General features: G+C 69.8%; 204 protein-coding genes and 2 pseudogenes (2 of these 206 only partly in view). 95 read left to right on the forward strand and 111 right to left on the reverse strand.

All coding sequences use genetic code 11. The features are described 5' to 3' along the window. The 3 genes from AC1C2R_RS06745 to AC1C2R_RS06755 form a co-directional block, all read right to left on the reverse strand. Nucleotides 1–4,941: the 5' portion of a family 78 glycoside hydrolase catalytic domain gene (locus AC1C2R_RS06745; protein WP_495379421.1), read on the reverse strand. It extends 1,692 nt beyond the left edge of the window; the window shows 4,941 of its 6,633 coding nt (coding positions 1–4,941); its start codon is at nt 4,939–4,941; the stop codon falls past the left edge of the window. Between the two features lie 56 nt (nt 4,942–4,997). Then, nucleotides 4,998–11,081, reverse strand: coding sequence for a family 78 glycoside hydrolase catalytic domain (locus tag AC1C2R_RS06750; protein ID WP_495379422.1), 6,084 nt, complete (start codon nt 11,079–11,081; stop codon nt 4,998–5,000). A gap of 71 nt (nt 11,082–11,152) precedes the next feature. Next, nucleotides 11,153–16,828: a family 78 glycoside hydrolase catalytic domain gene (locus tag AC1C2R_RS06755; protein WP_495379423.1), complete on the reverse strand. Its 5,676-nt coding sequence runs from the start codon at nt 16,826–16,828 to the stop codon at nt 11,153–11,155. Nucleotides 16,829–17,157: 329 nt separating this feature from the next. Between AC1C2R_RS06755 and AC1C2R_RS06760 the strand changes: the two genes are divergently transcribed. The 7 genes from AC1C2R_RS06760 to AC1C2R_RS06790 all read left to right on the forward strand — a co-directional run bounded on the left by AC1C2R_RS06760 (nt 17,158) and on the right by AC1C2R_RS06790 (nt 24,630). After that, a complete protein-coding gene (locus AC1C2R_RS06760) occupies nt 17,158–18,684 on the forward strand; it encodes a sugar ABC transporter ATP-binding protein (protein ID WP_495379424.1) in 1,527 nt (508 codons plus the stop codon). After that, nucleotides 18,681–19,706 carry an ABC transporter permease gene (locus AC1C2R_RS06765; protein ID WP_495351743.1) on the forward strand — a complete coding sequence of 342 codons (1,026 nt, stop codon included), beginning with the start codon at nt 18,681–18,683 and terminating at the stop codon, nt 19,704–19,706. Before AC1C2R_RS06760 ends, AC1C2R_RS06765 begins: the two co-directional genes overlap by 4 nt. Further along, nucleotides 19,706–20,776 (forward strand): ABC transporter permease, encoded by a 1,071-nt coding sequence (locus AC1C2R_RS06770; protein ID WP_495351744.1) that lies wholly within the window; start codon nt 19,706–19,708, stop codon nt 20,774–20,776. The genes AC1C2R_RS06765 and AC1C2R_RS06770 overlap by 1 nt, the downstream gene beginning before the upstream one ends. A gap of 64 nt (nt 20,777–20,840) precedes the next feature. Then, a complete protein-coding gene (gene rhaS, locus AC1C2R_RS06775) occupies nt 20,841–21,878 on the forward strand; it encodes a rhamnose ABC transporter substrate-binding protein (RefSeq protein ID WP_495380382.1) in 1,038 nt (345 codons plus the stop codon). Nucleotides 21,879–22,057: 179 nt separating this feature from the next. Further along, nucleotides 22,058–22,423: an L-rhamnose mutarotase gene (locus AC1C2R_RS06780; protein WP_495379425.1), complete on the forward strand. Its 366-nt coding sequence runs from the start codon at nt 22,058–22,060 to the stop codon at nt 22,421–22,423. 84 nt (nt 22,424–22,507) lie between these two features. Further along, nucleotides 22,508–23,674: an L-rhamnose isomerase gene (gene rhaI / locus AC1C2R_RS06785; RefSeq protein ID WP_495379426.1), complete on the forward strand. Its 1,167-nt coding sequence runs from the start codon at nt 22,508–22,510 to the stop codon at nt 23,672–23,674. Between the two features lie 29 nt (nt 23,675–23,703). Then, nucleotides 23,704–24,630 carry an alpha/beta hydrolase gene (locus AC1C2R_RS06790; RefSeq protein ID WP_495379427.1) on the forward strand — a complete coding sequence of 309 codons (927 nt, stop codon included), beginning with the start codon at nt 23,704–23,706 and terminating at the stop codon, nt 24,628–24,630. Between the two features lie 48 nt (nt 24,631–24,678). On the opposite strand, the gene xylB is transcribed toward AC1C2R_RS06790, so the two are convergent. The 5 genes from xylB to AC1C2R_RS06815 form a co-directional block, all read right to left on the reverse strand. Next, nucleotides 24,679–26,094 carry a xylulokinase gene (xylB, locus tag AC1C2R_RS06795; RefSeq protein ID WP_495379428.1) on the reverse strand — a complete coding sequence of 472 codons (1,416 nt, stop codon included), beginning with the start codon at nt 26,092–26,094 and terminating at the stop codon, nt 24,679–24,681. Nucleotides 26,095–26,140: 46 nt separating this feature from the next. Then, nucleotides 26,141–27,208 carry a substrate-binding domain-containing protein gene (locus AC1C2R_RS06800; protein WP_495351750.1) on the reverse strand — a complete coding sequence of 356 codons (1,068 nt, stop codon included), beginning with the start codon at nt 27,206–27,208 and terminating at the stop codon, nt 26,141–26,143. An 88-nt stretch (nt 27,209–27,296) separates the two neighbouring features. Further along, nucleotides 27,297–28,310: an ABC transporter permease gene (locus AC1C2R_RS06805; protein WP_495379429.1), complete on the reverse strand. Its 1,014-nt coding sequence runs from the start codon at nt 28,308–28,310 to the stop codon at nt 27,297–27,299. Then, on the reverse strand, nt 28,307–29,896 hold the full coding sequence (locus tag AC1C2R_RS06810) for a sugar ABC transporter ATP-binding protein (protein ID WP_495379430.1): 1,590 nt from the start codon (nt 29,894–29,896) through the stop codon (nt 28,307–28,309). Before AC1C2R_RS06810 ends, AC1C2R_RS06805 begins: the two co-directional genes overlap by 4 nt. After that, complete coding sequence (locus AC1C2R_RS06815; protein WP_495351753.1) at nt 29,893–30,936, reverse strand: NAD(P)-dependent alcohol dehydrogenase; 1,044 nt, start codon at nt 30,934–30,936, stop codon at nt 29,893–29,895. Before AC1C2R_RS06815 ends, AC1C2R_RS06810 begins: the two co-directional genes overlap by 4 nt. A gap of 157 nt (nt 30,937–31,093) precedes the next feature. Here AC1C2R_RS06815 and AC1C2R_RS06820 point away from each other — a divergent pair, with 157 nt between their 5' ends. Further along, on the forward strand, nt 31,094–32,032 hold the full coding sequence (locus AC1C2R_RS06820; RefSeq protein ID WP_495351754.1) for a sugar-binding transcriptional regulator: 939 nt from the start codon (nt 31,094–31,096) through the stop codon (nt 32,030–32,032). On the opposite strand, the gene AC1C2R_RS06825 is transcribed toward AC1C2R_RS06820, so the two are convergent. Both AC1C2R_RS06825 and AC1C2R_RS06830 read right to left on the reverse strand, forming a co-directional pair. Next, nucleotides 32,010–33,458, reverse strand: coding sequence for a rhamnulokinase (locus tag AC1C2R_RS06825; protein WP_495379431.1), 1,449 nt, complete (start codon nt 33,456–33,458; stop codon nt 32,010–32,012). The two genes, AC1C2R_RS06820 and AC1C2R_RS06825, sit on opposite strands and share 23 nt — an antisense overlap. A 32-nt stretch (nt 33,459–33,490) precedes the next feature. After that, nucleotides 33,491–34,276, reverse strand: coding sequence for an SDR family NAD(P)-dependent oxidoreductase (locus AC1C2R_RS06830; RefSeq protein ID WP_495351756.1), 786 nt, complete (start codon nt 34,274–34,276; stop codon nt 33,491–33,493). Between the two features lie 140 nt (nt 34,277–34,416). Here AC1C2R_RS06830 and AC1C2R_RS06835 point away from each other — a divergent pair, with 140 nt between their 5' ends. From AC1C2R_RS06835 to AC1C2R_RS06845, 3 genes are all read left to right on the forward strand, one after another. Next, entirely contained in the window at nt 34,417–35,178 is a 762-nt protein-coding gene (locus AC1C2R_RS06835) for a DeoR/GlpR family DNA-binding transcription regulator (RefSeq protein WP_495351757.1), read from the forward strand. Nucleotides 35,179–35,283: 105 nt separating this feature from the next. Then, nucleotides 35,284–37,332 (forward strand): bifunctional aldolase/short-chain dehydrogenase, encoded by a 2,049-nt coding sequence (locus AC1C2R_RS06840; protein WP_495379432.1) that lies wholly within the window; start codon nt 35,284–35,286, stop codon nt 37,330–37,332. A gap of 31 nt (nt 37,333–37,363) precedes the next feature. Further along, the gene (locus AC1C2R_RS06845) at nt 37,364–38,827 is read left to right on the forward strand and encodes a rhamnulokinase (RefSeq protein WP_495379433.1); all 1,464 of its coding nucleotides are present in this window, start codon (nt 37,364–37,366) and stop codon (nt 38,825–38,827) included. A 73-nt stretch (nt 38,828–38,900) separates the two neighbouring features. Here the strand turns inward: AC1C2R_RS06845 and AC1C2R_RS06850 are convergent, their stop codons facing one another. Then, a complete protein-coding gene (locus AC1C2R_RS06850) occupies nt 38,901–39,386 on the reverse strand; it encodes a pyridoxamine 5'-phosphate oxidase family protein (protein WP_495351760.1) in 486 nt (161 codons plus the stop codon). 104 nt (nt 39,387–39,490) lie between these two features. Next, nucleotides 39,491–40,066, reverse strand: coding sequence for a hypothetical protein (locus AC1C2R_RS06855; protein ID WP_495351761.1), 576 nt, complete (start codon nt 40,064–40,066; stop codon nt 39,491–39,493). Nucleotides 40,067–40,171: 105 nt separating this feature from the next. On the opposite strand from AC1C2R_RS06855, the gene AC1C2R_RS06860 reads away from it, so the two are divergent. Together AC1C2R_RS06860 and AC1C2R_RS06865 are read left to right on the forward strand one after the other, a co-directional pair. After that, nucleotides 40,172–41,098: a 2-hydroxyacid dehydrogenase gene (locus tag AC1C2R_RS06860; RefSeq protein ID WP_495379434.1), complete on the forward strand. Its 927-nt coding sequence runs from the start codon at nt 40,172–40,174 to the stop codon at nt 41,096–41,098. 58 nt (nt 41,099–41,156) lie between these two features. Then, entirely contained in the window at nt 41,157–42,140 is a 984-nt protein-coding gene (locus tag AC1C2R_RS06865; protein ID WP_495351763.1) for a serine hydrolase domain-containing protein, read from the forward strand. A gap of 82 nt (nt 42,141–42,222) precedes the next feature. On the opposite strand, the pseudogene AC1C2R_RS06870 reads toward AC1C2R_RS06865, so the two are convergent. From AC1C2R_RS06870 to AC1C2R_RS06880, 3 genes and pseudogenes are all read right to left on the reverse strand, one after another. Then, nucleotides 42,223–42,620, reverse strand: a pseudogene (locus tag AC1C2R_RS06870) (alpha/beta-hydrolase family protein). 114 nt (nt 42,621–42,734) lie between these two features. After that, nucleotides 42,735–43,787: an aldo/keto reductase gene (locus AC1C2R_RS06875; RefSeq protein ID WP_495379435.1), complete on the reverse strand. Its 1,053-nt coding sequence runs from the start codon at nt 43,785–43,787 to the stop codon at nt 42,735–42,737. A gap of 47 nt (nt 43,788–43,834) precedes the next feature. Further along, complete coding sequence (locus AC1C2R_RS06880) at nt 43,835–44,326, reverse strand: DUF1707 SHOCT-like domain-containing protein (protein WP_495379436.1); 492 nt, start codon at nt 44,324–44,326, stop codon at nt 43,835–43,837. A gap of 108 nt (nt 44,327–44,434) precedes the next feature. On the opposite strand from AC1C2R_RS06880, the gene AC1C2R_RS06885 reads away from it, so the two are divergent. From AC1C2R_RS06885 to AC1C2R_RS06900, 4 genes are all read left to right on the forward strand, one after another. Continuing rightward, the gene (locus AC1C2R_RS06885) at nt 44,435–45,595 is read left to right on the forward strand and encodes an NYN domain-containing protein (protein ID WP_495379437.1); all 1,161 of its coding nucleotides are present in this window, start codon (nt 44,435–44,437) and stop codon (nt 45,593–45,595) included. A 776-nt stretch (nt 45,596–46,371) separates the two neighbouring features. Beyond that, on the forward strand, nt 46,372–47,064 hold the full coding sequence (locus AC1C2R_RS06890; RefSeq protein ID WP_495379438.1) for a CAP domain-containing protein: 693 nt from the start codon (nt 46,372–46,374) through the stop codon (nt 47,062–47,064). A 189-nt stretch (nt 47,065–47,253) separates the two neighbouring features. Continuing rightward, nucleotides 47,254–48,120, forward strand: a complete 867-nt coding sequence (locus AC1C2R_RS06895) for a FadR/GntR family transcriptional regulator (protein WP_495379439.1) — start codon at nt 47,254–47,256, stop codon at nt 48,118–48,120. Between the two features lie 70 nt (nt 48,121–48,190). Continuing rightward, complete coding sequence (locus AC1C2R_RS06900) at nt 48,191–49,552, forward strand: alpha-hydroxy acid oxidase (protein ID WP_495379440.1); 1,362 nt, start codon at nt 48,191–48,193, stop codon at nt 49,550–49,552. Here the strand turns inward: AC1C2R_RS06900 and AC1C2R_RS06905 are convergent. The 5 genes from AC1C2R_RS06905 to AC1C2R_RS06925 form a co-directional block, all read right to left on the reverse strand. Next, nucleotides 49,542–49,919, reverse strand: a complete 378-nt coding sequence (locus tag AC1C2R_RS06905) for a hypothetical protein (RefSeq protein WP_495379441.1) — start codon at nt 49,917–49,919, stop codon at nt 49,542–49,544. The two genes, AC1C2R_RS06900 and AC1C2R_RS06905, sit on opposite strands and share 11 nt — an antisense overlap. A 243-nt stretch (nt 49,920–50,162) precedes the next feature. Continuing rightward, nucleotides 50,163–51,086 carry a transglutaminase-like domain-containing protein gene (locus AC1C2R_RS06910; protein ID WP_495379442.1) on the reverse strand — a complete coding sequence of 308 codons (924 nt, stop codon included), beginning with the start codon at nt 51,084–51,086 and terminating at the stop codon, nt 50,163–50,165. A 9-nt stretch (nt 51,087–51,095) separates the two neighbouring features. After that, the gene (locus AC1C2R_RS06915; protein ID WP_495379443.1) at nt 51,096–51,641 is read right to left on the reverse strand and encodes a hypothetical protein; all 546 of its coding nucleotides are present in this window, start codon (nt 51,639–51,641) and stop codon (nt 51,096–51,098) included. Beyond that, the gene (locus tag AC1C2R_RS06920) at nt 51,638–51,760 is read right to left on the reverse strand and encodes a hypothetical protein (RefSeq protein ID WP_495379444.1); all 123 of its coding nucleotides are present in this window, start codon (nt 51,758–51,760) and stop codon (nt 51,638–51,640) included. The genes AC1C2R_RS06915 and AC1C2R_RS06920 overlap by 4 nt, the downstream gene beginning before the upstream one ends. Nucleotides 51,761–51,933: 173 nt before the next feature. Continuing rightward, on the reverse strand, nt 51,934–52,524 hold the full coding sequence (locus AC1C2R_RS06925; protein ID WP_495351773.1) for a dihydrofolate reductase family protein: 591 nt from the start codon (nt 52,522–52,524) through the stop codon (nt 51,934–51,936). A 73-nt stretch (nt 52,525–52,597) separates the two neighbouring features. Here AC1C2R_RS06925 and AC1C2R_RS06930 point away from each other — a divergent pair, with 73 nt between their 5' ends. Next, the gene (locus AC1C2R_RS06930) at nt 52,598–53,170 is read left to right on the forward strand and encodes a TetR/AcrR family transcriptional regulator (protein ID WP_495379445.1); all 573 of its coding nucleotides are present in this window, start codon (nt 52,598–52,600) and stop codon (nt 53,168–53,170) included. A 156-nt stretch (nt 53,171–53,326) separates the two neighbouring features. Here the strand turns inward: AC1C2R_RS06930 and AC1C2R_RS06935 are convergent, their stop codons facing one another. Further along, the gene (locus AC1C2R_RS06935) at nt 53,327–55,621 is read right to left on the reverse strand and encodes a glycoside hydrolase family 3 C-terminal domain-containing protein (RefSeq protein ID WP_495379446.1); all 2,295 of its coding nucleotides are present in this window, start codon (nt 55,619–55,621) and stop codon (nt 53,327–53,329) included. Nucleotides 55,622–55,715: 94 nt separating this feature from the next. Beyond that, the gene (locus AC1C2R_RS06940; protein ID WP_495379447.1) at nt 55,716–56,987 is read right to left on the reverse strand and encodes an MFS transporter; all 1,272 of its coding nucleotides are present in this window, start codon (nt 56,985–56,987) and stop codon (nt 55,716–55,718) included. A gap of 100 nt (nt 56,988–57,087) precedes the next feature. Between AC1C2R_RS06940 and AC1C2R_RS06945 the strand changes: the two genes are divergently transcribed. Then, nucleotides 57,088–57,669: a TetR/AcrR family transcriptional regulator gene (locus AC1C2R_RS06945; protein ID WP_495379448.1), complete on the forward strand. Its 582-nt coding sequence runs from the start codon at nt 57,088–57,090 to the stop codon at nt 57,667–57,669. Nucleotides 57,670–57,760: 91 nt separating this feature from the next. Here AC1C2R_RS06945 and AC1C2R_RS06950 read toward each other — a convergent pair whose 3' ends face one another. Then, the gene (locus AC1C2R_RS06950; protein WP_495379449.1) at nt 57,761–58,303 is read right to left on the reverse strand and encodes a DUF1990 domain-containing protein; all 543 of its coding nucleotides are present in this window, start codon (nt 58,301–58,303) and stop codon (nt 57,761–57,763) included. Nucleotides 58,304–58,504: 201 nt separating this feature from the next. On the opposite strand from AC1C2R_RS06950, the gene AC1C2R_RS06955 reads away from it, so the two are divergent. After that, entirely contained in the window at nt 58,505–60,007 is a 1,503-nt protein-coding gene (locus AC1C2R_RS06955) for a carboxylesterase/lipase family protein (RefSeq protein ID WP_495379450.1), read from the forward strand. A gap of 103 nt (nt 60,008–60,110) precedes the next feature. After that, nucleotides 60,111–61,019, forward strand: coding sequence for an AraC family transcriptional regulator (locus AC1C2R_RS06960; protein ID WP_495379451.1), 909 nt, complete (start codon nt 60,111–60,113; stop codon nt 61,017–61,019). 2 nt (nt 61,020–61,021) lie between these two features. Here the strand turns inward: AC1C2R_RS06960 and AC1C2R_RS06965 are convergent, their stop codons facing one another. Beyond that, complete coding sequence (locus AC1C2R_RS06965) at nt 61,022–62,263, reverse strand: MFS transporter (protein WP_495351781.1); 1,242 nt, start codon at nt 62,261–62,263, stop codon at nt 61,022–61,024. Nucleotides 62,264–62,430: 167 nt separating this feature from the next. Between AC1C2R_RS06965 and AC1C2R_RS06970 the strand changes: the two genes are divergently transcribed. After that, on the forward strand, nt 62,431–63,702 hold the full coding sequence (locus AC1C2R_RS06970) for an ROK family protein (RefSeq protein ID WP_495379452.1): 1,272 nt from the start codon (nt 62,431–62,433) through the stop codon (nt 63,700–63,702). Here the strand turns inward: AC1C2R_RS06970 and AC1C2R_RS06975 are convergent. The 4 genes from AC1C2R_RS06975 to AC1C2R_RS06990 all read right to left on the reverse strand — a co-directional run bounded on the left by AC1C2R_RS06975 (nt 63,654) and on the right by AC1C2R_RS06990 (nt 67,476). Then, entirely contained in the window at nt 63,654–64,469 is an 816-nt protein-coding gene (locus AC1C2R_RS06975) for a polyprenol monophosphomannose synthase (RefSeq protein ID WP_495379453.1), read from the reverse strand. The two genes, AC1C2R_RS06970 and AC1C2R_RS06975, sit on opposite strands and share 49 nt — an antisense overlap. Nucleotides 64,470–64,519: 50 nt before the next feature. Then, nucleotides 64,520–66,043 (reverse strand): peptide MFS transporter, encoded by a 1,524-nt coding sequence (locus tag AC1C2R_RS06980; protein ID WP_495351784.1) that lies wholly within the window; start codon nt 66,041–66,043, stop codon nt 64,520–64,522. Nucleotides 66,044–66,265: 222 nt separating this feature from the next. Then, nucleotides 66,266–66,817, reverse strand: coding sequence for a TetR/AcrR family transcriptional regulator (locus AC1C2R_RS06985; protein WP_495379454.1), 552 nt, complete (start codon nt 66,815–66,817; stop codon nt 66,266–66,268). 77 nt (nt 66,818–66,894) lie between these two features. Next, the gene (locus AC1C2R_RS06990) at nt 66,895–67,476 is read right to left on the reverse strand and encodes a Rho termination factor N-terminal domain-containing protein (RefSeq protein WP_495379455.1); all 582 of its coding nucleotides are present in this window, start codon (nt 67,474–67,476) and stop codon (nt 66,895–66,897) included. Between the two features lie 200 nt (nt 67,477–67,676). Here AC1C2R_RS06990 and AC1C2R_RS06995 point away from each other — a divergent pair, with 200 nt between their 5' ends. Next, nucleotides 67,677–68,423: a DUF4097 family beta strand repeat-containing protein gene (locus tag AC1C2R_RS06995; RefSeq protein WP_495379456.1), complete on the forward strand. Its 747-nt coding sequence runs from the start codon at nt 67,677–67,679 to the stop codon at nt 68,421–68,423. A gap of 25 nt (nt 68,424–68,448) precedes the next feature. Here AC1C2R_RS06995 and rocD read toward each other — a convergent pair whose 3' ends face one another. From rocD to AC1C2R_RS07010, 3 genes are all read right to left on the reverse strand, one after another. Then, on the reverse strand, nt 68,449–69,708 hold the full coding sequence (gene rocD, locus AC1C2R_RS07000; RefSeq protein ID WP_495379457.1) for an ornithine--oxo-acid transaminase: 1,260 nt from the start codon (nt 69,706–69,708) through the stop codon (nt 68,449–68,451). Beyond that, nucleotides 69,705–70,577, reverse strand: coding sequence for a dimethylargininase (ddaH, locus tag AC1C2R_RS07005; RefSeq protein ID WP_495379458.1), 873 nt, complete (start codon nt 70,575–70,577; stop codon nt 69,705–69,707). The genes rocD and ddaH overlap by 4 nt, the downstream gene beginning before the upstream one ends. Before the next feature lie 459 nt (nt 70,578–71,036). After that, on the reverse strand, nt 71,037–72,110 hold the full coding sequence (locus AC1C2R_RS07010) for an FAD-dependent monooxygenase (protein ID WP_495379459.1): 1,074 nt from the start codon (nt 72,108–72,110) through the stop codon (nt 71,037–71,039). Between the two features lie 37 nt (nt 72,111–72,147). On the opposite strand from AC1C2R_RS07010, the gene AC1C2R_RS07015 reads away from it, so the two are divergent. The 3 genes from AC1C2R_RS07015 (at nt 72,148) to AC1C2R_RS07025 (ending at nt 74,487) form a co-directional block, all read left to right on the forward strand. Further along, a complete protein-coding gene (locus AC1C2R_RS07015; protein WP_495351791.1) occupies nt 72,148–72,705 on the forward strand; it encodes a TetR/AcrR family transcriptional regulator in 558 nt (185 codons plus the stop codon). A 187-nt stretch (nt 72,706–72,892) separates the two neighbouring features. Continuing rightward, complete coding sequence (locus AC1C2R_RS07020; RefSeq protein WP_495379460.1) at nt 72,893–73,738, forward strand: hypothetical protein; 846 nt, start codon at nt 72,893–72,895, stop codon at nt 73,736–73,738. After that, nucleotides 73,735–74,487, forward strand: coding sequence for a hypothetical protein (locus AC1C2R_RS07025; protein ID WP_495379461.1), 753 nt, complete (start codon nt 73,735–73,737; stop codon nt 74,485–74,487). The genes AC1C2R_RS07020 and AC1C2R_RS07025 overlap by 4 nt, the downstream gene beginning before the upstream one ends. 7 nt (nt 74,488–74,494) lie before the next feature. Here AC1C2R_RS07025 and AC1C2R_RS07030 read toward each other — a convergent pair whose 3' ends face one another. The 3 genes from AC1C2R_RS07030 to AC1C2R_RS07040 all read right to left on the reverse strand — a co-directional run bounded on the left by AC1C2R_RS07030 (nt 74,495) and on the right by AC1C2R_RS07040 (nt 76,221). Further along, nucleotides 74,495–75,295, reverse strand: coding sequence for an LLM class F420-dependent oxidoreductase (locus AC1C2R_RS07030; RefSeq protein ID WP_495379462.1), 801 nt, complete (start codon nt 75,293–75,295; stop codon nt 74,495–74,497). Between the two features lie 64 nt (nt 75,296–75,359). After that, complete coding sequence (locus tag AC1C2R_RS07035; RefSeq protein ID WP_495351795.1) at nt 75,360–75,770, reverse strand: VOC family protein; 411 nt, start codon at nt 75,768–75,770, stop codon at nt 75,360–75,362. Nucleotides 75,771–75,780: 10 nt separating this feature from the next. Continuing rightward, entirely contained in the window at nt 75,781–76,221 is a 441-nt protein-coding gene (locus AC1C2R_RS07040) for a helix-turn-helix transcriptional regulator (protein WP_495351796.1), read from the reverse strand. 153 nt (nt 76,222–76,374) lie between these two features. On the opposite strand from AC1C2R_RS07040, the gene AC1C2R_RS07045 reads away from it, so the two are divergent. Genes AC1C2R_RS07045 through AC1C2R_RS07060 form a run of 4 tightly spaced genes read left to right on the forward strand, consistent with a single transcriptional unit; the run spans nt 76,375 to nt 78,622 of the window. Further along, nucleotides 76,375–76,812, forward strand: a complete 438-nt coding sequence (locus tag AC1C2R_RS07045) for an Lrp/AsnC family transcriptional regulator (protein ID WP_495353208.1) — start codon at nt 76,375–76,377, stop codon at nt 76,810–76,812. 2 nt (nt 76,813–76,814) lie between these two features. Further along, on the forward strand, nt 76,815–77,297 hold the full coding sequence (locus AC1C2R_RS07050; protein ID WP_495379463.1) for a toxin-antitoxin system YwqK family antitoxin: 483 nt from the start codon (nt 76,815–76,817) through the stop codon (nt 77,295–77,297). Nucleotides 77,298–77,312: 15 nt separating this feature from the next. Further along, nucleotides 77,313–78,266: a hypothetical protein gene (locus AC1C2R_RS07055; protein WP_495351798.1), complete on the forward strand. Its 954-nt coding sequence runs from the start codon at nt 77,313–77,315 to the stop codon at nt 78,264–78,266. After that, nucleotides 78,266–78,622, forward strand: a complete 357-nt coding sequence (locus AC1C2R_RS07060; protein ID WP_495379464.1) for a GntR family transcriptional regulator — start codon at nt 78,266–78,268, stop codon at nt 78,620–78,622. The genes AC1C2R_RS07055 and AC1C2R_RS07060 overlap by 1 nt, the downstream gene beginning before the upstream one ends. 96 nt (nt 78,623–78,718) lie before the next feature. On the opposite strand, the gene AC1C2R_RS07065 is transcribed toward AC1C2R_RS07060, so the two are convergent. Beyond that, a complete protein-coding gene (locus AC1C2R_RS07065; protein ID WP_495351800.1) occupies nt 78,719–79,909 on the reverse strand; it encodes a RimK family alpha-L-glutamate ligase in 1,191 nt (396 codons plus the stop codon). A gap of 25 nt (nt 79,910–79,934) precedes the next feature. On the opposite strand from AC1C2R_RS07065, the gene AC1C2R_RS07070 reads away from it, so the two are divergent. Beyond that, nucleotides 79,935–80,435 (forward strand): ATP-dependent zinc protease family protein, encoded by a 501-nt coding sequence (locus tag AC1C2R_RS07070; protein WP_495379465.1) that lies wholly within the window; start codon nt 79,935–79,937, stop codon nt 80,433–80,435. 488 nt (nt 80,436–80,923) lie between these two features. On the opposite strand, the gene AC1C2R_RS07075 is transcribed toward AC1C2R_RS07070, so the two are convergent. Beyond that, complete coding sequence (locus AC1C2R_RS07075; protein WP_495380383.1) at nt 80,924–84,565, reverse strand: proline dehydrogenase family protein; 3,642 nt, start codon at nt 84,563–84,565, stop codon at nt 80,924–80,926. A gap of 221 nt (nt 84,566–84,786) precedes the next feature. Here AC1C2R_RS07075 and AC1C2R_RS07080 point away from each other — a divergent pair, with 221 nt between their 5' ends. Together AC1C2R_RS07080 and AC1C2R_RS07085 are read left to right on the forward strand one after the other, a co-directional pair. Further along, the gene (locus tag AC1C2R_RS07080) at nt 84,787–85,860 is read left to right on the forward strand and encodes a LysR family transcriptional regulator (protein ID WP_495379466.1); all 1,074 of its coding nucleotides are present in this window, start codon (nt 84,787–84,789) and stop codon (nt 85,858–85,860) included. A gap of 25 nt (nt 85,861–85,885) precedes the next feature. Continuing rightward, on the forward strand, nt 85,886–86,638 hold the full coding sequence (locus AC1C2R_RS07085; RefSeq protein WP_495379467.1) for an META domain-containing protein: 753 nt from the start codon (nt 85,886–85,888) through the stop codon (nt 86,636–86,638). 97 nt (nt 86,639–86,735) lie between these two features. On the opposite strand, the gene AC1C2R_RS07090 is transcribed toward AC1C2R_RS07085, so the two are convergent. Next, a complete protein-coding gene (locus tag AC1C2R_RS07090; RefSeq protein ID WP_495379468.1) occupies nt 86,736–87,728 on the reverse strand; it encodes a helix-turn-helix transcriptional regulator in 993 nt (330 codons plus the stop codon). A gap of 60 nt (nt 87,729–87,788) precedes the next feature. Between AC1C2R_RS07090 and AC1C2R_RS07095 the strand changes: the two genes are divergently transcribed. From AC1C2R_RS07095 to AC1C2R_RS07105, 3 genes are all read left to right on the forward strand, one after another. Continuing rightward, nucleotides 87,789–88,802, forward strand: coding sequence for an ATP-binding cassette domain-containing protein (locus tag AC1C2R_RS07095; RefSeq protein ID WP_495379469.1), 1,014 nt, complete (start codon nt 87,789–87,791; stop codon nt 88,800–88,802). Nucleotides 88,803–88,915: 113 nt separating this feature from the next. Further along, on the forward strand, nt 88,916–89,698 hold the full coding sequence (locus AC1C2R_RS07100) for an ABC transporter permease (protein WP_495379470.1): 783 nt from the start codon (nt 88,916–88,918) through the stop codon (nt 89,696–89,698). A 225-nt stretch (nt 89,699–89,923) separates the two neighbouring features. Beyond that, nucleotides 89,924–91,660, forward strand: a complete 1,737-nt coding sequence (locus AC1C2R_RS07105) for a phytoene desaturase family protein (RefSeq protein ID WP_495379471.1) — start codon at nt 89,924–89,926, stop codon at nt 91,658–91,660. A 63-nt stretch (nt 91,661–91,723) separates the two neighbouring features. Here the strand turns inward: AC1C2R_RS07105 and AC1C2R_RS07110 are convergent, their stop codons facing one another. Beyond that, a complete protein-coding gene (locus AC1C2R_RS07110; RefSeq protein ID WP_495379472.1) occupies nt 91,724–92,083 on the reverse strand; it encodes a hypothetical protein in 360 nt (119 codons plus the stop codon). Between the two features lie 87 nt (nt 92,084–92,170). Here AC1C2R_RS07110 and AC1C2R_RS07115 point away from each other — a divergent pair, with 87 nt between their 5' ends. Further along, complete coding sequence (locus AC1C2R_RS07115; protein ID WP_495351809.1) at nt 92,171–92,680, forward strand: SRPBCC domain-containing protein; 510 nt, start codon at nt 92,171–92,173, stop codon at nt 92,678–92,680. Between the two features lie 46 nt (nt 92,681–92,726). Further along, nucleotides 92,727–93,824 (forward strand): AI-2E family transporter, encoded by a 1,098-nt coding sequence (locus AC1C2R_RS07120; RefSeq protein WP_495351810.1) that lies wholly within the window; start codon nt 92,727–92,729, stop codon nt 93,822–93,824. 168 nt (nt 93,825–93,992) lie between these two features. Here the strand turns inward: AC1C2R_RS07120 and AC1C2R_RS07125 are convergent, their stop codons facing one another. The 7 genes from AC1C2R_RS07125 to AC1C2R_RS07155 all read right to left on the reverse strand — a co-directional run bounded on the left by AC1C2R_RS07125 (nt 93,993) and on the right by AC1C2R_RS07155 (nt 101,046). Continuing rightward, the gene (locus tag AC1C2R_RS07125) at nt 93,993–94,565 is read right to left on the reverse strand and encodes an acyl-CoA thioesterase (RefSeq protein ID WP_495379473.1); all 573 of its coding nucleotides are present in this window, start codon (nt 94,563–94,565) and stop codon (nt 93,993–93,995) included. Between the two features lie 189 nt (nt 94,566–94,754). Next, nucleotides 94,755–95,405, reverse strand: a complete 651-nt coding sequence (locus AC1C2R_RS07130) for a dihydrofolate reductase family protein (protein ID WP_495379474.1) — start codon at nt 95,403–95,405, stop codon at nt 94,755–94,757. 4 nt (nt 95,406–95,409) lie between these two features. After that, nucleotides 95,410–96,531: a bifunctional 2-methylcitrate synthase/citrate synthase gene (locus AC1C2R_RS07135; RefSeq protein WP_495379475.1), complete on the reverse strand. Its 1,122-nt coding sequence runs from the start codon at nt 96,529–96,531 to the stop codon at nt 95,410–95,412. A 47-nt stretch (nt 96,532–96,578) separates the two neighbouring features. Next, nucleotides 96,579–97,490, reverse strand: coding sequence for a methylisocitrate lyase (gene prpB, locus AC1C2R_RS07140; protein ID WP_495379476.1), 912 nt, complete (start codon nt 97,488–97,490; stop codon nt 96,579–96,581). Between the two features lie 100 nt (nt 97,491–97,590). Further along, nucleotides 97,591–99,129, reverse strand: a complete 1,539-nt coding sequence (locus AC1C2R_RS07145; protein WP_495380384.1) for an MmgE/PrpD family protein — start codon at nt 99,127–99,129, stop codon at nt 97,591–97,593. Nucleotides 99,130–99,159: 30 nt separating this feature from the next. Next, the gene (locus tag AC1C2R_RS07150; RefSeq protein ID WP_495379477.1) at nt 99,160–99,840 is read right to left on the reverse strand and encodes a GntR family transcriptional regulator; all 681 of its coding nucleotides are present in this window, start codon (nt 99,838–99,840) and stop codon (nt 99,160–99,162) included. Nucleotides 99,841–99,918: 78 nt separating this feature from the next. Beyond that, the gene (locus AC1C2R_RS07155) at nt 99,919–101,046 is read right to left on the reverse strand and encodes an enoyl-CoA hydratase/isomerase family protein (protein WP_495379478.1); all 1,128 of its coding nucleotides are present in this window, start codon (nt 101,044–101,046) and stop codon (nt 99,919–99,921) included. A gap of 57 nt (nt 101,047–101,103) precedes the next feature. On the opposite strand from AC1C2R_RS07155, the gene AC1C2R_RS07160 reads away from it, so the two are divergent. The 3 genes from AC1C2R_RS07160 to trhO all read left to right on the forward strand — a co-directional run bounded on the left by AC1C2R_RS07160 (nt 101,104) and on the right by trhO (nt 103,144). Next, on the forward strand, nt 101,104–101,463 hold the full coding sequence (locus tag AC1C2R_RS07160) for a VOC family protein (RefSeq protein ID WP_495351817.1): 360 nt from the start codon (nt 101,104–101,106) through the stop codon (nt 101,461–101,463). Between the two features lie 9 nt (nt 101,464–101,472). Further along, the gene (locus AC1C2R_RS07165; protein WP_495351818.1) at nt 101,473–102,111 is read left to right on the forward strand and encodes a LysE family translocator; all 639 of its coding nucleotides are present in this window, start codon (nt 101,473–101,475) and stop codon (nt 102,109–102,111) included. 130 nt (nt 102,112–102,241) lie between these two features. Then, complete coding sequence (gene trhO / locus AC1C2R_RS07170; RefSeq protein ID WP_495379479.1) at nt 102,242–103,144, forward strand: oxygen-dependent tRNA uridine(34) hydroxylase TrhO; 903 nt, start codon at nt 102,242–102,244, stop codon at nt 103,142–103,144. Nucleotides 103,145–103,217: 73 nt separating this feature from the next. On the opposite strand, the gene AC1C2R_RS07175 is transcribed toward trhO, so the two are convergent. Next, on the reverse strand, nt 103,218–103,793 hold the full coding sequence (locus AC1C2R_RS07175; protein ID WP_495379480.1) for a TetR/AcrR family transcriptional regulator: 576 nt from the start codon (nt 103,791–103,793) through the stop codon (nt 103,218–103,220). A gap of 107 nt (nt 103,794–103,900) precedes the next feature. Here AC1C2R_RS07175 and AC1C2R_RS07180 point away from each other — a divergent pair, with 107 nt between their 5' ends. Next, on the forward strand, nt 103,901–105,160 hold the full coding sequence (locus AC1C2R_RS07180; protein ID WP_495379481.1) for an FAD-dependent monooxygenase: 1,260 nt from the start codon (nt 103,901–103,903) through the stop codon (nt 105,158–105,160). Nucleotides 105,161–105,179: 19 nt separating this feature from the next. Here the strand turns inward: AC1C2R_RS07180 and AC1C2R_RS07185 are convergent, their stop codons facing one another. From AC1C2R_RS07185 to AC1C2R_RS07195, 3 genes are all read right to left on the reverse strand, one after another. Continuing rightward, nucleotides 105,180–105,851: a DUF2306 domain-containing protein gene (locus AC1C2R_RS07185; RefSeq protein ID WP_495379482.1), complete on the reverse strand. Its 672-nt coding sequence runs from the start codon at nt 105,849–105,851 to the stop codon at nt 105,180–105,182. A 96-nt stretch (nt 105,852–105,947) separates the two neighbouring features. Beyond that, nucleotides 105,948–106,478 (reverse strand): hypothetical protein, encoded by a 531-nt coding sequence (locus AC1C2R_RS07190; RefSeq protein WP_495351823.1) that lies wholly within the window; start codon nt 106,476–106,478, stop codon nt 105,948–105,950. After that, nucleotides 106,475–107,422 (reverse strand): LssY C-terminal domain-containing protein, encoded by a 948-nt coding sequence (locus tag AC1C2R_RS07195; RefSeq protein ID WP_495351824.1) that lies wholly within the window; start codon nt 107,420–107,422, stop codon nt 106,475–106,477. Before AC1C2R_RS07195 ends, AC1C2R_RS07190 begins: the two co-directional genes overlap by 4 nt. A gap of 42 nt (nt 107,423–107,464) precedes the next feature. Between AC1C2R_RS07195 and AC1C2R_RS07200 the strand changes: the two genes are divergently transcribed. From AC1C2R_RS07200 to AC1C2R_RS07225, 6 genes are all read left to right on the forward strand, one after another. Beyond that, the gene (locus AC1C2R_RS07200; protein ID WP_495379483.1) at nt 107,465–108,673 is read left to right on the forward strand and encodes a cysteine desulfurase-like protein; all 1,209 of its coding nucleotides are present in this window, start codon (nt 107,465–107,467) and stop codon (nt 108,671–108,673) included. A gap of 73 nt (nt 108,674–108,746) precedes the next feature. Continuing rightward, entirely contained in the window at nt 108,747–109,520 is a 774-nt protein-coding gene (locus AC1C2R_RS07205) for an isocitrate lyase/PEP mutase family protein (RefSeq protein ID WP_495351826.1), read from the forward strand. A gap of 152 nt (nt 109,521–109,672) precedes the next feature. After that, on the forward strand, nt 109,673–110,572 hold the full coding sequence (locus AC1C2R_RS07210; RefSeq protein WP_495379484.1) for an ATP-binding cassette domain-containing protein: 900 nt from the start codon (nt 109,673–109,675) through the stop codon (nt 110,570–110,572). Then, nucleotides 110,569–111,399: an ABC transporter permease gene (locus AC1C2R_RS07215; protein ID WP_495379485.1), complete on the forward strand. Its 831-nt coding sequence runs from the start codon at nt 110,569–110,571 to the stop codon at nt 111,397–111,399. The genes AC1C2R_RS07210 and AC1C2R_RS07215 overlap by 4 nt, the downstream gene beginning before the upstream one ends. A 7-nt stretch (nt 111,400–111,406) precedes the next feature. Then, nucleotides 111,407–112,534 (forward strand): winged helix DNA-binding domain-containing protein, encoded by a 1,128-nt coding sequence (locus tag AC1C2R_RS07220; protein ID WP_495379486.1) that lies wholly within the window; start codon nt 111,407–111,409, stop codon nt 112,532–112,534. Between the two features lie 40 nt (nt 112,535–112,574). Beyond that, a complete protein-coding gene (locus AC1C2R_RS07225; protein WP_495379487.1) occupies nt 112,575–112,955 on the forward strand; it encodes a DUF1304 domain-containing protein in 381 nt (126 codons plus the stop codon). Between the two features lie 22 nt (nt 112,956–112,977). On the opposite strand, the gene AC1C2R_RS07230 is transcribed toward AC1C2R_RS07225, so the two are convergent. The 7 genes from AC1C2R_RS07230 to hemQ all read right to left on the reverse strand — a co-directional run bounded on the left by AC1C2R_RS07230 (nt 112,978) and on the right by hemQ (nt 119,586). After that, complete coding sequence (locus AC1C2R_RS07230) at nt 112,978–113,358, reverse strand: hypothetical protein (RefSeq protein WP_495379488.1); 381 nt, start codon at nt 113,356–113,358, stop codon at nt 112,978–112,980. A 99-nt stretch (nt 113,359–113,457) separates the two neighbouring features. Beyond that, nucleotides 113,458–114,804, reverse strand: coding sequence for a glutamate-1-semialdehyde 2,1-aminomutase (gene hemL / locus AC1C2R_RS07235; RefSeq protein ID WP_495379489.1), 1,347 nt, complete (start codon nt 114,802–114,804; stop codon nt 113,458–113,460). Continuing rightward, nucleotides 114,801–115,799: a porphobilinogen synthase gene (gene hemB, locus AC1C2R_RS07240; protein WP_495379490.1), complete on the reverse strand. Its 999-nt coding sequence runs from the start codon at nt 115,797–115,799 to the stop codon at nt 114,801–114,803. Before hemB ends, hemL begins: the two co-directional genes overlap by 4 nt. 208 nt (nt 115,800–116,007) lie before the next feature. Next, nucleotides 116,008–116,802, reverse strand: coding sequence for a uroporphyrinogen-III synthase (locus AC1C2R_RS07245; protein ID WP_495353211.1), 795 nt, complete (start codon nt 116,800–116,802; stop codon nt 116,008–116,010). A gap of 14 nt (nt 116,803–116,816) precedes the next feature. Beyond that, complete coding sequence (hemC, locus tag AC1C2R_RS07250) at nt 116,817–117,770, reverse strand: hydroxymethylbilane synthase (RefSeq protein ID WP_495351834.1); 954 nt, start codon at nt 117,768–117,770, stop codon at nt 116,817–116,819. Further along, complete coding sequence (locus AC1C2R_RS07255) at nt 117,767–118,849, reverse strand: ferrochelatase (RefSeq protein ID WP_495379491.1); 1,083 nt, start codon at nt 118,847–118,849, stop codon at nt 117,767–117,769. Before AC1C2R_RS07255 ends, hemC begins: the two co-directional genes overlap by 4 nt. Continuing rightward, nucleotides 118,849–119,586 carry a hydrogen peroxide-dependent heme synthase gene (gene hemQ, locus AC1C2R_RS07260; RefSeq protein WP_495351836.1) on the reverse strand — a complete coding sequence of 246 codons (738 nt, stop codon included), beginning with the start codon at nt 119,584–119,586 and terminating at the stop codon, nt 118,849–118,851. Before hemQ ends, AC1C2R_RS07255 begins: the two co-directional genes overlap by 1 nt. Before the next feature lie 91 nt (nt 119,587–119,677). On the opposite strand from hemQ, the gene AC1C2R_RS07265 reads away from it, so the two are divergent. Beyond that, nucleotides 119,678–120,142 carry a pyrimidine dimer DNA glycosylase/endonuclease V gene (locus AC1C2R_RS07265; protein ID WP_495351837.1) on the forward strand — a complete coding sequence of 155 codons (465 nt, stop codon included), beginning with the start codon at nt 119,678–119,680 and terminating at the stop codon, nt 120,140–120,142. Here the strand turns inward: AC1C2R_RS07265 and AC1C2R_RS07270 are convergent. Continuing rightward, nucleotides 120,133–120,684 carry a MarR family winged helix-turn-helix transcriptional regulator gene (locus AC1C2R_RS07270; protein ID WP_495379492.1) on the reverse strand — a complete coding sequence of 184 codons (552 nt, stop codon included), beginning with the start codon at nt 120,682–120,684 and terminating at the stop codon, nt 120,133–120,135. The genes AC1C2R_RS07265 and AC1C2R_RS07270 overlap by 10 nt on opposite strands. A 76-nt stretch (nt 120,685–120,760) precedes the next feature. On the opposite strand from AC1C2R_RS07270, the gene idi reads away from it, so the two are divergent. The 7 genes from idi to AC1C2R_RS07305 are packed head-to-tail and all read left to right on the forward strand — an operon-like array spanning nt 120,761 to nt 126,417. Next, nucleotides 120,761–121,324, forward strand: a complete 564-nt coding sequence (gene idi, locus AC1C2R_RS07275; protein WP_495351839.1) for an isopentenyl-diphosphate Delta-isomerase — start codon at nt 120,761–120,763, stop codon at nt 121,322–121,324. Then, nucleotides 121,321–122,394, forward strand: a complete 1,074-nt coding sequence (locus AC1C2R_RS07280) for a polyprenyl synthetase family protein (protein ID WP_495379493.1) — start codon at nt 121,321–121,323, stop codon at nt 122,392–122,394. The genes idi and AC1C2R_RS07280 overlap by 4 nt, the downstream gene beginning before the upstream one ends. Beyond that, nucleotides 122,391–123,341, forward strand: a complete 951-nt coding sequence (locus AC1C2R_RS07285; protein WP_495379494.1) for a phytoene/squalene synthase family protein — start codon at nt 122,391–122,393, stop codon at nt 123,339–123,341. Before AC1C2R_RS07280 ends, AC1C2R_RS07285 begins: the two co-directional genes overlap by 4 nt. Then, entirely contained in the window at nt 123,338–124,903 is a 1,566-nt protein-coding gene (crtI, locus tag AC1C2R_RS07290) for a phytoene desaturase family protein (RefSeq protein ID WP_495379495.1), read from the forward strand. Before AC1C2R_RS07285 ends, crtI begins: the two co-directional genes overlap by 4 nt. Continuing rightward, entirely contained in the window at nt 124,900–125,235 is a 336-nt protein-coding gene (locus AC1C2R_RS07295; RefSeq protein ID WP_495379496.1) for a lycopene cyclase domain-containing protein, read from the forward strand. Before crtI ends, AC1C2R_RS07295 begins: the two co-directional genes overlap by 4 nt. After that, entirely contained in the window at nt 125,232–125,540 is a 309-nt protein-coding gene (locus AC1C2R_RS07300) for a lycopene cyclase domain-containing protein (protein WP_495361427.1), read from the forward strand. The genes AC1C2R_RS07295 and AC1C2R_RS07300 overlap by 4 nt, the downstream gene beginning before the upstream one ends. After that, nucleotides 125,530–126,417: a prenyltransferase gene (locus AC1C2R_RS07305; RefSeq protein ID WP_495379497.1), complete on the forward strand. Its 888-nt coding sequence runs from the start codon at nt 125,530–125,532 to the stop codon at nt 126,415–126,417. The genes AC1C2R_RS07300 and AC1C2R_RS07305 overlap by 11 nt, the downstream gene beginning before the upstream one ends. Before the next feature lie 52 nt (nt 126,418–126,469). On the opposite strand, the gene AC1C2R_RS07310 is transcribed toward AC1C2R_RS07305, so the two are convergent. The 7 genes from AC1C2R_RS07310 to hemE all read right to left on the reverse strand — a co-directional run bounded on the left by AC1C2R_RS07310 (nt 126,470) and on the right by hemE (nt 132,476). Continuing rightward, nucleotides 126,470–127,585, reverse strand: a complete 1,116-nt coding sequence (locus AC1C2R_RS07310; protein WP_495379498.1) for a class I SAM-dependent methyltransferase — start codon at nt 127,583–127,585, stop codon at nt 126,470–126,472. A 39-nt stretch (nt 127,586–127,624) separates the two neighbouring features. Then, complete coding sequence (locus AC1C2R_RS07315; protein WP_495379499.1) at nt 127,625–128,368, reverse strand: GntR family transcriptional regulator; 744 nt, start codon at nt 128,366–128,368, stop codon at nt 127,625–127,627. Nucleotides 128,369–128,412: 44 nt separating this feature from the next. After that, nucleotides 128,413–128,724, reverse strand: a complete 312-nt coding sequence (locus AC1C2R_RS07320) for a DUF3618 domain-containing protein (protein WP_495351848.1) — start codon at nt 128,722–128,724, stop codon at nt 128,413–128,415. Further along, nucleotides 128,708–129,115: a phage holin family protein gene (locus tag AC1C2R_RS07325; protein ID WP_495351849.1), complete on the reverse strand. Its 408-nt coding sequence runs from the start codon at nt 129,113–129,115 to the stop codon at nt 128,708–128,710. Before AC1C2R_RS07325 ends, AC1C2R_RS07320 begins: the two co-directional genes overlap by 17 nt. A 19-nt stretch (nt 129,116–129,134) precedes the next feature. After that, complete coding sequence (locus AC1C2R_RS07330; protein WP_495379500.1) at nt 129,135–129,608, reverse strand: hypothetical protein; 474 nt, start codon at nt 129,606–129,608, stop codon at nt 129,135–129,137. Between the two features lie 100 nt (nt 129,609–129,708). Further along, the gene (locus AC1C2R_RS07335) at nt 129,709–131,292 is read right to left on the reverse strand and encodes a protoporphyrinogen/coproporphyrinogen oxidase (RefSeq protein ID WP_495379501.1); all 1,584 of its coding nucleotides are present in this window, start codon (nt 131,290–131,292) and stop codon (nt 129,709–129,711) included. Next, nucleotides 131,289–132,476, reverse strand: a complete 1,188-nt coding sequence (gene hemE, locus AC1C2R_RS07340) for a uroporphyrinogen decarboxylase (RefSeq protein WP_495379502.1) — start codon at nt 132,474–132,476, stop codon at nt 131,289–131,291. The genes AC1C2R_RS07335 and hemE overlap by 4 nt, the downstream gene beginning before the upstream one ends. A 289-nt stretch (nt 132,477–132,765) precedes the next feature. On the opposite strand from hemE, the gene AC1C2R_RS07345 reads away from it, so the two are divergent. Genes AC1C2R_RS07345 through AC1C2R_RS07355 form a run of 3 tightly spaced genes read left to right on the forward strand, consistent with a single transcriptional unit; the run spans nt 132,766 to nt 135,728 of the window. Further along, the gene (locus AC1C2R_RS07345; RefSeq protein WP_495379503.1) at nt 132,766–133,488 is read left to right on the forward strand and encodes a hypothetical protein; all 723 of its coding nucleotides are present in this window, start codon (nt 132,766–132,768) and stop codon (nt 133,486–133,488) included. Between the two features lie 58 nt (nt 133,489–133,546). After that, entirely contained in the window at nt 133,547–134,983 is a 1,437-nt protein-coding gene (locus AC1C2R_RS07350; RefSeq protein ID WP_495379504.1) for a glutamyl-tRNA reductase, read from the forward strand. A 58-nt stretch (nt 134,984–135,041) separates the two neighbouring features. Beyond that, nucleotides 135,042–135,728, forward strand: coding sequence for a GNAT family N-acetyltransferase (locus AC1C2R_RS07355; RefSeq protein WP_495379505.1), 687 nt, complete (start codon nt 135,042–135,044; stop codon nt 135,726–135,728). Between the two features lie 231 nt (nt 135,729–135,959). Here AC1C2R_RS07355 and arfB read toward each other — a convergent pair whose 3' ends face one another. Continuing rightward, a complete protein-coding gene (gene arfB, locus AC1C2R_RS07360; RefSeq protein ID WP_495351856.1) occupies nt 135,960–136,397 on the reverse strand; it encodes an alternative ribosome rescue aminoacyl-tRNA hydrolase ArfB in 438 nt (145 codons plus the stop codon). Nucleotides 136,398–136,494: 97 nt separating this feature from the next. Here arfB and AC1C2R_RS07365 point away from each other — a divergent pair, with 97 nt between their 5' ends. Beyond that, nucleotides 136,495–136,716: a hypothetical protein gene (locus tag AC1C2R_RS07365; protein WP_495351857.1), complete on the forward strand. Its 222-nt coding sequence runs from the start codon at nt 136,495–136,497 to the stop codon at nt 136,714–136,716. A gap of 171 nt (nt 136,717–136,887) precedes the next feature. Continuing rightward, nucleotides 136,888–137,472, forward strand: a complete 585-nt coding sequence (locus AC1C2R_RS07370; RefSeq protein WP_495379506.1) for a GNAT family N-acetyltransferase — start codon at nt 136,888–136,890, stop codon at nt 137,470–137,472. 172 nt (nt 137,473–137,644) lie between these two features. Here AC1C2R_RS07370 and AC1C2R_RS07375 read toward each other — a convergent pair whose 3' ends face one another. Both AC1C2R_RS07375 and AC1C2R_RS07380 read right to left on the reverse strand, forming a co-directional pair. Then, entirely contained in the window at nt 137,645–138,289 is a 645-nt protein-coding gene (locus tag AC1C2R_RS07375) for a response regulator (RefSeq protein ID WP_495351859.1), read from the reverse strand. Nucleotides 138,290–138,318: 29 nt separating this feature from the next. Next, the gene (locus AC1C2R_RS07380) at nt 138,319–139,122 is read right to left on the reverse strand and encodes a sensor histidine kinase (protein ID WP_495379507.1); all 804 of its coding nucleotides are present in this window, start codon (nt 139,120–139,122) and stop codon (nt 138,319–138,321) included. 181 nt (nt 139,123–139,303) lie between these two features. Here AC1C2R_RS07380 and AC1C2R_RS07385 point away from each other — a divergent pair, with 181 nt between their 5' ends. The 4 genes from AC1C2R_RS07385 (at nt 139,304) to arr (ending at nt 142,280) form a co-directional block, all read left to right on the forward strand. Then, nucleotides 139,304–140,020, forward strand: coding sequence for an ABC transporter ATP-binding protein (locus AC1C2R_RS07385; protein WP_495351861.1), 717 nt, complete (start codon nt 139,304–139,306; stop codon nt 140,018–140,020). After that, nucleotides 140,017–140,802 (forward strand): ABC transporter permease, encoded by a 786-nt coding sequence (locus tag AC1C2R_RS07390; RefSeq protein WP_495351862.1) that lies wholly within the window; start codon nt 140,017–140,019, stop codon nt 140,800–140,802. The genes AC1C2R_RS07385 and AC1C2R_RS07390 overlap by 4 nt, the downstream gene beginning before the upstream one ends. Next, nucleotides 140,799–141,533, forward strand: a complete 735-nt coding sequence (locus AC1C2R_RS07395) for a hypothetical protein (RefSeq protein ID WP_495379508.1) — start codon at nt 140,799–140,801, stop codon at nt 141,531–141,533. Before AC1C2R_RS07390 ends, AC1C2R_RS07395 begins: the two co-directional genes overlap by 4 nt. A gap of 336 nt (nt 141,534–141,869) precedes the next feature. Then, nucleotides 141,870–142,280, forward strand: a complete 411-nt coding sequence (gene arr / locus AC1C2R_RS07400; protein WP_495379509.1) for an NAD(+)--rifampin ADP-ribosyltransferase — start codon at nt 141,870–141,872, stop codon at nt 142,278–142,280. Nucleotides 142,281–142,338: 58 nt separating this feature from the next. On the opposite strand, the gene AC1C2R_RS07405 is transcribed toward arr, so the two are convergent. The 4 genes from AC1C2R_RS07405 to AC1C2R_RS07420 form a co-directional block, all read right to left on the reverse strand. Then, nucleotides 142,339–142,611, reverse strand: coding sequence for a DUF1905 domain-containing protein (locus tag AC1C2R_RS07405; protein WP_495351865.1), 273 nt, complete (start codon nt 142,609–142,611; stop codon nt 142,339–142,341). 32 nt (nt 142,612–142,643) lie between these two features. Next, complete coding sequence (locus AC1C2R_RS07410) at nt 142,644–144,029, reverse strand: glycine--tRNA ligase (RefSeq protein WP_495351866.1); 1,386 nt, start codon at nt 144,027–144,029, stop codon at nt 142,644–142,646. Nucleotides 144,030–144,203: 174 nt separating this feature from the next. Next, on the reverse strand, nt 144,204–144,824 hold the full coding sequence (locus AC1C2R_RS07415; RefSeq protein ID WP_495379510.1) for a hypothetical protein: 621 nt from the start codon (nt 144,822–144,824) through the stop codon (nt 144,204–144,206). A gap of 102 nt (nt 144,825–144,926) precedes the next feature. Continuing rightward, on the reverse strand, nt 144,927–146,255 hold the full coding sequence (locus tag AC1C2R_RS07420) for an alpha-hydroxy-acid oxidizing protein (RefSeq protein ID WP_495379511.1): 1,329 nt from the start codon (nt 146,253–146,255) through the stop codon (nt 144,927–144,929). Nucleotides 146,256–146,513: 258 nt separating this feature from the next. On the opposite strand from AC1C2R_RS07420, the gene AC1C2R_RS07425 reads away from it, so the two are divergent. Both AC1C2R_RS07425 and AC1C2R_RS07430 read left to right on the forward strand, forming a co-directional pair. Continuing rightward, nucleotides 146,514–146,921, forward strand: coding sequence for an NUDIX domain-containing protein (locus tag AC1C2R_RS07425; protein ID WP_495379512.1), 408 nt, complete (start codon nt 146,514–146,516; stop codon nt 146,919–146,921). Between the two features lie 20 nt (nt 146,922–146,941). Next, nucleotides 146,942–148,516 carry an alpha/beta hydrolase gene (locus AC1C2R_RS07430; RefSeq protein ID WP_495379513.1) on the forward strand — a complete coding sequence of 525 codons (1,575 nt, stop codon included), beginning with the start codon at nt 146,942–146,944 and terminating at the stop codon, nt 148,514–148,516. Between the two features lie 70 nt (nt 148,517–148,586). Here AC1C2R_RS07430 and AC1C2R_RS07435 read toward each other — a convergent pair whose 3' ends face one another. From AC1C2R_RS07435 to AC1C2R_RS07450, 4 genes are all read right to left on the reverse strand, one after another. After that, on the reverse strand, nt 148,587–149,108 hold the full coding sequence (locus AC1C2R_RS07435) for a GNAT family N-acetyltransferase (protein ID WP_495380385.1): 522 nt from the start codon (nt 149,106–149,108) through the stop codon (nt 148,587–148,589). Nucleotides 149,109–149,113: 5 nt separating this feature from the next. Then, nucleotides 149,114–150,019 carry a serine hydrolase gene (locus AC1C2R_RS07440; RefSeq protein ID WP_495351870.1) on the reverse strand — a complete coding sequence of 302 codons (906 nt, stop codon included), beginning with the start codon at nt 150,017–150,019 and terminating at the stop codon, nt 149,114–149,116. 97 nt (nt 150,020–150,116) lie between these two features. Next, entirely contained in the window at nt 150,117–152,153 is a 2,037-nt protein-coding gene (locus AC1C2R_RS07445) for a M13 family metallopeptidase (protein WP_495379514.1), read from the reverse strand. 117 nt (nt 152,154–152,270) lie between these two features. Further along, on the reverse strand, nt 152,271–153,584 hold the full coding sequence (locus AC1C2R_RS07450) for a D-alanyl-D-alanine carboxypeptidase/D-alanyl-D-alanine-endopeptidase (protein ID WP_495379515.1): 1,314 nt from the start codon (nt 153,582–153,584) through the stop codon (nt 152,271–152,273). A 269-nt stretch (nt 153,585–153,853) separates the two neighbouring features. Between AC1C2R_RS07450 and AC1C2R_RS07455 the strand changes: the two genes are divergently transcribed. Then, nucleotides 153,854–155,194, forward strand: a complete 1,341-nt coding sequence (locus AC1C2R_RS07455; protein WP_495379516.1) for an MATE family efflux transporter — start codon at nt 153,854–153,856, stop codon at nt 155,192–155,194. Between the two features lie 65 nt (nt 155,195–155,259). On the opposite strand, the gene AC1C2R_RS07460 is transcribed toward AC1C2R_RS07455, so the two are convergent. From AC1C2R_RS07460 to AC1C2R_RS07485, 6 genes are all read right to left on the reverse strand, one after another. After that, complete coding sequence (locus AC1C2R_RS07460; protein ID WP_495353213.1) at nt 155,260–156,486, reverse strand: amidohydrolase; 1,227 nt, start codon at nt 156,484–156,486, stop codon at nt 155,260–155,262. A 66-nt stretch (nt 156,487–156,552) separates the two neighbouring features. After that, the gene (locus tag AC1C2R_RS07465) at nt 156,553–157,020 is read right to left on the reverse strand and encodes a GbsR/MarR family transcriptional regulator (RefSeq protein WP_495379517.1); all 468 of its coding nucleotides are present in this window, start codon (nt 157,018–157,020) and stop codon (nt 156,553–156,555) included. Nucleotides 157,021–157,074: 54 nt separating this feature from the next. After that, a complete protein-coding gene (locus AC1C2R_RS07470; protein WP_495379518.1) occupies nt 157,075–158,721 on the reverse strand; it encodes an ABC transporter permease in 1,647 nt (548 codons plus the stop codon). Then, a complete protein-coding gene (locus AC1C2R_RS07475; protein ID WP_495379519.1) occupies nt 158,718–159,659 on the reverse strand; it encodes an ABC transporter ATP-binding protein in 942 nt (313 codons plus the stop codon). Before AC1C2R_RS07475 ends, AC1C2R_RS07470 begins: the two co-directional genes overlap by 4 nt. 261 nt (nt 159,660–159,920) lie before the next feature. Then, entirely contained in the window at nt 159,921–160,991 is a 1,071-nt protein-coding gene (locus AC1C2R_RS07480) for a LacI family DNA-binding transcriptional regulator (protein WP_495379520.1), read from the reverse strand. Between the two features lie 34 nt (nt 160,992–161,025). Then, nucleotides 161,026–161,571 carry a TetR/AcrR family transcriptional regulator gene (locus AC1C2R_RS07485; RefSeq protein ID WP_495351878.1) on the reverse strand — a complete coding sequence of 182 codons (546 nt, stop codon included), beginning with the start codon at nt 161,569–161,571 and terminating at the stop codon, nt 161,026–161,028. A 179-nt stretch (nt 161,572–161,750) separates the two neighbouring features. On the opposite strand from AC1C2R_RS07485, the gene AC1C2R_RS07490 reads away from it, so the two are divergent. The 3 genes and pseudogenes from AC1C2R_RS07490 to AC1C2R_RS07500 all read left to right on the forward strand — a co-directional run bounded on the left by AC1C2R_RS07490 (nt 161,751) and on the right by AC1C2R_RS07500 (nt 163,830). Then, nucleotides 161,751–162,350 (forward strand): hypothetical protein, encoded by a 600-nt coding sequence (locus AC1C2R_RS07490; RefSeq protein ID WP_495379521.1) that lies wholly within the window; start codon nt 161,751–161,753, stop codon nt 162,348–162,350. Further along, a pseudogene (locus tag AC1C2R_RS07495) lies at nt 162,347–163,453 on the forward strand (dihydrolipoyl dehydrogenase family protein). The gene AC1C2R_RS07490 and the pseudogene AC1C2R_RS07495 overlap by 4 nt, the downstream one beginning before the upstream one ends. A gap of 71 nt (nt 163,454–163,524) precedes the next feature. After that, nucleotides 163,525–163,830 (forward strand): EthD domain-containing protein, encoded by a 306-nt coding sequence (locus AC1C2R_RS07500; protein ID WP_495379522.1) that lies wholly within the window; start codon nt 163,525–163,527, stop codon nt 163,828–163,830. 165 nt (nt 163,831–163,995) lie between these two features. Here AC1C2R_RS07500 and AC1C2R_RS07505 read toward each other — a convergent pair whose 3' ends face one another. The 3 genes from AC1C2R_RS07505 to tdh all read right to left on the reverse strand — a co-directional run bounded on the left by AC1C2R_RS07505 (nt 163,996) and on the right by tdh (nt 166,846). Then, complete coding sequence (locus AC1C2R_RS07505) at nt 163,996–164,427, reverse strand: SRPBCC domain-containing protein (RefSeq protein ID WP_495351881.1); 432 nt, start codon at nt 164,425–164,427, stop codon at nt 163,996–163,998. Nucleotides 164,428–164,606: 179 nt separating this feature from the next. Further along, the gene (locus AC1C2R_RS07510; RefSeq protein ID WP_495379523.1) at nt 164,607–165,803 is read right to left on the reverse strand and encodes a glycine C-acetyltransferase; all 1,197 of its coding nucleotides are present in this window, start codon (nt 165,801–165,803) and stop codon (nt 164,607–164,609) included. Then, nucleotides 165,803–166,846: an L-threonine 3-dehydrogenase gene (gene tdh, locus AC1C2R_RS07515; RefSeq protein WP_495351883.1), complete on the reverse strand. Its 1,044-nt coding sequence runs from the start codon at nt 166,844–166,846 to the stop codon at nt 165,803–165,805. Before tdh ends, AC1C2R_RS07510 begins: the two co-directional genes overlap by 1 nt. A 490-nt stretch (nt 166,847–167,336) precedes the next feature. Here tdh and AC1C2R_RS07520 point away from each other — a divergent pair, with 490 nt between their 5' ends. The 3 genes from AC1C2R_RS07520 to AC1C2R_RS07530 all read left to right on the forward strand — a co-directional run bounded on the left by AC1C2R_RS07520 (nt 167,337) and on the right by AC1C2R_RS07530 (nt 170,460). Next, complete coding sequence (locus tag AC1C2R_RS07520) at nt 167,337–168,587, forward strand: MFS transporter (protein ID WP_495379524.1); 1,251 nt, start codon at nt 167,337–167,339, stop codon at nt 168,585–168,587. Nucleotides 168,588–168,995: 408 nt separating this feature from the next. Then, nucleotides 168,996–169,691 (forward strand): endonuclease NucS, encoded by a 696-nt coding sequence (gene nucS, locus AC1C2R_RS07525; protein ID WP_495351885.1) that lies wholly within the window; start codon nt 168,996–168,998, stop codon nt 169,689–169,691. 73 nt (nt 169,692–169,764) lie between these two features. Further along, entirely contained in the window at nt 169,765–170,460 is a 696-nt protein-coding gene (locus AC1C2R_RS07530) for an HAD hydrolase-like protein (RefSeq protein ID WP_495379525.1), read from the forward strand. A gap of 13 nt (nt 170,461–170,473) precedes the next feature. Here the strand turns inward: AC1C2R_RS07530 and AC1C2R_RS07535 are convergent, their stop codons facing one another. After that, nucleotides 170,474–170,884, reverse strand: a complete 411-nt coding sequence (locus AC1C2R_RS07535; RefSeq protein ID WP_495379526.1) for a hypothetical protein — start codon at nt 170,882–170,884, stop codon at nt 170,474–170,476. Between the two features lie 331 nt (nt 170,885–171,215). Between AC1C2R_RS07535 and AC1C2R_RS07540 the strand changes: the two genes are divergently transcribed. Beyond that, nucleotides 171,216–174,074, forward strand: coding sequence for an immune inhibitor A domain-containing protein (locus AC1C2R_RS07540; protein WP_495379527.1), 2,859 nt, complete (start codon nt 171,216–171,218; stop codon nt 174,072–174,074). A gap of 56 nt (nt 174,075–174,130) precedes the next feature. On the opposite strand, the gene AC1C2R_RS07545 is transcribed toward AC1C2R_RS07540, so the two are convergent. Together AC1C2R_RS07545 and AC1C2R_RS07550 are read right to left on the reverse strand one after the other, a co-directional pair. Beyond that, nucleotides 174,131–175,099 (reverse strand): DUF389 domain-containing protein, encoded by a 969-nt coding sequence (locus AC1C2R_RS07545; RefSeq protein WP_495351889.1) that lies wholly within the window; start codon nt 175,097–175,099, stop codon nt 174,131–174,133. 117 nt (nt 175,100–175,216) lie between these two features. After that, a complete protein-coding gene (locus tag AC1C2R_RS07550) occupies nt 175,217–175,921 on the reverse strand; it encodes a TetR/AcrR family transcriptional regulator (RefSeq protein WP_495379528.1) in 705 nt (234 codons plus the stop codon). 256 nt (nt 175,922–176,177) lie between these two features. Here AC1C2R_RS07550 and AC1C2R_RS07555 point away from each other — a divergent pair, with 256 nt between their 5' ends. Next, nucleotides 176,178–177,137, forward strand: a complete 960-nt coding sequence (locus AC1C2R_RS07555; RefSeq protein ID WP_495379529.1) for a carbohydrate kinase family protein — start codon at nt 176,178–176,180, stop codon at nt 177,135–177,137. Between the two features lie 57 nt (nt 177,138–177,194). On the opposite strand, the gene AC1C2R_RS07560 is transcribed toward AC1C2R_RS07555, so the two are convergent. From AC1C2R_RS07560 to AC1C2R_RS07575, 4 genes are read right to left on the reverse strand one after another with little or no spacing between them, the layout of a single operon-like run. After that, nucleotides 177,195–177,494, reverse strand: a complete 300-nt coding sequence (locus AC1C2R_RS07560; RefSeq protein ID WP_495379530.1) for a GNAT family N-acetyltransferase — start codon at nt 177,492–177,494, stop codon at nt 177,195–177,197. 57 nt (nt 177,495–177,551) lie between these two features. Further along, a complete protein-coding gene (locus tag AC1C2R_RS07565; RefSeq protein ID WP_495379531.1) occupies nt 177,552–178,052 on the reverse strand; it encodes a glutathione peroxidase in 501 nt (166 codons plus the stop codon). A gap of 35 nt (nt 178,053–178,087) precedes the next feature. Then, a complete protein-coding gene (locus AC1C2R_RS07570) occupies nt 178,088–179,647 on the reverse strand; it encodes an SLC13 family permease (protein WP_495351894.1) in 1,560 nt (519 codons plus the stop codon). A gap of 27 nt (nt 179,648–179,674) precedes the next feature. Continuing rightward, complete coding sequence (locus AC1C2R_RS07575; protein ID WP_495379532.1) at nt 179,675–181,417, reverse strand: threonine/serine exporter family protein; 1,743 nt, start codon at nt 181,415–181,417, stop codon at nt 179,675–179,677. 155 nt (nt 181,418–181,572) lie between these two features. Here AC1C2R_RS07575 and AC1C2R_RS07580 point away from each other — a divergent pair, with 155 nt between their 5' ends. Beyond that, nucleotides 181,573–183,246, forward strand: a complete 1,674-nt coding sequence (locus AC1C2R_RS07580; protein WP_495379533.1) for an MFS transporter — start codon at nt 181,573–181,575, stop codon at nt 183,244–183,246. Beyond that, the gene (locus AC1C2R_RS07585) at nt 183,243–184,766 is read left to right on the forward strand and encodes a leucyl aminopeptidase family protein (RefSeq protein WP_495379534.1); all 1,524 of its coding nucleotides are present in this window, start codon (nt 183,243–183,245) and stop codon (nt 184,764–184,766) included. The genes AC1C2R_RS07580 and AC1C2R_RS07585 overlap by 4 nt, the downstream gene beginning before the upstream one ends. 324 nt (nt 184,767–185,090) lie before the next feature. Here the strand turns inward: AC1C2R_RS07585 and AC1C2R_RS07590 are convergent, their stop codons facing one another. From AC1C2R_RS07590 to AC1C2R_RS07600, 3 genes are all read right to left on the reverse strand, one after another. After that, nucleotides 185,091–188,309: a helix-turn-helix transcriptional regulator gene (locus AC1C2R_RS07590; RefSeq protein ID WP_495379535.1), complete on the reverse strand. Its 3,219-nt coding sequence runs from the start codon at nt 188,307–188,309 to the stop codon at nt 185,091–185,093. After that, nucleotides 188,306–188,497 carry a hypothetical protein gene (locus tag AC1C2R_RS07595; RefSeq protein WP_495379536.1) on the reverse strand — a complete coding sequence of 64 codons (192 nt, stop codon included), beginning with the start codon at nt 188,495–188,497 and terminating at the stop codon, nt 188,306–188,308. The genes AC1C2R_RS07590 and AC1C2R_RS07595 overlap by 4 nt, the downstream gene beginning before the upstream one ends. Before the next feature lie 298 nt (nt 188,498–188,795). Beyond that, nucleotides 188,796–189,500, reverse strand: coding sequence for a pyridoxamine 5'-phosphate oxidase family protein (locus AC1C2R_RS07600; RefSeq protein WP_495379537.1), 705 nt, complete (start codon nt 189,498–189,500; stop codon nt 188,796–188,798). A gap of 77 nt (nt 189,501–189,577) precedes the next feature. Here AC1C2R_RS07600 and pdxR point away from each other — a divergent pair, with 77 nt between their 5' ends. The 3 genes from pdxR (at nt 189,578) to AC1C2R_RS07615 (ending at nt 192,065) form a co-directional block, all read left to right on the forward strand. Then, on the forward strand, nt 189,578–191,038 hold the full coding sequence (gene pdxR, locus AC1C2R_RS07605) for a MocR-like pyridoxine biosynthesis transcription factor PdxR (protein ID WP_495379538.1): 1,461 nt from the start codon (nt 189,578–189,580) through the stop codon (nt 191,036–191,038). Between the two features lie 125 nt (nt 191,039–191,163). Then, complete coding sequence (locus AC1C2R_RS07610) at nt 191,164–191,661, forward strand: LysM peptidoglycan-binding domain-containing protein (RefSeq protein WP_495379539.1); 498 nt, start codon at nt 191,164–191,166, stop codon at nt 191,659–191,661. Beyond that, nucleotides 191,658–192,065 (forward strand): hypothetical protein, encoded by a 408-nt coding sequence (locus AC1C2R_RS07615; protein WP_495379540.1) that lies wholly within the window; start codon nt 191,658–191,660, stop codon nt 192,063–192,065. Before AC1C2R_RS07610 ends, AC1C2R_RS07615 begins: the two co-directional genes overlap by 4 nt. A 115-nt stretch (nt 192,066–192,180) precedes the next feature. Here AC1C2R_RS07615 and AC1C2R_RS07620 read toward each other — a convergent pair whose 3' ends face one another. Further along, nucleotides 192,181–193,764, reverse strand: a complete 1,584-nt coding sequence (locus tag AC1C2R_RS07620; protein WP_495379541.1) for an MFS transporter — start codon at nt 193,762–193,764, stop codon at nt 192,181–192,183. 198 nt (nt 193,765–193,962) lie between these two features. Between AC1C2R_RS07620 and AC1C2R_RS07625 the strand changes: the two genes are divergently transcribed. Further along, the gene (locus AC1C2R_RS07625) at nt 193,963–196,152 is read left to right on the forward strand and encodes a S9 family peptidase (protein WP_495379542.1); all 2,190 of its coding nucleotides are present in this window, start codon (nt 193,963–193,965) and stop codon (nt 196,150–196,152) included. Nucleotides 196,153–196,219: 67 nt separating this feature from the next. Here AC1C2R_RS07625 and AC1C2R_RS07630 read toward each other — a convergent pair whose 3' ends face one another. After that, entirely contained in the window at nt 196,220–197,026 is an 807-nt protein-coding gene (locus tag AC1C2R_RS07630) for an SDR family NAD(P)-dependent oxidoreductase (protein WP_495379543.1), read from the reverse strand. Between the two features lie 108 nt (nt 197,027–197,134). Between AC1C2R_RS07630 and AC1C2R_RS07635 the strand changes: the two genes are divergently transcribed. From AC1C2R_RS07635 to iolD, 6 genes are all read left to right on the forward strand, one after another. Next, nucleotides 197,135–197,728 carry a TetR/AcrR family transcriptional regulator gene (locus AC1C2R_RS07635; RefSeq protein ID WP_495379544.1) on the forward strand — a complete coding sequence of 198 codons (594 nt, stop codon included), beginning with the start codon at nt 197,135–197,137 and terminating at the stop codon, nt 197,726–197,728. A 158-nt stretch (nt 197,729–197,886) separates the two neighbouring features. Further along, on the forward strand, nt 197,887–199,206 hold the full coding sequence (locus AC1C2R_RS07640) for an FAD-binding oxidoreductase (RefSeq protein WP_495379545.1): 1,320 nt from the start codon (nt 197,887–197,889) through the stop codon (nt 199,204–199,206). 121 nt (nt 199,207–199,327) lie between these two features. Further along, on the forward strand, nt 199,328–200,395 hold the full coding sequence (gene iolC / locus AC1C2R_RS07645; RefSeq protein WP_495351909.1) for a 5-dehydro-2-deoxygluconokinase: 1,068 nt from the start codon (nt 199,328–199,330) through the stop codon (nt 200,393–200,395). Continuing rightward, on the forward strand, nt 200,385–201,293 hold the full coding sequence (locus tag AC1C2R_RS07650; RefSeq protein WP_495379546.1) for a class I fructose-bisphosphate aldolase: 909 nt from the start codon (nt 200,385–200,387) through the stop codon (nt 201,291–201,293). Before iolC ends, AC1C2R_RS07650 begins: the two co-directional genes overlap by 11 nt. Before the next feature lie 50 nt (nt 201,294–201,343). Further along, on the forward strand, nt 201,344–202,345 hold the full coding sequence (gene iolB, locus AC1C2R_RS07655; RefSeq protein WP_495379547.1) for a 5-deoxy-glucuronate isomerase: 1,002 nt from the start codon (nt 201,344–201,346) through the stop codon (nt 202,343–202,345). Between the two features lie 26 nt (nt 202,346–202,371). Further along, nucleotides 202,372–204,255: a 3D-(3,5/4)-trihydroxycyclohexane-1,2-dione acylhydrolase (decyclizing) gene (gene iolD / locus AC1C2R_RS07660; RefSeq protein ID WP_495380386.1), complete on the forward strand. Its 1,884-nt coding sequence runs from the start codon at nt 202,372–202,374 to the stop codon at nt 204,253–204,255. A gap of 293 nt (nt 204,256–204,548) precedes the next feature. On the opposite strand, the gene AC1C2R_RS07665 is transcribed toward iolD, so the two are convergent. The 10 genes from AC1C2R_RS07665 to AC1C2R_RS07710 all read right to left on the reverse strand — a co-directional run bounded on the left by AC1C2R_RS07665 (nt 204,549) and on the right by AC1C2R_RS07710 (nt 216,663). Continuing rightward, complete coding sequence (locus AC1C2R_RS07665; protein WP_495351912.1) at nt 204,549–205,310, reverse strand: GntR family transcriptional regulator; 762 nt, start codon at nt 205,308–205,310, stop codon at nt 204,549–204,551. A gap of 63 nt (nt 205,311–205,373) precedes the next feature. Beyond that, nucleotides 205,374–208,184, reverse strand: a complete 2,811-nt coding sequence (locus AC1C2R_RS07670; protein WP_495379548.1) for a glycoside hydrolase family 38 N-terminal domain-containing protein — start codon at nt 208,182–208,184, stop codon at nt 205,374–205,376. 96 nt (nt 208,185–208,280) lie between these two features. Then, the gene (locus AC1C2R_RS07675; protein WP_495379549.1) at nt 208,281–209,537 is read right to left on the reverse strand and encodes a CehA/McbA family metallohydrolase; all 1,257 of its coding nucleotides are present in this window, start codon (nt 209,535–209,537) and stop codon (nt 208,281–208,283) included. Between the two features lie 4 nt (nt 209,538–209,541). Then, complete coding sequence (locus AC1C2R_RS07680) at nt 209,542–210,615, reverse strand: ABC transporter ATP-binding protein (protein WP_495379550.1); 1,074 nt, start codon at nt 210,613–210,615, stop codon at nt 209,542–209,544. Then, nucleotides 210,615–211,490, reverse strand: coding sequence for a carbohydrate ABC transporter permease (locus AC1C2R_RS07685; RefSeq protein WP_495379551.1), 876 nt, complete (start codon nt 211,488–211,490; stop codon nt 210,615–210,617). The genes AC1C2R_RS07680 and AC1C2R_RS07685 overlap by 1 nt, the downstream gene beginning before the upstream one ends. Beyond that, nucleotides 211,487–212,419: a carbohydrate ABC transporter permease gene (locus AC1C2R_RS07690; protein WP_495379552.1), complete on the reverse strand. Its 933-nt coding sequence runs from the start codon at nt 212,417–212,419 to the stop codon at nt 211,487–211,489. The genes AC1C2R_RS07685 and AC1C2R_RS07690 overlap by 4 nt, the downstream gene beginning before the upstream one ends. A gap of 3 nt (nt 212,420–212,422) precedes the next feature. Continuing rightward, nucleotides 212,423–213,832 (reverse strand): extracellular solute-binding protein, encoded by a 1,410-nt coding sequence (locus AC1C2R_RS07695; protein ID WP_495351918.1) that lies wholly within the window; start codon nt 213,830–213,832, stop codon nt 212,423–212,425. A 93-nt stretch (nt 213,833–213,925) separates the two neighbouring features. Then, nucleotides 213,926–215,146: a Gfo/Idh/MocA family protein gene (locus tag AC1C2R_RS07700; RefSeq protein ID WP_495379553.1), complete on the reverse strand. Its 1,221-nt coding sequence runs from the start codon at nt 215,144–215,146 to the stop codon at nt 213,926–213,928. Continuing rightward, nucleotides 215,143–216,057: a TIM barrel protein gene (locus AC1C2R_RS07705; RefSeq protein ID WP_495379554.1), complete on the reverse strand. Its 915-nt coding sequence runs from the start codon at nt 216,055–216,057 to the stop codon at nt 215,143–215,145. Before AC1C2R_RS07705 ends, AC1C2R_RS07700 begins: the two co-directional genes overlap by 4 nt. 237 nt (nt 216,058–216,294) lie before the next feature. Continuing rightward, on the reverse strand, nt 216,295–216,663 hold the full coding sequence (locus AC1C2R_RS07710; protein WP_495353215.1) for an ArsR/SmtB family transcription factor: 369 nt from the start codon (nt 216,661–216,663) through the stop codon (nt 216,295–216,297). A gap of 93 nt (nt 216,664–216,756) precedes the next feature. Between AC1C2R_RS07710 and AC1C2R_RS07715 the strand changes: the two genes are divergently transcribed. The 5 genes from AC1C2R_RS07715 to AC1C2R_RS07735 all read left to right on the forward strand — a co-directional run bounded on the left by AC1C2R_RS07715 (nt 216,757) and on the right by AC1C2R_RS07735 (nt 221,646). Then, on the forward strand, nt 216,757–218,097 hold the full coding sequence (locus tag AC1C2R_RS07715) for an NAD(P)-binding domain-containing protein (RefSeq protein WP_495379555.1): 1,341 nt from the start codon (nt 216,757–216,759) through the stop codon (nt 218,095–218,097). A gap of 506 nt (nt 218,098–218,603) precedes the next feature. Further along, nucleotides 218,604–219,494, forward strand: coding sequence for a metalloregulator ArsR/SmtB family transcription factor (locus AC1C2R_RS07720; protein WP_495379556.1), 891 nt, complete (start codon nt 218,604–218,606; stop codon nt 219,492–219,494). A gap of 99 nt (nt 219,495–219,593) precedes the next feature. Beyond that, nucleotides 219,594–220,016: an arsenate reductase ArsC gene (locus tag AC1C2R_RS07725; RefSeq protein ID WP_495379557.1), complete on the forward strand. Its 423-nt coding sequence runs from the start codon at nt 219,594–219,596 to the stop codon at nt 220,014–220,016. Next, nucleotides 220,013–221,008, forward strand: a complete 996-nt coding sequence (gene trxB, locus AC1C2R_RS07730; protein ID WP_495351925.1) for a thioredoxin-disulfide reductase — start codon at nt 220,013–220,015, stop codon at nt 221,006–221,008. Before AC1C2R_RS07725 ends, trxB begins: the two co-directional genes overlap by 4 nt. Nucleotides 221,009–221,103: 95 nt before the next feature. Then, the gene (locus AC1C2R_RS07735) at nt 221,104–221,646 is read left to right on the forward strand and encodes a DapH/DapD/GlmU-related protein (protein WP_495379558.1); all 543 of its coding nucleotides are present in this window, start codon (nt 221,104–221,106) and stop codon (nt 221,644–221,646) included. Nucleotides 221,647–221,668: 22 nt separating this feature from the next. Here the strand turns inward: AC1C2R_RS07735 and AC1C2R_RS07740 are convergent, their stop codons facing one another. Next, a complete protein-coding gene (locus tag AC1C2R_RS07740) occupies nt 221,669–222,871 on the reverse strand; it encodes an MFS transporter (protein ID WP_495351927.1) in 1,203 nt (400 codons plus the stop codon). A gap of 111 nt (nt 222,872–222,982) precedes the next feature. Beyond that, nucleotides 222,983–223,648: a hypothetical protein gene (locus tag AC1C2R_RS07745; protein ID WP_495351928.1), complete on the reverse strand. Its 666-nt coding sequence runs from the start codon at nt 223,646–223,648 to the stop codon at nt 222,983–222,985. A 150-nt stretch (nt 223,649–223,798) separates the two neighbouring features. On the opposite strand from AC1C2R_RS07745, the gene AC1C2R_RS07750 reads away from it, so the two are divergent. Beyond that, nucleotides 223,799–224,377, forward strand: a complete 579-nt coding sequence (locus tag AC1C2R_RS07750) for a GIY-YIG nuclease family protein (RefSeq protein ID WP_495379559.1) — start codon at nt 223,799–223,801, stop codon at nt 224,375–224,377. Nucleotides 224,378–224,418: 41 nt separating this feature from the next. On the opposite strand, the gene AC1C2R_RS07755 is transcribed toward AC1C2R_RS07750, so the two are convergent. The 3 genes from AC1C2R_RS07755 to AC1C2R_RS07765 form a co-directional block, all read right to left on the reverse strand. After that, on the reverse strand, nt 224,419–225,048 hold the full coding sequence (locus tag AC1C2R_RS07755) for a class I SAM-dependent DNA methyltransferase (RefSeq protein WP_495379560.1): 630 nt from the start codon (nt 225,046–225,048) through the stop codon (nt 224,419–224,421). 35 nt (nt 225,049–225,083) lie between these two features. Continuing rightward, nucleotides 225,084–225,512, reverse strand: a complete 429-nt coding sequence (locus tag AC1C2R_RS07760; RefSeq protein ID WP_495379561.1) for a cupin domain-containing protein — start codon at nt 225,510–225,512, stop codon at nt 225,084–225,086. Between the two features lie 83 nt (nt 225,513–225,595). Beyond that, nucleotides 225,596–225,823 (reverse strand): hypothetical protein, encoded by a 228-nt coding sequence (locus AC1C2R_RS07765; protein ID WP_495379562.1) that lies wholly within the window; start codon nt 225,821–225,823, stop codon nt 225,596–225,598. Nucleotides 225,824–225,870: 47 nt separating this feature from the next. Between AC1C2R_RS07765 and AC1C2R_RS07770 the strand changes: the two genes are divergently transcribed. Continuing rightward, nucleotides 225,871–226,345, forward strand: the 5' portion of a protein-coding gene (locus tag AC1C2R_RS07770) for a MarR family winged helix-turn-helix transcriptional regulator (protein WP_495379563.1). Its footprint extends 32 nt past the window's final position; the window shows 475 of its 507 coding nt (coding positions 1–475); its start codon is at nt 225,871–225,873; the stop codon falls past the right edge of the window.

The following is a 226,345-nucleotide window of genomic DNA, read 5'->3' on the forward strand; positions in this document are numbered from 1 at the left end:
CGCCTTGTCGTAGGTCTCGCGTGCCCTGATCAGGAACGGCTGCCCCTGCTCGATGGCGACATCGAACTCGAAGTACGAACCGGGCGCCGTGACGCCGGAGTAGCGGCGGGTCAGGCCCGCCTCGTTCGGCGCGGTGCCCGAGGTCGACGACGCCGCGATGCCGTGCTGCGCCTCCGAGAAGGAGTGACCGAGGTCGACGTGGTCGATCACGCTGACGGGCAGCACGTGCACATCGGCGATCGAGGGGTCTCCCATGGTGTCGTCGGCGCCGCGCTGGAAGCGCAGGCGAACCGTTCCCGAGGCGCTGAGGTCGACATCGTCGACCGTGAAGGAGTAGCCGACGACGCCGGCGCCGCTCGTGTGCTCGCGCGAGTGCACCGGCACGCCGTTCGCCGAGATCGAGTACTGCTTGGTCGACGTCGAGCCGTAGGTCTCGACGACGTCGACGACGAACGGCTCGCCCGGCTCGACCGCGACGTCGAACTCGAACCACGAGCCGGGCACCCCGCCGTGCGAGTAGCGCCGACTGAGCCCCGCTTCGGTGCTCGTGCCGGAACTCGGGTGGGCGGTCAGGTTGTGGGCGGTCTCGGATGCCGCGGCGCCGAGGTCGACGTGGTCGTACTGCGGCGCGTCGAACGTCGGCACGAGCGTCGCCGAACCCGTCGCCATCGCGACATCGCCGCGCACCGCGGTCAGTGGCAGATCGACGCGGTAGGCGCTCACGGTGAGCGGCACGGCGACGTCGAGCGCGAAGTCGACCGTCTCGCCCGCCGGCACGAGGTGCTGCGCCGAACGCGGGGCACCGTTCCAGCCCGCCGGAACGGATGCCTCGACGGCGGTGAAGACCGCAGAGGTGCCCGAGTTGGTCACCGGCACCGTGATCGTGGCGAGGCCGTCGGCGGAGACCGGGGCCGGGGTGACCACGGCGGTACCGATGGTCAGCGGCGAGCTGAGCGCGAAGCGGGCGGTCGCGACGCTGAGCAGTTCGTCGTCGCCGCGCAAGAAGGTGGCGGTGGCGCGCAGCGATGCCGTCTCAGTCGGCTCGGCGTCGTCGGGCACGGTCACGTCGAACGCGAGCGTGCCGGTCGCCCCGGGGGCGATCTCGCCCTCGAGCTCGGCGGACTCCGGGGTCAGGGTCCATCCCTCAGTGGAGACGACCGCCGCCGCGACGTCGTGCAGCGGCACGGTCGACGAGTTGTGCACATCGAGCTCGACGGCCACCGTGCTGCCGGGCGTGGCGAGCTCGGAGATCACGCGCAGCTCGGTGCTCACACCGGCGATCGAGGCGACCGCATCGCTCAGCGCGGCACGGAGTGCGTCGATGCGCGAGCGCAGCGCCTGCTCGGTGGCACCGCTGTGCTCCTGCGCGTCGATCGTCGACTCGAGTTCGCCGACACCGCCCATCAACGCGGCGAGGCTCGCGACGGCGTCGTCGAGGTCGCCGTCGCCCAACTGCTCGATGGCTTCGAGCGCGAGTGCCGCGAGCTCGTCGACGGAGTCGAGGATCTCGGCGGCCTGCTCGCTCTTCAGCTCGCCCGTCGCCACCAGCTCGGTGGCCTTCGCGCTCGTCGCCTCCAGCTCGTCGAGGATCGCGCCCAGTTCGAGCACCTCACCGTCGACCGCGAAGGAGTAGGTGCCGGAGCCGACCTCGAGCGAGGTGCTGCCCGCCTCGGAGTCCCCGAGGCGCACGCCAGGGGCATCCGCCACAGGAACGCCGCCCTCGGTGACGGCCCACGTGGTGCCGGCCGGCACCACGACGGTCGCGGTGGTGTTCTCGGGAATCGTGACGTCGAGCGTGAAGTCCCTGCCGTCCTGCTTCCAGTCGGTGGCGATCGTGCCGTAGACCGACTCGTAGGAACCGGTGGCGTACGTCAGGCCGCCGCCGGGCTTCGGCGCGATGACGGAGTGCTTGTAGCCGGGGCTGCCGTTGGAGATGGCGCCGATGTTGCGGTACATCCAGTCGCCGATGGCGCCGTAGGCGTAGTGGTTGAACGAGTTCATGCTCACGTCGCCGAAGCTGCCGTCGGGGTTGATCGAGTCCCAGCGCTCCCACATGGTGGTCGCCCCCATGGCGACCTCGTAGCCCCACGAGGGGAAGGTGTCGTTCAGCAGCAGCCGGTAGGCCTCTTCGAGGTGGCCGCTCTCGCTGAGCGCGGGAACCAGCCATGGAGTGCCGAGGAACCCCGTGGCGAGGTGGAAGTCGCGGCGCTCGAGGGTTTCGAGGAACTGCGCGGCGACGGCCTCGCGCTGCTCCTCCGGAACCAGCTTCATGCCGAGCGCGATGGCGTAGCCGGCCTGGCTGTCGCCCGAGATCGTGCCGTCTGCTGCGATGAAGCGGTCGGCGAAGACCTCTGCCCCGCGGGTGGCGAGCTCGGCGTAGTGCTCGGCGTCGTCGCCTTCGCCGATGGCGTCGGCCATCTCGCTCATGAGCTGCGCGACGTAGGCGTAGTAGGCCGTGCCGAGCACGTCACCGGGCGTCGGGTCGTCGAGGTTCAGCCAGTCGGCGTAGCTCGAACCGCGCACCATCGTCGGGTAAGTCGCGTCGAGGTAGTCCATGTACTTCGTCATCGAGGCGTAGCCCTCGCGGATCTGCTTCGTGCTGCCGTAGCTCTGCCACAGCACCCACGGAACCGTGATGCCGGCATCCGACCAGCCCGTGCCGCCGCCGCAGCAGGCGAGACTCCCCGTGTAGGGGGCGACGCCGTGGTAGTCACCGTTGGCGGCCTGGCCGTCTTGCAGGTCGACCAGCCACTTCGAGAGGAAGTTCAGCGAGTCCATGTTGAACGATGCTGTGGGCGCGAAGACGTTGATGTCGCCGCTCCAGCCCATGCGCTCGTCGCGAGCGGGCGTGTCGGTGGGAATCGAGAGGAAGTTGCCGCGCTGGCCCCACGTGATGTTGCTCTGCAACTGGTTGAGCATGGCGTTCGAGGTCGAGAGCTCGCCGATGAAGCCGAGGTCGGAACCCCAGACGATCCCGGTCACGTCGGCGATCTCGGGTGCCGCGCTCACGCCGGTGATCTCGATGTAGCGGAAGCCGTGGAAGGTGAACTTCGGCTCGTACTCGATCGTGCCGTCCGCAGCGAAGGTGTAGTAGTCGGTGGCCTTCGCGCTGCGCAGGTTGGCGACGTACGCGGTGCCGTCGGGGTTCAGCTCTTCGGCGTAGCGGATGCGCACGGTGCTGCCGGCGGTGCCCGTGAGCTTCATGTTCGCGACACCCACCATGTTCTGGCCGACGTCGTAGATGTACGCACCAGGGGTGGGTTCGGTGCGCTCGAGGGCGGGACGCGTGCCGGTGACCCGCACGGGCTCCTCAGTCTGGGGCTCCAGTTTCTCCGTCTCGGACGGGGCGACCCAGGGGGCGCTCCACTCGCTGTCGTCGAAGCCGCTGGCATTCCAGCCGGCGCGCTCATTGGCCGCGTTGTATGTCTCACCATCGATGAGGTCGGCGGCCGCGTACGGCCCGGTTGCCGTCTTCCAGGTGTCATCGCTGGCGACGATCTTGTGGGTGCCGTCGCTGTAGTCGACGCGCAACTGCGCGATCAGCGAGTTGCGGTCACCGTAGTTGTGGTTGCCGACGTGGGCGAGTCGGCCCGAGTACCAGCCCGGTGCGAGCATCGCACCGATCGTGTTCTCGCCCGCTGCGATCTGCTCGGTGACGTCGTAGGTCTGGAACGCGATACGCGAGTGGTAGTCGGTCCACCCCGGGGCAAGCTCGAGATCGCCGACCTTGGCACCGTTGAGGCTGAGCTCGTAGATGCCGCGGGCCGTGGCGTAGACGCGGGCGCGCTCGACGGTCTTGCCGGGGTCGACCGTGAACTCATTGCGGAGCAGCGGCTGATCGGTGTTCTGGGCGACCAGGAAGTCGTTGTTGCCGCTCACCTCGAGGCCGTCGTCGACCACGGTGCCGCCCGCGAAGGGGTTTCCGTCGGTGAAGTCGGTGTCGAGCAGCGTCTTCGTGGGCGTCGTCACCGAGAGCGAATGGATCACGGCGGATTCGAGCGCGGTGGTGCTGGCGCTCGTGCGGAAGCCGACGTAGCCCTTCGCGAAGCTCGAATCCGAGCGGGTGTCGACGAGCTGGTCGTTGACGCGCGTCTCGATCGTCGAGCCGGTGACGGTGATGGCAACGGTGGCACGCTGCTTCAGCACGTCGGCCGCGAGCCCGTGGTCGGTGAGCCTGACTTCGGGCGTGGTGCTGTAGCCGCCGTTCGTCTTCTCGTGCGGTCGCAGGCGCGGAACGCCGGGGGTTTCGTCGTTCAGCTGCCACATGTAGGCGTTGCCGTTCGAGCCGCCGGTCACGCCGGTGCCGCGGAAGTACACGCCGAAGGCGGTTCCCGGCTTGAGCGTGAAGTCGGCCGTGACCGTGTAGTCGGTCCATTCCGCCAGCTGGTCGGCGGGGTCCGGCCCGCCGATCCAGTCGCCGGCCCACTCGCTGTTGTCGAGGATGCCGGTCTCGAACCAGCTCGGGGAGCTCCACTCCGACTCGTCGCCGGCGCCATCCCACACCCTGACCTGCCAGTAGTAGCGGGTCTGCGATTCGAGGGCTGGTCCGCCGTAGCGCACCTCGACCGACTGGTCGGACTCCACCTTGCCCGAGTCCCACACCGTGGATCCGTCGAGCCCGTCGACGCTCGTGGCGGCCCGCACCTGGTACGCGCTCTGCACGACTCCGCGAGCGTTGTCATCCGCATCCAGCTGCCAGCTGAGACCCGGGGCCTCACCCCCGATGCCGAGCGGGGTCGCACGGTTGTCGGTCTTGAGCGTGCCGACCGCGATGCCGTCGGCTGCGGTCACCGCCGTGGCGGTCACCCCGTCGGTGAGCACGAGCGCGAGCGCGAGGGCCGTGGCCGCCGCGACCGCGCCGAGGCGAGCCAAGGCGGATCGGCCGGATTGCCCGACCGCGAGTGTGGTGTGGGTGTGCACGAGGTGGGTTCCAATCGCCATTGAAGAGGAGGGGGCTGGGTGGGGCCGCCGGCGCGCGAGGTGCCGGCGGCCGTTGGTCACGCCGTCGGCGTCATGGTCTCGGCGCCGTTCGAGCGCCGCCGTCGGCGCCAGACGACGAGGGCGCCGCCTGCCGCCGCGAGCAGCAGGCCGAGGGTCAGCACGGGCGTCACGACCGCACCGGTCGTGGCGATGCCGCCGGGCAGGATCACCGTGTCGGGGTCGACCGTGATCGCGAACGAGATCGTCGACTCGGGGTTCTCGCCGGTGAGCACGAGGTGGTGCTCGCCGGTCGCGGTGTCGCTCGGGATCGTCACGGCAGTGCTGAAGGCACCGGAGTCGTCGGCGACCGCCTCGCCGAGGCGCACGGGCTCCGAACGCAGCTCGATCGTGACGGTCTCGCCCGGCGCGAAGCCCTCGCCGCTCACCGTGATGGTGTCGCCCGGCTTGGCGCCCGCCACTGAGAGCGAACCACCCACGAGCGTTCGCTCCCCTGTCGCGCCGACATTGCCGGCGACGTCGGAGGCTCGGAACTCGAGCGAGTGCGCGCGGTTGTCGAGCTCGACCGTGCCGGTGTAGAGCGCCCACTCGCTCGTGCCGTCGATGCGGAACTCGATGCGGTCGACGCCCGAACCCTCGTCGCTTCCGGCGAGGCTGAGCACGCGGCCCTGCAGGCTCGCAGTCACCTCCGGTCGCACGCTGTCGACCTCGATCCTTTCGATCAGCGTCTCGCCGACGTTGCCGACCGCGTCGCTCGCCCGGTACCGCAGCTCGGTGGTGCCCTCGGGAATGCCGATCGCCGCGGTGTACGCGGTCCAGGCTCCGGTGCCGATCGCGTACTCGATCGCGCCCAGGCCGCTTTCGGCGTCGGATGCCGCGAGCTCGACGGTCGGCGAGACGAGATGCCACCCGCTCGCGGCGGGTTCCGAGCTGCGCTCGGCGGTCACGCTCGGCGCGACGCCGTCGACCGCGAACGCGGCTGAAGACACCGCGCTGGCGGTGCCGGCGATGTCGCGAGCACGGTACTCGACGACCGTCTCGCCGAGCGGGAGCTCGACGGCGTTCGTGTACGCAGTCCATGCGCCGGCGCCGAGACGGTACTCGATCGCGGCGACACCGCTGCCCGCATCCGTCGCCGAGATGGTGAGCGAGGTGCCGGAGGCGAACCAGCCGCCGATCGAGTCGGCGCTCACGCTGTGCGAGACGCCGGGAGCAGTCACGTCGATGCTCACCGCGGCCTGCTTCGGCTCGCTCACGTTGCCCGCGGCATCCGTCGCCCGATACTCGATGACCGTGGCGCCCTCTTCACCGATCGTGAAGGGGGCTGCGTAGCTCGTCCATTCGCCGCCGTCGATGCGGTACTCGCTCGTCACCGCGCCTGCCCGTTCGTCGGTCGCAGTCAGCGAGACGTCGACCGCGCCGGTGAACCATCCGGCCTGACCGCGAGCGCCCTGAGCCAGCGCCTCGAGCGCGACGCTCGGAGCGAGCCGATCGGCGGCGACCGGCAGCACCCAGAGGTCGGCGAGGGAGGCGTCGTAGTTGCGCCCCAACTCGTTGTTCTGGAAGCGGATGCGAACCGTGCCGGTCTCGGTGAGGGCTAGGTCATCGACGACGAACTGGTAGGCGACCGTGCCGAGACCGCCGGTGTGTTCGTGGAGCCGCTGGTGCACGAGCTGCCCATTGACGAAGACGTCGTACTCCTTCGTCTGCGCGCGGTCGTACGTGTCGATCGTGCGCACCAGGAACGGCTCGCCGGGCGTGACCGCGAGATCGAACTCGAAGAAGCCCTCGGGGTCTTCTCGGTTCGCGTAGCGGCGGGTGAGACCCGCCTCGGTGTTGGTGCCCGAGCGCGCGGAGGCACTCAGCGCGTGCGCGGTCTCGGAGGCTGCGTCGCCGAGGTCGACGTGGTCGAGCGCTCCGACCACCGCGGGGAGTTCGACGGCGACGGTGCCGCTCGCGCTGCCGTAGACGACTTCGCCGCTGACGACCGAGACGGTCACGGCGTTCGCACCGGCGGTGGCGGTAAGCGGCACGACCGCGTCGACGCCGAGCACCGCGGTGCTGCCTGCGGCGATCACCGTCTGCTCACCGAGCACTGGGGTCGCGCCGGCGATTCCGCCGCTCGCCGAGGCCGTGACGTCGCGCACCGAGTCGTTGACGACCTCGACGCTCAGCCGAACGACGCCCTCGGGGGCCGCCGTCGCGGGCGTCGCCGTCAGGTTCTGCACGACGAGTGGCGAGTCGACCGTCAGGGGCACCGACACGGGAATGCTCGCCGCCGTGCCCTCGAAGGAGTAGTCGAGCACGGCACTCACGGTGACGGAACCGCTCTTCTGCCGTTCGGGAACGAGGGCCGTGTAGCTGCCCGCGAGCGATGCCCCGGCACCGAGCGCGCCGAGTTCGACGGCAGCGGGCTCGAACACCCAGGCGTCCTGCGCGCGCGGGGTCAACGTCACGGCTTCAACACCGAACTCGCCCGTGCTCGTGACTCGTGCGGGGATCGCCACCGTCTCGCCCGGGAAGGCGCTCTCGAGCGGCGTCTCGAGCTCGGCCGCAATTCCCAGCAGGCCGGCCGAGAGCGAACCGAGCTCCGAGCGGATGTCGGCGAGGGCACCCTGCAGAGCACCGCGCTCCGGTTCATTCGTCGCATCGGCGGTCTCGTCGGCCGCCGTCAGCTCGCCCAGCGCCGCGTGAACCGCGGAGGCGCTCTGCGCGATCTCCCCCGCCGTGTAGTGCTCGAGACCGCGCTCGGCGTGGCCGCTGAGCGCTTCGCGAGCCGCGGTGAGGTCATCGGCAGCGTCGCCGCCGATGGCGCCCTCCACGTCGTCGACGACGCCCTGCAGCGTCTCGATCGCGTCGATCAGGTCGCCGAATCGGCCGCGGTCCGCGTCGACCGTGAACTCGTAGTGGCCCGAGCCGACCTCGATGGTGGCCGTGCCGGCCTCGACGCTCAGCGAGTGCACGCCGTCGGCGTCAGCCGCTGCCACGCCCGACTCCAGCACGGCGAGCGCGTTGCCCGCGGGGAGCTGGACCGCGGCCGTGGTGTTCGCGGGCACCTCGACCGTGAGCGCGAGTCCGTCGTCGGTGAGCTTCCAGTCGGAGGAGATGTGGCCGTACACCGAGTCGTAGCCGACCTTCGCGTACGCCAGCCCGCCGCCGGGAGTGGGCGCGATCAGCGTCTTCTTGTAGCCGGGTTCGAGCTGCTGGATGCCGCCGATCGTTCGGTACATCCAGTTGCCGACGGCGCCGGGGGCGAAGTGGTTGAAGGAATTCATGGCCAGGTCGCCGAAGCTGCCGTCTTCGCGGATCGAGTCCCAGCGCTCCCACATGGTGGTGGCGCCGCGGTCGATCTGGAATCCCCACGAGGGGTAGCTCCGGTTGAGCAGCAGTTGGTACGCGACATCCGATTGACCGGCAGCACTGAGCGCCGGCAGCAGGTTGAACGTGCCGAGGAACCCGGTCGCGAGGTGGCCGCCGCGGGCCGCGACGGCGGCGGCCAGGTGTTCGCCGGCCTCGTCGATCAGGTCGTCGGGCACGAGGCCGAACGCGATGCTGGACGTGTACGCCGTCTGGCTGTTGCCTGCGATGCTGCCGTCGTCGGCGATGAACTTCTCCTGGTAGGCGGCGGCGATGCGTTCGAAGAGCGCGGTGTAGCGCGCGGCATCCGCCTGCCGGTCGATGGCCTCGGCCATCTGCGCCATCAGGTTGACGCTCTGGGCGTAGAACGCCGTGCCGAGCAGGTCGGCCGGCGTCGGGTCGCCGAGGTTCAGCCAGTCGCCCCAGGTTCCGTAGCCGGGCCGGATGCCGGTGGGTGCGATGCCCTCGAGGTAGTCGATGTAGTCGGCCATGGAGTCGTAGTTGGCCTCGATCACGGCCGTGTCGCCGTAGCTCTGCCACAGGGTCCACGGCACCGTGATGCCGGCGTCCGCCCACCCTGTGGAGCCGCCGCCGCACGAGGAGTGCACGGCCGGGTCCTTGCAGAACTGCGGGGCGACCTCTGGGTATGCGCCGTTCGGCAGCTGCGCATCGCGCATGTCGCTCATCCACTTGGTGAGGAAGGTCTGCGAGTCCATGTTGAAGGTCGCGGTGCTGGCGAAGACGTTGATGTCACCCGTCCAGCCGAGTCGCTCGTCGCGAGCGGGCGTGTCGGTCGGGATCGACAGCCAGTTGCCGCGCTGCCCCCAGACGATGTTCGACTGCAGCTGGTTCACCATGCTGTCGGATGTCTCGAAGGTGCTGCTGAACTCCGCATCGGTGTTCATCACGAGGCCCGTGACCGCAGCGGTCGTCGGCGGCGTGGTGACGCCGCTCAACTCGACGTACCGGAAGCCGTGGAACGTGAAGCGCGGCTCGTAGGTGATCGTGCCGTCCTCGGCGAAGGTGTAGGTGTCAGTGGCCTTGGCCGACCGCAGGTTCTCAGGGGCGATCGTGCCGTCGGCGTGCACGACCTCCGCATGCCGAAGCGTCACCGTCTGTCCGGCGATGCCGCTGAGCTGCAGGCGCACCTTGCCGACCATGTTCTGGCCGAGGTCGAAGACGTATCGCCCGGCGGTCGGCTCGGTCACGCTCAGCGGCACGACCTCCTGCGTGACCCGCACCGGCGGGTCGACCTGGGGAACCAGCGTCTCGGTGCCGCCGTCGGCGACGACGACGTCGCTCCATCCGCTCGGGGTGAACGATGCTGTGTTCCAGCCCGCCTGCTCCAGTCGGGCGTCGTAGCTCTCGCCCATGAGCAGGTCGCTCGAGATGATCGGGCTCGGCGCGCTCTTCCAGCTGTCGTCGGTGACGAAGGTCTGTCGGGTGCCGTCTTCGTAGTCGACCGACAGCTGCGCGGTGACGCTCGGCAGGGAGCCGTACTGGCCCGGGCCGAACCAGCCGAGGCTGCCGGCGTACCAGCCGGGTCCGGCCATCACGCCGATCGCGTTCCCGCCCTGCTGGATCTGCTCGGTGACGTCGTACGTCTGGTATTGGGTGCGGAGGTTGTAGTCGGTGAAGCCCGGCGCGAGTTCGTGGTCGCTGACGCGCTCGCCGTTCAGGCTGAACTCGTAGACGCCCTGAGCGGATGCCGAGAGTCGGGCGCTCGCCACCGGCTTGTCGACGGCGAACTCGTCGCGCATCATCGGCGACGACGCGGCGCTGCGGAGGACGGCGTTCGTGCCGCCGGCGACGACGAGTCCCGACCCGGCGACGCTCGTGCCCGCCGTGAACGGGTTCACCACGGCGCCGAGATCGGCGTCGAGCAGGCTGTCGCCGCCCGAGGTGGCGGAGACACTGTGGAGCGTGACCTGCTCAGCGCCGCTCGTGCGGATGCCGAAGGTGCCCGTCGCGAAACTCGAGTCGCTGCGCTGGTCGACCTGCACGTCGTTGACGAAGGTGGTGATCTGCGAGCCGGATGCCTCGATGCGCAGCGTTCCCCGCTGCTTGAGCACGTCTGCGCCGAGCTCGGCCGGCAGCGGCACCTCCTGGAGCACGGCGTACGAGCCGTTCGTGTTCTTGTGCGGGCGGAGCTTGGGCGTGCCGGCCGTCTCGTCGTTCAACTGCCACATGTAGGTGTTGGCAAGACTCGCATCGCCGCGGAAATAGACGCCGAAGGCCGAGCCGGGCTTCAACGTGAAATCGAGCTCGACCTCGAAGTCGCCCCACGGCGCCGGCGCGGCGACGCCGATCCACTCCGCCTCCCAGTCGTCGGGCGAGGCGAGTGCGGTCTCGAACCAGGCTGCCTCGCTCCAGTCGGTGGATGCCCCGTCGGCAGTGCTGACGCGCACCTGCCAGTAGTACCTGGTGGAGGGCTCGAGTTCGGCGCCCTCGTAGACGACGCCGATCGAGCGGTCGGAGCCCACGACGCCGGAGTTCCAGACGTCGTGCGAACCGAGGCCGTCGACCGTGGCGGCGACGCGGATCTCGTACCCGGCCTGCATGACGTCGCGCGCGGTCGAGGCGAGCTGCCAGCTGAAGCTCGGCTCGAAGGAGGTGATGCCGAGCGGATTCACCGCACGGTCGGTCTTCAGGGCCGTGACCTCGGTTGTCGCGGCCGCCTGCGCGGGGCTCACCGTGCCATCGACGGCGACGAAGCCGATCACGAGGGCGAACGCCAGTGCGCCGGAGGCGATCATCCGGGTGGAGGTGCGAACGGACCCGCGCATGTGTTTCCTATCTTCGGTGACGCTGGAAGCCTGGTGATTCGGGGTGGTGATCGCGCGCGCGATCCGGTTGCTCATCGTTCGTCCGGGCTCGGGCTCGGGCTCGCGCTCGCGCTCGCGCTCGCGGCGCGGCGTCGCCGCCAGAGCAGGGCTCCTGCCCCGAGCAGCAGCAGCACGCCGGCCCCGAGCACGAGAGGAAGGGCGTTGAATCCCGTGGAGGCGATGACGTCGACCGGAATCGTGACGGACCCGTCCGCGCCGTCGCCGTTGCCGTTGCCGTTGCCGTTGCCGCCATCGCCCGCATCGCCGACGACCACGAACACCAGCTCATGCGCGCCCGCGGCGACCGCCAGCGGAATGCTCGCGTCGAGCGCCACGACGCCGGCGGCACTCGCCGTGACCGTGCCGAGCACCGTGACCTCGGAGTGCAGTTCCACCCGAACCTCGGCGCCGGCAGCGAACCCGGTGGCCTCGATCGCGAGCGACTCCCCCGGCGTCACGGTGAGCGTGGGGGCCTCAGCCGTCGGCTCGAGCGTGATGGTCTCGCTCACGTTGCCCGCGACGTCGTTCGCGCGAGTGAACACCGGGTTCGGCAGCTCGCCCTGTGCGATCAGCGCCTCGACGCCGGCCACCCAGCTCGTACCGTCGGCGGAATACTCCACGTTCGCAATGCCGGCCGTGGCATCCGACGCCGCGGAGACGAGCTCGCCCGCCTCGGAGAGCCAGCCCCAGACGACCGGCGCGACCCCGTCGATCGCGAACCCGCTCGACCCGACGGCGCTCTCGTTGCCCGCGGCATCCGTCGCCCGATACTCGATCGTGTGCTCGCCCTGCTCCGTCACGGTCACCGGCTCGTCGTATCGCGACCAGTCGGCGGCCGAGTCGAGCCGGTAGTCGATCTCGAGACCTTCGGCCACGTCGTCGGCGGCATTCAGTTCGACCGTCACCGGCCCGGGCGACCACTCGCCCGCCACAGCCGAGCCGGATCGCGTCACAGTGGCGGAGACACTCGGCGCCAGCACGTCGGCACCGACCGGAAGGGTCCAGGCGTCGGCGATCGACGGGTCGTAGTTGGTCGTGGAATCTGCGTGCTGCATGGTGATCGTCGCCGTGCCCGTGCTGCTGAACGCCGCTGGGTCGTCGACGAGGATCTGGTAGTTGTCCGTGCCGTAGTCGTTCGTCGCCCGCTGGAAGAGGCGGGCCTGCACCTCGACCCCGTCGACCTGCACCGAGTACTCCTTCAACCGAGCACCGTCGTACGTCTCGACCGCGCGAATGATGAACGGGGCGTCCTTCGGCACCGCCATCGTGAAGCTGAAGTACGAGCTCGCGGCGTTGCCGGAGTAGCGCCGGGTCGCGCCCGCCTCGACGCTCGTGCCCGACGTCGGCGAGGCCGTGAGCCCGTGTGCCGCCTCGGAGGCACCGTCGCCGAGGTCGATGTGGTCGAGCACCGTCTCGTCAGCGCCCGGTACGGGAACGATCGCCTCGATCGAGGCGGTACCCGTCGCGAGCACGGTATCGCCGTGCGCGAACTCGACCGCCAGCGCCAGCGCCTGCTCGTCGAGCGTGGTCGGCACGAAGAGCTCGATGGCGACCATCGCCGTCTCGCCCGGTGCGATGACGATCTCGGAGGAGGCGACCGCGGCCCACCCGGCCGGCGGGGTCACGGATGCCACGCCTGACACCGGCCGCGAGCCGGTGTTCTCCAGCGCGAGGGTCACGACGGTCTTCGAGTTCGGCAGAACGGATGCCGGTTCGGCCGTCACCGCGGTCAGCACCACGCCGGACTCGACCGTGACGACGGTCTGGCCCTCACCACGGAGTGTCAGGCCCTGGTAGTCGTAGCCGACGACGACCGGCAGGGCGACGTCGCCGGGCAGTTGCGAGACCGGCACCGTCGTCGTGAAGGTCGCGGTGGCGGACTCGCCCGCCGGCAGGCTCGGCACGAGCGGTGAGCTCGCCGGGTCGACCACCCACGACCCACCGAGGTCGAGCTTCGCGCTCAGCTCGGTGAGTTCCTCGGTTCCGGTGTTGGTCAGCAGGGCCGTCACGGTGAGGGGCTGCCCCGGAAGAACGGTGGTCGGCGTTCCGGCGTCGACGGCGACCGCGATGCCCGAGAGCTCGGCGGCGAGCGCGTCGAGTTGCGCCTCGATCGCGCCCAACGCCTCGGCGAGCGCGTCGCGCGCATCCGCCTCGATGTCACGGTCGTCGACCCAGTCGCCGAGCTCGCGAATCTCTGTGAGCGCCTCGAGCACGTCGGCGACGGCGCCGGCTCGATCGGACTCGAGCACGCCGATTCCGTGACCCATAGCGTCGACGATGCGCTGGAGGGCACGTTCGACATGGGCTGCGTCACCCCCGCCGAGGCCCTCGAGAGCGTCGAGTTCGTTCTGGAGGTCGGTCGACGCCTCGATCACGGCGCCGAACTGCTCGGCGAGCGCGCTCACGCTGAACGCGTACGAGCCGGAACCCACCAGCACACTCACGATGTCGCCCTCGGACGAGAGCACTTCGACACCCGCGGCATCCGCCAGCGATGCCGCACCCTCGGTGACGGCCCAGGCGTTCGATGCCGGGATCTGCACGGTGGCGGTGGCGTTCGTCGGCACCGTGACCGAGAGCGAGAGGTCGCCGCCGGTGAGCGTCCAATCGGTGGTGACGAGGCCGTACGCGGTCTCGAGACTCGCGGACGCGCTCGTCAGTCCGCCACCGGGGTGGGGGCTGATGACGGTCGACTTGTAGCCGGTGTCGCCCACGGCGATGCCGCCGATGTTCTGGTACATCCAGTCGCCGACGGCGCCGAAGGCGTAGTGGTTGAAGGAGTTCATGCTCGCCGCGCCGAAGTTGCCGTTGGCGTCGATCGAGTCCCACCGCTCCCACATGGTGGTGGCGCCCGACTCGACCTCGTAGCCCCACGAGGGCAGCGTCTTGTTCATGAGCAGTCGGTAGGCGACATCCCAGTTGCCGCTCTTGCTGAGCGCGGGCAGGAGCCACGGGGTTCCGACGAAGCCGGTCGAGAGGTGGTAATCGCGGCTCGCGACCTTGGCGACGAGCTTGTCTCCGGCGGCTTCGACGAGTTCGGCCGGCACGAGGTCCATGCCGATCGCGAGCGCGTAGGCGGTCTGGCTGTTGCCCTCGACCCCGCCGTCGGCGGCGACGAACTCGTCTTGGAAGAGCTGCGTGATCTCGCCGCCCATCTCGGCGTACCGGGTGGCGTCGGCATCCTTGCCGATCACGTCGGCCATCTCGCTCATGGCGCGTGCCATGTAGGCGTAGTAGGCGGTGCCGAGCACCTCGGGCGGCGTGTCGTCGCCGAGGTGGAGCCAGTCGCCGTAGGGGCCGTGGTTGCGGAGGCGGTTCGGGAAGTTGGTCTCGAGGTAGCCGAAGTACTTCTCCATCGACGCGTAGTGGTCGCGGATCAGCCCGGTGTCGCCGTAGCGCTCCCACATCATCCAGGGGATGAGGACGCCGCCGTCGGACCACGCCGTTCCGCCGTCGCAGCAGCCCTGGCCGGGACCGCGAGGTGCGGATTCGGGGAACTCGCCGTCGGCCAGCTGCGTGTCGCGCATGTCCTGCAGCCACTTCTTGACGAACTCCTTGGTGTTCTGGTTGAAGGCGGCGGTGGGTGCGAAGGCGAGCAGGTCGCCCGAGTAGCCGAGTCGCTCGTCGCGGGCCGGGGTATCGGTCGGTACCGAGATGAAGTTGCTGCGCTGGCCCCAGACGATGTTCGACTGCAGCTGGTTGAGCATCGGGTCGGAGGTCTCGAAGGTTCCGGTCGCCTTCAGATCGGAGCCGAACACGTCGGCCGAGATGTCGCCGACGGCCGGCGCCTGGGCGAGCCCGCTGATCTCGATGTAGCGGAATCCGTGCTGCGTGAAGCGCGGGCGGACGAGGGCCGTGCCGTCTTCGGCGAAGGTGTAGTGATCGGTCGCCTTCGCGCTGCGCAGGTTGTCGACGTAGAGGCTGCCGTCCTTGTTCAGCACCTCCGCGTAGCGGATCGTGGCGGTCTCACCGGCCGTGCCGGTCAGCGTCATGCGACCGACACCCGAGAGGTTCTGGCCGAGGTCGTAGATGTGCACGCCGGCGGGCATCTCGCTCTGCGCGATCGCCGGAACGTTCTCGGTCGTGCGCACGGGCTCGTCGCTCTGGCTCACGAGCTTGTCGGTGGCCGATTCGGCGACCGCGACGGGCGACCACGCGGCGTCGTCGAAGCCCGGCTCGTTCCAGCCGTCGATCTCGAGTCGGGCGTCGTAGTCTTCACCCATCTGCAGGTCGGCGCTGCGGATGGGGCCGGGGTGGGTCGTCCAGTCGGAGTCGGTCGAGACGAGCTGCGTCGATCCGTCGGTGTACTCGATCGCGAGTTGGGCGATGACCGAGGTCTGCGAGCCGTACTTGTGGTTGCCGAACCAGGCGATGTACCCGGCGTACCATCCGTCGCTCACCATGGCGCCGAAGGCGTTCTCGCCCGACTTCACGAGCTCGGTGACGTCGTAGCTCTGGTACTGGATGCGCTGGGTGAAATCGGTCCAGCCGGGTGCGAGCTCGTGATCGCCGACCTTCTCACCGTTCAGCGACAGCTCGTAGATGCCCCGAGCAGAGGCGAAGAGGCGAGCGGATGCCACGTGCTTGGCGTCGTCGGTCTCGAACCCGGTACGCAGGAGCGGCAGCGAGGTCGAGGGCGTGTAGAGCGCGTTGACGAACCCGGAGACCTTGAGACCGCCGTTCGGTCCGGCGATGATCGTGCCGGCGTTGAACGGGTTCTGCCCGCCGGCGAAGTCGGAGGCGTAGAGCGTGGCGGTGGGCGAGGTCACCGTCATCGAGTGGATCAGCACCTCTTCGTTGTTGACGTCGGTGCGCAGGCCCGCGAAGCCGCCGGAATGCGACGAGTCCGTGCGCGAATCGACGACGACGTCGTTGAGCGTCGTCGTGATGCGGTCGCCGTCGAGCTCGATGCTGAGGGTGCCGCGGCGGGAGAGCACGTCGATCGGCAGCCCCTTGGCGGTGAGGTCGATCTCTTCGAGCACCCGCCAGTTGTTGTTCACGCGAACGTGGGGGCGCAGCATCGGGTGCTCGGAGTCGGAGTCGTTGAGCTGCCACATGTACGTGTTCGTGAAGTCGGCGGAGGAACGGAGGTAGAGCCCGAACGTCTTGTCGGCCGTCGGGGTGAAGTCGATGTCGACCGTGTAGTCGGTCCAGTCGGCGACCTGCGCAGCAGGGTCCGGGGCGCCGATCCAGTCGGCCTTCCACTCGGCGGCTTCGAAGATCCCGGTCTCGAAGGCTGCGGCATCCGACCAGTCCGATTCGTTGCCGCGGTCGTCCCACACCTTGACCTGCCAGCTGTATCGCGTCTGCGACTCGAGCGCCGGGCCCTCGTAGTCGATGTCGAGCTGCTGGTCGGAGTCGACCTTGCCGGAATCCCACAACGCGTCGGAGTCGAGTGCCGCCTCGTTCGTCGCGACCCGGATCCGGTAGGCGCTCTGCAACACACCGCGCCCGGTCGACGTGCTCGTGAACGCGAAGATCGGCGCATCCGCCGTGACGCCGAGCGGGTCGATGCGACCGTTCGTGGTGAGTCCGGTCGCGGCGATGTCGCCGTCCGCCGCGTCGGCGGGTCCCGCGACGGCAGGGCTCGTCACGGTGATCGGCGCGAGCAGTACCACCGAGAGCGCGAGTGCGGCGAGGGCGGTGGCTGCGGTGCGCGCACGGCGCGAGCGCTCGCCGCGGAAGAGCGCCTTGGTGAGGATCGACATCGAGGTGGTGTCTCCGGTCTCGTCATTGAGAGGGCCGCGCAGCGACCACCGGCAGTTCGCCGGCGCGTCGTCGCGCACCGTGTTTGAAACGATTCAAACAGTGTCGGTTCGACGAATCTATCACACAGCCGCGTCGGAGGCTCGTCCGATCCGGAGCCGGGCGCCGAGCGCGACTTCGACATGACCCCTGGTCACGGACGGCAGCACGGTGCGGCGCGACTTGACACCACCGGCGCGTTCGACGTACATTTCTAGGATTCCCGTGAAACGATTCAACCCGATTCGCTTCCCATCCGCACAGTGGCTCGCCGCAGTTGAGGTCCAAATCAATGACGATTCCCCCCGATAACCCCGGCCGCGCACCGGCGTTGGAACTCCGCGACGTCGAGAAGTCATTCGGGTCCGTCGTGGCGCTCCGCTCGGCCACGATCGAGGTGTACGCGGGCTCCATCCACGCCCTCGTCGGCGAGAACGGCGCGGGCAAGTCGACGCTCGTGAAGATCGTCGCCGGCCTCTACCGCCGCGACGCAGGTGTCTTCCGCTTCGGCGGCGACGACGTCGACTTCACCTCGACCGCCGAGTCGAAAGCCGCGGGCATCGCGGTCATCTACCAGGAGCCCACGCTCTTCCCCGACCTCTCGGTCACCGAGAACGTTTTCATGGGCCGCCAGCCGACCGGCCGCTTCGGCCGTATCGACCGCAAGGCGATGCGGAGCGAGGTCGACGGACTGTTCCAGCGTCTCGGCGTGCGCATCGACCCCGACCGCCCGGCCGAGGGCCTTTCGATCGCCGACCAGCAGGTCATCGAGATCGCCAAGGCCATCTCGCTCGACGCGAAGCTGCTCATCATGGATGAGCCGACCGCCGCCCTCTCGGGCGTCGAGGTCGACCGCCTCTTCCAGATCGCCCGGAGCCTGCGCGACGAGGGCCGCGCCCTCATCTTCATCTCGCACCGCTTCGACGAGGTCTTCGACCTCTGCGACACCGTCACCGTGATGCGCGACGGCTCGTACATCTCCACGAACCGCATCGCCGACACGAGCGTCGATGAGATCGTGAAGCAGATGGTCGGGCGCGAGGTCACCGACCTCTTCCCGAAGCAGCCCGCGACGATCGGCGCTCCGCTGCTCGAGGTCGACGGCCTCACGAGCGCCGGCGTCTTCCACGACATCAGCTTCACCGTTCGCGCGGGTGAGATCGTCGCCCTCGCCGGCCTCGTCGGCGCGGGTCGCAGCGAGGTGGCCCGCGCGGTCTTCGGCGTCGACCCCTACCAGGCCGGCACCGTGCGTCTCAGCGGCAAGCCGGTGCCCGCGAAGAACCCGACCGCGGCGATGCGCCAGGGCCTCGCCCTCGTGCCGGAAGATCGCCGCAAGCAGGGCCTCGTGCTCGACTCGAGCGTCTCCCACAACACGACCCTCGCGATCCGCGAGCAGCTCGCCAAGTTCGGTCTCATCACCTCGAGCATCGAGAACCGGGCGGCGCGGGTGTGGGCCAGCCGGCTCGAGGTGAAGGCCAACGCGCTCAGCACCGTCGCCGGCACCCTCTCGGGCGGCAACCAGCAGAAGGTCGTGCTCGGCAAGTGGCTCGCCACCGAGCCGACGGTGCTCATCATCGACGAGCCGACCCGCGGCATCGACGTCGGCACGAAGTCCGAAGTGCACCGCTTGCTCTCCGAGCTCGCCGGCCAGGGCATGGGCATCCTCATGATCTCCTCCGAACTGCCCGAGGTGCTCGGCATGGCAGATCGGGTGCTCGTGATGCGCGAAGGGCGCATCACCGCCGAGATCGACCGCGCCGACGCGACATCCGAGAACGTCATGTTCGCCGCGACCCACGCCGAGGAGCAGCACTCGTGAGCACCGCGACCACCACCCCGACCTCCAATGTGACGAAGCGCCTCGGCGCCATCGGCAAGGCCCGTGAACTCGGCATCCTGCTCGCCCTCGTCATCGTCGTGATCGCGGCGACCGCAGCGAACCCGAACTTCCTGTTCAGCGCAGACGGATGGCGCGACCTGCTGCTGACGCCGTCGATTCTGGTGCTCGTGGCCATCGGGCAGGCGATCGTGCTGATCACCCGCAACGTCGACCTCTCGGTCGGCTCGGTGCTCGGCCTGACCGCCTATATGACCGGGCGACTGTTCATCGACATCCCCGGCATCCCGATCATCGTGGTGTTCGTCATCGCGATCGTGTTCGGCGGTCTCCTCGGCCTGATCAACGGAGCACTCGTCGCCTTCGCGAAGGTGCCGGCGATGGTCATCACCCTCGGCACGCTCTACGCCTACCGCGGCATCAACGTGCTCTGGACCGGCAGCGACCGGGTGAACGCCTCCGACCTGCCGAAGGACTTCCTCGCGCTCGGCACGGGGCAGATCCTCACCATCCCGATCCTCACGATCATCGCGTTCGTGGTGCTCGTGATCGCCGCCTGGTACATGAAGAACACCCGCGGCGGCCGCGAGTTCTACGCGATCGGCTCCGACCCCGCTGCGGCGGAGCTCTACGGCCTGCGCATCACGCGGCGCCTGCTGACCGCGTTCGTGCTCTCGGGCGCGCTGGCCGGACTCGGCGGGGTGCTCTACGCCGCCCGCTACGGCACGATCAACTCGCAGGCCGGTTCGGGCTGGGAGCTCGACGCGGTCGGTGCCGCCGTCATCGGCGGCGTCGCGATCGTGGGCGGTGTCGGCTCGGTCTGGGGCGCGGCGATCGGTGCGGTGCTGCTGCTCACGATCAACCGGGCCCTGCCGATCCTCGGCATCCCCGACTTCTGGCAGCGCGCCGTCGTCGGCGTGCTCATCATCGGTGCGATCGTGCTCGACCGCGTGCTCGCCGTACGCCAGAAACGCAAGCTCCTCGAAGCAAGGGACGAAAGCTGATGACGAGCCTCATCCACTCGACCGGCACGGCGACTCGCCAGTACCGGGACTACGACCGGCCGCTCTGGAAGCGGGTGCTGCTGACCCGCGAGATGGCGATCATCGCCCTGCTCGTCATCGTCGTCGTCGTCGCATCGCTGACCGTGCGCGGGTTCGCCCAGCCGATCACCACGACCTACCTCATCCTCGATGTGGCGCCGATCCTGCTCATCGCCCTGCCGATGACCCTCATCATGATCACGGGCGAGATCGACCTCTCGGTCGCGAGTGTCGTCGGACTCTCGAGCGTCGTGACCGGCGTGCTCACCCAGGGCGGGGTGCCCTTCGAGGTGGCGGCCCTCGTCGCCCTCCTCGTCGGCGGCATCGGCGGCGCCTTCAACGGCTTCCTCGTCACCGTCGTCGGCCTGCCCTCGCTGGCCGTCACGATCGGTACGCTCGCACTCTTCCGCGGGCTCGCCGTCGGCCTCCTCGGCACGACCGCGGTCACCGACTTCCCCGAGTTCTGGACCGACCTCGCCAAGGCGAAGCTCGGCGCCACGGGCATCCCGCTCATCATCATCCCGTTCCTCGTGCTGCTCGTCGTGTTCGCGGTTCTCCTGCATTTCACGCCGTTCGGGCGCGGCATCTTCGCGATCGGCCTCTCGAAGGAGGCCGCGGCCTTCTCGGGCGTGAACGTGGCTCGCACGAAGTTCATCCTCTTCGTGTTCGCCGGCCTGGTCTCGGCGTTCGCGGGCATCTACTACACGCTGCGGTTCGGCAGCGCCCGCGGCGACAACGCGACCGGCTTGGAACTGCAGGTCATCGCCGCGGTCGTGCTCGGCGGAGTGAGCGTCTTCGGTGGTCGCGGCGCACTCCACGGCGTCGTCGCCGGCGTGCTGCTCATCGGCGTGCTCGCGAGTGCACTGCGACTCGCGAACGTCACCTCCGACGTCATCAACATCATCACCGGGGCGCTGCTCGTGATCTCGGTGGTGTCTTCGAGCTTCCTGGCCTGGCTGCAGGGGCGACGACAGTCGCAGCGGCAGGCGTCGGGGGGAACACCGCGCGTCGAGGTCTCCACAGCAGGGTAACCGGACCGCACCACCGTCGATGCGAACAGCACATCGGCGCCATCCAATGAAGGGACGAACAACGATGTTGTTTCAGAAGAAGACCCGCATCGCGGCGCTCGCCGCACTCGCGGTGAGCATCGCGCTCGTGGCGACCGGCTGTGCTGCCGGCGACTCGGGCTCCGGCGGCGAAGGCGAGGGCGACGGCGGCAACCTGGCGATCACGTTCCTGCCGAAGAACCTCGGCAACCCGTACTTCGACACCTCGAACGCCGGTGGCGAAGAGGCGATCGACGAGTTCGGCGGCACGTTCGCCGAGGTCGGGCCCGCCGAGGCGACGCCCGACGGCCAGGTCAGCTACATCAACACGCTCACCCAGCAGGGCGTCGGCGCGATCGTCGTCTCGGCGAACGACCCGAAGGCGATCTGCGACGCGCTCAACGAGGCGCGTGACGCAGGGGTCAAGGTCGTCACGTTCGACTCCGACACCAACGCCGACTGCCGCGACCTGTTCGTGAACCAGGCCGACTCCGAGGGCATCGCCAAGGTGCAGGTCGACCTCATCGCCGAGCAGATCGGCGATGCGGGCGAGATCGCCGTGCTGTCGGCATCGGCGAACGCCACGAACCAGAACGCCTGGATCGAGCTCATGAAGGAAGAGCTCGCAGCGAGCCACCCCGACATCGAGGTCGTCGAGGTCGTCTACGGCGACGACGATGACCAGACCTCGTTCGACAAGACGGCTGCACTGCTGCAGACCCACCCGAACCTGAAGGGCATCGTCTCGCCGACGACCGTCGGCATTGCCGCGGCCGCGCGCTACCTGCAGACCTCGGAGTACAAGGGCAAGGTCGCACTGACCGGCCTCGGCACCCCGAACCAGATGCGCGAGTACGTCGAAGACGGCACCGTCACGGCGTTCGCCCTGTGGAACCCGGCCGACCTCGGCTACCTCTCGGCGTTCGCAGCGAAGGCGCTCATCGAGGGCGACATCACCGGAGCCGAAGGCGACACCTTCGACGCCGGCAAGCTCGGCGAGTACACGGTCGGCGCTGACGGCGTGGTGCTGCTCGGCGACCCGTACGTGTTCGACGCGGATAACATCGGCGACTTCGACTTCTAGTCGATTGTTGCGGGGCGGGGCCCGGCCGATTCCATTCGGCCGGGCCTCACCCTTCCGCCCGCGCGGGCGCACACGTAGACTCGACGTGGAAAGCGCATTCCCGACTCCAGCCCAGTTGCGGCCTCGGGGTGCAGACCGTAATATTGAAACGATTCAGAATGAGAGATGGGAACTCGAGCATGAGTGCGACGCACGCCGATGAGCGAGTCTGCTTCCAATTGCAGGTCGACCCCGCGCGCCTCGATGAATACCGCGCCCGCCACGCGACCGTCTGGCCCGAGATGCTGCGTGCGATCGCGGCATCCGGTCGTCGCAACTACTCACTCTTCCTCCGCCCCGACGGCCTCCTCATCGGGTACTACGAGACCGACGACGACGTGGCATCGCAAGCGTCCCTCGAACTCGACCCGCGCACCGCGGCATGGGAGGCCGACATGGCCGAGTTCTTCATCTCCCTCGACGGACGCCCCGACCAGGCCGCCCCCCGACTCCCCGAGGTGTTCCACCTCGAAGACCAACTCACCGCACTCGGCGACGAGCGGTGAACGACCAATGACGACCAGACCGGCGCACCGCCATCGGGCCCCGCGCACCAGACCGACCAACAGACACACCGGAAAGAGCCACTCGTGAGCATCCTCTCAACCGACATCCTCGGCCAGCTCGGCCGGCAGGCCATCGAGCTGCCCTCGTGGGCGTTCGGAAACTCGGGCACCCGCTTCAAGGTGTTCGCGACGCCCGGCACACCCCGCGACCCATTCGAGAAGATCGCGGATGCCGCGCAGGTGCACAAGTTCACCGCGCTCGCCCCGACAGTGGCGCTGCACATCCCGTGGGACAAGGTCGACGACTACGGCGTGCTGCGCACATACGCCGAAGACCACGGGGTCAGCCTCGGCACCGTCAACTCGAACACCTTCCAAGACGACGACTACAAGTTCGGCGCCCTCACCCACGAAGATGCCGCCGTGCGCCGCAAGGCGATCGACCACCACCTCGAGTGCATCGACATCATGCACGCGACGGGCTCGCGCGACCTGAAGATCTGGCTCGCCGAGGGTTCGAACTACCCGGGCCAGGCCGACCTGCGCGGCCGTCAAGACCGCCTGCACGACTCGCTCGGCGAGATCTACGCCCGACTCGGCGATGAGCAGCGCCTCGTGCTCGAGTACAAGTTCTTCGAGCCGGCGTTCTACCACACCGACGTTCCCGACTGGGGCACGAGCTACGTGCAGGTCGCCGCTCTCGGCGACAAGGCGATGGTCTGCCTCGACACCGGCCACCACGCGCCGGGCACCAACATCGAGTTCATCGTCATGCAGCTGCTGCGCCTCGGCAAGCTCGGCTCGTTCGACTTCAACTCGCGCTTCTACGCCGACGACGACCTCATCGTCGGCGCGGCCGACCCGTACCAACTGTTCCGCATCCTCTTCGAGGTCATCCGCGGCGGCGGCTTCAACGACCCCGACGTGGCATTCATGCTCGACCAGTGCCACAACATCGAAGACAAGGTGCCCGGCCAGATCCGCTCCGTGCTGAACGTGCAGGAGATGACCGCCCGCGCCCTGCTCGTCGACACCGAGGCACTCCGCGCGGCGCAACTGTCGGGCGACGTGCTCGAGGCCAACCGCATCTTCATGGACGCCTTCTACACCGACGTGCGGCCCGCCCTCGCCGAGTGGCGCGAGTCGCGCGGCCTGCCCGCCGACCCCATGGCCGCCTTCGCGGCATCCGGCTACCTGCAGCAGATCGCGACCGACCGCGTCGGCGGCGTGCAGGCCGGCTGGGGCGCCTGAGGGACTCCAGCGAGACGAGGGGTGAGCGGATGTCACGAGTGAACACGCCGTACGCGGCGGCCGACGGTCTCGTACGGGTGTATCCGGCGGGCACGGATGCCGCAACGGGCGCACGGGCCCCAGGCGCATTGACGCCGGGGCTCGTCTGGGCGCACGGCGGCGGCTTCGCAGGGGGCGACCTCGACATGCCCGAGGCGCACTGGGTCGCGGGCGCGATCGCCGACCGCGGCATCACGGTCGTCTCGGTCGACTACCGCCACGCGGGCGGCGGCTTCCGCTACCCCGTGCCGTCCGACGACATCCTGACCGCCTGGCGGTGGACACTCGACCACGTCGACGAGCTCGGCATCGACCCCGCTCGCCTCGCGATCGGCGGCGCGAGCGCCGGCGGCAACCTCGTGACGGGCGCCGTACTGCGCCTACGCGGGCAAGACCGCGGGCCGAGTAGCGAGCGAAGCGAGCGTATCGAGACCCCCGCACGGGGCGCCGAGACGGATGCCTCTTCGCCGCTGCCGACTCGCCCGCCCGCAGGCATCTTCCTCGCCTACCCGACCCTCCTCGCGTGGCAGCCGGCACCGGACGCCACACTGCGGGCGTTGATCGACGCGAACCCCGCGGCCGCTCACAGCTCCACCTACGTGCACGACATGTACGTGAACTACTTCGGCGGGCCGCTCGACGACGCCCCGCTCGACGTGGCGCCCGGTCGCGCCGCGGCATCCGACCTCGCCGGCTTCCCGCCGGTGCTCATGATCAACAGCGAGATCGACAACCTTCGCGTCTCGGGCGAGGTCTTCGCCGAGACGCTCGTCGAAGCCCGCGTGCCGCTCGAGCTCTTCGCCGAGCCCGGCGCCCTGCACGGTCACCTGAACCGACCCGACGAGCCTGCGGCATCCGCTTCGATCGAGCGCATCGCGGGCTGGTTCGCCCGCGGCTTCATTCCCGACGCCGGCTGAGCGCCGGTTGGCCGCTGCCGCCGCCACCTCAACCACTGCCGCCACCCCTCAGACGCGCGGCGCCCTCGACGCGTACGCCGCCCGAATCGCGGGCAGGTGAGCGGATCCGACCGCTCGCTCATGCCCGACCGGCCAGTCGGGTCGCGCGCCGGTGAGCGCCCACGCGGCCTGCACCGCGGCACCTGCCGCGACGTATTCGGCCGGCGCCGGCACCACGACGGGTACGTCGAACACCTGTGCGGCCACCTCGACCAGCGCGGGATTCTGCGCGGCGCCGCCGATGAGCAGCACCCGCTCGGCCGTCACTCCGCACGCGCGCACCGCGTCGAGGCCGTCGGCGAGGCCACACAACAGGCCCTCCATCGCGGCGCGGGCGAGGTTCTCACGGGTGGTGGAGGCGAGGGTCAGACCGAACAGCGTCGCGGTCGCGTCGGGCAGGTTCGGCGTGCGCTCCCCTTCGAAGTAGGGCTGAAGCACGAGCCCGTTCGATCCCGGCTGGGCCGTCGCCGCGAGCGCCGCGAGACCGTCGTGGTCGACGCCGAGCAGGCGGCTGACGGCGTCGAGCACGCGCGCGGCGTTGAGGGTCGCAACGAGCGGCAGGTGGTGTCCGCTCGCGTCGGCGAAGCCCGCGACGACGCCCGTTGGATCGTGCGTCGGCGTCGCGGACACCGCGAACACCGTGCCGCTCGTGCCGATCGAGACGATCGCGTCGCCGAGGTGCGCATCGAGGCCGAGTGCGGCGCCGGCATTGTCGCCCGCGCCGACGGCGACGATCGCCCCGGTGGATGTCTCGCCCTGGCGCTCGTCCGGTCCGAGCACGCGTGGCAGCACCGGCACCCGGCCGAAGGCGTGCTGCACGAGACCCAGGTCGTACTCCCCCGTGGTCGCCGACCAATAGGCCGTGCCGCTCGCGTCGGAGCGGTCGGTGGCGAGCTCGTGCAGCGCGGGGCCGAGCCGGCTCTCCGTTGCTGGACCGAAGCCGCGGAGCCGCCACGACAACCAGTCGTGCGGGAGCGCGAGTGCCGCCACCCGCTCCGCATTCCGCGGCTCGGCGTCACGCAGCCACCGCAGCTTCGCGGCGGTGAACGAGGCGACGGGTACGACGCCGACGCGGCGCGCCCACTCCTCTGCGCCGAGTTCGGCGACGAGGTCGGCGGCGGCGGCGGCACTGCGCGTGTCGTTCCAGAGCAGGGCGGGGCGGATGACGCGGCCCCCGGCATCGAGCGCCACGAGCCCGTGCTGCTGTGCAGCGACCGAGAGCGCGGCGACATCCGACATACCGCCGGCGTCGGCGATCGCGGTCTGGAGCGCGTGCCACCAGGCTTCCGGATCGACCTCGGTGCCCGGAGGATGGGGCGCGCGGCCCGTGCGCACGATCGCGCCGGTGGCGAGGTCTCGCACCACCACCTTGCAGCTCTGCGTCGATGAATCGATGCCGGCGACGAGCACGTCGCTCCCTTCCACGCGCGAACGGAGGGAGGAGCCTCGGGGCTCCTCCCTCCGTTCGTCGCTACTTCGTCTGGCCGGTGAGCCCCTCGAAGGCGATATCGCCCGTGAGGAGGTTCGCGTTCGTCATCTCGGTGAGCTGGTCGAGGAAGGCGGGACGCTCGGTCACGACGTGCTCGATCGCCTCGCCCACATTGTCCTCGGTGATCGCGGGCATGAGGTAGACCGGGTTCTTCTCAACCTTCTCGCCCCGCACGACCGCGGCGGCGTAGGCAACGCCGGCCGAGAGCTCGACCGTGCCGTTCTGCAGCGAGGTGCCGATGAAGTCGCCGTTCTTCACCGCCGTGAGTCCGTCGGCGATGCCGTCGATGCCGACGATCGGCACACCGGTGATGCCGGCCTCCTTGAACGCCTGCAGTGCGCCGAGGCCCATGTCGTCGTTCTGCGCGATGACGCCGTCGATCTGGTCGCCGAACGCGGAGATCCAGTTCTTGACCTTGTTCACGGCCTCGTCGCGCTTCCAGTTGGCGGTGTCCTTGGCGAGCACCGTGACCCCGGGGTTCTCGGCGAGCACGTTGTCGATGCCCTGGCCGCGATTGATCTCGCCCGAGCCGCCGAGCGGACCCTGCAGGATGATGACGTTGCCCTTGCCACCGAGCGCCTCCATCATCATCCCGGCCTCCTGCTCACCGGCGGCGACGTCGTCGGGCTGCACGCTGCCAGTGAGGTCCTCGCTGTCGAGCGAGGCGTTGACGTCGAAGAAGGGGATGCCGGCGGCCTTCGCCGAGGCGATCTGCGGCTGCAGCGAGTCGGCCTGCACGGGGATGACGACGATCGCGTCGACACCCGCCGTGACGTACTGGTCGACCTGGGTCGCCTGCGTGTTGACGTCGAGGCTCGCCGAGTTCCAGAGGATCTCGATGTTGTTGTCCTCGGCGTAGCGGTCGATGCCCTCCTTGCCCTCGGTGACGAAGGACGACATGTCGTAGACGCTCACGCCGATCGTGATGCGCTCCTCGCCGCTGTCGTCGGACTGGTTGGCCGTCGGGTCGCCTGCGCCGCAGCCGGAGAGCAGCAGTGCTGCGGCTGCGGTCGTGGCGACCGACGCGATGACGCGCTTGGTGATCGTCATGTGATTCCTCTTTCTCGGTTCTCGGATGGAAAACGGTGGGTCTGCAGTGGTGGAACGGCGGCGGCGTCTCGGATGAGCTCGAGGCGGATCAGCGGGAGCGGCGACGTGTGGCCCACACGTCGACGCCGACGGCGGCGACGATGAGCACGCCCTTGATGACCTTCTGCCAGTACGACGGAACGGTGAGGATGTCGAGCCCGTTGTTGAGCGTCTGGATGAGCAGGAGCCCGAGCGCGGTGCCCCAGATCGAGCCGCGCCCGCCGAGAAGGCTGGCACCGCCGATGACGACGGCCGCGATGGCGTCGAGCTCGTATCCGGTGCCGAGGTTCGGTGCGCCGAGGGTCACGCGGCTCGCGAGCATGACGCCGGAGATTCCGGCGAGCAGCCCCGAGATCGCGTAGACGCTGTACACGATGCGGCCGACGCCGACACCGGCGATGCGGGCCGCGACGGGGTTGCCGCCGATCGCGTACACCCGCATGCCCCAGGCGGTGCGCCGCATGATGACGGCGAGCCCCACGATGCCGACGATCATGAGGATGACGGGGAGCGTCAGCCCGAGGATCTGGGTGTTGGCGATGCGGTCGAAGTCGGCGGGGAGTCCGGTGATCGGTGCGCCGTTGCCCGCGACGTAGGCGACGCCGGAGGCGAGAGTCAGCATGCCGAGCGTCGCGATGAACGGCGGCACCTTCATCACCGACACCACGAAGCCGTTGATCGAGCCGGCGATCAAGCCGACGATCATGCCGGCCACGACGGCGAGCCAGATCTGGTCGGGGAACGCCTTCGCCGTCAGGGCGCCGAACACCGCGGCCGCCGCGATGACGCTGCCGACGGAGAGGTCGATGCCTCCCGTCAGGATCACCAGGGTCTGCCCGAGCGCGATGAGCGCGAACGGTGCGGCGGCGACGAGGATCGTGGTGAGGTTCTCGACCGTGCCGAAGCGGGCGCTTCGATAGAGGAAGAAGGCGATGATGAGCACCAGCACGATGACCATTGCGTAACGGATGGCGACGTCGCCGAACCAGGCCGCGCTGAAACGGCGGACGTCGGTATCGGCCGCACGCTTCGCGGTGGCCGGTGCGGTCTTCAGGTCGGTCATGCGTTGCTGTCCTTCGGCTGTGAGGGAATCGAGTCCGGCGCGCTCTCGGCGAGGCCGCTCGCAAGGCGGAAGATGCGGTCCTGGACGGTGGGCTCGGCGAGCTCGGCGCGGCTCAGTTCGCCGACGATCGAGCCGTCTCGCAGCACGAGCGCCCGGTGCGAGAGGCTGAGGATCTCGGGCATGTCGCTCGAGGCCATGACGACGGCCATGCCCGAGGCTGCGAGTCGCGTGATGATGCGATAGATCTCGCTCCGCGCGCCGACATCGACGCCGCGGGTCGGCTCGTCGAGCAGGAGCACATCGACGTGCTCGGTGAGCCATCGGGCGAGCACGACCTTCTGCTGGTTGCCGCCCGAGAGCGTCTCCATCGTCTGGTCGAGTCCGCGACTGCGGAGCTGCACGGACTCCATGGCCGTCGAGACCGCTTCGACCCGGCTTTTGCCCTTGAGCCACCCGGCGACGCTGAACCCGCCGAGCCGGGGCAGCGTGCCGTTGGCCAGGATGTCCATCGAGAGCACCGCGCCGGCGCCCTTGCGATCTTCAGGCACGAGCGCCATCCCGGCGGTGATCGAGGCTTCGGGCCGGCCGCGCTTGATCGCCTTCCCGGCGACGCGGATGTCACCGGACGTCGACGGACGGATGCCGAAGATCGCCTCGATCAGTTCGGTGCGGCCCGCGCCGACGAGCCCCGCCAACCCGACGATCTCGCCGCGCCGCACCTGAAGGTCGGCAGGCACATGGGCGGGCGCGTAGCTGAGGCCCGTGACGCTGAGCACGGTCTCGGTGCCGGGAGGCCGGCGCTCGGGGAAGAGGTCCTCGAGCTCCCGGCCGATCATCGCCGTGACGATGTCGTCGTCGGTGAGCGCCGAGAGCGGCGAGTCGACGACGAGATTGCCGTCACGGAGGACGACGACCCGGTCGGCCGCATTCCGGATCTCCTCCATCTTGTGCGTCGTGAAGAGGATGGCGACTCCGCGATCGCGGAGCACGCGCATCGAGTCGAGCAGCCGCGCGACCTCGCGCTCGGCGATCGCGCTCGTGGGCTCGTCGAGCAGCAGCACCCGGGCGCCCGTGCTGGTGGCCTTGACGATCTCGACGATCTGGCGGATCCCGACCGGGAGGGAGCCCATGCGCACGCTCGGGTCGACGTCGACGCCGAACTCGGCGAGCAGTTCGGCGGACTCGCGGATCATCCGTCGCCGGTCGAGGAGACCGATGGCGTTCCGGCGTTCGCGCCCGATGAAGATGTTCTCGTAGACGGCCGTCTCGAGAATCGAGGCGAGCTCCTGCGGGACGATCGCGACGCCGTGCTGGTGCGCCGCTTTCGGCGAGCCGGCCGGCAGCTCGGTGCCGCGTACGAGCACTCGCCCCTCGTCGGGCCGGTATTGGCCGGACGCGATCTTCATGAGCGTGGACTTGCCGGCGCCGTTCTCGCCGGCGAGGGCGGTGATGGTGCCGGGTGCGAGCGCGAGGGTGACGCCCTTCAGCACTGGGACGCCGCCGAAGGACTTCCGCAGGTCGACGCACTCGAGCATCGCCGGAAGCTCGTTCGGCGCCGGCCGACTCGTCAGGGTGGCATCCGTCACCGAGCGCCTCCGGTGCTGCCCGGCCGGATGATGCTCTTCAGCGTCGCCGGGTCGGCCGAGGCCTCGAGTGCCTCTCGCACCTCGTCGAGACCGAAGTGGCCGGTGACGAGCGCGTCGAGGTCGACCCGGCCGTCGGCGACGAGCGCGATCGCGATCGGCCAGGTGTTGGCGTAGCGGAAGACACCTGTGACGTGGAGCTCGCGATTCTGGATGACGGACACGGGGAGGGCCACTTCGTCGGCGCCCATGCCGACGAGCACCGCGACGCCGGCGGGCCGGAGCGCGCGGACGCCGCCCTTCACGGCCACCGGCGCACCCGACGCGTCGATGAAGGCGTCGAATCCCTCGCCGAGGCCTTCGACGGCGGGGTCGATGACCCGGGTGGCGCCGTAGCGGAGCGCGACATCGCGACGCGCGCGCATCGGGTCGCTCACGACGATCTCGCTCGCACCGAAGGCCCGGGCGGTCTGGGCGGTCACGATGCCGATCGGCCCGGCGCCCGTGATGAGCACCCGGCTTCCCGGCCCGATGCCGGCCTTCTGTGCCGACCACACGCCGACGGAGAGCGGTTCCATGAGCGCCGCGGCTTCGAAGGAGACCGAATCCGGCACCGGGTGCGCGAAGTCGTCCTGGATGAGCACGTACTCGGCGAATGCGCCGTCGATCGGCGGCGTCGCATAGAACTGGATGTCGGGGCAGAGGTTGTACTGGCCGGCCTTGCAGCGTTCGCAGCGACGGCACGGTCGCTGCGGTTCGATCGACACGCGTTCGCCGATACGGCCGGCTTCGACGCCTGCGCCCGTTGCGACGATGACTCCGGATGCCTCGTGGCCGAGCACGAGGGGCGCCTCGACGACGAAGTCGCCGATGCGTCCTTCATGGAAGTAGTGCACGTCGGATCCGCAGACGCCCACGGCTTCGACGCGGATGAGCACCTCGCCGGCGTCGGGGTTCGGCACGGTGCGGACCTCGAGGGTCAGCTCACGCGCCCTGACCAGCACGCTTGCGCGCATCATCGTCGGCAGGTCCTGGTGCATCATCGGCTCCCCTCCGCGGCACGAACCGCGGCGATCTTGTGAGGTCTCTTCCGGGACGATAGATCACCGCTCACGGATGAGACAAATGCGCGCTCATATGAGCGCGTCGGCGCCGGTATGCTGACGGAGCACGCGCCGTGCAGACGAGAGCGGAGAGACCATGGGACCGGACGAGCTCGTACGGATCGCGCACGTCGCACGTCGCCACTACCTCGACGGATTGAACAAGATCGAGATCGCTGAAGAGCTCGACATCTCGCGCTTCAAGGTCGCCCGCATGCTCGAAGACGCCATGGGACACGGGATCGTGAAGATCACGATCGACGCGCCCGATTCGCTCGACCTCGAGCTCTCCATCGAGCTGCGCACGCGATTCGGCCTCTCGCGCGCACTCGCCGTGATCACCCCCGGCGCCGCACCCGAGCTCGTGCAAGACCGGCTGGGCCGCGCCACCGCCGAGCTCCTGGTCGAGATCGTCGAAGAAGGCGACGTGCTCGGGCTCACGGCAGGACGCACGCTCACGGCGATGGCCGGCCACCTCACCCGCATCGCCACGTGCGAGGTCGTGCAACTCGCGGGCGTCGCCGCGCCCACCCCCGAGAACGGCGTCGAGGTGATCCGCCGCGTCAGCCGCGCATCCGGGGGTCGCTCGCGCGCCATCTTCGCCCCGCTGCTCGTCGATGCCGCGTCGACGGCGTCCGCCCTCCGGCGGGAGCCCGGCATCCTCGAGACCTTCCGCCGCTTCGACTCGGTCACCAAGGCCGTGGTCGCGATCGGCAGCTGGAGCCCGCCCGACTCCCAGCTCTACGAGAGTGCCGAACGCGTCGGCATCCTCGACGAGCTGCTGGCCGCGGGCGTGCAGGCCGAAGTGTGCTCGACGCTCATCGGCGCCGACGGCACCACGATCGACCTCATCGCAGATCGCTCGCTGGCCATCTCCACGCACCAGTTGCGCGCCATACCCGAGGTGATCGCCGTCGCCGGCGGTTCGCTCAAGACCGCGGCCGTGGCCGCGGCGCTGCGCTCGGGGATGATCACGTCTCTCGTCACCGATGCCGCGCTCGCCCGGCGCCTGCTCACCGACGAGTCGGCCGCGTAGACTCGAAGCGACGCGTTTCCACCGAGCGCGCCACGATCGCCCGGAGCTCCGGGAGACCGCCCGTGAACACACCGGCCGCCCGTGCCTGCACGAGCAGGTTGCCGATCGCAGTGGCCTCCACCGGGCCAGCGACCACGGGCAGTCCGCTCGTCCGCGCGATGGTTCGGCACAACAGCTCCGACTGAGATCCACCGCCGACCACGTGGATCACGCGCGGTCTGACCCCGGCGAGGCCGGCGGCCACGGCGACCTGCTCCGCGGCGAACACCGCGAGGCTCTCGATCACGAGCCGCACGGTGTGCGCACGTGACGGCGGCCTCGGCAGGCCCGCGCGCTCCGCGGCATCCGCGATCCGCCCCGGCATCCGGCCCGGTCGCAGCAGCAGCGGGTCGCTCGTGTCGATCGTGCCGGGGATCGGAAGCCGGTCGGCCTCCTCGAACAGCGCAGTGCGCCTCGGTGCCGCCCCATCCTCGCCGAGGCCCCACTCCCGGAAGCACTCGTTGAGCAGCCAGAAGCCGGCGGTGATCCGCAGAAAACGCACGGTGGAGTCGAGGCCCAGCTCGTTCGTGAAGCCGGCGGCGCGTGCCGCCTTGCTGGTCACGGGGCGGTCGAGCTCCAGCCCGGTGAGCATCCAGGTACCGCACGAGACGTAGGCGAACTCTGCATCTCGCGCCGGAACGGCCGCCACCGCCGAGGCGGTGTCGTGCGAGGGCGCCGTCACGATGAGCGTCGATTCGCCGCGCCCACCGTACGCGCGGTCGAGTTCGCCGATGACCATGCCCGCGCCCACGACCTCGGGGAAGATCTGCGGCGGGAGACCGAGCGCTGCGATGCGCTCCACATCCCAGCCCGAGCCGAGCGGCAGCGCGAGCCCGGTGCACGACACATTGGTCGCCTCTGCGACTTCGGCGCCGCCGAGCCAGTTCGCGATGAGATCGGGGATGAACAAGAGCCGGCGCGCGCTCTCGAGCCGGCCGGCCGCACGATCCGCCGCCAGCTGGTAGAGCGTCATGAAGGGCAGCGCGGTGACGCCGGTCTCGGCGAAGGACGCCTCGGGCGGCAGCGCCGAATGCACCGGCTCGACCTGCGCGAGCGTGCGCGGGTCGCGCTGATGGAACGGTGCGTCGATCAGTCCCCCGGCACCGACCAGACCGTAGTCTCCCGACCACGCGTCGACGGCGACACTGTGCAACGGTCGGGTGCCACGCGCCGAGCGCAGGGCCGCGGTGGAGTCGCGGAACAGACGCTCGACGTCCCAGCGCAGGCCGAATTCGTCGCTGAACGAATGACTCCTGAAGCGATGGATCCCATCGATGAGGAGACGGTCGGGCGTGACGCTCGCGGTGGCGACGCGCCCGCTCGATCCACCCAAGTCGATGGCCGCCGCGCGGAAGACGCCGTCACCGGCGCCGACACGATGTGGCATGGGATCAACCCTAGGTCCCCGGCGACGACCACCTACACGATCGTGTAGCCGCCGTCGATGACGATGCTCTGCCCCACGACGTACGCCGACTGCTCGCTCGCGAGGTAGACGAGCAGCGGGCCGAGTTCATGCGGCTCGCCCATGCGAGCCGCGGGGATCCTGCCGACCCATTCCTCGGCCATCCGCGGATTCTCGGCCACGAAGTCGCGGGTCATGTCGCTCGCGAAGTAGCCCGGCGCGAGCGCGTTGACGCGGATGCCGAGCGGCAGCCATTCGATCGCGAGGCTCTTGGTGAGCATCGAGACGGCCGCCTTCGACGTGTTGTAGGCCGCCTGCGTCTGCGGCACGTTGACGGCGAACGCCGACATCGACGACACGTTGACGATGCTCGCCGGACCGGCACCGCCGCCGGCGACGTGCCGTCGGGCGAATGCCTGCGAGGCGGCGAACGTGCCGGTGACGTTGACGGCGAAGAGTCGCTCCCAGTCGGCGATGGGAGTGTCGATCGCGGGGTCGCCGAGGGTGATGCCTGCGCTGTTCACGAGCACGGATGCAGTGCCGAGCGCCTCGCCGACCGTGTCGAATGCGCGACCGAGGGATGCCTCGGAGGTCACGTCGACGCTCACACCGACGGTGCGGCGACCAGTGCCGTCGGCGAGACGTTCGGCAGACACGGCCACATTGTCGAGTCGGTCGAGCAGGGCGATGTCGGCGCCCGCACCGGCGAGCGCCTCGGCCATCGCGTATCCGAGGCCGCGTGCCCCGCCGGTGACGACGGCGATCCGGCCGTCGAGCGGGAGTGTGGAGGTTCCGAGCATGGAGCAGAGCATAGCGACTGCGCTCAGACGTTACGAACGAGCGCTCAATTGAGCGATCCGCGCGAGAGCGAGGTCGAGAAGGATGGCGCCCCGGTCGTGCGAGGTTGTGCGAAGCTGTGCGATCCACCAAGCTTTCTCACATGACCACGACGAGCTCCCTCGACGGTGAACGACGTCGCACGGCACTGGCCGCGCTCCTCGACCGTGACGGCGCCATCCGGCTGGAGGCGGCCGCCGCCGAATTGGACGTGTCGGCGATGACGATTCGCCGCGACCTCGTCGACATGGAGGCGTCGGGCCTGCTGCGGCGCGTCCGAGGCGGGGCGCTCCCCCCACTCGGCCCGCGCTCCTTCAGCGATCGCAGCTCGACTCGGGGCAGGGCGAAGGCGATGATCGCCGAGAAGGCGATCCGTCTCGTGCCGCCCGGCGGCGCGATCGCGCTCGACGCATCGTCGACCGTCGGACGACTCGGCGCCCGCGTCGGCACCCACGACGGCCTCCTCGTTGCGACGAACTCGTGGGACAACTTCGCGGCGGTCCGCCAGGGCGGCGCGGCCAAGCCCGTGCTCGTGGGCGGCGAGCCCGACGAGCTCACCGACAGCTTCGTCGGCGCCATCGCCTGCCGCGCGGCATCCTCGATGCTGTACCGGCGCTTCTTCACCTCGGCGAGCGCCGTCGATGCGGTACACGGCTCTTCCGAAGTCTCGCTCTCAGAGGCGCAGATCAAGCACGAGTTCGCGCGCGCCGCGAGCGAGACCGTGCTGTGCGTCGACTCGACGAAGCTCGGCCAGCAGGATGTCGCGCTGTGCTTCCCGCTCGACGCGATCGGCCTGCTCGTGACCGAACTCGACCCCGATCATGAACTGCTCGAGCCGTACCGAGGGCTCGTCGAGATCCTCTGAGACGGGCGGCCGAGCCGGAGGCCGCGCAAACGCCACTCTTGGCCCGAACGTTGCATGTTGTGATAATTTACAAGAAGTCACAACCGCTTGATCGAGGGAGCTCCAATGTCCGCAGCAGTCGCCAACCCCGCCGCGAGTGAGCTCATCGCCCGTTCGAACCGCCTCGGCGCCGACCCGAAGAACACGAACTACGCGGGCGGCAACACGAGCGCGAAGGGCGTCGCCGTCGACCCCGTCACCGGTGAAGACGTCGAGCTGCTGTGGGTCAAGGGCTCCGGCGGCGACCTGGGCACGCTCACCGAGCGCGGCCTCGCGGTGCTTCGACTCGACCGCGTCCGCGCCCTCCAGAACGTGTACCCCGGCGTCGATCGCGAAGACGAGATGGTCGACGCGTTCGCCTACACGCTGCACGGCAGCGGCGGCGCAGCCCCCTCCATCGACACCCCCATGCACGGCCTGGTCGACGCGGCCCACGTGGACCACCTGCACCCCGACTCGGGCATCGCGATCGCCACATCGGCCGATGGTGAAGAGCTCACCCGCACCATCTTCGGCGACAAGGTGATCTGGGTGCCGTGGCGCCGCCCCGGCTTCCAGCTCGGTCTCGATATCGCCGCCATCCGCCGCGAACACCCCGACGCCATCGGCTGCATCCTCGGCGGCCACGGCATCACGGCGTGGGGCGACACGAGCGACGAGGTCGAACAGCGCTCGCTGTGGATCATCGACACCGCCGCCGACTACATCGCGGAGCACTCGAAGCCCGAGCCGTTCGGCCCGGTGCTGCCCGGCTATGAAGCACTGTCCGAGTCCGAGCGCCGTGCGAAGGCAGCCGCCTTGGCACCCACGATCCGCGGCCTCGTCTCGACCGATGCCCCCCAGATCGGCCACTTCAGCGACGACGAGCGCGTGCTCGACTTCCTCGCCCGCACCGAGCACCCCCGCCTGACCGCGCTCGGCACGAGTTGCCCCGACCACTTCCTGCGCACCAAGGTGAAGCCGATGGTGCTCGACCTGCCCGCCGATGCCTCCGTCGAGGACTCGCTCACGCGCCTCACCGAGCTCCACGAGCAGTACCGCGACGACTACTCCGCGTACTACGAGCGGCATGCGGATGCCTCGAGCCCCGCGATCCGCGGCGCCGACCCGCTCATCGTGCTGGTGCCGGGTGTCGGCATGTTCAGCTATGGCAAAGACAAGCAGACCGCCCGCGTCGCCGGCGAGTTCTACCTCAACGCCGTGAACGTGATGCGCGGCGCCGAAGGGCTGTCGAGCTACGAGCCCATCGAGGAGTCCGAGAAGTTCCGCATCGAGTACTGGGCGCTCGAAGAGGCGAAGCTCCAGCGGATGCCGAAGCCGAAGCCGCTCGCGACCCGCATCGCCCTCGTCACCGGCGCCGCCTCCGGCATCGGCAAGGCGATCGCCACTCGCCTCGCGGCTGAGGGCGCGAGCGTCGTCATCGCCGATCTCGACCTGGCGAAGTCGCAGGCCGCTGCTGCCGAGCTCGGCGGCACCGACGTCGCGGTCGGGATCGCCGCTGACGTCTCCGACGAGCGTGCCGTTCAGGCGGCCGTCGACGCAGCGGTGCTCGCGTTCGGCGGTCTCGACCTCATCGTGAACAACGCGGGACTCTCGCTCTCGAAGTCGTTGCTCGAGACGACGGTCGCCGACTGGGATCTGCAGCACAACGTGATGGCCAAGGGTTCCTTCCTCGTCTCGCGTACGGCTGCGAGGGTGCTCATCGACCAGAAGCTCGGCGGCGACATCGTCTACATCTCCTCGAAGAACTCCGTTTTCGCCGGGCCGAACAACATCGCGTACTCGGCGACGAAGGCCGACCAGGCGCACCAGGTGCGCCTGCTCGCCGCCGAGCTCGGCGAGTACGGCGTGAAGGTCAACGGCATCAACCCCGATGGCGTCGTGCGGGGCTCGGGGATCTTCGCGAGCGGGTGGGGCGCCAACCGCGCCAAGACCTACGGGATCCCCGAGGAAGACCTCGGAGCCTTCTACGCACAGCGCACGATCCTGAAGCGCGAGGTCGTGCCCGAGAACGTCGCGAACGCGGTCTACGCCCTCTGCACGAGCGACTTCTCGCACACGACGGGGCTGCACGTTCCCGTCGACGCGGGCGTCGCCGCGGCGTTCCTGCGATGATCGAGACGCACCCCACCGAAGGCGAGGACTCGTGAGCACAGGCTCGGTTGCGGCGGTCGATCTCGGAGCGACGAGCGGGCGCGTGATCCTCGGCCACGTCGACCAGCGCGCCGGCCGACTCGAACTCGACCACGTCGCGCGGTTCCCGAACGGTCCCGTGCACCTCGCCTCGGGGTTGCACTGGGATCTCGCCGGCCTCTACCGCGACCTCACCGGCGGCCTCGCCGAGGCGTTCCGCCGCGACCCGGCCGTCGCGTCGATCGGCGTCGACTCGTGGGCCGTCGACTACGCGCTGCTGCGCGGCAACCGCATGCTCGGCGAGCCGTTCCACTACCGCGACGAGCGGAACGACCACGGCGTGGAAGCGGTGCACCGCATCGTGCCGTTCGACGAGCTCTATCGCCGCAACGGGCTGCAGTTCCTGCCGTTCAACACGCTCTACCAGCTCGCCGCCGAGCAGCTCGCTGAGCGCGACGGCAGCGACGGTGGCTCCAAGAGCTGGCTCGGCTTCGCCGACTCGCTCCTCCTCGTGCCCGACCTGATCGGGTTCCAACTCACCGGTGCGCGGCTCGCCGAACGCACGAACGCGTCGACGACGGGCCTCGTCGGCATCGAGTCGGGCGAGTGGGACGACGAGCTCATCGAGCGACTCGGGCTCCCGGCATCCGTCTTCGCCCCCCTCATCAGTCCCGGCGAATCGTTCGGCCCGCTGCGCGCGGCCGTCGCCGCCGAGCTCGGCATCGGCTCGCGGCATCCGCTCGAGGTCGTCGCCGTCGGCTCGCACGACACGGCCTCGGCGGTCGTCGCCGTACCGATGCGCGCCGAGTCGGCCGCCTACATCTCGTGCGGCACCTGGGGGCTCGTCGGCGTCGAGCTCGAGCGTCCGGTGCTGACGGATGCCGCGCGCGAGGCGAACTTCACGAATGAGGGCGGCGTCGACGGCCGCGTGCGGTTCCTGCACAACGTCATGGGCCTCTGGCTCCTGTCGGAGTCGGTGCGGTGGTGGGAGCGGGACGGCGAACGGATCGACCTGCCCGAGCTACTGGCGGCCGCGGCATCCGTCACCGAGCCCGTTGCCGTGTTCGACGTCGACGACCCCCGATTCCTGGCACCCGGCGACCTGCCCGGCCGCATCGCCGAGTGGTGCGTCGAGCAGGGTGTCGCCGCACCGGCGTCGCGCGCGGAGTTCGCCCGTTCGATCGTCGAGAGCCTCGCCGAGGCGTTCGCCCTGGCCGTGCGCGACGCCTCGATCCTCTCGGGCGTCGATGTCGAGACGATCCACGTGGTGGGCGGTGGCGCGCTCAACGAGTTGCTCTGCCAACGCACCGCCGACCGCGCGGGCCTCCCGGTGCTCGCAGGCCCCGTCGAGGCGACCGCGATCGGCAACGTGCTCGTGCAGGCACGGGCGCAGGGCTTCGCGACGGGCGACCTCGAGGCGCTGCGGGCGCTCGTCGCGCAGGTCTTCGCGCCGCGACGCTATACACCCTCGATGTAGAACGACAAGGGCCACTCGGTGGGCTGGATCTGGTCGTGGCTCGCGCTGTCGGCTGGACTCGTCGTGATGATGCTCACCCTCGCGCCGAAGCTGTTCGGCCGCGTGCGAGCTCGGTGTCGCGCATGCCTTGCAGCGAGACGCCCACGCCGTAGGTGACGAAGTCGCCGATCGGGTGGACACCGATCGCGATGATTGCGCCGCGTTCACCGTCGCTCAGCTCGAGGCCGTGGAGGAGCACCTGTTTCGCGTCGCCCGGCATCTCGTCGGCGGGGATGATCTCGGCGACTCCCGCGAATGTGATCGAAGCGGCCGGGATCTTCACCCACGGCACGAACGGGATGCGCTTCGGGATCGGCACCGTCACCGAGACACCCGGGTTGGCCGCGATGTGGCGCGCCTTGAACTCGCGCTCGTTCGTCGTGAACCAGAGCACGCCGTCAGCGACGACGTGCATGACACCCGCAGTGCGCGCCTCGCCCTTCGCCGACACCATGCCGACGACCATGAAGTTCACGCTCTCGATCGCCTTCCAGACGTCGGCGTTCGTGATGTCGACCATGTCATTCTCCTCTCGCTTCACATTGTCGAGCTTCGCAGCGCTCGACGGGCTGCGAGCGCTCATGCGCAGGCGTTCGCGCCGCGACGGTACGAACCCGCACCGTGTTACGCCTCGTGGGCCACGAGCTCCAGACCGACGACGATCGCACCCAGCGCCACGAGCGCCAGCAGCGCCAGCAGCTGCGCCCACCACGTCAGCATCGTGCGGTGCACCGCGGCGAGGCCGACGAGGGCCAGCGTGCCGAGGTAGACGATCGTCGAGGTCGTCAACGCCGTCTCGAGGTGGATCCATCCGGGCCAACTGAGCAGCAGCAAGACGATCGGCACGAAGGCCGACGCGAGGGCCCCACCCGCGACGCGGAGCATCCGTCGGAGCTCCTCGCCGTTCGGGAATGCCCCGTGCGCCGCGCTGTGCGCGATGATGTCGGCGACGAGGCCGGCGACGGTGATGCCGAGCACGCCGACGGCGAGGGAGAACGTCGCGGACTGCGGCGTCGGATCGTGACCGCGCAGCACGAGGACGATCGCGAGACCGGTGAACGTCGCGTAGACCCGCTCCTTCAGTTCATCGGCGAGCACCTCGCGCGACTGACGCCGCCGCCATCCTCGGCGACGATCCCGGCTGTTGCGCGATCGTCCGCCCCGCTCGTCTTCGGTTCCCGAGGATTCTTCGTTCACCATGAGGGCAAAGCTAGCAGGCGGACCCGCCTGCGGCACTTCGGCATCGACGTGGTCGGCGCGCGCACGCCGCGAACGGTACGCGCTCCGCTCTGAAAGGATTGATCCATGACCGACGCTCCGCTGCTCGTCTCCATTCCCGGCACCACGTTGCGCGAGGCCCTCGGCGCTCCGCCCGTCGGCACCGAGGTCGTGCTGTGGGATATGTCGGGGCCCGCACCCGCCGACCGCATCGACCTCGTCGTGCCGCCGTACATGGGCGCCGCCGCACGCCTCGGCGCGCTCGACGGCGTCACGACCCGGCTCGTGCAGTCGCAGTCGATCGGCTACGACGACGTACCGGCTGCGTTGCCGCCCGGGCACGTCTTCGCGAACGCCGCGAGCGTGCACGAGACCTCGACCGCCGAGCTGACGCTCGCCCTCGTGCTCGCGTCGCAACGCGGCATCCCCGACTTCGTGCGCGCTGCCGCCGAGGGGCGTTGGGCGCCCGCTCGTCACGCGAGCCTCGCCGATCGCCGGGTGCTGCTCATCGGCTACGGCGGAGTCGGTCGCGCGATCGAGGCACGGCTCGCACCGTTCGAGGTCTCGATCACGCGGGTCGCGAGTCGCGCCCGCTCCGACGAGCAGGGCTTCATCCACGGCATCGACGAACTGTCGAACCTGCTGCCGAACGCCGAGATCGTCATCATCGGCGTGCCCCTCACGGACTCCACGACCGGCCTCGTCGATGCGGCCTTCCTCGCGGCGCTGCCCGACGGCGCGCTCGTCGTGAACATCGCGCGCGGCAAGGTCGCCGACACCACGGCGATCCTCGCAGAGGCCGAGCGCGGCCGACTCCGCTTCGCGCTCGACGTCACCGACCCCGAGCCGCTGCCGGCGGGGCATCCGCTCTTCGCCCTGCCGAACGTGCTCGTCAGCCCGCACGTGGGCGGCGCGTCGACCGCGATGCTGCCGCGCATGGCTCGGCTCCTGCGTGAGCAGATCGAGCGGATGCTTCGCGGTGACGCTCCCCTGAACGTCGTGTATCGCAGCTGACCCTGCCCCCTCCCTGAGCTCGTCGAAGGGAGCACCACCACCCACTCGAGAGGACCCCATGCCCGAATTCGACCACGCCCTCGACTGGGTCCGACGGGGCGTTGCCGACGGGGCACTGCCGACGGCCGTGCTCGGCATCGCCACGAGCGCGGGCGTCGTCGCGCTCGACGCGTTCGGCACCGAGCGGGGGCGCGCGACATCCGTCGACGACCACTACCCGCTCTTCTCGGTGACCAAGCCGCTCGTCGGCCTCGCCGCCCTGGGGCTCATCGAGCAGGGGCGGCTCACACCCGACACTCCCCTCAGCGACGCCGTGCCCGAGTTCGGGGTCGACCGCGACGACGTCGTGCGGCTTCGACACCTCGTCAGCCACAGCTCGGGCATCGTCGAACCCCCGATGGACACACCCGGCCTGCGCTCGTTGCTGCTCGCGCCCGGGCGCGACTTCACAGCCGGCACGGTCACTCGATACTCGACCATCGGTTTCGAAGGGGTCGCCGCCCTGATCGAGCACGCTGGCGACGAGTCGTGGTTCGACGCTGTCAGGGCCGTCGCGGCACGAGCCGGTGCCGACGGCTTCACGCTCGACGTCGACTCGACGCCGCACGAGGTCATCGAGGCATCCGCTCAGGGTCTCGACTACGAGCGCTTCGCAACGCTCGACCATCCCGGAGCCGGACTGTTCGGGCGTGCCGCCGACCTGCTCGCCGTCGGCAGTGCCCTGCTGCGCAATGACGGCTCGCTCCTCGCACCCGTCACCGTCGAGGCGATGCTGCGGCCCCTGACGACGGGAATGACGAAGCTCGAGCCCTACCGGGCCGAGCGCGGTCAAGACTGGGGCTTCACGTGGAACCTCCGCAACAACGCGCCCGGCCTGCTCGCGCGCGACAGCTACGGCCACGGCGGCTGGGCCGGGTGCGAATTCTGGATCACGCCGTCGCGCGACGTGTGCTTCGTGCTGCTCACGAACATCGGCGGCGGCTTCGGCCGGCTCGGCGTGAACGGCGACGAACTGCACAACGCGGTCGTCGCCGCAGCCTGAGCGGCCGCCCCTTCCCCTTCCCCTTCCCCTTCCCCGCGGCGCGGTGCGCATCGAGAGTGCAGTTCCGGTCGGAAAGCGTCGGTCAGAACGACGACAACTGCACTCTCGATGCAGACGAAGCCGGAGCGCTGCGCCACGCGCGCTTCTCGCTGACGCTGCCGACCGGCCGCACTTCGGCGTATCCCTCGATGACCGCCTGCACCCGGGCGACCGCGGCCTCGCTCAGCCCGCCATCACCGGTGACGCCGCGCCATCCGTCGACGATCACGTCGCCGTAGTTGTGCCCGTGCATCGCGGGCACGCTCTCGCCCATGAACATGTCGATGACGAGGTGCAGCGCGGTGACGCCCGGGATCCACCGCAAGAGTCGCTCACGTCGGGTGCGCGCTGCCCGGCCCGCAGCCAGTCGGGTTCGGCCCAGATGAGTTCGGGCCCGAGCCAGGTGACCGGGTCGGTCGCGTGCTGGAGGTAGGACGTCACCCGATCATGGCACGAGGGATGCCGCCGGCGCGGGCCTTCGGTGCGACCGCCCGCGGGCGTTCGGTGCGACCGCCCCTGTACCCAAGCTCCGTGAGTTCGTCGAAGGGAACGGGCTCAGCCGATCGCCGACGCCCCGTCGAGCGCTGCGAGCTCCTCCGCGGTGAGCTCGAGCGACGCCGAGGCGAGCAGCGCCGGCAGCTGCGCGACCGTGCGCGCGCTCGAGATCGGTGCGAGCACGGTGGGCTGCTGCCGCAGCCACGCGAGCGAGACGGATGCCACGTCGACACCGTGCGCCGCGGCGACCGTGTCGAGAGCGGCGAGCACGCGCAGACCGCGCTGGCCGAGGTAGGCGGCGGCGGCTCCGGCACGCGGGCTGGCGCCGGAGGCGGCGACATCCGCTTCACCGCGGTACTTGCCGGCGAGGAAGCCCCTCGCGAGCGAGAAGTACGGCAGCACGGCGAGGCCCTCGCGCTCTGCGCGCTCGCGCAGGCCGTGCTCGAAGCCGCGCTCGACGAGGTTGTACTGCGGTTGCAGCGCCACGGGGCGGTGGAACCCGTTGGCCGCGGTGACCTCGAACCACTCGTCGATGCGCTCGGGCGAGTAGTTCGAGATGCCGATGGCGCGCACTTTACCGGCGTCGACGAGTGACGAGAGCGCGCCGATCGTCTCGTCGAGCGGCACGGACTCGTCGTCGAAGTGCGCGTAGTAGAGGTCGACGCGGTCGGTGCCGAGACGTTGCAGCGAGGCATCCGCTGCCGCAGCGATGTTCGCAGCCGACAGGCCGAAGAACTCGGGGTGGCTGCTCACCTTCGTGGCGATGACGACGTCGTCGCGGTTGCCGCGTGCGGCGATCCAACGGCCGATGATGGTCTCGCTCTCGCCGCCGCTGTTGCCGGGCACCCAGTGCGAATAGCCGTCGGCCGTGTCGATGAAGTCACCGCCTCCGGCGACGAACCCGTCGAGCACGGCGAACGACTCCGCCTCGTCGGCGGTCCAGCCGAAGACGTTGCCGCCGAGAACGAGCGGGAAGACCTCGAGCTCGGAGTGGGCGATACGCCGGCGGGTCGCGGTGGCGGTCGTGGTCACGGTCGCGGTGGCGGTCGGGGTGGCGGTCGGGGTGGCGGTCGCGGTCACGGTCGCAGCCGCGGCCGCGGTGGTCTCGGTCATGCTGCTCCTACGTCTCGGGGAACTGGTGTGATGTCGTCGACCCTGGGTCAGCCGCGCCTTCGGTACTCGGACCCCGGGCCGTAGATGACGATGCCGGCGATCGGAATCAGCAGGAACCAGATCCACGACCACGCGTAGTTTCCGAAGTGGCCGGTGAGGAAGAACAGGCCGAGCGCGAGGAACGGAACGAGCGCCATGACGGTCGCGCCGATCGCACCGCCGAGCGGCTGCCGCCCCCTGCGCCCGTACGTCTCGGACGCGGAGTCCGCCGCCCCCGTGACGGGCGTGGTGAAGGCAGCAGGCGGCGGCGACGCGGGCGGCGTCGTCGGCGTCGCCCTTGCCTCGGCCGGCAGGTCGGCGAAGAGCGGCGCGAGGTCGCCACGCGTCACTGCTGCGCGCGCGGCCGCGGAACGCTCGGCGTACTCCGCCGACGAGAAGCGGCCCTCGGCCTGCGCCGCGCCGAGACGTGCGACGGCGGCATCCCGCTCGGTATTGCTCAGCCGAAGTTCGGGACGATCGGGGTGCGCGTAGTCGGTCATCCCCCAACTCTGGCGTACGCGGCACTGCACTCTCTACCCTGGGGCGCGGGTGTCTGCCGGGGCGCACGAACTCGGGCTCTGCACACACAGGAGGCATAGGGTCGAGGCATGGCCACTTCGGCAGAACCTCGCGTCGCCCTCTACTTCGACTTCGACAACATCGTCATCTCGCGCTACGACCAGCTGCACGGCGACAGCGCGTACCGCAAAGACACCTCTCGCGGCAAGTCGACCGCCGCGGGAACGCAGACGGCCAAGAAGCTCGCCGAGGCGACCGTCGACATCGACGCCGTGCTCGATTTCGCCGCGACGTTCGGCACGATCGCCATCGCCCGCGCCTACGCCGACTGGTCGACGCCGGTCAACGCGAGCTATCGCGGGCAGCTCATCGACCGCGCCGTCGACCTCGTGCAGCTCTTTCCGCTCTCCGCCACGAAGAACGGCGCCGACATCCGGCTCGCCGTCGACGCCGTGGAAGACATGTTCCGCATCGACGACCTCTCGCACATCGTCATCGTCGCGGGCGACTCCGACTACGTGGCGCTCGCGCAGAAGGCGAAGCGCCTCGGTCGCTACGTCGTCGGCATCGGCGTCGCGGGCGGCACGAGCCGAGCGCTCACCGCCGCGTGCGACGAGTACGCCGACTACGACACACTGCTCGCGACCGATGCCGCGGTGCACGACGACGAGGTGACGGATGCCGCGGCGCCGGCCCCGGCCGCTGCCGCAACGGGTCGCGGCTCCCGGGCATCCACTCCCGAGGTCGCGGCGACCGCCACGGCCGAAGCGGCTGGCGAGGCACCGGCCGTCGAGCCCGCCCCAGCCCCTGCGCGACGTCGTCGAGCGTCGACGAAGACGGTCGCGGATGCCGCTGCCGGCGCGCCGGCCGAAGCCACCGACGCGACCGACGCGGCCGAGGCGAAAGACGCGAAAACTCGCGACGCGGGCACCACGAAGCGTCCTTCGGCACGCGCGCTGCAGTTCGTCGCGCCCGTCGAGCCCGTGCCCGTCGATGACGGTTCGCCGGGCAGCCCCCGCAACCCGGGCCGACTGCTCCTGAAGGCACTCGAACTGCTGCGGGCGAAGAACGACGAGGAGTGGCAGTCGTCGACCGCGGTCAAGAATCAGATGATGCGCATGGACCCGACCTTCCAGGAGCGCCGGCTCGGGTTCGCCTCGTTCACGGACTTCCTGAAGTCGCGGGGCGGCGTCGTCGAACTCGACGAGTCCGGCCGCGGCCGCGTGCGCATCCGCCCGCAGAAGGACTGACCCGCGGCATCCGCCCGCGACTCACCGCCCCGCCCCGCCTCTGCCCACCCCCTCTCCTCATTCCCAACTCCCAACTCCCACTCCCCACTCCCACTCCTCACTCCCACTCCCACTCCCACTCCCACTCCCACTCCTCACTCCCACTCCCTCACCCCACTCCCCACTCCCACTCCTCACTCCCACTCCCTCACCCCACTCCCCACTCCCACCCTCGTGCCGCCGATGCGCGACGACCTTTTGCGCGCGCACGGTGCCGCGCTGCGGCCGCTGACGGGCAAAGTGCCGTCACGGGGCACGACTCGTCACCGGGGCACGACTTGTCACGGAACACGACCCGTCACCGGACACGACCCATCACCGGGACACGACCCATCACCGGGACACGACCCATCACCGGGACACGACCCATCACCGGGACACGACCCATCACCGGGACACGACCCATCACCGGACACGACCCATCACCGGGACACGACCCATCACCGGGACACGACCCGTCACCGGGACACGACCCGTCACCGGGACACGACTCGTCACCGGACACGACTCGTCACCGGACACGACCCGTCACCGGACACGACCCGTCACGGGACACGACTCGTCACCGGGGCGAGCCCGCGTCGCGAACGTGCCGCATGAAGCGCGAGCCCGTAGAGTCGTTCGAGCGTGCCCCCGTTCGGGCACCAATGTCCGCTTTCGATGGCGGGCCGATCCGGCAGTGCGAGGAGACTGGAACTCCAATGCGTCAGCACAGGAAACAGCCGTCGAGGCGGCCCATGCGCCTGTGGCTGATCGGCGCGGGCGCCGCGCTCCTCATCGGCGGCGTTTCGGTCTCGGTAGGCGCCCTCAACGACTCCGGGGACGAACGAGCGACGGCATCCGACACCGTGACCGTCGCGCCCGAACGCGCGAGTGAGGCCGACTCCACCCGGCCGACGCCGACGGCGGCACCCCCTGCACCGGCCGCCGTGGCCATCGCCGCGCCCGCGCCTGCCCCGGAACCAGCACCAGCACCCGAACCGGCGCCCGCCCCGGAGACGCCCGCAACGGCCGACCCGCCACCCGCTGCGGCGCCCGCCCCGCCATCGAGCGGGTCGTCGGTGGAAGCCGAGGTGTTGGCGATCGTCAACCGCGAACGCGCGGCAAGGGGCTGCGGGGCGGTCTCCGACGATGCCGGGCTTCGCGCGGTCGCCCGCGCCCACTCCGACGACATGGCGGCCCGAGGATTCTTCGCCCACACGAACCCCGACGGGCAGACCCCCTGGGACCGAGCGGGCGCGGCCGGCATCTCCTACGCCGGCGGCGAGAACATCGCGCGCGGCCAGGCCGACGCGGCATCCGTCATGCAGTCGTGGATGAACAGCCCGGGCCACCGCGCCAACATCCTGAACTGCGCGTTCACGAAGCTCGGCGTCGGCGTGCACGAGGGCCCCGGCGGGCCCTGGTGGACCCAGCTGTTCGGATTCTGAGCCCGATCGGCATCGCGCGGCACGTGGCACGGGCGCCGACTCCGGCGCCACCCCATCGAGTTGCCCCGACTGCGTACGAAGGTGGGCAGCTCGAGGGCCGAGTCACCGCAGCACGTGTGGTCTGACCACACGTGGTAGCCTGTGGTCGGACCACAGACACCACGCGAGCGAGCGAAGGGGACGATCAGCATGGCTGCTGAGACATCCGAATCGCCGCGCGCCTGGCGACTCGTGCTCGAGCACGTCGAGACGAAGTTGCTCGAAGGCGCCCTCCGGCCCGGCGACCGCCTCCCTGGTGAACGCGCGCTCGCGGCCGAGCTCGGCGTCGGCCGTTCGAGCGTGCGCGAGGCCCTGCGGGTGCTCGAGGTGCTCGGGCTGATCCGCACCGCAGCGGGCTCCGGCCCGAGCTCGGGCGCGATCATCATCGCGACGCCCGACGGCGGAATGTCCGCGCTCATGCGACTGCAGGTCGCGGCGAGCGGATTCCCGGTCGCCGACATCGTGCGCACCCGGCTCATCCTCGAGACCTCGATCGCCGGCGACCTCGCCGAGGCCGGGCGGGTCGCGACGACCGGCACCGCTGCAACGGCCGGGCGGGCCGCGACGACCGGCACCCCCGCGCCCGACCTCGCCCCGGCCGAACTCCTGCTCGACGCGATGGATGCCCCCGACCTCGCCCCGACCGAGTTCCTCGCGCTCGACGCCGCCTTCCATCTGGCGCTCGCCGAGGCATCCGGCAACCAGGTGATCACCGCAACGATGGCGGGCCTCCGCAGCGGCATCGAGGGGTACGCCCTCGAGGGGCTCGCCGCGATCGTCGACTGGCACGCGACATCCGCTCGCCTGCGAACCGAGCACCGCGGCATCGTCGAGGCGATCAGGGCAGCGGATGCCGCAGCTGCACGCACCCGCACCCACGACCACATCTCGGGCTACTATGCCGAGACGTTCATGCCGGGCGGCTCGCCCGAACCCGCACCCTCCGCGCCCGAACCCGCACCCTCCGCGCCCCAACCCGCACCCACCCCCGCCCTACGCCCCCCAGCCGGCAGTTGATGTCGACCCACGCGTCGCGATGCGACCACAAGCGCCCGTTCGCGGGCGACCTGAAAGGACACCACGCACCATGGTCCAGCGCCAGTTCCCGAACCCCAAGGAGCTCGCCGAGCTCATGCGCTTCAAGGCGCCGACGCTGAACGCGAAGCAGCGCCGCCTCGACAAGGCACTCACGATCGCCGACCTGCGCGACATCGCGAAGCGCCGCACACCGAAGGCGCCGTTCGACTACACCGAGGGCGCCGCCGAGGGCGAGATCTCGCTCAAGCGCGCGCGCCAGGCGTTCGAGGACATCGAGTTCCACCCGGCGATCCTCCGGAACGTGCCCGTCGTCGACATGAGCCGCGAGGTGCTCGGCGGTCCGACCGCCCTGCCGTTCGGCATCGCCCCCACGGGCTTCACCCGCATGATGCAGACCGAGGGCGAGACGGCCGGCGCAGGCGCGGCGGGCGCAGCGGGCATCCCCTTCACCCTGTCGACGATGGGCACGACCTCGATCGAAGACGTGAAGGCCGCGAACCCGACGGGCCGCAACTGGTTCCAGCTCTACGTCATGCGCGATCGCGAGAAGTCGTACGAGCTCGTGCGCCGCGCTGCCGCGGCCGGCTTCGACACCCTTTTCTTCACGGTCGACACCCCGGTCGCCGGCGCTCGCCTGCGCGACACCCGCAACGGCTTCTCGATCCCGCCGCAGCTCACCCCCGCGACCGTCGTCAACGCGATTCCGCGCCCCGAGTGGTGGATCAACTTCCTCACGACGCCGAAGCTCGAGTTCGCCTCGCTCTCGACGACCGGCGGCACCGTCGGCGAGCTCATCGACGGCATGTTCGACCCGACGATCTCGTTCGACGACCTCACCACGATCCGCGACATGTGGCCCGGCAAGATCGTCGTCAAGGGCGTGCAGACCGTGCAAGACGCGAAGATCCTCGCCGGCAAGGGCGTCGACGGCATCGTGCTCTCGAACCACGGCGGGCGCCAGCTCGACCGCGCGCCGATCCCCTTCCACCTGCTGCCGCACGTCGTGCGCGAAGTCGGCTCCGACCTGGAGGTGCACCTCGACACGGGCATCATGTCGGGCGCCGACATCGTGGCATCCGTCGCCCTCGGCGCACGCTTCACACTCATCGGCCGCGCCTACCTCTACGGCCTGATGGCCGGCGGGCGCGAGGGCGTCGACAAGACGATCTCGATCCTGTCGACCCAGATCGCACGCACGATGAAGCTGCTCGAGGTGTCGACGCTCGACGAGCTCGGCCCGCAGCACGTCACGCAGCTCTCGCGCTTCACGGCGCTGCCGAAGCCGATGACGGATGCTGCGGAGCAGGCAGTCGAGGCGAAGCCGAAGACGGTGCGCGCCCCGCGTGCGGCGGGGTCGGCCGCGAAGCCGGCGACGAAGTCTGCGGCGGGCCGCACCTCGGTCAAGAAGTAGTTCGCGCGCTCTTCCGGAGCTTCACGACGGTTCGCGCGAGTACGTACTCCGGACGGCCCGCAGGAACTGCACTCGCCCGGGCGGCCGCGCGTCGCTCGGGCGAATGCCGGCCCGCACGGAACCGGCAGAACCAGATCAGCATCAGCGCCGACGCGACGAGATAGAAGGAGTGCAGGAACCAGATCGGGCCGAGCGGCAGGCTGAACACGTAGACGGAGTGCACCGCGTTGCCGACGTTCGTGATCGCCAGATTGCCGAGGCTGTACGACGACAGGTCCCGCGTGCGCGCGGCCTTCACCAGCATGGGCAGGTAGCTCATGGCGAAGAGGCCGGTCGACAGGACGCCGGCGAGCACGGCGAGATCCATGACACCGAAGCTACGGATGTCGCGTGGCCGCGGCATCCGGAGGGCCACCCATGCTACGGGTGCTGCATGGAGCCGCCGCACGCGCCGATCGCGCCGTGCGACCCGGATCGGGGATCAGGGCGTGCTCGGAGGCCCGCAGATGCAGGCGCGTTCGGATGCCGCAGCAGCGTGCATCCTCGACCTCCCGGCGTCATTCGGTTCGAAAACTGGCACCCGACGAACGGCGCGCGGTGACGACTCCGTTCACCCCGCGCGGAGTGAGACCAGCCGCGACGATCCGTCGAACGGCGAGAAGCGCGTCACGGCCGACGGCACCCGGAACTTCGGATCGGAAGCCAGCTCCAGCAGCTCGGCACGGGTGAGATCCGGGTCGACGAGGCGCGCGGCGAGGCGATCGAGGTCGGCGGTCAGCGCGGCATCCGGGCCCGGCGCAGTGATCTGCTCGTCGGCGCCCCACGACTCCCAGAGCAGTGTCTCGTGCCCGGCCTGTGCGGCGAGGTCGAGGATCAGGTTGTGCGCGAGGTACGGCCAGGAGCGGAGGTCCGGCTCCTCGAGGTCGATGGCCACGACGACGCGCTCGGGGTCGAGGCCGCCCGAGCGCGCGGCGATCCACGCGTCGGGACCGGTGAGGAAGCGATCGTGCGGCACGTCGATCAGATCGAGCACGGCCCCGGTCGACGCGTCGAGATACCCATCGGGCATCTGCGGTTCGATCCGTCGCCAGCGGGCGGTCTCGGCATCCCAGGCCTCGGCGATGACGTGGTCGAACCACCAGCCGTCGGTGAAGTAGCCGCCGAAGCCGACGCGGGAACGCGCGGGGATGCCCGCTACGCGCGCGAGTGACACGAAGAGCAGCGTGAAGTCGCGGCAGCAGCCGAGGATGCGCTCGGTGTCCGTACGTGCGGTGCCGATCGCTCGGTCGTTCAGCTCAGCGAGCCGTGCGAACTGGTCGTCGGCGTAGCGCAGGTCGATCTCACCGAACCGTTCGAGCTCGAACCCGTGCTCGGCGAGGTCCCCGTTCGCGCGGTAGTGGAACACGAGCCCGGACGCGAGCCGGCGAAGCTCGGCGAGATCGCTCGGCGGCGCGCCGACCCACTCGGCCATGCGGCCGGGGTCGCTGCAGATCGTGTGGGCACGGTAGGGGTCGATCTCGATGACGGATGGCATCCCTCAGGTCTACCCGGATCGCCCGGCGGTTTTCAAGACCGGATTCGCAGCTGTGCGCCGCATCCGCTCCTCGCCAGTGGGTGCCGCGGGTGCCGCGGTGCTCGTGTGCGCTGCGACGAGCTTCACCATCTTCTGCGCTTGCTTGGCCTGCACCTTCTGCGCATTCTTGGCGTGCGCGCGACGACGCTTGATGTTCTTTGCACGCGCCTTCGCATCGACTTCGCCGGTCACGCCAGTCACGCCGGGCATGCCGCGCCGACCACCCACTCGGCGCGCGCCGGGCGACGCCGTGACCCGCAACGAGGCGCGTTCGAGACGTGCCGACGCCTTCCGAGCCCGCCGGGCGGCTCGACGCGGACGCCGATCGACATCCCGGCCGGCCGCCTGGATCTTCTCGTGGACCGACGCGGCGACGGCCTGCAGCTCGGCGCGGGCTTCGCGCGAGAGCGAACGTGCGAGTTTCTGCGTCTCGGCCTCGACCCGCTTCGCCTCGGCGATCGCCGCGCCGGCGCGCCACCGCTTGCTACGTGGCGCGCGCACCTTCGACGTGCTCACGACGAACTCCCCTCGTCGTCGAGCTCGAGGAGCTTGTTCGCGGCATCCCGAAGCTCGTCTCGGTCGCCCACCAGCGAACGCGCGTGTCGCGGCGCCGTCTCGTTGAGCCGATTCCCCATCGGTGATCTCCTCCCCTCCCCGCCCACGGCGGTGAAGCCGGCGGGACACCTCCCGGTCTACGCGAACTCGGATGCCCAGGCAAGGGGGTTGCCTGATCGCGCCGAGTCCGTCGGCCCCAGCCGTGGGCTCGACTGCGGCCTCGTGGCCTCAGCCAAGCCGCGGCCGGCGACGTTCAGGAGGACGACCGCACGTACTCCGAGACGACCACGCCGGAACCGAAGGCCGTCGTCTCGACCTCGTCGAAGTCCTGGGGGCGGTACGCGCCCGGCGCGAACAGCGGGATGCCGTCTCCGAAGAGCAGCGGATTGCGCTTCAGCACGAGCCGGTCGATCTCGCCGGCGAGCGCGGTTGCGAGCGATCCCCCGCCGCACAGCCAGATCGACGCGCCCGGTTCGGCCTTCAGCCGGCGGACGACGTCGACGGGGTCTTCGCCCGTGATCGTGAGGTTCGGGTGCTCGCCCGGAAGGTCCGCCTCGGTTCGCGTTCGGGAGAACACGAACTGCCGCAGGTGCCGGTACGGGCTCGAGACGCCGGCGGGCAGCCCGACCGCGTACGTGTTCCAGCCCATCAGCACGGTGTCGAACATCTCGCCGTCGCGCTCGATGCCGAGGGCGTCCGCGATGTCGGTCGGCACGGCGTCGGAGAAGCGGGCGTTGAGCCGATCCATGTGGTCGCCCTCCACGGGGAAGGCGTCGAATTCGCCGGCAGGACCGGCGATGCAGCCGTCGAGGCTGACGGCGACGTAGTAGACGAGTTCTCGCACAGTGCTCCAATCACAACTGTTGTAGTGATTGCTAGACTACAACACACGTAGTGGTCTGCGCTACTCTCGAGGCATGGCACGAAATGCAGAACGACGGGCGGTGATCGCCGACGCCGGTCTGGGCGTGCTCGCGCGCGACGGCGCGAGGGGCCTCACGCATCGCGCCGTCGACACGGCGGCCGAGGTGCCCGCAGGCACGACCTCCAACTACTTCCGCAGCCGCGATGCCCTCATCGCCGGCCTCGTCACGCGCATCGGCGAACGCCTCGCGCCGACGCAGGCCGACCTCGATCAGCGGGCGAGCGCGCCGCCGAGCCGTGCGCTCTTCGCCGACTACCTGCACGACATCGTGCGACGCCTCAGCGAGAACCCCGAGGTCACGCTCGCGCTGTTCGAGCTCCGGCTCGAGGCTGCACGTCGGCCCGAGATCGCCGAGATGCTCGCATCGTGGCAGCGCGCGGGCTTCGACGGCGACGTCGAGTTCAACCGCGCCGCCGGCCTCCCGGGAGGTGCGCACGAGATTGCGCTCTTCCACTACGCGATCGATGGGCTGCTCTTCGACCGGTTGACCTCCCCCATCGATCCCGGCACGCCGACCGACGAGATCGTCGACGCGCTCGTCGCGAAGCTGCTGCCCGGCGCCTGAGCCCATGCCGGTCAGCCCGTGCCGGTCAGCCCGTGCCGGTCGAGGCTGTGCCGGTCGACCCCGTGCCCGTCGGGCCCGCCTGGCCACCGCCACGAAGACGGCGGATGTCTCGGGCCACCGCGGCCCGCGACATCCGCCGCTCATCTCTCACCCGACTCAGCCGGCCGCGTTCGCCACCGCGAGCAGCTGCTCGATCTGCTCGCGCCCCACCGGCACCCCCGGGAACGACGCGAGGCGCCCGATCGGGAACGACGACATCATCTTGAACATCGACGGGTCGGCCATGAGGGCTCCCGCCGCACCACCGTCACCGCCCGCGCCATCGCCCGCGGTGAGCGCCTGCTGCACGATCGGCCCGGCGACGGGGTGCGCCATGAGTTCGCCGATCGACGACTCCATCGTGAGCGGCACGCCCGCCGCGTCGCCGTCGACGGCGACCGAGACGACCGAACGGATGTCGCGGCTCGACGCCCCGACCTCGATCCGGTACTCGCCGCCCTCGACGAGCCAGCGGTCGACGCGGATGTCCCAGTACGCGAGATCCTCGCGGCGCACCGGCACGTCGACCGAGCGCGACTCCCCCGCGGCGATCGCGACCTTCGCGAAGCCCTTGAGCTCGCGCGGTGCGCGCACGACGGCCGAACCCGGCAGCGAGGTGTACACCTGCACGACCTCGGCGCCGTCGCGATCACCGGTGTTCGTCACGGTCACGCGCACCGTGAAGCCTTCGGCAGTGGCGGTCACCGAGGCATCCGAGTACCCGAAGCTCGTGTACGACAGCCCGTGACCGAACGGATACGACACCTCGAGCTCGCGGGCGTCGTACCAGCGGTAGCCCACGAACAGGCCCTCGCCGTAGCGCACATGGCCGTGCTCACCCGGGAAGTCGAGGTACGCGGGGCTGTCGGCGAGCCGCACGGGGATCGTCTCGGCGAGCCGGCCCGAGGGGTTCACGACGCCGTAGAGCACGTCGGCGACCGCGCCGCCGCCGGCCTGGCCGAGCAGCCAGCCCTCGACGATCGCGGGCACCCGCTCGGCCAGGCCCGCGAGGCGCACGACACCGCCGTTGGAGAGCACGACGACCGTGCGCGGGTTCGCGGCGACGACCGCGTCGGCGAGCGCGAGCTGTGCGGCAGGCAGCTCGATGTCGTCGCGGTCGAAGCCCTCCGATTCCTGCGCGGCGGGAACGCCGAGGAAGAGCAGCACGGTACCGGCAGCGGATGCCGCGGCGACCGCCTCTGCCGTGAGCGCCTCCGAGGCCTCCCCGTCGTTGCCGTACCCGGCCGCGAACGGCACCTCGCCGGCGGCACCGGCGCCGGCGAGCGCGCGGATCTCGTCGAGCGCATTGTCGAGCTTCGTCGGGTTGATGAGGGAGGAGCCGGCGCCCTGGTACCGCGGCGTGCGGGCCAGCTCACCGATCACGGCGACGGATGCCTCGGGCGCCAGTGGCAGCACGGCGTCGTCGTTCTTCAGCAGCACGATCGACGCCCCGGCGACCTCGCGGGCGAGGGCGTGGTGGGCAGCGACGTCGTACGAGGCATCCGCTCGTCGACGGGCGACCGCTTTCTGCACGAGCTCGACGTTTCGGCGGGCCGCCGTGTCGAGCACCGACTCGGCGAGCGAGCCGCTCTGCACGGCGGCGACCAGTTCGGCGTCGGTGCGCCCCTGTGAAGCCGGCATCTCGAGGTCGAGGCCGGCGGCCACGCCCGTGACACGGTCGTTCACCGCGCCCCAGTCCGAGACGACGAGCCCCTCGAAGCCCCACTCGTCGCGGAGCACCGAGTTCAACAGCCACGGGTCTTCAGAGGTGTACACGCCGTTCAGGCGGTTGTACGAGCACATGACCGTCCACGGCTGCTCCCCTTCGACGACGCGCTGGAAGCCGCGCAGGTAGATCTCGCGCAGCGGCCGCGGGTCGATGTCGGCCGACACGCGCATGCGATCGGTCTCCTGGTTGTTGGCGGCGAAGTGCTTGAGCGATGCGCCGACGCCCTGCGACTGCAGGCCGCGCACGAGCGCCGAACCGAGCACGCCCGACACGATCGGGTCCTCCGTGAGGTACTCGAAGTTGCGACCGCAGAGCGGCGAGCGCTTGATGTTGATGCCCGGGCCGAGCAGCACTCCCACGCCCTCGGCCTGCGCCTCCTCGCCGAGGGCGATGCCGACGCGTTCGAGCAGGCCGGGGTCGAACGAGGAGCCGAGCGCAACGGCGGGCGGGAAGCACGTGGCCGGCACGCTGTCGGCGATGCCGAGATGATCGCTGCCCTCGCGCTGCTTGCGCACACCGTGCGGTCCGTCGGTGAGCATGATCGACGGCAGGCCGACGCGATCGACGGCCTTCGTCGTCCAGAAGTCGGCGCCGCTCGCGAGCGAGGCCTTCTCCTCGAGCGTCAGCGTGGCGACGAGGGCGGCCGCCGATGCCACGGCCTCGGTGTTCAGGGGGTCCGTCATGATGCTCCTTCGTGTATCGGTGATTCGATCCTCCGCCGGAAGCGGAGTTCGGCATAGTCCTTCCGCCGAGCGTCGCGAGCGCCCTGCACCGCCATCACTTCACCGCCTTGATCGGCCACACCGCGCACGCACCGAGGATCGAGAGGACGATGCCGATCGGGAACAGGGCGAAGAAGCTGCCGAAGCTCAACACGATCGCCCCGGCGACGGCGGGTGCGAGGGTCTGCGGCATCGTCGCGGCGATGTTCACGACGCCGAGGTCCTTTGCGAACGACTTGGCCGAGGGCAGCACCTCGCTCATGAGTGCGGTGTCGACGGCGCCGAACATGCCGAAGCCGAAGCCGGACACGACCGAGAAGATCAGCCAGCCCTCGAAGGTCGGCATGAACATCGGAACGAGCATGGCGAGACCGACGACGGCGGAGGAGGCGAAGACGAAGATCTTGCGGCGGCCGAGCTTGTCGGAGAGCGGTCCGGAGATGAGCGTCGAGACGATGATGCCGCCGAGGGAGGCGAGGCCGAAGATCGGGATGGCCGCGCCGGCGGCCTCACCCAGGCCGATGTAGTCCTGCAGGATGAACAGCTGGTAACCGGTGATGGCGAAGTAGCCGGTGTAGAGCAGGAGCCGGCCCGTGAAGGCCCAGAAGAAGTCGGGGTGCGTGACGGGATTGACCCAGAACGTCTTCAGGAACTCGACGAAGTTGAAGGGCCGGCGTGAGTCGTTCTTGGACGAGTGGTCGGGGTTGAAGACGATGAAGAGCACGATGACGACGAGAGCGACGCCCGCGAGGGTGACGTAGGCCGCTGGAATGTCGGAGAGGAGCATCGATCCGACGATCTGGCCGCCCAGAGCGCCGAGCATCGAGCCGAGGCCCGCGAGGGCCGAGAAGGTGCCGCGCGCGGACCGCGGCACTCGATCGGGCAGCACCGCTGAGAGTGGACCCTGCGTGAAGTTGTAGGCGATCTGCACGATGATCCACGCGATCGTGATCTGCGCGATGGAGTTCGCGAGGCCCATGCCGACGAGCGCGAGTCCGCCGATCAGCACGCCGGCGACCATCCAGGGCGCGCGACGCCCGAACCGGCTGCGGGTGCGGTCGGAGATCTGACCGGCGATCGGTTGGGCGAGCATCGCGGCGAGAGCCCCGATCGTGGTCACGACGGCGAGGTTGGCGACCTTGTTGGCCTCGTCGAGCTCGGCGATCTGCGTTGCGAGCAGGAGGCCGGGGATGGCTCCCCACAGCACGAAGATCGAGATGTTCGCCGGAATGATCCAGCCGAGGAGTCGCTTGAGGGTGCCGGTGACGAGCGGTCGGGGTTCGTCCGTGCCGTCGGGCTCGACGGTGGGCGCGGGGGCAGACGCCATTGTCATGTGTGGTCCTTTCGAGGCCTCGACGTTGAGGCGGGTGGCAAAACCATACATCGCTCGGTTTTTGTTCGCAAGAAGACTTCCGTAGCATGCAGGTATGGCACGCAGGGGTTCATACGCGAAGGGCGTCGCGAAGCGCGAGGAGATCCTCACGGCCGCACTCGACGTCATCGCGCGCAACGGCTATCGCCGCACGAGCGTGCGCGAGCTGGCCGACGCCGTCGGGCTCAGCCAGGCGGGGCTCCTGCACTACTTCAGCTCGAAGGAGGAGCTCTTCCAAGAGATCCTCCGCAAGCGCGACGAGGTCGACCTCGCCGCCTTCGGCCCCGACTTCGACCAGCCGATCGACGGCCTCGCACGCCTCGTCGCCCACAATATGGAAGTGCCGGGACTCGTGCAGCTGTACGCGCAGGTCTCGACCGAGGCCGCCGGCGCCCCCGATCACCCTTCGCACGCCTACTTCATCGAGCGTTACGGCATGATCCGCGGCCATTTCGCCGGGTTCGTCCGAGACGAACAGGCCGCCGGTCGCGTCTCCTCCGACATCGACGCCGACAGCACCGCGGCACTGCTCGTGGCGGTGACCGACGGCCTCCAGACCCAGTGGATGCTCGACCCGTCATTCGACATGGTCGACCACATCCGCCGATTCTGGCACCTCATCACGCGACAGCCCTGATGAGGCCTCGCCCATCCACTCGTCGCCGACCCATCTGAGGACCCGATCGGCGGAGGAGCACGCGCATCGGGTCCTCTCGCGGCGGAACGGCTCATCCGAGCGGGCCGGCGAGGGCACGAAGGTAACGGCGCACCACGATGCTGCGAGCCATCGCGAGTACCGGTGCGAGCAGCCGCCACGTTCGAGCCGGATGCGCGAACGCCCGTACCGTCACGCGCACATCGTCGTCTGCGCCCCATTCGACGATGAAGGCCTCTTCCCCCATGAGTGGATGCCCCGGCAGCGTGCCGTAGCCGAAACCGGCGCGCCGCGCTTCATCCTCGACCCACACGACGCGCACCGGTTCGCGGAGAGTGCCGATCGGCAGGTGGAATCGCAGTTCGGCGTCATCGCCCGCGCGCACCGGCGGGTTGCCGTCTCCGGCATCGCCGTGCACCCGGAAGCCGGAGCGTGTCTTGATGCCCCACCGCAGCACCTCGCGCCGCGCGAACTCCCACCGCGCCTCGCCCGTGCCGACGAGCACGGTGCGCTCGGTGGCCCGGTAGCCGTCGGGCGGGTCGCTCAGCAGCGACGCATCGCGGGTCGCCCCGACACGGGGGTACTGCAGCGTCTCGTGCCGTGCATCACCTGCCATGACCCGCACCTTATCCGAGCCGAGCATCTGCGGACCCGATCGGCGGAGGAGTATCCGATCGGTGCCGCACAAGCCGCACTCCTCCCCGCGTCGGGTCTTCTCGCGGCGGCTACCCGATGCTGTTCGTCTTCGGTATCGTCGCGATCATCGCTGCGGCATCGTGGCTCATCCCCATCAAGAGCGTTCGTGAGGAGTCGCACCATGTCACCTGTCACCAGCGAGACCCACGTCGAGGTCGAGACGCTCGCCGGTCGCGTCCGCGGTCTCTGGCGAGCGGATGTCGCAGGCAATCGTTCGGCCGCGTTCCTCGGTATCCCGTTCGCCGAGGCACCCGTCGGTGAACGGCGCTTCGCCGACCCCGTACCGCATGCGCCTTGGGCGGGCGTGCGCGACGCACTCGAGTTCGGACCGACCGCGCAGCGCGGCGACCCCGGCGTGACGCTCATTCCCGAACCGTCGGTACCGGGCGAGTCGACGCTGAACGTCAACGTGTTCACGCCGGCTCCGGCGCTCCCCGAGCCCGTCGAAGGGGCCGCCCTGCCGGTGCTCGTCTACATCCACGGCGGCGGCTACTTCGCCGGCTCACCGGCGAGCCCTTGGTACGACGGCGCCGCGTTCAACCGCGACGGCGTCGTCACCGTGTCGATCTCGTATCGTCTCGGTTTCGACGGCTTCGGCTGGATCGCGGATGCCCCGGCGAACCGCGGCGTGCTCGACTGGTTGCTCGCGCTCGAGTGGGTGCGCGACAACATCGCGGCGTTCGGTGGTGACCCGACCAGGGTCACGATCTCCGGCCAGTCGGCGGGCGGCGGAGCGGTGCTGACGCTGTTGGGGATGCCCCGGGCCCAGGAGCTCTTCGCCGGTGCGTACAGCATCTCGGGTGCGGCGGCCGACATCGCGCCCGAGCGGGCCGAGGCGTTCGGCCGCGAGCTCGCGGCGCTCGGCGGCGTCGAGCCGACCCGCGCGGGCCTCGCCTCACTCAGCGAGGCGCGGGTGCGCGAGCTGCAGAAGCAGCTCACCGACCCCGCACCCGGTGGCAACCCGATGGACCTGCTGCGCGGCTTCATCGACGACGGCCTCTCGCTCGGCCCGGTGATCGACGGCGAGCTGATTCCGCACGGCACGGTCGACGCGATCGCGGCAGGCATCGGCGCCGACAAGCCGCTCGTGCTCGGCACCCTCGACGACGAGTTCTCGATGATCCTCGACGGCGCGAAGGGCAAGCTGCGCTGGCTGCCCGCCGGATTCATGCTCGGCAAGGTCGGCCTCCGCGGCACTGCTCGCGCGGCGTACCTCGCGGCGAATCGCGACGTGCGGCGACTCGGCACCGCGGCCGTCCTCGGCCGGTACATCACCGACCGCATGTTCCGCACCCTCGCCCTTCGGGTCGCCGAAGCGCGTGGGTCCGCGCCGACGTGGCTCTACCGGTTCTCGTGGCGATCGCCGAAGTTCGGCAGCGCCGTGCACTGCCTCGATGTGCCGTTCTTCTTCGATTGCCTCGGCGCTGAGCGCGTCGACGTGATCGCCGGCGATCACCCGTCGCACGCGCTCGCCGACGAGGTGCACGGCAGTGCGGTCACCTTCGTGCGCGACGGTGCAGCGACATGGCCGCGATTCACGGATGCCGCGGGCGCGACGCGCATCTACGACCTCCCGTCGAGCGTGGCCGACGACGGCTACGCGAGCGTGCGCCCGCTGCTCTGAACGGGGCAGCGTCGGCGTTCCCACGACTCGCGCTGCGCGGCGGCACATCGAGGTGTTCGGTGCGCCCGGGAATGGATCGCCGCCCGGCGCGCTTGCTTCACACATGAACGCGATCAACGTGATCGAAGCTCGACCGCTCCACGTCGTGGCTGTCGACGCTGAGCCGAGCATCGACGCCGTGCTCGAGCGCCTGCACTGGCGGGTGCTCGAGTTCGGCCACCGCGATCTCTCGGCCGGCGCCGTCGTGCACGACGAGGGGCGCGGCATCCGTTTCCACTACCTCGCGAGCGGCGCTCTCGAACTGCGTCGTGGCACCGACGAGCCCCTGTCGATGCAGGCGGGCGACTTCGTCATGCTGCCGCGCGGCGGCCGGCTCGAGCTGCACGTCGCGCGCGACACACTGCTCCTGAGCGGTTCGCTCGCACTCGACGGTACCGATCCGATCTCATCCGGCGTCATGGCGCCGGTGCTGTTCACCTGCGGGTTCCGCATGCACGAACCGGTCTTCGCTTCACTGCTCGAGGCGATGCACCGGGAGTCGGCGAGCGCTCGCCCCGGCAGCGGCTCCGTGATCGAACGGCTCGCCGACGTCGTGGCATCCGCCGCCGTGCGCATCTGGCTCGAACGGGGATACGGCTCCGCACGCGAATGGCTCGCGTCGGCATACGATCCGCACCTCGGTCGAGCTCTCGAGGCGATCCACGACGACCCGGGTTCGCCGTGGACCGTCGAATCACTCGCACGCCTCGCGCGGTCGTCGCGTTCGCAGTTCGCCGAGCAGTTCAGGAATGCGGTCGGCGACACTCCCGCCCGGTATGTCGCGCGGGTGCGCATGGAACGAGCCGAGCGGATGCTTCGAGCCGGCGCCCAGGTCGGCGACATCGCATATCAGCTCGGCTATGAGAGCGACGCGGGCTTCAGCCGCGCGTTCCGCCGCCATGCCGGGGTCTCGCCGAGTTCGTGGCGCCGCGCCTCGGCGAGCGCCCGCGAGCCGGTGCGCCCCGTCGCCTGATCCTACGCGCGCTCGCCGCGAATGACGGCCGACGCAGAGCTCAGCACCCCGCCACCGAGCACCGCCGCGATACCGCCGGCGATGAGTGCAGCCTGAACGCCGACCGAGTCGATGAGAAGCCCTCCGACCGCCGCACCGATCGTGATCGCGACCTGGAACGCGGCGACCACGAGGCCACCGGCACTCTCGAGGCGGTCGGGGGCGACGCGGGCGATCCAGGTCTGCGCCATCGTCGGCACCGCACCGAAGCCGACTCCCCAGACGAACACCGTCACCGCGGCGAGCGCGACGTTGGCACCCGCCACCGCGAAGATCACGGTGGCCACGCCGATCGCGACGGGAGCGGCGATCACCACCACGGAGAGTCGCCGGTCGGCCATCAGGCCCGCGAGCACGTTGCCGACGAAGTTCGCGACGCCGTAGACGAGGAGGAGGAGTGCGAGGAGCGCACCGGTCAGACCGTCGATCATCTCGAAAGCCGGGCGCAGGTATGTGAAGCCCATGAAGTGTCCACCGGCGATGAGCGTGACCGCGAGGAGGCCGAGGGCGATGATCGGGGTCCGGGCCGTCTGCAGCAGGGTGCGGAAACCCGGCGCTCCACTGGGCGGGATCGAGGGCAGCGTCGCGAGCTGCGCGGCGAGGGTCAGCACGCCCGCCCCCGCGGCGATCAGGAACACCGCACGCCAGCCGAGCAGCTCGCCGAGGAAGGCGCCGGCCGGTACGGCCGCGATCGTCGCGAGTGAGACCCCAGAATTCACGATCGTCATGGCGCGTCCGAGCCGGTCGCCCGGCACGAGCTGCGCCGTGACCGCCAGCGACATCGCCCAGAAGCCCGAGATCGCGATGCCGAGCAGGAGCCGCGAAGCGAGCATGAGCCCGAAGACCGGAGAGATCGCGACGAGCACGTTCGACACGATCGCGAGCGTCGTGAGTCCGGTCATCACCCACCGGCGATCCAGCCGCGGAAGGCCCGAGACGATGAGCGGTCCGCCGATGATGCCGATGACGCTCGTCGCCGTGACGAGCTGGCCCGCGGCGCCCTCGGTGATTCCGAGTTCGGCCGCGATCGGAGACAGCAGGCTCGCGGGCAGGAACTCGCTCGCGACGAGGGTGAAGATGCCGAAACCGAGCGAGACGACGGCGAGCCACGCACCCGGCCGTACCGGCGTCGATCGCCCCGGCGCGGCATTCGGCGCGGCATCGGGCGCGATCGCCGGAGTGGACAGCGTGTTCGTCGACGACATGGGTCTCCTTCAGGTGGAGTCCCAGCTTGGCGCGCGGCAGCTCGGCCCACCCGACCGTTCGTCGCCGCGGTATGACCGATCCCCCGGAAGCGTCAGCGCACCGATTGCGATGTTGACCCCTGAATGGGGTACGTGACCGCAAGCGCTGCGGGCAGCATGCTTGGGCCATGACGCAGGTCGGCGAGACATCCGTTCCCACCACCACCGCACCGATCGATCTGCAGCGCGAGCACTCGGCGCTCGTGCTCGACCACCTCATGACGCACGGCCCCGCGACGCGCAGCGAACTGGGCACGGTCACCGGGCTCGGCAGGGGCGCGATCGCGGGCGTCACCTCGCGGCTCCTCGACGCCGGAGTGCTGCGCACGGGGCTGCCGGATACCGCGGGCGACGGCCGCGCCGCGCCGCTCTCACTCGCGGCCGCCCACCATGTGCTCGTCACCGCGTACGTCGGACGCGACGACGCGATCGCCACGGTCGCGACGCTCGGCGGCGCCGAAGTCGCCCGCTTCACCGCACCTCTCACGCCGCCGTGGGGCACCGAGTTCGACGTCGAGACGCCGGGGTCCGAGCGTTGGTCGACTCCGCTCGAGTCGCTCGCCGTCGTGTTGGGGCGAGCCCTGGCGCGAGCGGATCGGGCGGAGCATCCGGTCGCCGATGTCAGCGTGCTCGTCGACGGCATCGTCGTCGGCAGACCCGAGGTGGTCATCGCCGACTCACGACTCGGCGCCGAGCCCCTCGACCTGCTCGGCGAACTCCGCGCGCGCACCCCCGGATTCCGCGACGTCGAAGCCTCGCTCCCGGTGCCCGTCGCACTCGTGCCGACGTCCGTCGTCGCGGCGGCGGCCGAGCGCATCGACCTGCCGGGCGTCGACGACCTGCTCTTCATCTCGGGAGACGACGGGGTCACGGCCGCCGTCGTCAGCGAGGGCCGGCTGCTTCGGGGTGCGCACGGACTCGCCGCGACGTTCGGTCACCTGCCGATCGTGCAGGGCGGTGTGCGCTGCGAGTGCGGGCAACGCGGATGCCTCGCGACCGTCGCCTCGGCCGAGGTCGTGCTCGAGCGGGCACGACTCGACACCTTCGCCGCCCAGCACGGACGCCGCGCGGCCCTCGATGAACTCGTGCAGCGGGTCGAAGACGGCGAGGATCGCGCCCGCTGGGCCTGGCTCGACGCGGCGCTCTGGATCGGGCGTGCATTGCAGCTCGTGGTGCCGACGGTCGATCCGGCCACCGTGGTCGTCGGCGGCTACTGGGCGCGCCTCGCCGACGACGTCGAGTCGGCATTCCGCGACAACCGGCCGACCATCGGCAACGGGGCGCTCGGGGCGATCCCCACGCTCGCACTGGCGCGACACGGCGAAGATGGTGTGCTCGTGGGCGCCCGTCTTCAGGCGCGGGAACGCCTCGTCGCCGACCCGTCGCTGCTCGTCGGCTGAGCCGATGCGCGCTTGGCCCGCCGGGCCCGCGCCGCTCGCCCGAATCCGCTGCGAATCCCCCACCCGGTGACGCGCACCATCGCCTCGAGCACGATGCCGATGCTCATCTTCGACCGGCCGTGCACCCGCTCGACGAACATCACCGGCACCTCCACGACCGAGAGGCCCGCCTCGCGTGCATGCCAGAGCATGTCGACCTGGAACCCGTAGCCGCGTGTGTGCACGTCGTCGAGCCGGATCCGCCTCAGGCCCTCGGCGCGGAACGCCCGGTAGCCCGCCGTGGCGTCACGCGTGTCGAGGCCGAGCATGGTGCGGGCGTATGCACTGCCGGCACGCGAGAGCAGCTCCCGGCGGCGCGGCCAGTTCTCGATGGACCCCCCGGGGATCCACCGGGAACCGATGACGAGGTCGACGGGGCGGCCCGCGGCATCCGGCGACAGGAACCGTTCGAGCAGTTGCGGCAGTTGCTCCGGCAGGTGGGAACCGTCGGCGTCGAGCTGCACGATCGGGTCGAAGCCCTCGGCGAGCGCCCACGCGAAGGCATCGAGATAGGCGGCGCCGAGACCGTGCTTCTCGATGCGATGCAGCACCTGCACCGAGGCATCCGTCGCCGCCAGTTCATCGGCCAGCACGCCCGTGCCGTCGGGTGAGGAGTCGTCGACGACGAGCACGGATGCCGCGGGCACCGTCGCCCGCACGCGTGCGACGGTCGCGACGAGGTTCTCGCGCTCGTTGTAGGTGGGGATCACCACCAGCGGTCGGGTCATCCATCGAATCGTAGCTGCCCGCGCGGCGGCACGTGGAGGTGGTATGCGCCTCAGCGCACGCCGGCCATGAGCTTCAGCACACTGCGGCTTCCGAGCGCGAGCGCGGCGCCGAGCACGATCGCGATGGCGCCGAGCACGCCGAAGTACGCCACCTCGGTGTCGGCCGAGTAGAACGTCGCGAGCTGGCCCGAGATCGCCGAGCCGAGCGCGACGGAGAGGAAGAACAGCGCCACCATCTGCGTGTGGAATACCTTCGGGGCGAGCTTCGTCGTCACCGACAGGCCGACCGGCGAGAGCAGCAGCTCGGCGACGGTGAAGATGAAGAGGATGCCGACGATCGCCAGCAGCGGGGTCGAGTTCGCTGCCCCGCCTGCGAACGGGATGAACAGCAGGAAGGCGACGCCCATGATCGCCGTGCCGAGTGCGAACTTGATCGGGGTCGAGGGCTGACGGTCGCCGAGCTTCGTCCAGATCGCGGCGAACACTCCCGACAGGATGATGATGAAGATCGGGTTGATCGACTGCACCCACGACACCGGCATCTCCCAGCCGAAGAGGTCGCGGTTCAATTGCTTGTCGGAGTAGATCGTGAGCACCGTGAACTGCTGCTGGTAGAGCGACCAGAATGCGACGCTCGCGACGAACAGCGGGATGAACCCGAACACCCGGCTGCGTTCGACACCCGAGATGCGCTTGCTCGAGAGGATCACCGCGAAGTACGAGACCGCGGCGACGATCGTCGCGCCGATGACCCAGGTGACGAGGTTGGCCGGGTTCACGAGGCCGGTGAGCACGAGCACGACGACCACGATGACGGATGCCACGGCGACACCGATGACGAGGCCGATGCGGTCGCGGGGCAGCGGGTTCGGCACCACGGATGCCTCTGGCGGCAGCCCTTTGCGCCCGAACGAGTACTGGATCAGACCGATCGCCATGCCGACCGCGGCGAGCCCGAATCCCCAGTGGAAGCCGATCGTCGACGCCAGGAGCCCGGTGAGCAGCGGGCCGAGGAACGCGCCGAGGTTGATGCCGAGGTAGAAGATCGAGAATCCGGCGTCGCGGCGCGGGTCATGCTCGGAGTAGAGCGTGCCGACGACGCTCGTGGCGTTGGCCTTCAACCCGCCGGAGCCGAACGCGACGAGGATCAGGCCGACGCCGACCCCGAGGAACCCGGGGATGAGCGCGAGCGCGATGTGCCCGGCCATGATGACGATGGCGCTGTAGAACAGCACCTTCTCGCTGCCGAGCAGGCGGTCGGCGATCCACGCTCCCAGGATCGTGGAGAGGTAGACGCCGCCGCCGTACGCCCCGACGATGCCGGCTGCGGCGGTCTCGTCCATGCCGAGTCCGCCGTCGACCGCCGAGTAGTACAGGTAGATGAGCAGGATCCCCTGCATGCCGTAGAAGCTGAATCGCTCCCACATCTCGACACCGAAGATGTGCACGAGTGATCGCGGCTGTCCGAAGAAGCCGTGGTCGCCCCGAGTGTCGCGCGACGAGTCGCCTTCGCCGGTTCCCCTCGGCTCAGGCGGCCCGTACTCCCCCGGGGCAGGTTCGGTGACGCTGCCCATGGGGGTTACCATACTCCTCGACCTCGGGGTCGCGTTCGAACCCGCCCGCCGAGCCGCTCAGCGCCATCGACCGGGGTCGAAGCATCCCGATTGCGCCGGTGGTCGATGACGACGCCGCACAGCGCCTCGCCGAACTCCTGGCACCGAACGCTCGTCGCTCGGCGGCGCCGGCCTGATGCGAGCCCCGGTCGCGGCTGCCGTGCCGTGCACTTCTGCGGAGCGTCAGCGCTCGCCGTGCACAATGGCGTCGACGACTCGCTGGGAATGAGCGATGATGCGGGCCGGCTCGGCACGCGCCACGACCGTGTCGGGCATGGTGGCGCGCATCACGGCGATTCCCAGCGCCCAAGCCGCGACGAGGTCGGCGCGCAGCGCTGCATCGTCTTCGGACGCCTGGCCGGCGAGATGATCGAGGTAGGGCCCGCACACCTCAGCCTGCAGCCGACGTTGCCCGTCGGCCGTCGCCGCCGACTTCAGCATCGCGAGAACGGGGCTCGGTTCGCCACGTGGCCGGAACGCGAGGAGCTCGATCAGGGCGGTGCCGAAATCGTCGCTCGAGAGCTCGAGGAGCTCTTCGGGGTCGGTCGTCGCGGTGGCCGCGACGAAGATGCCGTCCTTCGACCCGAAGTAGCGGAACACGAGCGCGGCGTCCACACCGGCCGCGGCGGCGATGGCGCGCACGCTCGTGCCCTCGTAGCCCGATTCGCTGAACAGCCGCCGCGCCGAGTCGAGGAGTCGCGCACGGGTCGCGGCCCGATCTCGATGAATGACCATGACCCGATCATAAGTCAGCACTAGGTGACTTAGCCAAGCCCGCCCGCGCTACCTCGCCCGCCCTGACGCTTCCCGCCTCAGCTGCGGAGAGAGGCAATCAGTTGCGCCTTCGTGAATCGCGAGTAGCCGGGGATCGCGCGTTGCTTCGCGAGCTGCCGCAGTTGCGCGACGGTCTGCGAGTCGAGGTCAGCAGCGGCCACCGCTCGAGGCGCGCGAACGGCGGCCTTCGCAGTGGGTCTCGCTGATCTCGCGGCTGGTCTCGCGGCTGGTCTCGCGGCGGGTTTCGCCGACTTCGCAGCGGTCGTCGAGGACTTCGCAGACTTCGTCGAGTTGTTCACGACAGGTTCCGCCGCGGCCGCCTTCACCGACGTGCGGAGGTCGGCGGCGACCGCCTCGAGCCTCGCGTCCACCTCGGCAGCCCGCTTCCTCGCGACCTTGTCGACCTTCTTCGCCAGCCGCGCCACCTCGTCCGCCCGCTTCCTCCCGGACTTGCGAAGGTCGGCGGCGACCGCCTCGAGCTTCGCGTCCACCTCAGCGGCCCGCTTCCTCGCGGCCTTGTCGACCTTCTTCGCCAGCCGTTTCGCCTCGGATACCGCGTCGCGCGCATTGTCGAGCGCCTTCGCAGCTGCCTTCTCCACGTTGTTCTTCGCCATCGTCATCCCCCGATTCAGACGTCCGCCCGGTGATCAGCGGTTGGAGCATGGTACCGCGGGCGGCTCTCAGCGCTCCGAGCGCGCGTTGGTGCGATTCCCCGGTGCCCGCTCCAGAGTCGGGGGAAAGCCCCCGTGCCGGCGGCACGCAGCCATCGTTAGAGTCGATCGCAGAGGCGGGCATTTGCCGCGCCCGAAAGGGGAGATCGATGACCGCAACCGCACGGATGACACGCACGCTCGCGATCGGCGCGGTCACGGCCTCGGCTCTGCTGCTGAGCGGATGCGCGTTCCTCGCCCCACCGGAGCGATTCAGCGATGACGCCACCTTGGCCGAGCAGGTGCACGCGATCGAGATCGATGACCCGGAGGGCAGCGTCACCGTGGAGGGTATCGAAGGCGCCACCGATGTGGCGCTCTCGCGCACGGTGTCGTATCGAGGCGAGCAGACGATCGGGCTGACCTACGAGGTTCGCGATGGCGTGCTCGTGCTCGATGGCTGCGGCCGGAACTGCACTGTCGACTACACGATCGAACTCCCCGCAGGCGTCGATGTGCGCGGCTCCACCTCGAACGGCGCGATCGAGCTCAGCGGAGTGAACGAGGTCGATGTCAAGACGAGCAACGGCAGGATCGAGCTCGACGATGTCACGGGCGCTATCGACGCCGAGACGAGCAACGGGCGCATCGAGGGGCGCGCCCTGGCCGGCGCCGGAGTGCGCGCGGCGACCTCGAACGGTGCGATCGACCTGCGGCTCGAGGCGCCGCAGGATGTCGAGGCCCGCAGCTCGAATGGAGCCATCGACGTCACTGTGCCGACGGGTGCGGCCACATACCGAGTGACGACCGACTCTTCGAACGGGTCGGTCGACGTCGGCATCGACGACGACGAGGGCGGCGAGTTCCTGCTCGACCTCACCACCTCGAACGGGTCGATCACGATCACCGGCCGCTGACGACGACCCTGCTGGGGCCGGCTGGCTAGGGACGCACGAGGCCCACCCGTGCGGTGAGCTCGTCGAGCACGACCGCGAATTGGTCGACGGCCCAGTCGAGATCGGCCTGCTCCACCACGATCGGCGGCGCGAGGCGGATCGTCGAACCGTGCGTGTCCTTCGCGAGCACGCCGCGCCGCATGAGCGCCTCGCACACCTCGCGTCCCGTGGCGAGCTCGGGGTCGATGTCGATGCCCGCCCAGAGGCCGGCGCCGCGAACGTCGACGACGCCGCGCCCGACGAGCGAGCGCAGTCGCGACTGCAAGTGGGCGCCGAGCATCCGGGCACGCTCCTGCGGCTGACCGCTCGCGAGCATGCGCACGACTTCGAGCCCCACGGATGCCGCGAGCGGATTGCCCCCGAAAGTCGAACCGTGCTCGCCCGGCCGGAGCACCCCGAGCACCTCCCGGTCGCCGACGACCGCGGACACGGGCACGATGCCGCCGCCGAGCGCCTTGCCGAGCAGGTAGAGGTCGGGCACGACTCCGACGAGGTCGCACGCGAAGGTCGCTCCGACTCGGCCGAGCCCCGACTGGATCTCGTCCGCGATCATGAGCACGTTGTGCTCGGAGCAGATCGCGCGCACCGCCGGCAGGAAACCCGCGGGCGGCACGACGATGCCGGCCTCGCCCTGGATGGGCTCCACGAGCACTGCGACGGTGTTCTCGTCGATGGCCGCGGCGATCGCGTCGGCGTCGCCGTAGGGCACCATGCGGAAGCCCGGCGTGTACGGCCCGAAGTCCGCGCGGGCATCGGGGTCGTCGCTGAACGAGATGATCGTCGTCGTGCGGCCGTGGAAGTTGCCGGCCATCACGACGATGTTCGCGGCATCCGGTGCCACGCCCTTCACGCGGTAGCCCCAGGCGCGTGCGACCTTGATGCCCGACTCGACCGCCTCGGCGCCCGTGTTCATCGGCAGCACGAGGTCTTTGCCGCAGAGCGCCGCGAGCTCGGTGACGAACGGCCCGAGCCGGTCATTGTGGAACGCGCGGCTCGTGAGCGTGATGCGCCCGAGCTGCTCCCGCGCGGCCTCGACGAGGCGCGGGTTACCGTGCCCGAAGTTCACGGCAGAGTACGCGGCGAGGCAATCGAGGTAGCGGCGCCCCTCGACATCCGTCACCCAGGCGCCGTCACCCGAGGCGACGACCACTGGCAGCGGGTGGTAGTTGTGCGCGGCGTGCTCCTCTTCGAGCCCGATCGCCTCGTTCGTGAGGTCGGTGGTCACGGCGTTGTTCGTGGCGGTCATCGGCGCAGCTCCAGGGTGCAGCATTTGACGCCGCCGCCGCCGAGCAGCAGCTCGGAGAGGTCGACGCCGATCGGGTGGTACCCGTGTTCACGCAATTGCCGCTCGAAGTCGGTCGCCCGCGAGGCGATGACCACGTTGTACCCGTCGCTGAACGAGTTGAGGCCGAGCACCGCGGCATCCGCCTCGTTCACGATGATGGCGTCGGGAAAGCGCGCCCGCAGCACGGCGACGGATGCCTCGTCGAACGCACTCGGCAGGTACGCGATGTGCTCCTGGCCGGGCGTCGGATCGAGTACCGCGATCGCCGTGTCGAGGTGATAGAAGTTCGGGTTCACGAGCCGGAGGGTGACGACCTCGCGGCCGAAGATCGCGGCGAGCTCGTCATGAGAGTGCGAATCGCTGCGAAAGCCCGTGCCCGCGAGGATCGCATCGCCGACGAGCAGGAAGTCGCCCTCGCCCTCGTTGACCTCCTCGGGCACCCGCACCTCGAGGCCCGCCTCACGGAACCACTCCATGTACGCCGGCCCCTCGGGCTGCCGTTCGGCGTGCGCGAACTTCGCGCCGTACGCGATGCCGTCGATGACGAAGCCGCCGTTGGCCGCGTAGACCATGTCGGGCAGCCCCGCGATCGGATCGATCAGCGCCACCTCGTACCCGAGTTCGAGGTACGTGTCGTAGAGCACCTGCCACTGCGCGAGCGCGAGGCTCGTGTTCGTCGGCTGTGCCGGGTTCATCCACGGGTTGATGCGGTAGACCACGGTGAAATGCTCGGGGCGGCACATGAGCACGGTGCGCCCGGTGGCGCGGCGCTCGGGCCTGGTTCGGCGCTGCTCGCCGGGCTGCTCCCCGGTCTCGATCACGGTCGACATCTCACTCCTTCGAGAGGTGAGCGGATGCTGCGCGGCCTCGTGGGCTCGCGGCATCCGCATGGACTGCACTGCCGGCGGACCAGGTCACTCTCGCGAGCCTCGACGAAGTGTTCGGATTACGCCGTCGTCGAGACGCCACTCCAAGTGTGAAGGGAAATGCGGCGTGGTTGGTGGCATATGGCGCAATATTCGTGCTCGTTCGATGCCGGCACGCAGCTTCCATGCAGAGCCTGGGGGTCGGATGCCGCGACTCACGCGTCTCCGGCCGGTTTGCCGACAGTCGGTCGCTGCAACGGCTCGTCTCCGGCGCCAACGCGACCCGGGAGCCTCGATCGTGGACCGGGCTGGATCCCGGCAGATTCGGGCTGTGCCCCCAGACCGATGAACCGCCCCGTCAGAAATGTGAGCCGTGGATGATCGCGCAGCATCCGCAGCGGCAAGGGCATCGGCGAACCAGGTTCACGCGAAGAGAGGACCGCGCCTTGCATCCGCCGCTGCACGAACTGGGTGATCCGTACCGGCCAGGCACGACGGCGCTGCACCCGGTGCAGGTCGGCCCCTCGCGGCACGCGCACGCACAGCACCGGTCCGAGGATGCGCGCGGCCGCCCACGGCATCCTGGATCGCGAGGTTGATGCCGACGCCCCCGGCCGGCGACATCGCGTGCGCGGAGTCGCCGATGCACAGCATCCCGTCGGCGTGCCAGCGGCGCAGCCGCTCGAGTTTCACCCGCAGAAGGTGCACGTCGTCGCTCGTGATCGAGGCGACGGGATCCGTCATCTGTGGCGAGATGAGCGCGATGCGCGACCTCATGCGTGCAAGGTCGTCTTCGGTGCCAGCCCAGGTTCCTGCCGGGATGACGTGCGCGATCTGGAAGAAGTCGCCGCGGTCGATCGTGATGATCATTCCGGCGCCGGCTTGGACGAATGGGTAGGTCTCGCCTGCGCGCTTCGTCAGTCGAAACCACAGCACGTCCATCGCTGCAGCAGTGCCGGCCGGGATGAGACCGGCGGCCGCACGGACCTCCGAGTCCCGGCCGGATGCGTCGACCACAAGGCGCGCGCTCACGCTCACCGCACCATCCGGCCCTGCGCCCGTGACGCCGCTGATGCGACCGCCTTCCCTCATGAGTCCGTCGATCCGAGTCGAGCGGAGCAGGCGGAATCCCGGATGCTTCGCCGCGGTGTCGGCCAGGAGATCGAGGAAGTCCCACTGCGGCATGAACGTCATGACCTTGCGTCGGGTGGGTAGCCGGGTGAAGTCGGCGAGAGTGAGCTCTGTGCCGTGCCAGCTCAGGCCGACACGGGGCATGTCCGCGTGCGGCCGAGTGAGGAACTCGTCGAGAAGGCCGAGCTCACCGAGCAGCTGTTGGGTAGAGGGATGGATCGTGTCGCCGCGGAAGTCGCGCAGGAAATCGGCATGCTTCTCGACGACCGTGACCTCGAGTCCTTGGCGTAGCAGGAGCAATGCCATCATGAGTCCGGCGGGACCGCCGCCTACGATCACGCAGTCCGTATCGATGTGAGTGCTCATGTGTTCACGATCGCCTCGCCCGTGTGATGATGCGAGCATGGTCAATAAGAAAGCCGGGCGGCCACGAGGTGATGCCACGGCGCGTCAACGCCTGCTGAATGCTGCCCACCAGCACTTCGAATCGGGCGACCTGGCCTCGGTTTCGGCGCGAAAGCTCGCCGAAGAAGTGGGCGTGAGTCACACTCTGGTCAATTATCACTTCGGTTCGCGTGACGCCCTGATCGCAGCAGCCGTCTCACTTCGCGCAGCCCCGCATCATGTGGTCGCTGCATCTACCGATGAGGATGGGCACATCGACCTCGCCCTGCTCGTGCGCGGACTCGTCACGGTGTGGGAGGACCCGGAGAACGGTGCGCGACTGGTGGAATTCGCGCACCACCTCGCGACCGGCGATGAACGCTCGCCGACGCTGATGTCATATCTGCAGCACACGGTATTCGGCGCACTGGTCGCGGAATTCGGGCAGGAGCGCGCACGCCGCATGGCGACCGCCATCATCGGGGTGATCTTCGCGCGCTACGTGCTGCACCTGCCAGCCATGACCGCGCTCACGCCGACGCAGGTCGCGACGCACCTGTTGTCGATGCTGCGGTAGCGCCGACACTGCTCCGAACAGCCCGCCGGGGTGCTCGACGTCGACGTCGTGCAGAGTCTGGGGCCGGATGTCTCCACTCACGCGTCTCCAGCCGGTTTGCCGACGGTCGGTCACTGCGGCATTCTGGAGACCGATCCGGCCCGTGCTGTTCGACAGCGGTTCCGCCGGCGCAGCGACGGAGGCCGGCATGGTGGAACCCGATCGCGATTCCGACCGGGATTCCCGTCTCGATGCCGACGCCCAACAGGTCGCGCGGCTGCAACGGCTCATCTACGGCGCCGACGTTTCCGAGGCAGAACGTTCGGCGGCCGCCGCCGAACTCGATGCACTGAGGCGCGCGGAATCGGACGCAGAGTCGGCCGCGGCACCGATGGCACCCGCTCAGGAGCCGCCGACGCCGACGCTCGTCGACGATGCGACTTCGACGACGGCGGCTCCATGGTGGGGCGCTGATGCCCGCGGTCTCCGCTGGGCGATCGTCGCGGGCGTCGCTGCGCTCGCCATCGGGCTCATGGCCGGGTGGCAGCTCGGCACTCGCACAGTGACGGAGCCGGCGGCATCGGTGACGCTGTCGAGCCAGGCGCCACCGACCGCACTGCCGATGGCGTCGCCCACCGGTGGCCCACTGCCCGAGTCGATGATTCCCCTCCCCGACACCCAGCTGCCGGCAATACTCGAACGCGCGGCGACCGAGGTGGACGCAACGCAGGCCACCTGGGTGACGGCGTTCGAGCTCGACTCTGCGAGCGTGCGGCTGCTGCTCACCCGCTCCGACGGGCTCGCCGTGTACGGGGCGAGGCGAGGCGCCGATGTCTGCCTGGTCGCAGTGGGTTCCACCATGGAGGACGCCGGAGTCGCATGCAGCACCTACAGCGCGATGAGCGACGATGGGCTCGCCGTCGGGTACCTGTACCCTGACGAATCCATCCCGATGACCGTGCGCTGGCGCCCCGACGGAGCGGTCGAGATCACCACCGTCGCCCCACCGAAGGTGCTGCCCATCTCCGGTGATGTCGTGGAGCGCACGAAGTGAACCCCGACCAGGAGGAGCGGATCGCCCGGCTGCACGAACTCATCTACGGCGCCGGGGCGAGTGACGAGGAACGGGTGAATGCCGCCCGCGAGCTCGACGCCCTGCGTTCGGCCTCGGCGGAAATCACCGAATCCGTTCCGTCACCGGTTCAAGCCGCCGAGGCGGCATCCGACACTCACGAGGGAACCGGCACGGCGGCCGACGCGATCGACACACGCAGTAGGTCCTCGCGACAACGCAGGTATCGCACGACCGTCATCGCCGGGACCGCAGCGCTCGTCATCGGCCTCCTGTCCGGGTGGCAGCTCGGGGAGCGCGATGCATCCGACGCGGCCGCAGCCGGCGCGACCCCGACGGTGTTCCTTGGTCCGCGCACGCAGGCCGAGTTCCTCGAATCGCTGCCGGTCGCGGCGGACTCTCCCGCAGCAGACGTGTTCCTGCGAACCGCGACCGCCGCCGATTCACCGGGCACGAGCCCCCTGATGAACTACGGCAACGGCCCACTCGAGTATCGGCTCCTCGCTACCAGGGCCGACGGTCTACCGGTCTACGGCGCACGCGACGACTCGGAGTTGTGCCTGTTCGTCCCGTTCGGGAGCGACGGCGGCGCGGGGACGTGCACAGCCGATGGTCGCTTTCCTCCTGACGGCCTCCGGCTCAGTGGCTCCCTCTACGGCACCTCGACTCCGAGCGTCGACGTGACCTGGCACCCCGATGGCTCCCTGACGATGCAGGTGCTCGCCGGCTGACGCAGCCTCAGACGTTCTTCGCGTCGCGCCAGTCCAACCAGCGCCGCACGGGGCCGAGTTCGTAGTCGGGCCCGCTGATGCCGATGGTGAAGAGCCGGACTCCCGCCGCGAACAGCGCGTCGGCGTGCTCGACGTCGACGCCCGATCGATCGAGTTCGTTCGAGACCGTGATCTCCGAGACATCCCGCCCGACCTCGTCGCCCCAGCGAGCGAGCACGTCGAGCTTGTGCGGCAACTCGGCCGGCGGAACGAAGGAGTGCCAGATGTCCGCATGCTGCGCCACGATGCGGAGCGTCTTCTGCTCACCTTTACCGCCGATCATGACCGGGATGTCGCGGGTCGGCGGCGGGTTGAGCTTCGCCCAGCGCGCCTCGATGCGCGGCATCGCGGCGGCCAGTGCGTTCAGCCGGGATCCGCGAGTGCCGAACTCGTAGCCGTACTCGTCGAAGTCCCGCTCGAACCACCCGGAACCCGTGGCGAAGATGAACCGGCCCGTGCCGCCCTTCGCGCTGATGTGGTCGAGGGTGCGGGCCATGTCCGCCTGCAGGTCGGCGTTCCGGTACGAGTTGCAGTTCACGAGGGAGCCGAACTCGATGCGCTCGGTCTGCTCCGCCCAAGCGCCGAGCATCGACCACGCCTCGAAGTGCAGCCCGTCGCGGTCACCCGTGAGTGGGAAGAAGTGGTCCCAGTTGAAGACGACGTCGACACCGAGGTCTTCGAGACGCAACACCGTGTCACGGATGGCGGGGTATCGGGCGTGCTGCTGCTGCACCTGCACAGCGAGACGCACGGGCGAATTCAGAGGCATCCCGAAAGCCTACGGCTGAACATCGCGCTCTCACCGAGCGAGTCGCGAGATTTCGCCTGAGCCGTCAGGCCGCGGGCGCCTGCGAGATGCGCACGGTGTTGCCCGACGGGTCGCGGAACGCGCAGTCGCGCGGGCCCCAGCCCTGGTCGATGGGCTCCTGGAGCACCTCGGCGCCGGATGCCCGCACGGTCTCGAACGTCGCATCGACGTCATCGGAGCGGAACACGAGCATCGGCAGTTGGCCCTTGACGAGGAGCTCCTGGATCGCGTCACCGTCAGCCTCGGAGCGACCAGCGTGCGGCACGGAGAGCACGATGCCGAGGCCGGGCTGCGCGTCGCTGCCGAGCGTGACCCACCTGAACTCGCCGGAGGCCACGTCGTTCTGCACGTCGAGACCGAGCGCGTCGCGGTAGAAGGGGAGCGACTCGTCGACGTCGTTGACGGTGATGTTCGTGTACTGGAGTGCGATGGTCATGATCGAGACATTACGCCGCGTCTTCCGAGGTCGCTTCTCCGTTTCTGCTCGATGCGTTTCGGACCGGGCGCGTGTAGGTTTTCGCGACGCAAGCGGGCATGGCCTTGACGGCGTCGTGCTCCTGGCTCCGGTAGGCCGTCGGGGTCTCGCCGACGATCTCGGTGAACCGCGAGCTGAACGAGCCGAGCGAAGTACAGCCGACCGCCATGCACGCTTCGGTGACGCTCACGCCCGCACGCAGCAACGCCATCGCCCGTTCGATTCTGCGGGTCATCAGGTAGCTGTACGGCGTCTCACCGTATGCCGCGCGGAATCGGCGCGAGAAGTGCGCGGGCGACATGAGCGCCCGGCTCGCCATGGTCGGCACGTCGAGCGGTTTCGCGTACTCGCGATCGATCAGATCGCGGGCACGGCGCAGGTGAGCGAAGTTCTCGAGCTCCTGCGGGGTCATGATTCGACGGTAGCACCGGCGCCACGAGGCCGGATGGCCGGCGATTCCAGGCGGGACGGCATCGGCGTCGTCTCCGAGTGGGACCGTGCGCGCGGCGCAGGAAAAGTGCGCGACGCGCTGTGGGAGCGCAACGGATCGACGTACAATCCGAGCATGGACAACCTCGATCGCGCCATCCTCGACCTGCTTCGGCAGAACTCCCGGGCTGGCTACGGCGACATCGGGTCGGCGGTGGGCCTCTCGGCGTCGGCCGTGAAGCGTCGAGTCGACCGGCTCGTCGCCGACGGAGTCATCCGCTCGTTCACGATCCAGGTCGACCCCGCCGTCGACGGCATGTCGACCGAAGCGTACGTCGAGCTCTTCTGCCGCGGCACCGTCGCGCCCGACGAACTGCAGCGCATCCTGCAGGGGGTGCCCGAGGTCGTCTACGCGGGCACCGTCACCGGCAGTGCCGACGCGATCGTGCACATGCGCGCCCGCGACATCACCTCGCTCGAAGACGCGCTCGAGCGAGTGCGCATCGCCCCGAACGTCGACCACACCCGCAGCGCGATCGTGCTGTCGCGATTGGTCAACCGCAACAGGGACTGACGATGACTCATCGAGCAGTTCAGGGCGACGCGGATGCCGCGAGCCGCACGCCGAGCAAGACGCCGGCGCCGAATGCTCTCGACGCCGAGGGCCGCAAGCACGGGCTGTGGCAGCAGCGCTTCGCGAATGGCGCTGTCTCCGAAGAGGGCGACTTTGTGCACGGGGTGCAGCAGGGCCCTTGGCGCTACTGGTACCGCGACGGGCGACTGAAGGCGATCGGCGACCGCGTCGACGACACCCTCGACGGGCTCTGGCAGTGGTGGCGCGACAACGGGCAGCCGCTGCAGAAGGGCTCCTTCGTGCGCGACGAGCAGCACGGCCCGTGGAAGCGCTGGCATGCGAGCGGCGAGCTCATGGACGAAGGCGAGTACGACCACGGCACGAAGGTCGGCCTGTGGCGCCGGTACCACCCCGACGGGTCGGTCCGCGACGAGCGCACCCTGCGCGTGAAGCCCTCGGCGAGGCTTGACGATGTGGGTTTGTAGTAATACATTAACGGCATGTCTCTCGACTCGTCCGAATGGTTCATGCTCAGCGTTCTCGCGCTCGTCGCGGTGGTGGCAGCGATCTCCCCGATGTGGATGTCTCGGCCACCGGCGATCGGTCGTTTCGCTCGAACGGTCGGGCTTCCGCTCGACGGAGACGTCGAGCTCGAACGCACCATCGGCGAACGACTCCGGCTCCGCGCACGCTGGGGCGCCGTCGGCACGGTGGCCGGAACCGGCGTCGGAGCGCTCGTCGCCGTGAGTGGTGTGTTGACCACGCACGACGAGTGGGGCGCGGGCCTCTCTCCGGTCGCCGGGCTCGTGCTCGCCGGTCTCGTCCTCACGGGGCACGGAATCGGCACGGCGATCTCGATTCTGCCTGCGCCGCCCGAGGTACGTCGCCACGGCCCACGCGTTGCGCGAGTCCCCCGCCCCTCGGTTGCCGACTACGTCGCTCCCATCGAACACGTGGGGGCTCGCATCCTGGTGGCGGTCGGCAGCCTGCTGACGGTCACCGTCGCCATCCTGCCCACTCCTGTCGAATCTCGACTGCTCGCCGGCGCCACCGCCCTCGCCGCCATCGCGGCGCTCGCCGTGGCCGAGTGGGCCTCCGCGGCACTCGTGTCACGACCGCAGCCGGCTGTGAGCGAAGAGTTGCTGCGCTGGGACGATGCGCTCCGCGCCCAGACGCTCCGCGACATCGTCTCGGTACCCCTGATGGCAGGAGGGGTCGTCGTCCTGGCCTCGATCACCGCCCGGCCCGAATGGACCGGGTCTGCGGCGGAGACCGGCCAGGTCATCGGCAGCGTCATCACGTATGCACTGCTGCTCGCGCTGCTGGTCGTCGGCGCCTTCTCGATCGCGCTTCGCCCCGCCCGCTACTACCTCAAGCGGCTCTGGCCCGCGCAGTTCGCCGAAACGCAGCCCAGTGCCTACGGATCGTCGGCGCCGACCGTCGAGAACCTCTGATGCTGCTCGAGCTCGACCCCGAGTCATCCGTACCACCGTACGAACAATTGCGCCGGGCGGTCATCGACGGCGTGCGCGACGGCACCCTGGTCGCCGGCATGCGGCTGCCGCCGGTGCGCACGCTCGCCACCGAACTCGGCCTCGCGGCCAACACGGTCGCCCGCGCGTATCGGGAGCTCGAGCGCGACCATGTCATCGAGACGCGCGGCCGCAACGGCTCGTTCGTCTCGGCGACCGGAGACCCGACCGAGCAACAGGCGCAGCTCGCGGCATCCGCGTATGCCGATCGCATCGCGCAACTCGGCCTCGATGCCGAGCAGGCCCTCGCGATCGTGCGTGCCGCCCTCCAGCACTGAGCGCGACCCGCGCGTGCCCACCGCCCGCACACCGAGGCATCCGTCTGCGCCCATTCGATTCCGCCAGACCCGCCGGATTCCGCGGAACGCGAGGAATCAGTCTTCCGGGATCGGCCGCTTCGGGAGCTTCCGCACCTTCGCGCCGCGGCGACGACGCTCGGGGATCATCGAGCGCATCTCCTCGAGCTTGCCGAAGCAGAGCAGCCGGTCTTCGGCCTGCAGCTCGACGCCCTTGCGCGGGTTCGGAATGACGTTCGTGCCACGGTGCAGGGTGAGCACGGTGATGTCGCGCTCCCAGAGTCCGGAATCGCCGAGGGTGGTGCCGACGAGATCGGCGCCGCCGCGCACGACGAGCTCGGCGACGCCGTAGCCGGTCGAGACGGTGAGACGCTGACGCACGTCGACCTCGGGAAATCCGACCTGGTTCGCGATGTGGTCGATGATGGCGCCGGCGACGTCGAGCTTCGTGGCCGACTCGATGCCCTCGAGGCCGGGCGAGGAGTTGACCTCCATCACGAGCGGCCCCTCGTCGCCCTCGAGCATGTCGACACCTGCGACCCGCAGGCCCATGATCTGGGCCGAACGCACGGCCGCCAGCTCGTACTCCGGCGTCAGCTCGACGGCTTCGACGGTGCCACCGCGGTGCACGTTCGAGCGGAACTCGTCGCCGCTCGCGCTGCGCCGCATCGCCGCGACCACCCGGTCGCCGACGACGAGGGCACGGATGTCGCGGCCCCGGCTCTCTTTGATGAACCGCTGGATCAGCACGTTCTGCTTCGTCGAGTGCAGGGTCTCGATGATCGCCTCGGCGACCTTGACCTCGGGGGCGAGGATGACGCCGATGCCCTGCGTGCCCTCGAGCAGCTTGATGACGACGGGCGCGCCGCCGACCCGCTCGATCGCAGGGCGCACGTCGGCGCGATTGCGCACGAACGCCGTCGCCGGCATCCCGATGTTGTGACGGGAGAGGATCTGGTTGGCTCGCAGCTTGTCACGCGAGTTCGTGATGCCGTTGGCGGTGTTGGGCGTGTAGACGTCCATCTGCTCGAACTGGCGTACCACCGCGGTGCCGAAGTACGTCACCGAGTTGCCGATGCGCGGCAGCACGGCGTCGTAGTCGGAGAGGCGCCGCCCGCGGTACTGCAGGTCGGGTTCGGGCCCCGCGAGGTCGATCGCGAACCGCAGGGTGTCGAGTACCTTGACCTCGTGCCCACGCTGCTGCGCGGCCGTGCGGAGGCGCTGGGTCGAGTACGCCTGCGGGGCGCGCGAGAGGATCGCCAGTTTCATCGTGTACCCCTGCGAAGATGTTCGGGTGAGAGAGCCCGTCTATTCAAACACCATCGCGGGATGGCGCGAATGGGTGAGCCTGCCGGGCGCCGAAGTGCCGTGGATCAAAGCGAAGCTCGACACGGGTGCGCGCACCTCTTCGCTGCACGCCTTCGACGTCGAAGAGGTTCGACGCGGCGAGACGGCGATCGTGCGGTTCGGGGTGCATCCGTGGCAGAACACCGATGCAGACGCGGTCGTCGTGGAGTGCGCGGTGCACGACCGACGCTCGGTGCGAAGCTCGTCGGGTCACACCGAAGAGCGCATCGTCGTGCTCATGGACGTGGTGCTCCTCGATCGCGCTGTGACCGCCGAGGTGACGCTCACCAATCGCGATGAGATGGGCTTCCGCATGCTCATCGGCCGCGAAGCACTGCGGCAGGGCTTCGTCGTCGACGCGGCACGTTCGTTCGTCGGCGGGCGCGCACCACGACGCATCCGTCGCCGGAATCGCGGACGCGATGCGACCACCCCGCTGGTCGAGTAGCGAGCCTCCGCTGGTCGAGTAGCGAGCCTCCGCCGGTCGAGTAGCGAGCCTCCGCCGGTCGAGTAGCGAGCCTCCGCCGGTCGAGTAGCGAGCCTCCGCCGGTCGAGTAGCGAGCCTCCGCCGGTCGAGTAGCGAGCGAAGCGAGCGTATCGAGACCTGCCCGGTCGAGGGTCTCGATACGGCGCTGGCGCGCCTACTCGACCAGCGTGAGGTGCACGGCGCCGGCGCGACCGCGNCCGGTCGAGTAGCGAGCCTCCGCCGGTCGAGTAGCGAGCCTCCGCCGGTCGAGTAGCGAGCCTCCGCCGGTCGAGTAGCGAGCCTCCGCCGGTCGAGTAGCGAGCCTCCGCCGGTCGAGTAGCGAGCGAAGCGAGCGTATCGAGACCTGCCCGGTCGAGGGTCTCGATACGGCGCTGGCGCGCCTACTCGACCAGCGTGAGGTGCACGGCGCCGGCGCGACCGCGCCCTTGTGGCATCCGTTCGGATCGCGCCTAGATGACGCCGTCGCTGATGGTCGTCGGGTTGCCGAACCGGTGGTTCGTGATCGAGATCGCCTGTTCGTGCAGGAACGGCAGCATTTCGACGCGGCCCGACGGCGTCACGGGGTGCGCCCACACCGCGACATCCGGAGTGCCGCCGAGCGCCTCGGCGAGAGCGGATGCCCCGCCGCCGACGAGTCGCACACGCGGGGTCGCGATGCCGCGCTTCGCCGCCCGGCCGAGCCAGTCCGCGTCGCCCTCGCGCACAACCTTCACCTCGCGCGCGGCGAGCAGCGTGCGCACGCCCTTCGGCAGCTCGACCGCGGTCGACACCGAGAGCTTCGACTTCGCGAGCAGGCCGGCCGCGATGACGCGGAGCCCTTCGGCGAGGGTCGCGTGCTCGCCGATGCGCACCGTCACGGGCAGCGGCCGGTAGCGGAAGAGGTTGCGCTCGACGCCGACACCGGAGACATCCTTCACGACGCCGTACTCCTCGGCCCAGGCGAGCTCGTCGGAGAGCGCCGAGCGACGCAACAGGTCGAACGCGTCGTAATCGAGCGCCGACTGCGACGCCTCGATGAGCTCGGCGACGCGCTTCTCGAGCCCCCGCAGGTGCAGGGTGCTCGACGACGTGCCGTGCTGCGGCAGCCACTCGCCGAGGCCGAAGAGGTAGTTCGGGCCGCCGGCCTTCGCCCCGGCACCGACCGCCGAGCGCTTCCAGCCGCCGAACGGCTGGCGCTCGACGATCGCACCGGTGATGCCCCGGTTGACGTAGAGGTTGCCCGCCTCGACACGGTCGAACCAGGTTGCGAGTTCGACGGAATCGAGCGAGTGCAAGCCCGCCGTCAGACCGTAGTCGACGGCATTCTGCAGGCGGATCGCCTCGTCGAGGTTCTTCGCATGCATGACGCCGAGCACGGGGCCGAAGAACTCGGTGAGGTGGAAGTACGAGCCGGCCGCGACGCCCGTGCGGATGCCGGGCGACCAGAGGCGCCCGGTGGCGTCGAGCTGCTCCGGCTCGACGAGCCACTCCTCGCCGATGCCGAGCTGGGTGAGCGCGTGCAGCAGCTTGCCGTTCGCGGGCTCGACGATCGGGCCCATCTGGCTCGTCGCCTGCTCGGGCCAGCCGACCCGCAGCGACTTCGTCGCGTCGACGAGCTGGCGGCGGAACCGCTCCGACTTCGCGACGGAGCCGACGAGGATCACGAGCGAGGCGGCCGAGCACTTCTGGCCCGCATGTCCGAAGGCGCTCTTCACGACATCGGATGCCGCGAGGTCGAGGTCCGCCGAGGGCGTCACGATGATCGCATTCTTGCCGCTCGTCTCGGCGAGCAGGGGCAGGTCGGCCCGGAACGAGCGGAACAGCTGTGCCGTCTCGTAGGCGCCGGTGAGAATGACCCGGTCGACCGCCGGGTGGGAGATGAGCTCCTTGCCGAGCTCCCGTTCGCCGATGTCGACGAGGGTGAGCAGTTCGCGAGGGATTCCGGCCTCCCACAGCGCCTCGACCATGACCGCGCCCGAGCGCTGCGCGAGCTTCGCGGGTTTGATGATGGCGCCCGAGCCCGCGGCGAGCGCGGAGAGCACACCGCCCGCGGGGATCGCGACCGGGAAGTTCCACGGCGGGGTGATGACCGTCAGCCGGGACGGCACGAAGATCGCGCCCTGCACGTGGTCGAGCTCGCGGGCGCGCTCGGCGTAGTAGTGCGCGAAGTCGATCGCCTCGCTGATCTCGGGGTCGGACTCGGCGATGGTCTTGCCGGTCTCGGCGGCCATGACCTCGATGAGGCGGTCGCGGTTCGCGGCGAGCGCGTAGCCGGCACGGTGCAGCACCGCCGCACGTTCGGCGCCGGGCAGCTCGCCCCAGGCGCGGCCGCGGGCGGCGACGGTCTGGATGACCCGCTCGAGGGTGCCCGCGTCGTCGATGCGCGCTGCCGCGATCGTGTCGAGGCCGAGCCGGGAGGTGGCCACCCGCTCGAGGATGCGGCGGCCCCACTCTCGGTTCGGCGCGAGTGCCGGGTCGGTGTCGGGTTCGTTGCGGAAGCCCGGCGTCGCCCCGGGGCCGGCGGCATCGAGCGCAGCGGATGCCGCGGCATCCGCCAGTTCGGAGCCGTCGATGCCGCCGGAGCCGTCGGACCCGCGCGTGATGCCGAGCACGACGCTCGTGAGCGACGGGTCGTGCTCGTGCTCGGTGCCGGGCGCCGGAGCCTCGGGAACGGTCATCGCGGCGGCGAGGGTCTCGTCGGTCCACTCGGTGCGCCGGTTCTGGGTGCGGTTCGGTGAAGGCGCCGCCCCGACCGACGGCTCGAGCGCTGCGAGCGAGGCGCGGTAGCGGGCCTGCTCGCGCTGGAACAGCGTCTCGTTCGAGGTGAGTTCGAACACCGCCGACATGAAGTTGTCGTGACTCGCGTTCTCTTCGAGGCGGCGGATCAAGTACGCGATCGCAACGTCGAACTCGCTCGGGTTCACGACGGGCGTGTAGAGCAGCAGGTTGCCGACATCGCGGCGCACGGCCTCGGCCTGGCCGGTCGCCATGCCGAGCAGCATCTCGAACTCGACGCGCGAGTCGATGCCGCGCTCGCGGGCGGTGAGCCACGCGTGGGCGACGTCGAAGAGGTTGTGGCCGGCGACGCCGAGTTTGACCGCGTCGGTGCGCTCGGGGGTCATCGACCAGTCGAGCACGCGCTTGTAGTTCGTGTCGGTGTCCTGCTTGGTGTCGTAGGTCGCGAGCGGCCAGCCGTGCACGGCCGCGTCGACGTGCTCCATCGCGAGGTTCGCGCCCTTGACGACACGCACTTTGATGGGGGCGCCGCCCTCGGCGCGGCGGTTCTTCGCCCACGCCGTGAGTTCCTGCATCGCGCCGAGCGCGTCGGGCAGGTAGGTCTGCAGCACGATTCCCGCCTCGAGGCCGCGCAGCTGCGGCTGGTCGAGCAGGGTCGTGAAGACCGCGATCGTCAGATCGAGGTCGCGGTACTCCTCCATGTCGAGGTTGATGAACTTGCCCTTGCCGCGCGCCGCGCTCGCGGCGGCGAGCTCGTAGAGCGGGGTGAGCTTCGCGACGACCTTGGCGACGGCTTCGTCGAACGACCACATCGAGAGTTGGCTGACGACGCTCGAGACCTTGATCGACACGTAATCGACGTCGTCGCGGGCGAGGAACTCGAAAGTGCCGGCCAGCCGGCGGTCGGCCTCCTCTTCACCGAGCACGGCCTCGCCGAGGAGATTCAGGTTCAGGCCGTTGCCCGACTCGCGCAGCGTCGCGATGGCCGGGCCGAGCTTGTCGGGGGTCGCGTCGAGCACGAGGTGGCCGACCATGGCGCGCAGCACGCGGCGTGCGATCGGAATCACGATCCACGGGAACACCGGGGCGATGACGCCGCCGGCCCTGATCGCGGCCTTCAGGTACCACGGCAGGAATTTCGGCGTGATCTTCGCGACCTGCTCGAGGTTGCGGCCGGCGACGCCGAGGTCTTCGGGCCGCATGACGCCGTCGACGAAGCCGACGGTGAAGTTGAGACCCCTGGGGTCCTTCAGCACGCCGGCGAGGCGTTCGGCTGCAGGATCGGCGGGGTGCTCGGCGCTCTCAGCGAGCCAGCGGCGCACGAGGGCGACGACGTGATCGGTGTTCGGCCGTGCGTCTGTGGCGGCGTTCGACATGGTCACGAGGGTAGTGTCCTTTTCTTCGGGCGCGCCGGGATCACGCGCCTGTCGGGTTCAGTATGCGCCGCGGCATCCATTCGGTAAAGCGAATGAATCTGAACGATACTGTTCAGTAGAACCGACTAATTCAACCGACGACCGAGACGGCCGTCGGCGCTGGCGTCGCGGCGAAGGCCAGAAATGGCCTTCGCTTTCAGCTCCAGCGCGCGGAGGAACCCATGCTCGACGTGCGACGCCTGCGACTGCTCGTGGAGCTCGCCGACCGCGGCACCCTCTCGGCGGTCGCCGACGCTCTCTCGTACAGCCCGTCTTCGGTGTCGCAGCAGCTCAGCCAGCTCGAACGCGAGGCGGGGGTGCAATTGCTCGTGCAGGTCGGTCGACGCGTGCAATTGACCCCCCAAGCCGAGCTGCTCGTCGGCCACGCGCGCGGTGTGCTCGACCGGCTCGAAGAGGCCGAATCGGATGTCGCGCGCTCGCTCACGGCCGTCGGCGGCACGGTGCGCATCGCGGTGTTCCAATCGGCGGCGCACGCCGTGGTGCCGCAAGCGCTCACCCTCCTGCGCGCCGAGCACCCCGCACTTCGGGTCGAGGTCACCGAACGCGAGCCCGACGTCGGACTCTTCGAAGTGTCGGCCCGCGACTTCGATCTCGTCATCGCCGAACAATACCCAGGGCACACCCGCGCACATCGCGAGGATCTCGACCGCGTGCACCTCGTCGCCGACACGATCCGCTTGGCGTTGCCGCCGCACCCGTCGTCGCGACGTGCCCGCCCCACCACGGCCGCCGCCGCCACCGCTGCGGCGACCACGATCATCGAGAGTGCGCGAAACGTCGGAAACGACGGGCCGAAGGGACACGACGCGCACTCTCGACGCCGTGGAGGGCGAGGGGAACGGGAGGGACGGGAGCGACGGGAGATGGGGGCGCCATCGGCGCTCGCCGCGGCATCCGACATGCCCTGGGTGCTCGAACCCGCGGGCACGGCGTCGCGCGACTGGGCCGAGCAGCTCTGCCGCGAGGCCGGGTTCGAACCCGACGTTCGCTTCGAGACGGCCGACCTGATGGCGCACATCCGGCTGATCCGCTCGGGCAATGCGGTAGGCCTGCTCCCCGACCTCGTGTGGGCCGGGGAGACGCCGAGCGTGGCGCTCATCGACCTGCCGGGGCATCCCGAACGCGAGGTCTTCACCTCGACCCGACTCGCGGCCGCCGCCCGGCCCGCGGTCGTCGCCTGCCGCGATGCGCTGGCCCGTGCGGCACGCGCGACGGCGACGCCTGCCGGGCGCTGACCGGCACCCTCGATACGCTGTGCGCATGTCGCGAACGATGCAGCGTTGGGCACTGTCCGGAACGATCCTGCTCGCGGCGGCGGCGCTGACCGCCTGCGCCGGCAACGCCGGCAACGGATCAGGGGCGACCGCCGACCCCGTCGGCACGTGGGGCGACGCGACGTCGTCGAGCGAACCGTCGCTCGCCCTCGCCGACGATGGCAAGCTGACCGGCACCGACGGTTGCAACCGCCTCATCGGCAGCTGGAGCGCCGACGAAGACGCAATCACCTTCACCGATGTCGCATCGACGCGCATGGCCTGCGAGGGCGTCGACACCTGGCTCTCGTCGATCGCGACGGGAACGATCGACGGCGAGACGCTCACCGTCTTCGACGCCGACGGCGCCGAGATCGGCACGCTCGAGCGATCGAGCCACGACGTGCCGACGCCCGAAGCCTCCGTCGAGCCGGCCACGGACGACGCCGCGCTTGATCCTGCCCTCGTCGTCGGCACCTGGGGCACGGAGTCGACCGGCACCGCCTCGGGCGAGCCGTTCATCGTCATCGCCGCCGACGGCACCGCGGGCGGCAGCGACGGGTGCAACTTCTTCGGCGGCTCCACCTGGGCCGTCGACGGCGAGACGATCGCATTCGCGGCCGGCATCATCACGCTCATGGCCTGCGAGGGCATCGATCAGTGGCTGAACACCCGGGCGACCGCGACCGTCGACGGCGACACGATGACCTTCTTCGACGAGTCGGGCGCCGAGATCGGCACGCTGCCGCGCACGGCGTAGGCATCAGTGCCATCGCGCAAGCCGCGCACGACGTTCGAAGTGCGACCGGCATTCGCCGACGATCGCAGCCTGCAGCGTGTGCACGCACGCGCGCACGTCACTGCCGAGCGGATGCCGCGGCGAACCGGTCGGCCTGGGCGGCGAGGAACTCCATCACCTCGGGCGGCCCATCGACGCGGTAGCCCACGCCGCTCGGGATCCACATGAGCGCCATCAGCAGGTTCTGCACGGCGTCGGCCTCGAGTGGCCACGCACAGTGCTCGGCGTCGATCGCGACGACATCGCGCCCGTACCAGCCGAGGTGCTCGGCGAACACGGCCTGCGGCAGCTCGACGATGACGCGGGCCTTCACCGTGCGGTCGCGCCAGCGCACCGCCGCCTCGACTCGTGCCCGCGCGGCCTCATCGGTCATGGGCCGCGGTTCGAACTGCACTCGCGTCGGGAACACCTCGCTGATGCGGTCGAGCCGGAAGGTGCGCCAGTCCTCGCGCTGGCGATCCCAAGCGAGGAGGTACCAGCGGCGGGCGACCGGCACGAGCCGGTACGGCTCGATGACGCGGGCGGACGCCGTGCCCGCGGCATCCGTGTACGTGAATCGCAGCCGTTCGGAATCGCGGCATCCGAGCGCGAGGAGGCCCAGCAGTTCGGAGTCGATCTCGGGGGCCGGTCGGCGTGAGCCGGCCGAGCCGGGCCCGCCCGTGCCGACGGCGGCATGCGACTGCAGGGCTTCGATGCGCCGACGCAACGCGGGCGGCAGCACTTGCTCGATCTTCGCGAGCGCGCTGATCGTCGTGTGCTCGGCGCCGCGCAGCCCCGCGGTGGCCTGCGAGCGCAGTCCGACGGCGATCGCGACGCCCTCGTCGTCGGTGAGCAGCAGCGGCGGCAACCCCGTCCCTGCCTCCAGCCGGTAGCCTCCGGTGCTGCCGCGCGCCGACTCGATACCGTAGCCGAGCTCGCGCAGCCGATCGACGTCACGGCGCAGCGTGCGGTCGGAGACGCCGAGCCGGTCGACGAGTTCTTGCGCCGACCAGTGCCGGTGACTCTGCAGCAGGGAGAGGAGTTCGAGGGTTCTCGAGGTCGTTGCGGCCATGTCTCAAGTTTCTCACCTATCAGGACAGAAACTGTCCGGATGCCTCGGAAGACTGTGGATATGACGAATCAGATGATCTCCGCTCAGGGCCTCACGAAGACGTTCCCCGCCAAGGGAAAGTCCGTCGAGGCCGTCCGTTCCGTCGACCTCGCGGTCGACGCCGGCGAGCTCGTCGCCTTCCTCGGCCCGAACGGCGCCGGCAAGTCGACGACGCTTCGCATGCTCACCACCCTGCTGCCGCCGACGAGCGGCGAGGCCGTCGTCGCCGGTTGCGACATCCGCCGCGATCCCGCCGGCGTGCGCCGCCGCATCGGCTACGTCGGCCAGGGCAATTCCGGCGGGCACAGCCAGCGGGTGCGCGACGAGCTGCACGCCCAGGGCGCCTTCTACGGCTTGGGCCGCCGCGAGACGCGGGCGCGCGCCGACGAGCTCATCGAGTCGCTCGAGCTCGGGCAGGTCGCGAGCCGTCAGGTGCAGGCGCTCTCGGGCGGCCAGAAGCGCCGGCTCGACATCGCGCTCGGGCTCATCCACCGGCCCGAGCTGCTCTTCCTCGACGAGCCGTCGACGGGCCTCGACCCGCACAGCCGGGCGAACCTGTGGGAGCACATCGTCGAGCTGCGCCGCGAGACGGGCACGACGATCTTCCTCACGACGCACTACCTCGACGAGGCCGACCAGCTCGCCGAGCGCGTCATGGTGATGGATCACGGCCAGGTCATCGCCGATGACACGGCATGGGCGCTCAAGGAATCGCTCGCGGGCGACCGGGTGAGCCTCACCTTCGATTCGGCGACGGATGCCGCGGCAGCCGCGGCCCGCATCGGCGGCGAGGCCTCGGGGCCGGTCGTCACGGTCACCGCTCCCGGCGGCGATCGGGCGTTGCCCCGCTACATCCGTTCGCTCGGCGACGCCGGTCTCGACGTCGTCGCCGCGACCCACCGCCAGCCGACCCTCGACGACGTGTTCCTCGCCCTCACGGGTCGCAGCCTCCGCGAGGAGGCGGCGCACGCCGCGCAGGCCGACACCGACACCGGCTCCGACTCCGTGCCGGCCGCGGCACCCGTCGCCGCCTGACCGGTGTCCGGCCATTCGGAAGCAGGCAGACACGCCGCATCCGATTCAGCGACAGGCGCCAACTGCACTCCACGACCGAGAACTCCAGTTCTCATGACACGAAGGAACTCCTCATGACCACTCTCGACACCACCGCCCGGCCTACCGGCTTCTTCCACGACACTGCCGCGGTCTTCGTGCGCGAGTCGCGGCCGCTCGTGCGCGACCCGTTCAGCGTCGTCTTCTCACTCGTGCAGCCACTCGTCTTCCTCGGCCTGTTCGGCCCACTGCTCGTCGGCGCGGCCGGTGGGGATGTCGCGGGCACGCTGCAGTGGTTCGTACCCGGCATTCTCGTGATGGTCGCGCTCTTCGGCACGGCGTCGACCGGCGCGAATCTGCTCGTCGAAATGCAGACCGGTTCGCACGAGCGCACGCTCGTCGCCCCCCTCTCGCGAAGCGCGCTCCTCGTCGGCCGCGCCCTCAAGGAGGTCGTGCCGCTCGTCATCCAGGGCACGATCGTGGTGCTCGTCGCGGTGCCGTTCGGCTTCAGCCTCAACGTGCCCGGCCTCATCGCGGGCCTCGTGGTGCTCGCCGTGTTCGGCATCGGGTTCGGCGCCCTGAGCTACACACTCGCGCTCGGCTGCCGCAACCGCGACTGGATGTTCTGGATGGTGCACCAGACGCTGCTGTTCCCGCTCATGATCCTCTCGGGCATGCTGCTGCCGCTCGACGACGGCCCCGAGTGGATGCAGGTCGCCGCGGCCGTGAACCCGCTCAGTTACCTCGTCGCCGCCGAGCGCGCGATGCTCGCCGGCGACCTCGGAGCACCCGTGGTCATCGGTGGCATCATCGCCGCAGCCGCGACCTGCGCGATCGGCATCGTGGTCGGCGTGCGCGCGATGCGTCGCGCTCGCTGACCCCGCGCTCCCGCGCGCACCCACCCACGCGCACCCACCCACGCGCACGCACCCACCCAGCGCACGCACCACACCGCGCGCACCCACCCGCGCGCACGCACCACAGCACGCGCACGCACCACACCGCTCCGGGGGTGCATTCCCGCCAGATGTAGGGCCGATCGGCACTCCGGCTGGCGGGAATGCACCCCCGGAGCGCCTTTGCGGTTCGATTACGCTCGAGGGATGCCCCACGACGTCGTGATTCTCGGCGGTGGCCACAACGGCCTCACCGCAGCCGCCTACCTCGCTCGCGCCGGCAAGCGGGTGCTGCTCCTCGAACGCGACGACCACCTCGGCGGAGCGGCCGTCTCGGCCGAGGTGTTCGACGGCGTCGACGCCCGCCTCTCGCGCTACTCGTACCTCGTGAGCCTGCTCCCCCAGCGGATCATCGATGAACTCGGCCTCGACGTGCGACTCGTGCGCCGGCGCTATTCGTCGTACACGCCCGACCCCGGCGACCCCGAGCGCGGGCTGCTCATCGACCGGGAGGCCGGGCCTGGAACCCCTTCGACAGGCTCAGGGAGCGATTCCGCCGCTGCCTTCGCCCGCATCGGCGCCGAGGGCGACATCGCCGCTTGGAACTCCTTCTCCGCCGACACCGCGCGGCTGGCCGAACGGCTCTTCCCGACCCTGACCGAGCCCCTGCCCACCCGCGATGAAGCACGCGCCCTCGTCGGCGACGAGCGTGTGTGGCACGACTTCGTGGAGCAGCCTCTCGGCGGCACGATCGATGCTCGCTTCACGAGCGACCTCGTTCGCGGGATCGTCGCGACCGACGGCCTCATCGGCACCTTCACCGACCTCGACGACCCCGCACTCGATGCGAACCGGTGCTTCCTGTACCACGTGATCGGCGGCGGCACGGGTGATTGGGATGTGCCGGTCGGCGGCATGGGCGCCATCAGCGGCGAGCTCGCTCGTGCTGCGCGTGAAGCCGGCGCCGAGCTCGTCACGGGCGCCGAGGTGCTCGCGGTCGACCCGAACGGCAGCGTGCGGTACCAGCTCGACGGCGTCGAGCACGAGGTCGCTGCACCCACGATGCTCGCCAACGTCGCGCCGGCGGTGCTCGATCGCCTCATCGCGACGGCGGCTGCGACCGCCCGCAGTCGACGGCATGTCCCGGATGCCGCGGCGAACGTCTCGGCGGCCACGGGTGCCGCACCGATCGCGCCACGCGACCAACATCCTTTCCCGCCGCAGGCGCAGCTCGACGTGCCCCCGGTCGTGCGGGAGCGCCTGCGCCACCTCACCGCACCCGAGGGCGCGCAGGTCAAGGTGAACCTGCTGCTCACGCGACTGCCGCGGCTGCGTGACGCCGAGGTCTCGCCCGAGGCGGCGTTCGCCGGCACGTTCCACATCAACGAGCTCGAGTCGCAGCTCGCGACGGCGTACGGCGAGGCGGCCCGTGGCCGCATCCCCTCGCCGTTGCCGTGCGAGGTCTACTGCCACACGCTCAGCGATCCGTCGATCCTCTCACCCGAGCTCGCGGCATCCGGCGCCCACACCCTGACCGTCTTCGGCCTGCACGTGCCGCACCGGCTGCTCGAGCGCTTCGGCGACGACGAGTTGCGTGAGCGCCTGCAGCACGAGGTGCTCGCCTCCTTGAATTCGGTGCTCGCCGAACCCATCGAGGGCGTCATCGCCACGGATGCCGCGGGCCGCCCGTGCATCGAGACGAAGACGACGCGCGACATCGAGGAGGCGCTCGCGATGCCGGGCGGCAACATCTTCCACGCGCCGCTGTCGTGGCCGTGGGCGGAGCCGGGCGCACCGCTCACCAGCGCCGCCGAACGCTGGGGCGTCGCAACGGCGTATCCGCAGGTGCTGCTGTGCGGTTCGGGAGCGGTGCGCGGCGGCGCGGTCAGCGGCATCGGCGGCCACAACGCGGCAATGGCGGTGCTCGAGGCCCGCTCGGTCTGACGGGCCGCAGAGCACGAACCCCAGAGCACGAGCTCAGAACACGAAGCTGTAGAGCAACGAGCGTCAGAACACGAAGAGCTGGCCGAGCACCATGATCGCGATGATGAAGAGCACGACGACCGCGCCGACGATCGTCAACGACGTCACCGAGAGCTTCGCGACGCCGAAGCCCACGAGGAAGGGCAGTGCCACGAGGAAGATCGTCACGATCCACCAGAACGTCGAGTAGCCGGCGGCCGACGCATCACCCAGACGCCCGCCGAACAACTGGCTCGTGGCGGGGTGAGTCGCGAAGGCGAACGAGGCTGAGAGCGGCACGGCGATGAGCGCCGCGACGATGAGGCCGGCGAGCCCGCCCCACAGCCCCGACTTGCCCTCGGTGATGTCCATCGCCTCTTCGCGCCCCGCAGCCTTGGAACTCATGCGCTCACTCTAGTGTCGGCCAGTGGCGCTCTGGTAGATCCACACCGACGGCATTAGCCTGAGGGAACGAGCGAACGGGGGCCGAAGATGACCGCGAAACCGACCGGGCACTACGTGCTGAAAGACGACGGCCTCTACCTGCAGTTCGACCGCCTCTTCTACGCCCCCATCGAAGACGTCTGGTTCAGCCTCACGAATCCGAACGCCATGCGCGCCTGGATCGGCACGTACACCGGCAGCCCGGCGACCGGCGGGGTGCGCTTCCGCATGGGCGCCGAGGGCGAGGAAGCCGAGTGGCAGAACGTCAGCATCCTCGAATGCGCTGCCCCCCATCGGTTCCTCGCCGACTCCGGCCCCGGCCCGACCGGCATCCGGGTCTTCTGCCACCTCGTCGAGGGCGGCGGCATGACGACCCTCACACTCGGCCAGCGACTGCACAGTGCAGCGGATGCCTCGAGCATCGGCCCTGGCTGGGACTACTACCTCGATCGGCTCGCCGCGTCGCGTGCCGGGGCACCGCTGCCCGCGTGGGAGACGTACTACCCGTCGTTCTCGCCCCACTACCGTGAACTGGCCGTTCCGGGGCCGGTGCATTGACCGTGGCATCCCGAGCCCTGGGTATCTCGAACCCTAGACTGTGGCCGTGAACACGGCTGACCGACTGCGGCGACGTTCCGCAGAACCTGCTCCGCGCACGAGCCTCTTCGCGAATCATCCGTTCCGATGGGGCTTCATCGTCACCCTCGGCGTGCTGCTCGCCGCCGTGCTCGCGCTCATGATCGTGAACCTGCAGAGCGTGCTGCTTTCGGTGTTCATCGCAGCCTTCGTCTCGCTCGGGCTCGACCCGCTGATCCGCTGGTTCCAGCGCCACGGGCTCTCGCGTCCGACCGCGATCGTGGTCGTCATCATCCTCTTCATCGCGGTGGTCGTCGGCATCTTCTGGGTCGTACTGCCGCCGGTCCTCGAGCAGGCGGCGGCGCTCGTGCGGAACATCCCGGCCCAGGTGAAAGACCTGCAGAACTCCGAGTGGTTCGAGCAGATCGATACTGCGACGAACGGCGTCGCCTCGTCCATCGTTGCGTCGGCCGGCGACCTCCTCGGCGACCCAAACACCTGGGCGACGATCGGGGGTGGCGCGCTCAAGTTCGGCGTCTCGGTGCTGAACGCCGTCTCGACCGGCGTGTTCGTCGTCGTGCTCTCGATCTACTTCATCGCGACCCTCGACACCACGAAGCGGGCCTGCTACCTGCTGATCTCGGCGTCGCATCGGGACCGCGTCGTCGGCTACGCCGAGCGCATCATGGAGTCCGTCGGCCGCTACCTCAGCGGCATGGTCGTGCTGGCCTTCTTCAACGCCGTCTTCTCGACGATCCTGCTGTACCTCGTCGGAGTGCCGTACGCACTCATCATCGGTGTGATCGCCCTGTTCGTGACACTCATCCCGCTCATCGGTACCGTGCTGACCACCACACTCATGACGATCATCGCCCTGTTCACCTCACCGCTCGCGGGGCTCATCGTGCTCATCGTGATGCTCGTGTACATGCAGATCGAGGCGTACATTCTGACCCCGAGAGTCATGGGCAAGGCCGTGCAGGTGCCGGGCACGATCGTGCTCATCTCGGCGCTCGCCGGCGGCACCCTGCTCGGACTGCTCGGTGCGCTCGTGGCGATCCCGATCTCGGCGGGCATCCTGCTCATCATCCGCGAGGTCGTGATCCCTCAGAAGGCCCGGTCGTGATCACGCTTGTCGACTAGTGGGACCTTATGCGGGGTCTCGATACGCGTCCTCCTTCGTCGGTCGCTACTCGACCAACGAGAGCCGCCGGTCGAGTAGCGAGCGCAGCGAGCGTATCGAGACCCGCCGGTCGAGTAGCGAGCGCAGCGAGCGTATCGAGACCCGCAGCCGTCAGTGCCAGACCGACGGCGCAGCAGCACGAGTGGGGGGCAGCGCGACATCCGCACCCCACCGCTCGATCCAGTCGGGAATCTCGTCGGCGCCCGAGACGCCGAGCGCCTCGACGATCTCGGACATCGGCACCGTGCCGCCGGCCTTCTTGAGGAACCGCGCGCGGATGAAGCCCTGCGCGTACACCTCGGGCTCGCCGTGCTTGCCCCCTGCGCCCTTCGAAGGGCGCACGTAGCGCTGCTCCATGTAGACGGCCTTGTCGTCGTGGCCGACGAGTCGGGACTCGATCGTGAACCGATCCCAGAGCTGCAGCGACTTGCGGAACGTGATCGTCTCGCTCGCGACGACCGGATACCAGCCCTTGTCGCGCATCATGTCCCAGACGCCGTTTCGCACGAGCATGTCGAAGCGGGCGACATCCATGATCGAGAAGTACACGCCGTTGTTCATGTGCCGATTGATGTCGAGGTCGGTCGGCAGCGTGATGAAGTTCGTGCGGGCGACCTCGAAATGCCCGAGACCGGGCTTGCGCCGCGAGAGGAACAGCACGTGGAGCAGGGTGCGGAAGAACATGTGCATAGTCCACGACTGTATGCCCGAATCGTGGTCGATCATCCATCGTTGGTGGAAGCCACAATCTGAACCGCGATCTCCCGCTCCTGCTGGTCGAGTAGCGAGCTTCTCCGCTGGTCGAGTAGCGAGCGAAGCGAGCGTATCGAGACCCGGTGCGTGGTCTCGATACGCGTCCTCCTCCGTCGGGCGCTACTCGACCAGCGGGGGCCGCAAGAGCCGATATCGCAAGTGCGTGGCACGCGCGCCCTGCTCGACACTGATCGGCTCGAGCTCCACCCGCTGCGAAGCAGCGTCGGGAAAGAGCCGGCTGCCGCCGCCGAGCAGCACCGGCACGAGGTGGAGCCGCGCCTCATCGACGAGCCCTGCGGCGAGCGCCTGTCTCGCGACCTCCGCGCCGCCCACGATGCAGACGGATGCAGCGCTCGCGACCTCGCTCGCCCGTGCGACCGCCTCGGCGACCCCGCCTGTGACGAACTCGAAGCGCGAGCCGCCGCGTTCGAACGGCTCGCGCTCGCGGCTCGTGACGACGAAGCAGGGGCGCCGCCCGAACACCGGCTCATCGCCCCACGGCCACTCGCCCACGTCGAACGTGCGACGCCCGAGCACGAACGCGCCCGTCGTCTCGAACATGCGCGATGCGGCATTGCGGTCGATCTGGTCTGGCGCGACACTCGTGATGCCGTTGTTGTCGTCGAGCGGAACAGCGCCATCGAAGATCGGGACGCGCCTCCACTCGTGCACACGCTCGCCGTCGAGGCCGAGCGGATGCTCGAGGCTCACGCCCGGTGCGGCGGTGAAGCCGTCGAGCGTCATCGTCATCTCGAGAAAGACGTGGGTCACGGGGTCATCCCTTCGCGGGAACGTGCCGTTCGTCCACGCCGTTGTAGACGGACAGCGGGCGGATGAGCGCGTTCGACGCGGCCTGCTCCATGATGTGCGCGGTCCAACCGGTGATGCGACTCGCGACGAACAGCGGCGTGAACGTGAGCGTGTCGAACCCCATGAGGTGGTACACCGGGCCGGCCGGGTAGTCGAGATTCGGCTTGATGCCCTTGCGCGCGCCCATCGCGGTCTCGAGAGCGAGGTACAGCTCGAACAGGTCGGGCCGATCGTAGTGCTCGACCATGCGCTCGAGCGCGTCGCGCATCGTCGGCACACGCGAGTCGCCGTTCTTGTAGACGCGGTGGCCGAAGCCCATGATCTTGCGCTTCTCGGCAAGCGCGTCGTCGAGCCAGGCGGCCGCGGCATCCGCCGTGCCGATCGCGTCGAAGGCGTGCATGACCGCTTCGTTGGCACCGCCGTGCAAGGGGCCCTTCAGGGCGCCGATCGCGCCGGTGACCGCCGAGTACAGGTCGGAGAGGGTGCTCGTGATCACCCGGGCCGTGAACGTCGAGGCGTTGAACGAGTGTTCGGCGTAGAGGATCATCGACACGTCGAAGGCATTGACCACCGCGAGCTCGGGGGCCTCGCCAAAGGTCTGCCAGAGGAAGTTCGCCGAGAAACCGAGGTCGTCACGGGGCTCGACGAACTCGAGCTCGTGCCGTCGGCGCTGGTCGTAGGCGACGATCGAGGGCAACTTCGCGAACAGCCGGATCGCCTTGTCGAGGTTCGCCTCGACACTGTCGTCGGGCGTCGCCGGGTCGCTCGCGCCGACGACCGAGACGGCCGTGCGCACGACGTCCATCGGGTGAGCGGTGAGCGGCAGCTCGTCGATGATGCGCTTGACCTCGTGATCGAGACCGCGAAGTGAGCGCTCGCGTTCTTCGAACGCGGCAAGCTGCGCGTCATCCGGCAGCTCGCCGTACCAGAGCAGGTAGGCGACCTCTTCGAACGTGACGGATGCCGCGAGCTCCTGCACCGGATAACCGCGGTACAGCAGCGAGTTCGACTCGGGGTTCACCTTCGAAACCGCCGTATAGTCGACCGGCACGCCGGCCAAGCCCTTGTAGATCTCCTGCTCTGCCATGCGTGCTCCTTTTTGCTTTCGCTGATCCCGATACGGCGCTGGTGCGCCTACTCGACCGGCGTCCTGGTGACGGTGAAGTTGAAGATACTCGTGTCGAAGTGGTTGTAGCCCTCGTAGTCGATGAGCTCGTAGAGGTCGGCGCGGTGCTGCATCTCGCCGAGCTTGCCGGTGAGCGCACCGGCATCCGTCAATTCGTCGAGACCGCGCGCCGCGGCGCCCATCGCGAGGCGCAGCAGCGAAACGGGCCAGATGACGATGTTCATGCCGACGTCGGCGAGCTGCGCCGCGGTGAAGAGCTCGCTCTTGCCGAACTCGGTCATGTTCGCGAGCAGCGGCACGTCGACCGCCTCGCGCACCGCCTCGAACTCGGCGAGCGAACGCATCGCCTCGGGGAAGATCGCGTCGGCACCCGCGTCGACGAGCGCCTTCGCGCGGTCGACCGCGGCGGCGAGCCCGTCGACCGCGGCGATGTCGGTGCGCGCCATGACGAGGAAGTTCGGGTCGCGTCGCGCGTCGACGGCGGCACGGATGCGCTGCAGGGCGGTGGACTCGTCGACCACCTGCTTGCCGTCGAGGTGGCCGCAGCGCTTCGGGTTGACCTGGTCTTCGATGTGGAGGCCGGCGAGCCCGGCGTCCTCCATCTCTTGCACGGTGCGGGCGACATTCATCGGCTCGCCGAACCCGGTGTCGGCGTCGATGATCGCGGGCAGCTCGGTCATGCGGGCGATCTGCTTGCCACGACCCGCGACCTCGGTGAGCGTCGTCAGGCCGATGTCGGGCAAGCCGAGGTCGGCCGACAGCACGGCGCCCGAGATGTAGACGCCCTCGAAGCCCTTCTGCTCGATGAGCCGCGCCGAGAGCGGGTTGAAGGCGCCCGGGAAGCGCAGCAGCTCGCCGCTCGCGAGCCGCTCGCGGAAGAGCCGGCGCTTCTCGGCGGGAGTCGTCGTGGCGTACAGCATCAGTGGTCCTCTTCCGGGGTCTCGATGCGCTTCGCTACTCGACCAGCGGGGAGCGCTGGCGCGACTACTCGACCAGCGGGTGTCGTCGTGGCGTACAGCATCAGAACAGCCCCTCAGGGATCTCGACGCCCACGAGCGCACCGGGCGCGACGGTGAAGGTGAGGCCGCCGAGCTCGTCGGGGCCGAGCTCGGGCAGACGCTGCGCGACGTCGAGGAACCGCTCGATCTCGTCGGGCGTGAGCGCCCACTCGGCGAGCGTGCGGAACTTCTGCACGTACTGCTCGCGCGCGAACGGCCGGGCGCCGAGCGGATGCGCGTCGGCCACGGCGATCTCGTCGACGATCTCTCCGCCGTCGGCGAGCTTGATGACCACGCGGCCGCCGAACGCCTTCTCGGCGATGTCGTTCGAGTGGTAGCGCCGCGTCCACTCCTCGTCTTCGACGGTCGAGACCTTCTTCCAGAGCGCGACCGTGTCGGGCCGGTGAGCGCGCTCGGGCGAGTACGACTCCGCGTGGTCCCACGAGCCGTCTTGCAGCGCGACGGTGAAGATGTACGGAATCGAGTGGTCGAGCGTCTCGCGCGAGGCATCCGGATCGTACTTCTGCGGGTCGTTCGCGCCGGAGCCGATCACGTAATGCGTGTGGTGCGAGGTGTGCAGCGTGATCGACTCGATGCGCTCGGGGTCGTCGAGGATCAGCGGGTACTCCTCGTGCAGCTTGCGGGCGAGGTCGATCCATGCCTGCGCCTGGTACTCGGCCGAGTGCTCCTTCGTGTACGAGTCGAGGATGGCGCGCTTGGCCTCCCCTTCGTCGGGCACCGGAACCTCGTACGAGGCATCCGGACCGTCGAGGAGCCACGCGATGACGCCGTCTTCGCCCTCGTAGATCGGCACGGGGCTCGTCTGGCCGCGCATCGCACGGTCGACCGCTTCGACGGCCATCTTGCCTGCGAATGCGGGGGCGTGCGCCTTCCACGTGGAGATCTCGCCCTTGCGGGACTGCCGGGTCGCGGTGGTCGTGTGCAGCGCCTGGCCGATGGCCTGGAAGATCGTCTCCTGATCGAGGCCGAGCAGCGTGCCGATGCCGGCCGCTGCCGAGGGCCCGAGGTGGGCGACGTGATCGATCTTGTGCTGGTGCAGCGAGATCGCCTTCGCGAGGTCGATCTGGATCTCGTAGCCCGTGGCGATGCCGTGCAGGACGTCGCGCCCGGTGAGGCCCCGGTGCGCCGCGAGGTGCTGGGCGACGGCGACGATCGGCGGGATGTTGTCGCCGGGGTGCGAGTACTCGGCCGCGAGGAAGGTGTCGTGGAAGTCGAGCTCGCGTACGGCGACCCCGTTGGCCCATGCCGCCCATTCGGGCGAGGTGCGGCGCGCGGCATCCGCACCGAAGACGGTCGCGCCGTCGCCGCCGATCGAGACGGGGTGGGCGAGCGCCTGGCTGCGGGCCGAGACGACGGGGCCCCTGGCGATCGCGGCGGCTGCCACGGCCGCGTTGTCGATGACGCGGTTGACCACCATGTCGACGACGTCGTCGTCGAGCTCGACCGGGTCGGTCGCAATGCTCGCGAGCTTCCAGGCGAGCTGGCCCTCGCGAGCGAGGTTCTCGTCGCTGCGATGCGTGCGAAGGTGGTGGAGCTGCATGGAGTGGACCTTTCTGAACTGTTCCATCGGTCAGGCTACGCGGTGCCCGCCGGGCTGACGAGCCTCGATCGAGGCGAGTGCATGACGAAGGCTCATGTGCAGGTGCACGTGGGTGGCGTGCGCCGCGAGGGACGCATCGCCCGCGATGATCGCCTGCAGGATGAGGAGGTGCTCGGATGCCGCGGCGCGGAGCCGCTCGGGATTGTGGCGTGCGAGCCGCCGCACGCGCGCCGAATGCAGCCGCACGCTCCGCAGCGCGGCGGTGAGGTAGGGGTTCGCGACCGTCTCGTCGACGGCGGCGTCGAACTCGGCGACGAGCGCGTAGTACGCAGCGAGCCCGGATTCGCCTTCGTCGACGAGGGCCGGCGCCTGCTCGAAGCGTTCGCCGAGCGGTTCGAACCGCGTGGGGTCGCGGCGCATCGCCGCCAGCCGCACGGCCTGCTCTTCGAGCGCTTCGCGCAGCTCGTAGAGGCCCGTGATGCTCGACGGCGAGAGCTCGGCGACGACGAGGGTCCGTGCGGACTGCGCAGCGACGAGTCCGTCACCGATGAGCCGGGCGAGTGCCTCGCGCACGGGCGTGCGAGAGACTCCGAGGCGGACGGCCTGCTCGACCTCGGCGAGCACCGTGCCGGGCGCGAGCTCGCCGTCGACGATCTCAGCACGAAGCGTGCGATAGGCGCGCTCCCCTGCACGCCCCGCTTCAGCCGCCATGCTTCATGTATACACTGAGCGGTGTTGAAGTGCAAGAAATGCCGTTGTACGGGCGGTGTGTATACGTTTCGGGGCGTTCTACTCCACAGTGTCGGTCTGCGCCGGCCAGACCGGCTCGAAGCGGGCCTCATCGAGCACGTGGGCGGCGAGACCTGGCGGGATGTCCTGCAGCTCGGGCGGGTGCCACTTCGGCTGACGATCCTTGTCGATGACCTGTGCCCGGATTCCCTCCCGCAGGTCGTGCTGCTCGATGAACCACGACACGAGCCGGAACTCCTGCTCGAGCGCATCCTCGAGCCGCGGCAGCGTGCGAGCACGTCGCACCGACTCGAGCGTGATGGTGAGCGCGGTCGGCGAGAGCGTCTCGAGTTCGTCGGCGGCTGCGGCCGCATAGGCGAAGGCCGCCGGGTCGAGCGGATGCATCGGGAACGAGCTCGACGCTTCGTCGGCCCGCCCCTCGGCGAAGGCCCTGAGGCGCCGGATGATCTCGTCGACGCTCGGCGCGGAGTAGCAGGCGTCGACCCAGTCGCGCGCGAGGGCGAGCGCCGACGGGCCGGGTGTCTCGTCGAAGAGCATGACGATCTCGGCCGGGCTGCCGGGGTCGGCGCGTTCGGCGAGCGCCTGCAACAGGTGCGGCAGCCGCTCGGAGGGCACGAACGAGTCGGCGAATCCCGCGTGCAGGGCGTCGGCGGCATCCATCGTGCGCGAGTTGAGCGCCAAGTGAACGCCGAGTTCGCCGGGGGCCTTCGCGAGCAGCCAAGAGCCGCCGACGTCGGGGGTGAAGCCGATGCGGGTCTCGGGCATGGCGATGCGCGAGCGCTCGGTGACGACGCGGATCGAGGCGTGCCCGGCGAGGCCGATGCCGCCGCCCATCGTGATGCCGTCCATGATCGCGACGACGGGTTTCGGGTAACGCGCGATCATCGCGTCGAGCCGGTATTCGGCGCGGAAGAACTGCCGGGCCTCGGCGTGGTCGTCGTTGGCCGCGTACCCGTAGAGCTCACGGATGTCGCCGCCCGCGCAGAAGCCGCGCTCCCCCGCACCATCGAGCACGACGAGCCCGACCTCGGTGTCGTCGCGCCACGCGTCGAACACGGCCGCGAGCGCGCGGATCATTTCGAAGCTCAGCGCATTCAGCGCCTGCGGGCGGTCGAGCGTCACGTGGCCGACACCGTCGGCGACGCTCGCGGAGATATGGTCGCTCACGAGTGCCACCGTAGCGGCATCCCGGGCGGCGGCGTAGCCTCTGCCGCAGGAGGCATGATGATCGACTCCGTATTCCCGATTCTGGAGGTACCCGACCTCGATGCCGCGCTGGCGTTCTACGGCGACGGACTCGGCGGCGTGGTGCGCTACCGGTTCCCGCCCGAGGGCGACCCCGTCTACGTCTCGCTCGAGACCGGATCGACGACGCTCGGCATCGGCGTCGCCGAGTCCCCGCTGCCGCCGGGGAACATCCTGCTGTGGTTCTACGTCGACGACGTCGACCACGCCACCGCGAAGCTCGCGGCCGGCGGTGCACCGGTGCTCGAGCAGCCCGTCGACCAGCCGTGGGGTGAGCGGACCGCACTCGTCGAAGACCCGTTCGGAACGCGCGTGCGCCTCGGAGCGGCCAGCGGGTAGCATCCGTTCATGGTCCCCGTCGAGAACCTCTGGGCGTTCGTCGTCGCGTCGGTCGTGCTCATCGTGATCCCCGGCCCGAGCGTGCTGTTCGTCATCGGGCGTTCGCTCGCGCTCGGGCGCGTGGGCGGGCTGCTCAGCGTGGTCGGCAACGCCCTCGGCATGGTGCCGCTCATCGCCGCCGTCGCGCTCGGCGTCGGCGCGATCGTCGCGCAGTCGGTCGTGCTCTTCTCGATCATCAAGTTCGCGGGCGCGGCCTACCTCGTCTACCTCGGGGTGCAGGCGATCAGGCATCGAGCGGATGCCGCGGCATCCGCCGATCGAAAGACCGCCCCGCGCTCGCACTGGCGCCAGCTCGGCGAGGGCTTCGTCGTCGGCGTGACGAACCCGAAGACGATCGCGTTCTTCGTGGCGGTGCTGCCGCAGTTCGTCTCGTTCTCGGCCGGGTCGATCCCGCTGCAGCTCTTCGAGCTCGGCGTGGTCTTCATCGTGCTCGCGCTGGCCTGCGACTCGGTGTGGGCGCTCGCCGCGAGCGCGGCACGCGGCTGGTTCGCGCGCTCGCCGAAGCGTATCGCCCACCTCTCCGCCACCGGCGGCGTCATGATGATCGGACTCGGCGGCGTGCTCGCGTTCAGCGGCAACAAGCACTGAGCACGCGTACAGAACTCCGGAGATCCCACGCGGAACGCCGATGGGCCGGCGTCGTCGAACCGCGTGGCGCGCCACGACTCCGGAGTTGCGCACGCGGCGGCCATCCGGCGAGCGCCCGTATGATCTCGGGGTGGCCGTCGCCAAGATCCTTCTCTACTACGCCTTCACCCCGCTCGCCGACCCCGACGCGGTGCGGTTGTGGCAGCGCGAGCTTGCCGGGTCGCTCGGGCTGCGCGGCCGCATCCTCATCTCGGAGCACGGCCTGAACGGCACCCTCGGCGGCGAGATGAACGCACTCAAGCGCTACGTGCGCAAGACCCGCGACTATCCCGCGTTCAAGCACATCGACTTCAAGTGGAGCGCCGGTACCGGCCTCGACGATACGGGCGCGAGCCTCGACTTCCCGAAGCTCAGCGTGAAGGTGCGCGATGAGGTCGTCTCGTTCGGCGCGCCGGGCGAGCTCGCGGTCGACGAGCACGGCGTCGTCGGCGGCGGCACGAAGCTGAGCCCCGATGCGCTGCACGAGCTCGTGGCCGAGCGCGGCGACGACGTCGTGTTCTTCGACGGACGCAACTCGCTCGAGGCCGCCATCGGCCGCTTCGCCGGCGCGGTCGTGCCCGACGTCGACACCACGCGCGACTTCGTCGACCTGCTCGACTCGGGCGAGTACGACGAGCTCAAGGGGCGGCCGGTCGTCACGTACTGCACCGGCGGCATCCGCTGCGAAGTGCTCTCGAGCCTCATGACGAGCCGCGGCTTCGGCGAGGTCTACCAACTCGACGGTGGTATCGCCCGCTACGGCGAGCGCTACGGCGACGACGGGCTCTGGCAGGGTTCGCTCTACGTCTTCGACGGGCGCGGCTCGATCGACTTCAGCGACCACGCTGCGGTCATCGGCTCGTGCGCCGCGTGCGGTGAATCGACGAACCGCACCGTGAACTGCACGGATGCCGCGTGCGACGCCGAGTTCGTGCTGTGCGAGTCGTGCGGCACGAGCGCCTGCCCGGCACACGCCGCCGCGCCGGTCGAGTAGCGACGCACCTCCGCCGGTCGAGTAGCGACGCAGGAGCGTATCGAGACCACCACGCGGGTCTCGATACGCTGGGCTACTCGACCGACGCACCCCCGAGCAGCCGGACCGCCGCGGCCATTCGGTCACCGGTCGGGGTGCCCTCGGGGTTCAGGAGCCAGATCAGGGCGAGCCCCTGCACGATCACGAAGCTGAGCTCCGAGAGGGCTCGGGCCTGTTCCTCGTCGAGGTCGGGGCGGGCAGAGGCGAACTCCTCGGCGATGTCCGCGAACGCACCATCGACCGCACCGCGCATCTGCCCCCCGCTGTCTGGGTCGCGCACGATGCGCAGCGTGTTCTCGAGGCTCGCGAGCAGTGCACCACGGTTGTCCGCGAAGACGGCCGGCATACTGTTCCAGAGGTGCGCGAACGCGTCGTTGAGCGGGAGTCCGCTCCCCTCGCGGATGAGCTCGCCCATGCTGTCGCCGATCGAGGTGTCGAGCGTATCGATGAGCGCCTCGGTGATGAGCTGCTCCTTCGAGCCGAAGTGGTACCCGATCGCGGCGAGGCTCACCCCAGCCTTGGTGGCGATGTCGCGCGCCGTGGTCTTCGCGACACCGCGCTCCTCGATCACCTTGCGAGCACCGGCGAGCAGGTCTTCACGATTTCCCATGCCCACAGCATATTCGATCGTCTGAGACATATGTGCTAGACATTCGTCCAAACAGCTGTTAGACATATGTCCAAGACAAACGTGCAACTCTCTCGAAGGATACGACCATGAACCGCACACCCAGCATCCTGATCTCCGGCGGCGGCATCGCCGGGCATGCCCTCGCCCTGCAGCTCGTGCGCAGCGGCATCCGCGCCACCGTCGTCGAGCGAGCCGCCGCCCCGCGCGCCGGCGGCCAAGCCGTCGACCTCCGCGGCGCGAGCCGCGAGGTCGCCGAACGCATGGGGCTCATACCCGGGATCCGGGCACGCGTGCTGCACGAGCTCGGACTCGCCTACGTCGACGGCGCCGGCCAGGTGTTCGGCCGGATGTCGATGGCCGACTTCGACGGCAAGGGTGCGGTCGCCGAGATCGAGATCGCCCGCGGCGACCTCGACGAGGTGCTGCGTGATGAGCTCACCGCGGCGAGCGACATCACTCCAGGCCTTCTCGAACTCCGCTACGGCGACCGCATCATCGCCCTCACGCAAGACGCCGATGGCGTCGACGTCACCTTCGAGCACGCCCCTGCCGAGCGATTCGACCTCGTCGTGGGCGCCGACGGCGTGCACTCCGCGACCCGCCGCCTCGCCTTCGGCGCCGAGGAGGAGTACTCGACATATCTCGGCGGCTACATGGCGTTCTTCACGATCCCGACCCCTTCCGACGTCGAGCCCGGCTGGTTCTCGATGCGGTTCGTGCCGGGCGCCGCCCTCGGCATCCGTCCCGACCTCGACCCGTCGACCTCGAAGGCGATCCTCACCCTGCGCGTCGACCGCGACCCCGCGCTGCGGGGTGACCGGGCCGCACAGGAGGCGCTCATCCGCCGGTCCCTCGAGGGCGCCGGATGGCACGCCCCCACGGTGCTCGAGGCCATACCCGCGGCATCCGACTTCTATTTCGACGAACTCGCGCGCATCGACGTCCCCGAGGCCGCGAACGGCCGCATCGCACTCATCGGCGACGCCGGCTCGTGCGGCTCTCCGATGTCGGGCATGGGTACGGCGACCGCACTCATCGGCGCCTACGTGCTCGCCGCCCGCATCGCCGAGACACCGGGCGACGTCGTCGCAGCGGTACGACGCTACGCGAGCGACATCCTTCCGTTCGCCGAGGCCGGCAAGAAGCTCATGGGCGGTGGCATCGAGCGCATGGTGCCCGCCAATCGATTCGAGGCCGTGATGTCGCGAGCGATGACGGGACTCATGCTCTCCAAGGCTGCTCGCCCGATCGTGAAGCGCATGTTCGCCGCGAACCAGGCCGAGCTCCCCCTGCCCGTCACGGCGACGGCGCCCGCCCTCGCGGCCGTGGCTGATGGGGCGCGCTGACGCGGCGGGTCGATTCGCGTCACATCGCCGCGCGCACCCGAGCAGTCCGCGGCAGCCCGTCCTCGTCCGGCCTCCACCAGAGCCAGAGCTCACCCGCGATGACGTGCATCGAGAGCCCGAGCCAGAACGCCGGCGCGAAGCTCTCCTCGAGCGAGAGGATCTGGAAGCCCGCGAAGAGGCCGACCCACACGCGGATCATGCCGACGCCGAGCCCGACGGCGAACGCGCGGATCATCCAGCGCCGGTGCATCCGCACGTTGCCCGCTCGAATCGCCCGGAAGGCGAGCCCGAGCGAGACCAGGAACCACGACCCGAAGACCGCTGCCGCGAGCGACTGCCATGCCCCGCCATAGGAGAACGGCACCCCGAAGGCGAGCGCGAAGACCCCGCTCACGAGTCCGAAGGTGAGCAGCACGCGGCCGAACCGGCGGTGGAACGTGAAGTGCCGTTCACGGAACCGCCGCCAGAGCTGCAGCGGCGCGCCGAGCAGGTAGAGCACGCCGGGCACGATGTGCAAGTAGGCGAGCCACGGAGTCTCGACGTAGCGCAACTCGAAGCTGTCGCCCTCGGCCGGGGTGCCGGTCACGATCAGCGGACCGTCGGTGCCGAACCGGATTCCCGCGAACACGAGCACGATCGCGATGAGCAGAAAGATCGCCGCCCACATCGTGATCTCCACCGCACGCGTCACGGCGACCTCCTCCGGCCGGACGCTCGCCCGTCGCTGGCGCTCAGGCTACTCCCGGGCACGCCGCCGAGCCAAGTGTTTTTTCGAGGATCGCTCGCTTCACGCGCGACGCGGCCGCGGTCGCGGTCGGGGCCGCCGTGCGTACGCCCGCGCATTGCGACTCGACAGTGCGAGCAGCACGAGGATGTCGAGCGCGAGCGTGATGAGCGTCGTGCGCAGGGTGATCTCGGTGTCGGCCCCGAAGTAGTCGAACGCCGACCACGTGATGCTGATCGTCGCGAAGATCATCACCGTGATGCGCGCCGAGTTGCTGCCGCGGAAGATCAACAGGGCGAGCGCCAGCTCGACCGCGAGCACGATGCCGCCGATGACGAGCACCACCGTGAGCGCGAGACTCGAGGCCGCCTCGGCCGCTTCGTCGGAATCGAGCGGCACCCCGAGATCCTCCACGAGCACGCGTCGCCACAGCACCGCGAGCGAGATGAGCCAGACGATGCCCGCGAGCACCCGGCAGACGACGAGGATCGCGCCGAACACCGTTGCGGTCGGACGCTGCATCGACGGCGGCACCGGTCGCGGACTGACGAGCTGCGCCGGCGACTCGAATGCCGGGCGCTTCTCGACGCTCAACGCTCCGCCTCCGTCTCGCTCGGCGAAGGTCTCCCGACGGGAAGCGCGCGCCCAGCGGCATCCGCTGTCTCGATCGCGACGACCGGCACCGCGCTGACGTCGACGACCGGGAGGTCGCCATCGGTGCGGATCGAGTCACCGCCGCCGTTTCGGGAGTGGTACCCCGTCGAGAAGTCGGCGAGCACGTCGACGCGCGCCGCCGGATTCGCCGCGATGACGGTGGAGACGATGTGGTCGCGCTCGATGTCGATGTCGGCGTCGATCTTGTGCGTCACCTGCAGGGTGAACAACGAGAAGCCCACGGCCCGGTCGAAGGTGCCGGCCGCGAGCCAATCGACCCGGCGCCCGCCCGGCAGGAGCCACCCGTCGGGCGTGCGCCAGAACCGCACATGGTGTCGGCGCGCCGGATTGCCCTCGACCTCCTGCTGGTACGCGAAGTCCTGCTGCCGCCCGAACAGGAAGAGCGGGCTGACGGGCGCCTCGTCGTAGCTGCGGCGAGTGATCGTCGACGCGATGATGCGCCAACTCGACGCTCCCGTCACGTTGTCGGCGCGGGTCCAGCCGGCCGCGTGCAGTGCAGCGTGCAACGACCCCTCATCACCGTCGAACGCGAGGTTGACAGGGTCACCGAGCAGCCCGTCGCTCGTGCGCGCGCGCCCGATGAAGTAGTCGGGCACGTAGATCGTCGTGAGGATGCGATGCAGTCGGGGCAGCACGAGATAGGCGAGCACGAGCCAGAACACCACGAAGAAGGCGATGCCGAACCAGCCGAACGCGAAGGACTCGGTCAGCACGAGCCAGGCCAGCCAGACCGCGGCGATGCCCGCGTACACGAAGAAGAAGCCGTCGAGCAGCGCGTTGCCCGAGAACGGGCGCGCCCGCACCGGTTCGATCGCTGCACCGACGATCACATCACCGGATGCCCCGGCCCCCACCTCCGACATGCCCCAATGCTAGCGAGGCCGCGAACTCGCTAGTCTCGCTCCATGGTCTACGACATCGCGCGCATCCGCTCGGAGTTCCCCTCGCTCGAGAGCGGCTGGGCCCAGTTCGACGGCCCCGGAGGGACGCAGACGCCGAGGTCGGTGGGTGAGGCCGTGGCATCCGTGCTCACCGGCCCGCTCTCGAACCGCGGCACGATCGGCGTCTCGGAGGAGCGCGCCGAGACCGCGGTGCACGGATTCCGGCTCGCCATGGCCGATCTCGTCAACGGGCATCCGCGCGGCATCGTGCAGGGGCGCAGCGCCACGCAGCTCACGTACGACTTCTCCCGTCACCTCTCGAAGCAGTGGGGCCCGGGCGACGAGGTCGTCGTCACCCGACTCGACCACGACTCCAACGTGCGGCCGTGGGTGCAGGCCGCCGAGCGCGTCGGTGCGAGCGTGCGCTGGGCCGACTTCGACCCGGCGACCGGCGAGCTGCCCGTCGAAGCGGTCGCCTCGGTGCTCTCCGGCCGCACCCGGCTCGTGGCGGTGACCGCGGCGTCGAACCTGATCGGCACGATGCCCGACATCCCGGCGATCACCGCTGCCGCTCACGCGGCCGGCGCACTCGTCTACGTCGACGGCGTGCACTACACGGCGCACGAGCTGCCCGACATCGAGGCGCTCGGCGCCGACTTCTTCATGTGCTCGCCGTACAAGTTCCTCGGACCGCACTTCGGCGTGCTCGCGGCGGCGCCCGAGCTGCTCGAGACCATCGAGCCCGACAAGCTCGTGCCGTCGACGAATGTCGTTCCCGAGCGCTTCGAGTTCGGCACCCTCCCCTATGAGCTGCTCGCCGGCGCCACCGCCGCGGTCGACGCTCTGGCCGGCCTCGCCGGGACGACGGATGCCGCGAGTTCCCGCCGCACGAAGCTCGCCGAGTCGTATGCGGCACTGCACGAGCACGAGGACGGGCTCCGCGCCCGCATCGAGTCGGGGCTCGCAGAGCTCCCCGGGGTCACCCTGTGGTCTCGGGCGTCGCGTCGCACGCCCACGCTGCTCATGACGTTCGCCGGCCACGAGGCATCCGACATCACGAAGCGCCTCGCCGAGGGCAAGGTGCTCGCGCCGAGCAGCAACTTCTACGCCCTCGAGGCTTCACGACGTCTCGGGCTCGGCGATGCCGGCGGGCTGCGCGTCGGGCTCGCGCCGTACACCGACGCGAGCGATGTCGAGCGGCTGCTCGCCGGGCTCGTCGCGGCGCTCCGCTGAGCACCCCGGCAGGAATCAGACCTCACCGACGACGGTCGGGCTCCGGCGTCTGCCCGCCGCCTACGCTGAGGTCATGACCCTCGTCGAGACCGCCACCGAACTCCGCCGCCTGCACACCGACCCCGAGCTGCTTCAAGTGGTGAACGTGTGGGACGTCGTGAGCGCCAAGGCGGTCGCCGCCCTCCCAGAGACCAGGGCGCTCGCCACCGCGAGCCACTCGATCGCCGCGACGTTCGGCTACCCCGACGGCGAGCAGATCCCGGTCGAGCTCATGCTCGACATGTGCGGGCGCATCGCGCGAGCCGTCGAAGTGCCGGTCAGCGCCGATCTCGAGGCCGGCTACGGCGACCCGGGCGAGACGATCCGGCTGGCCATCGGCGAGGGCATCGTCGGCGCGAACCTCGAAGACCAGTTCAAGCCGCTCGCCGAGTCCGTCGCGGCGGTCGCCGCCGCGGTCGCCGCAGCCGAGGCCGAGGGCGTGCCGTTCGCGCTGAACGCCCGCACCGATGCCTGGCTCCGCGGCAACGAGCGACCCCGCGACATCTGGATGGCCGACGTCATCGAGCGCGGACTCGCCTTTCTCGACGCCGGTGCGACGTGCGTGTTCGTGCCGGGCAAGCTCGACGACCACGACGTCGAGGAGCTCACGGCCGGTATCGGCCGCCAGCGGGTGAGCGTCATCGGCGTGCCCGGCGTGCCCGCGCCGGCCCGACTCGAAGAGCTCGGCGTCGCGCGCGTCTCCTACGGCCCATCCACCCAGCGCATCGCACTCGGCGCGCTGCAAGACGCCGCCACGGCGCTCTACGCCGGCGGCGTGCTGCCGCATGGCATCCGTCCGCTGAACTGAGCGAGCGTCGAACGCAATCCGCGAATCCCCCGCGCGACGGATGCCGCTGCTCCCGTTCGCTCGCTAGGGTGAAGACGAGGGGCCTGACCGCCCGGGGCGTGCGGGGGCGCGGCCTGAGAGCCACCGAGCTCGCCCCCACGTGAGGAGAACGCATGGCAAGCGGCATCCCCATCGAGATCTCGGGGCTGAGCAAGCACTTCGGCCCCGTGACCGCGGTCGACGATCTGAGCTTCACGGTGGAACCGGGCAAGGTCACCGGATTCCTCGGCCCGAACGGCGCGGGAAAGACGACCACCCTGCGGCTGCTGCTCGGGCTGGAGCATCCCAGCGCCGGCACAGCGACGTTCGGCGGCACCCCGTACAGCGCCCTGCCGAAGCCGCTCGAAACGGTCGGCGCCGCGCTCGAAGCGAACTTCCACCCCGGCCGCACCGCACGCAATCACCTCAAGGTGTACGCGACGGCCTCCGGTCTGCCGACGACCCGCGTGCAGGCGGTGCTCGAGCAGGTCGGCATCGCCGAATACGCCGACCGACGCGTCGGCGGGTACTCGCTCGGCATGCGGCAACGGCTCGCACTCGCGTACACGCTGCTCGGCGACCCTGGAGTCTTCGTGCTCGACGAGCCGATCAACGGCCTCGACCCCGAGGGCATCAAGTGGATCCGCGGGTTCCTGCAGAGCCTCGCCCGTGAAGGGCGAACGGTGCTCGTCTCCTCCCACCTCCTCAGCGAGGTGCAGCAGAGCGTCGACGAGGTCGTGATCATCGCGAAGGGCCGACTCATGAAGAGCGGCACCCTCGCGAGCCTCGAACTCGAGTCGGCGCCGCGCACGATCGCAGATTCCCCCGACCGGCCCGCGCTCGCCGCCGCGCTCGACGCCGCTGGGCTCGAGTACACCGAAGGCCGCAACGGGTTCATCGTCGCCGACCCCGACCCCGCCCGTGTCGGCCACGCCGCATTCGTCGGCGGTGTCGAGCTCGCCGCCCTCCACCGACTGAAATCGGGGCTCGAAGAGTCCTTCCTCTCGCTCGTCGGTGGAGGTGAGGAGTCGTGAACTTCGTTCGCGCCATCGGCGCCGAGTTCCAGAAGGTCTTCACGACCCGCATCTGGTGGCTTCTCGCGATCCTCCTCGCCGCGTACGTCGCGCTCATGTCGGGCGGGTTCGGTGCATTCCTCGGTTGGGCGACCGAGAATCCGGATGCCGCGGCATCCGCCGGTGGCAACACCGCGCTGCCCGCCGACATGGAGCTCGCGCCGTTGCTCTACAGCTTCGCGTCGTCGATCGGCTACGTCTTCCCGGTGCTGCTCGGAGCCCTCGCCGTCACCGGCGAGTTCCGGCACAAGACGCTCACCCCGACCTTCCTCGCCGAACCGCACCGCACGGTCGTGCTCGCGGCGAAGTTCGTGTCGCAGCTCGTCATCGGCGCGGGCCTCGGTGTCATCGCGTTCGCGGTCTCCGTCGGCGCGGGCGCAGCGGCACTCGCCGGCTTCGGGCTCGACACGGGCCTCGATTCGAGCGACACGTGGGCGCTCGTGGGCCGCGGCGTGCTGGCGATGGCACTCTGGGGCGCGATCGGCGTCGGGCTCGGCGTGCTCGTGACGAACCAGGTCGCGGCGATCGTCATCGTCATCGCATTCACCCAGTTCGTCGAGCCGATCCTGCGACTCGTCGCGTCGCTGAGCGATGTGACGGCCTCGATCGGCCGGTTCCTGCCGGGCGCCGCGAGCGACGCGCTCGTCGGGGCATCCTTCTACAACATCGCCTCGCTCGGGTCGAGTGAGGCACTCGAATGGTGGCAGGGCGGGCTCGTGCTGCTCGGCATCGCGGTCGTCGCCACTGTGATCGGTGGCGCGACGACGTGGCGGCGCGACGTGGCGTAGCGGTGGTGTGAGGGTGGAACTCGACGAGTTGCGCCGCGTTCGCCTGCACGTGCAGGGGCTGCGCGATGAGCGCGCGGCGTCGGCAGCCGACGTCGTGCGAGGCTTCGTCGCGGTGCAGTCGCAGGAGTTCGTGCCGGCGCAGTGGGGTCTCGCAATGCGGGTTCCCGTCGCGCAGCGGCCCGACCTCGCGGCCGTCACCGCCGCGCTCGACCGCGGCGAGATCCTGCGCACGCATGTGCTGCGGCCGACGTGGCACTTCGTCGACCCGACGGATGCTCGGTGGCTGATGGAGCTCTCGGCCGAACGCGTGCATCGGGCGAATGCCACGTACTACCGGCGCACGGGCGTCGACGGCGAAGCCGCCGCCCGCGCCCTCGACGTGATGGCCTCGTCGCTCGCGGGCGGGCATCGCACCCGCGCCGAGCTCGCCGCGGCGCTCGACGCAGCGGGGCAGCCGTCGTCCGGTCTCGGCTTCACCTACGTGCTCATGCTCGCCGAGCTCGAACGGGTCGCGATCAGCGGCGCCAATGTCGGCAAGCAGCGCACGTATGCGGCGTTCGACGAGCGGGTGCCGGCGTCGGCCCCGAAGACGCGCGATGCCGCGCTCGTCGAACTCGCCGCACGATTCATCGGCTCGCGCGGGCCCGCGACCGATCGTGACTTCTCCGCCTGGTCGGGGTTCACGCTCGGCGATACCCGGCAGGCATTCGCGGCTGTCATCGACGCCAGTGGCGGGCGGGTCCAGACGCTCGAGGTCGACGGGGCGACGCACTGGCACGACGTCGAGGTGACGGCAGAGGCGAGTTCGGCCGCGCCGCCGCGTGCCGGTGTCGTCGACCTGCTGCAGGCGTATGACGAGTACATCATGGGGCACGCGGCGCCCCGCACGTACCTGCAACCCCCCGGGCGCTCCGATCCCGTGCACCCCGAGTTCCCGCTGCACGCGCTGATGATCGACGGTGTGATGGTCGGTCGCTGGGCGCCCGTGACCGCCGGCCGACGCGCGGTCGTCAAGCTGCAGCCCTGGCGGTCGTTCTCCGCTCGCGAGGAACGGTCGCTCGCGGCATCCGTCACCGAGGTCGAACGCTTTCTCGGCGTGCCCGTGACCGTCGAACGCGAAGACCCGCCGGGCTGAGACGCCCCGCAGACGCGTTCACGGCCGATACGATCGCGGCATGGCCGTCATCGGAAGCGTGTTCGTCGCCCTCGCAGCACTGCTGCACGGGTGCATCTTCCTCATGGAGAGTGTCTGGTGGACCCGCCCCTCGACGTGGAAGCGCTTCGGCGTCGCCGACCAGGCCGCCGCCGACACGACGAAGCCGATGGCCTACAACCAGGGCTTCTACAATCTGTTCCTCGGCATCGGCGCGGCCCTCGGCCTCGCGCTCTACTGGGCGGGCGCAATGCCGGTCGGCAAGACGCTCGTGCTCTTCACGACCGCGTGCATGGTGCTCGCCGCCGCCGTGCTCACGACCACGGGCCGCGCCTACCTGAAGCCGGCGCTCGTGCAGGGCACGCTGCCGCTCGTCGGTTTCGTGCTCTTCGCGTTCGCGTGAGCAGCGGCCGGCCCTGCCGGCCTCAGTCGGCGTCTGCTCCGTTGCCCTCAGGCGGCACGGTGAGCTTCAGGCGGTCCATGAGCTCGCCTGCGTGATTGGTGCTCAGGATGATGCGGGTGAACTCGCCCGCTGCGAGTTCGAGTACGACGGCCTGGCGCTTGCCCTTGACGATGACGAAGTCGGTGCCGCCGTGGTACTTCCACACGCCCACCGCGACGACGAGCGGGATCTCGGTGCCGCGACGACGGATGCCACGGATCCAGATCCATGGGTCATCGGTGACGGTCGCCGAACGGATGTCGTCGCGCTGCACCACGAGGTCATCGGCACGGAGCGCGAGTGACTTCTCGGCCGTGGTGAGATGAACCTCGATCCGGTCGGTGTGCATGCGGAGCTTCGCCATGCTTCCATCCTGCCCGAGACACCCGGCTCACGGCGTGTCGACGCCCCACAAACGGAGAACGGTTTCGTGCAGGAATCCGCGCGTAACTCCCATGGCTGGTTATGCGTGGCGAGCGGATGCCGCAGCGCGCGCCGCGGCCGGCAGCGCATCGAGCACCCGTGCGATCGCCGTGTCGTCGTGCGCCGCAGTGACGAACCACGCCTCGAAGACCGACGGCGGCAGCGAGACTCCCGCATCGAGCATGGCGTGGAAGAACGGGGCGTAGCGCCACGACTCCTGCCGAAGCACGGTGGCGTAATCGCGCACCTCGCCGAGGTCTCCGAACACGAAGCTGAAGAGGTTGCCTGCGCGCTGCACGCGGTGGGCGACCCCTTCGGCGTCGAGCGCGGCGGCGACCGCGTCGCTGATCGTCTCGGCGGTCTCATCGAGCCGGCGGTACACTGAGGCATCCGCTGCCCTGAGCGTCGCGACGCCCGCTGCGACCGCGACCGGGTTTCCCGAGAGCGTGCCGGCCTGGTAGACGGGGCCGAGGGGGGCGAGTTGATCCATGATCTCGGCGCGACCGCCGAGCGCGGCGACCGGCATGCCGCCGCCGATGACCTTGCCGAACGTCATGAGGTCGGGTGTGTAGTCGGTGTTCGCTGAGCTCGTCGAAGCGCTCGCCGCCTCGAGCCCCCACCAGCCCGCGGCCGACACGCGGAAGCCGGTCAGCACCTCGTCGGAGATGACGAGTGCGCCGTTGGCATGCGCGAGTTCGACGACCGCGCGGTTGAACCCCGGCGCCGGCGGAACGACGCCCATGTTCGCCGCGGCCGCCTCGGTGATGACGGCGGCGATGCGGTCGCCGTGCTGGGCGAACACTGCGCGGAGCGCTTCGAGGTCGTTGTACGGCACCACGAGCGTGAGCGCTGCGATGTCGGCGGGCACGCCGGCGGAACCCGGCAGTGCGAAGGTCGCGAGGCCCGAGCCGGCCTCGGCGAGGAGGCCGTCGGAATGACCGTGGTAGTGACCTGCGAACTTCACGAGCAGGTCGCGACCGGTGAAGCCGCGAGCGAGACGGATGGCGCTCATCGTCGCCTCGGTGCCGGTGGAGACGAGGCGCAGCTTCTCGACGGGGCCGACGCGTTGCTCGACGAGCTCGGCGAGCTCGGTCTCCGCGGGGGTCGAGGCGCCGAACGAGAGGCCGCGGGCCGCAGCATCCGTCACCGCCTCGACGACTCGCGGGTCTGCGTGCCCGAGGATCGCGGGACCCCAACCGGCGACGAGGTCGACGTACTCGCGCCCCTCGACGTCGGTGACGTACGGGCCGCGGGCCGACACGAGGAAGCGCGGCGTGCCTCCGACCGAGCGGAACGCGCGCACCGGCGAGTTCACCCCGCCGGGGATCGCAGCCTGGGCGCGCGCGAAGAGCTCGTCGTTCGTGTGCGCGGTGGCGATCGCGGTCATGCGGCGTCTCCGTCGCGGATCCACTCGGCGAGTTCGACGGCCCAGTAGGTGAGCACGGCGTCGGCGCCGGCACGGCGGATGCCCCGCACCGACTCGATGACGGCGCGCTTGCGATCGATCCAGCCGTGCGCGGCGGCGGCCTCGATCATCGCGTACTCCCCCGACACCTGGTACGCCCAGACCGGCACCTCGGATGCCGCGGCGACGTCGGCGAGCACGTCGAGGTAGCTGCCTGCGGGCTTCACCATGACGACGTCGGCGCCCTCGTCGATGTCGATCATCGCCTCGCGCAGCCCCTCACGACGGTTGCCGGGGTCGAGCTGGTACGAGCGACGGTCGCCTTCGAGCGTCGACTCGACCGCTTCCCGGAACGGGCCGTAGTAGGCGCTCGCGTACTTCGCCGAGTACGCGAGGATCGCCGTGTGCTGGTGGCCGCCCTCGTCGAGCGCCTCGCGCACGGCGGCGACCTGGCCGTCCATCATGCCGCTCAGACCGAGCATCTCGGAGCCGGCGCGCGACTGCTCGAGCGCCATCGCCGTGTATCGCTCGAGCGTCGCGTCGTTGTCGACCCTGCCCTGCTCGTCGAGCACACCGCAGTGGCCGTGGTCGGTGAACTCGTCGAGGCACAGATCGGTCTGCACGACGAGGCGGCCGGCGGATGCTTCGGCGGCGACCCTCGTCGCAACGTTGAGAATGCCGTCGGGGTCGGTGGCACCCGAGCCGCGCGCGTCGCGCACCTCTGGCACGCCGAAGAGCATCACGCCGCCGACGCCCGCGGCCGCGGCCTGCTCGATGGCGTCGGGCAGGCTCTCGAGCGAGTGCTGCACGACGCCCGGCATCGAGCCGATCGGCACCGGGGCGCTCGCGCCCTCGCGCACGAAGATCGGGAGCACGAGCTCGGCGGGATGCAACCGGGTCTCGGAGACGAGCCGGCGCAGGGCCGGGGTCTCACGCAGACGGTGCGGGCGGACACGGGGAACAGGCGTGGAACTCACCCGATCAGCCTACGTCGCGGGCCCTGTGCGAGAGCCGGGGGCGTATGCGTCAGACGGTCACCGCCGCGCCACGGGGGTGCTTTTCGGACATCCACGAGCGTGCGGGCGCATGATTCTGGCGGAAAGTGACCCCGGGAACGCACGCGGGCGGGGCGGAGCGGGCACGCGGGCGGGGCGGGCACGCGGACGGGCGGGACGCGCGTGCGCGTCAGGCCTTGGCGGTTGCCGCGTCGACGACCGCGTCGATGAGGGAGTCGGCGGTGCGCTCGCGCGCCACGACGTCGACGCGGAGGCCGACCTGGGCGGCGTCCTTCTTGGTCTGCGGGCCGATGGCCGCGACGAGGATCGACTCGGGGATCGGCCCGAGCTGCTGCTGCACCTGTTCTGCCACACTGCCGGATGTCACGAGCACGGCATTGACGCGGCCGGAGCGCACATCGTCGGCGACCTTCGCCGACACCGGCACGCCAACGGTGCGGTACGCCACGACGGCCTCGACGTGGTGGCCGGCGCGGGCGAGCCCGATCGAGAGCACCTGCTTGGCGATCGCCGAACGCAACGCGAGCACGCGAAGACCCAGTCGGCCCTCGGTCGCCGCCTCCCACTCCTCGAGCAGACCGCGAGCAGAGTTGTCTTCGGACGGCACGATGTCGGCGTGGTACCCGGCTGCGACGAGAGCGGCAGCGGTGGTCTCGCCGACCGCTGCGACTTTCGTCGTCTCGGGGATGACCGCGTTGTAGGTCGAGAGCACGTCGACGGTCGTCGCGCTCGTGATCGTGACCCAATCGAAATCTCCGGCGGCGAGCTTCGCGAGTGCGGCTTCGAGAGCGGGCTGGTCGTCGGTCGGCGCGAAGTTGATCATCGGCGCGATCACGGGCGAAGCGCCACGCACACGCAATGCCGCGGCGACACCATCGCCCCAGGGCCCGCCGCGCGGCACGAGCACTCGCCAGCCGGCGAGTGGCTTGCCGGCCGAAGCAGGCAGGTTGATGGCACCCGTCATCGATTCGAATTCGCTCACAGCGACTCCTCAGGTGGTGCAAGTTCGGCGGCGCCGTTGCCGAGGAGTTCCGCGACGACGCGTTCAGCGACCTCGCGCGCCGCATCCGCCAAGTCGGCGGCCGAGCGGCTGTCGGGGGTGGCCGCGTGCGAGCTCGCGAGCTGCCGGGTCCCGTCGGCACTGTACACGGTCGCCGTCAGGAACAGAAGTTCGTCCTCCATGAACGCTGTGGCACCGATGGGGGCAGAACAACCCGCCTCGAGGCCCGCGAGCACCAGACGCTCGGCGAGCACAGTCGCCCGCGTCGTCTGGTGGTCGATCGCCTCGAGCGCACGCTCGAGCGCATGGTCACCGAGCTCGCGCCGCACCTCGAGGGCGAGGGCGCCTTGGCCCGGGGCGGTCGGCCAGACGCCGAGCGGGAGGAGGTCGGTCGCGGCATCCGATCGCCCGAGGCGACCGAGACCCGCGGCGGCCAAGATCACTGCGTCGAGCTCACCCGACTCGACCTTGCCGAGGCGCGTGTCGACGTTGCCGCGCAGGTCGACGGCGACGACGTCAGGGCGGGCGGCGGCGAGCTGCGCGATCCGTCGGGGCGACCCGGTGCCGACGCGTGCGCCCTCGGGCAGCGTCGCGAGCGTGAGTCCGTCGCGCGCGCACAGGGCGTCGCGCGCATCGGCGCGCTTCGGCACGGCACCGAGCCGCAAGCCCTCGTGCTCGGCGGTCGGCAGGTCTTTCAGCGAGTGCACGACGAGGTCGCACTCGCCGGCGAGGAGCGCCTCGCGAAGGGCGGCCGCGAACACGCCCGTGCCGCCGATCGTCGCGAGCGACGCCCGCGAGGTGTCGCCCTGCGTCGTGATCGGCACGAGTTCGATCTCGGCCTCGGCGGCCTTGGCGAGCCGCTCCGTGATCTGGCGGGTCTGGGCCATCGCGAGCGCACTGCCCCTGGTGCCGACGCGGATGACGGCGGTCATCGCGAGGTCGCCCCCTGCGAGCCCGCAACGGGCTCAGGGGCCGACGAGACGACGGCACCGCCGGCGATGCGGGCGTGGTCGGGCCACGGCCCGAGGGTCGTGAGGTGCGGTCGCTCCGCGTCGGGCACGTCGTTCAGGCGCTCGAGCACGAGGTCGACGAGACCCGACACGTATGCGGGGTGCACGCCGGGGGTCGGCACACGGCGAACCTTCAGCCCATGCTCACCGGCGGACTCGACGGCCTCGTTGTCGAGGTCCCACATGACCTCCATGTGGTCGCTGACGAACCCGAACGGCACGATCACGATCGCGTCGGCGAGGCCGCCCACGGCGAGCTCGCCGATCGCGTCGTTGATGTCGGGCTCGAGCCACGGCGTGCTGGGGCTGCCCGAGCGCGACTGGTAGACGAGCGACCACGGCGAAGCCGGCGCGGCGGCTTCGCCGACGACGGATGCCACGGCCAAGTGCTGCGCGACGTACGCGCCGCCCGCGCCGAACGACGGCCCCGAGGCATCCGCTGCGCTGGTCGGAATGGAGTGGGTGACGAAGAGCACGTGGATGCGTTCGGGCGCGACGCCTTCGGCAGCGAGCGACGCTGCGGCATCCGTCACGCCCTCGATGAACGGCTGCACGAAGCCCGGGTGGTCGAAGTACTCGCGGACGCGGTCGATCGCGACATCCGTGCCCGCGGTCGCCTTCACGAAGTCTTCACGGTACTGGCCGACGCCCGAATAGCTCGTGTAGGCGCTCGTGACGAGGCCGAGCAGCTCGGTGTGCCCGGCCGCCGACGCCTCGCGCACGACATCGCCGAAGTACGGCGCCCAGTTGCGGTTGCCCCAGTACACGGGCAGCTCGACGCCGCGAGCGGCGAGCTCGACCTCGAGCGCAGCCTTCAGCTGGCGGTTCTGCTCGTTGATAGGGCTCACGCCGCCGAAGTGACGGTAGTGGTGGGCGACCTCTTCGAGCCGCTCGTCGGGGATGCCGCGACCGGCGGTGACGTTGCGGAGGAACGGGATGACGTCGTCTTGGCCCTCGGGGCCGCCGAACGATGAGAGCAGGATCGCGTCGTAGTGTGCCATTACTGCAGTACCTCGATGAGCTCGGCGGTGGTGATACGGCGGCCGGTGTAGAACGGCACCTCTTCGCGCACGTGGCGCCGCGCGTCGGTGGCGCGCAGCTCGCGCATCAGGTCGACGAGCTCGGTGAGCTCGTCGGATTCGATCGGCAGCAGCCACTCGTAGTCGCCGAGGGCGAAGGCGCTGACGGTGTTGGCGATCGCGCCGCGGAACGCCGCGCCCTTACGGCCGTGGTCGGCGAGCATGCGGCTGCGCTCCTCCTCCGGAAGGAGGTACCACTCGTAGCTGCGCACGAACGGGTAGATCGTGAGCCAGGCCTTCGGCTCGATACCGCGCAGGAACCCCGGCACGTGCGACTTGTTGAACTCGGCGTCGCGGTGCACGCCCATGGCGTTCCACGTCGGCAGGAGGTGCTTCAGGATGCGCGCACGGCGCAGCTCGCGGAGCGCCCACTGTAGCCCCTCGGCGGTCGGGCCGTGCAGCCACAGCATGACGTCGGCGTCGGCGCGCAGGCCGGAGACGTCGTAGATGCCGCGCAGAGTGACGCCCTCGTTCTCGACGAGCGAGATGACGCCGTCGAGCTCGTCGACGATGCGGCGCACGTCGTGGCCGTCGTAGTCATCGGGCTTCGCCGGGTCCCGGCGGAGCACGGCGAACACCGTGAACCCCTCAGGAGACTCGCCGGCTTCGGATTCGGGACGGAGTGCGTCGGCTGCCGCTCGGGCAGCGGGGGAAGACATGCCTCCAGTCTCCCTCTTTCCTCCTGAACGGCCAAAAGCGGCAGACGGGGTGGACGTACGGGCATGCGTGTGCGCGACGTACCCTCGACGGATGAGGATCTGGTCGTTGCATCCGCGCTACCTCGATCGCCAGGGGCTCACGGCGTGCTGGCGCGAGGCGCTGCTCGCCCAGGCGGTGCTCGAGGGTGCGACCCGCGGGTACACGAGGCATCCGCAGCTCGAGCGGTTCCGTGCGGCACCCGATGCGCTCGGGGCGATCGGCGACTACCTCGCAGGCGTGGCCGATGAGGCGACGGCCCGCGGCTATCGCTTCGACGCGAGCAAGGTGCACCGGCGCAGCGAGGTGCCGGTGCTGATCGCCGTCACGAGTGGGCAGCTGGACCTCGAGTGGCACCACCTCGTGCAGAAGCTGACGACCCGATCCCCCGAGCTCGCGTTGCGCTGCGCCGGAGTCGAGGCGCCCGACCCGCATCCGCTCTTCAGCGTCGTCGATGGGCCGGTCGCATCGTGGGAGCGCGCCTCCGTTGCCTCCGGGGACGCACCTGTTCAGACCTGATCGAACTCGGTCGCGCTGAGCGCTTCGAGGAAGCGGATCACGATCTCGCGTTCATCCGAGGTGAGCTCGGCGGCCGCCGCGAATCGTCGTGCGTGCTGCCGTCCGACCGACTCGCGGGCGACGATGCGCGTGGCGTCCGTGACCGAGATGGCGAGCGCCCGTCGATCGGTCGGATGCGGCGCCCGCACCACGTGATCGCCGCGCTCGAGCCGATCGAGGAGCTTCGTCGTCGACGCGCTCGAAATACCGAGGTACTCGCTGAGCGCCCCGGGAGTGACGATCTCGCCCTGGTTCCGCGCGGCGATGAGGAACCGCAGGGCGCGCATGTCGGTGGCATTGAGCTTCATGTACCGGCGCGAGGCCTCGCTCATGCGGCGTTCGGCCTCGTGCCAGCCTCGCAGGCCCTGCATGACGCGGACGATCTGGTCGACCTGCTCGTCGTCGAGGCCGGCGCGGCTGACGAGCTGCTCGTCGCGGTCGGAGATGCGGGGGTCGTGCATCGCGGCGGCGATGTCGTGCCGGGACTCCCGCTCAGTTGCCATGGAGTAATTCTAGCCAGTCATGTATATTTCTCGCTAAGCAACCTACTAGCCGAAGCAGCAAAGATTGGAGACTAGCATGACCCTCAGCGACATCGAAGAGGTTGTGCTGCTCGACGTCGACGATCGGCCCATCGGCCGGGCGCCCAAGTCGAGCGTGCACGGCGCCGACACCGCACGACATCTCGCATTCTCCTGCCACGTGTTCAACGAGCGTGATGAGCTCCTCGTCACGCGGCGCGCCCTCACGAAGCAGGCGTGGCCCGGCGTCTGGACCAACTCGTTCTGCGGCCACCCGGCACCCGCCGAGACACTCGTGCACGCGATCCGCCGCCGCGGCGACTTCGAACTCGGCCTGCCCCTCGACCGCATCGAGCCGGTGCTCCCCTTCTTCCACTACCGGGCGACGGATGCCTCGGGTGTCGTGGAGAACGAGCTGTGCCCCGTCTACACGGCGTACACGAGCTCAGTGCCCGAGCCGCACCCGGGCGAGGTCATGGACTACGCATGGGTGCATCCCCGACAGCTCGCGCCGGCGATCGAGCACGCGCCGTGGGCGTTCAGCCCGTGGCTCGTGCTGCAGGCGCAGTTGCTGCCCTTCTTGGGCGGCTCGCTCGAGCAGCGCGGGGCGATCGCCTCATGATCGGCACGACCCTCGACCGGCCGCTGGAACGCGGCGTCGGCACGTCCGTCGAGCTCGATGGTGTCCTCGACGAGTTCTTCGCCACCCGCCTCGCGCGTGCGGGAGCGCACGGTGACGCCTACGTGCGTCTATGGGAGGCCGCGCGCGATGGGGCGACCGGCGGCAAGCGCATCCGGCCGGATCTCGTGCTCGCCGCCCACGCGGCGTTCGCCGGCACTCCCACGACGGAGGCCGTGCGTCTCGCCGCCGCCTTCGAGCTCCTGCACACCGCCTTCCTCATGCACGACGACGTCATCGACCACGACCTCGTGCGCCGAGGGGCGCCGAACGTCGCGGGTCTCTTCGCGCTCGACGGCGTCGGGCGAGGACTGTCGAACGCCCGTGCACACGAATACGGAGAGGCATCCGCGATTCTCGCCGGCGACCTGCTCATCAGCGGCGCACACCGCTTGATCGCCGAGCTCGATGCACCGCGCAACGTACGCAGCTCCCTGCTCGAGATCATCGACGAGGGCGTCTTCCTCGCCGCGGCCGGCGAGCACGCCGATGTGCGCCATGCCGGCGCTGCACCCGGCGAGCGCGACATCCTCGCGATGATCGAGAACAAGACGGCGTCGTACTCGTTCAGCGCGCCCTTGCAGGCCGGGGCGGTGCTCGGCGGCGCCTCCGCAGCCGCCGTCGCTCGGCTCGGCGAGATCGGTCGGCACCTCGGCGTCGCCTTCCAGTTGCGCGACGACGTGCTCGGCGTTTACGGCACCATGGCGATGACCGGCAAGACGACCCTCGGCGACCTGCGGGAGGGTAAAGAGACCCTGCTCGTCGCGTACGCGCGCGAGCACGCGAGCTGGGCGGCCGTCGCAGATGACTTCGGCCGCCCCGAGCTGGATGAGGAGGCCGCGGCGAGACTGCGCACGGCGATCGAGACGAGCGGCGCCCGAGAGAGGGTCGAACAGCTCATCGACGCGCGCTGCGGCGATGCCGTCGACGCCATCGCCGCGGCACCGCTGCCGCAGCACCTTCGAGACGGGCTGACCGCGACCGCTCGGGAGTGCGTGGAGCGCGCCCGATGACGGCGCCGACGAGCGGGCTCGCCCTCTACGACCGCACCGCGCGCCTCGGCTCCGCCCAGGTGATCTCGCACTACTCGACCTCGTTCGGCCTCGCGAGCCGATTGTGCTCTCGCCCGGTGCGCGCCCACGTGGCCGATATCTACGCACTCGTGCGCATCGCCGACGAGATCGTCGACGGCCCGGCCGAAGAGGCGGGTCTCGGGCCGGCCGAGCGCCGCGCGATGCTCGACGCACTCGAGGCGGAGACCGAGCAGGCCGTCGCCCGCGGGTACAGCTCGAACCTCATCGTGCACGCCTTCGCGCAGACCGCGCGCACCACGAACTTCGGCGTCGAGCTGACCCGCCCGTTCTTCGCCTCGATGCGACGCGACCTCGACCCCGTCGACTTCGACGACGACGAGCTGCGCGAGTACGTGTACGGCTCGGCCGAAGTGGTCGGCCTGATGTGCCTGCGCGCGTTCAGCGAAGGGCTGCCCGTCGATGCGAATCGGGATCAGCGCTGGCAGCGCGGCGCCCGGCACCTCGGCGCCGCATTCCAGAAGGTCAACTTCCTGCGCGATCTCGCTGACGACTACGAATTGCTCGGACGTCGCTATCTCCCCGGCATCGACCCGGCGTACCTGGGCGAGGCCGACAAGACGAGACTGCTCGACGACATCGACCGCGACCTCGCGATCGCCGGCCAGGTCGTTCCCGAACTGCCGGGCGGATGCCGCAGGGCCGTCGCCGCAGCGCACGCACTGTTCTCCGCGCTTTCCGAGAGGCTGCGTCGCACGCCGGCGAGGGAGCTGCTCATCACCCGGGTGCGAGTGCCGACTGCGCAGAAGGTCCTGCTGCTCGCGCGTGCCGCCGGGTCGCGGTCCGGATCGCGGTCGCGGTCCGGATCCCGGTCGCGGTCGCGGTCGCTCGAGGCTGTGCACGCGCCGGCCCCCGAGGCCGGGACATGAGCCGGGTCGCCGTCATCGGCGCCGGCATCGCGGGCCTCGCGACTGCCGCGCTGCTCGCCCGCGACGGCCACGAGGTGACCGTCTACGAGACGCACGACTCGGTCGGGGGCCGAGCCGGGCGGTGGGACGCCGCGGGCTTCCGCTTCGACACGGGCCCGTCGTGGTACCTCATGCCCGAGGTGTTCGAGCACTTCTACCGGCTGATGGGCACGAGCGCCGCCGCCGAGCTCGAGCTCGAGCGACTCGAGCCCGGCTACCGGGTGTTCTTCGAGCGTCATGACGACCCCCTCGACGTGGTCGCCGACCGCACACGGGCCGCCGCGGCATTCGAGGCGATCGAACCAGGCGCCGGCAGAGCGCTCGAGCGCTACCTCGACTCGGCAGAGGAGACCACGCGGCTCGCGCTCGACCATTTCCTCTACAACGACTTCTCGTCGACGGGCACGTTGCTCGTGCCGCCGGTGCTGCGGCGGCTGGGCCGTCTCGGCCGTCTGCTGCTGCAACCGCTCGACCGGTTCGTCGCCCGCCGCTTCCGAGACGGGCGCTTGCGGCAGGTGCTCGGCTATCCCGCCGTCTTCCTCGGTACCTCGCCGTCGGCGGCACCGAGCATGTACCACCTGATGAGCCACTTCGACCTCGACGACGGCGTCTTCTACCCTCTCGGCGGGTTCCGCGAGGTCATCGACAGCGTCGCGCGGTTGGCGCAGCAATCCGGCGCTCGCATCGTGACGGGAGCTCGGGTGACGCAGATCCAGGTCGAAGCGGCGGCGGCTCGCGGCATCCGCTACCAGGATTCGCAGGGCGTCGAGCATTCGGTCGAGGCCGATCTGGTCGTCTCCACGGCCGACCTGCACCACACCGAGACGACGTTGCTGCCGGCCGAGTCGCGCAGTCGGTCGGATGCCTCGTGGCGCCGGGCCGACCCTGGGCCGAGCGCCGTACTCGTGATGCTCGGCGTGCGGGGCGGATTGCCGCAGCTGCTGCACCACAACCTGCTCTTCACCGAGGACTGGGCGGAGAACTTCGACCGCATCTTCGGTGCAAACCCGTCGGTGCCCGACCCGGCCTCGCTCTACGTGTGCAAGTCGAGCGCGACCGACCCGTCGGTGGCGCCCACCGGTGACGAGAACCTGTTCGTACTCGTGCCGGTTCCGGCCGACCCCGGCATCGGGCGTGGCGGCATCGATGGCGCCGGTGAGGAGGCCGTCGAGCGCATCGCCGATGCGGCGATCGCGCAGATCTCGGCGTGGGCCGACATCCCCGAGCTCGCCGAACGCGTGATCGTACGCCGCACCGTGGGGCCGGGCGACTTCGAGTCGGAGTTCAACTCGTGGCGCGGTTCTGCACTCGGGCCGGCGCACGTGCTCCGTCAGAGCGCGTTCCTGCGTGGGCGCACGGCGTCGAAGACGGTGCACGACCTCTACTTCGCGGGCGCGACCACCGTTCCCGGCATCGGGCTGCCCATGTGCCTCATCAGCGCCGAACTCGTGGCGAAGGCCGTGCGCGGCGATTGCAGTGCAGGGCCGCTCGTCGAGCCTGCGGTGCGGAGCGTGCCGGCATGAACCTCGCGTACCTCGGTGTGCTGCTCGGCGGCATCGCGTGCATGGTGCTGCTCGACGTGCGTTTCCATCTGGTGTTCGGTGCGGCCGGCCGGCGCTGGCGCGCGACCGTCGTCCTCGCCGCCGGTCTCGTGTTCTTCCTCGCGTGGGACCTGGCCGGCATCGGCCTCGGCATCTTCCGCAAGGCCGAGAACACCGTGAGCACCGGCATCCTGCTCGCACCGGAACTGCCTGTCGAGGAGCTCGTGTTCCTCACCTTCCTCTGCTATCTCACGCTCGTGCTCTACACCGGCGTCGTGCGCCTGATCGCGGCGAAGGAGGCGGTGCGCCGGTGACCTACCTGCTGCTCTCGGCGGTCTTCCTCTCGGTGGCCATCGTCGTCGCGGCGCCCGGGTGGCGACGTGCGCCGCGCGGCCATGGGCGAGCGGTCGTGATCTCCGCGCTCGTACTCGTGGTGCTGACCGTCGCCTTCGACTCGATCATGATCGGGGCGGGCCTGTTCGACTACGCCGATGCGCACATCTGGGGGGCTCGTCTCGGGCTCGCACCCATCGAGGACCTCGCGTATCCCGTCGCCGGGATCCTGCTCCTCAGCGGACTGTGGAACCTCCTCGGAAGGCGGCCGACCGATGCCGACTGACACCCGCCGCCGGAGCGCGGTCGCCGACCTCCTCACCGCCTCCCGCCCGCTCAGCTGGGTGAACACCGCGTTCCCGTTCGCGGCCGCATACCTGCTCACGACCCGGGAGGTCGATGTCGCCTTCATCGTGGGCACCCTGTTCTTCCTCGTGCCCTACAACCTCGCGATGTACGGGGTGAACGACGTCTTCGACTACGCATCGGATGCCGCGAACCCACGCAAGGGCGGCGTCGAAGGCGCGCTGCTCGTGCCCGACCGGCACCGGCTCACGATCATCGCCGCGATCGCGACGTGCGTGCCCTTCGTCGTGGTGCTCGTCGCGCTCGGCGGGCCGGCATCGTGGGCGGTGCTCGCGGTGAGTCTCTTCGCGGTCGCCGCGTACTCGGTGCCGGGGCTGCGGTTCAAGGAGGTGCCCTTCCTCGACTCGCTGACCTCGAGCGTGCACTTCGTGAGCCCCGCGGTCTACGGGCTCGTGCTTGCCGGCGCGGCGTTCACGCCGCCGCTCCTCGCATTGCTGCTCGCCTTCCTGGCGTGGGGTGTCGCGAGCCACGCGTTCGGAGCGGTACAGGATGTGGTGCCCGACCGGGCGGGCGGCATCGCCTCGATCGCCACGGCGCTCGGCGCCCGTCGCACGGTGCAGTTCGCGATCGGCGCGTGGACACTCGCGGGGCTGCTCATGCTCGCGACGTCGTGGCCCGGGCCGCTCGCGGCCCTGCTCGTGGTGCCGTACCTCGCCGTGGCAGCACCCTTCACGGGCGTCACCGATGCCTCATCGGGGCGCGCGAACGCCGGCTGGAAGCGATTCCTCGGCATCAACTACGTCGTCGGGTTCCTCGTGACGTTGCTGCTCATCTGGTACGCCGCCATCATGGCCTGAGCCGGTCAGCCTCCGACGATTTCGGGGGCTCGCGGATGCCGCGACTGCCCGTTCAGCGCAGGAGCCGCGTGAACCGGAACGACGCGAAGCCCTCGATCGGCAGCTCTTCGATGCCCGCGAAACCCGCCTCCCTCGCATACTGCTCGAGGGTCGACTGCCGCATCACCGTGCCGGTGCCGACCGACCCGGGCGTGGAGAGACTGTCGGGCAGGCACATGAAGAGGCTGTACCCGTACATGATCCGCTCCGTCTCGTCGCCGTCGGGCGCGAACTCGGTTGCGACGGCCTCGTCCATGATCACGACCACGCCGTCGGGGCGTGCGGCGCGTCGGATCGCCTCGAGCACCTCGACCGGTCGCGGCATGTCGTGCAGCGCCTCGAAGACGAATACGGCGTCGAAGACGGCTTCCTCGGGGAGCGCCTCGCCGGCGACGTGATGGAACCGAACGCGATCGGCGACTCCCGCCGCCTGCGCATGTTCGCGCGCCGCCGTGATCGAGGGCTCGTCGATGTCGAACCCCTCCACACGAGCGTCCGGATACCCTTGCGCGATCCCGATCGCCGACCAGCCGTGCCCACTGCCGACATCCGCGATCCGGGCACCCGGGCGGGAGAGCACCGAGTTCACTGAGGGAACCCCGGCGAACGCGAGCGCGAGCTGCCGCAGGAACCACGGGCGGTTGATGTCGCCCTGCGCGTCGCGGGCATCGTCGCCGAGCTGCGCCCACGAGACCCCGCTGCCCGTTCGGTACGCGTCGAGCAGTGCAGGGAGCTGGCCTGCCGTCGCTGCGAGGAACCGACCGAGCGGCGCGAGATAGTCGAGCGAGTCGGCGTCGACGAGCACCTCGGCGTGCGCGGGCGGCAGGGTGAACCGGCGGGCGGATGCCGCAGCGTGCGCATCGTCGACGGTGAGGATGCCGCTCACCGCCTGGTGCTCGAGCCATTCGAGCACATAGCGCTCGTGGGTGCCGGTGCGCGCGGCGAGCGTCGGTGCGTCGAGCGGCTCGCCCGCGGCGAGGGCGCGATACCAGCCGAGACGATCGCCGAGGTAGATGCTGAGCAGTTCGATGCCGCCGAGAGCCGATGCGAAGATGCGGTCGGCGAATGCCGTCACCGCGTCTGCTTCACGATCGGCAGCTGCAGCCTTGGAGTTCTGTTCCGACGTCATCGTCGAATCCTTCCGATCGACCGGCGCGAAGCCGGAGTCCTACTCGCCCACGAGCAGCAACGTCGAGTGCTCGAGGTGCTCGCGCAGTGCGGCCGGCCCGCGCGTGGGCAGCTCCTCGAGCAGGGTGCGATGCTCGGCGATGAGGCTCTCGAGCGTGTAGTGCGGGCGCACGTGCAGGAGGAACAGCAGCAGTTCGCTGCCGAGGGCGGCGTGAGCCTCGATGATTCGGGGGCTCGCGGATGCCGCGACGATCGCCCGATGGAAGTCCGCGTGGATGCGCTCGACCTCGAGCCAGTCGACCGGCTCCACTTCCCGAGTTGCCCGACTGTGTACAGAGTCGGGCAACTCGGTGGGTGCCGTGTCTGGAGTCGCAGGCCCGTTCGGCCGGGTGAGCGCGTCGAGTCGGTCGAGGGCGTCGCGCGCCGGAGCCAGCACGGGCTCGGGCCACGCTTCGCCGTGGCGCTCGCCCACGATGCGCACCGCCTCGACCTCGAGCGCGGCACGCAGCTGCTGCAGCGCGATGACGTGGGCGCGGTCGAAGCTCGCCACGCGCACCCCGCGGTAGGCCTCGGCGACAGCGAGGCGCTCGGCCACCAACCGCTGGAACGCCGCCCGCACGGTGTGCCGCGAGACGCCGTATTGCTCAGACGAGGCTTCTTCCCGAAGCGGGGCGTCGGGCGGGAGCACCCCGCTCAGGATGTCGGCGCGCACGAGACCGGCGACCCGATCGACCGCGGTCTCTGTTGCAGCCGGAGTACCGGCATCGCGTCGTGACGTCGGCACCGGGGCATCCGCTCGCTCTGGTTCGCTGTGAATCGTCGGCGCGCTCAGTCGAGCTTCGAACGCACGACGAGCCACACGGTGACGCCGACCACCGCGACGAGACCCACGGCGGCGGCGATCGCGGCCACGGGCTGCTCATCGGCGAACCGGCGCAGTCTCACCTTCGCCTGCTCGGCCTTGATGCCCGCCTGCTTCGGCACATTGAGCTTGTCTTCGAGGGCGTTGAGGGTCTCGGCGAACTCGGCACGCGCCTGCTGCGACGCGGCCTTCGCCTGCAGACGCGTGAGGTTGCGTTCGCGGGATGCGGCGTCTCGCTTCGAGGGGCGGGGTCCGTTGGCGTCAGGAGCGGCGGTCATAGTCACCTGTTCCCTTCATGGCGTCGAGGTCGGCCTTCAGGCTCTCGACGGACTCGAGGGGCTCCGAGCCCCGCTTGAAGTTGACGTAGGCGATCAAGAGCAGGATGACGATGATCAGCAGCAACGCACCGGAGACGGTGAGTGCTGCGGCCCACGCCGGCATCACGAGCGCGAGCGCGAAGATGCCGGTGACGATCAGTGTGAAGAGCAGGAAGATGCCGACGACCGCGGCACCGGCGACGAGGCCCGAGCCGATGCCGAAGTGCTTGACCTTGTAGGAGACCTCGGCCTTGATCTGGTCGATCTCGGCGCGCACGAGCGAGGAGATCGTCTCGGGCAGATCTCCGATGAGCGTGAAGAGCGAGCGGTCGTCGTTCGAGGGTGTGGTCATCGCGCGATCACCTCCACGTTCACGAGTCGTCGGATGTCGCGGGCTTGGCCGTGCCCTCGGCCGCCGTGCCACGGGTGGCCGCCGGGGTGCGAGTCGACTTGGCGGTGCCGCTCGACGTGCGTTTCGCGGCGGTCTTCGCGGTGCCCTTCGCGTCGGATGCCGCGTCGTCGACGCTGGACTTCGCCGTCTTCGCGGTCTTCGAGACGTTCGCCTTCACTGTCTTCGCCGCACTGTCGACGTCGCGCTTGGTCGCGCCTGAGCCCCGCGAGGCGTTGCCGATGAGCGACTTCACACCGTCGAGCACGGTGTCGGAGAGATCGCCGACCTTTTCGGCGGCGAACCCCTTGACGGTGTCGACGCCCTGCTGCACGGCCGGCGTGTTCCACACGCCCTCGGCGGCCTTTCGAATCTGCTCGTAGCGTTCACGACCGGCTCGCGTACCGAGCACGTAACCGATGCCGAGACCGACGACGAAGAGGATCTTGCCTTTCATGTGCACCCCATCTCCCCCTGTGGTTCACCACAGCGACGTTTCCAGCGTAGACCCCGCACCAATCGGCGCAAGGGGGTTGCGTTGAAATATTCCGCTCCGGCTATGCGATGCCGTCGAGCTGCACCCGACGGTGCCTGATGCGCCGCGCGACCTCGAGTGCGTGGGGCACGACCGAGGCGAGCCCCGTGCCGGCCACCCATGATCCGGTGGCCTCGATGCCGGGCTCAGCGGCGAGCGCGTCCTCGAGTGCACGCACCCGATCGCGCTGGCCGAGGGCGGCTTGCGAGAGCGCGTCGCGCCACTGCGTCCGGCCGGAGGCGCGGAGCATCCCCTCATCGACGGTCGCGCCCAGGAGAAGCGATGCATCGGCGAGCGCGAGTTCGGCGACCTCGGTGTCGGAGAGCCCGTCGAGCGGATTCGGCGCGCCGGCGCGACCATAGGAGAGACGCACGACGTGCCGGCCGTCCGCCGCCTCGGCGAGCCAATTCCACTTCGCCGTCGAGTGGGTGAGTGCCTTGGCCTGCACGCCGGGGGTGCCGGCGGCGACGAGCACCCCGGTGCCGCGCGGGGCGCGATCGAGTTCGGGTGCGTCGAGCACGAGCGTGACGAGTTCGACGGATGCCGCAGCCGGCCACTCCTCGGTCGATGCACCCGCCCAGCCGTCGAGGGCGGCGCCGACGAGCTCGAGTGCGGCGTGCCCGGAAGCGGCGAGCACGACCTCGGGGGCGCTCACGATCAGTTCGCCGGCCTCGGTCGACGCGGTGACGAGCCATCGGGTTGCCTCGGATTCCTCCGACTCACCGGTGCTCGTCGAGCCGGTCGACGACGGCTCACCCGCGCCTGCCGCTCGCTCGAGACCCGTGACCTCGGCGCTGCGCACGACCGTCACGCCGAACCGCCCGAGTTCGCGTTCGAGCGCGTCGACGAGTCGGTGCATGCCTCCGCGGATGCCGCGCACAGCTCCCCCGGCCTTGCGCTCCTCGACGAGTTGCCCGACTCCGCCCGAGAGCGATCCCATGCGGGTCATCGCCTCGTTGAGCCCGGGGGCGACGACGTCGAGGTCGAGGTCGTTCGGGTCGGTCGAGTAGACGCCGGCGGAGATCGGCGTGACGAGCCGGTCGAGCACGGCCTGGCCCATGCGCGAGCGCACGAGCTGGCCGAGGCTGTGGGCGCGGCCGATGCGGAGGATCGGCATGATGCGGTCGCCGTACGCGCGGATCGCCCCACCCCAGCCGATGATGCGCCGCACGTCGTCGCCGAGCGGGTTCGCGGGGATGCCGAGCATGCCGGTCTTCGGCAGGGGCGCGGCGTCGGGGCGGCCGTGCGCACCGGGCATGACGAGCCAGGCGCCCGCTGGGTTCGGGCTCTCGATCTCTCCATCGAGCTCGAGCGAGCCGAGCAGTTCGGCGACCGCGCCGCCCCTGGTCGCGAAGGATTCGGCGCCACTGTCGAGCGTCAGGCCGTCGAGTTCGATGCGGCCGACGCATCCGCCCAGCTCGTCGCGCCGCTCGAACACGGTGACCCGCAGGCCGACCTTCGCGCACTCGAGTGCGGCGACGAGGCCTGCGACCCCGCCGCCGATCACGACGACGTCGGCTGTGGACTCTGTCGGCCGAGTAGTGAGCGAAGCGAGCGTATCGAGACCATTCACGGGGTCTCGACCAGCGTCGGGCGCGTCGGTCATGCCGAGGCCTCGTGCACGAGCTCGACGATGCGGGTCAGCACCGTCGGATCGGTCTCGGGCGGCACGCCGTGGCCGAGGTTGAAGACGTGGGCCGGCGCCGCCTGGCCGCGACGCAGCACGTCGCGCACCGCGCCCTCGAGCACGGGCCACGGGGCGGCGAGCAGCGCCGGGTCGAGGTTGCCCTGCAGGGGAACGCCGTCGCCGACGCGCTCGACGGCGACATCGAGCGGGATGCGATAGTCGACCCCTACGGTGTCGACCCCGATGCCGTGCATCGCACCGAGCAGCTCGCCGGTGCCGACGCCGAAGTGCACGACGGGCACGCTGCGGGTCATCCGGGCGTCGGCGCCGCCGTCGACCGAGGCATCCGGCGTCTCGTAGGCGAGGTCGTGCACGAAGCTCAGCGCCTTCGCCGAGGCGGGTGCGACGTGCGCCTCGTAGTCGGCGAGCGAGAGCGCGCCGGCCCACGAGTCGAAGAGCTGGGCGGCGGATGCCCCGGCGAGCACTTGCGTGCGCAGGAAGCGTCCGGTGAGCTCGGCCGTCCAGTCCATGAGTGCGCGCCAAGCGCCGGGATCGGCGTGCATGAGCGTGCGCGCGGCGAGGTGGTCCTTCGACGGGCCACCCTCGGCGAGGTACGCCGCGAGCGTGAACGGGGCACCGGCGAAGCCGATGAGCGGGGTGCTGCCCCCGCTGGTCGAACCTGTCGAAACCGGCCCCGCGGGCACCGTCGTATTCAACTCGGCGACCACGCGCCCGACCGCTTCGGCGATGGGGGCGGATGCCTCGTCGAGCCGCGCAGGGTCGATCGCCGTGAGGTCGGCGACGCCCGCGGCATCCGCGTAGCCCCTCGTGAAGACGGGCCCGCGGCCCGGCTGGATCTCGACGTCGACGCCCACGAGCTTGAGCGGCACGACGATGTCGCTGAAGAAGATGCCCGCGTCGACCTGGTGACGGCGCACCGGCTGCAGCGTGATCTCGGCGGCCATAGCCGGGTCGAGGCACGCGTCGAGCATGCGAGTGCCGACGCGCAGGTCGCGGTACTCGGGCAGCGACCGCCCCGCCTGCCGCATGAACCACACGGGAGTCGCATCGGAGCGCTCTCCTCTATATGCGCGAACGAGACGCGAGTCGGAGGTCAGGCCGGCGGAGAGCGGATGCTGCGGGGAGAGGATCACGCCTGACATTGTCGCGCACCGGGCTGGGGAATTCGCTCGAAGAGCAGCCGTGTGCCGCTCGCGCAGGTATGGGGGTGACGCAGGTCGCTTCCGGATCCGAGTCGCGCGGATCACCCGCAGGCCGATTTGTTCGGAAGCCTTACATTCGCGCGCTCATCAGCGCTAAGGTCGAGACGTTGTGCGCCCCCGAGCACGACGACGCGCGTGTTCCCCCGCTCGTGCGCCTCCGCACCCACGGAGATCCCATGCCCATCACGCAGTGCTGCAACCCGTCCGCCCGATCGACCCGAGTCGCGCGATGAACGCCGCCACGCCGCACCGCGCCGGCGTCACCTTCCTGGTCGGCGCCGCTGCCGCCCTCGTCATCGGCGCGCTCATCGCCAGTTCCGGCTTCCTGCACCGCCTGATGCTGCGCCTGCCCGAGGTGCCGGGCCTCGAGCGCGCGGCCGTGATGGTCTCGGCACTCGTCGTGCTGGCTGCCGTCATCTGGGTGTTCGTACGCGTCGGCCAGCTCGCCCGCGCTCGCGCCCGTCGCCGCGCGCTCGAGGCGAGCGTGCGGGGCGAGGTGAGCTGCGGCATCCGCAGTCGAGGCCTCGTCGCGAGCCTCAACCAACTGACTGCGGATGATCCGCGCACGGTCAAGCTCGGAGCCCGCTTCTCGATCGTGGTCGACGAGATCGGCGTCGCGTTCTGGAACGGCGGTCGGCGCCCCCGGCGCACGGTGTACTTCCCGTGGCGTGAGGTGCGCGGCATCCGCAGCGACTCGGTCGTCGCCGGCGACTCGGAGCTGGCGGTGCTCGTGCTGCGCGTGCGGCACGGCGGCATGAGCATCGAACTGCCACTCATCCTCGCCGCGGAGCGGCCTGGCCGCTATGCGCTCGCCGGCGCCCCGTTCTTCGCCGTCGTGCGCAGCTGGAAGGCGAAGCACCGCGCCGCGCTCGCCGCCGAGGGCCTCGACCTGCCGCCGCTCACCGCACCCATTCAGATCATCCAGCCGGGTCTGGTGCTCGCCGCACGCTGAGATTCGCTCAGAGTCCGCACTGAGCAAACCTTGATTCGACGGCGAGTAGAATCCCCTAGTGCTCATCTGCCTCACTGCGAGTCACAAGAACGCCGGCTTCGACATGCTCGAGCGTCTTTCGGTGACCGCGGATGCCTCGGGCCCGCGCATCCGCAATGGCCACGACGCCGTGCGAGGTGCGGTGGTCGTCGCCACCTGCAATCGCTTCGAGGCGTATCTCGACCTCGACGCCGCCGAGGGTGAATCGCCCGTGCCGGCGGTGCACGAAGCGATTCGCGCTGTGGGCATCGTTGCGGGCCTCGAGCCCGACGAGCTGCGCACCACGTTCGGGTTCGTGCACGGCAACGCCGTCGCCGGCCACCTCTTCGCCGTTGCGTCGGGCCTCGAATCGGTCGTCGTCGGCGAGGGCGAGATCGCCGGCCAGGTGCGCCGCTCGCTCGAACGCGCACGCAGCGAGGGCACGACGACGCCCGACCTCGAACGGCTCTTCCAGCGCGCTTCGCAGATCTCGCGCCGAGTGAAGAACGAGACCGGCATCGGCGGCGAGGGGCGCTCGCTCGTGCGCCTCGCGCTCGAACTCGCCGAAAGCCGCATCACCGACTGGGCCGCGACCCGGGTGCTGCTCGTCGGCACCGGACGCTTCGCGGGCGCCTCGCTCGCGGCGCTACGCGACCGCGGCGTCACCGATGTACGCGTCTTCTCCCCCTCGGGCCGGGCGGCGAAGTTCGCGGCCGGTCACGGCATCGATGCGGTGGCACGCGGCGAAGTCGCCGCCGCGGCCGCAACCTCCGACATCATCGTCACCTGCACCACGGCCGAGCACCATGTCGTCGATCGGGCCCTGCTCGAATCCGGGCGGGCGGGGCTCGAGGCATCCGTTGCCCCTGGTGCTGGTGCGCTGAGCCTTGTCGGCGAGCCCGGCGACGCGGCGATCGAACGCCAGCTGGTGATCGATCTCGGCCTGCCGCGCAACGTCGCCCCCGATGTCGTCGAGGTGCCCGGCGTCGAGCTGCTCGACCTCGAGACCATCCGCATCCACGCACCGCTCGAAGAGTTCGGGGCGACGGATGCCGCGCGCGCGATCGTCGGCGGAGCGGCCCGCGCTTTCAGCGAAGCCCGTGACGAGCATGACGTCGCACCCGCCGTCGTGGCCCTGCGGCGCCATGTCTTCGGCATCCTCGACGGTGAGATCGAGCGTGCTCGCGGTCGCGGCGACGACGACGGACGCACCGAGGCCGCACTGCGGCACATGGCCGGCGTGCTGCTGCACACCCCCATGGTGCGCTCGCGCGAACTCGCGCGCGCCGGCGAACAGCAGGCCTGGATCGACGGCATCGCTGCGATCTTCGGCGTGGTCCCCGAAGCGGATGCCGCGGGGGCCGGGGTTCGCGAGGCCGGTGGCGCCGGTTCCGGGGGTGCTGCTTCCGGTGGTGCTGCTTCCGGTGGTGCCGCTTCGCATGACCTCGGCAGTGCGGGCGCTGTCGCGGCCTCCTGAACGTCGGCCACGCGCCCGCGATACCGTCCGTCGCGGGCGCGCGATACGCTTCCTGACGATGCACGAGAACAGCGACCCTGCGACCCTCTCCGAACGCGCGGCAGCGGCAGCGGCCGACGGCCCGCCCACACTGCGATTCCCGTTCGATGCGGCGACGCTCACCGATTCACCGATTCGCACCGACCGCCTCGTGCTGCGCCCGCTCGAGGCATCCGATGCCCCCGACGTCTACGAGTACCAGCGCATCCCCGAGGTGCTCCGGTACCTGCCGTGGCCCGAGCGCGACCGCGACGAGGGCTACGCTCACACGGCGACTCGTGCAGGGGGACGCGTACTCGCCGCTGACGGCGACTTCTTCGTGTTCGCGATGGCGCTGCCCGGCACACCCTCGATCGACGACGCCGAGCGAGATCGCGTCATCGGAGACATGATGGTGCGCGTCTCGAGCCTCGCCCACGCGCAGCTCGAACTCGGCTGGGTGGTGCACCCCGACTTCCAGGGCAGTGGGTACGCCCGCGAGGCCGCGAGCGCGATCCGCGACTTCGCGTTCGAGACGCTGCACCCCCACCGGATTCAGGCGTTCCTCGACGCGCGCAACGGAGCATCCGCTGCCCTCTGCGAACGCCTCGGCATGCGCCGCGAGGCGACGATCCTCGAGGAGCAGTTCAACGACGGCGAGTGGCAGGACACTGCGGTCTACGGAGTGCTGCGGCGCGAGTGGGCGGCCGCTCGCGCGTCGCACTGACGGTCGGTCGAGGTAGGGCGCAGCACCGCGGCGTGCTTCTGCGGGCACCGACGCCCAGCTCGCCGAGTTCTCCACAAGTTATCCACAGCTTGAGAGTGAAGCTGCTCAATTGGATTTCCGATCAGAGGCCCGTGGAAGGCTGGGTGCATGACCACACTCCGCGAGCGGCTCCACGGGCGAAGCCCGCTCAGGTCGGCGGCGTCCTCCCGTCCAGGAGTGGCACCTCGGTGGTCAGTCGTGAGGTGGGCGACGCAGTCGCTTGACGTCGGTGCGCCGCTTCTTCGCTTCCAAGCGTCTCTCCTTGGCACCGCGACTCGGTCTCGTCGCTCGTCGCGACGGTGAGGGCGGCCGCAGAGCGTCGGCCACGACGGCGGCGAGCCTGGCGCGCGCAGCATTCCTGTTGCGCAATTGCGCTCGGTGCTCGGATGCTGTGATCGTCAGTACTCCGTCGACAACGCGACTGCTCAGACGCTCGAGGAGTCGCTCCCGCTGGAGCGGAGAGAGAACGGCCGACCCTGCGACATCCCACACGAGCTCAACTCGAGAGTCGGCGGTGTTCACACCTTGCCCGCCGGGACCGGACGACCGCGAGAACCGCCAAGACAGCTCGGACTCGGGGATCGTGAGTCCTGAATCGACCCGAAGACCAGGACGGTGGGCAGCGGGCATAGCTCCATCATCCTCTTGCGCTCGAGATGCGCCTGAACACGTATTGCTATTGCGCAAAGTATTCTGATGCCCGGCGGCCCTCGGTAGAGTGCGTCACATGGCAACGGACGTCACACTCTATATCGGCAGCGTCGCACCCAACTACGCGAAGTTCCGCTTCACGGATGGCCCCACGTGGGAGGGTGTTCGGTCCCAGATCATCAATGCGATGAACACGGGCAAGGGAACTATCGAGATCGACCGCAAGGGAGACAAGGTCGTCTATGTGTACAGCCCGTTCCTTCCGGTGAGTTGGGTCGAGACAAGCGTCGAGCGATAATCTTGCTGCGCGGATCGACCGGTCTTCGGCAAGCGTTGAGAGCCGTGACATCGATCGGTGATGCTGGCAAGATGACGGCATGGCACGCGCGTGGCGAGCGATCCTCCGACACCTGAATACCACGGCATCGACATCGCCGCGTTGGCACGTGGGGCCGGTGAGGTGGGCGTGTTGACTTCGCACGTGATCAAGCCGCTCACCCCCGAGACCTTCCCGGCGTGGCTGGCACTCACGCAGAAGCACAATGGGGTCTGGGGCGGATGCTACTGCTCATATTTTCACGACGACACGGAGCACACCGTCAAGGACGAGTACGACCGGCCGACGTTCAAACAGCGACTCGTGGCCGAGGGCGTCGCACACGCCGCGCTCGTCTTCGACGGCGACGACGCGATCGCGTGGTGCGAGTACGGCAGCCCGGTCGAACTGCCGAACATCTACCACCGCAAGCAGTACGACGCGGGCGAGACCAAGCCCGCACCGTGGCGCATCACCTGCTTCTTCGTCGACCGCGACCACCGACGTTCGGGAGTGGCACGCGAGGCGCTGGACGGCGCGCTCGAACTGATCGCGCAGGCCGGCGGGGGCGAGGTGGTCTCGTTCCCCAACGAGCTCACCCCCGGCAAGAAGACGTCGTCCTCGTTCCTCCACAACGGCACGAGGGCCATGTTCGAGAAAGCGGGATTCACGTTCGAGCGTCACATCGGCAAGAGCAAGACTGTGATGCGCAAGACGGTCCCACCGGCCCGCGGCTGACGCCGGGGTTGCACAGGCCGGAACGAGCTGTGCAGACGTGAGCTGAAACGTGTGCGTGAGCTGAAATTGACACCCTGGACCGCAGCACGAACACGGCCTCGGACCGTAATCGTCAACCCTAGGTCTCGCCGTGGTCTGCGTTCATGCTGCAGGACAGGAGCGATTTGAGGGATCATGCGCGGGCAACGAGGCCGGTTTCGTAGGCCGTGATGACGAGTTGGGCGCGGTCGCGGGCGTGGAGTTTGGCGAGGAGGTTGCCGATGTGGGTCTTGACGGTTTTGATCGAGATGATGAGCGTGGTGGCGATTTCGTCGTTGGACAGCCCTTGTCCGACGAGGGTGAGCACTTCGGTCTCCCGCTCGGTGATCGGATCCAGTTTTCGAGCCGGTGTAGCGGCTGGGCGGTTGACGTAGTGCTCGACGAGCCGGGTCAGGATGGTTGGTGCGAAGAGGGATTCGCCGGCGTGGGTACGGCGGATGGCGTCGAGGAGCTGGTCTGGGTGAGCGTCTTTGAGAAGGAAGCCGCTGGCCCCGGCTCGAAGTGCGCCGTAGACGTACTCATCTAGCTCGAACATGCTCAGCACGAGCACTCGGCAGGACGCGAGTGCGGGGTCTGCAGCGATATTGCGTGTCGCCTCGATGCCATCGCCGCCGGGCATGCGAATGTCCATCAAGGTGACGTCGGGGGTGAGTTCGCGTGCAAGACGCACGGCGTCCTGACCTGTGGCGGCTTCCCCGACGACCGTAAGGCCTGAGGTGCCGTTGATGAGAATCGTGAGGCTGTGGCGGAGCAGCGGTTGGTCGTCGACGATGAGCACTCGGATCGCGGCTGTATCTAACGCGTTGTTCACGGGTTCCCCTGATCGGGGAAGCGCGCAGTCAGGTGGAAGCCCTTTCCTTTGGTGTGGGTGTGAATGGTGCCTCCGAGTGCGGTGACGCGTTCACGGAGGCCGTTGAGTCCGTGGCCTGCGCCGGGGTGTGGGAACCAGCCCTCTCGCGGTCCGGCGTCGTGAACGTCGACGACGATCGCGTCGCCGTCCCGGTGGACGCTGATGCGCGCGGTCGTGGGGCCGGCATGTCGGAGGGTGTTGTTGAGTGCCTCACGGACGATGGCGCAGACGGTGAGCTGTGCACCGGGTGACACATCACCTCCCGAGTCGAGGTCGAGGCTGGCGGTGACGCCGGCTGCATTCGCGGCCGTGATGATCGAGGGCAGGTCGTCGAGAGTGTCGGCGGGACGCAAGGGGGCCACGCCTGGGGCGCGGAGAACCCCCAGCATCCGGCGAAGCTCGGTGGTGGTCTCACGACTGGCGTGCTCGATGTCGGTCAGCGCACTCATCCGTTCGGACTCGCCGTTCGGACCTGTCATGCAGCGGGCAGTGGCGGCGCGCACGGTGATGAGTCCGATTCCGTGGGAGACCAGGTCATGCAGATCGGCAGCGATCCGCAGCCGTTCGCGCTGCGTCGCACGCTCGGCCGCCCACGCTGCCAAGTCGTCTTCATAGTGTTTGCGCTGCGACCGTGAGCGGGCAAAGGCCCAGCCCATCACCAAGACGATGATGATCGCGGACACGACCAACGCGATCCAGCCCGCAACAGGTCTGTCGGTCCCGGTGATCGCCAGAACCAGCACGATCGCGACGAGCACCATCAACGCGACGAGCCAGACGCGTGAGCGCCACGTGGGGCGGGCGGAGTCCATCAACCAATTTTATATTCCGGCGCTTTCGCGAGCATCGGCCCTGGGTCGGAGAGACCTGAGACCGAGAAGACCTCGAAAGACAGGTCACTGGTCCGATGACGCTCGGGCGGTTCTCGACTGACATGGTGTCATGCTCTCCATCGATGCGCTCACCAAACGGCATGGCTCGCGCACCGTGCTTTCCGATGCTAGTTTCCAGGCGTTGCCCGGCCGAGTGACCGGATTTCTCGGGCCGAACGGGGCGGGCAAGTCCTCAACGTTGCGCATCCTCCTCGGCCTCGACAGTCCCACTGCAGGGTCCGTACTGATCGATGGGAGGCCGTACCGAAGCCTGCGTGATCCGCTGCGCACGGTCGGATCCATGCTGGACGGCTCTGGCGCACACCGCTCTCGCACCGCCCGCAACCACCTCGCCTGGGTAGCACGCAGCAATGGCATCCCGAAGCGCCGCGTGAACGACGTGCTTGAACAGGTGGGCCTCGCAGATGCTGGGCGCACCCGCGTCAGCAATCTCTCCCTCGGCATGGGGCAACGACTGGGCCTTGCCGCGGCACTCCTTGGCGAGCCGGCGGCGCTCGTGCTGGACGAGCCGGTGAACGGCCTCGATCCCGAGGGCATCCGGTGGATACGAGGGCTGCTGCGTGACCATGCCGACGCGGGTGGGACCGTCCTGCTGTCCAGCCATCTGATGAGCGAGGTCGCGGAGATCGCCGACGACCTCGTGGTCATCGCCGGTGGACACATCGTCGCGGACGGCTCGCTGGCTCAAGTCACCGCGGGGTATCCGACGCTCGAGACCGCCTTCTTCGCCCTCACCGAATCAACCCGGGTCGAGGACGGACGATGAGCCTCATCCGCGCCATTGGCGCTGAACTGCACAAGGCCGCAACGTTGCCCGGAGTCTGGGCTGGAATCGCCGTGACGTTGCTGGGATCGGTCGCGATCACCCTGCTCAACTCGTTGTCGACTCGTGCCGCGCTCGGCGCGGGTCAGTCTGAGATGCACGCATCCACGTCGCCGTTCGAGACGGCATTCGCCGCGATGCCACTCGGCACGGTCGGCGCTGTCGTCATCGGAGTCATGGTGTTCAGCAGCGAATACACCGCCAACAGCACCGATGTCGGCGGAGGACAGCAGATCACCGCGACCCTCACCGCGATGCCGCATCGCGTGCGGCTCCTGATCGCGAAGGCAATCACGGTCTGCCTGTTCATCATTGTCGTCGCGGCGGTCGCCATGCCCCTCGCCATCAGCATCGCACGCGCTGTCATCGGCGATGAGGAAACCGAGACCATCACGCTAGCCGACGCACTCGTCCGTTGCCTCGGCGGTGCGCTCTACTGGACCCTCACCGGACTCATCGCCTTCACGATCACCGTCCTCACCCGCAACGGCATCATCCCGCTCATCATCCTCATCCTGAACAGCTCCGTAGTGTCGGTCTCACTCCTCCTGACGAAACTCACCCCAGCTGCGCACTGGCTCCCCGACATGGCAGGACTCAAGCTCTTCGGTTTACGCACCATCGAGGGCGGACTGGATGCCGGTCCAGGGGCATTGATCATGACCGGCTGGGTCGTTCTGCTTCTGGTGATCGCAGCGGTCGTCTTCCGCCACCGGGATGCGTGAGCACGGTGCGCATCGGAAACGTCATCGCGTCCGAACTCGACAAGCTGCGAACCCTCCCCGTCACCATCCTCACCATTCTCGGCACGATCCTCATCGGAGCGCTGATCACCGCAGCTATTGCCGCCAGCGCGATTGGCCAGGGAGCGTCGGTGACGGCTGTGGATGTCGCACGTCGTGCAGTGCCATTCATCCAAGCCGGGTTCGTTCTGCTCGGCATCCTCCCCGCCACCCAGGAATACATCGGCCGTCAGATCCGCACAAGCCTCACCGTGGTGCCGCGCCGTGGCCTCCTAGTCGCAGGCAAGACAGTCGCGGCAGGATCTACCATCGCACTCACCGCTACAGCCACAATGGCGGCGGCACTGACCGCCGCCTCGATTGCCCGTGCCCTCTTCGCCGTACCGCAACCGACGGGAGATACGGAACTGTGGCCCCTCGTCGGAGCAGCGGGATACCTCACACTGATCGGCCTGCTCTCCCACGCCGTCGCCCTCATCGTCCGGCACCTGGTACCCGCACTCGTGGGCATGCTCAGCCTCGTGCTGATCATCTCGCCAGTCCTGGCAGGCCTCACCGAGCATGCCCGTTGGCTGCCCGACCGTGCGGCGGCACAGCTCTATGACCCCACCGACCCCTTCCTCACCACGGGAACTGGCGCACTCGTGGCCAGCGCCTGGATCATTCTGATCGGCGCACTCGGAATCACACAGTTCATCCGTCGCGACCCGTGATCCCAGCCAAAATCGTGAAGACAACGTCGCCCTTCGAGCCAGAACCGCTGTCCGCCTGGTTGCCTGATCTGGCTCTGCTGACAGGGTCGCTGACCGCTGTTTGAGACGACCGGCCGCGCTCCTGTCCGTTCGATTTCATACAGGCATGCGTGGATCGCCACGTCATGGCAGAACGAGCGCGGATCGCGCGTAGCGCCGCTGCGGATCGAACTGATCGAAGAGCTCTTGTTGCAATAACCGCTTGAATCCGCCGATCCTTCTGCGCAACGAGGAATCTCTGCAGATCCGAGCCGGTGCCCCCTGTGCTTACGGACGTCGTCCACTTAGGCTGTCGCAGTGAGCCAAGCGCTGGACGAGGGGCCGTTCTTTCACGGCACGAAAGCCGATCTTCGGAACGGTGATCTTCTTACGGCGGGCTTCCGGTCGAACTATCGTCCCGAAGTCGTGATGAACCACATCTATTTCACTGCCCTTCCCGACGGCGCTGGACTCGCTGCGGAACTCGCGGCCGGTGACGGTGCGCCGCGCGTCTATGCCGTCGAGCCGACCGGCCCGTTCGAGGACGACCCGAACGTGACCGACAAGAAGTTCCCCGGCAACCCCACCCGCTCGTACCGCAGCACTGCCCCACTCAGGGTCGTTGGCGAGATCACTGATTTCACGCGACAGACTCCCGAGGCGCTACAGGCGTGGAGAGATCGTCTGGCAGCGCTCCGCGCCGACGAGCGAGGCGAAATCATCAACTGATCAGATCTGCATCGACGCGAGAATGCTTCCGGTGTTCCGTCGCCCGGTGCCAGATCCCTCAGCGGGGCGACACGACGACCTGAACCGTGTCGCCCACATCCTTGCCGAGTTGCTTTCGGACCTTGGCGTTCAGAGAGATCATGTGACCGCCGGTACCGGTCACCATCGCGCCCACATTCTCGAGGCGCACGTGGTCCACATCGGCATCGACCCGCACCGACTTCCCCGTGCCGAAGAACGCAGCCGACCCAGGGATCTCAACGCACGACCACGTCTCGCCCTTCACCTCGACGCCGATCGGCGCCTCGAAGCGCAGTTCCATCTCTGTCATGGCGGCCACTGTAGCCCGTTCGAACCGGCGCCCTACGCCCCGATGAGCCTCGCCGCCAGGTAACCCTCGAGCTCGGCGAGCGGCACCCGCACCTGCTCCATGCTGTCGCGCTCGCGCACGGTCACGGCGTTGTCGTCGAGCGAGTCGAAGTCGACCGTGATGCAGAACGGCGTACCGATCTCGTCTTGGCGACGGTACCGACGGCCGATCGCACCGGCGTCGTCGAAGTCGACGTTCCAGTGCTTGCGCAGCGATGCGGCGACCTCGCGAGCCAGCGGCGAGAGACGCTCGTTGCGGCTGAGCGGCAACACGGCCGCCTTCACCGGCGCGAGACGCGGATCGAGTCGCAGCACAGTGCGAGTGTCGACGCCGCCCTTCGCGTTCGGCACCTCCTCGACGTCGTACGCGTCGACGAGGAAGGCCATGAGCGAGCGGGTCAGGCCCGCCGCGGGCTCGATCACGTACGGGATCCAGCGTTCGTTCTTCGACTGGTCGAAGTACGACAGCTCTTTGCCGGAGTGCTCGGAGTGCGTCTTGAGGTCGAAGTCGGTGCGGTTGGCGACACCCTCGAGCTCGCCCCATTCGCCACCGGTGAAGCCGAAGCGGTACTCGATGTCGACAGTGCGCTTCGAGTAGTGCGAGAGCTTGTCTTCGGGGTGTTCGAAGCGACGCAGGTTCTCGGGGTCGACGCCGAGGTCGACGTACCAGTCCCAGCGGTAGTCGAGCCAGTACTCGAACCACTGGTCGTCGGTGCCGGGCTCGACGAAGAACTCGAGCTCCATCTGCTCGAACTCGCGCGTGCGGAAGATGAAGTTTCCGGGCGTGATCTCGTTACGGAACGACTTGCCGATCTGACCGATGCCGAACGGCGGCTTCATGCGTGCGGCCTGCAGCACGTTGGCGAAGTTCGTGAAGATGCCCTGCGCCGTCTCGGGGCGGAGGTACTGCAGCCCCGACTCATCCTGAACCGGGCCCAGGTAGGTCTGCAGCATCATGTTGAAGTCGCGAGGCGGAGTCCACTGGCCGCGGGTGCCGCAGTTCGGGCAGGCGATGTCGCCCATGCCGTTCTCGGGGGCGCGGCCCTTCTTCTCTTCGAAGGCCTCGAGCAAGTGGTCTTCGCGGAAGCGCTTGTGGCAGTGCAGGCACTCGACGAGCGGATCGGTGAAGACACCGACGTGGCCCGAGGCGATCCACACCTGCTTGGGCAGGATGACGCTCGAGTCGAGGCCGACGACATCGTCGCGGCCGGTGACCATGTACCGCCACCACTGCCGCTTGATGTTCTCTTTCAGCTCCACGCCGAGGGGCCCGTAGTCCCACGCGGAGCGGGATCCGCCGTAGATCTCGCCGGCCTGGAAGACGAACCCCCGATGCTGGGCGAGGGCGATAACGGATTCGAGACGGCTGGGTGCGGCCACGGTGGCTCCAATGGTCCTAGAGATCGGGGGTTTCCCGGAAACGACACGGTGACACCATCCTACGGGCGGGTGCGAGCCCGTTGTCCCGGTCCGCGGTCGCCGGCGCTCGCGAGTCGGCCGAGATCGGCGGTCTGCGCTGGGCACGACCGCCGATCCGCCGTCGCGGTCTGTCGATCAGCGCGCGCGCGAGGCCCGCCGGCGCGACACGATTGCCGCGCAGCCGAGTACGATCAGCGCGAGAGCGGCGATGCCGATACCGCCGTCGACACCGGTTTCGGCCAAGCGTGGGCCGTCGGCCGTCGTCTCGGAGTCGATGGCCGGGGCGGCGGGTACCGGTGCCGATGACTCGCCGGGGGCAGACGGCGCCGGAGCCGCGGTGATGGTCAGCAGGACCTCATTCGACCAGAGCACGATTCCATCGCCGATCGTCTGCGAGGCGAAGACGCTGAACCGCGGGCGCTCTTCACTGTCGGCGGCGACCATGTCGACCGGCGTGATCAGCACACTGAACGTGCCGTCGGGAGTGACGTCGGCGTGCGTGCCGGTGAGGGTGCCTTGGCCGGCTGCCACTGCAACCCATGCGGTCGACACGCTCGGATCGAAGCCCGATCCGGTGACGGTGAAGCCGCCGAGCCAGTCGCCTTCGGGAAAGGTCGTCTGGTCGACCTGGATGGTCGGTGCGGTGGGCGCAGGCACCTCTTCCGCGGCGGCGGGCGACGCCGCAAGTGTCACCAGGGCGAGGCCGGCGACTGCCGCGACGACAGTGGCGCGACGGGGGAAGTTCAGAGCGGTCATGGAGGATCGGGCTTTCGTTCGGGGTTGGATTCGGGCCGCCCAGCGGTGGGCGTGAGATGACTATACGACACCGCGCGGCGACAACGACGGGCTGTCCCACCCTCACGCCACACGCAACGACCCGGCCCCGATCTCGGCGACCGAGCGGTGCCCGGCGAGGCCCAGCGTGAGGTCGAATTCGGCGATGTGGTTGCGCACGACCTCGTGCACACCCGTCGACCCCGCGACGGCGAGGCCATAGGCGTACGGCCGGCCGATGCCCACGGCCGTGGCGCCGAGTGCGAGGGCGATGAAGGCATCGGCACCGCCGCGCACCCCGCTGTCGAGGATGACGGGCACGCGGCCGCCGACCCGTTCCACGACACCCGGCAGCGCGTCGAGGCTCGCGACGGAGTCGTCGATCTGTCGCCCGCCGTGGTTGGAGACGACGAGGCCGTCGACGCCGTGGTCGAGCGCGCGCGCCGCGTCATCCGGATGCAGCACTCCCTTCAGCAGCACCGGCAGCGACGTCCATTCACGCAGTTTCGCGAGGTCGCCCCACTCGAGCGCCGGGTTCGAGAACACGTCGAGGAAGGTCTCGATCGCCGCGCGAGGCAGCCGCGAGCGCAGGGCCGCACGTACTCCGCCGTCGACGAGCGGCGTTCGGGCGCCGGCACGCGCGATCGAGAACGCCGAGGCGAGGAGCTTCGGCGTGACCTTCGGTCGCGCTCCCCCGCCGACCCCGCCCGCGCCGCGTGCAACGCGCTGCCGCACGAGCTCGGCGAAGACGGGGTCGCTCGTGTATTGCGCGATCCCCTGCCCGCGCGTGAAGGGCAGATAGGCCGCGTCGAGATCGCGAGTGCGCCAGCCGAGCAGGTGCGTGTCGAGGGTGACGACGATCGCCTCGCACCCGGATGCCTCGGCGCGACGCACGAACGACGCGTTGAGCTCATCGGAGGCGCTCCAGTACAGCTGGAACCAGCGCGATCGCGTGCCCATCGCGGCGGCGACCTCCTCCGGGCGTGATGCCTGGTTCGAGAGGATGTACGGCACGTCGAGCGCCGCCGCGGCACGGCCGACCGCGACATCCGCTTCGCTGTGCGCCATCTCGGTGACGCCGATCGGCGACAGCACGAAGGGCGTCGCGCGGCGCCGCCCGAGCAACTCGATCGAGAGATCGCGCTCGGAAACGTCGCGCAGCACGCGCGGCCAGATCTGCCAGCGCGCGAATGCCGCACGGTTCGCCGCCATCGTCGCCTCGGCGCCCGCGCCGCCGGCGAGGTATGCGAACGCCTCGGCTGACACGGCCTTGCGCGCGGCACGCTCGAGTGCAGCACCGTCGACCGGCACCGCCGGACGGATTCCCGAGAGCCCCGCCCGGTACACCTCGGACTGCACGGCTCTCGCGAATCCACGTTGCTCGTCGGCGGTCATCGGCTCGGTCGATGTCATCGGCTCGCTCCTTCGCGATCGGCGGATGCGAGCCAGCGTAGCTGCGACGCCAGAGATCACACAGGCTCGCTCCTTCGCGATCGGCGGATGCGAGCCAGCGTAGCTGCGACGCCAGAGATCACACAGGCTCGCTCCTTCGCGATCGGCGGATGCGAGCCAGCGTAGCTGCGACAGTAGGGCTCACGACAGGGCGCCGGTCAGGCGTGACCGCGCTGACGACGGAGCCCGCACCGACGCACGACATAGGCTGGAACGGATATGCCTGAACTCACCGACATCCGCGTCGCCGCCATCGCTCTCGTGCGCGATCGTCGGGTGCTCATGGTCACGGCTCGCGACCGCGACGTCTACTACATGCCGGGCGGCAAGATCGACGAGGGCGAATCGGCCGCAGCGGCCGCCGCCCGCGAAGCCCTCGAAGAGGTCGCGCTCATTCTCGATCCGGCCTCGCTCGAGGAACTCTTCGAGGTCGTCGTGCAGGCGCACGGCGAGCCCGACGGACGGCTCGTGCACATGCGGGTCTTCCGCGCCGAGACGGATGCCGCGCCCATCGCCTCCGCCGAGGTGGGCAGCCTGCACTGGGTGACGACCGCCGACCTCGATCGCTGCCCGCCCGCCGGGGCCGAAGTGCTCCAGCGCCTCGCGGGGGCCGGACTCATCGACTGACCGCCTCGTAGACTTCGGGCATGCCGACGACGCGCGAGTTCCGCAGCGGCGAGTGGGTCACGCTCATCACCCAGACGGGCATCGACGACGGCCCGGGCTACGTGCTCGTGCACGGCATCGGCATGGCCCACGAGTACTGGTCGGATGTCGCGGAGGCTCTCGGTCGCACCGGCACGATCTACGCCCTCGACATGCCGGGCTTCGGCGAGGCGCCGGAGCCCGAGCATCCGCCCTCGATGCCGGAGGCAGGCGAGCTGCTCGCCGCGCTCGTGGTCGCGGAGGGCATCGAGCGACCGGTGCTCGTCGGGCACTCCGCCGGGGCGCAGGTCGTGGCCGAGGCCGCGGCGCGGCATCCAGAGCTCTTCGATCGCATCGTGCTCATCGCGCCGACCGTGAACCCCGACGAGCGCACGGTGGCGAAGCAGGCCGCCCGGCTGGCGCAAGACCTCGTGCTCGCTCGCCCGAAGGTGATCGGCCTCGGCATCGTGTCGTACGCGAAGGCGGGCCTCGGCTGGTTCCTCGAAACGCTCAGGCCCGTGATCGCTCACGAGATCGAGCGCACCTTGCCGCGGATCGCAGCCGACACCCTCGTGATCCGCGGCGAGCGCGACCGCATCGTTCCCCGCGGCTGGGCGGAGCAGGTCGCCGGCCTCGTGCCGAACGGCCGATACATCGAGGTTCCCGGACGCGGTCACGAGACGATGATCACCGCCGGACCGCAGGTGGCCGAACTCATCGCGCGGCATGCGCGCGGAGAGGCGGTCGGCCGCAGGGTTGCGGCGGTGACGCTCGCGGAGGCATCCGCTTCGCCGCCGACGGATGCCGCGGTGACGAGCGACGCGACCGTGACGGATGCCCCGGCGACGACGGCCCCCGCACCACTCGCGCCGCTCGCGGCCGCGGGCTGGTGGGCGCTCGACTACCTCGATGCGGCGAGGCGGCACACGCGCGTGCTCACCGTGCCGAAGCCCCCGAGGCTCTGGGCCGAGGGCGACGCCGACAAACCGACGGTCTTCCTCCTGCCGGGCGTCTACGAGCACTGGTCGTTCATGGAACCGCTCGGCAACGCGGTCAACGCGCGGGGCTACCGCGTTCGGGTCGTGCACGGCCTCGGCGCGAACCTGCTCGCGATCCCCGAGACGGCCGAGCGGATCACTCGAGCGCTCGAGCGGATCCCACCGCCGCACGCCGGCCGCATCATCGTGGCGCACTCGAAAGGCGGCCTCGTCGGCAAGCGGATGCTGCTCGACGACGCCGACCGGAGGCTCGGCCTGCTCGGGGTCGTCACCGTCGCCACGCCGTTCGGCGGTTCGCGCCTCGCACGGTACCTGTTCGATCCGCGGCTGCGCGAGTTCGACCCCGCGAGCGCGACGATCGTCGAACTCTCCGATGCGGCATCCGTCAATTCCCGCATCGTGTCCGTGTTCGGCTTCTTCGACCCGCACGTGCCCGAGGGCAGTGCGCTCGCGGGCGCGACGAACGTGCAGGTTCCGGTCGCCGGGCATTTCCGCATCCTCGCCGCCCCCGAGACGGCGGCAGCCGTCGTCACGGGAGTCGCGTCGCTCACCGAGGTGGCCGCGGTGCGGCACGAATGATGCAGGCGACCCGAGCGATGCCGGACGCGCGCTGCGGGTGCCGCCTGGCGCGCAGACACCCGACGCCCGATCAGAGTGCTTCGAACGGAGCAGCGTAACGGAAGTCGCCGCGATGCTCGTCAGCGGCACCCGACAGGCGAAGCGCCTGGAAGTAGATGCCCCACGCAGGGTCGGGTGAGATGACCCCCACTTCGGAGCCGGCGACGAAGCCGAACCGGCCGTAGTAGGCAGGGTCGCCGAGCAAGGCGATCACTCGCTCACCATGCTCTTCGGCGACACGGACCGTCTCGCGCACGAGCGCGGACCCGACACCGGCCCCCTGCCGCTCGGGGAACACGGCGATCGGTCCGAGACCGATCGCCGGAGTCCCGCCGACGCTGCCCCGCGTGCTGATGCAATAACCGATGGCCTCGCCATCGACTTCGGCGACGAGCGCGAGATGCGGCAGCACGGCGTCGGACGCGAGCAGCGCGGTATTGAGGCCCACCTCGATCGGCGGGTCGTCGACCGTCGTCGTGGGCGTTGCGAAAGCGACCGACAGCAGCCGATCGACGATCGCGTGGTCGAGCGGATGCAGCGGGCGGATGAGCACTTCGTTCAATGCACGTACTCCAGTAGGTCGGCGCCGACCTGGCGCATGCCGTCGAGCACGGCGAGACGCGAGGAGAGCATGGTGTCGGCGTAGTACATCGACACGGCGTACGAGACGCTCGCGCGCGGTCCGCGGAGCACGCCGACCTCGCTGCGCACGCCGCCGTCGGTGCCGGTCTTGTTCATGAGCAGCACATTGTGATCGGGCGCGCGGTGCGCGAGCGGATCGAGCCCGAACGCGCTCGCGACCATCGACAGGTCGGCGTTCAGCGACAGCCATCCGGCGACCCGCTGCGACACCTCGGGTGAGACGATCTCACCGCGGGCGAGCGAGGCGAAGAGCCACGTGAGCTCTTTCGCCGAGCCGATCGAGAGCTGCGGGGCGTCGTCGGGGCCTCGGTGATCGCGCACGAGGTCGAGCAGCGCGGTGCGGGTGAGGCCGAGTGCCTCGGTGCGAGCGCGCACAGCCTCGAGACCGACGTGACGGATGAGCACATTCGTCGCGAGGTTGTCGCTCGTCGCACCGATGAGGGCCGCGAGGTCGGCGAGAGGCAGCGACGGCGACTGCATGTGCTGCCAGATACCCGAGTCGCCGACCGCGTCGCGGGGCGCCCTGTCGAGCACGGTGAACGACTCGCTGCCGTCGCCGGCGAGGCGGGAGGCGACCTCGACGAGCAACAGCACCTTGCCGATCGAGGCGGTCGGCATCACCACATGGTCGTCGACGGAGAAGAGCACCTTTCCGGTCGCGAGGTCGGTCGCGCGTGCCGAGACCTGCACGCCCGCGAGCGCGAGTTCGCCGAGCGAGTTGAAGCCGCGGGCGAAGCTCTCGTTGGCCTCTTCAGTGCGATGTTTGCCGTGCTGGATGCCGGAATGCCGTGCTCGCCGCTCCGAACCCTGCGACGACGTCACCACGGTGATTCCACGGCCTTCCTCTGGCAGTCGGCGCTCCCCCACCGCGGTCAGCGGCGCGCTCGAGATTCGGTGTTCTTGCGATGCGGATCTGCTACTACCAGATCGTCACGCGCTCGTCTGGGTCGAGCCAGAGAGCGTCATCGGGAGTCACTTCGAAGCTAGCGTAGAACTCGTCGATGTTCCTGACGATCTGGTTGCACCGGAACTCGTTCGGCGAGTGCGGATCGATCGCGAGCAGGCGGATGACCTCTTCGTCGCGGCCCTTCATCTGCCAGGCCTGCGCCCACGACAGGAAGAAGCGCTGCGCCGCGGTCAGACCGTCGATGACCGGTGCCTCGTCGACGCTGCCGCCGAGCGACAACACGTATGCCTTCCACGCGATGGCGAGGCCTCCGAGGTCGCCGATGTTCTCGCCGATCGTGAGCGCACCGTTGACGCTGTGCTCGCCCGCTGAGTTCGTCGAAGCGGCCTCGTCGGCGGAACCTTCGACAGGCTCAGGGGGCAGTTCGGCGTCAGGTCGGAGCTGGGCGGGCACGAGCGCGTCGTACTGCTCGATGAGCGCGGTCGTGCGCTCTTCGAACGCGGCACGGTCGGCCTCGGTCCACCAGTCGGTGAGTCGGCCGTCGCCGTCGTACTTGGAGCCCTGGTCGTCGAAGCCGTGCCCGATCTCGTGGCCGATCACGGCACCGATGGCACCGTAGTTCGCCGCGGCATCCCGCCCGGCGTCGAAGAACGGGTACTGCAGAATCGCCGCGGGGAACACGATCTCATTGAACCCGGGGTTGTAGTACGCGTTGATCGTCTGCGGCGTCATGAACCATTCGTCGCGGTCGAGCGGCTTGCCGATCTTGCCGAGCTCGCGATTGAACTCGAACTCGGCCGTCGCCCGCACGTTGCCCACGAGGTCGTCGGTGGTCTCGAGCGCGGAGTAGTCGCGCCACTTCACCGGGAACCCGATCTTCGGCGTGAACTTCTCGAGCTTGTCGATGGCCTTCGCGCGGGTCTCTTCGCCCATCCACTCGAGGCCGGTGATCGACTGGCGGTAGGCCTCGACGAGGTTCGCGACGAGGTCGTCCATCGCCTCCTTTGCGGCGGGCGGGAAGTTCCGCTCGACGTAGATGCGACCGACGGCCTCGCCCATAGCGCCCTCGACGAGCGAGACGCCGCGCTTCCAGCGCTCGCGCATCTGCGGGGTGCCCGTGAGGGTGCGGCCGTAGAAGTCGAAGTTCGCCTCGACGAAGTCGTCGGAGAGGTACGCCGCGCTGCCGCGAATGACTTGCCAGGTGAGCCAGTCCTTCCACGCGGGCAGGCGGTCTTCGGTCAGCAGCGCGCCGAGGCCCTGCACGAACGAGGGCTCGCGCAGCACGATCTCGTCGAACGCGCCGGCGGGCACACCCATCGCGTCGCGCCAGAGATCGAGGTCGACGGATGCCAAGGCAACCACGTCTTTCCAGGAGAACAGGTTGTAGGTCTTCTCGCTGTCGCGAGTGTCGACGTTGTTCCAGTGCGCCGCAGCGATCGCGGTCTCGAGTTCGAACACCCGGGCCGCGCGCTCTTCGGGCGCTTCGAGTCGGGCGAGCCGCAGCATCCGCTCGAGGTGCGAACGGTACGCCTCGCGCACGGACTCGAATCGCTCTTCACGGAAGTAGCTCTCGTCGGGCAGGCCGATGCCGCCCTGCTCGACGAAGACGAGGTAACGCTCGGGGTCGCCCGGGTCGTTGTCGACGTAGAGCTGCATGAAGCCTGGCACGCCCTGCCGCTCGAGCTTGCCGAGGGTCGTGAGGAATGCGTCGACCGAGCTGATGAGCTCGACCTCGACGAGCTGGCCGGCGATGGGAGTCGCGCCCAGGAGGTTCGCGTGCTCTTCGTTCATGAAGCTCGCGTAGAGGTCGCCGACCTTGCGCGCCTCGGTGCCGGGCTCGGCGTCTTGCGACTCCTCGATGATCTCGCGTACGGCCTGCTCGGCCTCTTCGTGCAGCACGAGGAACGAGCCGTACCTGGCCTTGTCGGCTGGGATGTCGGTGCGTTCGATCCACTTGCCGTTGACGTGTCGGAAGAGGTCGTCTTGCGGGCGGATGCCCGCGTCGAGCTCGTCTTTCGTGATTCCGGAGGGCAGCGCGACGTCGGTCATTCCCCCAGCCTAAGCGCGTGTGCCGACGTTCGGGCACCCCGAATGCGGGCGACGCGCGGGCGTCCGGCGACCTCGCAGCTTCGGCGGCATCGCGGCGGTCAGGCGACCTCGCGGCCGTCAGGCAACCTCGCGCCCGTCGAGGTAGAGGCTCGTGACGAGATCGTCGATGGCGGCGCGAGCCGGGTCGCCCATCATCTCGCCGATCGCGAAGACCGCGAACGCCAACTGGGTGCCGTCGGCAGCGCGAACGACGCCGCCGAGCGAGCACACGATGTTGATGAAGCCGGTCTTCGCGCGCACGGCGTCGCCCACGATCGTGTTGTCGCCCGTGAACCGCCGGCGCGGAAAGGTGCCGTTCGGCCCGGTCGCCGGAAGCATGTCGTCGATGACGCCGAGGTGGTGCTCACGGCGGTGCGCCCGCATCAGGAGCTCGGCGACGAAGCGCGCGGGCACCGCGTTGCGGTGGCTGAGTCCAGAGCCGTCGCGAATGGTCAGGTCGTCGACGGCAAGGCCGTACCGCGAGAGGAGCGTGGGGATCGCCCTCGACACGCCCTCGAAGTCGGCCGGCTCGCCGATCGCGATCGCGGAGAGACGGGCGAGGGATTCCATGAGCGCGTTGTCGGAGGTCTCGAGGCCGAACCGGATGAGTTCCGACAGCGGCGGCGAGAAGACCTCGGCGAGCAGCGGGGCGTCGGGGCGGGCACGACCGCGGGAGATCCGGACGCCGCCGGCGGGGCCGCCCGCGCCGCCGCGAACGCCATCGTCTCGAGCACCGCCGTCAGCACCACTGCCGAGCAGTTCCGCGAATGCCGCACCGACCCGACCCACCGGATCCTCGCTGCGCGGGGTGTCGTCGACGGTCGGGTCGTCACGGTCGCCGTCGACCTGGAGCGCCGTGATGAGGGAGATGTAGCCCTCGGGGCTCCGCCCTGCGTGGTCCCACTCGGGCAACCAGGCGGGGTCGGAGAAGAGCGAGTCGTCGAGCACGAGGCGAGTGATGGGCTCGTCACCCAGCGCGGCGAGCGCCGCATGAGCGAGCGTCTCGAGGTGCGCCGAGTGCCGGTAGAAGGATGCCTCGCCGACGGGCAGCCTCGTCAGCGTGACGTCACCGCCGCCGACGAGCACGACCTCGCCGGGTTCGGCTCCGGCGACCACCCTCGTCGGAATCCGGTGGTCGGGACCGAGCGCGGCGAGCGCCGCCGCAGAGGTGAGGAGCTTCATCACGCTCGCGGTGGGGCCGGGCACCGCGCCGTCGCGATCGAAGACGACGGTGCCGTCGGCGACGTCGATCACGTGGATCCTCGGCGAGCCAAGCCTCGGGTCGCCGGCGCGCACGCTCGTGCGCCCTCGGCCGACTCCGACCGGCGCCTCGGTCGTCATCGCGCGCTCGCCCGAGCGTTCGCGGTTGCGCTCATGGTCGGCACGTGGCATCCCCTCACCGCGCCGATCGGGCGCAACATACGAAACGTATCCTCGTCGGATGCCGAGAAGCTTAGGGCAGTGGCCGGCAGAAGGCACGCGCTTCCGATACGGATGCCTCGGCGCCGACGTCAGTTCCGTGCGGCGTCGGTCGTCGCGCCCGACCGCGGCGTCGGTCCGCAGGTCGTCGACCACCCACCGCACACCGTTCGCATCGAGCGTGAATCGATCGACCGCCTCGCGTGCCGACGTCGCCGGCGGCGCATAGGCTCGACGCGCTCATGAGTACCAGTGACACCGCCCCACGGTCCGTCGACCGCGACATCCTGCGCCTCGCCGTACCCGCGCTCGGCGCGCTCATCGCCGAGCCGCTGTTCCTGCTCGCCGACACCGCGATGATCGGGCACCTCGGGGCCACCCCGCTCGCGGGCCTCGGCCTTGCGAGCGCGGTGCTGCAGACGATCATCGGGCTCATGGTGTTCCTGGCGTACGCGACGACGCCGGCCGTCGCGCGTCGCGTCGGACTGGGTGACGAGCGCGGGGCCGTCGCCTCCGGCATCGACGGGCTCTGGCTCGCGCTCGGCATCGGGGCGGTGCTCGCGGTCGCCGGTTGGGTGACGGCGCCCGTGCTGGTGGGCCTGTTCGGCGCGAGCGCAGACGTCGCCGCCGAGGCATCCGTCTACCTGACGATCTCGATGGCCGGGCTGCCCGCCATGCTCGTCGTGTTCGCCGCCACCGGCCTCTTGCGCGGCCTGCAGGACACCCGCACGCCGCTCTGGGTGGCGGGCATCGGCTTCGCCGTGAACATCGCCCTGAACTACGTCTTCATCTACGTCGCGGGCTGGGGCATCGCCGGCTCCGCCATCGGCACCGTGATCGCCCAATGGGGCATGGTCGTGGTCTACCTGGTCGTCGTCGCCCGGCACGCCGCACGGGTCGGGGCGAGCCCGTGGCCGCATCACGCCGGGGTACTCCGCGGCGCGACCTCGGGCGGGTGGCTGTTCCTGCGCACCCTGAGCCTGCGCATGGCCCTGCTGCTCGCAACGTGGGCGGCGACCTCGCTCGGCTCCAACGAGCTCGCGGCGTTCCAGGTCGCGATGACGATCTACTTCACGATCGGCTTCGCGCTCGACGCGCTCGCGATCGCCGCGCAGGCGCTCATCGGGCGGGACCTCGGCGCGGGCGACGTCGCCGCGGTTCGAGCGGTGCTGCGTCGCTGCCTGCAGTGGGGCGTCGCCAGCGGCGCCGTCGTCTGCGTGGTCGTGATCGCGACGGCGTGGGTGCTTCCGGCGGTCTTCACGAGCTCAGCGGATGTCGCAGCGCTGCTGCCCCCGACCCTCGTCGTCCTCGCGCTCTCCGCGCCGCTCGGCGGCGTCGTGTTCGTGCTCGACGGCGTGCTCATCGGCGCCGGAGACGCCCGCTATCTCGCCTGGACCGGCATCGTGAACCTCGCGGTGTTCGTGCCGCTCGCCCTCTGGGTGGTCGCCGTCGCTCCGGCTGGCGCCGCGGGCCCGGCGTGGCTCATGGCGGCGTTCGCGATCGGTTTCCTCGGGGCGCGGGCGGTGACGCTCGGGCTCAGGGCGCGCGGCGCGTCGTGGATGGTGGTCGGCGCGGGGCGCTGATCGGCGCGGGGCGCTGATCGGCGGGCGGGGCAACGGGCCGGCGCACGCGCGGGTCGGGCCGCGGGTCAGGCGGCCGGCTCGCCCAGCCACTCGCGCGCGGCCGCGACGAGGGCTGCGACACCGACGTCGAGCGTCGGCTCGATGAGCGGGGCGAAGTGCGGCGAGTGGTTCGACGGGATGTCGTCGGGCATCCGCCCGGTCGCGAGCGCATCGCCGAAGAGCGATGGGTCGGAGCCGCCGAGGAACCAGTAGACGAGGGGCGCGCCGACTGCGGTCGCGAGCACGCCGACGTCTTCGCTGCCCGAGACGATGCCCGGATCGATGATCCGCTGCTCGCCGAGCGCGCGGCGCAACGCCGCCGCGGTGCGCTCGGTCGCCGCCGGGTCGTTCACCGTGACCGGGAACCGCTCCTCGTAGTCGAACTCCGGCTCGCGCGGCGCCTGCGCCGCAGCGGCTTCGGCCCGGGCGATTCGTTCGATCGACGCGAGCACCTTCGTGCGCACCGTCTCGTCGAAAGTGCGCACGCTGAGTCCGAGTGCCGCCTCCGCCGGGATGATGTTGTTCTTCAGGCCCGCGTGGATCTGGCCGACCGTCACCACCGCGGCATCCGTGGGTGCCAGCTCGCGCGCGACGATGCCCTGCAATCGCACCGTCGTCGATGCGGCGAGGTAGACCGGGTCGACCGTGGTCTCGGGTCGCGAGCCGTGACCGCCGGTGCCGTGGAGTCGGATCGTGAGCGAGTCGGCGCCGGCCATCGCCGCGCCCGCGCGCACCGCGGCGAACCCCGCGGGAAACGGCGCGACGTGCTGGCCGAGCACGATGTCGGGCTTCGGCACCCGGTCGTAGAGGCCGTCGCCGACCATCTCCTCCGCGCCGCCGCCCCACTCCTCGGCGGGCTGGAACAGCACGACGAGGGTGCCCGACCAGGTGGCGCGATCGGCGACGAGCCGCTCGGTCGCGCCGAGCAGGCACGTGACGTGCACGTCGTGGCCGCAGGCGTGCATGACCGGCACATCGTTCCCGTCATGGTCGATGCCCCGCGCAGTGCTCGCGTACGGCAGCCCGGTCGCCTCGGCCACGGGCAGGCCGTCCATGTCGGCGCGCAGCAGCACCGTCGGGCCGGCGCCGTTCTCGAGCACGCCGACGACACCGGTGCGGCCGATGCCGGTGGTCACCGTCAGGCCGAACGCGGTGAGCGCTTCGGCGACGATGCCGGCGGTGCGGTGCTCCTGGAACGAGAGCTCGGGGTTGGCGTGCAGATCGCGATAGACGGCGGCGAGGTCGAGGCTCATGACGGTCATGAGGGTCAGCCTATGCCGATCGGAATTCGAAGCGCACGCGCACGCGGTACCCGCCGGTCATTCGCCGCGCTCGGCCCGCCATTCGACGAGGAGCTCGGGCATGCGGCGCTGGATGAACGCGAAGAAGTCGCTCATCTCCTGGATGCGCTGCGAGGCGAGCGACTCGGGGTCGTCGATCGCGGCGACCGCCTTCGTCGCGAGCGCCTCGATGTGGTCGTAGAGCGGGTTCTTGGCGATCGTGACCGTGTACCAGGCGTGCTCGGGCAGCTCGTAGACGTCGCGTCGCGAGCCCGGCTGCGACACCCGCCGCACCATGCGCAGCGTCTGCAGGTAGCGCACTGCTCCCGAGATCGCCGCGGCGCTCGCGACGAGCTGCTCGCCCAGCTCCTTCGCCGTGAGGCCGGTCGCCTCGGCGGCGATGAGCGCCATGAGTACGCGCGCCGGCATACGAGGGAAGCCCGCCTCGGCCATCGCCGCGGCCGACTGCTCGACGAACTCGTTCACCGCCTGTTCGTCTCGCGCCATGCTCCCATCCTCACAGAACGAGCGGGGCACCCGCACAGATGCCCCGCCCCTCGTTCACCCGCCGAGTGCGAGGTCGCGCCGTCGCACGAGAGCCGTGGCGCCCGCCGCGACGATGACCGCGATGGCGGCCATCGCCCACGCCGCGGCCCAGTCGACGTCATCGGCCGTGACGATCGGCGTGTGACTGAACGGCGAGAGGTCGCGCACCCACTCGGGGAATCCGAAGAGCCCGCCGAACTGCCCGAGCACGATGGCGAGGAGCAGCACCGCCCAGCCGAGGCCGATCGACAGGCGCGGCAGCGCCGCGAAGGCGAGCGCTGCGATCGCGACGATCACGAGCCCCGCCGGCAGCTGCGCGAGCCCCGCCTCGGCGACGATCGACATGCGCGCACCGGCATCCGTCGATCCGATCAGTCCGACGAACGAACCGAGCACCGCGAAGGCGAGCACGGCGGCGACCGAGACGGCGCCGATCACGAGGTACGACGAGAACCAGCGGAAGCGCGAGACGGGAGCCGCGAGCACGAGCTCTGCCGTGCCTCCGGCTTCATCCTGCCGGGCGCGCATGACCGCCTGCACGCCGCCGATCGCGGCGAGCGCGCCGACGAGACCGAAGATGCCGGTCGTGAAGAGGTCGATCATGCCGCCCTCGGCATTCGGGCCGGCGAGTGACGCGAGGGTGTCGCCGATCGCCTGCGATGCCTCTTCGCCGTCGGGCGTGTTCACGAGGTCGACGACGGTCTGCCCGACCGCGCCGATCACGAGCCCGAAGAGCGCGCCTCCGACCACCCAGCCGATGATGGGATTGCGGAGCGTGCGCCACACGAGTCCGACCGGGCCGGAGAGGCTCGCCGGGGCATGCCGGCGACCGGCGCGCTCGGAAATGATGCTCGAGTCGATGTCGCGGCTCGACTGCAGCAACGCCGACACCGCGAAGAGCAGAGCGCCGAGGCCGAGACACGCGAACAGCGGCCAGACGAGCTGGTGTGTGAATGGCGCGACCGCCTGTCCCCAACCGATGGGGCTGAGCCGGCTCCACCACCCGGCCTGCATGCTGAGGCCGCCGGGCTGCACCGTGCCGGTCGCGTCGCCCATCGCGCGCAGGGCGTAGCCGAGGGTGACGATCGCCGCAGCGAGTCCGTTTGCGCCGCGCGAGGTGCGCATGAGCTGCGCGCACGCGAGTCCGACGCCGAGGTAGGCGATGCCCACGGCCGACATGGCCGCTCCGTAGAGCACGGCGCCCGAGGCATCCGCCCCGTAGACCCAGGCCACGCCGCCCATGACGATGCCGACGGCGATGCTCAGAACGACGCCCTCGAGCGCGGTCACGACGAGCGGGGCGATGCGGCCGGCCGGTGTCGAGCCGACGAGCTCGGCGCGACCGGCCTCCTCATCGCCGCGGGTGTGCCGCACGGCGAGGAAGGTGCTCATGAGGCCGATGATGAGCCCCAGGAATCCGAAGAGCAGGAAGAACTGGAACGCGTCGGGCGCAGTGCCCTGCGGGGTGCCGCGGAGCATCAGGATCGCCGGACTCATGATCACCAGGTGAATGACGCTCGCCCGCTCGTCGGCGGTGCCGTACGTCTCGGTGACGGCCGCGTGGCCCACGACCTCGAGCACCGCGAAGAGCGCCAGCCAGATGACGATCTGCACGCGGTCGCGGCGGAACCGCGCCCGCAACAGGGTCGGCAGCGTGTTCATCGCACGCCCTCGAGGCTCGACCGGGCGGGCCGCTCGACCTCATCGTGGTAGTGCCGCATGAAAAGCTCCTCGAGCGAGGGCGGGTTCACGGTGACGCCCGTCGCACGCAGGCGGCCGAGAGCCGCGAGCACCTCGGGCATCGCGTCGGAGTCGGCGGTGAAGCGCACGCGCGAGCCGTCGACGGCGAGGTCATGCGCACCCGGGATGCTCTGGAGCGCTGCGGGCTCGATCCCCTCGGCCGCGAACGAGATCTCGGTGCGGGTGAGGTGGCGAAGCTCGGCGAGCGTGCCGGTCTCGACCGTGCGCCCGGCGCGAATGATGCTCACCCGGTCGCACAGGTGCTCGACCTCCGAGAGGATGTGGCTCGACAGCAGCACGGTCGCCCCGTCGCCGAGCAGGGCCACGATCTCCTGCCGGAAGACCGCCTCCATGAGCGGGTCGAGGCCCGAGGTCGGCTCGTCGAGGATGTAGAGATCGGCGGGCGTCGCGAGCGCCGCGATGAGCGCGACCTTCTGCCGGTTGCCCTTCGAGTAGGTGCGGCCCTTCTTCGACGGGTCGAACTGGAAGACCTCGACGAGGTGCTCGCGTCGCGCAGTGTATGCGTGCTTGTCGGACGCGCCGCCACGCAGGCGCGTGATCAGGTCGATGGCCTCGCCGCCCGAGAGATTCGACCAGAGGTTGACGTCGCCGGGCACGTAGGCGATACGGCGGTGCAGTTCGACGGCGTCGCGCCAGGGGTCGCGGCCGAAGAGCGTCGCGTTGCCGCCGCTCGCCCTGATGAGGCCGAGCAGCACCCGGATGGTGGTGGACTTCCCCGCGCCGTTCGGGCCGAGGAACCCGTGCACCTCGCCGGCTTCGACACTGAGGTCGAGCCCGTCGAGTGCACGCACGCGGCCGAAGCGTTTGTCGAGGCCGCGCGTTTCGATGACGGTGTTCATGCGGCAGACAATACGCTCGATTCACAAATTTGTGAATCTTCCTAACGGAATCCTAACGGGGTCCATCGGGAAGGCGTCCGAGTCTCGAAGACGGCCCGTGCAGCAATTCAGGAGCGGAGGCGTGTCGCGACGACGACGCGCCGGGCCGACGCCGACACGCCGGGGTGCGCACCTGAATTGCTGCACGGAGCGGCGTGGGAGGGAGGCGTCCGAGAGAGGCGTGGAGAAGGACAGGGCGAGTGACGGATGCCGCGGGGCGCGTCAGGTCGCGGCGGGTCGCGGCACCGCCGTCGTGTCACCGACGTGCAGCGTGCTGGTGAAGCACCGCGAGGCCGGAGGCTCGCCCGAGAGCAGCTGCACGACGGCTTCGCCGGCGGCCCGCCCCTTGGCCACCGACGGCTGCACGAGCGTCGTGAGATCGTGCTGCAGCCCGTCGACCCTGATGCCGTCGAACCCGAGCACACTGAGGTCGGTTGGTACGTGCAACCCGAGTTCCTCCGCCGCCTGGATGACCCCCGCCGCGAGCAGGTCGCTCTGCGCGATCACGGCGGTCGGGCGGCGGTCGGGATCGGCGAGCAGCGCACGCGCGGCCTCGAGGCCCTCTTCGATCGAGCTCGCGGCGGCGACGCGTCCGGTCGCGTTCGGGAAGACCTCGCGAGCGCCGGCCAGACGCTGGCTGGCGGTGTCGGCGGTGCTCGACTGCAGCAGCTCGGCGGTGATCGGGCCGCGGGTGCGCGCCGGGTCGACGGGCAGCGTGACGATCGCGACATCCGTATGGCCCAGTTCGCGAAGGTACTCGGCGCCGCGCCGGGTCGCCGCCCGGTTGTCGATCGAGATCTCGGGGATGTCTTCGCCCGTCGCCCCCTCGATCGCGACGGCCGGGATGCCGCGGCGTCGCAGCGCCTCGATCGAGACGCCGAGCCGCGGGCTGCAGCCGATGAGCACGACGGCATCGACGGGGGCACTCTCGATACTCACGGCCTGGCCGCCCTCTGCGCCCGTGTCGGTGAGCAACAGGAGCCCGGCGCCGAGCGGCGCGATGCCCTCGGAGATGCCGTCGAGCATCTGGATCTTCACGGGATCGAGGAATGCCGCACGCACCCGCTCCTCGAGCACAACGCCGACGATGCCCGAGCGTCCGCGGCGGAGCGAGCGGGCGCGCGGGTCGGGGCCGGCATATCCGAGCTCGGATGCCGCGACGAGCACGCGTTGCTTCGTGGCATCCGACACGGGGCCCGAGCCGCTGAAGGCGAGCGACGCCGTCGACTGCGAGACGCCGGCGCGCGCCGCGACATGCGCGAGTGTCGGACGCTGGGCAGGATCGGACTGCATGCGCCCGATTCTAGGCCGAATCGATTCGATCGGCTCAGCGCGATGCAGTGAGGGCGCGACTGCTTCGCAGGAACGACGCCGCCAGGGTGGCGCGGTCGTCGAGATACCCGGCGACCATCGCGCCATCGCGGATCAGCATGAGATCGTCGGCGACCGCGCCGGGGTCGGGGAGGCCGAGCGGCCCGACGAGTTCGGCGAACGCGGCCTTGCACCAGGCGCGATGCACGTCGACCGTCTGGCGGACGGCGCTCGTCGGGTCGGGGTACTCGGCGGCGGCGTTGATGAACGGGCAGCCACGGAATCCGGGTTCGCAGGCCATCGTGCCGAGTTGTTCCGAGATCAGCTGGAACGCTCGATCGGGGTCGCCGGCGGCGTGTGCGATCGCAGCGCCGATGCCCTCGCGTTCGAGCTCCGCTCGGCGCTCCAGGTGAGCGACCACGAGGTCGTCCTTGCTCTTGAAGTGCCGGTAGAAGGTCACCTTCGTCGTGCTTGCGCGCTCGATGACCTTGTCGACGCTGACTGCGCGGAGCCCCTCCGCATAGAACAGCTCGGTCGCGGCGTCGATGAGACGTTCACGCATTGACACCTTCACAGCCTCGATCATAGGAGCCCCCTCTCAGCGGCACTTGCGCCGGTTGCCGATCGTCGTTTACTGTCGATTCAGGTAGAGTGACTAGTCATTCTACCTAACAGTGCAACCGCGCATCCACCTTCCAGCGACCCCACTCCGACCGCGCCCTACACACGAACGGAATCCACATGACCTCCACCACCACCCCCACCACCGACCATCGCCCGCCGACGATCGCCACCGCACTCCGAAACCTCTACTTCGCGCGCTTCGGCTTCGCGGTCGTCTGGGCCGTGCTCGTCTTCCTCACCGCAAGCAGCATCAACCCCGTGAGCGCCACACTCCTCGTGCTCTACCCGGTGTTCGACCTCGCTGCGGCCGTCATCGATCACCGCGCGACGCGCGGGACCAAGCCGGCGCCCGTCCTGTACGTGAACATGGCGCTGAGCCTGCTGGCCGCGATCGGCCTCGGCATCGCCGTCACCTCCGGCCTGCCGGCCGTGCTCGTGGTCTGGGGTGCGTGGGCGATCACCGCCGGTGCCGTGCAGCTCATCGTCGCCATCACCCGGTACTCGCTCGGCGGAGCGTGGCCGATGATCCTCAGCGGCGGCATCTCCGTCATCGCCGGCACGGGATTCATCATGATGTCCGGTGGCTCCACCGGTTCCATCGCCACCCTCGCGGGGTACGCCACCCTCGGCGGCATCTTCTTCCTGATCTCCGCACTCCGCCTGCAGCGCGCCGCGAAGAACGCCGCGAAGAGCGGCGCGAAGAGCACCAACCGATGACGGCCACTGAGTACGACGTCATCATCATCGGCGCCGGTCCCGTCGGAGAGAACGTCGCCGACCGCGTCGTTCAGGGAGGTCTCACCGCAGTCGTCGTCGAATCCGAACTCGTCGGCGGCGAATGCTCCTACTGGGCGTGCATGCCCACCAAGGCGCTCCTCCGCGACGCCGCCGCCCTCCGCGCCACCCGGCAGCTTCCCGGCGCCGGCGCGGCGACCATCGGCACGCTCGACGTCGACGCCGTGCTCGCCCGTCGCGACCGGTTCGCGTCCCACTGGCACGACGACGGGCAGGTCGCCTGGTTGAACCACGCCGGCATCACCCTCGTGCGTGGTCACGGGCGTCTCAGCGCCCCGCGAACGGTCGCCGTCACGAGTGAAGACGGTGACGTCACCACGCTCACAGCGCGGCACGCGGTCGTCATAGCCACGGGCACGAGCGCCGCGCTCCCTCCGATCCCGGGGCTGGCGGATGCGGCGCCGTGGACGAGCCGTGAAGCGGTCTCCGCGACGCAGATCCCGAACCGGCTCGCCATCATCGGCGGCGGTGTCGTCGGCACCGAGATGGCGACCGCCTACAGCGCGCTCGGTGCCGAGGTGACGTTCATCGCGCGTGACGGTGTGCTTCCGACGTCGAGCCGTATGCCGCCGAGCACGTCAGGGCCTCCCTCGAACGCGAGGGTGTGCGGGTGATGATCGGCGCCAACCCCAACCGGGTCACTCGCGACGGCGACGGAGCACACGTCGCCCTCGCCGATGGCGAGATCATCGATGCCGACGAGGTGCTCGTCGCCACGGGTCGGAAGCCGAACACGGGCGACCTCGGCCTCGAACTGGTCGGACTCCCGGTGGCCGGCTGGCTGAAGGTCGACGACACTCTTCGGGTCGTCGACTCCGGCGGCGAACTGGTGGACGAGGGCTGGCTCTACGCCGTGGGCGACGTCAACCGGCGCGCATTGCTCACCCACCAGGGCAAGTACCAGGCGCGCGCCGCCGGCGACGATCGCCAGCGAGGTGCCCATCGACCGGCTCTGGCACGCCGTGCCCGCCTACCCCACCATCAGCGAGGTCTGGCTGCGCCTGCTCGAGACCGCCGGACGATGAGGGCGTAGCATCCGAGCAACACCGCATCCCCACCACTTCAGGTTCCACGCCACGTGAGAAAGGACGACATCATGACCACCAAAGTGACACTCATCATCGACAACCCGACCGACCCCGCTGCGTTCGAGCAGGCCTATACGAGGATTCTCGAGCTCGCGCAGCTGCTCCCGACGCTCGAGCGGTTCGAATCGGCGAAGGTCTGGCCGAAGGAAGACCACACGCCCACCCCCGCCTACCGCACGCTCGACCTGTACTTCGACAGCTACGAGCACGCCTCCGCGGCGGTGGCGACTCCGGTCGCCGGCGAGTTCTTCCAGACGCTCGTCGGCACCGGGGCATCCTTCACCGGACTGTTCTCCGACATCGAGCAGCACTGATCGTCGATCACCGCTCGCTCGAGGCCTCCCGTCGATCGGCGGGAGGCCTCACCGGATGCCGCGACGAGCCGCGCCTCGAGATCGGCGAGCGTCGGGCGTGAAGCGGCATCGGGCTGCAGGCGCCCGATGCGAGGCCGCATCGATTCGATCGGGTCGAGGGCGATCTCAGGGACGCTCCGCGATCTGCTTCACACTCGCGACGAGGGAGTCCCACATCCCCTGTGAATGCCGGGCGGCCTCCGCCGTCGGGTTGTTGTCTTGCGAGAGCGTCAGCACGGTGGCACCGTCGCCCTCCTCGAGAGTCCAGGTCAGCGTGTGGTGGTTCTCGGGCACGTCGTCGGCGCCACTCAACGGGCTGAAGTGCGTGTGCACGAGGCGCACCCCGGGCTCGACCGCCAGCACGACGCCGTGATCTTCGTAGGGCTCGCCCTTCCAGACGCCGCGCCAGAGGATCGGGCTGCCGATCGACCAGTCGGTCACGAGCTCGGTACCGAACATGAACTCGCGGGCGGCCGCAGGATCGGTCACCACGGCCCAGACACGCTCCCGTGGGGCGTCGATCGTGATGGTCGACGTCGCGTCGAAGTCTGCGGTCATCTGATCTGCTCCCTCATCGAGTCGACGACCGATGGTGTCGCGGTCGTCGGCATCAGGTTAGGCGCTGCCACCGACGCGGTCTTGCACGAACGCGACACCGCCCGCCGAGCGGCATGACCGATCCCCGGCATCGGCCGCCCGCCGATCGATCATGTGCATCTCGAGACGCTCCTTCGTCCCTACTCGACCGGCGTGCTCGAGGCGACCTCGTCGCGCGCCGCCTCGAACGCGGCGACGCAGCGGCGGATCTCATCGTCGGAGTGCGCCGCCGAGAGCTGCACGCGGATGCGCGCGGCCCCGCGCGGCACGACCGGGAAGCTGAACGCCGTCACATACACCCCGTGCCGCTGCAGCGCTTCGGCCATGCGAGCGGTGAGCGCGGCGTCGCCGAACATCACAGGCACGATCGGGTGCTCTCCGGGCAGCAGCTCGAAACCGGCATCCGTCATGAGCGAACGGAAGAGCGCCGCGTTCGTACGCAACCGCTCGCGCAACTCCCCCGAGCCGGCGACGAGCGAGAGCGCCTCGATCGTGCCCGCCACGATCGCCGGAGCGAGCGTGTTCGAGAAGAGGTACGGGCGCGCCCGTTGGCGCAGCAGGTCGACGATCTCCTGCCTGGCCGCCACATAGCCGCCGGATGCCCCGCCGAGCGCCTTGCCGAAGGTGCCGGTCGTGATGTCGACCCGCCCCTCGACGCCGCAGTACTCGGGCGTGCCGCGCCCATGCTCGCCGACGAAGCCGACGGCGTGCGAGTCGTCGACGAAGACGAGTGCGTCGTAGCGGTCGGCGAGGTCGCAGATCTCGGCGAGCGGGGCGATGTAGCCGTCCATCGAGAACACGCCGTCGGTCACGATCACCCGGCGGCGGGCGTCGGATGCCGCGGCCAGCTGCGCCTCGAGGTCGACCATGTCGCGGTTCTTGTAGCGGTACCGCTGCGCCTTCGAGAGCCGGATGCCGTCGATGATCGAGGCGTGGTTGAGCTCGTCGGAGATGATCGCATCGTCGGCCCCGAAGAGCACCTCGAAGACACCGCCGTTCGCGTCGAAGCACGAGGAGAAGAGGATGGTGTCGTCGTAGCCGAGGAAGTCGGAGACGCGCTGCTCGAGCTCGAAGTGCAGCTCCTGCGTGCCGCAGATGAACCGAACGCTCGCGAGCCCGTAGCCCCACTCGTCGAGACCGGTGTGCGCCGCCGCGACGATGCGCGGGTCGTTCGCGAGCCCGAGGTAGTTGTTGGCGCAGAAGTTCAGCACCGCGCGCCCCTCGACCTCGATCTCGGACGACTGGGGCCCGTGGATGCCCCGCTCGCGTTTGGTGAGGCCGGCCGCGTCGATCTCTTCGAGCTCGGCCCGCAGTTGCCCGCGAATGGTTCCGTACATCAGAGCTCCGTCCAATCGAGGATGACCTTGCCGACGCCGCCCGAAGCGGCAGCATCGAAGGCTGCACGCCATTCGCGGGCCGGGTAGCGGTCGCTGATGATCGAGGCGACCCGCGACCGCAGCTCGGCGCTCGTCTGCAGCATCGCGCTCATCGAGTTCCACGTTTCGAACATCTCGCGACCGTAGATGCCCTTCATCGTCAGCATGTGGGTGACGACCTTGCCCCAGTCGATCGCGTACGGCTCGCTCGGCAGGCCGAGCAAGGCGATGCGACCGCCGTGGTTCATGTTCTCGATCATCTCGGGCAGCGCCTTCGCCGATCCCGACATCTCGAATCCGACGTCGAAGCCCTCGCGCATGCCGAGGCGCGGTTGCACGTCGGCGATGCGTTCGCGTGAGACATCCACGACCGCGTCGGCGCCCATCTCGCGCGCGAGCGACAAGCGTGCGGGCGAGACATCCGACGCGACGATGAACCGGGCGCCGACATGACGTGCCACCGCGATCGACATGAGCCCGATCGGGCCGCAGCCCGTGACGAGCACATCTTCGCCGACGACCGAGAAGGTGAGGGCGGTGTGCACCGCGTTGCCGAAGGGATCGAAGATCGCTCCGACCTCGGGATCGACCTCGGCGTGGTGCACCCAGACGTTCTCGCCGGGCAGCACGACGAACTCGGCGAAGGCGCCGTCGCGGTGCAGGCCCACGCCCTTCGTGCGGATGCACATCTGGCGACGCCCCGCACGGCAGTTGCGGCACATGCCGCACACGATGTGCCCCTCGCCCGAGACCCGGTCGCCGACGGCGACGTCGTGCACGAGCGGCCCGACCTCGACGACCTCGCCGGAGAACTCGTGGCCGGGGATGAGCGGGGCGGCGATCGTCGACGCTGCCCAGTCGTCCCACTGCTCGATATGCAGGTCGGTGCCGCAGATACCGGTGCGCAGCACTCGGATCTTCACATCGCCGGGGCCCGTCTCGGGCTCGGGCCGGTCGACGTACTCCAGACCGGCACCGGGGGCGGGTTTGTAGAGGGCCTTCATCGATAACCTCGTTGTTCTCTGGTACTCGAGCCGGGGGTGTTCGGCTCTGGGTCGGGGTATCCGGGTCGTGTCCGGTGGCTCCGAGCGCCAGTCAGTTCATGGTAGCCACGGATGCCGCGGCATCCGTCACCCGTGACACCCACCCGACCCACCCGATCGACCCGCCCGACCCGACCCACCCGATCGACCCGCCCCACCCGACCCACCCGACCCACCCGATCGACCCGCCCCACCCGACCCGACCCACCCCGACCCACCGCACACCCACCCGACCCACCCCCACCCGACCACGCGTCGAGAGTGCGGTTCGTGTCGCTATTCCGCGCGCATACCGACACGAACCGCACTCTCGGCGTCGGATGGAGCCGGGCGAGGCGAGGCGACGAGGTGAGTGCGCCGGTTGCGGCCGCGCGAGGTCGCCGATATCGTTCTCGAGTCAGGGTTGTCGAATCGATTCGATCGGCCTCGTGACGACGATGAGACAGAGACGATGAACGAGACTCCCCACACTTCCGACGCCCCTGCGACGACCGCCCGCCCGCCGCGCGAGCTCGTAGCATGGCGGAACGCCGTCTTCGCGATCTTCTTCCTCAGCGGACTCAGCATGGCGAGCTGGGTCGCCCGGATCCCCGCCATCCGCGACGACACGGGCCTCAGCACGCAGGGCGTCGGCCTCGTCATCCTCGCCGGGTCGATCGGCTCGGTACTCGGGCTCGTCGCGGCCCCATGGCTGCTTGCGCGGCTCGGCGCCCGCACCGGCATGATCTCGGCACTCGTCACCGTGTCAGTGGGGCTCGTGCTCGTCGGCATCGGCGGCGCTGCGCTGCCCTCGGTGCCGATCGTCATCATCGGCCTCGTGCTCTTCGGCTTCGGCAACGGCGCGGTCGACGTGATGATGAACGTCGAGGGCGCGGAGGCCGAGCGTGAGATCGGCAAGACCGTCATGCCACTCATGCACGCCTTCTTCTCGTTCGGCACGGTCGCCGGAGCGGGGCTCGCCGCCGCGGCATCCGCTCTGCACGTGCCGGTGTCGGTGCACTTCAGCGTCGCCGCCGTGCTCATCGCAGTCGCCATCGTCATCGCGGTGCGCTATGTGCCGCTGCGCGCAGAGGTCGGCGACGACACCCATGCGGATGTCCCGCGGCCGCCGTGGACGCAGCGACTGCGTGAGAACCTCGCGGTGTGGGGCGATGTTCGACTGCTCCTCATCGGCGTCATCATGCTCGGCATGTCGTTCGCCGAGGGATCGGCGAACGACTGGCTCGCCCTCGCCGTCGTCGACGGGCACGGCTTCGACGAGACCATCGGCGCGATCATATTCGGTGTCTTCACGGTGGCGATCACCGTCGCCCGAGTGCTCGGCGGGCCGGCGCTCGACCGCTTCGGCCGCGTGCCCGTGCTGCGCACGCTCGCGATCGTCGGCATCCTCGGCTTGGGCCTGTTCATCTTCAGCACCGAGCCCTGGATGCTCATCGTCGGCACCGCCCTCTGGGGCATCGGGTGCTCGCTCGGCTTCCCCGTCGGCATGTCGGCGGCGGCCGACGATCCCCATCGCTCCGCCGCGCGGGTGAGCGCCGTCGCGATCATCGGCTACTGCGCGTTCCTCGCCGGGCCGCCGCTGCTCGGCTTCCTCGGCGAGCACTTCGGCATCCTGAACGCGCTGCTCGTGATCCTCGGGCTGCTCGTGCTGTCGGCGCTCGCGGCGCCCGCCGCGCGCGAGCGCTCCCGCGCCGCAGCCTGACGCCCGTCCGCGGCGGCCGCCGCGAGGCATCCGCTCGGCACCTGCACTCCCGCCCGCCCGCGGCCTGCACTCCCGCGCGCCCGCGCCCTCGTTCGTTGCACCTCCGCGCCCCAACACCCGCCCCTCCGTGCCCCAGCCCCCGCCCCCCTCCGCACCCCTGCAGCAATTCAGGTGTGGAGGAGCGTGTCGCGGCGTGTCGACGGCAACCGGCCAGTGCGACACACCTCCGCTCCTGAATTGCTGCAGGGGGGCGGAGGTTCGGGGTGGGGGCGGGGGGCGGGGGTGCGGGCGGGGGAGGGTCGGAGGTCGCGCGAACTCTCAGAGCAGACACACAGAAGGGGGCGGGGAGCGGCGCACGGACGGGGCCCGGCCGCCCCGCGGCATCCGCTCGGCAAGTAGACTCGCCGGGTGCGTCTCGTCATCGCCCGCTGCTCCGTCGATTACGCGGGGCGCCTCGCGGCCCATCTCCCGCTCGCCACCCGCCTGCTGATGGTGAAGGGCGACGGCAGCCTGCTCGTGCACTCCGACGGCGGCAGCTACAAGCCGCTCAACTGGATGAGCCCGCCCTGCACGCTCACCACGCTCGAGCCCGACGACGACCAGCGCTCGGCCGGCATCGTCGAGCTGTGGAAGGTCGTGCACCAGAAGACCGCCGACCAGCTGATCGTCTCGATCCACGAGGTGCTGCACGACTCGGCGCACGAGCTCGGCATCGACCCGGGCCTGCAGAAAGACGGCGTCGAGGCGCACCTGCAGAAGCTGCTCGCCGAGCAGATCGAACTCCTCGGCGACGGCCACCGGCTCGTGCGTCGCGAGTACATGACGGCGATCGGCCCGGTCGACATCCTGGCGACGGATGCCTCGGGCGCCTCGGTCGCCGTCGAACTCAAGCGCCGCGGCGACATCGACGGCGTCGAGCAGCTGACCCGCTATCTCGAACTCATGAACCGCGACCCGCACCTCGCCCCCGTGACCGGAGTGTTCGCCGCGCAGGAGATCAAGCCGCAGGCTCGCACCCTCGCCGAAGATCGGGGCATCCGCTGCGTCGTACTCGACTACGACGCGATGCGCGGAGTCGATGGCGGGCACGCCCGGCTGTTCTGATCCGTCGCTCCGATCGTCGACGCGAACGTCGAGTCTGAGAATCGCTCAGCGACAAGCCCCCTAGGATGTCACGGTGACTACCGAGACCCTGACGATCCCGCCGGCAACGCCGCCGACCCGCACCTGGTCGGCCGTGCTCTTCGACCTCGACGGCACGATCGTCGACTCGGCATCCGACATCACCGGCTCCCTCGCCCACATGTTCGAGAAGATGGGCCTGCCCGTGCCGAGCGAGGAAGAGCTCCGCTCCTACGTCGGCCCGCCGCTGCTCGACAGCCTGCGCATGACGGCCGGCTTCAACGACGCCGAGGCGTGGGAAGCGCTCAACGTCTACCGCGAGCACTACGGCGAGCACGTGCTGCGCTCCCCCGTGTTCCCCGGCGTCGCGGGCGTGCTCGAGCGACTGCATGCCGCCGGCATCCCGGTCGCGCTCGCGACGTCGAAGCCCGAGTCGATGGCACGCAAGGTGCTCGACCACCAGGGCCTCAGCCAGTACTTCACCGTCATCGCCGGCGCGAGCGACGACGAAGAGCGCAGCACGAAGGCCGACGTCGTGGCAGAGGCGCTCCGACGGCTCCACGCGGAGGGCATCACCACGGAGCACGCGGTGATGGTCGGCGACCGCGGGTACGACACGCTCGGTGCGCTCGCGAACGGCGTGCCCACGATCCTCGTCGAGTGGGGCTACGGCTCGCCCGCCGAAGCCGCCGACGCGATGGCGGTCGTGCATTCGGCCGACCAGCTTCGCGCCCTGCTGCTCGGCTCGTAGCCGGTCTTCGCCGCTAGTAGCCCGTCTTCGCCGCGACCTGCACGGTGAACGACACCGTGTCGCCGCTCGCACCGTTCTCGAGCGTCACGTCGGTCTCCCCCACCGCCTTCGCGGAGAGGCCGGGGTTGAACTGGGCGCTTCCGTCATCGCGCCCGGGCGTGAATTCGACGATCGCGGGGTCGTCGATCTCGGCGCTCCACTCGGTGAACGTCTCGTCGTCGCCCGTCAGGTCGATCGTTCCCCCCTCGTCGACCTCGATCGTCGTGCCGTCGATCTCGCCGAGGTCGGCGACGACGGGCGGCAACGTGCTCCCGTCGCCCGATGCGCCGGCACAGGCCGCGAGCGCGACGATGGTCGCCGACACCAGCATGACGACGGATGCCGCGCGCAGACGATGCCCGGCCTTGCCCTTGCGGTGACCCATCGCTGTTCCCCCTCAACGATTTCGCGCGGGCCGGGTTCCGCCCCGCCCCGGTTTCGCCCAGCGTAGACCGACGGATGCTTCGCGGCCAGCGACGATTCCGATCGACCTTTCACGGCGTCGACGCACAGATCACCCCCGAACGAGTGATGCACGGCAGTGATCGACGATTTCTGCCGGTGGCGCGCAACGGACGTGCGTCGTGCTCGAGCAAAATCGTCAGGGCTCTTCCATAGACGATGCAAAGCACGGCAGGATTCCCAGTACGTTCGCCCACCGACGAACGTCGTTCACGCCCCACGGTCACCTCCGAGGGGCGCTCGAAGGGAGAAGCATGTCTGGATTCACCACCCGCGCGCGGAGGCGCGCGGTTGCGGTCCTCCCGGTATTCGCGCTCGCTGCCACCGGTCTGGTGTCGGTCGGGGCGAGTAGCGCGGCCGCGGCTGAATCGCCGGTCTCACCACCGGTGATCAGCGACTCCGAGTACTACATGAACTACGTCGCCCCGCGTATGGAGCAGGCGTTCGGCACCGACGACGAGCTGGTGGGCGACGCCACCGCGCAGCGTAGCGCGGGCACCCTCGCCACTGAGGCCGAGGCGTTCGACCAGAAGTTCTCGCAGGGCAACCCGCTCGCAGCAGAGGGGCTCGCTCAGCTCGAGGCCGCATCGATCGAGACCGGTAAGAGCCCCGGTCAGCTCAAGCGCGACAGGCACTGGGATCGCGGCCGAGACAAGAACCACCACAAGAAGCCCGACTACAAGCAGGCTGATGAGACGCAGGAAGCGAAGCTGCTCACCATCCTCGTCGAGTTCAACGACAGCGCGAACGACGACTTCTCCGGCACCTACGTGCCGAACGAGTTCGGTGCGACCGAGTGCAAGCCCGGCGAGGTGGCGAACGGGCCGCTGCACAACAACATCCCGAACCCGGCCGACTACGAGCTCGAAGACAACAACTCGATGTGGGTCGCCGACTTCTCGTCGGAGCACTTCAACAAGATGCTCTTCACCGACAAGGGCATCACGGAGCGGGTTCGCAAAGACCTGAAGGGTCCCGACGGGCGCCGCGGCATCGACATCTCGGGCCACACGATGAAGGCCATGTACGAGGAGATGTCGCACGGCGCCTATACGGTGACCGGCGAGGCCACTCCCTGGATCTCGGTACCGCACTCTGAGGCCTACTACGGCGCGAGCCTCTGCTTCCAGAACGAGGAGGGGGTTTACGAGGCCGGAGCGATCCAGGACATGCAGGGTCACCCCGACAACCCGCTCGGTCCGGGCCAGCTCCCGATCGACGCGGTCGAGGCACTCGCCCAGGCACAGCCCGACTTCCCGTGGGCCGACTACGACGTCGAAGACCAGGGCGACCGTGACGGCGACGGCGACTTCTTCGAGCCCGATGGAGTCATCGACCACGTCGTGCTCGTGCACGCCGGTGAAGACAAGTCCGGCGGCGGCGGCGCCGAGGGCACGTACTCCATCTGGGCGCACTCCTCCGCCGTCGCAGGCGGCGCGGACATCCCCGGTACCGACCTCAAGCTGTCGAACTACATCGTGCAGCCCGAAGACTCGGGCGTCGGCGTGTTCGCACACGAGTACGGCCACGACCTCGGCCTGCCCGACCTCTACGACACCTCGGGTGCCGGAGACTCCGACATCGACTTCTGGGACCTGATGTCCTCGGGCTCGCACTCGGGGCCGATCTTCCAGTCGATGCCGACTCACATGGGCATCTGGGACAAGTGGATGCTCGGCTGGGCCGACCCCGTCGAGGTCAACCCCGGTGATGCTCCGAGCACGATCAACGTGGGGCAGAACTCCCGCCCGTTGGTCGGCACCGAAGACGGCGTGAAGATCAATCTTCCCGACAAGGTGATCACCATGGCCGAGCCGACCAGCGGCGAGAACATGTGGTACACCGGCGCCGACCAGGACTGGGGCGACATCCGCATCGTCCGCAGCCTCGACGTGCCCGCCGACGCGAAGTTCTGGTTGAACAGCAACTTCGTCATCGAACAGGACTGGGACTTCGGCTTCATCGAGGTCTCGACCGACGGCGGCACGACGTGGACCGAGCAGAAGGTCTACGACGAGGCCGGTGCTGAGGTCTCGACGCCCGACGGCTACGCCGACCCGAACGGCAATCTGGCGACGTTCGGCAACAAGAAGTACGGGCTCACGGGCACGTCGAACGGTTGGCAGAAGCAGTACGTCGACCTCTCTTCGTTCGCCGGCACGACGGTGAGCCTGCGCCTGCGGCTCGCGACCGACGCCGCGTTCCAGGAACGCGGTTGGTTCGCCGACGACTTCGCCCTCACGAGCGGAGCCGAGACCGTCTGGAGTGACGATGTCGAGAGCGGTGACAACGGCTGGACCACTGAGGTCGAGACGTTCGCCGCGACGACCGGCCCCGGCTGGCGCACCGACACCGGTACGTCGGTGAAGGCGCAGTACTACATGGTCGAGTGGCGCAACTTCGACGGCTTCGACGAGGGGCTGCAGTACGGCTACAACTCCGTGTACAGCGCGGGTGCGTGGAAGGTCGAGAAGATCAAGTACAACGCCCCCGGGGCGCTCATCTGGTACCGCGACACGACGTACGGCAACACGAACCACGTGGTGTCGAACGAGACGGCGCTGCCGAGTGCCGGCGCCAAGGGCGGCCTGCTGATCGTCGACAGTCACTTCGACCCGCTGCGCCGTACCGGTGAGGCGGCCGAGATCGACCCGACGACGACCGACAACATGCCCTCGCGGGCGCAGTCCTCGAACGCCGCGTTCGGCCTCGAGAAGACGTACCGCTTCACGGAGTGCATCACGGGCGCCGACGTGACCGACGAGTACTGCACCGACGTGCGCTCTCAGAAGCCGGTGAGCACCTTCACCGACGACCAAGGCTGGGTGCCGGGCATCGAGATCCGAAACGGAACCGACCTGTACTACCGGTTGCGCAACGGTTCGGTCGTGGTTCCGTCGGTCGGCAACGCGCCGTACACCACCCGCGTCGTCGATGAGAACGGCAAGCCGCTGCCCGAGTTCTACGGACTCGAGGTGCAGCCGGGCATGACGCTCGGCACCGGCAACCCCGCTGACGCGGGCGTCGGCTACGGCACCGTGATCGAGGTGAAGAAGGCGCTCAAGCGCAACACCTCGGCGCTGATCAAGATCACCCCGCCGACCGCGGGCTGATCCAGCGACACCGCAGCGACGAGGCGTCGGCCCCTCCGGGGTCGGCGCCTCGAGCGTCAGCGGCGTCTGTCAGGCCGAGCGAGCAGGCGACGCTCGCGCCGCCGCAGCGCTCGACGTTGCACGGCGAGTTGCACGGCGAGCGTGAGCACCCCGCCGGTGACGATCGAGACGAGGTTCACGAGCAGTTGCACGGTCGAGCTACCGGCCTGTGACCACTGCCCGTCGGCGACCGCGACGGCGATCGCGCCCGCCGCGGGAATGGTCGTCACCGAGATGAGCACGCCGATGAGCGCACCCGACTTCGCCGAGGTGAGCGAGAGCACACCCGCGATGCCGGCCAGGAAGCCGACGATGTAGCTGAGCGCCCCGGGCTGCCAGATGAACTCGGTGAGCGGATGCTCCTGCGACAGCGGGTCGATGGGGAAGATGCCGATGGCCTCGAGCAGGAGCGCGAACCCGATCGTCACGAGGATCGCCGCACTGTACCCGATGAGCAGGGTCGCCGCCGAGCGCCAGGCCACCCGAGGTCGGCGGCGCACGATGCCGACGGCGATGGCCGCGAGCGGGCCGAAGTCGGGCCCGACGACCATCGCCCCGACGATGAGGATGGGTTGGTCGGTGACCACGCCGACCGCGGCGATGAGCGTGGCGACCGTCATGAACACGAGGAACGTCGCCGACAGCCGCACCTCGTCGTCGGTGCGGGCCTCGACCTCCTCCCAGACGACGGCGTCGTCGTCGTTGCCGAACACCGCTGCTGCGCTGTGGCGCCGCTTGCGGCCGAGTGCGAGGTCGACGGACTCGATGGCGATGGAACCCTGTTCGTCGAGGCCGACGCCGTGCAGCTCGGCGAGGAGGGAGCTCGTTGCATCGCGTTCGACGTCGCAGAGGATCACGTCGCCGACGGGGTCGGCTCCGGCGCCCGGCAGCACGATGAGGTTCGCAACGGGCGCGTCGGGGGCGAGCAGTAGCCGGTCGACGTCGGCCCGAAGCGCCTGCGGCACGATCATTCTCAGATGAAGCACGGTGCAAGTCTGGCGCGAGCGGATGCCGTCGCCCGGCCGGCGGGGCCGGTCTGTAGGACATCCGCCGCTTCGTAGGACGGCGCGCAATCCGCTTCCTCCTCCGTACCGAGGAATGTCCTACATCACGGTTGGAGAGGAGATCGGAGAGGCGCGCGGCGCATCGAGCGAAGCTGCGAGCACGCCGTCGAGCAGGCGATCCAGGCTCCAGGTGAAAGAGTCGTCGACCCCGGAGGCCGGCTCGGCGCCGGCCACAAGGTGCGCGGTCGCTTCCGTGAGCGGGTGGCTCGCGGCATCCGTCCACAGCGCGCCCGGCGACGTTCGAGCAGCGGATGCCTCGGGGTCGCCCGTTCGCTCGGCCGCATCGAGGGCGGCGACTCCGAGCACGTGGGCGCGCACGGCGTGTGCGGCCCGTGCGGCGTCGGCGAGCGGCATCCGCTCGCCCATGAAACCGGCGATGAGGGTTTCATTCAAGCCGAGCGCGTGCTGCCCTTCGAGCGGACCGCTCGTCACGAGCACCATCGCGCCGGTGTGCTCGGCGAGGCGGGTGCGCAGCGCCGCGGCGAGCGCGTGCACCCTGCCCCGCCACGGGAGCGCCGGGTCGGATGCCGCGGCGAGGTCGAGACTCGAGAGGAGCTCCTCGACCATCGCACGGAGCAGCGCGTTCTTCGACGGGAAGTAGGTGTAGATCGCGGTGGGCGTGAGCCCGAGCGCCGCGGCGACCCCGCGCACGGAGACGGCGGCGAAGCCCTTCCGCTCGAGGATCTCGAACGCGGCGTCGACGATGTCGACCTGGCTGACGCTGCGCCTCGGTCCGGGTTTCATGGTGCTGGGTGCTCCTCGGGGTCTCACCCCTATTCTCCCGGCTCGCGTGCACCCTCTCGCACCACTCCTCGAACTCCGGCGCGCTACGACCTTTTGCCCGACCACGGATGATGCGTACGACCGTCTCCCGGCAAAAGGTCGTGGGGAGCGACGCGCCGTGCGGCACACGCCTCGCCCGCGGCGCGTACGATCGTGCCGACGCGGTTGCTCGAGCGCGGCTCGGGCGAGATCGGGCCGCGATCGGAGGAGGGAACGCATGACGCGACCGGCACGCATCGTCGTCATCGGCGATGCTCTCATCGACGAGATCCGCGATCCGCACGGGTCGCGGGAGTTCGTCGGCGGCGCCGCGCTCAACGTGGCAGTGGGCCTCGCACTGCTCGGCGAAGCCACCACTCTCGTCGCCATGCTCGGCGACGACGAGCCTGCGGAGCGGGTGCGACAGTACCTCCGCGACTACCGGGTGAAGCTCATCGAGAGCCCGTCGGAGCACGGCACCTCGCGTGCCGTCTCCGACCGAACCGACGGCGAGCCGCGCTACGAGTTCAACGAGGCCGCGCAGCGGCGACGCATCCGATTCGACGAAGCCACGCGCGCGGCGATCGACGAGGCGGATCTCGTGGTGGTGAGCTGCTTCCCCTTCGATGACGCCGACCAGGCGGCCGAGCTCGCTGCGGCGATCGAGCGACCGGCCGAGCGACTCATCATCGACGGCAACCCGCGGGCCGGCATGCTGGCCGATCGCGAGGTCTTCCTCGAGCAGTTCGTATCGGTCGCCGCGACGGCCCTGCTCGTCAAGGTCGGCGACGAAGACGCCGAGCTGCTGCTCGACGCCCCGCTTCCGGAGTTCGTCGAGCGGCTCCGAGCACCCGCGACGAGCGAGCAGGCGACGAGCGAGGCGACGACGGATGCCCCGGCTCCCCGCTCCCCTGCGATCCTCGCGACAGCGGGGCGGGCCGGCGCGACCGTGCACCGCGACGGAGCCCCCGTGCACGCCGGCATCGTCGAGCTGCCCGGACCGATCGTCGACACGATGGGCGCCGGCGACGCGACCCTCTCGGCCGTCGTGCACCACATCGCGGTGCACGGGATGCCGCGCACCATCGAGCGCTGGGCCGACGCGCTCGATGAGGCGATGACCATCGCCGCCGCGACCGTGCGGCACGAGGGCGCGTTGCTGCGCCTGCCAGCGGGGCCACCCGTGCTTGCGAGCTGAGGCTGGGCTGGGCTGGGCTGGGCTGGGCTGGGCCAGCCTCGGCCGCGGAGGCTCGCCTCACCGCACGAATCGCACCTCGCGCACCTCGCGCACCTCGCGCACCTGCCAGTCGTCTTCGATCTTCGAGGCGTCGTCAAGCTCGAAGCCGTTGCGACGGGAGAACGCCTCCGCCCCGGGGTTGTCGTCGAGCGCCCACAGGTAGCCGGGCCGATCGCCGATGGCCGCGTCGAGCAGCGTCTGCCAGACGCCCGTACCGTGGAACTCGTCGAGCACGTAGAGACCCTCGAACTCGAGGTCACGGGGGCCGTCGGTCGAACCGATCGGCGGTGCGACCGAGCTGCGATCCTTCGAGCTCACGCCACTCGCCGTCTCGCCGCCCATCGAACGGGCGGGGGGCGCGCCGCCCGGCTGAGCTCAGTCCGCCGGGCGCACCACCGGCAGCGCGGCCTCGATCGCCTCGATCACTTCGGGCGCGTCGGGCTCGGTCTGCGGGCGGAACCGCAGCACCTCGCGATCGGGCGTGACGAGAAACTTCTCGAAGTTCCAGGTGACGCGGCCGGCCTTGCCGGCGGCATCCGGTGCCTGCTTCAACTCGGTGTAGAGCGGATGCTCCTGGCGCCCGTTCACCCGAATGCGATCGAAGATCGGAAACGTGATGCCCCACGTCGTCGAGCAGTACTCGCTGATCGCCTCGTTGCTCGAGAGTTCCTGCAGGAACTGGTTGCTCGGGAACCCGAGCACGGTGAAACCCGCCTCGCCGTACGTGCGTTGCAGCTCCTCGAGCTTCGCGTACTGCGGGGCCAGCCCGCACCGCGAGGCGACGTTGACGATGAGCACGGCTTTGCCCGTGTAGTCGCCGAGCGTCGTCGTGCTGCCGTCCATGGTCGTGATGGGGATCTCATCGATTCGGTTCATCATCGCCTCCGATTCCAGCGTACGTCGAGCGAAGCTCAGAACGGCCAGATGAGCGGCACGTAGAACACCGCGACGACCAGGAACAGCAGCAGCAGCGGTAATCCGAGCTTCCAGTAGTCGCCGAAGCGATAGCCGCCGGGCTCGAGCACCATCGTGTTGGCCGGCGTCGCCACCGGGGTGAGAAACGACGCGGCCCCCGAGACCGTCAGCGCCATCATGAACGGCAGCACCGAGACGCCGAGGTCGGCCGCGACGACGACCGCGACGGGCGCGATGATGAGCACCGTCGCGGTGTTCGAGATGAGCTGGCCGAGCACCATCGTCAGCACGCAGATCGCGAGCAGTGCAAGGTACGGCGATGCGTCTCCGACGAGCCCGAGCAGTCCATCGGCGATGACATCGGCGGTGCCGGTGCTGATGAACGCCGTCGAGAGCGGGATCATGCCGGCGACCAGTACGACAGTCGTCCACGAGATGCTGCGGTAGGCCTGCGTCGGCGACACCACGCGAGTGAGCACGAGAGCGGATGCCGCGGCGAGGCCCGCGATCGCGGGCGGCACGAGGCCCGTGGCGAGCAGCACCACCATCGCCGCGAGGATCACGATCGCGCGCTTCGCGCCGCCGCCGAGCGGCACCGAGCGGCGCACGAGCGCCGGCTCGTCGACGACGAGCACATGGGGGCCGGCGGTGTTGCGCTCGAGCTGGTCCCACGGGCCGGTGAGCAACAGCGTGTCGCCGACCTGCAGGCGCGAGTCGGCGCCGACGAGGTCTTCCCCGCCGCGCTGCACGGCGAGTACGACGAGATCCCCGCTCGGGGTCACCATGCCGGGAAAGAGGTGCAGGCCGATGAGCTCGGAGCGAGGGGCGACGACGACCTCGGTCACGCCGCGGCGCACCCCGATCAGCTCGGTCTCCTCGGGCAGGTCGTACTGCTGCCGAAGCGTGCGGGCGTGCTCGCTCACGTCTTGCGGCAGTGTCGTCGGCGCACGTTCGGGCAGCAGGCGACGCCCGATGAGCGAGACGATGAGCAACGTGCCGACGACGAGGGGCACACCGACGAGACCGAACTCGAAGAAGCCGAACGGCCGGGCGCCGGCGTCGGCGGCCGTCTCGCTCACGATGATGTTCACCGGCGTGCCCGTGAGCGCGAGGAGCGAACCGGCGTGAGCCGAGAATGCGAGCGGCATGAGCATCTGCGACGGCGGGATGCCGGCGCGCGTCGCGACCACGACGACGACGGGGATGAGCGCCGCCACGGCGCCGTTCACGCTGATGAGGGCGGTGACGCCGGCGACGAGCAGGCACACGACGAGCAGCAGCGGCCCGCGTTTCGTGCCCGCCCGACCGATCACCTGCTGGCCGGCCCACGCCGTGACCCCCGTCGAGTCGAGCGATTCGCTCACGACGAAGAGGGCGGCGATGAAGATCACCGTCGGATCGCCGAAGCCGGCGAGCGCCTGCCCGAGATCGAGGATGCCGGTGAGCCAGAGCGCCACCGAGACACCGATCGCGACGATGCCGAGCGGCACGCGGTTCGACATGAACGCGACGATCGCGAGCGCCAGGATGACGAGCGTGGTCGCGACGGGGTCCATTCGCTCAGACTAGCGGCGCGGCATCCGTCACAGCAGGGGTCCGCGAGATGATCTCAAACCGCTGGTCAGGGCCGAACCGGCGAGTGTGCCGAGGGCGATGGCCACCATCGTCGACACCGTCGTGACGAGGGTCGTCACGCCCGCCTCGTCGCCGCCGAGGATCGAGGTCACCCCGACGAGGCCGAGCGCACCGGGCACGAGCAGCCAGAACGCGGGGAGGAAGCTGACCACGGCGGGCGGGCCGGTTCGCTGGCGCGCCACCATCACCGCGACCGGGGTCATCACGAGCGCCCCGACGAATGCCGAGAGCACGCCGCCGAAAAAGATGTCGCCGATGACCTGCGCGCCGTACGCCGTGTAGAGCACGAGCAGGATCCAGCCGATCGAGTCGCGGCGCCCGCACTGGTGCACGACGATGCCGACGCCGAAGACAGCGACCGCGATCCACGGCGCGATCGGCCCGATCGGTTGGGATGCCGCGGTGAGCTCGACGCCCGGAACGCCGACGAGTGCGGCGCCCGCGACGATGCCGACGGCGAGCAGCACGAGCTGCATCGCCCCGGCGGCGAGCCGCCCGGCGCCCGCCATCATCTGACCTGTCGACAGTTCGATGACGCCCGTCGTGAGGAGCGACCCCGGCAGCAACGTCACGAGGGGGGCGATGAGCGACGGCAGCACGCCGGGGTCGAGACCCATGCGGATGAGCAGGAACACCGCGATCGAGACGAAGAACGCGATGCCGACGGTCACGAGTGCCTGGTAGTCGCGCGGTGCGCGTGCCGCGATGAGCAACGCCCCGCCGACGATCGCACCGAGCACCGCTGCGACCGCGGCGCCCACCCATGAGGCGCCGAGCAGCACCGCGAGACCCGCGGAGAGCAGCACGTACGCGACGACGCGCTGGGTCGCAGAGTACGGTGCCGGCTGGCGGCGAAGCCTCCGGATGCTCCGTTTCGTCGTCACGGGGTCGATGCGGCCCGCCCGTGCGGCTTCGACCGTGCGGTGCAACTCGTCGACCTGGTACAGCATCAGGCGGCTGTGCCCGCTCGAGACGGCACCGGTGCGGAGTTCGCCGACGCCTCGGGCGGAGACGATCAGCGCCGTCGGGAAGACGATGGTCTCGGTCTCGGGAATGCCGTTCACCCTGGCGATGTCCTCGAGTGCAGCGGCCACGGTGGTCACCGAGTACCCCGCGTCGATCATCGCCTCACCCGTGGCCTCCATGGCGGCGAGGGTCTCGGCCGCGGCAGCCCCGTGCACCCCGGCGGCGCCGGTCATGTCGATCAAGCCGGTCTCGGCGACGGGCTCGGCGGCGCCCGGCCGCCGGATCGCGAGGAGTACCGCGGCGATCGCGAGCAGCACGATCGCGGCGATGATCCACGACCACGGCGAACGATCCTCGACATCGGATGCTGCGGGCGGCACCGGTTCGAGCACCGGCGGATCCTCAGGGTCACCCCCGCCGTCATCGCCGTTCTCGTCGACGGTGTCGCCGGGCGCTTCTGGTGCCGGCGCCTCGGAGGCCGGCGGCTCGACGGTCTCGACGGGCGGCTTCGGATCCTCCGTCGGCCCCGGCTCCGGCCCCGGTTCGGGCTCGGGTTCCGCCGGCGGCGCCTCCCCGGCCGGCGCCGTCGGCTGGACGGGTTCGACCACAGGGCTCATCGCAACCGCCCCCGACGGGGCCGCGGCGAGCGCGCCGACCCCGAGCATCGCGGCCACGGCGAATGCCGCGAGCACGTAGGCGACCCGCGCACGCCCCCCGGCTGACATGACGCTCACTGTAGTCGTCGCAGTCGTCACGACTCAATGAACTGCCGTCCGGAGTGCGGGGCGGAGATTCATCGCCACCACGGTCGCGGCAGTATCGCTGAGCGAGGCTCACGCACTACGGTGAGCACAGTATCTGTGAACCGAGGGGATCGTTCATGAGCATGCAGGCCGAGGCATCCGTCGCCGTTCCGATATCGAAGACCTCGTGGCTGCCGCTGATCGTGGTGGTGCTGACGCAGATCCAGGTCTCGTTCGCCGTGAACGCACTGACCGTGTCGATGGCCGGCATCACGACTGAACTCGATACCCCTGCGAGCTCGGTCGGCACTGCGATCACCGCCGGCACCTTCGCGATGGCCGCATTCATCCTGCTCGGTGCGAAGGTCGGGTCGCGCTTCGGCAGCCGCGGCGTCTTCCAGATCGCCGTCGTGATCCACGGCGTCGCCATGCTCGGGGTCGCACTCAGCGTCTCTCCGGCGATGCTCTTCATCGCTCAGGCCTCGTCGGGTGCCGTGATCGCGCTCATCGCCCCGGCGCTCACGGTGTTCATCGCCACGAACTACCACGGACCGCAGCAGGGCAGGGCGATCGGTCTGCTCGCCGCGGCGATCCCCGCGGCGGGCGTGCTCGCCCTCCTCCTCGCCGGCTGGTTCGCGAACACGATCGGATGGCGCTGGTCGTTCGTGCTCATGGTCGTCCTCGCACTCATCAACGTGCTGCTGAGCTTCCGGCTAAAGCGAGTGCCCTCCCAGCCCGGCCTCTCGATCGACTGGACCGGCGCCGTGCTGGCCGCCGTCGCCGTCATCCTGCTGAGCTTCGGCTTCTCCGGACTCGCGACGTGGGGCGTCTGGCTCGCGACGAACCAGGCACCGTTCGACATCCTCGGCATCTCGCCGGCGCCGCTCCTCGTGCTCGCGGGCCTCATCGTGGGTCAGGTGTTCTTCACGTGGCTTCGCCGCCGCGGGCGCGAGGGCAAGCCGCGCATCTTCGACCTGCGAGTGCTCGCGACGGGCTCCGAGCGCGCGATCACCGCGTGCATGGGCATCATGCTCTTCGTCGGCACCGCCGCGAACTTCCTGATCCCGCTCTACATCCAGGTCGTGCAGGGCCGATCGAGCATCGAGACGTCGTTCTCGATCATCCCGTACACGCTGTCGATCTTCCTCGCCTCGACCTTCATCGCGTCGCTCTACGGCAGGTTCCCGCCGCGGGTGCTCGCGAGCACAGGCTTCGTCGTCGTGGCCGCCGCGCTCACGCTGCTCGCCTTCACCGTGCGCGGCGAGTGGAGCCAGGGCTTCGTGATCGTGGGACTCATCCTGCTCGGCCTCGGCCAGGGCTCGATCGTCGCACTGGTGTTCAACACCCTGCTCTCCGCGGCGCCGAAGCAACTCGCGGGTGACGTCGGCGCCTGGCGCGGGCTCGTGCACAACATCTCGGGCAGCGTCGGCATCGCCGTCGGTACGGCCTTCGCGGTCGGCATGCTCTCGACACTGCTCCTGAGTGGCGCGCAGGAGCACCCAGAGATCTCCGATGAGCTCATCGCCCAGGTGAACTTCAACGAGGCCGACTTCCTCACGAACGAACAACTCGCCGCCGCCCTCGAATCCCGGGCGACCGGCCCCGAACTCGACGCCGCCATCCTCATCAATGCCGAGGCGAGGCTGCAATCGCTGCAGGTGTCACTGCTCGGTCTCGCGGCGCTCGCGCTGCTCGCGATCGTGCCGGCGACTCGCATGCCCGGCCGACGCAAGGACGAATTGCCCGAGAAACTCGAACCCGACGATGACGACCCCATCGATCCCGTCGACGAAGAAGAGGCGCTCGCATGACCCGCAGTCCGAACAAACTCATTCCGGCCGACTTCACCGCGACGCCGTCGCTCGCGCACTCCCCTGCGGTCGTGCTCGACGACGCGCTCGGCGAGGTCGATACCACCGGTGTACTCGTCTTCACGGATGCCTCGGAGCAGGCGTCCATCGCCGGGCTCGACCCCGCAGCGTGGCAACGGGCCGGGTTCGACGCGAAGCCCGGACAGACCCTGCTCGTGCCGGGCGACGAGGCCACCGTGCTCGTCGGCGGCGGCGCGGCCGCAGAGCTGACCGTCAACGGCCTGCGCGACGCGACCGCGACCTTCGTGCGCGCGGCATCGGCGAGCGCCCGCCTCGGCTTCGAGATCCCGGCGCTCGGGGGCCTCGACCGGGCGGCCGCCGGACAGGCGATCGCCGAGGGTGCGGCGCTCGGCCGATACCGCTACACGGGCCTCTCGACGAAGCCCCCCGGCACACCGCTCGAGCGACTCGCCCTGCGAATCGGCGACGTGCTGCCCGCGACGCCCGACGCCGCCGAACTGGCAGCCGGCATCGAGGTGGGCCTCATCACCTCGCGAGCGGCGAACATCGCCCGCGACCTGGCGAACGCGCCCGGCAGCCATCTCACGGCGACCGACCTGGCCGGGGTCGCCGTCGAGCTCGGTGCCCGGTTCGGGTTCGACGTCGAGGTGTTCGACAAGCAGCAGCTCATCGACCTCGGCTGCGGCGGCCTGCTCGGCGTGAATCGCGGCTCGACCGAAGAGCCGCGCATGATCAAGCTGCGCTACACGCCCGCCGGATCCTCCACCGGACACCTCGGCCTCGTCGGCAAGGGCATCATGTACGACTCGGGCGGCATCAGCCTGAAGCCGTCGGACCCGATGCACCTGCTCATGAAGATGGACATGGGCGGCGCGGCATCCGTGCTAGGAGCCTTCACCGCCTTGCGTGCGCTCGGTGCCACCGCGACCGTGAGCGGCTGGCTCATGTGCACCGACAACATGCCGTCGGGCTCGGCGTACCAGCTCGGCGACGTGCTCACCGCGCGCAATGGCACCACGGTCGAAGTGAGGAACACCGACGCCGAAGGACGGCTCGTGATGATGGACGGCATCTCACTCGCCAACGAAGACGACGTCGATGCGATCGTCGACATCGCGACGCTCACGGGGGCCTCGCTCATGGCACTCGGCCCGTCGGTCGCGGCACTGCTCGGCAACGACGAGACGATGCTCACGGCCGTGGAGCGAGCGTCGGCCGAGACCGACGAGCAAGTCTGGCGACTGCCGCTCGTGCGCAAGTACCGCAAGCAGCTCGACTCGGAGGTCGCGGACATCGCCAACCTCGGCGGCCCGTTCGCCGGCGCGACGACGGCGGCGCTGTTCCTCGACCACTTCGTGGGCGCGACCCCGTGGGCGCACCTCGACATCGCGGGCACGATGCAGTCGGATGCCGACGACTCGTGGCGCTCGAAGGGTGCGACCGGGTTCGGTGCGCGCATCCTCATCGACGTCGCGCGGGGGTTCCGCCCGGTGCGCTGAGCGCTCCCTGGTCCTCGCCCCCACCCCAGCCCCATCCCTTTCCGCTCGCTCGCTCGCTCACCAGAGCCTTGCCTTCTCGCTCGCCCGCGCCTTGCCTTCTCGCTCGCCAGAGCCTTGCCTTCTCGCTCGCCAGAGCCTTGCAGCAATTCAGGTCAGCGCACGGCGTGTCGTCACTTCAGCCACGCAACACGCCGGACGACACGCCTCCGCTCCTGAATTGCTGCACGGCATGGGCCATGGCACGGGCCATGGCACGGGATGCGCGGCATGAGTGCGCGGCAGGGGTGCGCGGCAGGGGGTGCGCGACAGGGCGGCGCGCCCGCGTCAGCGCAGCACGCCCGCCCGGTAGGCCGCCTCGGTGCGGGTCGCCGCGCCGAGCTTGCGCAGGATCGCCGAGACATGCACGCTCGCAGTCTTGCCGCTGATGAAGAGTCGCTCACCGATCTGCCGGTTGCTGAGCCCCTCGGCGATGAGTTCGAGCACCTGTCGTTCGCGAGCCGTGAGCTCGGCGGTCGCAGCGGCCAGTTCGGCATCGGATGCCGCGGCGCCCGCGATGCCCGGTGCCCCGGCGTTGTTCGCCGCCTTGCCCCGGCCGGCGCCCATGCCGCCGTCGAGCGCGAGCCCTGCGGCGGCCGCCACCTGGGAGACCCGGTCGCGAACCGCGCCGACCCCGCCGCTCAGCGCCAGGTCGAGCGCGCTCTGCAGCGTCACCTTGGCGGCGGCGCGATCGCCGCACGCGAGTTCGGCCTCAGCCTGTCGGAGGAGGGCGAACGGTGCGAGGTATCCGGGCGCGGTGGGCGCGGCGGCGGTCTTCGCCGCTGCGCTCCATGCCGCGACATCTGAGCCGGCGGCGCCCCCGGGCGCCTCGGCGAGCTCCGCGTCGAAGAACGCGGCCCAGAGCGGATGCGTCGGCCACACGGTCAGCCGATCGAGCAGCGCACGGAACGTGGGCTCGGCCGCCCCGATCTCGGCGGCGAGCGCATCGGAGATGCCCCCTGCACGCTCGGGCGCACCCGATCTGGCGGCGCCGATGACTCGCGCCGCCACCCAGAGCGCCGGTAGCGCGTAGCCGGGTAGTGGCACGTCGTGCTCTTCGAGCACCCGCCGCACCTCTCGCCACGCCTCGGCCACGTCGCCGTTGGCGAGCGCCACCTCGGCGGCGACGCGGCTCACGCTGAGCCTCGTCTGCGTCTCGACCTCCATGACCTCGCCCCAGGCGGATCGGACGCGCCGCAACTGCTCGGCCGCACGAACCGGTTCGCCGAGCCACAGGATGCCCCAGATGCGTGCGCGTTGCAGGTAGACGCCGAACGGGCCGGGAGGGTCGAGGGCGAGGGCGCGCTCGACCAGCGCGGCGGCGCGATCCCATTCGCCGAGAGCGAAGAGCGGGTCGACAGCGTTGGACGCGAGCAGCACGCCGGTGCTGCGCTCGACGCCCTGGGCGCGCGCCTGTTCGAGGCCTGCCTCGGCCAGCCGCACCGCTTCGCCGTAGTTTCCAACGAGGTACTGGAGGTCGGAGGCGTTCACCCAGTAGCGCAGGAGCGCCGTTCCATCGTCGGCGGCGAGATCACGTGCGCGCTCGAGGCCGGCCAGACCTGCCTCGACCTCGCCACGACTGGCACGGCTGACGGCTGCGATGTTGGTGGTGATCGACGCGTATCTCGGCGAATCGAGCTCGAGCGCCACGCTGAGCGCACGTTCTGCGGTCTCGACGGCCTCGTCGAGCCGACCCTCGATCATGAGTCGGCCGCTGAGACCGGTGAGCACGGTCATGCGAATCTCGCTCGAGCCGTGCTCGCCGAGCGCCTCGAGCGCTTCTTCGAGTACGGGAATCGAACCCGGCCGCCCCACGTTGGCGAGGTACATCGCCTTGTCGCGCAGGAACCGGGGGTACTGCGGATCGTCGCGCGGGCACTCGGCGAGGGCGGCCTTCACGAGCGTGAGCCCTCGCTCGCCTTCGCCGGCGTTGCGGAGGTGCGAGGCCGTGCGACCCATGAGCTCGAGCTTGCCCATGCCGGCGGCCCGGGCCGGATCTGGCACTACGTCCCACAGGCCGAGCGCGCGTTCACCCAGTTGCGCTGCCGTCGTATACGCCGCAGCGGCGCGCGCCTCGCGCATCGCCTGGATGGTCGCGGGAAAGGCTCGCGTCGCGTCGTGCGCGCCGAGCCAGTGGAAGGAGATCTCGGCCGCGAGTCGACGCGTGCCCGCGGCGGCGGCCGCTTCGTAGGCCTCGGCGTACCGGGCGTGGAAGCGCGCCCGCTCGCCGGGCAGCAGGTCGGAGAGGATGGCCTCGCGCACGAGCGCGTGTCGGAAGGCGTAGTCGTCACCCTCGATCGTGAGCACCCCGAAGAGCACGCACTGGCGTGCCGCGGCGTCGAGCTCATCGGCTGTGCCTGCGTACACGCCGGACAGCAAGGCGTGGGAGATGCGCACGCCTCCGGTGGAGATGAGCCGCAGCAGCTCCTGTGCCGGATCGGGCAGTCGCTCGTAACGGGCGAGCAGGAGTTCGCGGAGGGTGTCGGGCACGAAGCCCTCGTCGCGGCATCCGTCGATGCCGACGAGCTCTTCGACGAAGAACGGCACGCCGTCGCTGCGGCGGAACACGGTGTCGAGCACGCTCGCGCTGGGCTCCTCGTCGACGACGAGCGCCTTCACGAGCTTGCGCACCTGCGCGCGAGTGAGCCGCGAGAGATCGCGGCGTTCGACCCAGCGGTCGCGCTCGGCCTCGGAGAGGAAGGGGCGCAGCGGATGCCCCCGCGTGACGTCTTCGCTGCGGTACGTGAGCACCGTGAGCACTCTGCTCGAGCCCAGCGCGCGCATCAGGAATCGGAGGAGTGCAAGCGTCGCGGCGTCGACCCAGTGCAGGTCTTCGATGACGAGCACGAGAGGGCGCTCGCGGGAGACGGTCTCGAGCAGCACCGCGATGCCCTCGTGCAGCTGGCCGGTGGCGGCGCCGACACCGGCCAGTGCCGCGGCGGGCCGGACGTCGGTCTCGGACGCCGCGAGCTCGGGGAGGAGCGCGGCGAGCGCCGAGCGACCGGGGCCGGCCGCCTCGAGCACCCGCTCGGGCCCGAGCTCGGCGATGAGCGTGCGCAAGGCCGCCTTGACGGGAGCGTACGGCGCCGCGACACTGCCGAGATCGACGCACTGACCGGCGAGGAGCTGCACGTCGGCCGGCAGCCCGTGCTGGAACTCGCGGATGAGCCGGGTCTTGCCGATGCCGGCTTCACCGCCGATGATGACGGTGAACGGCGCGCCTGCGCGCACCTCGTCGAGTCGCTCGTTGAGCCTCGAGAGGTCGGCGTCGCGACCGATCATGGCCGCCACTGACATGGTCACGATCTCATCGTGCCACGTACCACTGACAGCGGCGGCCGCCGCGGCATCCGTGATCGCGCTCAGCGGAATCGGGTCGGGGGCGCTCAGCGGATGCAGATGCACCCGCGGACCGGCTGGGGCTGACGCCGCCGGTCTCGCGAGCTGGGGTCCGGCGGCCATCGCGGCCGGAGGCACGGCTCGGGCGGCCGGGAGTGCCGTGGTCACCGCAACGCGAGTCGCGGTGCGCGGTGCGCGTGGTGGTGACGGTGCCGGCGAACAGCGGTGCCGGGCGACGCCACCGCGTCGCCCGACCCGCTCTCTTCGGCACCGCGCTGCAGGTTGAGCTCGTGCTCGGCGCGCAGCACGTCGGTCTGGTGGGCGTGCAATGCGACGAAGTCTGCCGAGAACTGCATGATTCCTCCTGGTGCTCTTCCGGAACTTCCGACCGGATGCCTCCAGCGTGCTCGCTAAGGTGCCTGAGGCCCATCGGGCGATCGCCCTATTTCGCGGTGCCTCCCCCGACGGGACCCACTTACCCGACGCTCCCGGTTAGCGGGAGAGGGTCGGTGTGCGGCGGTAGCCGTCACGGCTGAACTGCACGATCGCGGCTGAGACCGCCACGGCGGCGACCAGGCCGAACGCGGCGAGGAACAGAATGGCGAACATCGCGCACCTCCCTTCTGATGGGCACTCACGGAATCTGATGAAACCTCAGAGAAGCCTGCGGCCCTGGCCGGTCGATGTCGTCAGGGCGACCACCGAGGCGGGTGTCGGGGTTGACTCGGGCGTGAGCGCCGAGCGCTCGGGCGAACCCCAGACCTTGCCGAGCGGCACGACGCCGGCCCACACGGAGTGGTCCTCGCCGTCGTCGGGAGCCTCGGATGCCCCGGCCGCACGCACCTTCATGACCACGTCGTCGAGGCGAAGCTGCAGCACGCGGGTCGCCGCGGCCTCCTTGCGCGTCGTGGCCCGCACTTCGGATGAGCGGCCGGGCATGAGTCGTTCGGAGAGCGCGATGAGCGCGGCATCCGCTCGCTCGCCCTCGACCGGCTCGAGCACACCGTAGACGACGACGCTGCGGTAGTTCATCGAACTGTCGAAGAGCGAACGAGCGAAGACGAGGCCGTCGAGGGCGGTCACGGCGAAGGCCACGGTCTGGCGTTCGGATGCCGCGCGCAGGGCGAACCCGCCGCCGGTCGAGCCGTGCACCAGCAGATGCTCGCCGTCGCGGGCGTACCCCATCGGCACGATGGTCGGCGCACCGTCGACGACGGCGGCGAGGTGGCCGACGAGTTCGGAGTCGAGCAGTTCGAAGAGGGCGTCGCGGTCGGCGCTCTGGCGCTCGGGCAAGCGGCGGATGCGGCGGGGTGCGGGTGTTCCGGCGGGTGCAGGGGCGGCGGGGTCGATCGTGGTCATGCTTCGAGTCTCGGCGCTACACTGGTCGCACCTGCAGTCCAGTTCCTGCAGCTTTCACCAGTCCAGTCGGGAGTCGTATGGACGGGCCGATCCTCACCGTCGACCGCGCATCAGGCGAGTCGATCGTCGTGCAGCTCGTCGACGGCCTGCGCCGCGGCATCCTCCGCGGCGCCCTCCGCCCGGGCGACCCCGTGCCTTCGACGCGCGCGCTCGCGAACGAACTGGGCGTCTCGCGCAGCGCAGCCGTCGCGGCGTTCGAGCAGCTCGCCGGGGAGGGCTACCTCGAGATGCGGCAGGGAGCGGCGACGCGCGTCGCGGAGCTCGACCCCGCGGCGACGCGCGTCGCGAGCGCTCACGGGCTCGACGAGCGAGCGGATGCCGCGACATCCGCTGCGCCGGTCGATGAGCCGCGCATCGACCTCCTGCCAGGTCGCCCCTCGACCTCGCGCATCGACCGACGTGCGTGGCGTGCGGCCTGGCGGCATGCCGCGTCACTCGAGATCCCGGCCACTGCTCCGCCGCCGTTCGGCGTCGATCGACTGCGCGCCGAGATCGCCGACCACCTGCGGCACGCTCGAGGCCTCTCATGCGCGCCCGACGACGTCGTCATCACCGCGGGTACGAGTGAGGCGCTCGGGGTCGCGGCCTCCGCCCTCGGGTCCGTCGCCGGGCGAGCCGCAGTGGTCGCGGTCGAGCATCCCGGCTATCCGTCGGCGCGCCGCACCCTCGAGCGCCACGGCGCTCGCACCGCACCAGTCGCGCTCGACGCCGACGGGCTCGACCTCGACGCACTGCGACGGATGCCGCGCCGCGCCGACGCCGTCATGGTCACGCCGAGCCACCAGTACCCGCTCGGCGGTCGCCTGCCCGTCGGAACCCGGCTCGAACTGCTCGCGTGGGCGCGCGCGACCGGCGCCCTCGTGATCGAAGACGACTACGACAGCGAGTTCCGACACCTCGGCCCGCCCCTACCCGCGCTCGCGTCGCTCGACGAGTCCGGGCGCGTGGTGCTCGTCGGCAGCTTCTCGAAGGTGCTCAGCCCGTGGATCCGGCTCGGCTACCTCGTGCTGCCGCCCGCCGGGGCGAACGCCGAGCTGCGCGACGCGATCGCGCGCGCCCGCGCCGACGAGCCCTGCCCTGTGCCGGGCGTCGCGCAGGATGCCATGGCCGCGCTGCTCGCGAGCGGCGCCGTGCGCCGGCACATCGCGGTTTCGCGGCGCGAGTACTCCCACCGACGCCGACTCGTGCTCGCCGCGCTCGACGGGCTGCCCGGCGCCCCGCTCTCCGGGCTCGACGGCGGGCTGCACGCGGTCATCGGACTGCCGGATGCCGCGACATCCGCTGCCGTCGTCGCCCGACTCGCTGCCGAAGGTGTCGCCGTCGCGCCGCTCCCGGACTACTCGGCGGTGCCCGGCGAGGGGCAGCCCGGCATCGTCTTCGGCTACGCGGCGCCGAGCGACACGCAGCTCAGCGAAGGGCTCACGCGCATCCGCGCCGCGATCCTCGACCGGCTCTCGCCACGCGGCGCACCGAGATGACGCGAACTGCCGGAATCCCGATGCGAATACGACCATCGGCCACTTGTCGGAAGCCCGACTCGACCCATAGTGTGAACCGACCGGTGCGCCGAGGGCGGTGCGCCGCCCTACGGTCGGGAGGCCCGGTGAAGCGAGCAATCGGCAGGAGAGCGGCATCCGCTCTCGGTCTCGGTGCAGTGCTCGGAGCAGCGGGCGTGCTCGCGCTGAGCGGGTGCGTCGCTGCACCGACCCCGCCGCCCGTCACCATCGTCGCGACCGTCACCGCGACGCCGAAGCCCACTCCCACTCCCACTCCCACTCCGACGCCGGTCGCGGCTCCGCCCGCCGAGCCCGTGCCTGCCCCCGCTCCCGACCCGGTGCCGAACGCGCCTGCGCCCGTCTACGAGCCGGGTCCGGCCGTCGATCTCGGCGCGGGCGACGGTGCGAACGGCTCCCCCGTGCTCGACGGCTCGGGCATGCCCATCAGCTACACCGTCGTCTCGGGCGACCACTTCTTCGACATCGCCCAGCGCTTCGACCTGCCGCAGCAGCAGTTGCTGCGGATGAACCCGCAAGTGCACGACTTCGGCGAGAACGTCTACATCGGCGACGTCATCAACCTCGACTGGACCAAGACCGGGTGAGCTTCGCTGCCGAAGTCGATGCGATCGTCACGATCACCCCGTGGAACCCGTGGCCTGTTGCGATTCCCGTGGTCACACTCGCGATCGGCGTCGTCGTCTCCGTGCTCGGCACGCGCCGCCGCTCGAAGCCCGTACGCGAACTCGGATTCGTGCTCTTCCTCGTCTCGGCGCTCACCGCCGGCGCGATGGCCTGGACCCTCTCGGGCATCTGGGACACCCAGGCGCGCACGCAGGCGCTCGAAGAACTCGGGTACGTCTCACCCACGTTCAGCGGCGGCCTGAGCCTCTCCGACAAGCGACTGCCGCCCATCGCATTCTCGGCGGAGCGCGATGGGGCCAGAGTGAGCGGTGTGCTGATCGACCAGGGCGACGGCCGCTGGCAGGTCAAGGAGTCAACCGAGTGAGCAGCAGCAGCGGCGGCGGCGCACCGCCATGGCGATGAGCGCCTTCAGTCGCCGGATGCCGCACCGCCCGGGTCACCCGCACCGAGCGGCGCCTGGCTCAGGATGAGCTCCGCGGTCAGCCGAGCACGCTTCCCTCAGCGGCCGATGAGGGTTTCGGGTCGGGCAGCCGCCGCATCCGCACGGCGGTGATGATGCCGAGCAGTCCCGCGAGGATCGGGATGAGCAAGGCGACCTGCAACGCGATCGGCCGGGACTCGGTGTTGATCGCGATGATCTCCTCCTGCACGTCGTCGGGCTGGTCGACGAGCAGCTCCTCGAGCTGCTCGTCCGACATCAGCTGGGCGTCCTCCTCGAGGGCAACCGCGACGCGCTGCTGCTCCGCGGGCTCGAGCACCGCGCTCGATTCCGCGCGAGCAGTGAACGTGAAGGCGAGCACGGCGAGCATGATGGCGCCGGCGAAGGCGAGGCCGAACGAGAGCCCGAAGGAACCCGCGGCGGAGTTCACGCCCGCCGCCTCGCTCACCCGTTCGTCGGAGATCGGCGACAGCGTGTAGTTGTTGAGTTGCGAGACGAGCAGCCCGAGCCCGCCTCCGGCGACGACCAGCGGAATCGCGAGCCACCATCCGGAGTCGGCACGCGGCACGACGACCACGACCGCGGCCAAGCCGACGACGAGGAGCCCGAAGCCCCACAGGATGATCGAGCTCGGACGTCCGTTCGCTCGCTTCCCGGCCACCAGTGCGACCGCGAACATGCTGAGCGAGAGCGGCGCAATGGAGAGACCGGCGAGCAGTGCGTTGTACCCGAGCACCATCTGCAGGTAGAGCGGCAGCACGATCATCGAACCGCCCAGCGCAATCTGCTGCAGGAGCTGACCGCTCACCCCCGCCTTGAACACCTTCGATTCGAACAGCACCGGATCGACGAGGGTCGCGCGCTCGCGTCGCTTGCGTTCCCGCAGCCACCACACGAACCCGACGAGCGCGATCGCCCCGACGCCGATGATGAGGGCGACGTATTGCCCGCCCTCCTGCCACACGAGAATGCCGAGCACGATGCCGCCCATGCCGACGACCGAGAGCACCGCACCGACCCAGTCGACCGCACGCGAGCCGGTATAGCGCACATCCTTGACGAGCCCGATGCCCGAGAGCACCACGGCGATGACGACCGCCTCGAGGAGGAACCCCACCCGCCAGGAGAGGAACGTCGTGATGACGCCGCCGAGCAACGGGCCCACGCCGGCAGCGATCGCGGCTGAGGCGCCGACGAGGGCGTACACGCGCTTCTGCTGCGCGCCTTCGAAGTTGCCGTGGATGAGGGATTGCATCGCCGGGAGCAGCAGCGACGCGCCGATCCCTCCGATGATCGCCCAGAACAGGATGATCGCGGTGAGGTCTTGTGCGAGCGTCATGGCGATCGCGCCGACGGCGTAGCCGAGCAGCCCGAGGACGTAGGCGAGCTTCCGACCGATGAGGTCGCCGGTCTTGCCGCCGATGAGGATGAACGCGGCGGAGACGAGTGCCTCGAGCGCGATGGCACCCTGCACGCCGCTCACGGTCGTGTCGAGGTCCTCCACGACCGCGGAGATCGACACGTTCATGAGCGAGGTATCGACGACGAGCACGAACATCGCCATCGCGAGGAGCAGCGCAAGCCGCCCGTTGAACGGCTTCGCGGCGCCCTCACCGGAGTCCATGGCTCACCCAACCACATCTCGCGGTCGCCGGAAAGAGCCAGATCGGGGGACGCTCAGGCGAAGAGCGCCTGCCCCACGAACTCGCCTTTCGCCACGCCTGCGGGCACCGTGAAGTCGTCGGCGGTCACCTCAGTCGACGTTGCTTCGCGAACACCCTCCGTGATCTGCCGAGCCGTCGCGGGGGCGTACCGTGGGAGCGTGCTGACTCCGCCGAAGACCGACAAGCGACCCATCGAACGCGTGCACCACGGCGACGTGGTCGTCGACGACTACGAGTGGCTGCGCGAGAAGGACGACCCGGCCGTCATCGCGCACCTCCACGAAGAGAACGCGTACACGAAGGCGAAGACCGAGCACCTCGCGATCCTGCAGGAGCAGATCTTCGAGGAGATCAAGACCCGCACTCAAGAGACCGACCTCAGCGTGCCCACGCGCGAGGGCGACTGGTGGTACTTCACCCGCACGGTCGAGGGGCAGCAGTACGGCATCCACTGCCGGGTGCCGGCCGCCGGCCCTGACGACTGGGAACCCCCGGTGACGGATCGGTTGTCGAGTAGCGGCGCCGAAGGCGACGCGTATCGAGACACGGGCTCATCGCTCCCCGGCGAACAGGTGCTGCTCGACGACAACGTCGAGGCCGCCGGCCACGACTTCTACTCGCTCGGCAGCTTCGACGTCACCCCAGACGGGTCCACCCTGTTGTACGCGATCGACATCGAGGGCGACGAGCGCTACACGATCCGGCTGCGCTCGCTCGACGACTCGGGCCGCGAGTACGGCGACGTCATCGAGGGCACGGCCGGTGGCGCGACGTTCGACCCGAGCGGCCGCTACGTCTTCTATGCGACGGTCGACGAGTCATGGCGGCCCGACACGATCTGGCGGCACGAAGTCGGCACCGCGGCATCCGATGACGTCTCGGTCTTCACCGAACCCGACGAACGGTTCTGGCTCGGCGTCGGCCTCACCCGCAGCCGCAAGTTCCTGCTCATCGAGGCCGGCTCGAACGTCACGAGCGAAACGTGGCTGCTCGACGCGGCAGAGCCGACGGGCGAGTTCGCCGTGGTGTGGCCGCGCAAGGACGGGGTCGAGTACGACGTCGAACACATCGTCGCCGGCGGCAAAGATCGCCTGCTCATCGTGCACAACGACGGAGCCGTCAACTTCGAGCTCGTGAGCGTCGCGGCATCCGACCCGCAGGGTGAGCGACGGATGCTGCTGCCACACGATCCCGCCGTGCGACTCGAAGGAGTCGACGCGTTCCGCGACTTCGTCGCGGTCGAGTACCGGCGCGAGGGTCTGCCACGTGTGGCGATCGCGAAGGTGCCGCCGGCCGGGCTGCCGGCCGGCGCGACCACCGACGACACTCTGCACGAGCTCGCGTTCGACGAGGCGCTGTTCTCGGTCGGGCTCGCGAGCAATCCCGATTGGGCGCAGCCGACGCTGCGCATCGGCTTCACGAGCTTCGTGACGCCGTCGACCGTGTACGACGTGGTCGTCGCCACCGGCGAACGAAAGCTGCGCAAGCGCCAGCCCGTGCTCGGCGACTACGACGCGACTCGCTACGCCCAGCGCCGCGAGTGGGCGATCGCCGACGACGGCACCCGGGTGCCGATCTCGCTCGTCTACCGGCACGACCTCGTCGACCTCGGCACCCCCGCCCCGACGCTGCTCTACGGCTACGGCTCGTACGAATACTCCACCGACCCCGGCTTCGGCATCCCTCGCCTTTCGCTGCTCGATCGCGGCATGATCTTCGCCATCGCGCACGTGCGCGGTGGCGGCGAGATGGGCCGCCTCTGGTACGAGCACGGCAAGAAGCTGGAGAAGCGCAACACCTTCACCGACTTCATCGCAGCGGCTCGGCACCTCATCGATCAAGACATCACGGCACCCGACCGGCTCGTCGCCCAGGGCGGCAGCGCCGGCGGGCTGCTCGTCGGAGCCGTCGCGAATCTCGCGCCGCAGCACTTCTCGGGGTTCCTCGCCGAGGTGCCGTTCGTCGACCCGTTGACGTCGATCCTCGATCCGTCGCTCCCGCTCACGGTCATCGAATGGGACGAGTGGGGCAACCCGCTCGACGACGAAGAGGTCTACCACTACATGAAGTCGTACTCCCCCGTCGAGAACGTGCACGACGGGGCCCATGGCGGGCGGCATTACCCGCCCATCCTCGCGGTGACCTCGCTGAACGACACACGGGTGCTCTACGTGGAGCCGGCCAAGTGGGTCGCTCGCCTTCGGGATGTCGGCGCCGAGCCGCTGTTGAAGATCGAGATGGCGGCCGGGCACGGCGGCGTCTCTGGGCGCTACTCGGCGTGGCGCGAGCGGGCGTTCGCGTACGCATGGGTCATCGACGCAGCGGGAGCGCACCCGAGCGGCGAGTGATTCGAGGCGAGCGGATGCCGCGGCATCCGCCGGTCACGATGGCGGTCTTCATGAGAGGCGTCATCGGTCAATGGCGGCGGGCGGGGTCGGTGAGGCGATGCATCATCGCGGCGGTACTACGCCGGCTCATCACTCGGCCGATGTTCGCGCCGATCCGGTTGGACGAGCCGTCGATCACGCTCGGGCCAGGGTTGCGCCGGTCGAGGTGGGCGAGTGCGGTGGCGACGACGTCGTCAGGTGTCCGCATCCGGGCGCCCGCGGTGGCGTCGTCTGTTCCGACGACGGCGTTGAACTCTGTGCTCGTCGCTCCGGGCGACAGGGCGAAGACGGTGACTCCCGATGCACGGGTCTCAGCCCAGAGCGACTCGGTGAAGCTCAGGACGAACGCTTTCGCCGCTCCATAGACGGCCATCCGCGGGGTGGGCGTGTAAGCGGCCATGCTGGCGACGTTGATCAGGAAGCCCTCGCCCGCCTGGATCATGTCGGGCAGGAAGGCAGAGCTGATTTGGACGGGTGCGCTGATATCGACGGCGATCTCCTGACCGAGACGCTCGGGGTCTTCCTCGACGAAGTCGCCGAACGTGCCGAAGCCCGCGTTGTTGATGACGCCCGTGACGTGGAGCCCTGCCGCAGCGACCGCCGCCGAAAGCTCAACGCCTACGGATGCCAATCCAAGATTCTGAGTGATCGCGGTGACCGTCACGCCGTGCGCCTTCCTGAGTTCGGCGGCGAGTGCATCAAGGCGATCCCGGCGCCGGGCGACCAGCACCAGGTTGGCCCCACGAGCGGCCAGTGCGCGAGCGAAGGTCGCGCCGATGCCTGATGACGCTCCAGTGATGAGGATGGTGTGTTTCGGGTAGTCCAATGCGGGCACGAGTTGCTCCGATATCCGTGGGGTGAAAGGCGCGATCCGCGACCACATGGAGAATGTATGCCTATGTGGCACTGAGTGTCAACCAGGCATCCGGCGTAGGCTACTGGGGTGAACACTGAATCGACTTTGTGGCAACGATCGCGTCAGGCGGCATATGCGGAGATCACGACGGTGGCGATGGGGCTGTTCTTAGATCAAGGTTTCGAGCAGACGACGATAGATCAGATCGCATCGACAGCGGGCATCTCGCGCCGCTCATTCTTCCGATATTTCGGCACCAAGGAAGACATCGTCCTGGGCGATCTGGCGAGCCAGGGGGAACTCATGCGGGATGCGCTCGAGGAGGTGCCCTCGACGGTCGGCCCTTGGGAAGCACTTCGGCAGGCGTTGCACGCGGTCGATGCGCTCGCCATCGATCCCGAGGTCACGTTGAAGATCGCGACGATGATGTACGGGACGCCGTCCCTGCGGGCGCGCAGTATCGAGAAGCATCTGCATTGGCAGTCACTACTGGTGCCCGACATTCGGCGTCGCCTCGGACTCGCGGAAGACGACCTGTCGGACCCGGCACCCGTCGCGGTCGTCGCAAGTGCGATCGCTTGCCTGGATGTAGCAGGAGAGCTCTGGGTCAGCGGCGGCGGCGCGGGTGATCTGGGGGCGCTCTACGACCGTGCGGTAGCAGCGGTACGTTTGGGCTCGTGATCGAGGGCGATCGTCGCACCGCCCGCTACCACCGCCGCTCGTGAGCTGTGAGATCCGCGAGGAGCTCGACGAAGCCGATCGATGAGCATGCGAACGCACGGATTCAGCGCTGAGCGAGCAGCATTCCGGATGTCGCAGGCCGCTGCCAGACTGGCGAAATGTCTCTTCTCTCCGATCTCAGTGAGCGAATTCCAGGCCGGGCCCATGGTCCCGGCGCAACCGAATACGACGCCGGCCGTACCGTCTTCGCCGGCGTCGGCGAACCCGAAGCGGTCGTGCGACCGCACACCGCCGAAGAAGTTGCGACCGCTGTCGCCCTCGCGGCGGCAGCCGGCCTTCCGATCGCCGTGCGCAGTGGCGGCCACGGCCTCGTTCCCGTCGAAGACGGCCTCGTCGTCGACCTCGCCGAGTTCACGGCCATCGAAGTCGGCGACGACGGTCTCGTCACCGTCGGTGGCGGTTCCCGCTGGGGCGATGTCGCCGCAGCACTCGCCCCGCACGGTCTGGGCATCAGTTCGGGCGACACGCGCGACGTCGGCGTGGGCGGCCTCGCCCTCGGCGGCGGCATCGGCTGGCTGGTCCGCGGGCAGGGGTTCGCGATCGACGCGCTCCGCGAGGCCGAGCTCGTCACCGCAGCCGGTGAGGTGCTGACGGTGAACGAGACCGAGCACCCCGAGGTGTTCTGGGCGCTCCGCGGCGGCGGCGGCAACTTCGGCGTCGTGACGCAGTTCGTCTTCCAGGCCGCGCCCGCCGACGGCCTCGTCGGCGGTCACGTGCGGTTCGACCGGTCCGACGTGCCGGCGGTGCTGCGGGCGTGGTGCGACATCATGCGCGGCGGCCCCGACGAGCTGAACTCGACGCTCATGCTGATGCCGGCGTTCGCCCCGGGCGTGCCCGCCGGACCACAGCTGGGCGTCGCGTTGCAGGGCAGCGAAGAGCGACTTCGCGAGCTGCTCGCACCGCTCCTCGCGCTCCCGTCGGTCGCCGAGGTCTCGCTCGCGCCGGTGGCCTACGGCGACCTGCTCGAAGACGCCCCACCCGGGCGGCCGCCGCTCCAGTTCGTCGGTGGCAACGGTTTCGTGCCCGACCTCTCCGATGCAGCGCTCGATGCGGTCGCCGCCGCATACGACCGCGAGGTGCCGACGATGGCCATGCTGCGCGCTCTCGGCGGCGCGTTCTCGCGCGTGGCACCTGATGCCACGGCGATCGCCCACCGTGACGCCGAGGCGTTCCTCATCGTCAACGGGGTACTGCCCACGGATGCACCGGCTGAGCAGGTGGCGGCCGTGAAAGCCGGCAACGACGCAGCCCTCGCGTTCACGAGCGGCGTCTACGGCAACTTCTCGGTCGAGACCGGCGAAGAGGTCATCCGGGCGATGTACCCGCCGGCGACGTTGCAGCGGCTTCGTCGCGTGAAGGCCCAGCTCGATCCGCGCAACGTGTTCCGGCAGAACCACAACATCACGCCGGCGAGCTGAGCAACGGCGAGCGGATGCCGCGGCTGAGGTCCGGGGCATCCGCTCGTTCCACTTTGTTAGGACATTCTGTGTAGACTGCTTCTACCGCCCGCGGCACCGGCAGAAAGTTGTACGACGCAGTATGACCACCACGACAGCATCGCCCTTCGACGTCATCACCATCGGACGTGTGGGCATCGATCTCTATCCGACGCGCGACGGCGTGCATCTCGACGAGGCCGAGCTCTTCAGCAAGTCCGTCGGCGGAAGCGCCACGAACGTCGCGATCGCCGCCGCCCGGCACGGGCGCCGGAGCGCCGTGATCACCCGCACCGGTGACGACGCGTTCGGCCGATACATCCGGCGCGAACTCGGCAACTTCGGGGTCGACCCGCAATTCGTCGCCACCGTGCCCGAGCTGTTGACGCCGCTCACGTTCTGCGAGATCTTCCCGCCCGACGACTTTCCGCTGACGTTCTATCGCAAGCCGAAAGCGCCCGACCTCGAGATCACGCCCGAGAGCCTGCCGCTCGACGACATCCGCTCGGCGAAGATCTATTGGTCGACCGTGACCGGCCTGAGCGAGGAGCCGAGCCGGGCCGCCCATCACGCCGCGTGGCTCGCCCGCGATCGGCGGCCGCTCACCGTGCTCGACCTCGACTACCGCCCGATGTTCTGGCGCTCCGTCGATGAGGCCCGGCGCGAGGTGTCCGCCGCCCTCGATTCGGTGACCGTCGCGGTCGGCAACCTCGACGAGTGCGAGGTCGCCGTCGGCGAACGCGACCCGCACCGCGCAGCCGACGCTTTGCTCGATCGCGGCATCGAGCTCGCCGTCGTGAAGCTCGGCCCTCGTGGCGTACTCGCGAAGACACGCGATGAGACCGTCGAGTCGCCCGCCTTCCCGGTTCAGGTCGTCAACGGGCTGGGCGCCGGCGACGGATTCGGCGGCGCGTTCTGCCACGGCCTGCTCGCGGGGTGGCCGCTCGAGCGCACGATCGCCTTCGCGAACGTCGCCGGTGCGATCGTCGCCTCCCGCAGGGAGTGCTCGACGGCGATGCCGACGACCGCCGAGGTCGAGGAGCTCGCCCGGGAGCGAGCGGGCACCGGCGCGGGCGCGGACACCCGCGAGCGAACCGGCGCAGGCAGCGCCACCGGGATCACCCTCGAACCCGAGCACGCACGCGACGGAGGGGCCGCCGATGCATCCTGAGACCGTTCGACGATTCGTCGACGACGACCGATTCGCCGCCATTCGCGACCAGCGGGCGAACGACCCCGCGGCGATCGCGGCGGCCCACGCCGCTCGCTCGCGACGACCCCTGCTCGGCGAGAACGGCCGGCTCTTCATCCTCGCGGCCGACCATCCGGCACGCGGGGCCCTCGGCGTCGGCGATGAGCCCATGGCCATGGCCGACCGCTACGAGCTGCTCGACCGACTCGCCCTGGCCCTCAGCCGCCCCGGCGTCGATGGCGTGCTCGGCACCCCCGACATCATCGACGACCTCGCACTGCTCGGCGCACTCGACGGCAAGGTCGTCGTCGGCTCGATGAATCGCGGCGGGCTCCGCGGATCGAGCTTCGAGATGGACGACCGATTCACGGGTTACGACATCGACGGCATCGTGCGCGACGGCCTCGATGTCGCGAAGGCGCTGCTGCGCATCAACCTGCAGGACCCCGGCTCGGCGGCGACGATCGAGGCCTGTGCAGCGGCCGTCACGGCTGCCGCGCAGGCCGGCGTGCCGATCATTGTCGAGCCGTTCATGAGCTCACTCCGCGGCGGCGGCAGCGTCAACGATCTCACCGCCGACGCCGTCATCACCTCCGTCGCGATCGCCGCGGGCCTCGGCTCCAGTTCGGCCTACACCTGGATGAAGCTGCCGGTCGTCGACGAGATGGAGCGGGTGATGGCGGCGACGACGCTGCCCACTCTGCTGCTCGGCGGCGAACGCGGCGGCGACCCCGAGGCGATGTACGCCAGCTGGCAGCACGCACTCGCCCTGCCCGGCGTCCGCGGGCTCGTGGTCGGCCGCACGCTCGTCTATCCTCCCGACGGAGACGTGCAGCGCGCCGTCGACACTGCGGCAGCACTCGTGCACGAGCACTGACGACGTGACGGCGCGGCGCTGCGGCGCCGACGAGATTCGAAGGAGCATCCGTGACCGACCAGTCGAGCACGACCCCGAAGGCGAAGCCGACCCGGCCGAACGACGACCCCTGGTTCCACCCGCGAGCGAGCCTCGCCCGCGACGGCTGGGACATCGTCGTCGACTCGTCGCTTCCCGGCTGGCAGCACACGGGGCTGCGGGTCGCCGAGCTCGCCGGTCGTGAGGTCGAACTGCCCGCGGGCGAGGTCGAACGGCTCATCGTGCCATTGACGAGCGGATGCCGCGTGCGCGCACACACCGACGACGGCGTGCTGCACGAGGTCGAACTCGAGGGCCGCGCATCCGTCTTCGACGGCCCCACCGACACCCTCTTCCTGCCGCCGGGAACGCGTGCGACGCTTTCGGGCACTGGCCGCGTCGCGGTGGCCGAGGCGCCGGCGACCACGAGGCATCCGCTTCGCCGCATCGAACGCGACGGAGTGCCCGTCGAACTTCGCGGTCGCGGGCGTGCGAGCCGCCAGGTGCACGACCTCGGCACCCCGGCCGTGCTCGACGCCGAGCGCCTGATCGTCTGCGAGGTGATCACGCCGGCCGGCAACTGGTCGTCGTACCCGCCGCACAAGCATGACGAGGAGCTGGCTGGGCGGGAATCGCAGCTCGAGGAGATCTACTACTTCGAGGTCGCGCCGCCGGAGTCGACTGACGCCGTCGCCGTCGCTGTCGCCGTCGCGGGCACGGGTACGGACGCGGGCGCGGGCGCGGCGTCGCCCTACGCACTCTTCAGCGCCACCTCGTCGGCCGCGACGGAGATCGAGCTCGACGAGCGCGTCGGCAGCGGCGACGTGGCGCTCATCCCGGGCGGCTTCCACGGGCCGGCGGCCGCGCCGCCCGGCAACGACCTCTACTACCTCAACATCATGGCGGGCCCCGGCGAGCGCGTGTGGCACATCACCGATGAGCCCGGGCACGCCTGGGTCCGATCCTCGTGGGAGTCCGAACCCGTCGACGCCCGCCTGCCCTATACCCGTGATGCGAAAGGACCTCGCCCGTGACCTCCAACAACGGCTCGACGAAGCGCATGACCGTCGGCCAGGCCCTCGTCGAGTTCCTCGCTCACCAGTGGACCGTCGATGGCGACCTCCGCGAGCGCACGATCCCCGGGGTGTTCGGTATCTTCGGCCACGGCAACGTCGCCGGTCTCGGGCAGGCCCTCATGGAGTCGAATGCCGCCGACCCCGAGCTCATGCCGTACTTCCAGGCGCGGAACGAGCAGGCCATGGTGCACCAGTCGGTGGGCTTCGCCCGCATGCGTCGGCGCCGAGCCACGTACGCGAGCGCCGCATCGGTCGGCCCGGGTGCCGCGAACATGCTCACGGGCGCCGCCCTCGCGACGAGTAACCGGCTGCCGGCGTTGCTGCTGCCGAGCGACACGTTCGCGACGCGAGTCGCCGACCCGGTGCTGCAGCAGCTCGAGCTGCCGCACGACCCGAGCATCCAGGTCACCGACGCGTTCCGACCGCTGTCGCGCTTCTTCGACCGCGTCGAGCGACCCGAGCAACTCTTCTCGATCGCGCTGGCCGCGATGCGGGTGCTCACCGATCCTGCCGAAACGGGCGCCGTGACGATCGCCCTGCCCGAAGACGTGCAGGCCGAGGCGCTCGACGTGCCGCTCGCCTTCCTCGCCGACCGCGAGTGGCATCTGCGCCGGCCGCTGCCCGAGCCGGGTCCGCTCGCGCGTGCCGTCGCGGCGATCCGCGGCGCGCGCTCGCCCATCATCATCGCGGGTGGCGGAGTGCTCTACTCGGGCGCCGAAGACGTGCTGCGACGGCTCGTCGAGGCCACCGGCATCCCGGTCGCCACGACGCAAGCGGGCGGCGGGTCGCTCCCGTGGGATCACCCGGAGTACCTCGGCGGGGTCGGCGCCACCGGCACCACCGCTGCGAACCGGTTCGCAGCCGAGGCCGATGTCGTGATCGGCATCGGCACCCGCTACAGCGACTTCACGACCGCGAGCCGCAGCGCCTTCCAGCATCCGGATGTCGCGTTCGTGAACATCAACGTCGCGGCCTTCGATGCCTACAAGCACGGCACGCAGCTGCCCGTGATCGCCGACGCGCGCACGGCACTCGAGGCGCTCGAGGTCGAGCTCACCGGGTACCGGGTCGCCGCGTCGATGACCGAGGTCGTCGCTGCGGAGCGGGAGGCGTGGAACGCCGTCGTCGACGCCGCATTCGTTCCCTCGCACCGCGACCGCCCCGCCCAAGCGGAGATCATCGGCGCCGTGCAGGCCGCGAGCGACCCCCGTGACGTGGTCGTGCAAGCTGCCGGTTCGCTGCCGGGTGACCTGCACAAGCTCTGGCGGGTGCGCGACCCGCTCGGATACCACGTCGAGTACGCCTTCTCGTGCATGGGCTACGAGATCGCCGGCGGTCTCGGCGTGCGCCGCGCGGCGCCCGATCGCGACGTCATCGTCATGGTCGGCGACGGCTCGTACCTGATGCTGCACACCGAACTCGTGACGGCGGTCGCCGAAGGCCACAAGCTCATCGTCGTGCTCGTGCAGAACCAGGGCTACGCCTCGATCGGCAACCTCTCGGAGTCGGTCGGCGGACAGCGTTTCGGCACCAGGTATCGCCGCTACGACCCAGCGGCACGCAACTTCCAGGGCACCGAGCCACTGCCGGTCGACCTCGCCGCCAACGCTCGCAGCTACGGTGTCGAGGTGATCGAGATCGCGCCGGGCCCCGACGCCATCGCCGCACTCAGCCGTGCGATGGCGACGGCCAAGGCGTCGCCCACGTCGACGCTCATCCACATCGAGAGCGACCCGTTGTTGTCTGGCCCCGACGGCGGCGGCTGGTGGGATGTGCCCGTGGCCGAGACATCCGCGACCCCGAGTGTGCAGGCGGCGCGTGCGCAGTACGAGGCGGCTCGCGAGCAGCAGCGGCCGCTGCTCGGCTGAGCCGCGGGCGAGGGGCTGGTGACCCGGCACCTGCTGCACCCCCGGCATCCGCTGCATCCTTCGGCGGCAGTCAAATTCAGGAGATCCCGGCCGACAGCGCCCCTACCGGCCCCATACTCCAGAATCTCCTGAATCTCTGCGGCGCACCCCGCACCGCCGCCCGGCGCCCGGCATCCGCTGCACCTGTCTGCGGCCGACAAATTCAGGAGATCCCGGCCCACAGCGCCCCTACAGGCCCCATACTCCAGAATCTCCTGAATCTCTGCGGCGCACCCCTGGCACTGGCACGCCGCTCACCGATCGACGAGTGTGACCTCGAACGAGTAGCGGTCGGGCCGGTAGCAGTGCTGGCCGAACTCCACGGCGACGCCCGAGTTGTCGAACGCGGTGCGCGACATCGTGAGCACGGGAGCCCCTCGCGAGAGGTCGAGCAGCTCGGCTTCATGCCCGGTCGCCGCACGGGCGCCGATGCGCTGCTTCGCGACGCGCATCGTCACGCCGCGGGCACGCAGCAGTTGGTAGAGGCCGTGCTTCTCGAGCGACTCGAGGTCGAGGTCGGTGAATTGCTCGGGCAGCACGTTGTCGAGAATCGCGAGCGGCACGCCGTCGGCGCTGCGCAGGCGATGCACGTGCAGCACCGTGCTGCCGACCGGCACTCCGAGCGCGTCCGCCGCCGGTTCCTCGGCGGTCGTGATCTCAACCGAGAGCACTCGCGTCTCGGGCTTCTGCCCCGAGCGCTCGAGGTCTTCGTAGAGGCTCGTGAGTTCGACGTTGCGGGTGACCTTGCCGTGCACCACTTGCGTGCCGATGCCCCGGCGCCGCACGAGCAGGCCCTTGTCGACGAGGTCTTGGATCGCCCGCCGGATCGTCGGGCGGGAGAGGCCCAGCCGGGCCGCAAGCGCGACCTCGTTCTCGAGTCTGGCGCCCGCGGGAAGCGTCTGGTCGAGGATCGCCTGCTCGAGCCGACTCGCGATCTGGTAGTACAGGGGCACCGGCCCCGAGCGGTCGAGGTCGAGGAACAACTCGACGGGGAGGCGTTGCTCCACCTGCGCCATGGGTTTCTCCAGTTGTTCGAATGTTCTGACAGTCGAGAGTAGACGTTCGGCGGGAGGGCCGCCTCACCCGAGATCGGGGGGCGTGTCGCCCGCCCGTCGCCGGAACGTCTCGATGCGCGCCGCGCCCATGACGAATCGCTCGAGATCGACGTCGGGCTCTAGCACGGCGCCGGTGAGGTCAGTGCGATCCCAGATTCCGGATGCCGCCGCAGCGAGCCGTTGCGGTTCTGCCCGGTAGTTGACGAACCGCGCCTCCGAGATCGGGCGACCCGAGGCATCCGTCACCGTGCGAAGCGACTCCAGCACGACGTCGCTCGCCACCTCGACGGCGGGCGTCGTCGGCAACTCGGCTGCCTCGGCAGCACCGCCTGCCCCGGCGACACCGCCGACGACCGCGGGCCCGCCGCGGGTGCCGCGCACGACCTCGGGTTCGACCCGCACGAGCTCGGCCCAGCGGGCTGCGCTCGACTCCGCCCAGCCCGCAACCGATGGCAGGATCGCGAATTCGGTCGACACCGCGGTGCCGAGATACTGCGCGCCGGGAACCGGGAACTCGGCACCGGCCGGCTCGTCGCGCAGAGGATGCACGTTGACACTCATCATGCCGACGGCACGCACGAGCGTGAGTGCGATCGCGTCGACGCCCGATGGCGGGTCCGCGACGATCTCGTACTCGGAGTGCTTCGTGACGAGAAGGCTCGCATGCCCCGCGTGCACGAACCGGGCGACGGGGTAGGTCGGCAGCGGGTACTCGCCCACAGGTCCGCCCTCGCCGATGCGCCCGCGCTCGGTCACGGCATATTGCCCGGCAGCCGACGAGCCGGTGAGCTCGGCGACCCCGGTGGGCACGAGTACCCGCAGGCGATGGTCGGCGGCGGGGTTCACGAAGTCGACCCGCACGCGCAGCATCGGCTCACCCTCGCGCAGCTCGAGCACGGTGTCGACGACGAGCTCGACGGATGTCGCGGAGCGCCGGTCGCGATCGACCGTGTCGAGGCCGACCGGCACGGCGTAGCGGCGGCGCACGTTGAGCCGCCCGCGGATCGGCCCCGACTCGAGCACCGTCACCTCGACCGAGGTCGGGTCGGTCACCGCGGTCGCCGGGTCGACCGGTCCGTAGTTGTAGGAGTCACCGCGGTCGCCCTCGTCGACGAGGCGCAGCACGTCGGTGAGCACCGTGCCGTCGGCGGCCTCGATGCGCACGGCGCCGTGATCGTCGACCGTCGCGGTCAGCTGCTCGTTCGCGAGCGATCGAGCCGACACCGTCACCGGGTCATCCGTTGCCCGAGCCGTCGCCGGATCGAGACTCGCGACTCCGATGCCGCCGACGTCGATGCCGACCACGGCTCGCCGGCGCGGATCGGCGATGATCTCCACGTGCCAGCGACGCTCGCCCGAGGCATCCGATGCCATGCGGTGTTCGAGTTCTTCGGTGAAGGCCGCAAGGTCGAAGTCGCCGACGGGCGCCTCAGCGACCTCGAAGCGCAGCCCGTCATCGGTGAACCGCCACGCGTTGATCAGCTGGCCGAAGAGCTCGCGCCCGTGGATGCGATTCAGCAGCTTCGGCAGCTCGGCGGTCGTGAGCTGCTCGTCGCCGAGCACCTCGGGCAGCGCGTCGAGCAGCTGCACGCCGGCGCCGAGCTCGAGCCGCTCGGGGTCGTGCAGGCGGATCTCGACGTGAGCACGCCGGGCGAAGCCCGCCGGGTTCGCCACGACATGGCGATCAGGGGTGACGGATGCCGCGAGCCGCTCCATCGTGCGAAGGATCACGCCGCGCGCGACATGGCCTGCCGTCGCGAGGCGGCCCTCGACCTCGTCGGCGGTGGCGTCGACGCCGCATCCCGTGACCGAGTCGTGGGCCGTGCTCTCGACGAGCCGGTACCAGGCGGTGTCGAAGAACGCGCGGTGGTCGTCGACGCCGAACGCGGCGTCGAGGCGCTCGGCGGTGGAGAGCCGGCGCTCGGCATCGGTCATCGCCTGCTTGAGGTTCGTGCGAATCGAGAAGACGCCCGGCAGGAGGTTGCCGCGCACGTGCGCGCGCAGCTCACCGTCGACGACCGGGAGTTCGGCGATCGCTTCGTCGTCGCCCGCGGCCCACTCGGGCGCGACGCGGCGCACGTAGCCCTCGATCGTGTCGACGGTGAGCCCGATGCCGCCTGCGCCTGACGCGTTGGCGGCCTCGACGAGCGGCATGAGGTCGGCCGGCGGTGCACTGTGGTCGGTGCCGAGCATGCCGAGGATCGGGTCCGAGCCGTACCAGCTCGCGACCGCCCGCCCGTACTCGGCGACGAGCGCGTCGAGCTGACCGGGCAGCGCGAACAGGTCGAGCGCGTTCCCGTAGCCGTCGAACAGATACTCGGTGCGCACCGTGGACCCGTCGGGTGCGGTCCAGGCGAAGGCGTGGTGGTCGATGCGGGCGGGAACTCCGCGCCAGAGCGCCGCATCGCGCAGCCCGAACCCGCGCAGCAGCTGCGGCATCTGGGCGGCGTGGCCGAACATGTCGGGCAGGTAGCCGACCCGCATCTCGGGGCCGATGCGGCGGCTGGAGCGCAAGCCCAGCTCGAGGTTGCGCACGATCGTCTCGCCGTCGCACAGGAACTCGTCGAGCAGGATCAGGAACGGTCCGATCGCGAGCTGCCCGCGGTCGACCGCCGCGACGACGCGCTCGCGCTGTTCGGGACGGATCTCGAGATAGTCGTCGATCGCGGCGGCCTGCCCGTCGAGGGTGAAGCGGTAGCCGGGATCGGCCTCGAGGGTGTCGAGCAGCCGGTCGAGCATGTGCACGAGCCGCAACCGGAAGACATCGTGCGGCTCGTACCACTCGCGATCCCAGTGCGTGTGCGGCACGATCACGAGTTCGTCGGGGGCATCCATGGTCACTCCAAGCAGTGGTTCGGTCGTTCGTCGTTCGGTGTTCGGTCGTTCGGTCGTGCCGTCGTGCCGTCGTTCGGTCGTGTAGCTGTGCGGCGCCTACGCGCAGAGCGCCATGGTGCGGCGATCGGCGAGCACGAGATGGAAGGGCCCGTCGGCGGGGTCGGCCGAGAATGCCTCGCGCGCCGACCGTACCGAGCGGCGACGCCCGAACCCGTCGACGAGAATCAGTCCCTCTGCATCGACCGCGACGACCTCGTCGCCGAGCCGCACGAGCGCCGGAGCGCGCATGAGCTCGGGCGTGAGCACGGTGCCGTCGAAGCTGCCGCTGCCGGTGATCGCGGTGCGGCCGGCGCGCACCCCGTCGAGGATCGCCTCCGCCGAGGCATCCGTCGCCGCGACCCACGTCGTCGGCGTGCCCGGTCGCTGCGGCTCCTCGAGCATGTGCGTGTCGCTGCCGCCGAGCAGGGTCGCGCCCGAAGGCCACGTGCGGAACCACGCGAACGGCGCCGTCGAGATGAGCTCGAGGTACCAGGTCGCGTGCCACAGCTCGACCGCGGCGGGCCGGCGTTCGAGCCGGTGCAGCCAACTGCAGTCGCCCGAGATCGGGTGATTGATGCTCAGGATGCCGCTTCGCCGGTCGACCTCGTCGACCCAGTGCTGCGCGGGCTCACGAAAGTCGATCCATCCGATATCGCCGAACGCGTTGGCGTGCCCGCGGTGCGTGGTGACCTCCTGGCCGGGCAGGAGTGTGATGCCGTGCTTCGCGCCCTCGGCCGGCAGGTGCGCGTGGTGGCTCACGGTGTTGTGGTCGGTGACGGCCATGAAGTCGAGGCCCGAGGCGACGCCGAGCGCGGCGAGGCCGCCGATCGGCAGCCGCCCGTCGGAGTGGATCGTGTGCCCGTGGAAATCACCGGCGAACCACGTGAGGCCCGGCTCGGCCGGGAGCCCGCGATCGCTGCCGCGTACGGTTCGCGTCGTCGGCGCGGCATCCGGAACCGGCGGCACCGAGCGCGATGCGGGCATCGTGATCTCGACCTCGACCTCGACGCCCTCCGACGGCACGCGGTGCAGGCCGAGCACGACGTTCCACTCCCCCGTCTCAGGTGCACCCGGCAGGTACCCGGGCGTCGCGTCGCCCGGGTGGATGAGGAACTCGGTTCGGGCGCCGCCCGACCAGCCGCGCCATCCGCTCGCCCCTTCGCAACCGAGGTCGATGCCCGCGTTCGAGGCGTCGAAGCGGATCACGACCTCGAGCGAATCGGTGCCCGGCGGCACGTCGAAGGGCACGTCGAGAATGCGGTGCTCGTTCTGCGTGTCGACGGTGATGGGGATGCGGCGGCGGATCGTCGTCATCGCGTCACCCGATGCGCTGCGTCGACTCGGCGTCGAAGAGCAGGGTTTTGGCGGCCTGCGGCACGATCCAGCCGCGGTCGCCGGGTGCGGGCTCCTGGTCTTCGGGCACGACGACCTGGAACTTGTGCCCGCCCGCGTTCACCGCGATGAGCACGCTCGCGCCGAGGTTCTCGACGACACTCACCTCGGCCGGGATGCCGCCGGGCTCTTCGTTCGAGACCCAGCGCAGGTACTCGGGCCGGATGCCCCAGATCACCGATTGCCCGTCGCGCACGAGCCCCTCGGTGCCGGCCGGCACCGGCACGGAGGTCTCGCCGATCGAGATCGCGCCGCCCGCGATCGACGTCTCGGCGAGGTTCATCGGGTTCGACCCGATGAATCCGGCGACGAAGGTGTTGTTCGGCTGCTGGAACACCTCGCGAGGCGTGCCGATCTGTTGGAGCTTGCCCGACTTCATGACCGCGATGCGGTCGGCGAGCGCGAGCGCTTCGGCCTGGTCGTGGGTGACGAACACGGTCGTGACGCCGAGGTCGCGCTGCAGTTCCTTGAGGAAGGTGCGCGCCTCGAGGCGGAGCCGGGCGTCGAGGTTCGACAGCGGCTCGTCGAGGAGCAGAACGTCGGGCGTGGTCGCGACGGCGCGGGCGAGCGCGACACGCTGCTGCTGCCCGCCCGAGAGCTGACCCGGCCGACGCTCGATGAGCCCCTGCAGCGAGAGCCCGTCGGCGACCGTCTCGGCCTTCGCCCGCCGCTCATCGCGCTTCACGTGCTTGATGCGCATGGGGTAGGCGATGTTGTCGCCGACATCCATGTGCGGGAAGAGCGCGTAGTCCTGGAAGACCATCGCGACGCCGCGCACGCCTGGTTCGGCGTTCGTGACGTCACGGTCGCCGATGACGAGCGTGCCGGAGGTGATCGCCTCGAGGCCGGCGATCGAACGCAGCAGGGTGGTCTTGCCGCAGCCCGAGGGGCCGAGCAGGGCGAAGAACTCGCCGTCGTGGATCTCGACGTCGATCTCGTCGACGCCGCGGACGCCTCCGGGGTACTCCTTGACGAGTTGAGTGGCGTTGATGCCGGCCATCAGGACTTGATACCTCCATGGAAGCGGAAACCGTAGCGACGGTTGACGATGAAATAGATGATGAGCACGGGCGCCGAGAACAGCAGCGCGAAGGTCGAGATGAGCCGGAGGTCGGCCTGCCCGCTCTCGGTGTAGAAGGTGTACATGAGCACCGCCGCCGGCTGCAGGTCTGGGCTGCGCAGCAGGATGAACGGCACCAGGAAGTTGCTCCAGACCTGCACGATCGTCCAGATCGCGATGAAGGCGAGGCCGGGCCGGGCGATCGGCGCCACCACGTCGCGGAGGATGCGGAACGGACCCGCGCCGTAGAGCCGCGCCGACTCCTCGTACGACTTCGGGATCGAGTCCATGAAGTCCTTGAGGATGAAGATCACGGTCGGCAGGAGGCCGCCCGCCAGCACGAGGAGCACACCGACGTAGGAGTTGATGAGACCGAGCTGGGTGATGATCTGGAACGTCGGCACCATGGCGGCCGTGCCCGTCACGATCGACGAGAGCAGCAGCAGCCCGTAGAGGATGCCGTCGCGACCCGGGATGCGGATGCGCGACATCGCATATGCGGCGAGCGCGCCGAGCACGACGACGATGAGCATCGTGCCGATGCCGAGCAGCAGCGAGTTGCCGATCGAGCGCAGCGCGTAGGGGTTCTCGGCGAGCCGCGCGAAGTTGTCGAGCGTCCAGTCGGGCCACGACAGCGAGAGTGACGGGGTCGCGTCGAACGGCGCGAGCACGAGCCACACCATCGGCAGGGCGAAGAGGAGGCCGACGATCGTCATGACGACCGCGAAGGCGACGCGGGCGAGGAAGTGCCGCACCGTCGCATTCGCGGCGACCTTCTGTGCAGTGGTGACCTTCTGTGCGGGGGTGGCGGTCATCGCTTCTTCCTTCCCCTCGACACGCGCACGTAGCCGAGCGCGATGACGAGATTGATGAGCAGCATGATGAGCGAGATCGCGGCGCCGAGTCCGAGCTGACCGCCGGGGATCGCCGTCTCGTAGATGTAGACCGAGAGGATCTCCGTCTTGCCGTTCGGCCCGCCAGCCGTGATGAGGTAGGGCGTGAAGGTGTTGAACGTCCACAGCGTGATGAGCAGCGTGTTCGTGAGGATGTGCCCCTTGATGTTCGGCACGATCACGTCGCGGAGCTGCTGCCAGCCCGAGGCGCCGACCATCTTGGCGCTCTCGATCTGCGACGGCGGAACGGCGCTGAGCGCCGAGGAGAAGAGCTGCATCGAGAAGGCGGTGCCCACCCAGATGTTGAAGATGATGATCGCTTCCATCGGGTGGTCGATCAGCCACGCGGTGCCCTCGGTGCCGAGCAGCCCGTTGACCGTGCCCGACCGCCGGTCGAGCAGGGCGAGCCACAGGAACGAGGCGACGGATGCCGGGATGACCCACGCCGCCAGCACGAGACCTTCGAGAAGACCCTTCGTCCAGCCGCGGATGCCCCGCACCGCCCAGGCGAGCCCGAAGCCGATGAGCGTCTGGCCGATGATGCCCGAGAACAGCACGAAGATGAGCGTCAGCCAGAGCGAGTTCCAGAACGACGGGTCGGTGAGGGCCTCGACGTAGTTGTCGAGGCCGACGAACGGGGGTGACGCGGCCTGCAGGCCGGTCAGCCGGTAGTCGGTCATGCCGAGCCAGATCGTCCAGACCGCGGGGAAGAGCAGGAACAGCCCGATGATGATCAGTGCGGGAGCGACGAAGACGGTGGCCCTGGCGGTGCCGAGGCCTGCGACGTCGTCGGCCCGCCGCCGGCGGGGAGCGATCGCGCTCCCCGCCGGCGTCGTGGTGCTGGTGGTCATGACTTAGCCACCCGAGACCGCGTCGTCTCCGACGATGTCCTTCACGGAGTCGGCGTAGGTCGTCGCAGCGTCTCCGACGCTCGTGCCCGAGACCACGTCGAGCGTCGCCTGCTGCAGTGCGGTCGACACCTGGGGGTAGGCGGCGAGCGGCGGGCGGTACGCGGTGATCGGCAGCACTTCTTCGCTCACGTAGGTGAGCATCGGGTCGTCGGCGAGCATCTCGTCGTTCACGTCGGTGCGCGGCGTGATCGCGAGGGTGCCGGCGTTCCGGGCCTCGTACGCGTCGGCCGAGTTCATGAAGGCGAGCAGCTCCCACGCGAGTTCGGGGTGGTCGCTGTTCGGGTTCAGCACCCGGCCGGTGCCACCCGACATCGAGACGAAGTCCTGGCCGTCGATGCCGGAGCCTGGCTTCATCGCGGGGATCTTCGTGTAACCGACGACCTCGTCTCGGTTCGCGATCGGCGCGGTGCCGACGCCCTCTTCGGGGTTGATGACGCTGCGCCAGAAGTAGTCGCCCTCGAGGAGGATGCCGATCTGGTTCGACGCGAACAGCTGGAACGAGGTGTCGCGGCCGGCGGCCTCCTGCTGGAGCACGGCGTCGCCGAGGCCCTCGTCGATGTAGATCGTCTTGTAGAGGTCGAGCACGTCGTTCAGTCCGTCGGTGTCGCCCACCCACTTGCCGTCTTCGTAGACCTGCTCGCCGGTGCCGACGAGCAGCGGCAGCAGGCCCTGCATCGTCGTCGCCTCGCCCATCGCGGTGCCCGCGTTGAGCTGGATCGGCGTGACGCCGTCGAGCTTCTTCAGCTCGCGCGCGGCGTCGAGCACGTCGTCCCAGCTCTCGGGCTGCCAGTCGGCGGGAAGCCCCGCCTGCTCGAAGAGGTCTTTGTTGAAGTAGAGCACGCGGCCGTCGGCGCCCTGGGGCACGCCGTAGCGCTCGTCGTCGAACGACACCGCGGACTGCACGGCCTCGGGGATCTGCTCCCAGCCCTCCCAGCCATCGACGGCGTCGCCGCCGACCTCGGAGAGCGGCTTGATGTAGCCGGCCTCGGCGAACTCGCCGACCCAGATGCCGTCCATGCCGATGATGTCGGCGCCCTCGCCCGACTGCAGGTCGAGCGCGATCTTGGTCTTGTAGTTCTCGTCGTCGACGCCTTGCGGCTCGAACTCGACGGTGACGTCCTTGCCGTCCTCCTCCATGGCCGCTTCGAACTCGGGGATGACCCAGTCCGCGATCCAGTCGGCCTCGGCGGCGTTCTTGCCGCCGGTGATGGCGTTGGCCGTGACGGTGAGGGTGACGGGACCGGAGTCGTCGGTCTCCTCGGGGGCTTCGCCGGAGCAACCGGCGAAGACGAGTGCGCCCGCGGTTGCGACGGCGAGCGCCGCCACCACCCTGCGCCTGCTGTGGTTGATCATCTTCGACCTCTCTCTTGATTCACCCGCCGGGCGTGACGCCGGCGGGGTCCAGCTGTGGGTGATCGTGGTGCGGTGGAACGGTGACCGGCGGTCTCAGGGGGCTCCCGCCTCCGTCGATGCGCCGATCGGTGAGCCGATCGCGTCGGCGAGGGCGGCGAGCATCCGCTGCCCGACGACGATGTCGGCGGCGCCCTCGTCGACTGAAGGGCCGGGCTCCGGATGTCCCGCGGCGAGTGCCGCGAACGACCGGAGCTCCTGCTCGAACGCCTCCTCCTGCATCCATCTCGTCTCCGAACGCCTCGACCCGAGGGGTTCGGCGTTCTCGACGACGGTGAGCACGGTCGGCGCGTTGAGCACGTACGGCACCGCGAAGGTGAGGGCGATCGTGCCCGTCTCGTGGTGGAAGGTGATGGTCTCGCGGTACTCGGGGTAGCGCGGGATGAAGTGCCAGTCGAGCGACCACGGCACCTCGGTACGCTCGGCGAGGAAGCCGCCGAGGCTGAGCGAACCCGGGAACGCCGGGCCGGTGTGGCGCGCGCGGTCGACCGTGCCGATGCCGCCGACGAGGTGCCGCAGCAGGCCGATGTCGTGCACGATCGAGCCGAGCACGACGTTCGTGTAGAGCTTCGGGAGCGGGTCGGCGGCCGAGCCGATCGCCGTCGCGACCGTCGCGTCGGTGGCAGCGATGAGGGTCGCCAGCAGTTCGGACGGCACATCGGATGGCGCGGGGGCGAGGTTCGCGAAGGCGAGCTGTGCGCCGTCGGCGGGGTGCAGCACCTCGACCGTCACGGCTCGCACGTCGACCTCGGCGAGGAGCGCCTTCGCAGCGGTCGAGGCGGGGTCGTGCTCCTTCATGTAGCCGACCCGCACCCAGTCGGGGAGTTCGATTCCCCGCCGCGCCGCGACCTCGCGAAGCGCGTCGATCTCGACGAGCGAGAAGGCGAGCGGCTTCTCGGCGAGCACACGGACCCCGGCGTCCACGAGCCGCGCGACATCCGGCGCGTGCGAGCCCGCGGTTGCGAGGATCGCGCCGTCGATGCGAATGGTGCCGGCGGCGATGGCATCGATGAGCGCCTCGACCGAGTCGAACGGCGCGACACCGGTGCCGGATGCCTCGGCGATCTCACGTGCCCGCGACGCGGACAAGTCGACTACTGCGACGAGCTCGACGAGGTCGGCGTTGCGCCGGATGAGCGGCAGGTGCACGCTCTGGCTGATCGCGCCGAGGCCGATGACCGCGAGCCGAACGCGTTCTCCGAGGGGCCCGGTGGCGTTGTCACCGCCGGGCAGGGGCTGGGCGTCGAAGCCGGTCATGCGAACCACCGCCGCAGGCGCTCGCGGTTGGCGACCTGGTCGGCGCGGGCGCGGGCGACGTCGTCGGCGTCCTGCAGGATGACGTCCTGCTCGACGACGATCCAGCCGTCGTAGCCCGAGTCGACGATCGTGTCGACGATGCGGTCGACCTCGAGGTCGCCATCGCCGAGGGCGACGAACACGCGTCGCTCCCAGATGTCGCGCATCGGGTCGGCCGAGCCGCGGGCCGCGGCCAGCACGGAGCGGTCGGCGTCTTTCAGGTGCACGTGGTTGATGCGGTCGGCCCAGCGCGGGAAGTCGGTGACGGGGTCGCCGCCGCCGACGAGCAGGTGCCCGGTGTCGAAGGTCAGGTCGACGTCGGTCTCGGCGAGGAATCGATCGATCTCGCGCGGCGTTTCGACGTAGGTGCTGGCGTGGTGGTGGAAGGTCGGCTCGAGGCCCGCCGCCCGCGTGAGGTCGGCCGCTCGCTGCACTCGCGCGGCGAAGGTCGCCCACCGCGCGTCATCGAGTTCGAGCTCGGGCGCACCGCCGGGGCGCGCCTTGCGCTCGGGCGACCCCGAGTCGGCGAGCGTCGGCTTCGGGGCACGATCGGCAGCGACGGCGACGGCGGCGGCTGCGGCGAAGAGCTCGAGCGTCGGCGGGAGTTCGGCGAACGCGCGCTCGAACTGCTCGTCGGTGCCTGCGAACGGCAGGTCGACCCAACCGCCGGCGAGCGCGAGGCCGTGACGCTCGAGCAGCTGCGGCAGCTCGAGCTGATCGCCGAACAGGCCGATCGGGCCGAGGTCGATGCCCTCGTAGCCGGCTTCGGCCACCCACGTCGCCAGCTGCTCCCCATCGGGAAGCGGAACGACGTCGGGACGGGAAAGTTCGAAGACGCCGTAGCTGACCGGCGCGTTCGCAGTTCGGATCACCGCGTAGTCCTCTCAAACCTTGGAGGGCGCCGCTTCGCGTCTCCGCGGTCAAGGGTAACTAAGTTCGGACATACTTACAACAGCACGTACGTCGTTCACGCGCTGTTCGCCGAAAGTGCAGATCGCGTCTGAATCACGGCGAGGAGTGCGCTCTCGACGCACGCGAGAGTGCAGGTCCCGCCCAAATCGGCGCGATGAGTGCACACTCGAGGCACGTCGAGCGCCGAAAGTGGAGCGTCAGACCGTGAGGAGCGGTGCCGCGACCGCTTCGAGCGCACCGGGCACCAGGCGGAAGTACGCCCAGGTGCCCCGCTTCGAGCGCGAGAGGAAGCCGGCCTCGGTGAGGATCTTCAAGTGGTGGGAGACCGTGGGCTGACTCAGGCCGACCGGCTCGGTGAGGTCGCAGACGCACGCCTCCTGACCCTCGGATGCCGCGACGATCGAGACGAGCCGCAGCCGCACCGGGTCGGCGATCGCCTTGAGCTTTCGCGCGAAGACCTCGGCATCGTCGGCGGTGATCGTCTCGCGGGTGAGGGGCGCGCAGCATGCGACGGGCGCAGCGGCCGACTCGGCGACGCCACGGGTCACGAGGGGCAGGTCGATGATGGTCACGCGATCATCCTACCCGTATATTGACATTCATCGATATAGCGGCCACACTCGCCATATCGACAACCTTCAATGAATGCGAGAACACGGATGACTCTCATCGACCTCACCGCACCGACGACCGCCCCCTCACGGCTGCAGGGGCTGCCAGTCGCGATCATCGGCGCAGGCCCGATCGGCCTTGCGGCCGCCGCGAACCTCGTCGAACGCGGCATCGACTTCGTGCTGCTCGAGGCCGGCGACAGCATCGGCGCAAGCGTGACGCAGTGGGGGCACACCCGGCTCTTCTCGCCGTGGAAGCACCTCATCGACCCGGCTGCCGCGCGTCTTCTGGCTCAGACGGGCTGGGCGGCCCCCGCCGCCGATTCGCTCCCCACCGGCGGCGAGCTCGTCGAGCACTTCCTCGACCCGCTCGCCGCCCTGCCCGCCATCGCCGGCCGCACCCGGCTCGGCGTCGACGTCACCGATGTCACTCGCGAGGGCATGGACCGCACGCGCACCAACGGTCGCGCGCAGGCGCCGTTCCTGCTCCGCGTCCGCACCGACGAGGGTGTCGAAGAGCTCACCGCCCGTGCCGTCATCGATGCCTCGGGCACCTACCGCACTCCCAACAGCCTCGGTTCTTCGGGCCTCGACCCGCTCGGCCTGGCCAAGGTCGCCGACCTCGTGAGCCACGCGTTGCCCGACGTGCTCGGCCGTGAACGGGCCGCGTTCGCCGGTCGCCACACGGTCGTCGTCGGCGCGGGGCACTCCGCCGCCAACACGCTGCTCAAGCTCGCGACGCTCGCCGAACAGGAGCCCGGCACCCGCATCACCTGGGTCATCCGCAACGCCACGGCCGCACGGGTCACGACCGCACCCGACGACGAACTGGCGGCACGCGCCTCGATCGGCGCTCGCGTCGACGCACTCGTCGAGGCGGGTCACATCGAGCTCGTCGATCGCTTCGAGATCGTCCGCCTCGCCCGCGGTTTCGACGACGAGGCATCCGTCGCCCGCATCACCGGCCGTCGCGGCGACGGCCTCGAGACGATCTCGGCTGACCGCATCGTGAACGCCACCGGCTTCCGGCCGAACCTCGACTTGCTGCGCGAGATCCGCCTCGAACTCGACGAGATCGTCGAGGCGCCCCGCCGCCTCGCACCGCTCATCGACCCGAACGTGCACTCCTGCGGCACGGTCGAGCCGCACGGATTCGCCGAGCTCACCCAGCCCGAGCGCGACTTCTTCATCGTCGGCATGAAGAGCTACGGCCGGGCGCCGACGTTCCTGCTCGCGACCGGCTACGAGCAGGTGCGTTCGGTGTCGGCCTGGTTGGCCGGCGACGCCGCAGCCGCCCGCAACGTCGAACTCGTGCTGCCGGCGACCGGCGTCTGTTCCACCAGCGCGCCCGCCACCACCGGCGTGAGCGGCGGGAGCTGCTGCAGCTGACCGGGGCTCGGGAACAGCCACGCCACGCTCGCACGCTCGGCCGACCTCGCTGAACTTGACGCGTTCGCTCGGATGGTCGCTGCAGTTCCCACCAAGGGCCTGTTCACGGAACTACCGGGTTACCCGCCCCAGCTCCGAGTCAGTGACGAGCTGCTTCCATCTGTTCTTCGTGGCGGAGCCCAGTCGAACCTCCCGGAGCGCAGCCTCGTGTCGGACATCCAGGTTCCCTCACTCGTCTTGTCTTGGCCCGACGACCCTGGGCACCCGGTCTCGACCGGTGAAGAACTCCACGCGCTTTTGCCCGTCAATGAGTTCCACATCGCCGACTCCGTGACCGAACTGCGCACCTGGTCCACCCGGGTCCTCACCTTCTTGGGGGAATGACGCTCATGACCACTACTCCGACCTGCGTTCCCCGTGGGCGCTCCCGGCGCACCATTGAGTAAAACGCCCGCCAAAGACTCCGGTGCAGGTCACCCGTGGACCAATCCCATAGACTAACGTCTATGAGCACCGGAACCGTCAGCCCCAATGCGGCCACGCTCGCGCTGATCGCCGACCCAACTCGTGCCCAGATGCTGGCCCTGATCATGCAGAGCGACGCCGGTCGTGCGACCGTGACCCGTCTCGCCGAAGCATTGAGACTCCGCCAGCCGACGGTCTCGCACCACGCGAAGGCGCTCTACGACGAGGGCGTGCTCGAACGACGGCCAGAGGGCCGGCAGGTCTGGTACTCGATCGCTCCTGCGTACGCAGACCGAGTGGCGGAGCTGCTGCAGCAGCCCGACTCGCTGCTCGACGACGAACTGCTCCAACGGGTCAGCCGCGACCTCGCCGATCGATTCGTCGGCGTCTTCAGTATCGAGACGGTCGAACGCTACGTGCGCGAGAGCCGCGACCTGCTCGCGGAGCGTTCGGGCATCACGCGCCACCTTCCGTCGCTGACCGCCCAGTTCGCCGGTGAGCGACTCGCGGCCCTCGCGTCCGAACAGCGGCAAGTGGAGAGCACGCCCGAAGTCCTGTTCGTCTGCGTGCAGAATGCGGGTCGCTCGCAGCTGGCCGCCGCGATCCTGCGCCATCTCGCCGGTGACCGCGTACACGTGCGTTCCGCCGGATCCGACCCGACCGACAGCGTGCGCTCGACGATCGTCACCGCGCTCGACGAGATCGGCGTGCCGATCGGCGGCGAGTTCCCGAAACCCCTCACCGATGAGGTCGTGCGCGCCGCCGACGTCGTGATCACCATGGGCTGCGGCGACGCCTGCCCGATCTACCCCGGCCGACGCTACCTCGATTGGGACCTCGAGGATCCCGTGGGACTGCCCCTGCCGCGTGTGCGCGAGATCCGCGACGAGATCGAGGCGCACGTGCGCGTGCTGCTCGCCGAGCTCGGCTGACCGGCACGGCACTCACAGAGCACGGCGCGGGCTTCGAGACATCCGTTGGCCGATTCATAGATCATGATCTATGATTGGTTCGACCGAAGGAGCGAAACCATGACCGAGAAGCCCACCGTCCTGTTCGTCTGCGTGCACAACGCCGGCCGTTCGCAGATCGCCGCCGGCTACCTGCAGGCACTCGCGGGAGACCGTGTCGACGTGCTCTCCGCGGGTTCCGAGCCGAAAGACCAGATCAATCCGATCGCCATCGAGGCCATGGCCGAAGAGGGCATCGACATCGCCGGCAACACGCCGAAGATCCTCACCGTCGACGCCGTGCGCGAGTCCGACGTCGTGATCACCATGGGCTGCGGCGACGCCTGCCCGATCTTCCCCAGCAAGCGCTACGAAGACTGGGAGCTCGAAGACCCCGCGGGCAAGGAGCTCGAGGCCGTCCGCCGCGTGCGCGACGACATCCGCGGGCGCGTCGAAGCGCTCATCGCCGAGATCGCACCGGCCGCGTCAGTGTCAGCGTCATGAGTGACATCGAGAACGTCGTCGTCATCGGCTCCGGCCCGGCCGGCTACACAGCCGCGATCTACCTCGCCCGCGCCGGTCTCTCGCCGGTCGTGCTCGCGAGCTCCGTCGAGGCGGGCGGCGCGCTCGTCACGACGACCGAAGTCGAGAACTACCCCGGCTTCGCCAACGGCATCATGGGCCCGGAGCTCATGGAGCAGATGCGATCGCAGGCCGAGCGATTCGGCGCCCGCATCGTCTACGACGATGCGACGGAGGTCGAGCTCACCGGCGACGTCAAGGTCATCCGCACGATCAACGGCGTCGAGTATCGTGCCCACACGGTCGTGCTCGCGATGGGCTCGGCCTACCGCAAGCTCGGGGTCGAAGGTGAAGAGCGCCTGACCGGGCGCGGCGTCTCGTGGTGCGCCACGTGCGACGGCTTCTTCTTCAAGGGCAAAGACATCGCGGTCGTCGGCGGCGGCGACTCGGCACTCGAAGAGGCGATGTTCCTCACGCGCTTCGCCGACTCGGTCACCCTCGTGCACCGGCGCGACTCGCTGCGCGCCTCGCGGATCATGCAGGAGCGCGCATTGTCGAACCCGAAGATCCGGCCCTACTGGAACGCCGAGGTCGTCTCGGCCGAAGGCCCCGACGGCCTCGAACATCTGCAGTTGCGCGACACGCAGACCGGCGAGCGCAACACCCTCGCAGCGACCGGCCTCTTCATCGCGATCGGTCACGACCCGCGCAGCGAGCTCGTCGCCGGCCAGGTCGACCTCGACGACGAGGGGTACGTGAAGGTGGCGCATCCGTCGACCCAGACGAACCTCGAGGGCGTGTTCGCATGCGGCGACCTCGTCGACAAGCGCTATCGCCAGGCCATCACGGCGGCCGGCACCGGATGCGCGGCTGCCCTCGACACCGAGCACTACCTGGCGGCACGCGGTCTCGCAGACCCCGTCGAAGAGCAGGCGGCGATCATCCTGGAGACCCCCGAAGAGCCCGCCGCCTGAGCCGGGCCCGACCAGGCCCGGCCAGGCCCGGCTCGACCCGCGCAGCTCGGGCGTGCCTCCCGACCGGTTCGTCTCCCGTGGGAGAGGATCGTGGAATGCCCAGCGGCCGTCTCATGCGCATCCAGAGCCCCGAGTTCCAGGCGATGGCCGAGCGGGTACTGCGGGTCACCCAGCTCACCTCACGTCTGAACGTCCTGCCCTTCGATGACGAAGCGGGAAAGGCCGCACTCTTCGAGCAGATCCTGGGGCGGCCGCTCCCCGCGAATGTCACGATCTACCCACCCTTCTATACGGAGCACGGGCTCAACCTCGACCTTGCCGAGCGCGTGTTCATCAATCAGGGCTGCACGTTCATGGACTACGCGGGAATCCGGCTCGGTGAGGGCGTCATGGTCGGCCCGAAGGCCACGTTCATCACGAGTGGCCACCCGGTCGACCCGGCCGAGCGCAAGCTGTACCTCATCGGCGCCCCCATCGACGTGGCGGAGAACGTATGGATCGGCGCGGGGGCGACGATCCTGCCCGGCGTCAGCATCGGCCGCGACGCCGTCATCGCCGCCGGGGCGATCGTGGCCGACGACGTGCCGGCGGCGAGCCTCGTGGCCGGCACCAAGGCCATCGTGCGCCGAAGCTGGTGACGGCTCGCGGTGTCTCTGCCGCCTAGCTCGCACGCGCGGTGAACGCCGCGGCGAGCGCGAGGCCCGCCATGATGATCGTCATCGTCGCGTACGACCCCGTTCCGGCCGCGACCGCCGGCCCGATCGCCGGCGTCAGCGCTGCCGCAATCGTGATCGGTGCAGCGAAAGCGCCGTTGATCGCGCCGTAATTGCGGGTGCCCCAGCGATCGGCGACGGCGGATGCCTGCACGAGCGTCTGCGCGCCGCGCACTGCGCCGGCGACGATGCCGATGACGATGAGCAGCCAGATCGGGCCGGGCACGAGGGCGAGCGCCGCGAGGGAGGCGGCGGCGAGCACGCACACCACGGCAACCGGAACCCACGGCCGCACTCCGCGCGGCAGCACGAGGAAGAGCAGCCGACCGATCACCTGGCCGGCGCCGATGAGGCCGAGGGCGAGCGCCGCGAACTCGAACGTCAGGCCCTTCTCCATGTAGAGCGGCACCGCGGCGAGGGTCGCGCTGAGCAGGGCCACAGCGAGCGCGATCATCGTGATCTCGAGCATCCAGAAACGTCGAGTGCGCAGCACGGACGAGACCGTGTGCTCGGTCTCGTGGTGCGGGGCGGCTCGGTGCGGCCACGCGCGCTCGAGCGAGAGCAGGTGCAACGGCACTGTCACGAGCGCGAGCACCGCCGCGAGCACGAGGAACGTCGCTCGCCAGTCGAGCACCGAGAGCAGACCGGCGACGATGGGGGCGAAGATCGTCGATGCGAGCCCGCCCGCGAGGGTGAGGATCGTCATCGGCACCTGCCGTCGGTCGCCGTAGCGCCGGGTGATCACCGTGAAGGCCGCCTGATAGAGCACGGCGGCTTGCGCGATGCCGCACACCAGCCAGGCGACGGCGAACACGATGAGGTCGGGGGCCACGGCGACACCCACGAGGCCGATCGCGCCGATCAGCGATCCTGCGCTCATCACCCGGCGCGGGCCGCGCTCGTCGAGCATCCGTCCGACGATGACGCCGACGATCGCCGACACCACGAGGCCTCCCGAGAACGCGGCCGTGATCGCGACCAGCGGCCACCCCGTCTCGCGGGCGACTTCGGGCGCCGCGACGATCATCGCGTAATAGAGGATGCCCCAGCTGATGACCTGCCCGATCGACAGCGCCGCGAGCCGCAGCCCAGGTCGACCCGTTCCGACCGGTGGCGCCTCAGCTCGGTCGGTGCGGTCGGTGCGGCTCATCCGTTCCACGCTATCTCTGCGAACGGATGCCCCGTGGCGTGCGCCGTGAACCTTCGGTGAACGTTCGATCATGACGTGCCCCGCCCTCGCTCGCCGACGGCGAACTCCCGATCAGCCGACGAACCCGCGGAAGTGATCGTTCTCCTCCGCGCGTCGCTCGCGCTCGCGCTCGGCGGCCTGCACCCCGCGGTCGAGTGCGAGCAGCAGGTCGCGCACGCGATCGTCGCGCTCTGCTTCGTAGGTTTCGTCGACCTCGATCTGAGGCCATTCGCCCCACTCGCGTTCGAGGCGTATCTCGATCGCGCCCGACACTTGCTCCCACGCCTCTTCGCGGGCCCGTTCGGCGAAGGCGCTGAGGTACTCGGGGTCGTTGCGACGCACCCACAGCTCTTTCGCCACGGCGGCGTAGACCTGTTCGCGGCGACGGAGGTTCGCGGCATCCGCTCGCCGATAGTCGTGTTCGTGCGACGACCTGCCCTCGCGGCTCGCGGCGGCCGAGCGAGTCTCGCCTGTGCGTTCGGCAACCTCGTCGGCCTCTTGCACGAGCTCGTAGAGCACTTCGCGTGCGGCGGCCGCAGCCCGTTCGGGAGCGAACGGCTCTTCACCGCGGAGCGCCTCGACGATCAGCCGGTTCCTCAGTGCCATGCGCCCGGCGGACTCGGTCACGAGCACACCCTCGGCGAGCATCTCATCGAATGTCGGGGTCGGCGCCTCGGGCAGGGCATGGCGATCGAACGGCTTGAACCGCCGCGCGCGCTTGCTGTGCCAGAAGGACATGCCCGTCTTCTCTCGAACGTCGGTGTCCGCCGCCGTTCGGCGGTCAGAATCGAGCCTATCGCGGGCGTCTGACGTGCCGGCGGTCACGTCGACGGTGGGTTCGGCTGTCACTTCGGCTGTCACGTCGGTGGCGGCCGTTAGCCTGCCGGTATGAGCCGAGCGGATGCCGCAGCGCGGGCGTGCAGCATCATCGTCGACGGTGCTCCGTGCCCGACGCTGACCGAGCCCGGTGCGCCGCTCGACCTCTGCACCTCGCACCTGCTCGAGGCCTACGACTGGGTCGCTCGAGGGGTCGGCGTGACCGACCTGCTGCCCGGCCCGTGCCTCGTCTGCGGGTCGCGCGTCGGGGTCGAGTACCCGTCGGGCCGCATCTGCGCGGTCTGCGAGTGGCGCGTCGGCGACGTGCCCGACATCGCCGTGGCCGACCCACGAGTCGACGTCGTCTACTACATCCGGTACCGGCAGCAGATCAAGATCGGCACCTCTGGCAACCCGCGCACCCGGGTCGCGAGCCTGCCGCACGACGAAGTGCTCGCGTTCGAGCTCGGCGACCGAGTCGTCGAGCAACGTCGGCACGCGCAGTTCGCGGCGCACAGATTCGCGGGCACCGAGTGGTTCGCGGTGCACGACGAGCTGCTCGCGCACATCACCGAGCTGAGCCTCGGTGTCGGCGACCCATGGGCGCAGTACGACCGCTGGGTGAGTCGCCGGCTCGCGGCTCAGGGGTGAGGGTGCCTCCCACCCCCGACTCGCGTCCCGCGCCGGCCCGCCTACCTGGCGTTGACCGGTGAGGTCGCGGAAACAGAGCGACGAGCCATGATCGCCGCGTGCGGTCGGTGCCCGTCATCGCTGCGGGTGTAGACCTCCTCGACCGTGAATCCCGCAGAGCTGAGCTGTTCCGACATCTCGTCGGGCGGCCAGAAGTAGGCGGTCGTGACCTTATGCGGGAACGCCTCGACGCTCGCACCGTCGAAGAAGCCGAGCAGCAGGCTCCCACCCGGTGCGATGCAGCGCGCGAACTCGCTCAGGATCGACGGGACATCCGCCGGCGCGGAGTGGATCAGCGAGTACCACGCGAGGACCCCCCCGGCGTGGGCGTCGGGGACGCCGAGGTCGTGGAGCGAGCCGACGCGGAACGGAACGCCGGGGAACCGCTCCTTCGCTCGAGCGATGAACGCGGGAACGAGATCGACGCCCTCGACGTCGCAGCCCAGCCGCCGCAGATGGTCGGTCCAATGGCCCGGTCCGCACCCGGTATCGATCACCGGACCGGACACGCTCGCGCCCCATCGCGAGATGAGTTGTTGGTCGAGTTCGTGCATCTGGGCGATCGTGCCCATCAGGGAGATGTACTCATCCGCTCGGCGGGTGTAGGCGTCCCGCACCTCGGTACTCGTCACGTCTGCCACCCTACGAGACGTCGTTCAGCCATCGACTACCAGGGCGACGGGCGGTCGTTGTCGCGCTGGCTGTCGTCGGGGAAGTGCGGCAGCTCTGAGCCGCCCGCGCGAATGCACAGCCAACTCAGTTGCTCGGGGCTGTCGGGGACGCAGCGCCAGGTGCGCCAGACGCCCTGACCCACGCGCACGACGGTGCCGGGCCCGACGTCGACGATCTCGTCGTTCAGTCCCATCTGCCCCAGACCGGCGAGGAACACGTACACCTCTTCGACGCGAGCGTGGGCGTGCCAGTAGCCCGCCTCTTCACCCGGCTCGAACGCGTTCGCGGTCATGCCGATGTACTGCATCGTGAGCTCGTGATCGACGACCCGTCGACCGTCACGTGAACTCTCCGGGCGGAAACCACCGAAGTGCTCCCGCCAGTCGTCGAGCCCGCCCATCTCCAACACGTCGTAGTCGCTCACGAACGCTACTGTAGCGACTCGCAGAGGGGCATCCCGGTGCATCCTGCCTACCGCGAGGCGTTCCGCGTGTTCGCCTGACCCGATCAGGGGCAGTGCAGCTGGGTGCGCTCGCCCGAGCGATCGATGACGTGGCGCGACATCGGGGCGCCGCAGATCGGGCAGACGGGCGGCGTGGCCGGCACCGGCTCCTCGTCGTACGGGCCGAGGGGCGGCGGCCCGATGTAGGGCAGCAGCTTGGCGTTCAGCCGGTCGATGAAGCCCGCGTAGCCGCGTTGGGCTCCCGCTGGGGTTTCCCGCTTTCTTCGTGTCACAATGATTAGTGTACTAACTATTCGTCGCCACGTCATACTGGAGGCCCATGAACGCCCGCAGCACACCCCACGAGCACACCCTCGACGCCCCCGCGGCATCCCTTCGACAAGCTCAGCACGGCGCCGATGACCTGCTCGCCCTCGAGAACCAGGTGTGCTTCGCCCTCGCCGTCGCCGCGCGCGGCGTGATCGGCGTCTACCGGCCGATCCTCGAACCACTCGGCCTCACGCACCCGCAGTACCTCGTCATGCTCGCCCTCTGGCAGCGCAGTCCGCGCACCGTGCGCGACCTCGGCGAGGCGCTGCAGCTCGAGCCGGCCACCCTCTCACCGCTGCTCAAGAGGCTCGAGGGGCAAGGCCATCTCACGCGGGAGCGCAATACGCGCGACGAGCGGGCACTCGATGTCGCCCTGACCGATGCGGGCCGTGCGCTGCGCGAGCAGGCGCTCACGATTCCGCCGCAAGTCGTCGACCGGCTCGGCATGAACCTCGACGAACTCGCGAACCTCCGCGACCGCCTCA

This window comes from Agromyces sp. Y182 (genome assembly GCF_059445385.1).

Excerpts from the sequence above, each read along its gene's own strand:
- AC1C2R_RS06830 (WP_495351756.1), bottom strand. The coding sequence starts at position 34,276 with ATGCTCGGAACCTCCACACTCCCGCTCGACGGCCGGATCGCCGTCGTC.
- AC1C2R_RS07720 (WP_495379556.1), top strand. The coding sequence starts at position 218,604 with ATGAGCACCGGAACCGTCAGCCCCAATGCGGCCACGCTCGCGCTGATC.
- AC1C2R_RS06880 (WP_495379436.1), bottom strand. The coding sequence starts at position 44,326 with ATGACCGACTACGCGCACCCCGATCGTCCCGAACTTCGGCTGAGCAAT.
- AC1C2R_RS07345 (WP_495379503.1), top strand. The coding sequence starts at position 132,766 with ATGAACGCCGCCACGCCGCACCGCGCCGGCGTCACCTTCCTGGTCGGC.
- AC1C2R_RS07255 (WP_495379491.1), bottom strand. The coding sequence starts at position 118,849 with ATGGCACACTACGACGCGATCCTGCTCTCATCGTTCGGCGGCCCCGAG.
- AC1C2R_RS07195 (WP_495351824.1), bottom strand. The coding sequence starts at position 107,422 with ATGTCGGAGGTGGGGGCCGGGGCATCCGGTGATGTGATCGTCGGTGCA.
- AC1C2R_RS07595 (WP_495379536.1), bottom strand. The coding sequence starts at position 188,497 with ATGCAGTTCTCGGCAGACTTCGTCGCATTGCACGCCCACCAGACCGAC.
- AC1C2R_RS07740 (WP_495351927.1), bottom strand. The coding sequence starts at position 222,871 with ATGAGCCGCACCGACCGCACCGACCGAGCTGAGGCGCCACCGGTCGGA.
- AC1C2R_RS07065 (WP_495351800.1), bottom strand. The coding sequence starts at position 79,909 with ATGAAACTGGCGATCCTCTCGCGCGCCCCGCAGGCGTACTCGACCCAG.
- AC1C2R_RS07750 (WP_495379559.1), top strand. The coding sequence starts at position 223,799 with ATGAGCCGAGCGGATGCCGCAGCGCGGGCGTGCAGCATCATCGTCGAC.
- AC1C2R_RS06990 (WP_495379455.1), bottom strand. The coding sequence starts at position 67,476 with ATGACGATGGCGAAGAACAACGTGGAGAAGGCAGCTGCGAAGGCGCTC.
- AC1C2R_RS07485 (WP_495351878.1), bottom strand. The coding sequence starts at position 161,571 with ATGCGTGAACGTCTCATCGACGCCGCGACCGAGCTGTTCTATGCGGAG.
- AC1C2R_RS06970 (WP_495379452.1), top strand. The coding sequence starts at position 62,431 with ATGACGCAGGTCGGCGAGACATCCGTTCCCACCACCACCGCACCGATC.
- AC1C2R_RS07585 (WP_495379534.1), top strand. The coding sequence starts at position 183,243 with ATGACCCGCAGTCCGAACAAACTCATTCCGGCCGACTTCACCGCGACG.
- AC1C2R_RS07540 (WP_495379527.1), top strand. The coding sequence starts at position 171,216 with ATGTCTGGATTCACCACCCGCGCGCGGAGGCGCGCGGTTGCGGTCCTC.
- AC1C2R_RS07050 (WP_495379463.1), top strand. The coding sequence starts at position 76,815 with ATGACTCATCGAGCAGTTCAGGGCGACGCGGATGCCGCGAGCCGCACG.
- AC1C2R_RS06985 (WP_495379454.1), bottom strand. The coding sequence starts at position 66,817 with ATGGTCATTCATCGAGATCGGGCCGCGACCCGTGCGCGACTCCTCGAC.
- AC1C2R_RS07665 (WP_495351912.1), bottom strand. The coding sequence starts at position 205,310 with ATGGCGCAGGTGGAGCAACGCCTCCCCGTCGAGTTGTTCCTCGACCTC.
- AC1C2R_RS07010 (WP_495379459.1), bottom strand. The coding sequence starts at position 72,110 with ATGAGCACTCACATCGATACGGACTGCGTGATCGTAGGCGGCGGTCCC.
- AC1C2R_RS06760 (WP_495379424.1), top strand. The coding sequence starts at position 17,158 with ATGACGATTCCCCCCGATAACCCCGGCCGCGCACCGGCGTTGGAACTC.
- trxB (WP_495351925.1), top strand. The coding sequence starts at position 220,013 with ATGAGTGACATCGAGAACGTCGTCGTCATCGGCTCCGGCCCGGCCGGC.
- hemQ (WP_495351836.1), bottom strand. The coding sequence starts at position 119,586 with ATGTCTTCCCCCGCTGCCCGAGCGGCAGCCGACGCACTCCGTCCCGAA.
- rhaS (WP_495380382.1), top strand. The coding sequence starts at position 20,841 with ATGTTGTTTCAGAAGAAGACCCGCATCGCGGCGCTCGCCGCACTCGCG.
- AC1C2R_RS07045 (WP_495353208.1), top strand. The coding sequence starts at position 76,375 with ATGGACAACCTCGATCGCGCCATCCTCGACCTGCTTCGGCAGAACTCC.
- AC1C2R_RS07650 (WP_495379546.1), top strand. The coding sequence starts at position 200,385 with ATGCATCCTGAGACCGTTCGACGATTCGTCGACGACGACCGATTCGCC.
- AC1C2R_RS07470 (WP_495379518.1), bottom strand. The coding sequence starts at position 158,721 with ATGAACACGCTGCCGACCCTGTTGCGGGCGCGGTTCCGCCGCGACCGC.
- AC1C2R_RS07060 (WP_495379464.1), top strand. The coding sequence starts at position 78,266 with ATGCTGCTCGAGCTCGACCCCGAGTCATCCGTACCACCGTACGAACAA.
- AC1C2R_RS07475 (WP_495379519.1), bottom strand. The coding sequence starts at position 159,659 with ATGAACACCGTCATCGAAACGCGCGGCCTCGACAAACGCTTCGGCCGC.
- AC1C2R_RS07020 (WP_495379460.1), top strand. The coding sequence starts at position 72,893 with ATGGTGGAACCCGATCGCGATTCCGACCGGGATTCCCGTCTCGATGCC.
- AC1C2R_RS07210 (WP_495379484.1), top strand. The coding sequence starts at position 109,673 with ATGGCAAGCGGCATCCCCATCGAGATCTCGGGGCTGAGCAAGCACTTC.
- AC1C2R_RS07090 (WP_495379468.1), bottom strand. The coding sequence starts at position 87,728 with ATGGCCGCAACGACCTCGAGAACCCTCGAACTCCTCTCCCTGCTGCAG.
- AC1C2R_RS06930 (WP_495379445.1), top strand. The coding sequence starts at position 52,598 with ATGGCACGAAATGCAGAACGACGGGCGGTGATCGCCGACGCCGGTCTG.
- AC1C2R_RS06965 (WP_495351781.1), bottom strand. The coding sequence starts at position 62,263 with ATGTCGTCGACGAACACGCTGTCCACTCCGGCGATCGCGCCCGATGCC.
- AC1C2R_RS07335 (WP_495379501.1), bottom strand. The coding sequence starts at position 131,292 with ATGACCGACGCGCCCGACGCTGGTCGAGACCCCGTGAATGGTCTCGAT.
- AC1C2R_RS07205 (WP_495351826.1), top strand. The coding sequence starts at position 108,747 with ATGACCCTCGTCGAGACCGCCACCGAACTCCGCCGCCTGCACACCGAC.
- AC1C2R_RS06920 (WP_495379444.1), bottom strand. The coding sequence starts at position 51,760 with ATGGGGAATCGGCTCAACGAGACGGCGCCGCGACACGCGCGTTCGCTG.
- hemE (WP_495379502.1), bottom strand. The coding sequence starts at position 132,476 with ATGTCAGGCGTGATCCTCTCCCCGCAGCATCCGCTCTCCGCCGGCCTG.
- AC1C2R_RS06835 (WP_495351757.1), top strand. The coding sequence starts at position 34,417 with ATGACCACGACGAGCTCCCTCGACGGTGAACGACGTCGCACGGCACTG.
- AC1C2R_RS07465 (WP_495379517.1), bottom strand. The coding sequence starts at position 157,020 with ATGGCGCGAGACGAACAGGCGGTGAACGAGTTCGTCGAGCAGTCGGCC.
- AC1C2R_RS07150 (WP_495379477.1), bottom strand. The coding sequence starts at position 99,840 with ATGGCGGCTGAAGCGGGGCGTGCAGGGGAGCGCGCCTATCGCACGCTT.
- AC1C2R_RS07320 (WP_495351848.1), bottom strand. The coding sequence starts at position 128,724 with ATGACCGCCGCTCCTGACGCCAACGGACCCCGCCCCTCGAAGCGAGAC.
- AC1C2R_RS06890 (WP_495379438.1), top strand. The coding sequence starts at position 46,372 with ATGCGCCTGTGGCTGATCGGCGCGGGCGCCGCGCTCCTCATCGGCGGC.
- pdxR (WP_495379538.1), top strand. The coding sequence starts at position 189,578 with ATGGACGGGCCGATCCTCACCGTCGACCGCGCATCAGGCGAGTCGATC.
- idi (WP_495351839.1), top strand. The coding sequence starts at position 120,761 with ATGACCCTCAGCGACATCGAAGAGGTTGTGCTGCTCGACGTCGACGAT.
- AC1C2R_RS07685 (WP_495379551.1), bottom strand. The coding sequence starts at position 211,490 with ATGACCGCCACCCCCGCACAGAAGGTCACCACTGCACAGAAGGTCGCC.
- AC1C2R_RS06975 (WP_495379453.1), bottom strand. The coding sequence starts at position 64,469 with ATGACCCGACCGCTGGTGGTGATCCCCACCTACAACGAGCGCGAGAAC.
- AC1C2R_RS07100 (WP_495379470.1), top strand. The coding sequence starts at position 88,916 with ATGACCACTCTCGACACCACCGCCCGGCCTACCGGCTTCTTCCACGAC.
- AC1C2R_RS07095 (WP_495379469.1), top strand. The coding sequence starts at position 87,789 with ATGACGAATCAGATGATCTCCGCTCAGGGCCTCACGAAGACGTTCCCC.
- hemL (WP_495379489.1), bottom strand. The coding sequence starts at position 114,804 with ATGACCGCGATCGCCACCGCGCACACGAACGACGAGCTCTTCGCGCGC.
- AC1C2R_RS07700 (WP_495379553.1), bottom strand. The coding sequence starts at position 215,146 with ATGACCGGCTTCGACGCCCAGCCCCTGCCCGGCGGTGACAACGCCACC.
- AC1C2R_RS07405 (WP_495351865.1), bottom strand. The coding sequence starts at position 142,611 with ATGACAGAGATGGAACTGCGCTTCGAGGCGCCGATCGGCGTCGAGGTG.
- AC1C2R_RS06900 (WP_495379440.1), top strand. The coding sequence starts at position 48,191 with ATGGTCCAGCGCCAGTTCCCGAACCCCAAGGAGCTCGCCGAGCTCATG.
- AC1C2R_RS07295 (WP_495379496.1), top strand. The coding sequence starts at position 124,900 with ATGAACCTCGCGTACCTCGGTGTGCTGCTCGGCGGCATCGCGTGCATG.
- AC1C2R_RS06875 (WP_495379435.1), bottom strand. The coding sequence starts at position 43,787 with ATGACCGAGACCACCGCGGCCGCGGCTGCGACCGTGACCGCGACCGCC.
- AC1C2R_RS06865 (WP_495351763.1), top strand. The coding sequence starts at position 41,157 with ATGCCCGAATTCGACCACGCCCTCGACTGGGTCCGACGGGGCGTTGCC.
- AC1C2R_RS06955 (WP_495379450.1), top strand. The coding sequence starts at position 58,505 with ATGTCACCTGTCACCAGCGAGACCCACGTCGAGGTCGAGACGCTCGCC.
- AC1C2R_RS06905 (WP_495379441.1), bottom strand. The coding sequence starts at position 49,919 with ATGGATCTCGCCGTGCTCGCCGGCGTCCTGTCGACCGGCCTCTTCGCC.
- ddaH (WP_495379458.1), bottom strand. The coding sequence starts at position 70,577 with ATGTCGACCGTGATCGAGACCGGGGAGCAGCCCGGCGAGCAGCGCCGA.
- AC1C2R_RS07085 (WP_495379467.1), top strand. The coding sequence starts at position 85,886 with ATGTCGCGAACGATGCAGCGTTGGGCACTGTCCGGAACGATCCTGCTC.
- AC1C2R_RS07075 (WP_495380383.1), bottom strand. The coding sequence starts at position 84,565 with ATGTCGAACGCCGCCACAGACGCACGGCCGAACACCGATCACGTCGTC.
- AC1C2R_RS07135 (WP_495379475.1), bottom strand. The coding sequence starts at position 96,531 with ATGGCAGAGCAGGAGATCTACAAGGGCTTGGCCGGCGTGCCGGTCGAC.
- AC1C2R_RS07355 (WP_495379505.1), top strand. The coding sequence starts at position 135,042 with ATGCACGAGAACAGCGACCCTGCGACCCTCTCCGAACGCGCGGCAGCG.
- AC1C2R_RS07310 (WP_495379498.1), bottom strand. The coding sequence starts at position 127,585 with ATGACGTCGGAACAGAACTCCAAGGCTGCAGCTGCCGATCGTGAAGCA.
- AC1C2R_RS06855 (WP_495351761.1), bottom strand. The coding sequence starts at position 40,066 with ATGGTGAACGAAGAATCCTCGGGAACCGAAGACGAGCGGGGCGGACGA.
- AC1C2R_RS06800 (WP_495351750.1), bottom strand. The coding sequence starts at position 27,208 with ATGACGATCACCAAGCGCGTCATCGCGTCGGTCGCCACGACCGCAGCC.
- AC1C2R_RS07500 (WP_495379522.1), top strand. The coding sequence starts at position 163,525 with ATGACCACCAAAGTGACACTCATCATCGACAACCCGACCGACCCCGCT.
- AC1C2R_RS06820 (WP_495351754.1), top strand. The coding sequence starts at position 31,094 with ATGGGACCGGACGAGCTCGTACGGATCGCGCACGTCGCACGTCGCCAC.
- AC1C2R_RS07455 (WP_495379516.1), top strand. The coding sequence starts at position 153,854 with ATGAGTACCAGTGACACCGCCCCACGGTCCGTCGACCGCGACATCCTG.
- AC1C2R_RS07520 (WP_495379524.1), top strand. The coding sequence starts at position 167,337 with ATGAACGAGACTCCCCACACTTCCGACGCCCCTGCGACGACCGCCCGC.
- AC1C2R_RS07675 (WP_495379549.1), bottom strand. The coding sequence starts at position 209,537 with ATGACGACGATCCGCCGCCGCATCCCCATCACCGTCGACACGCAGAAC.
- AC1C2R_RS07745 (WP_495351928.1), bottom strand. The coding sequence starts at position 223,648 with ATGTCCTTCTGGCACAGCAAGCGCGCGCGGCGGTTCAAGCCGTTCGAT.
- AC1C2R_RS06780 (WP_495379425.1), top strand. The coding sequence starts at position 22,058 with ATGAGTGCGACGCACGCCGATGAGCGAGTCTGCTTCCAATTGCAGGTC.
- AC1C2R_RS07055 (WP_495351798.1), top strand. The coding sequence starts at position 77,313 with ATGTCTCTCGACTCGTCCGAATGGTTCATGCTCAGCGTTCTCGCGCTC.
- AC1C2R_RS07175 (WP_495379480.1), bottom strand. The coding sequence starts at position 103,793 with ATGGGAAATCGTGAAGACCTGCTCGCCGGTGCTCGCAAGGTGATCGAG.
- AC1C2R_RS07670 (WP_495379548.1), bottom strand. The coding sequence starts at position 208,184 with ATGGATGCCCCCGACGAACTCGTGATCGTGCCGCACACGCACTGGGAT.
- AC1C2R_RS06850 (WP_495351760.1), bottom strand. The coding sequence starts at position 39,386 with ATGGTCGACATCACGAACGCCGACGTCTGGAAGGCGATCGAGAGCGTG.
- AC1C2R_RS07105 (WP_495379471.1), top strand. The coding sequence starts at position 89,924 with ATGCCCCACGACGTCGTGATTCTCGGCGGTGGCCACAACGGCCTCACC.
- AC1C2R_RS07450 (WP_495379515.1), bottom strand. The coding sequence starts at position 153,584 with ATGCCACGTGCCGACCATGAGCGCAACCGCGAACGCTCGGGCGAGCGC.
- AC1C2R_RS07230 (WP_495379488.1), bottom strand. The coding sequence starts at position 113,358 with ATGGCGAAGCTCCGCATGCACACCGACCGGATCGAGGTTCATCTCACC.
- AC1C2R_RS07620 (WP_495379541.1), bottom strand. The coding sequence starts at position 193,764 with ATGGACTCCGGTGAGGGCGCCGCGAAGCCGTTCAACGGGCGGCTTGCG.
- AC1C2R_RS06750 (WP_495379422.1), bottom strand. The coding sequence starts at position 11,081 with ATGCGCGGGTCCGTTCGCACCTCCACCCGGATGATCGCCTCCGGCGCA.
- iolD (WP_495380386.1), top strand. The coding sequence starts at position 202,372 with ATGACCGTCGGCCAGGCCCTCGTCGAGTTCCTCGCTCACCAGTGGACC.
- AC1C2R_RS06755 (WP_495379423.1), bottom strand. The coding sequence starts at position 16,828 with ATGTCGATCCTCACCAAGGCGCTCTTCCGCGGCGAGCGCTCGCGCCGT.
- AC1C2R_RS07460 (WP_495353213.1), bottom strand. The coding sequence starts at position 156,486 with ATGAGCCTCGACCTCGCCGCCGTCTATCGCGATCTGCACGCCAACCCC.
- rocD (WP_495379457.1), bottom strand. The coding sequence starts at position 69,708 with ATGACCGCCACGAACAACGCCGTGACCACCGACCTCACGAACGAGGCG.
- AC1C2R_RS07280 (WP_495379493.1), top strand. The coding sequence starts at position 121,321 with ATGATCGGCACGACCCTCGACCGGCCGCTGGAACGCGGCGTCGGCACG.
- AC1C2R_RS07420 (WP_495379511.1), bottom strand. The coding sequence starts at position 146,255 with ATGACATCGACCGAGCCGATGACCGCCGACGAGCAACGTGGATTCGCG.
- AC1C2R_RS07415 (WP_495379510.1), bottom strand. The coding sequence starts at position 144,824 with ATGACCGCTCTGAACTTCCCCCGTCGCGCCACTGTCGTCGCGGCAGTC.
- AC1C2R_RS07030 (WP_495379462.1), bottom strand. The coding sequence starts at position 75,295 with ATGCCTCTGAATTCGCCCGTGCGTCTCGCTGTGCAGGTGCAGCAGCAG.
- AC1C2R_RS06935 (WP_495379446.1), bottom strand. The coding sequence starts at position 55,621 with ATGACGGACCCCCTGAACACCGAGGCCGTGGCATCGGCGGCCGCCCTC.
- AC1C2R_RS07690 (WP_495379552.1), bottom strand. The coding sequence starts at position 212,419 with ATGACCACCAGCACCACGACGCCGGCGGGGAGCGCGATCGCTCCCCGC.
- AC1C2R_RS06940 (WP_495379447.1), bottom strand. The coding sequence starts at position 56,987 with ATGGCGTCTGCCCCCGCGCCCACCGTCGAGCCCGACGGCACGGACGAA.
- AC1C2R_RS07600 (WP_495379537.1), bottom strand. The coding sequence starts at position 189,500 with ATGACCACGATCGACCCCGCCGCCCCTGCACCCGCCGGAACACCCGCA.
- AC1C2R_RS07570 (WP_495351894.1), bottom strand. The coding sequence starts at position 179,647 with ATGGACCCCGTCGCGACCACGCTCGTCATCCTGGCGCTCGCGATCGTC.
- AC1C2R_RS07390 (WP_495351862.1), top strand. The coding sequence starts at position 140,017 with ATGAGCCTCATCCGCGCCATTGGCGCTGAACTGCACAAGGCCGCAACG.
- AC1C2R_RS07385 (WP_495351861.1), top strand. The coding sequence starts at position 139,304 with ATGCTCTCCATCGATGCGCTCACCAAACGGCATGGCTCGCGCACCGTG.
- AC1C2R_RS07680 (WP_495379550.1), bottom strand. The coding sequence starts at position 210,615 with ATGGCCGGCATCAACGCCACTCAACTCGTCAAGGAGTACCCCGGAGGC.
- AC1C2R_RS07735 (WP_495379558.1), top strand. The coding sequence starts at position 221,104 with ATGCCCAGCGGCCGTCTCATGCGCATCCAGAGCCCCGAGTTCCAGGCG.
- AC1C2R_RS06995 (WP_495379456.1), top strand. The coding sequence starts at position 67,677 with ATGACCGCAACCGCACGGATGACACGCACGCTCGCGATCGGCGCGGTC.
- AC1C2R_RS07270 (WP_495379492.1), bottom strand. The coding sequence starts at position 120,684 with ATGGCAACTGAGCGGGAGTCCCGGCACGACATCGCCGCCGCGATGCAC.
- AC1C2R_RS07580 (WP_495379533.1), top strand. The coding sequence starts at position 181,573 with ATGAGCATGCAGGCCGAGGCATCCGTCGCCGTTCCGATATCGAAGACC.
- AC1C2R_RS07225 (WP_495379487.1), top strand. The coding sequence starts at position 112,575 with ATGGCCGTCATCGGAAGCGTGTTCGTCGCCCTCGCAGCACTGCTGCAC.
- AC1C2R_RS07080 (WP_495379466.1), top strand. The coding sequence starts at position 84,787 with ATGCTCGACGTGCGACGCCTGCGACTGCTCGTGGAGCTCGCCGACCGC.
- prpB (WP_495379476.1), bottom strand. The coding sequence starts at position 97,490 with ATGCTGTACGCCACGACGACTCCCGCCGAGAAGCGCCGGCTCTTCCGC.
- AC1C2R_RS06960 (WP_495379451.1), top strand. The coding sequence starts at position 60,111 with ATGAACGCGATCAACGTGATCGAAGCTCGACCGCTCCACGTCGTGGCT.
- AC1C2R_RS06885 (WP_495379437.1), top strand. The coding sequence starts at position 44,435 with ATGGCCACTTCGGCAGAACCTCGCGTCGCCCTCTACTTCGACTTCGAC.
- AC1C2R_RS07490 (WP_495379521.1), top strand. The coding sequence starts at position 161,751 with ATGACCTCCACCACCACCCCCACCACCGACCATCGCCCGCCGACGATC.
- arfB (WP_495351856.1), bottom strand. The coding sequence starts at position 136,397 with ATGCCCGCTGCCCACCGTCCTGGTCTTCGGGTCGATTCAGGACTCACG.
- AC1C2R_RS07305 (WP_495379497.1), top strand. The coding sequence starts at position 125,530 with ATGCCGACTGACACCCGCCGCCGGAGCGCGGTCGCCGACCTCCTCACC.
- AC1C2R_RS06825 (WP_495379431.1), bottom strand. The coding sequence starts at position 33,458 with ATGCCACATCGTGTCGGCGCCGGTGACGGCGTCTTCCGCGCGGCGGCC.
- AC1C2R_RS07425 (WP_495379512.1), top strand. The coding sequence starts at position 146,514 with ATGCCTGAACTCACCGACATCCGCGTCGCCGCCATCGCTCTCGTGCGC.
- AC1C2R_RS07445 (WP_495379514.1), bottom strand. The coding sequence starts at position 152,153 with ATGACCGACGTCGCGCTGCCCTCCGGAATCACGAAAGACGAGCTCGAC.
- AC1C2R_RS06770 (WP_495351744.1), top strand. The coding sequence starts at position 19,706 with ATGACGAGCCTCATCCACTCGACCGGCACGGCGACTCGCCAGTACCGG.
- AC1C2R_RS07145 (WP_495380384.1), bottom strand. The coding sequence starts at position 99,129 with ATGCAGCTCCACCACCTTCGCACGCATCGCAGCGACGAGAACCTCGCT.
- AC1C2R_RS07110 (WP_495379472.1), bottom strand. The coding sequence starts at position 92,083 with ATGAGTTCCAAGGCTGCGGGGCGCGAAGAGGCGATGGACATCACCGAG.
- AC1C2R_RS07555 (WP_495379529.1), top strand. The coding sequence starts at position 176,178 with ATGACGCGACCGGCACGCATCGTCGTCATCGGCGATGCTCTCATCGAC.
- AC1C2R_RS07725 (WP_495379557.1), top strand. The coding sequence starts at position 219,594 with ATGACCGAGAAGCCCACCGTCCTGTTCGTCTGCGTGCACAACGCCGGC.
- AC1C2R_RS07510 (WP_495379523.1), bottom strand. The coding sequence starts at position 165,803 with ATGTACGGAACCATTCGCGGGCAACTGCGGGCCGAGCTCGAAGAGATC.
- tdh (WP_495351883.1), bottom strand. The coding sequence starts at position 166,846 with ATGAAGGCCCTCTACAAACCCGCCCCCGGTGCCGGTCTGGAGTACGTC.
- AC1C2R_RS07200 (WP_495379483.1), top strand. The coding sequence starts at position 107,465 with ATGGTCTACGACATCGCGCGCATCCGCTCGGAGTTCCCCTCGCTCGAG.
- AC1C2R_RS07115 (WP_495351809.1), top strand. The coding sequence starts at position 92,171 with ATGACCGCGAAACCGACCGGGCACTACGTGCTGAAAGACGACGGCCTC.
- AC1C2R_RS06980 (WP_495351784.1), bottom strand. The coding sequence starts at position 66,043 with ATGGGCAGCGTCACCGAACCTGCCCCGGGGGAGTACGGGCCGCCTGAG.
- crtI (WP_495379495.1), top strand. The coding sequence starts at position 123,338 with ATGAGCCGGGTCGCCGTCATCGGCGCCGGCATCGCGGGCCTCGCGACT.
- AC1C2R_RS06860 (WP_495379434.1), top strand. The coding sequence starts at position 40,172 with ATGACCGACGCTCCGCTGCTCGTCTCCATTCCCGGCACCACGTTGCGC.
- AC1C2R_RS07505 (WP_495351881.1), bottom strand. The coding sequence starts at position 164,427 with ATGACCGCAGACTTCGACGCGACGTCGACCATCACGATCGACGCCCCA.
- AC1C2R_RS07285 (WP_495379494.1), top strand. The coding sequence starts at position 122,391 with ATGACGGCGCCGACGAGCGGGCTCGCCCTCTACGACCGCACCGCGCGC.
- AC1C2R_RS07550 (WP_495379528.1), bottom strand. The coding sequence starts at position 175,921 with ATGAAACCCGGACCGAGGCGCAGCGTCAGCCAGGTCGACATCGTCGAC.
- AC1C2R_RS07480 (WP_495379520.1), bottom strand. The coding sequence starts at position 160,991 with ATGCAGTCCGATCCTGCCCAGCGTCCGACACTCGCGCATGTCGCGGCG.
- AC1C2R_RS07035 (WP_495351795.1), bottom strand. The coding sequence starts at position 75,770 with ATGACCATCGCACTCCAGTACACGAACATCACCGTCAACGACGTCGAC.
- AC1C2R_RS07430 (WP_495379513.1), top strand. The coding sequence starts at position 146,942 with ATGCCGACGACGCGCGAGTTCCGCAGCGGCGAGTGGGTCACGCTCATC.
- AC1C2R_RS06895 (WP_495379439.1), top strand. The coding sequence starts at position 47,254 with ATGGCTGCTGAGACATCCGAATCGCCGCGCGCCTGGCGACTCGTGCTC.
- AC1C2R_RS07015 (WP_495351791.1), top strand. The coding sequence starts at position 72,148 with ATGGTCAATAAGAAAGCCGGGCGGCCACGAGGTGATGCCACGGCGCGT.
- AC1C2R_RS07715 (WP_495379555.1), top strand. The coding sequence starts at position 216,757 with ATGACTCTCATCGACCTCACCGCACCGACGACCGCCCCCTCACGGCTG.
- AC1C2R_RS07535 (WP_495379526.1), bottom strand. The coding sequence starts at position 170,884 with ATGGGTCACCGCAAGGGCAAGGCCGGGCATCGTCTGCGCGCGGCATCC.
- AC1C2R_RS07330 (WP_495379500.1), bottom strand. The coding sequence starts at position 129,608 with ATGAAAGGCAAGATCCTCTTCGTCGTCGGTCTCGGCATCGGTTACGTG.
- AC1C2R_RS07380 (WP_495379507.1), bottom strand. The coding sequence starts at position 139,122 with ATGGTGCTCGTCGCGATCGTGCTGGTTCTGGCGATCACCGGGACCGAC.
- iolC (WP_495351909.1), top strand. The coding sequence starts at position 199,328 with ATGACCACCACGACAGCATCGCCCTTCGACGTCATCACCATCGGACGT.
- AC1C2R_RS07180 (WP_495379481.1), top strand. The coding sequence starts at position 103,901 with ATGAACCGCACACCCAGCATCCTGATCTCCGGCGGCGGCATCGCCGGG.
- AC1C2R_RS07695 (WP_495351918.1), bottom strand. The coding sequence starts at position 213,832 with ATGATCAACCACAGCAGGCGCAGGGTGGTGGCGGCGCTCGCCGTCGCA.
- AC1C2R_RS06805 (WP_495379429.1), bottom strand. The coding sequence starts at position 28,310 with ATGACCGACCTGAAGACCGCACCGGCCACCGCGAAGCGTGCGGCCGAT.
- AC1C2R_RS06950 (WP_495379449.1), bottom strand. The coding sequence starts at position 58,303 with ATGGCAGGTGATGCACGGCACGAGACGCTGCAGTACCCCCGTGTCGGG.
- AC1C2R_RS07160 (WP_495351817.1), top strand. The coding sequence starts at position 101,104 with ATGATCGACTCCGTATTCCCGATTCTGGAGGTACCCGACCTCGATGCC.
- AC1C2R_RS07325 (WP_495351849.1), bottom strand. The coding sequence starts at position 129,115 with ATGACCACACCCTCGAACGACGACCGCTCGCTCTTCACGCTCATCGGA.
- AC1C2R_RS07575 (WP_495379532.1), bottom strand. The coding sequence starts at position 181,417 with ATGTCAGCCGGGGGGCGTGCGCGGGTCGCCTACGTGCTCGCGGCATTC.
- AC1C2R_RS07125 (WP_495379473.1), bottom strand. The coding sequence starts at position 94,565 with ATGTTCTTCCGCACCCTGCTCCACGTGCTGTTCCTCTCGCGGCGCAAG.
- AC1C2R_RS06840 (WP_495379432.1), top strand. The coding sequence starts at position 35,284 with ATGTCCGCAGCAGTCGCCAACCCCGCCGCGAGTGAGCTCATCGCCCGT.
- AC1C2R_RS07265 (WP_495351837.1), top strand. The coding sequence starts at position 119,678 with ATGAGGATCTGGTCGTTGCATCCGCGCTACCTCGATCGCCAGGGGCTC.
- AC1C2R_RS07365 (WP_495351857.1), top strand. The coding sequence starts at position 136,495 with ATGGCAACGGACGTCACACTCTATATCGGCAGCGTCGCACCCAACTAC.
- AC1C2R_RS07040 (WP_495351796.1), bottom strand. The coding sequence starts at position 76,221 with ATGACCCCGCAGGAGCTCGAGAACTTCGCTCACCTGCGCCGTGCCCGC.
- AC1C2R_RS07165 (WP_495351818.1), top strand. The coding sequence starts at position 101,473 with ATGGTCCCCGTCGAGAACCTCTGGGCGTTCGTCGTCGCGTCGGTCGTG.
- AC1C2R_RS06790 (WP_495379427.1), top strand. The coding sequence starts at position 23,704 with ATGTCACGAGTGAACACGCCGTACGCGGCGGCCGACGGTCTCGTACGG.
- AC1C2R_RS07640 (WP_495379545.1), top strand. The coding sequence starts at position 197,887 with ATGTCTCTTCTCTCCGATCTCAGTGAGCGAATTCCAGGCCGGGCCCAT.
- AC1C2R_RS06815 (WP_495351753.1), bottom strand. The coding sequence starts at position 30,936 with ATGATGCACCAGGACCTGCCGACGATGATGCGCGCAAGCGTGCTGGTC.
- AC1C2R_RS07565 (WP_495379531.1), bottom strand. The coding sequence starts at position 178,052 with ATGAACCGAATCGATGAGATCCCCATCACGACCATGGACGGCAGCACG.
- hemC (WP_495351834.1), bottom strand. The coding sequence starts at position 117,770 with ATGACCGCCGTCATCCGCGTCGGCACCAGGGGCAGTGCGCTCGCGATG.
- AC1C2R_RS06910 (WP_495379442.1), bottom strand. The coding sequence starts at position 51,086 with ATGCCATCCGTCATCGAGATCGACCCCTACCGTGCCCACACGATCTGC.
- AC1C2R_RS06945 (WP_495379448.1), top strand. The coding sequence starts at position 57,088 with ATGGCACGCAGGGGTTCATACGCGAAGGGCGTCGCGAAGCGCGAGGAG.
- AC1C2R_RS07245 (WP_495353211.1), bottom strand. The coding sequence starts at position 116,802 with ATGACGGGTGCCATCAACCTGCCTGCTTCGGCCGGCAAGCCACTCGCC.